This is a genomic window from Lysinibacillus sp. NPDC097214, from assembly GCF_050277945.1.
Classification (GTDB): domain Bacteria; phylum Bacillota; class Bacilli; order Bacillales_A; family Planococcaceae; genus Lysinibacillus; species Lysinibacillus xylanilyticus_B.
In genome coordinates, this window is the sequence record NZ_JBNNSS010000002.1 from 304911 (window position 1) to 535596 (window position 230686).

Annotated in this window: 212 protein-coding genes, 1 other RNA gene, 6 pseudogenes and 2 riboswitches (1 of these 221 running past the window's edge); of the genes and pseudogenes, 78 read left to right on the plus strand and 141 right to left on the minus strand. The window is 37.6% G+C overall.

The genetic code is table 11. The features are described 5' to 3' along the window. Positions 1-294 precede the first annotated feature (294 nt). Positions 295-1176: a LysR family transcriptional regulator gene (locus tag ACQKMI_RS05310; RefSeq protein WP_427487629.1), complete on the plus strand. Its 882-nt coding sequence runs from the start codon at positions 295-297 to the stop codon at positions 1174-1176. Positions 1177-1353: 177 nt separating this feature from the next. On the opposite strand, the gene ACQKMI_RS05315 is transcribed toward ACQKMI_RS05310, so the two are convergent. Both ACQKMI_RS05315 and ACQKMI_RS05320 read right to left on the minus strand, forming a co-directional pair. Further along, the gene (locus tag ACQKMI_RS05315; RefSeq protein WP_427487630.1) at positions 1354-2163 is read right to left on the minus strand and encodes a DUF1835 domain-containing protein; all 810 of its coding nucleotides are present in this window, start codon (positions 2161-2163) and stop codon (positions 1354-1356) included. A gap of 14 nt (positions 2164-2177) precedes the next feature. Continuing rightward, entirely contained in the window at positions 2178-2801 is a 624-nt protein-coding gene (locus ACQKMI_RS05320) for a LysE family translocator (protein ID WP_427487631.1), read from the minus strand. A gap of 288 nt (positions 2802-3089) precedes the next feature. Between ACQKMI_RS05320 and ACQKMI_RS05325 the strand changes: the two genes are divergently transcribed. The 4 genes from ACQKMI_RS05325 to ACQKMI_RS05340 all read left to right on the plus strand — a co-directional run bounded on the left by ACQKMI_RS05325 (position 3090) and on the right by ACQKMI_RS05340 (position 7531). Continuing rightward, the gene (locus ACQKMI_RS05325) at positions 3090-3473 is read left to right on the plus strand and encodes a sodium:proton antiporter (protein WP_427487632.1); all 384 of its coding nucleotides are present in this window, start codon (positions 3090-3092) and stop codon (positions 3471-3473) included. A gap of 567 nt (positions 3474-4040) precedes the next feature. Further along, on the plus strand, positions 4041-5135 hold the full coding sequence (gene proB, locus ACQKMI_RS05330; protein WP_427487633.1) for a glutamate 5-kinase: 1095 nt from the start codon (positions 4041-4043) through the stop codon (positions 5133-5135). Between the two features lie 12 nt (positions 5136-5147). Next, the gene (locus ACQKMI_RS05335; protein WP_427487634.1) at positions 5148-6398 is read left to right on the plus strand and encodes a glutamate-5-semialdehyde dehydrogenase; all 1251 of its coding nucleotides are present in this window, start codon (positions 5148-5150) and stop codon (positions 6396-6398) included. 236 nt (positions 6399-6634) lie between these two features. Further along, positions 6635-7531 carry a DMT family transporter gene (locus ACQKMI_RS05340; protein WP_427487635.1) on the plus strand — a complete coding sequence of 299 codons (897 nt, stop codon included), beginning with the start codon at positions 6635-6637 and terminating at the stop codon, positions 7529-7531. Positions 7532-7570: 39 nt separating this feature from the next. Here the strand turns inward: ACQKMI_RS05340 and ACQKMI_RS05345 are convergent, their stop codons facing one another. Further along, positions 7571-7735, minus strand: coding sequence for a hypothetical protein (locus ACQKMI_RS05345; protein ID WP_427487636.1), 165 nt, complete (start codon positions 7733-7735; stop codon positions 7571-7573). An 82-nt stretch (positions 7736-7817) separates the two neighbouring features. Here ACQKMI_RS05345 and ACQKMI_RS05350 point away from each other — a divergent pair, with 82 nt between their 5' ends. Continuing rightward, complete coding sequence (locus tag ACQKMI_RS05350) at positions 7818-8801, plus strand: carbohydrate kinase family protein (protein ID WP_427487637.1); 984 nt, start codon at positions 7818-7820, stop codon at positions 8799-8801. Between the two features lie 559 nt (positions 8802-9360). On the opposite strand, the gene ACQKMI_RS05355 is transcribed toward ACQKMI_RS05350, so the two are convergent. The 8 genes from ACQKMI_RS05355 to ACQKMI_RS05390 all read right to left on the minus strand — a co-directional run bounded on the left by ACQKMI_RS05355 (position 9361) and on the right by ACQKMI_RS05390 (position 17160). Next, positions 9361-10152 (minus strand): HAD-IIA family hydrolase, encoded by a 792-nt coding sequence (locus ACQKMI_RS05355; RefSeq protein WP_427487638.1) that lies wholly within the window; start codon positions 10150-10152, stop codon positions 9361-9363. 7 nt (positions 10153-10159) lie between these two features. Next, the gene (locus tag ACQKMI_RS05360; RefSeq protein ID WP_427487639.1) at positions 10160-10972 is read right to left on the minus strand and encodes a sugar phosphate isomerase/epimerase family protein; all 813 of its coding nucleotides are present in this window, start codon (positions 10970-10972) and stop codon (positions 10160-10162) included. Positions 10973-11021: 49 nt separating this feature from the next. Continuing rightward, positions 11022-12113, minus strand: coding sequence for an ABC transporter ATP-binding protein (locus ACQKMI_RS05365; protein WP_427487640.1), 1092 nt, complete (start codon positions 12111-12113; stop codon positions 11022-11024). Between the two features lie 12 nt (positions 12114-12125). After that, entirely contained in the window at positions 12126-12950 is an 825-nt protein-coding gene (locus tag ACQKMI_RS05370) for a carbohydrate ABC transporter permease (RefSeq protein ID WP_427487641.1), read from the minus strand. Then, positions 12937-13854, minus strand: coding sequence for a carbohydrate ABC transporter permease (locus tag ACQKMI_RS05375; RefSeq protein ID WP_427487642.1), 918 nt, complete (start codon positions 13852-13854; stop codon positions 12937-12939). Before ACQKMI_RS05375 ends, ACQKMI_RS05370 begins: the two co-directional genes overlap by 14 nt. 63 nt (positions 13855-13917) lie before the next feature. Next, complete coding sequence (locus tag ACQKMI_RS05380; protein ID WP_427487643.1) at positions 13918-15213, minus strand: ABC transporter substrate-binding protein; 1296 nt, start codon at positions 15211-15213, stop codon at positions 13918-13920. A gap of 156 nt (positions 15214-15369) precedes the next feature. Then, positions 15370-15969 carry a glycerol-3-phosphate responsive antiterminator gene (locus tag ACQKMI_RS05385; protein ID WP_427487644.1) on the minus strand — a complete coding sequence of 200 codons (600 nt, stop codon included), beginning with the start codon at positions 15967-15969 and terminating at the stop codon, positions 15370-15372. A 759-nt stretch (positions 15970-16728) separates the two neighbouring features. Beyond that, a complete protein-coding gene (locus ACQKMI_RS05390) occupies positions 16729-17160 on the minus strand; it encodes a GNAT family N-acetyltransferase (RefSeq protein ID WP_427487645.1) in 432 nt (143 codons plus the stop codon). Between the two features lie 194 nt (positions 17161-17354). On the opposite strand from ACQKMI_RS05390, the gene ACQKMI_RS05395 reads away from it, so the two are divergent. Both ACQKMI_RS05395 and ACQKMI_RS05400 read left to right on the plus strand, forming a co-directional pair. Further along, a complete protein-coding gene (locus ACQKMI_RS05395; protein WP_427487646.1) occupies positions 17355-17807 on the plus strand; it encodes a MarR family winged helix-turn-helix transcriptional regulator in 453 nt (150 codons plus the stop codon). Between the two features lie 232 nt (positions 17808-18039). Further along, positions 18040-19677, plus strand: coding sequence for a PucR family transcriptional regulator (locus tag ACQKMI_RS05400; protein ID WP_427487647.1), 1638 nt, complete (start codon positions 18040-18042; stop codon positions 19675-19677). Here the strand turns inward: ACQKMI_RS05400 and ACQKMI_RS05405 are convergent. The 21 genes and pseudogenes from ACQKMI_RS05405 to ACQKMI_RS05505 all read right to left on the minus strand — a co-directional run bounded on the left by ACQKMI_RS05405 (position 19666) and on the right by ACQKMI_RS05505 (position 45961). Continuing rightward, a complete protein-coding gene (locus tag ACQKMI_RS05405; RefSeq protein WP_323646483.1) occupies positions 19666-20493 on the minus strand; it encodes an ABC transporter permease in 828 nt (275 codons plus the stop codon). The genes ACQKMI_RS05400 and ACQKMI_RS05405 overlap by 12 nt on opposite strands. Before the next feature lie 14 nt (positions 20494-20507). Further along, positions 20508-21449 carry an ABC transporter permease gene (locus ACQKMI_RS05410; RefSeq protein ID WP_427487648.1) on the minus strand — a complete coding sequence of 314 codons (942 nt, stop codon included), beginning with the start codon at positions 21447-21449 and terminating at the stop codon, positions 20508-20510. Positions 21450-21466: 17 nt separating this feature from the next. Beyond that, a complete protein-coding gene (locus ACQKMI_RS05415) occupies positions 21467-23014 on the minus strand; it encodes an ABC transporter substrate-binding protein (protein WP_427487649.1) in 1548 nt (515 codons plus the stop codon). Between the two features lie 18 nt (positions 23015-23032). After that, a complete protein-coding gene (locus ACQKMI_RS05420) occupies positions 23033-24004 on the minus strand; it encodes a P1 family peptidase (protein ID WP_427487650.1) in 972 nt (323 codons plus the stop codon). Positions 24005-24041: 37 nt separating this feature from the next. Beyond that, the gene (locus ACQKMI_RS05425) at positions 24042-25019 is read right to left on the minus strand and encodes an ABC transporter ATP-binding protein (RefSeq protein WP_427487651.1); all 978 of its coding nucleotides are present in this window, start codon (positions 25017-25019) and stop codon (positions 24042-24044) included. Continuing rightward, the gene (locus tag ACQKMI_RS05430; protein ID WP_427487652.1) at positions 24994-26022 is read right to left on the minus strand and encodes an ABC transporter ATP-binding protein; all 1029 of its coding nucleotides are present in this window, start codon (positions 26020-26022) and stop codon (positions 24994-24996) included. The genes ACQKMI_RS05425 and ACQKMI_RS05430 overlap by 26 nt, the downstream gene beginning before the upstream one ends. Positions 26023-26047: 25 nt before the next feature. Continuing rightward, a complete protein-coding gene (locus ACQKMI_RS05435; RefSeq protein WP_427487653.1) occupies positions 26048-27502 on the minus strand; it encodes an aldehyde dehydrogenase family protein in 1455 nt (484 codons plus the stop codon). Positions 27503-27513: 11 nt separating this feature from the next. Further along, positions 27514-28260: an SDR family NAD(P)-dependent oxidoreductase gene (locus ACQKMI_RS05440; RefSeq protein WP_427487654.1), complete on the minus strand. Its 747-nt coding sequence runs from the start codon at positions 28258-28260 to the stop codon at positions 27514-27516. A 1-nt stretch (position 28261) separates the two neighbouring features. Further along, positions 28262-29350: a tartrate dehydrogenase gene (locus ACQKMI_RS05445; RefSeq protein ID WP_427487655.1), complete on the minus strand. Its 1089-nt coding sequence runs from the start codon at positions 29348-29350 to the stop codon at positions 28262-28264. Further along, positions 29347-30579: a M20 family metallopeptidase gene (locus ACQKMI_RS05450; protein ID WP_427487656.1), complete on the minus strand. Its 1233-nt coding sequence runs from the start codon at positions 30577-30579 to the stop codon at positions 29347-29349. The genes ACQKMI_RS05445 and ACQKMI_RS05450 overlap by 4 nt, the downstream gene beginning before the upstream one ends. Before the next feature lie 327 nt (positions 30580-30906). Then, entirely contained in the window at positions 30907-31815 is a 909-nt protein-coding gene (locus ACQKMI_RS05455; protein ID WP_427487657.1) for a hypothetical protein, read from the minus strand. Positions 31816-32003: 188 nt separating this feature from the next. Further along, positions 32004-32075: pseudogene (locus tag ACQKMI_RS05460) on the minus strand (transposase-like zinc-binding domain-containing protein); the annotation flags it as partial. Between the two features lie 75 nt (positions 32076-32150). Next, positions 32151-33275 carry a conserved virulence factor C family protein gene (locus ACQKMI_RS05465; RefSeq protein ID WP_427487658.1) on the minus strand — a complete coding sequence of 375 codons (1125 nt, stop codon included), beginning with the start codon at positions 33273-33275 and terminating at the stop codon, positions 32151-32153. A gap of 12 nt (positions 33276-33287) precedes the next feature. Further along, positions 33288-35174: an ABC-F family ATP-binding cassette domain-containing protein gene (locus tag ACQKMI_RS05470; RefSeq protein ID WP_427487659.1), complete on the minus strand. Its 1887-nt coding sequence runs from the start codon at positions 35172-35174 to the stop codon at positions 33288-33290. Positions 35175-35423: 249 nt separating this feature from the next. Next, complete coding sequence (locus tag ACQKMI_RS05475) at positions 35424-36845, minus strand: anion permease (protein ID WP_427487660.1); 1422 nt, start codon at positions 36843-36845, stop codon at positions 35424-35426. 577 nt (positions 36846-37422) lie between these two features. Then, positions 37423-38037: an HD domain-containing protein gene (locus ACQKMI_RS05480; RefSeq protein ID WP_427487661.1), complete on the minus strand. Its 615-nt coding sequence runs from the start codon at positions 38035-38037 to the stop codon at positions 37423-37425. 777 nt (positions 38038-38814) lie between these two features. Then, positions 38815-39858 (minus strand): DUF917 family protein, encoded by a 1044-nt coding sequence (locus ACQKMI_RS05485; RefSeq protein WP_427487662.1) that lies wholly within the window; start codon positions 39856-39858, stop codon positions 38815-38817. 16 nt (positions 39859-39874) lie between these two features. Then, entirely contained in the window at positions 39875-41449 is a 1575-nt protein-coding gene (locus ACQKMI_RS05490; protein ID WP_427487663.1) for an OPT/YSL family transporter, read from the minus strand. A gap of 23 nt (positions 41450-41472) precedes the next feature. After that, the gene (locus tag ACQKMI_RS05495) at positions 41473-42225 is read right to left on the minus strand and encodes an IclR family transcriptional regulator (protein ID WP_427487664.1); all 753 of its coding nucleotides are present in this window, start codon (positions 42223-42225) and stop codon (positions 41473-41475) included. A 16-nt stretch (positions 42226-42241) separates the two neighbouring features. Then, positions 42242-43921 carry a hydantoinase B/oxoprolinase family protein gene (locus tag ACQKMI_RS05500; protein WP_427487665.1) on the minus strand — a complete coding sequence of 560 codons (1680 nt, stop codon included), beginning with the start codon at positions 43919-43921 and terminating at the stop codon, positions 42242-42244. A gap of 3 nt (positions 43922-43924) precedes the next feature. Beyond that, on the minus strand, positions 43925-45961 hold the full coding sequence (locus ACQKMI_RS05505) for a hydantoinase/oxoprolinase family protein (RefSeq protein ID WP_427487666.1): 2037 nt from the start codon (positions 45959-45961) through the stop codon (positions 43925-43927). Between the two features lie 327 nt (positions 45962-46288). Between ACQKMI_RS05505 and ACQKMI_RS05510 the strand changes: the two genes are divergently transcribed. Beyond that, positions 46289-46513: a hypothetical protein gene (locus tag ACQKMI_RS05510; protein ID WP_427487667.1), complete on the plus strand. Its 225-nt coding sequence runs from the start codon at positions 46289-46291 to the stop codon at positions 46511-46513. A gap of 70 nt (positions 46514-46583) precedes the next feature. Here ACQKMI_RS05510 and ACQKMI_RS05515 read toward each other — a convergent pair whose 3' ends face one another. Beyond that, positions 46584-48263, minus strand: coding sequence for a formate--tetrahydrofolate ligase (locus tag ACQKMI_RS05515; RefSeq protein WP_427487668.1), 1680 nt, complete (start codon positions 48261-48263; stop codon positions 46584-46586). Positions 48264-48476: 213 nt separating this feature from the next. Between ACQKMI_RS05515 and ACQKMI_RS05520 the strand changes: the two genes are divergently transcribed. After that, complete coding sequence (locus ACQKMI_RS05520) at positions 48477-48677, plus strand: cold-shock protein (RefSeq protein WP_427413114.1); 201 nt, start codon at positions 48477-48479, stop codon at positions 48675-48677. 78 nt (positions 48678-48755) lie between these two features. Here the strand turns inward: ACQKMI_RS05520 and ACQKMI_RS05525 are convergent, their stop codons facing one another. Further along, positions 48756-49541, minus strand: coding sequence for a VOC family protein (locus tag ACQKMI_RS05525; RefSeq protein WP_427487669.1), 786 nt, complete (start codon positions 49539-49541; stop codon positions 48756-48758). A 175-nt stretch (positions 49542-49716) separates the two neighbouring features. Here ACQKMI_RS05525 and ACQKMI_RS05530 point away from each other — a divergent pair, with 175 nt between their 5' ends. Then, positions 49717-50205, plus strand: a complete 489-nt coding sequence (locus ACQKMI_RS05530) for a flavin reductase family protein (RefSeq protein WP_427487670.1) — start codon at positions 49717-49719, stop codon at positions 50203-50205. A 113-nt stretch (positions 50206-50318) separates the two neighbouring features. Here the strand turns inward: ACQKMI_RS05530 and ACQKMI_RS05535 are convergent, their stop codons facing one another. After that, entirely contained in the window at positions 50319-50993 is a 675-nt protein-coding gene (locus tag ACQKMI_RS05535; RefSeq protein WP_427487671.1) for a phosphopantothenoylcysteine decarboxylase, read from the minus strand. Positions 50994-51422: 429 nt separating this feature from the next. After that, a complete protein-coding gene (locus tag ACQKMI_RS05540) occupies positions 51423-52298 on the minus strand; it encodes a LysR family transcriptional regulator (RefSeq protein ID WP_427487672.1) in 876 nt (291 codons plus the stop codon). Positions 52299-52432: 134 nt separating this feature from the next. On the opposite strand from ACQKMI_RS05540, the gene ACQKMI_RS05545 reads away from it, so the two are divergent. Next, positions 52433-53332 carry a DMT family transporter gene (locus ACQKMI_RS05545; RefSeq protein ID WP_427487673.1) on the plus strand — a complete coding sequence of 300 codons (900 nt, stop codon included), beginning with the start codon at positions 52433-52435 and terminating at the stop codon, positions 53330-53332. Between the two features lie 128 nt (positions 53333-53460). On the opposite strand, the gene ACQKMI_RS05550 is transcribed toward ACQKMI_RS05545, so the two are convergent. The 3 genes and pseudogenes from ACQKMI_RS05550 to ACQKMI_RS05560 form a co-directional block, all read right to left on the minus strand. Continuing rightward, positions 53461-53808, minus strand: coding sequence for a general stress protein (locus ACQKMI_RS05550; protein ID WP_427413109.1), 348 nt, complete (start codon positions 53806-53808; stop codon positions 53461-53463). Positions 53809-54016: 208 nt separating this feature from the next. Next, positions 54017-54458: pseudogene (locus ACQKMI_RS05555) on the minus strand (Dps family protein). Between the two features lie 280 nt (positions 54459-54738). After that, complete coding sequence (locus ACQKMI_RS05560) at positions 54739-55845, minus strand: hypothetical protein (RefSeq protein WP_427487674.1); 1107 nt, start codon at positions 55843-55845, stop codon at positions 54739-54741. Positions 55846-55980: 135 nt separating this feature from the next. On the opposite strand from ACQKMI_RS05560, the gene pepF reads away from it, so the two are divergent. Together pepF and ACQKMI_RS05570 are read left to right on the plus strand one after the other, a co-directional pair. Beyond that, positions 55981-57789, plus strand: coding sequence for an oligoendopeptidase F (gene pepF / locus ACQKMI_RS05565; protein WP_427487675.1), 1809 nt, complete (start codon positions 55981-55983; stop codon positions 57787-57789). Between the two features lie 221 nt (positions 57790-58010). Beyond that, a complete protein-coding gene (locus ACQKMI_RS05570; protein ID WP_427487676.1) occupies positions 58011-58994 on the plus strand; it encodes an SEC-C domain-containing protein in 984 nt (327 codons plus the stop codon). A gap of 254 nt (positions 58995-59248) precedes the next feature. Here the strand turns inward: ACQKMI_RS05570 and ACQKMI_RS05575 are convergent, their stop codons facing one another. Beyond that, positions 59249-59440, minus strand: coding sequence for a zinc-finger domain-containing protein (locus ACQKMI_RS05575; protein WP_427487677.1), 192 nt, complete (start codon positions 59438-59440; stop codon positions 59249-59251). Between the two features lie 519 nt (positions 59441-59959). Between ACQKMI_RS05575 and ACQKMI_RS05580 the strand changes: the two genes are divergently transcribed. Both ACQKMI_RS05580 and ACQKMI_RS05585 read left to right on the plus strand, forming a co-directional pair. Further along, positions 59960-60352 (plus strand): ribonuclease HI family protein, encoded by a 393-nt coding sequence (locus ACQKMI_RS05580; protein WP_427487678.1) that lies wholly within the window; start codon positions 59960-59962, stop codon positions 60350-60352. A gap of 345 nt (positions 60353-60697) precedes the next feature. After that, positions 60698-61336, plus strand: coding sequence for a C40 family peptidase (locus tag ACQKMI_RS05585; protein ID WP_427487679.1), 639 nt, complete (start codon positions 60698-60700; stop codon positions 61334-61336). Positions 61337-61383: 47 nt separating this feature from the next. On the opposite strand, the gene ACQKMI_RS05590 is transcribed toward ACQKMI_RS05585, so the two are convergent. Together ACQKMI_RS05590 and ACQKMI_RS05595 are read right to left on the minus strand one after the other, a co-directional pair. Then, positions 61384-62574, minus strand: coding sequence for an MFS transporter (locus ACQKMI_RS05590; protein WP_427487680.1), 1191 nt, complete (start codon positions 62572-62574; stop codon positions 61384-61386). Between the two features lie 5 nt (positions 62575-62579). Then, on the minus strand, positions 62580-62978 hold the full coding sequence (locus ACQKMI_RS05595; protein ID WP_427487681.1) for a MarR family winged helix-turn-helix transcriptional regulator: 399 nt from the start codon (positions 62976-62978) through the stop codon (positions 62580-62582). A gap of 268 nt (positions 62979-63246) precedes the next feature. Between ACQKMI_RS05595 and ACQKMI_RS05600 the strand changes: the two genes are divergently transcribed. Further along, positions 63247-63804 (plus strand): DJ-1/PfpI family protein, encoded by a 558-nt coding sequence (locus ACQKMI_RS05600; RefSeq protein ID WP_427487682.1) that lies wholly within the window; start codon positions 63247-63249, stop codon positions 63802-63804. 34 nt (positions 63805-63838) lie between these two features. Here the strand turns inward: ACQKMI_RS05600 and ACQKMI_RS05605 are convergent, their stop codons facing one another. The 4 genes from ACQKMI_RS05605 to coaW all read right to left on the minus strand — a co-directional run bounded on the left by ACQKMI_RS05605 (position 63839) and on the right by coaW (position 65625). After that, entirely contained in the window at positions 63839-64198 is a 360-nt protein-coding gene (locus tag ACQKMI_RS05605; RefSeq protein ID WP_427487683.1) for a DUF3889 domain-containing protein, read from the minus strand. 64 nt (positions 64199-64262) lie between these two features. After that, complete coding sequence (locus tag ACQKMI_RS05610; protein WP_169776077.1) at positions 64263-64406, minus strand: hypothetical protein; 144 nt, start codon at positions 64404-64406, stop codon at positions 64263-64265. A 23-nt stretch (positions 64407-64429) separates the two neighbouring features. Continuing rightward, entirely contained in the window at positions 64430-64666 is a 237-nt protein-coding gene (locus ACQKMI_RS05615; RefSeq protein WP_419150377.1) for a hypothetical protein, read from the minus strand. Between the two features lie 122 nt (positions 64667-64788). Further along, the gene (gene coaW, locus ACQKMI_RS05620; RefSeq protein ID WP_323646528.1) at positions 64789-65625 is read right to left on the minus strand and encodes a type II pantothenate kinase; all 837 of its coding nucleotides are present in this window, start codon (positions 65623-65625) and stop codon (positions 64789-64791) included. A gap of 732 nt (positions 65626-66357) precedes the next feature. On the opposite strand from coaW, the gene ACQKMI_RS05625 reads away from it, so the two are divergent. Beyond that, positions 66358-67179, plus strand: coding sequence for a squalene/phytoene synthase family protein (locus ACQKMI_RS05625; RefSeq protein WP_427413094.1), 822 nt, complete (start codon positions 66358-66360; stop codon positions 67177-67179). Between the two features lie 516 nt (positions 67180-67695). Here ACQKMI_RS05625 and ACQKMI_RS05630 read toward each other — a convergent pair. Next, positions 67696-68184: a metal-dependent hydrolase gene (locus ACQKMI_RS05630; RefSeq protein ID WP_427487684.1), complete on the minus strand. Its 489-nt coding sequence runs from the start codon at positions 68182-68184 to the stop codon at positions 67696-67698. 203 nt (positions 68185-68387) lie between these two features. Here ACQKMI_RS05630 and ACQKMI_RS05635 point away from each other — a divergent pair, with 203 nt between their 5' ends. Beyond that, the gene (locus ACQKMI_RS05635; RefSeq protein WP_427487685.1) at positions 68388-69632 is read left to right on the plus strand and encodes a ferredoxin reductase family protein; all 1245 of its coding nucleotides are present in this window, start codon (positions 68388-68390) and stop codon (positions 69630-69632) included. Positions 69633-69923: 291 nt separating this feature from the next. Next, the gene (locus ACQKMI_RS05640; protein ID WP_427487686.1) at positions 69924-70550 is read left to right on the plus strand and encodes a nitroreductase family protein; all 627 of its coding nucleotides are present in this window, start codon (positions 69924-69926) and stop codon (positions 70548-70550) included. A 721-nt stretch (positions 70551-71271) separates the two neighbouring features. Here ACQKMI_RS05640 and ACQKMI_RS05645 read toward each other — a convergent pair. Beyond that, a complete protein-coding gene (locus ACQKMI_RS05645) occupies positions 71272-71493 on the minus strand; it encodes a YdbC family protein (protein ID WP_427487687.1) in 222 nt (73 codons plus the stop codon). 648 nt (positions 71494-72141) lie between these two features. Between ACQKMI_RS05645 and ACQKMI_RS05650 the strand changes: the two genes are divergently transcribed. Beyond that, positions 72142-72627, plus strand: coding sequence for a hypothetical protein (locus tag ACQKMI_RS05650; protein ID WP_427487688.1), 486 nt, complete (start codon positions 72142-72144; stop codon positions 72625-72627). Between the two features lie 264 nt (positions 72628-72891). On the opposite strand, the gene ACQKMI_RS05655 is transcribed toward ACQKMI_RS05650, so the two are convergent. The 4 genes from ACQKMI_RS05655 to ACQKMI_RS05670 form a co-directional block, all read right to left on the minus strand. Further along, positions 72892-73227, minus strand: a complete 336-nt coding sequence (locus ACQKMI_RS05655) for a nucleoside triphosphate pyrophosphohydrolase (protein WP_427487689.1) — start codon at positions 73225-73227, stop codon at positions 72892-72894. A gap of 307 nt (positions 73228-73534) precedes the next feature. Continuing rightward, entirely contained in the window at positions 73535-75016 is a 1482-nt protein-coding gene (locus tag ACQKMI_RS05660; RefSeq protein ID WP_427487690.1) for a sodium:solute symporter family protein, read from the minus strand. Further along, positions 75016-75213 (minus strand): DUF3311 domain-containing protein, encoded by a 198-nt coding sequence (locus ACQKMI_RS05665; RefSeq protein WP_427417232.1) that lies wholly within the window; start codon positions 75211-75213, stop codon positions 75016-75018. The genes ACQKMI_RS05660 and ACQKMI_RS05665 overlap by 1 nt, the downstream gene beginning before the upstream one ends. 254 nt (positions 75214-75467) lie before the next feature. Then, on the minus strand, positions 75468-77084 hold the full coding sequence (locus ACQKMI_RS05670) for an amidohydrolase (RefSeq protein ID WP_427487691.1): 1617 nt from the start codon (positions 77082-77084) through the stop codon (positions 75468-75470). A gap of 547 nt (positions 77085-77631) precedes the next feature. Here ACQKMI_RS05670 and ACQKMI_RS05675 point away from each other — a divergent pair. Then, positions 77632-78117, plus strand: coding sequence for a hypothetical protein (locus ACQKMI_RS05675; RefSeq protein ID WP_427487692.1), 486 nt, complete (start codon positions 77632-77634; stop codon positions 78115-78117). A 368-nt stretch (positions 78118-78485) separates the two neighbouring features. Then, positions 78486-79667, plus strand: coding sequence for a pyridoxal-phosphate-dependent aminotransferase family protein (locus ACQKMI_RS05680; protein ID WP_427487693.1), 1182 nt, complete (start codon positions 78486-78488; stop codon positions 79665-79667). Between the two features lie 448 nt (positions 79668-80115). Here ACQKMI_RS05680 and ACQKMI_RS05685 read toward each other — a convergent pair whose 3' ends face one another. Beyond that, positions 80116-80697, minus strand: a complete 582-nt coding sequence (locus ACQKMI_RS05685) for a TetR/AcrR family transcriptional regulator (protein WP_427487694.1) — start codon at positions 80695-80697, stop codon at positions 80116-80118. A gap of 291 nt (positions 80698-80988) precedes the next feature. On the opposite strand from ACQKMI_RS05685, the gene ACQKMI_RS05690 reads away from it, so the two are divergent. Together ACQKMI_RS05690 and ACQKMI_RS05695 are read left to right on the plus strand one after the other, a co-directional pair. Continuing rightward, complete coding sequence (locus ACQKMI_RS05690) at positions 80989-82167, plus strand: MFS transporter (RefSeq protein WP_427487973.1); 1179 nt, start codon at positions 80989-80991, stop codon at positions 82165-82167. Positions 82168-82189: 22 nt separating this feature from the next. Further along, positions 82190-83263: an LLM class flavin-dependent oxidoreductase gene (locus ACQKMI_RS05695; protein WP_427487695.1), complete on the plus strand. Its 1074-nt coding sequence runs from the start codon at positions 82190-82192 to the stop codon at positions 83261-83263. A 208-nt stretch (positions 83264-83471) separates the two neighbouring features. Here the strand turns inward: ACQKMI_RS05695 and ACQKMI_RS05700 are convergent, their stop codons facing one another. Continuing rightward, entirely contained in the window at positions 83472-84812 is a 1341-nt protein-coding gene (locus ACQKMI_RS05700) for a D-serine ammonia-lyase (RefSeq protein ID WP_427487696.1), read from the minus strand. Beyond that, complete coding sequence (locus ACQKMI_RS05705) at positions 84802-85275, minus strand: YaiI/YqxD family protein (RefSeq protein ID WP_427487697.1); 474 nt, start codon at positions 85273-85275, stop codon at positions 84802-84804. Before ACQKMI_RS05705 ends, ACQKMI_RS05700 begins: the two co-directional genes overlap by 11 nt. Positions 85276-85462: 187 nt before the next feature. Between ACQKMI_RS05705 and gdhA the strand changes: the two genes are divergently transcribed. From gdhA to ACQKMI_RS05720, 3 genes are all read left to right on the plus strand, one after another. Then, positions 85463-86836, plus strand: coding sequence for an NADP-specific glutamate dehydrogenase (gene gdhA, locus ACQKMI_RS05710; RefSeq protein WP_427487698.1), 1374 nt, complete (start codon positions 85463-85465; stop codon positions 86834-86836). Positions 86837-87009: 173 nt separating this feature from the next. Next, positions 87010-87696: a phosphoribosylaminoimidazolesuccinocarboxamide synthase gene (locus tag ACQKMI_RS05715; RefSeq protein WP_197144151.1), complete on the plus strand. Its 687-nt coding sequence runs from the start codon at positions 87010-87012 to the stop codon at positions 87694-87696. Positions 87697-87864: 168 nt separating this feature from the next. Beyond that, positions 87865-88518 (plus strand): YIP1 family protein, encoded by a 654-nt coding sequence (locus ACQKMI_RS05720; RefSeq protein WP_427487699.1) that lies wholly within the window; start codon positions 87865-87867, stop codon positions 88516-88518. 61 nt (positions 88519-88579) lie between these two features. Here ACQKMI_RS05720 and ACQKMI_RS05725 read toward each other — a convergent pair whose 3' ends face one another. Then, on the minus strand, positions 88580-89782 hold the full coding sequence (locus ACQKMI_RS05725) for an NAD(P)-dependent malic enzyme (protein WP_427487700.1): 1203 nt from the start codon (positions 89780-89782) through the stop codon (positions 88580-88582). A 437-nt stretch (positions 89783-90219) separates the two neighbouring features. Further along, positions 90220-91050, minus strand: coding sequence for an MBL fold metallo-hydrolase (locus tag ACQKMI_RS05730; RefSeq protein ID WP_427487701.1), 831 nt, complete (start codon positions 91048-91050; stop codon positions 90220-90222). A gap of 301 nt (positions 91051-91351) precedes the next feature. Here ACQKMI_RS05730 and ACQKMI_RS05735 point away from each other — a divergent pair, with 301 nt between their 5' ends. Beyond that, positions 91352-91903 (plus strand): hypothetical protein, encoded by a 552-nt coding sequence (locus ACQKMI_RS05735; protein WP_427487702.1) that lies wholly within the window; start codon positions 91352-91354, stop codon positions 91901-91903. A 5-nt stretch (positions 91904-91908) separates the two neighbouring features. Here the strand turns inward: ACQKMI_RS05735 and ACQKMI_RS05740 are convergent, their stop codons facing one another. After that, positions 91909-92718, minus strand: coding sequence for a sulfurtransferase (locus tag ACQKMI_RS05740; RefSeq protein WP_427487703.1), 810 nt, complete (start codon positions 92716-92718; stop codon positions 91909-91911). A gap of 10 nt (positions 92719-92728) precedes the next feature. Next, the gene (locus tag ACQKMI_RS05745; protein WP_427487974.1) at positions 92729-96340 is read right to left on the minus strand and encodes a dynamin family protein; all 3612 of its coding nucleotides are present in this window, start codon (positions 96338-96340) and stop codon (positions 92729-92731) included. A gap of 533 nt (positions 96341-96873) precedes the next feature. On the opposite strand from ACQKMI_RS05745, the gene ACQKMI_RS05750 reads away from it, so the two are divergent. Next, positions 96874-97362: a DUF4183 domain-containing protein gene (locus ACQKMI_RS05750; RefSeq protein ID WP_427487704.1), complete on the plus strand. Its 489-nt coding sequence runs from the start codon at positions 96874-96876 to the stop codon at positions 97360-97362. Positions 97363-97391: 29 nt separating this feature from the next. After that, positions 97392-97712, plus strand: a complete 321-nt coding sequence (locus ACQKMI_RS05755) for a DUF4183 domain-containing protein (RefSeq protein WP_427487705.1) — start codon at positions 97392-97394, stop codon at positions 97710-97712. Between the two features lie 147 nt (positions 97713-97859). Here the strand turns inward: ACQKMI_RS05755 and ACQKMI_RS05760 are convergent. Together ACQKMI_RS05760 and ACQKMI_RS05765 are read right to left on the minus strand one after the other, a co-directional pair. Then, positions 97860-97955: pseudogene (locus tag ACQKMI_RS05760) on the minus strand (LamB/YcsF family protein); the annotation flags it as partial. Between the two features lie 18 nt (positions 97956-97973). Continuing rightward, complete coding sequence (locus ACQKMI_RS05765; protein WP_427487975.1) at positions 97974-98588, minus strand: pyroglutamyl-peptidase I; 615 nt, start codon at positions 98586-98588, stop codon at positions 97974-97976. A 604-nt stretch (positions 98589-99192) separates the two neighbouring features. On the opposite strand from ACQKMI_RS05765, the gene ACQKMI_RS05770 reads away from it, so the two are divergent. From ACQKMI_RS05770 to ACQKMI_RS05785, 4 genes are all read left to right on the plus strand, one after another. After that, on the plus strand, positions 99193-99648 hold the full coding sequence (locus tag ACQKMI_RS05770) for a chemotaxis protein CheX (protein ID WP_427487706.1): 456 nt from the start codon (positions 99193-99195) through the stop codon (positions 99646-99648). Positions 99649-99994: 346 nt separating this feature from the next. Beyond that, the gene (locus ACQKMI_RS05775; RefSeq protein WP_255505077.1) at positions 99995-100117 is read left to right on the plus strand and encodes a hypothetical protein; all 123 of its coding nucleotides are present in this window, start codon (positions 99995-99997) and stop codon (positions 100115-100117) included. 30 nt (positions 100118-100147) lie between these two features. Then, positions 100148-100639, plus strand: coding sequence for a cytochrome B5 (locus ACQKMI_RS05780; RefSeq protein ID WP_197141285.1), 492 nt, complete (start codon positions 100148-100150; stop codon positions 100637-100639). Beyond that, positions 100626-102287: a b(o/a)3-type cytochrome-c oxidase subunit 1 gene (locus ACQKMI_RS05785; protein ID WP_427487707.1), complete on the plus strand. Its 1662-nt coding sequence runs from the start codon at positions 100626-100628 to the stop codon at positions 102285-102287. Before ACQKMI_RS05780 ends, ACQKMI_RS05785 begins: the two co-directional genes overlap by 14 nt. Before the next feature lie 734 nt (positions 102288-103021). Here the strand turns inward: ACQKMI_RS05785 and ACQKMI_RS05790 are convergent. From ACQKMI_RS05790 to ACQKMI_RS05820, 7 genes and pseudogenes are all read right to left on the minus strand, one after another. Further along, positions 103022-104548, minus strand: coding sequence for an MDR family MFS transporter (locus tag ACQKMI_RS05790; RefSeq protein WP_427487708.1), 1527 nt, complete (start codon positions 104546-104548; stop codon positions 103022-103024). Between the two features lie 480 nt (positions 104549-105028). After that, the gene (locus ACQKMI_RS05795) at positions 105029-106465 is read right to left on the minus strand and encodes a carboxypeptidase M32 (protein ID WP_427487709.1); all 1437 of its coding nucleotides are present in this window, start codon (positions 106463-106465) and stop codon (positions 105029-105031) included. 190 nt (positions 106466-106655) lie between these two features. Further along, complete coding sequence (locus tag ACQKMI_RS05800) at positions 106656-107858, minus strand: RNA-guided endonuclease InsQ/TnpB family protein (protein ID WP_427487710.1); 1203 nt, start codon at positions 107856-107858, stop codon at positions 106656-106658. Between the two features lie 1106 nt (positions 107859-108964). Beyond that, entirely contained in the window at positions 108965-109405 is a 441-nt protein-coding gene (locus ACQKMI_RS05805) for a hypothetical protein (protein WP_427487711.1), read from the minus strand. Between the two features lie 409 nt (positions 109406-109814). Beyond that, the gene (locus tag ACQKMI_RS05810; RefSeq protein WP_427487712.1) at positions 109815-109955 is read right to left on the minus strand and encodes a hypothetical protein; all 141 of its coding nucleotides are present in this window, start codon (positions 109953-109955) and stop codon (positions 109815-109817) included. A gap of 15 nt (positions 109956-109970) precedes the next feature. Beyond that, entirely contained in the window at positions 109971-110114 is a 144-nt protein-coding gene (locus ACQKMI_RS05815) for a hypothetical protein (RefSeq protein WP_427487982.1), read from the minus strand. Between the two features lie 22 nt (positions 110115-110136). Further along, a pseudogene (locus ACQKMI_RS05820) lies at positions 110137-110326 on the minus strand (MerR family transcriptional regulator); the annotation flags it as partial. Positions 110327-110487: 161 nt separating this feature from the next. Between ACQKMI_RS05820 and ACQKMI_RS05825 the strand changes: the two are divergent. Together ACQKMI_RS05825 and ACQKMI_RS05830 are read left to right on the plus strand one after the other, a co-directional pair. Further along, a complete protein-coding gene (locus ACQKMI_RS05825) occupies positions 110488-111084 on the plus strand; it encodes a TetR/AcrR family transcriptional regulator (protein ID WP_427487713.1) in 597 nt (198 codons plus the stop codon). 63 nt (positions 111085-111147) lie between these two features. Beyond that, positions 111148-112299, plus strand: a complete 1152-nt coding sequence (locus ACQKMI_RS05830; protein WP_427487714.1) for an MFS transporter — start codon at positions 111148-111150, stop codon at positions 112297-112299. A 650-nt stretch (positions 112300-112949) separates the two neighbouring features. Here the strand turns inward: ACQKMI_RS05830 and mdh are convergent. From mdh to pduL, 5 genes are read right to left on the minus strand one after another with little or no spacing between them, the layout of a single operon-like run. Then, positions 112950-113894: a malate dehydrogenase gene (gene mdh / locus ACQKMI_RS05835; RefSeq protein ID WP_427487715.1), complete on the minus strand. Its 945-nt coding sequence runs from the start codon at positions 113892-113894 to the stop codon at positions 112950-112952. Continuing rightward, positions 113894-114259 (minus strand): BMC domain-containing protein, encoded by a 366-nt coding sequence (locus ACQKMI_RS05840; protein ID WP_427487716.1) that lies wholly within the window; start codon positions 114257-114259, stop codon positions 113894-113896. Before ACQKMI_RS05840 ends, mdh begins: the two co-directional genes overlap by 1 nt. Then, complete coding sequence (locus ACQKMI_RS05845) at positions 114252-114536, minus strand: EutN/CcmL family microcompartment protein (RefSeq protein WP_132359031.1); 285 nt, start codon at positions 114534-114536, stop codon at positions 114252-114254. Before ACQKMI_RS05845 ends, ACQKMI_RS05840 begins: the two co-directional genes overlap by 8 nt. A 37-nt stretch (positions 114537-114573) precedes the next feature. Then, on the minus strand, positions 114574-115440 hold the full coding sequence (locus ACQKMI_RS05850) for a phosphate propanoyltransferase (protein ID WP_427487717.1): 867 nt from the start codon (positions 115438-115440) through the stop codon (positions 114574-114576). A gap of 12 nt (positions 115441-115452) precedes the next feature. Next, on the minus strand, positions 115453-116043 hold the full coding sequence (pduL, locus tag ACQKMI_RS05855; protein WP_419150378.1) for a phosphate propanoyltransferase: 591 nt from the start codon (positions 116041-116043) through the stop codon (positions 115453-115455). A 174-nt stretch (positions 116044-116217) separates the two neighbouring features. Here pduL and ACQKMI_RS05860 point away from each other — a divergent pair, with 174 nt between their 5' ends. Further along, a complete protein-coding gene (locus ACQKMI_RS05860; RefSeq protein ID WP_427487718.1) occupies positions 116218-116400 on the plus strand; it encodes a hypothetical protein in 183 nt (60 codons plus the stop codon). On the opposite strand, the gene ACQKMI_RS05865 is transcribed toward ACQKMI_RS05860, so the two are convergent. The 17 genes from ACQKMI_RS05865 to ACQKMI_RS05945 all read right to left on the minus strand — a co-directional run bounded on the left by ACQKMI_RS05865 (position 116380) and on the right by ACQKMI_RS05945 (position 135047). Next, positions 116380-116658: a BMC domain-containing protein gene (locus tag ACQKMI_RS05865; protein WP_323646581.1), complete on the minus strand. Its 279-nt coding sequence runs from the start codon at positions 116656-116658 to the stop codon at positions 116380-116382. The genes ACQKMI_RS05860 and ACQKMI_RS05865 overlap by 21 nt on opposite strands. A gap of 16 nt (positions 116659-116674) precedes the next feature. Next, complete coding sequence (locus tag ACQKMI_RS05870; RefSeq protein ID WP_427487719.1) at positions 116675-118165, minus strand: aldehyde dehydrogenase family protein; 1491 nt, start codon at positions 118163-118165, stop codon at positions 116675-116677. Between the two features lie 14 nt (positions 118166-118179). Continuing rightward, the gene (eutL, locus tag ACQKMI_RS05875) at positions 118180-118830 is read right to left on the minus strand and encodes an ethanolamine utilization microcompartment protein EutL (RefSeq protein ID WP_427487720.1); all 651 of its coding nucleotides are present in this window, start codon (positions 118828-118830) and stop codon (positions 118180-118182) included. 11 nt (positions 118831-118841) lie between these two features. Next, positions 118842-119873, minus strand: coding sequence for an ethanolamine ammonia-lyase subunit EutC (eutC, locus tag ACQKMI_RS05880; RefSeq protein WP_427487721.1), 1032 nt, complete (start codon positions 119871-119873; stop codon positions 118842-118844). Positions 119874-119882: 9 nt separating this feature from the next. Beyond that, positions 119883-121253 carry an ethanolamine ammonia-lyase subunit EutB gene (locus ACQKMI_RS05885; protein WP_427487722.1) on the minus strand — a complete coding sequence of 457 codons (1371 nt, stop codon included), beginning with the start codon at positions 121251-121253 and terminating at the stop codon, positions 119883-119885. A 5-nt stretch (positions 121254-121258) separates the two neighbouring features. Then, complete coding sequence (locus tag ACQKMI_RS05890) at positions 121259-122683, minus strand: ethanolamine ammonia-lyase reactivating factor EutA (protein WP_427487723.1); 1425 nt, start codon at positions 122681-122683, stop codon at positions 121259-121261. A gap of 21 nt (positions 122684-122704) precedes the next feature. After that, complete coding sequence (locus ACQKMI_RS05895; protein WP_427487724.1) at positions 122705-123202, minus strand: EutP/PduV family microcompartment system protein; 498 nt, start codon at positions 123200-123202, stop codon at positions 122705-122707. A 10-nt stretch (positions 123203-123212) separates the two neighbouring features. Beyond that, on the minus strand, positions 123213-123554 hold the full coding sequence (gene eutS, locus ACQKMI_RS05900) for an ethanolamine utilization microcompartment protein EutS (protein WP_024363381.1): 342 nt from the start codon (positions 123552-123554) through the stop codon (positions 123213-123215). After that, entirely contained in the window at positions 123551-124813 is a 1263-nt protein-coding gene (eutH, locus tag ACQKMI_RS05905; protein WP_427487725.1) for an ethanolamine utilization protein EutH, read from the minus strand. Before eutH ends, eutS begins: the two co-directional genes overlap by 4 nt. Positions 124814-125110: 297 nt before the next feature. Beyond that, a complete protein-coding gene (locus ACQKMI_RS05910; RefSeq protein WP_427414190.1) occupies positions 125111-125689 on the minus strand; it encodes an ANTAR domain-containing response regulator in 579 nt (192 codons plus the stop codon). Continuing rightward, the gene (locus ACQKMI_RS05915; RefSeq protein ID WP_427487726.1) at positions 125682-127124 is read right to left on the minus strand and encodes a histidine kinase N-terminal domain-containing protein; all 1443 of its coding nucleotides are present in this window, start codon (positions 127122-127124) and stop codon (positions 125682-125684) included. Before ACQKMI_RS05915 ends, ACQKMI_RS05910 begins: the two co-directional genes overlap by 8 nt. A gap of 476 nt (positions 127125-127600) precedes the next feature. Then, positions 127601-129508 (minus strand): ATP-dependent DNA helicase, encoded by a 1908-nt coding sequence (locus ACQKMI_RS05920; protein ID WP_427487727.1) that lies wholly within the window; start codon positions 129506-129508, stop codon positions 127601-127603. A gap of 85 nt (positions 129509-129593) precedes the next feature. Beyond that, complete coding sequence (locus ACQKMI_RS05925; RefSeq protein WP_427487728.1) at positions 129594-130730, minus strand: THUMP domain-containing class I SAM-dependent RNA methyltransferase; 1137 nt, start codon at positions 130728-130730, stop codon at positions 129594-129596. A gap of 3 nt (positions 130731-130733) precedes the next feature. Continuing rightward, a complete protein-coding gene (locus ACQKMI_RS05930; RefSeq protein WP_427487729.1) occupies positions 130734-132473 on the minus strand; it encodes a putative bifunctional diguanylate cyclase/phosphodiesterase in 1740 nt (579 codons plus the stop codon). Positions 132474-132938: 465 nt separating this feature from the next. Beyond that, positions 132939-133319: RNase P RNA component class B (gene rnpB / locus ACQKMI_RS05935), an RNA gene on the minus strand. Positions 133320-133379: 60 nt separating this feature from the next. Further along, complete coding sequence (gene gpsB / locus ACQKMI_RS05940; protein ID WP_323646594.1) at positions 133380-133673, minus strand: cell division regulator GpsB; 294 nt, start codon at positions 133671-133673, stop codon at positions 133380-133382. Positions 133674-133790: 117 nt separating this feature from the next. Further along, positions 133791-135047: a ribonuclease H-like domain-containing protein gene (locus ACQKMI_RS05945; protein ID WP_427487730.1), complete on the minus strand. Its 1257-nt coding sequence runs from the start codon at positions 135045-135047 to the stop codon at positions 133791-133793. A 406-nt stretch (positions 135048-135453) separates the two neighbouring features. Here ACQKMI_RS05945 and ACQKMI_RS05950 point away from each other — a divergent pair, with 406 nt between their 5' ends. The 4 genes from ACQKMI_RS05950 to ACQKMI_RS05965 all read left to right on the plus strand — a co-directional run bounded on the left by ACQKMI_RS05950 (position 135454) and on the right by ACQKMI_RS05965 (position 137713). Further along, on the plus strand, positions 135454-136047 hold the full coding sequence (locus tag ACQKMI_RS05950) for a hypothetical protein (RefSeq protein WP_427487731.1): 594 nt from the start codon (positions 135454-135456) through the stop codon (positions 136045-136047). 243 nt (positions 136048-136290) lie between these two features. Beyond that, on the plus strand, positions 136291-136881 hold the full coding sequence (locus ACQKMI_RS05955; RefSeq protein WP_427487732.1) for a copper amine oxidase N-terminal domain-containing protein: 591 nt from the start codon (positions 136291-136293) through the stop codon (positions 136879-136881). 91 nt (positions 136882-136972) lie between these two features. Beyond that, positions 136973-137173, plus strand: a complete 201-nt coding sequence (locus tag ACQKMI_RS05960) for a hypothetical protein (RefSeq protein ID WP_427487733.1) — start codon at positions 136973-136975, stop codon at positions 137171-137173. A 210-nt stretch (positions 137174-137383) separates the two neighbouring features. Beyond that, complete coding sequence (locus ACQKMI_RS05965; RefSeq protein WP_427487734.1) at positions 137384-137713, plus strand: hypothetical protein; 330 nt, start codon at positions 137384-137386, stop codon at positions 137711-137713. Between the two features lie 35 nt (positions 137714-137748). Here ACQKMI_RS05965 and ACQKMI_RS05970 read toward each other — a convergent pair whose 3' ends face one another. The 3 genes from ACQKMI_RS05970 to ACQKMI_RS05980 all read right to left on the minus strand — a co-directional run bounded on the left by ACQKMI_RS05970 (position 137749) and on the right by ACQKMI_RS05980 (position 141212). Further along, positions 137749-140013, minus strand: coding sequence for a DEAD/DEAH box helicase (locus tag ACQKMI_RS05970; RefSeq protein WP_427487735.1), 2265 nt, complete (start codon positions 140011-140013; stop codon positions 137749-137751). Then, a complete protein-coding gene (locus ACQKMI_RS05975; RefSeq protein ID WP_419150380.1) occupies positions 139988-140371 on the minus strand; it encodes a YppE family protein in 384 nt (127 codons plus the stop codon). Before ACQKMI_RS05975 ends, ACQKMI_RS05970 begins: the two co-directional genes overlap by 26 nt. Before the next feature lie 646 nt (positions 140372-141017). Beyond that, positions 141018-141212 (minus strand): endonuclease, encoded by a 195-nt coding sequence (locus ACQKMI_RS05980; RefSeq protein ID WP_079560000.1) that lies wholly within the window; start codon positions 141210-141212, stop codon positions 141018-141020. A gap of 424 nt (positions 141213-141636) precedes the next feature. On the opposite strand from ACQKMI_RS05980, the gene recU reads away from it, so the two are divergent. The 4 genes and pseudogenes from recU to ACQKMI_RS06000 form a co-directional block, all read left to right on the plus strand. Beyond that, a complete protein-coding gene (recU, locus tag ACQKMI_RS05985; RefSeq protein ID WP_427487736.1) occupies positions 141637-142287 on the plus strand; it encodes a Holliday junction resolvase RecU in 651 nt (216 codons plus the stop codon). After that, positions 142284-145031 carry a PBP1A family penicillin-binding protein gene (locus tag ACQKMI_RS05990; RefSeq protein WP_427487737.1) on the plus strand — a complete coding sequence of 916 codons (2748 nt, stop codon included), beginning with the start codon at positions 142284-142286 and terminating at the stop codon, positions 145029-145031. Before recU ends, ACQKMI_RS05990 begins: the two co-directional genes overlap by 4 nt. A gap of 72 nt (positions 145032-145103) precedes the next feature. Then, positions 145104-145250 (plus strand): hypothetical protein, encoded by a 147-nt coding sequence (locus ACQKMI_RS05995; RefSeq protein ID WP_427487738.1) that lies wholly within the window; start codon positions 145104-145106, stop codon positions 145248-145250. Between the two features lie 7 nt (positions 145251-145257). Next, a pseudogene (locus ACQKMI_RS06000) lies at positions 145258-145359 on the plus strand (IS3 family transposase); the annotation flags it as partial. A gap of 75 nt (positions 145360-145434) precedes the next feature. On the opposite strand, the gene ACQKMI_RS06005 reads toward ACQKMI_RS06000, so the two are convergent. The 6 genes from ACQKMI_RS06005 to ACQKMI_RS06030 all read right to left on the minus strand — a co-directional run bounded on the left by ACQKMI_RS06005 (position 145435) and on the right by ACQKMI_RS06030 (position 150275). Further along, a complete protein-coding gene (locus ACQKMI_RS06005; RefSeq protein ID WP_427487739.1) occupies positions 145435-145749 on the minus strand; it encodes a YpoC family protein in 315 nt (104 codons plus the stop codon). Beyond that, complete coding sequence (nth, locus tag ACQKMI_RS06010; RefSeq protein ID WP_427487740.1) at positions 145746-146408, minus strand: endonuclease III; 663 nt, start codon at positions 146406-146408, stop codon at positions 145746-145748. Before nth ends, ACQKMI_RS06005 begins: the two co-directional genes overlap by 4 nt. 12 nt (positions 146409-146420) lie before the next feature. Continuing rightward, a complete protein-coding gene (locus ACQKMI_RS06015) occupies positions 146421-147149 on the minus strand; it encodes a DnaD domain-containing protein (protein ID WP_427487741.1) in 729 nt (242 codons plus the stop codon). A 109-nt stretch (positions 147150-147258) separates the two neighbouring features. Then, on the minus strand, positions 147259-148554 hold the full coding sequence (asnS, locus tag ACQKMI_RS06020; RefSeq protein WP_427487742.1) for an asparagine--tRNA ligase: 1296 nt from the start codon (positions 148552-148554) through the stop codon (positions 147259-147261). A 28-nt stretch (positions 148555-148582) separates the two neighbouring features. Continuing rightward, on the minus strand, positions 148583-149776 hold the full coding sequence (locus tag ACQKMI_RS06025; protein ID WP_427414275.1) for a pyridoxal phosphate-dependent aminotransferase: 1194 nt from the start codon (positions 149774-149776) through the stop codon (positions 148583-148585). A 16-nt stretch (positions 149777-149792) separates the two neighbouring features. Then, entirely contained in the window at positions 149793-150275 is a 483-nt protein-coding gene (locus tag ACQKMI_RS06030) for a DUF5590 domain-containing protein (protein WP_427414276.1), read from the minus strand. Positions 150276-151087: 812 nt separating this feature from the next. Here ACQKMI_RS06030 and ACQKMI_RS06035 point away from each other — a divergent pair. The 4 genes from ACQKMI_RS06035 to ACQKMI_RS06050 all read left to right on the plus strand — a co-directional run bounded on the left by ACQKMI_RS06035 (position 151088) and on the right by ACQKMI_RS06050 (position 155292). Further along, positions 151088-153112, plus strand: coding sequence for a multicopper oxidase family protein (locus tag ACQKMI_RS06035; protein WP_427487743.1), 2025 nt, complete (start codon positions 151088-151090; stop codon positions 153110-153112). 469 nt (positions 153113-153581) lie between these two features. Further along, a complete protein-coding gene (locus ACQKMI_RS06040) occupies positions 153582-153959 on the plus strand; it encodes a hypothetical protein (RefSeq protein WP_427487744.1) in 378 nt (125 codons plus the stop codon). 191 nt (positions 153960-154150) lie between these two features. Then, a complete protein-coding gene (locus tag ACQKMI_RS06045) occupies positions 154151-154492 on the plus strand; it encodes a copper resistance protein CopC (protein WP_427487745.1) in 342 nt (113 codons plus the stop codon). 140 nt (positions 154493-154632) lie between these two features. Beyond that, on the plus strand, positions 154633-155292 hold the full coding sequence (locus ACQKMI_RS06050) for a hypothetical protein (RefSeq protein WP_427487746.1): 660 nt from the start codon (positions 154633-154635) through the stop codon (positions 155290-155292). A 96-nt stretch (positions 155293-155388) separates the two neighbouring features. Here ACQKMI_RS06050 and ACQKMI_RS06055 read toward each other — a convergent pair whose 3' ends face one another. Next, on the minus strand, positions 155389-155679 hold the full coding sequence (locus ACQKMI_RS06055; protein WP_427487747.1) for a hypothetical protein: 291 nt from the start codon (positions 155677-155679) through the stop codon (positions 155389-155391). Positions 155680-155992: 313 nt separating this feature from the next. On the opposite strand from ACQKMI_RS06055, the gene ACQKMI_RS06060 reads away from it, so the two are divergent. From ACQKMI_RS06060 to ACQKMI_RS06080, 5 genes are all read left to right on the plus strand, one after another. Further along, positions 155993-156745 carry a hypothetical protein gene (locus ACQKMI_RS06060; RefSeq protein ID WP_427487748.1) on the plus strand — a complete coding sequence of 251 codons (753 nt, stop codon included), beginning with the start codon at positions 155993-155995 and terminating at the stop codon, positions 156743-156745. A gap of 78 nt (positions 156746-156823) precedes the next feature. Next, entirely contained in the window at positions 156824-157111 is a 288-nt protein-coding gene (locus ACQKMI_RS06065; protein ID WP_427487749.1) for a hypothetical protein, read from the plus strand. Positions 157112-157158: 47 nt separating this feature from the next. Then, the gene (locus ACQKMI_RS06070; RefSeq protein ID WP_427487750.1) at positions 157159-157476 is read left to right on the plus strand and encodes a hypothetical protein; all 318 of its coding nucleotides are present in this window, start codon (positions 157159-157161) and stop codon (positions 157474-157476) included. Continuing rightward, positions 157469-161140 carry a multicopper oxidase domain-containing protein gene (locus ACQKMI_RS06075; RefSeq protein ID WP_427487751.1) on the plus strand — a complete coding sequence of 1224 codons (3672 nt, stop codon included), beginning with the start codon at positions 157469-157471 and terminating at the stop codon, positions 161138-161140. Before ACQKMI_RS06070 ends, ACQKMI_RS06075 begins: the two co-directional genes overlap by 8 nt. After that, the gene (locus tag ACQKMI_RS06080) at positions 161137-161874 is read left to right on the plus strand and encodes a hypothetical protein (RefSeq protein WP_427487752.1); all 738 of its coding nucleotides are present in this window, start codon (positions 161137-161139) and stop codon (positions 161872-161874) included. The genes ACQKMI_RS06075 and ACQKMI_RS06080 overlap by 4 nt, the downstream gene beginning before the upstream one ends. Before the next feature lie 197 nt (positions 161875-162071). On the opposite strand, the gene ACQKMI_RS06085 is transcribed toward ACQKMI_RS06080, so the two are convergent. Then, positions 162072-163334 carry an MFS transporter gene (locus ACQKMI_RS06085; protein ID WP_427487753.1) on the minus strand — a complete coding sequence of 421 codons (1263 nt, stop codon included), beginning with the start codon at positions 163332-163334 and terminating at the stop codon, positions 162072-162074. Positions 163335-163760: 426 nt separating this feature from the next. Here ACQKMI_RS06085 and ACQKMI_RS06090 point away from each other — a divergent pair, with 426 nt between their 5' ends. Genes ACQKMI_RS06090 through ACQKMI_RS06100 form a run of 3 tightly spaced genes read left to right on the plus strand, consistent with a single transcriptional unit; the run spans position 163761 to position 167277 of the window. Continuing rightward, on the plus strand, positions 163761-165515 hold the full coding sequence (locus ACQKMI_RS06090) for an ABC transporter ATP-binding protein (protein WP_427487754.1): 1755 nt from the start codon (positions 163761-163763) through the stop codon (positions 165513-165515). A 17-nt stretch (positions 165516-165532) separates the two neighbouring features. After that, on the plus strand, positions 165533-166210 hold the full coding sequence (locus tag ACQKMI_RS06095; protein ID WP_427487755.1) for a response regulator transcription factor: 678 nt from the start codon (positions 165533-165535) through the stop codon (positions 166208-166210). Further along, positions 166207-167277, plus strand: coding sequence for a HAMP domain-containing sensor histidine kinase (locus tag ACQKMI_RS06100; RefSeq protein ID WP_427487756.1), 1071 nt, complete (start codon positions 166207-166209; stop codon positions 167275-167277). Before ACQKMI_RS06095 ends, ACQKMI_RS06100 begins: the two co-directional genes overlap by 4 nt. A gap of 41 nt (positions 167278-167318) precedes the next feature. Here ACQKMI_RS06100 and ACQKMI_RS06105 read toward each other — a convergent pair whose 3' ends face one another. Continuing rightward, entirely contained in the window at positions 167319-167906 is a 588-nt protein-coding gene (locus tag ACQKMI_RS06105; RefSeq protein ID WP_427487757.1) for an NAD(P)H-dependent oxidoreductase, read from the minus strand. 121 nt (positions 167907-168027) lie between these two features. On the opposite strand from ACQKMI_RS06105, the gene ACQKMI_RS06110 reads away from it, so the two are divergent. Beyond that, a complete protein-coding gene (locus tag ACQKMI_RS06110) occupies positions 168028-168465 on the plus strand; it encodes a MarR family winged helix-turn-helix transcriptional regulator (RefSeq protein WP_427487758.1) in 438 nt (145 codons plus the stop codon). 51 nt (positions 168466-168516) lie between these two features. Here ACQKMI_RS06110 and ACQKMI_RS06115 read toward each other — a convergent pair whose 3' ends face one another. After that, positions 168517-168918 (minus strand): GNAT family N-acetyltransferase, encoded by a 402-nt coding sequence (locus tag ACQKMI_RS06115; RefSeq protein ID WP_427487759.1) that lies wholly within the window; start codon positions 168916-168918, stop codon positions 168517-168519. Positions 168919-168929: 11 nt separating this feature from the next. Beyond that, positions 168930-169793, minus strand: coding sequence for a GNAT family N-acetyltransferase (locus ACQKMI_RS06120; protein ID WP_427487760.1), 864 nt, complete (start codon positions 169791-169793; stop codon positions 168930-168932). Between the two features lie 1034 nt (positions 169794-170827). On the opposite strand from ACQKMI_RS06120, the gene ACQKMI_RS06125 reads away from it, so the two are divergent. Then, positions 170828-171601: a YqcI/YcgG family protein gene (locus ACQKMI_RS06125; protein WP_427487761.1), complete on the plus strand. Its 774-nt coding sequence runs from the start codon at positions 170828-170830 to the stop codon at positions 171599-171601. Here ACQKMI_RS06125 and ACQKMI_RS06130 read toward each other — a convergent pair. Both ACQKMI_RS06130 and ACQKMI_RS06135 read right to left on the minus strand, forming a co-directional pair. Next, on the minus strand, positions 171598-172923 hold the full coding sequence (locus ACQKMI_RS06130; protein WP_427487762.1) for an amino acid permease: 1326 nt from the start codon (positions 172921-172923) through the stop codon (positions 171598-171600). The genes ACQKMI_RS06125 and ACQKMI_RS06130 overlap by 4 nt on opposite strands. A gap of 25 nt (positions 172924-172948) precedes the next feature. After that, a complete protein-coding gene (locus ACQKMI_RS06135) occupies positions 172949-173884 on the minus strand; it encodes an arginine deiminase family protein (RefSeq protein ID WP_427487763.1) in 936 nt (311 codons plus the stop codon). Positions 173885-174063: 179 nt separating this feature from the next. On the opposite strand from ACQKMI_RS06135, the gene ACQKMI_RS06140 reads away from it, so the two are divergent. Next, positions 174064-174513: an NUDIX hydrolase gene (locus tag ACQKMI_RS06140; RefSeq protein WP_427487976.1), complete on the plus strand. Its 450-nt coding sequence runs from the start codon at positions 174064-174066 to the stop codon at positions 174511-174513. A gap of 75 nt (positions 174514-174588) precedes the next feature. Here the strand turns inward: ACQKMI_RS06140 and ACQKMI_RS06145 are convergent, their stop codons facing one another. Then, the gene (locus tag ACQKMI_RS06145) at positions 174589-174813 is read right to left on the minus strand and encodes a transcriptional regulator SplA domain-containing protein (protein WP_427487977.1); all 225 of its coding nucleotides are present in this window, start codon (positions 174811-174813) and stop codon (positions 174589-174591) included. A 240-nt stretch (positions 174814-175053) separates the two neighbouring features. Between ACQKMI_RS06145 and ACQKMI_RS06150 the strand changes: the two genes are divergently transcribed. The 3 genes from ACQKMI_RS06150 to ACQKMI_RS06160 all read left to right on the plus strand — a co-directional run bounded on the left by ACQKMI_RS06150 (position 175054) and on the right by ACQKMI_RS06160 (position 181386). Continuing rightward, on the plus strand, positions 175054-176442 hold the full coding sequence (locus tag ACQKMI_RS06150; protein ID WP_427487764.1) for a TldD/PmbA family protein: 1389 nt from the start codon (positions 175054-175056) through the stop codon (positions 176440-176442). A 3-nt stretch (positions 176443-176445) separates the two neighbouring features. Beyond that, positions 176446-177789 (plus strand): TldD/PmbA family protein, encoded by a 1344-nt coding sequence (locus tag ACQKMI_RS06155; protein ID WP_427487765.1) that lies wholly within the window; start codon positions 176446-176448, stop codon positions 177787-177789. A gap of 465 nt (positions 177790-178254) precedes the next feature. After that, a complete protein-coding gene (locus tag ACQKMI_RS06160; protein WP_427487766.1) occupies positions 178255-181386 on the plus strand; it encodes a stalk domain-containing protein in 3132 nt (1043 codons plus the stop codon). A gap of 131 nt (positions 181387-181517) precedes the next feature. Here the strand turns inward: ACQKMI_RS06160 and ACQKMI_RS06165 are convergent, their stop codons facing one another. The 13 genes from ACQKMI_RS06165 to ACQKMI_RS06225 all read right to left on the minus strand — a co-directional run bounded on the left by ACQKMI_RS06165 (position 181518) and on the right by ACQKMI_RS06225 (position 194758). After that, positions 181518-182027 (minus strand): QueT transporter family protein, encoded by a 510-nt coding sequence (locus tag ACQKMI_RS06165; protein ID WP_427487767.1) that lies wholly within the window; start codon positions 182025-182027, stop codon positions 181518-181520. A gap of 150 nt (positions 182028-182177) precedes the next feature. Then, positions 182178-182933, minus strand: coding sequence for a 3-oxoacyl-ACP reductase (locus ACQKMI_RS06170; RefSeq protein WP_427487768.1), 756 nt, complete (start codon positions 182931-182933; stop codon positions 182178-182180). 55 nt (positions 182934-182988) lie between these two features. Then, positions 182989-183210, minus strand: a complete 222-nt coding sequence (locus ACQKMI_RS06175) for a DUF2829 domain-containing protein (RefSeq protein WP_323646632.1) — start codon at positions 183208-183210, stop codon at positions 182989-182991. 66 nt (positions 183211-183276) lie between these two features. Beyond that, complete coding sequence (locus tag ACQKMI_RS06180) at positions 183277-183645, minus strand: hypothetical protein (RefSeq protein ID WP_427487769.1); 369 nt, start codon at positions 183643-183645, stop codon at positions 183277-183279. A 163-nt stretch (positions 183646-183808) separates the two neighbouring features. After that, positions 183809-184657 (minus strand): GNAT family N-acetyltransferase, encoded by an 849-nt coding sequence (locus tag ACQKMI_RS06185; RefSeq protein WP_427487770.1) that lies wholly within the window; start codon positions 184655-184657, stop codon positions 183809-183811. Between the two features lie 19 nt (positions 184658-184676). After that, positions 184677-185216, minus strand: a complete 540-nt coding sequence (locus tag ACQKMI_RS06190; protein WP_427487771.1) for a histidine phosphatase family protein — start codon at positions 185214-185216, stop codon at positions 184677-184679. Positions 185217-185963: 747 nt separating this feature from the next. Further along, a complete protein-coding gene (locus ACQKMI_RS06195) occupies positions 185964-187268 on the minus strand; it encodes a sensor histidine kinase (RefSeq protein WP_427487772.1) in 1305 nt (434 codons plus the stop codon). Between the two features lie 517 nt (positions 187269-187785). Continuing rightward, the gene (locus ACQKMI_RS06200; protein ID WP_427487773.1) at positions 187786-189246 is read right to left on the minus strand and encodes a spore germination protein; all 1461 of its coding nucleotides are present in this window, start codon (positions 189244-189246) and stop codon (positions 187786-187788) included. A gap of 166 nt (positions 189247-189412) precedes the next feature. Then, positions 189413-189880, minus strand: coding sequence for a 6,7-dimethyl-8-ribityllumazine synthase (gene ribH, locus ACQKMI_RS06205; protein WP_427487774.1), 468 nt, complete (start codon positions 189878-189880; stop codon positions 189413-189415). Between the two features lie 196 nt (positions 189881-190076). Continuing rightward, complete coding sequence (gene ribB, locus ACQKMI_RS06210; protein WP_427487775.1) at positions 190077-190706, minus strand: 3,4-dihydroxy-2-butanone-4-phosphate synthase; 630 nt, start codon at positions 190704-190706, stop codon at positions 190077-190079. A 29-nt stretch (positions 190707-190735) separates the two neighbouring features. Continuing rightward, complete coding sequence (ribE, locus tag ACQKMI_RS06215; protein ID WP_427487776.1) at positions 190736-191374, minus strand: riboflavin synthase; 639 nt, start codon at positions 191372-191374, stop codon at positions 190736-190738. Between the two features lie 193 nt (positions 191375-191567). Further along, positions 191568-191693, minus strand: a riboswitch (FMN riboswitch). Positions 191694-191818: 125 nt separating this feature from the next. Further along, a riboswitch (FMN riboswitch) is annotated at positions 191819-191944 on the minus strand. Between the two features lie 337 nt (positions 191945-192281). Further along, a complete protein-coding gene (locus ACQKMI_RS06220) occupies positions 192282-193040 on the minus strand; it encodes an SDR family NAD(P)-dependent oxidoreductase (protein ID WP_427487777.1) in 759 nt (252 codons plus the stop codon). Between the two features lie 92 nt (positions 193041-193132). Continuing rightward, positions 193133-194758, minus strand: coding sequence for an ABC-F family ATP-binding cassette domain-containing protein (locus ACQKMI_RS06225; protein ID WP_427487778.1), 1626 nt, complete (start codon positions 194756-194758; stop codon positions 193133-193135). A gap of 312 nt (positions 194759-195070) precedes the next feature. Between ACQKMI_RS06225 and ACQKMI_RS06230 the strand changes: the two genes are divergently transcribed. Beyond that, positions 195071-195214 carry a hypothetical protein gene (locus tag ACQKMI_RS06230; protein WP_427487779.1) on the plus strand — a complete coding sequence of 48 codons (144 nt, stop codon included), beginning with the start codon at positions 195071-195073 and terminating at the stop codon, positions 195212-195214. Between the two features lie 158 nt (positions 195215-195372). Here ACQKMI_RS06230 and ACQKMI_RS06235 read toward each other — a convergent pair whose 3' ends face one another. Beyond that, a complete protein-coding gene (locus tag ACQKMI_RS06235; protein WP_427487780.1) occupies positions 195373-195540 on the minus strand; it encodes a hypothetical protein in 168 nt (55 codons plus the stop codon). 500 nt (positions 195541-196040) lie between these two features. On the opposite strand from ACQKMI_RS06235, the gene ACQKMI_RS06240 reads away from it, so the two are divergent. Further along, the gene (locus ACQKMI_RS06240) at positions 196041-196658 is read left to right on the plus strand and encodes an HAD-IA family hydrolase (RefSeq protein ID WP_427487781.1); all 618 of its coding nucleotides are present in this window, start codon (positions 196041-196043) and stop codon (positions 196656-196658) included. A gap of 54 nt (positions 196659-196712) precedes the next feature. Here the strand turns inward: ACQKMI_RS06240 and ACQKMI_RS06245 are convergent, their stop codons facing one another. From ACQKMI_RS06245 to ACQKMI_RS06255, 3 genes are all read right to left on the minus strand, one after another. After that, positions 196713-197537 carry a methyl-accepting chemotaxis protein gene (locus ACQKMI_RS06245; RefSeq protein ID WP_427487782.1) on the minus strand — a complete coding sequence of 275 codons (825 nt, stop codon included), beginning with the start codon at positions 197535-197537 and terminating at the stop codon, positions 196713-196715. A 107-nt stretch (positions 197538-197644) separates the two neighbouring features. Further along, positions 197645-198637, minus strand: a complete 993-nt coding sequence (locus tag ACQKMI_RS06250) for a VanW family protein (RefSeq protein ID WP_427487783.1) — start codon at positions 198635-198637, stop codon at positions 197645-197647. Between the two features lie 125 nt (positions 198638-198762). Then, positions 198763-199386: a hypothetical protein gene (locus ACQKMI_RS06255; RefSeq protein WP_427487784.1), complete on the minus strand. Its 624-nt coding sequence runs from the start codon at positions 199384-199386 to the stop codon at positions 198763-198765. A gap of 175 nt (positions 199387-199561) precedes the next feature. Between ACQKMI_RS06255 and pgeF the strand changes: the two genes are divergently transcribed. Further along, positions 199562-200326 (plus strand): peptidoglycan editing factor PgeF, encoded by a 765-nt coding sequence (gene pgeF / locus ACQKMI_RS06260; RefSeq protein WP_427487785.1) that lies wholly within the window; start codon positions 199562-199564, stop codon positions 200324-200326. 132 nt (positions 200327-200458) lie between these two features. Here pgeF and ACQKMI_RS06265 read toward each other — a convergent pair whose 3' ends face one another. Beyond that, on the minus strand, positions 200459-201823 hold the full coding sequence (locus tag ACQKMI_RS06265; RefSeq protein ID WP_427487786.1) for an amino acid permease: 1365 nt from the start codon (positions 201821-201823) through the stop codon (positions 200459-200461). Positions 201824-202082: 259 nt separating this feature from the next. On the opposite strand from ACQKMI_RS06265, the gene ACQKMI_RS06270 reads away from it, so the two are divergent. Further along, a complete protein-coding gene (locus tag ACQKMI_RS06270; RefSeq protein WP_427487787.1) occupies positions 202083-202247 on the plus strand; it encodes a hypothetical protein in 165 nt (54 codons plus the stop codon). Continuing rightward, positions 202244-202423, plus strand: a complete 180-nt coding sequence (locus tag ACQKMI_RS06275) for a hypothetical protein (protein ID WP_427487788.1) — start codon at positions 202244-202246, stop codon at positions 202421-202423. Before ACQKMI_RS06270 ends, ACQKMI_RS06275 begins: the two co-directional genes overlap by 4 nt. A gap of 84 nt (positions 202424-202507) precedes the next feature. Here ACQKMI_RS06275 and ACQKMI_RS06280 read toward each other — a convergent pair whose 3' ends face one another. Together ACQKMI_RS06280 and ACQKMI_RS06285 are read right to left on the minus strand one after the other, a co-directional pair. Continuing rightward, complete coding sequence (locus ACQKMI_RS06280; protein ID WP_427487789.1) at positions 202508-202717, minus strand: hypothetical protein; 210 nt, start codon at positions 202715-202717, stop codon at positions 202508-202510. A gap of 43 nt (positions 202718-202760) precedes the next feature. Next, positions 202761-204281 carry an NCS1 family transporter gene (locus ACQKMI_RS06285; RefSeq protein ID WP_427487790.1) on the minus strand — a complete coding sequence of 507 codons (1521 nt, stop codon included), beginning with the start codon at positions 204279-204281 and terminating at the stop codon, positions 202761-202763. Between the two features lie 281 nt (positions 204282-204562). Between ACQKMI_RS06285 and ACQKMI_RS06290 the strand changes: the two genes are divergently transcribed. Then, positions 204563-204712, plus strand: a complete 150-nt coding sequence (locus ACQKMI_RS06290) for a hypothetical protein (protein WP_427487791.1) — start codon at positions 204563-204565, stop codon at positions 204710-204712. Here ACQKMI_RS06290 and preA read toward each other — a convergent pair. The 4 genes from preA to ACQKMI_RS06310 all read right to left on the minus strand — a co-directional run bounded on the left by preA (position 204701) and on the right by ACQKMI_RS06310 (position 210571). Then, positions 204701-205963: an NAD-dependent dihydropyrimidine dehydrogenase subunit PreA gene (gene preA / locus ACQKMI_RS06295; RefSeq protein ID WP_427487792.1), complete on the minus strand. Its 1263-nt coding sequence runs from the start codon at positions 205961-205963 to the stop codon at positions 204701-204703. The two genes, ACQKMI_RS06290 and preA, sit on opposite strands and share 12 nt — an antisense overlap. 196 nt (positions 205964-206159) lie before the next feature. Further along, the gene (locus ACQKMI_RS06300) at positions 206160-207536 is read right to left on the minus strand and encodes an NAD(P)-dependent oxidoreductase (RefSeq protein ID WP_427487793.1); all 1377 of its coding nucleotides are present in this window, start codon (positions 207534-207536) and stop codon (positions 206160-206162) included. A 307-nt stretch (positions 207537-207843) separates the two neighbouring features. Further along, positions 207844-209247, minus strand: a complete 1404-nt coding sequence (gene hydA, locus ACQKMI_RS06305; RefSeq protein ID WP_427487794.1) for a dihydropyrimidinase — start codon at positions 209245-209247, stop codon at positions 207844-207846. Positions 209248-209326: 79 nt separating this feature from the next. Continuing rightward, on the minus strand, positions 209327-210571 hold the full coding sequence (locus ACQKMI_RS06310) for a Zn-dependent hydrolase (RefSeq protein WP_427487795.1): 1245 nt from the start codon (positions 210569-210571) through the stop codon (positions 209327-209329). A 138-nt stretch (positions 210572-210709) separates the two neighbouring features. Between ACQKMI_RS06310 and ACQKMI_RS06315 the strand changes: the two genes are divergently transcribed. Then, positions 210710-211876, plus strand: a complete 1167-nt coding sequence (locus ACQKMI_RS06315; RefSeq protein ID WP_427487796.1) for a PucR family transcriptional regulator — start codon at positions 210710-210712, stop codon at positions 211874-211876. Positions 211877-212166: 290 nt separating this feature from the next. On the opposite strand, the gene ACQKMI_RS06320 is transcribed toward ACQKMI_RS06315, so the two are convergent. Next, on the minus strand, positions 212167-212523 hold the full coding sequence (locus tag ACQKMI_RS06320) for a DUF378 domain-containing protein (RefSeq protein WP_427487797.1): 357 nt from the start codon (positions 212521-212523) through the stop codon (positions 212167-212169). A gap of 339 nt (positions 212524-212862) precedes the next feature. Then, a pseudogene (locus tag ACQKMI_RS06325) lies at positions 212863-213018 on the minus strand (isocitrate lyase/phosphoenolpyruvate mutase family protein); the annotation flags it as partial. A gap of 299 nt (positions 213019-213317) precedes the next feature. Here ACQKMI_RS06325 and ACQKMI_RS06330 point away from each other — a divergent pair. Both ACQKMI_RS06330 and ACQKMI_RS06335 read left to right on the plus strand, forming a co-directional pair. Next, positions 213318-215126: a sensor domain-containing diguanylate cyclase gene (locus ACQKMI_RS06330; protein WP_427487798.1), complete on the plus strand. Its 1809-nt coding sequence runs from the start codon at positions 213318-213320 to the stop codon at positions 215124-215126. A 248-nt stretch (positions 215127-215374) separates the two neighbouring features. After that, the gene (locus ACQKMI_RS06335; RefSeq protein WP_427487799.1) at positions 215375-215596 is read left to right on the plus strand and encodes a hypothetical protein; all 222 of its coding nucleotides are present in this window, start codon (positions 215375-215377) and stop codon (positions 215594-215596) included. A gap of 274 nt (positions 215597-215870) precedes the next feature. Here ACQKMI_RS06335 and dinG read toward each other — a convergent pair whose 3' ends face one another. The 6 genes from dinG to ACQKMI_RS06365 all read right to left on the minus strand — a co-directional run bounded on the left by dinG (position 215871) and on the right by ACQKMI_RS06365 (position 223249). Next, positions 215871-218642: an ATP-dependent DNA helicase DinG gene (dinG, locus tag ACQKMI_RS06340; protein ID WP_427487978.1), complete on the minus strand. Its 2772-nt coding sequence runs from the start codon at positions 218640-218642 to the stop codon at positions 215871-215873. Between the two features lie 731 nt (positions 218643-219373). Continuing rightward, positions 219374-219757, minus strand: a complete 384-nt coding sequence (panD, locus tag ACQKMI_RS06345; protein WP_427487800.1) for an aspartate 1-decarboxylase — start codon at positions 219755-219757, stop codon at positions 219374-219376. Between the two features lies 1 nt (position 219758). Then, positions 219759-220613: a pantoate--beta-alanine ligase gene (panC, locus tag ACQKMI_RS06350; RefSeq protein ID WP_427487801.1), complete on the minus strand. Its 855-nt coding sequence runs from the start codon at positions 220611-220613 to the stop codon at positions 219759-219761. Next, positions 220613-221449 carry a 3-methyl-2-oxobutanoate hydroxymethyltransferase gene (panB, locus tag ACQKMI_RS06355; protein ID WP_427487802.1) on the minus strand — a complete coding sequence of 279 codons (837 nt, stop codon included), beginning with the start codon at positions 221447-221449 and terminating at the stop codon, positions 220613-220615. The genes panC and panB overlap by 1 nt, the downstream gene beginning before the upstream one ends. Before the next feature lie 364 nt (positions 221450-221813). Next, complete coding sequence (locus tag ACQKMI_RS06360; RefSeq protein ID WP_427487803.1) at positions 221814-222575, minus strand: CPBP family intramembrane glutamic endopeptidase; 762 nt, start codon at positions 222573-222575, stop codon at positions 221814-221816. A 2-nt stretch (positions 222576-222577) separates the two neighbouring features. Continuing rightward, on the minus strand, positions 222578-223249 hold the full coding sequence (locus tag ACQKMI_RS06365; protein ID WP_427487804.1) for a TetR/AcrR family transcriptional regulator: 672 nt from the start codon (positions 223247-223249) through the stop codon (positions 222578-222580). Between the two features lie 225 nt (positions 223250-223474). On the opposite strand from ACQKMI_RS06365, the gene ACQKMI_RS06370 reads away from it, so the two are divergent. The 5 genes from ACQKMI_RS06370 to ACQKMI_RS06390 all read left to right on the plus strand — a co-directional run bounded on the left by ACQKMI_RS06370 (position 223475) and on the right by ACQKMI_RS06390 (position 227813). Next, complete coding sequence (locus ACQKMI_RS06370; RefSeq protein WP_386846171.1) at positions 223475-223795, plus strand: PadR family transcriptional regulator; 321 nt, start codon at positions 223475-223477, stop codon at positions 223793-223795. Then, positions 223788-224393 carry a DUF1700 domain-containing protein gene (locus ACQKMI_RS06375; protein ID WP_427487805.1) on the plus strand — a complete coding sequence of 202 codons (606 nt, stop codon included), beginning with the start codon at positions 223788-223790 and terminating at the stop codon, positions 224391-224393. Before ACQKMI_RS06370 ends, ACQKMI_RS06375 begins: the two co-directional genes overlap by 8 nt. Further along, the gene (locus ACQKMI_RS06380; RefSeq protein ID WP_427487806.1) at positions 224393-225226 is read left to right on the plus strand and encodes a DUF4097 family beta strand repeat-containing protein; all 834 of its coding nucleotides are present in this window, start codon (positions 224393-224395) and stop codon (positions 225224-225226) included. The genes ACQKMI_RS06375 and ACQKMI_RS06380 overlap by 1 nt, the downstream gene beginning before the upstream one ends. 1120 nt (positions 225227-226346) lie before the next feature. Beyond that, positions 226347-226967, plus strand: coding sequence for a hypothetical protein (locus ACQKMI_RS06385; RefSeq protein ID WP_427487807.1), 621 nt, complete (start codon positions 226347-226349; stop codon positions 226965-226967). A 321-nt stretch (positions 226968-227288) separates the two neighbouring features. Then, the gene (locus ACQKMI_RS06390) at positions 227289-227813 is read left to right on the plus strand and encodes an N-acetyltransferase family protein (RefSeq protein ID WP_427487808.1); all 525 of its coding nucleotides are present in this window, start codon (positions 227289-227291) and stop codon (positions 227811-227813) included. Positions 227814-228118: 305 nt separating this feature from the next. On the opposite strand, the gene ACQKMI_RS06395 is transcribed toward ACQKMI_RS06390, so the two are convergent. Next, positions 228119-229102 carry a biotin--[acetyl-CoA-carboxylase] ligase gene (locus ACQKMI_RS06395; protein ID WP_427487809.1) on the minus strand — a complete coding sequence of 328 codons (984 nt, stop codon included), beginning with the start codon at positions 229100-229102 and terminating at the stop codon, positions 228119-228121. A 484-nt stretch (positions 229103-229586) separates the two neighbouring features. Continuing rightward, positions 229587-230686 carry the 3' portion of a CCA tRNA nucleotidyltransferase gene (locus tag ACQKMI_RS06400; protein WP_427487810.1) on the minus strand. The gene runs 79 nt beyond the window's last position, so the window shows 1100 of its 1179 coding nt (coding positions 80-1179); its start codon lies beyond the right edge, outside the window; its stop codon occupies positions 229587-229589.

A 230686-nucleotide genomic window follows, 5' to 3' on the forward strand; every position in this document is an offset into this window, starting at 1 on the left:
AAGACTAATAATCAGTGAGAAAAACCCCCACTGATTAAAGTTTCACTTTATCCCGCATTAACAGGCAGTAATACTGAAAGCGAAGCGTCAGGTACAAAACTCACACTTTAAATTTAGTAATAGCAAAGAAATTAGATGCGAGAACAACTGCCCGTAAATGCCCGATTGGTGAAGACTAATAATCAGTGGGAAAGACCCCCACTGATTAAAGTTTCACTTTATGTCCCTATACTTCCTACTCTTTTATCGTTATAATGCTGTTAACTCAAAAATAACGGGAATAGAGGTGAGAAAATGGAGTGGCAACAATTGGAATATTTTGTGACTGTAGCAAAACTTGAGCATATGACTCGTGCCGCTGAAACATTAGCTATTTCCCAGCCAGCATTAAGTCGTTCTATTTCAAAGCTTGAAGAGGAATTAGGAGTACCCTTATTCGACCGACAAGGACGCTCGATTATGCTCAACCGATATGGCGAGCTTTTTTTGTATCGTGTCCTACGTATGCGTAAGGAATACGAAAAAGCAGTTATAGAATTACAGGAGCTTAATAACCCAGAGCTAGGAGATGTATCACTCGGCTTTTTACATACTCTAGGGACTAGCATCGTTCCTGATTTGATCCGGGCCTTCCGTCAGAACCATCCTCATATACGCTTTCACTTTACACAAAATTACTCACACTCCCAATTGAAGCAATTACTTGCGGGAGAGTTAGACCTTTGCTTACTCGCAGCGATTGACACGGAGCCACCTGTTTGTTGGAAGGAGCTGTGGCGTGATGAGCTTTATATTATGGTACCAATCGATCATCCCTTCGCCAAACTTAAAAGTATTAAAATGAAGGAACTTGAACATGAGAATTTTGTTCTAATGAAAAAGGGATATGCATTGCGCCGTACAGCAGATAAATTATTAAATGCTGCTGGTATCAAACCGAAGATTACATTTGAAGGTGATGAAGTATCAACAGTTGCTGGTTTTGTAGGTGCTGGGCTTGGCGTATCGTTACTACCTGTTGATGAAGACTTGAATCCAAATAAATTGGCTAAAATTCGCGTGGAGGATATGGTTTGTGAACGGATCATAGGTATGGCTTGGATTGAAAATCGATACCTTCCACCTTCAGCACGCCAATTTCAGCAATTTGTATTCGATTATTACGATAATAAGTAATCTATCCTTCAAAAAATTGTGCTAATAAAGAAAAGCGAATAACAATTGTTACTCGCTTTTCTTCATATGTTCAATTGAATTTGAAAAAGTCAGTTTCACAGATGTTCCTTTAACTGACTTTTAAAGTGTCCCATCACAATAAAAACCACCTTCTCCAAATGAAAGGTGGTAAAGAAGCTACTTTATTATTGATTTCCCTACATATTTTACTTGATATGAATACATATCTGTTGTTTCTCCACCAATCTCAAAAAGTCCCTGATGTGCAAGTGCCATCAGACGTTTTCCCACAAACTCTTCACTTAAATAGTCATCCATTACACCAATTGTTTCACCTATGATACGCATTGGTATAAGCCATTCCTCATTTAGTTCGGCATGTGCTCTTTCCGCACATTCCATAATGATGGGATCCAATGCATCTTCCGCTACATGGACAATCCCATCTTGCCAAACACGCAGCGTACTAGGGTTTTGTTTGAGTTCTTCCCATTCCTTAGCAAGTTGCTGACACTCCTCAATAGTGAAGCGTTTTGCCTCAGAACGAAGCTTCATTAGCAAGTCTGACGCAAGCTCACCTGTTTGATGAATCATCATGTTTGGCTGTACGCGTTTTAAGCCCTCTGTGGCATCAATCCCATAAACCATACTACATTTATTGATCAACTCACTCATAACAAAACGTAACCCAATCTCTTCATGAGCACTTTGGCTGTACCACACCCAGACATCAACATCAGACGGTAAACTCGCCATTTTTTCCTTCCATGCTTTTTGAAGATCCTCGTACAATTCACGTTCCTCATTATCATCAAAGATATAGGCATCTAACCAGCTTTTTCGTTCCTCTGAGCTACTTAGTGGACCAATTGAGAAAATCTCGTTGACACTAAGCACCGACTCCTCTCGTTGTAAATGATGTTGACGTATCGCATGTTTTATCGAACCTTGTGTAGATAAGCTAAACGTTATATGTAAAATCGCCATGAAAATCTCCTCTTTTACTGTTTACTCAGCGCTATTTGTATGCCAATAAAAGTGAAAAGTACGCCTTGGATCATATTTAATCGTTTAGCAATTGCAGGCTTCCCAATAATTACTTTTCTTACTTTACCGGCAAAAATACTAAATAAAGAAAATAGTATTAGCGCTTGTACTAAAAATACAATACCCAAAATTAGCATCTGTAAACCTACATGGCCATAAGAAGGATTTACAAACTGTGGCAATAGTGCTAAGAAAAATAAAGAAACTTTTGGATTTAAAATATTCATTAAAATACCTTTTCGATATAACGTCACATAGGCTTGTTTATCTTGCTGTTCCAGTGTGAATGGATCGCCTTTCGCACGAAACGATTGCCATGCCAAGTACAATAAATACGCCGCTCCTGCAAACTTAACAAGAGAGAAAATAACGGTTGATTGATAAATAATAGCAGAGATACCGACAACCGCCGCACCGATATGGACGAGTAAACCTGTACATAAGCCAAGTGATGTTGCTATACCAGCCTTTTTATCCTGAGTGATGCTTTGCGCTAGAACAAATAAATTATCTGGACCTGGCATCAGTGTTAAAATAATTGCCGCTCCTAAAAACGCCATTATGGTTGAAAATTCCAATACTATCCCTTCTTTCTATTACTTTTATAAAAATACTCATCATAAGTGGGGTTAAATATATTCCAACTAACCGCGCTTTTAGTAATGAACAATTACTTTTAGAAAAGAATAACCATAAAATGGATTTATATCTATTGTACTACATACCAATATATATTTTCTAAATTTTCACAAAAAACATATAGCCAATTATGCTCGTTTCGGCAATACTTTTCTACCTTAATCCATTATAATGAATATTATCATAACTTAAAAGTCGTATTGTTTGGGAGAAAGAGGTGTTTATTGATGGCAGTAAGTGATATTGTAAAGCAATATGAAGACGAGCAAGGAAATGTCTATTATAAAATGAAAACACATGATATCAGAGTACAGGCTACGCAAACTTTAGGGTTAGCGCCAGTTATTACTTATTGGATGGGTGAAAAAGAGATTACAGACGATATTCGAAGTTTGCGCTTTAGCCCTCGCGCTCCCTCAAGTTATATTCAAGATTACGATGAATTTCAAACTATGCTTTATGCAAAAGAACAACGTGCCATCAACGAACTATATGAAAAAATGAGTATTAAACCGAAAAACATGTCTTCAGGAAAACAAATAGTATGGAGTTTTTTCGTGATTGTTATAGCGATGCTCCCCCTATTTATCGCAATCTGGTGGTTTAAGTAAACAAAGTTATGTTGCCCTACACTTTACCCTCGATTGTTCGTTATTACTAACTTATTTATTCAAAACTTTCTATTAACATTCCTAATCAGCTTGACAGACATGCTAAAGTAGTGCATTCTTTATAGAAATCGGACACCAACCAATATAATTGATAAGGGTCCAGTCAAAAAAGATATTGAATTATACAATAAAAGCGAGCGAAGATTAGTACGTAGAAACTGCTTGAACAGAGAGCGATGCCCATCGGCTGTAAGGCATTGTACAAGAAAGACTAAAGAACCTACTTCGTAAATCGTCCTAGCTAAACTAGGCGCAGTCTCAAGCGTTATGAGCAAAGTGGAATGTCAATGATGTTCAATCTAGGTGGTACCACGGAAAGTAAACCTTTTCGTCCTAATTTTTTAGGATGAAAAGGTTTTTTATTTTTTTCAGCAAATGTTTTATGTAACGTAAGTGAAACGTCAGCTACAAATATCTTTTGTACCAAAAGCGTAGCGACAGGTTTAGAAGTCTACCACCTCTATAGGTGGCTCGATAAAAGTGTAATGGCGAATTGGAGGTATTACTATGGAAAGAAAAAGAATCGTCGTCAAAATTGGGAGTAGCTCCTTAACAAATGCAAAAGGTGAAATTGATAAAATACGTTTAATGGACCATGTTCAAGCGATAGCCGAATTAAAAAAATACGGTCATGAAGTATTGCTTGTTTCATCAGGTGCAGTAGCAGCAGGCTTTAAACAGCTAGGCTACCCTTCTCGTCCCGTCACAGTAAAAGGTAAACAGGCTGCAGCGGCGGTTGGGCAAAGTTTACTGATTCAAACCTACAATGCTTTATTTAGCATTTATGATATTGTGCCTGCTCAAATTTTACTGACACGCACTGATTTTTCAAAAAAAGAGCGTTATAAAAATGCCTGTGCCACATTTGAGGAATTATTAGAGCGTTCCGTTCTACCTATCATTAACGAAAACGATACGGTATCTGTCAGCGAATTAACCTTTGGAGATAACGACATGTTATCGGCGCTTGTAAGTGGTCTAGTACATGCCGATCAGCTCATTATCTTAACAGACATCAATGGCTTGTATAATGCCAATCCAACTAAAAACCCTGATGCCCAACGTATTGATCGTTTAACAGAGGTATCTGATGAGATGCTTGGCTTTGCAGATGGTTCAGGGTCTAAGGTCGGTACAGGTGGTATGGAATCCAAATTACTGGCAGCTCGAGCAGCTTTAAATGCAGGTGTCAAGGTGTTTATTGGAACTGGTCACGGTGCTAATAAGCTTGTCGATATAGTAGAAGGACGTGGTGATGGTACGTATGTAGAGCATGATGCGCTTGCTGTTTTAACGAATAATAAACAGTGGATTGCACTTACGGAAGTATCTGGTAAAATTTTTATAGATAGCGGTGCTGAACTTGCATTATTGGCAAATGGGAAAAGCTTGTTGCCTGCTGGTGTATATCGTGTTGAAGGCGACTTCGCAAATGGCGACGTTGTCGAGGTCTATAGTGAAAAGAGATTGCTTGGCCGTGGTGAGGTCTTATATTCTTCCCTAGAGTTAGCACATGCGATGGGAAAACGTACAGATGAGTTAACGAACTATCCCATTGAGGTCATTCATCGAGATAAATGGCTAAAAATTCAAACAAATTAAGGAGGAATTCACATGACGAGTGAAGTTCAACAAAAAGGAAAGCTGGCTAAGGCCGCAAGCTATATTTTAAATATTAAAACAACTCGCGAGAAAAATGAGGCTCTCACAAAAATTGCTGAGCAATTACTAATCGACCAAGATACGATCATTGATGAAAATGCAAAGGATTTAGCAAATGGCGAGAAACAAGGAATGCCCGCTTCTACACTTGATCGCATCATGCTCAACAAAGAACGCGTGGAAGCTATGTCAAGCGCTATTCACTTACTAGTTGAATTAAATGATCCAGTAGGCAGTCTCTTAGAACGAATAGAAAAAGATAATGGATTACTAATTGAAAAGCGTCTAGTGCCAATTGGCGTTATCGGGATGATTTACGAGGCACGCCCTAATGTAACAGTGGATGCGGCAACTTTATCATTGAAAACAGGCAATGCAGTCATTTTACGTGGTAGCTCTTCTGCTAAATTTTCTAATGTAGCACTAGTGGCAAGTATTCATCGTGCACTTAGAAAAACGGCTATCCCTGCGGACGCTGTACAATTAATCGAGGATACAAATCGTGAAACTGTCAAAGAATTATTTCATTTAAAAGAATACTTAGATGTTTTAATTCCTCGTGGCGGAAAGGCACTTATTGACTTAGTAGTAAACGAAGCCACTGTACCAGTATTAGAAACAGGTGCTGGCAACTGTCATATTTATGTAGACCAATCGGCCGATTACATAAAAACAGAAAAGATTTGTATCAACGCAAAAACACAGCGTCCTTCTGTTTGTAATGCCGCAGAAAGTTTACTTATTCATCCTGATTGGTTTCATGAGCACGGCAAACAGTTACTAAGTGCTATACATCAAGCTGGTGTGACAATTATCGGCGATGACATCGTTTGTCAAGCTCTTGATTTCGCGCAACTAGCAACGGTAGAAGACTATGCAACTGAATATTTAGATTTAAAAATCAGCGTTAAAATTGTGGAAAATGTTAATGAAGCAATTGAGCACATTAATAAATATGGCACGAACCATTCTGAAGCCATCATGACAGAGGATCAGTTAGTAGCAGATACTTTCTTACATAGCGTGGATGCCGCTGCTGTTTATCACAATGCCTCCACTCGCTTCACAGATGGCTTTGAATTTGGCTACGGTGCAGAAATCGGCATTAGTACGCAAAAATTACATGCTCGAGGACCAATGGGTTTACCTGCGTTAACATCTACAAAGTATTACATTCACGGTAACGGCCAAATCCGAGAATAATTGTAGAACAATAAAAGCCGACAGTTCACATACACTGTCGGCTTTCTTCGCTTATTTTTTGAAGCCTAAGGATTTGAAATATTTATAAAATGATTTGACGGATTTTACTATTACCGGGCAGTTATGATCACTACGTGAGCGAAGAAATTTGATAATAGGACGAAATGACATTACGTCTCCCCTATTTTCACAAGCGTCAAGAATAATAAAATATTTTAATAGAAAGAAGGTTTTATATGAACATGTCAGCGATTATTAAACTAACTGTTTCAATGGCTCTTTTTGGTTCTATTGGATTTTTCACCGTTCATACGGGTGTACCTGCAATCGAGCTAGTATTTGTTAGATGTATTTGCGCTACCCTCTTCCTTGGCGGCATGTGGCTTATCACTGGTGGTCATAAGACGGAGAAATGGGATAAAAACGAAATAATACGTACACTTCTATGCGGTGTCTTTATTGTCTTAAACTGGGTATTTTTATTTAAAGCCTTTGAAGAAATGTCGATTTCCATTGCCATTTCTATCTATAATTTAGCACCAATATTCGTATTAATTTTTGGCGCATTGTTTTTAAAAGAAAAGATGACTATTCAAGCTTTACTAGCAACACTAACTTGTTTTATCGGCAGTATGTTTATTATTGGTTTAAATAATTTTATGTCCCTCTCTGAATTTATGAAATCAGGCTTTATTTGGGCATTACTGTCTGCATTATTTTACGCATTTACGATGTTAACAAGTAAAACGATCACAAAGCTTAGCTCCTACGCCTTAACATATATCCAAACAACGGTCGGAATTATCATACTATTGCCATTTGTTAATTTTTCGTTATTTGAAAGCTTAACGACTACAAACTGGCTATATATTTTAGGAACAGGCTTTATTCATACAGGGTTTGTTTATTATTTATTTTTTGATAGTATTCGCAGCCTCTCTACCATACTAGTTTCAGTATTAGTATTTGTTGACCCAGTTGTGGCAATATTGCTTGATATGCTGTTGCTTGATTTTATGCCGAGCTTCATGCAAACAGCTGGTATCGTATTAATTTTCGGTGGTATTTTCTACACTATTTACGTACCAAAGAAAAAGCGAGTATCTCAGGTGAAGAGACAGCTAGAAATGTAGGCAATGGAACGGCCTGGCAGAACGACGGATGCAAAGCGCCTAGTGACGGAACGGTCGTGCTGAGCGACGGATAGAACCGCCAAATTCATGGATAGAACCGTCAAAGTCGTGGATAGAACCTCCAAAATCGTGGATAGAACCGCCAGAGCGACGGAAGGAAGAGCCAAGGTGACGGATAGAAAAGACAAAGCGACGGATAGCCACACCTTATGGCAATTTTTCTACGCGAAAGCGGAGCGTCAGCAACAATTACCTAAGGCGAACTTGATATAAAGGAGGATTTTCGATGAGTAAACTTTATGCAATTGGTGAATTATTAATTGATTTTACACCTACTGAACAAAATGCCTCCCTTGCTACAGTTGAACAATTTACTAAAAATGCTGGTGGGGCCCCTGCCAATGTTGCAGCTGTTTGTGCAAAACTTGAGCAACAAGCAGCCCTCATTACACAGGTAGGTCAGGATGCTTTTGGAGATTTTCTAGTAGCAACGTTAAAGAAAGCCGATGTTGATACAAACTATATTGTTCAAACTGTTGAGGGTGAAACAAGTCTAGCCTTTGTTTCACTGGCAAGTGATGGAGCCCGTGATTTCTTATTTTATCGACGCCACGCTGCAGATTTGCTATACAACAAAGAACAACTCCCACCTAATCTATTAACAGATAAAGATATTCTTCATTTTTGTTCAGTTAATTTAGTCGAAAGCCCGATGAAACATGCACATGTGGCCTTGATTGAACAGGCTCATCAGGCAGGTAGTCTCGTTTCTTTTGATCCAAATGTTCGCTTGCCACTATGGAATGATGCGAAGGCATGTCGTCAAACCATTTTAGAATTTTTACCAAAGGCTCATATCGTTAAATTGTCCGAGGAAGAGCTTTTATTTTTAACAGCGATTGAGGAGGAGAAAACAGCGGTCCATTCATTATTTCAAGGGAAAGTACAAGTACTTATCATTACTCGTGGAGCAGAAGGTGCAAGTCTTTATACGAAAAAGCTTCATGTTAAAGTACCAGCTGACAAGGTCCATGCGATTGATACAACTGGAGCTGGTGATGCCTTTGTTGGTGCATTGTTAGCTATTCTCCTTAGCAAACAGATTACAGCAATCAATCTAATCGACTTTTGTCAGCAGCATGCTACCTCCCTCCTTACATTCGCGAATAGCTATGCAGGCGCTTCGACAGAAAAACATGGGGCCATTGCCTCTTACCTTACTAAGCGTGAATTGCCATTTAATCTTTTGTATGAGGAAGAGATCGGGTGAAATCTATTACAAAAAAACGAACAAAAGCTAATTGATTTTACTATTTCGTCGGCTGTCGGCTGGTGTGGAGTACACCCTCCAAAAAAAGGTAAAAAACGAGACGATTCATGCCATTGTTACACCGACAGTCGTCATCGATAGACGGAAAAGATTACTACTGAAGAATTATATAGTTAACCAGTTAACTTTACTAACAGGGGTATTTTATAGATAACCATGAAAATAAAATGAGCTCTCAGATGTATTTAAATCGAATTAGCGGTTTGTTCTCCTTCTTGATTCGGCTAAGAGCCCTTGTATTGGGCCCTTTTTCAATAAAACTAGCATAAACAGAGGGCCACAGAATAGAGAAAAATAAAGAAACAAAATAGTACAATTTTTCATACCGGAGCAGGTTAATTATTAAGATTGAATTAAGTAGAGGTGCACCAATTGCACCTTCCCCGTATATTGAAAAGAAATAAAGTTCCTCTATAATTTTTTAGAGTTGTAAATAAACTCGAAATATTCGAGCGTATTTACAACTCTTTTTTCATGGAGCTAACGTTACATCATTTACTTAACTTGTTAAAGCAACATGTAATTCATGCATCGTTTTAATAATATACTTCGGCTTATAGGGTATACTTTCTAGCTGCGCTATCGTCGAAGCCCCTGTTAAGACAAAGCAAGTGTCAATTCCGGCTTGATTGCCGAGTAAAATATCCGTTTCAAGGCGGTCACCGATAATTAAATAATTCTCCTTTTTGACGTCGATCATGCGCACGATATGCTCCGCAAAATATGGAGAAGGCTTGCCAACAATAATATCAATTGTACTGTCAGACGCAACTTCAACTGCTTTGGCAATTGCCATCGTATCTACTTGGAATCCAGTTGGTACAGGGCAAGCATGGTCAGGATTTGTGACGATAATTTGTGCACCGTTACGGACCGCAATCATCGCATTGTTTAGCTTATCAAACGTAATTTGACGATCTAAGCCTATAATAACATGAGTTGCGTGAAGTGGGTCAGTCGTCATTTGAAGCTGTTCGTATTGAAACTCCTTACTTATTGCAGCTTCACCGACAATATAAGAAATGCTTCTTGGCATATGTTCTAATACATATTGAGCTGTTAAATAAGCTGATGTGATTACTTGTTCAGCAGTTATCTGTATGCCAAATTTCCGTAGTTTTTCAACTACATCTTGACGCGTTTGTGTTGGTGAGTTAGAGATGAAGAAGATATGCTTACGCAGCTGCCGTAGTTGTGTAATGGTGTTAATTACACCTGGGAGAATTTTATCCCCCACATAAATTGTGCCATCTAAATCGAAACAATACGCATCATATGTTTGTATAGTCATCAATGTATTAGCCTACTTTCGAACGATTTGCTAATTCGTTTAAAATTACTGCTTTGCCGGCTGTTAATAATTGTAAATCTGTAGCAGGTGCATATTCTAAAATTAATTCACAATAGATATTTTCATCTACAATAGCGTTGAAAATAGATGTCCAGTCAATCGTTCCTTCACCTATAGGTAAGTGCTCATCACATGTTGCTGTGTTGTCATGTAAATGTAGTGCAAGCAGACGATCCTTGACATTAATGATTGTCGAAGCAATGTCCCAGCCATTTAAATTGGCATGTCCAACATCAATTAAATAGCCAGTTATTTCATCTACATCATCTAAGAAGTGCTCATATTCTTCTTTTGTAAATAATGATGAGCCGTTATAGCCAACATTTTCAATTGCTAGTGAGACATTTAATGGTTTCGCGATGTCGCATAGCTTGTGAATGTATTCCTTCGCGCGTTTTTTCCCTAATTCTTTATCAAATTGTGGACAGAAGCAAAATCCTGGGTGAATAACAACGTGCTGCGCATTAATCATGCTAGCAAATTCAATTGCTTTACGATATTCGTGGAATGATGCTTCACGAATTGCTTTATTTTCACTTGTAATATTAATATCCCAAGCAGGTGGATGAATAGTGTAACGTACCGGTAATGCCTTTAATTCTTCTATTAATGTGGGGAATAATCCTTCCATGTCATCCCATTTCTCACCGTCCATCATTAATTCAACAACCTCTGCACCAGCAGCGATTAATTTTTCTACGTTCTCGATAACATCATGTGTTAATAGTGGTAAGTCTGAAAAGCAAATTTGTTGTACCATTGTATGTATCCTCCTCAGTTTAAAACGATTTATTTATTTATTTATTTATTTATTTATTTATATATGCAATTGGGTAGCCGATAGAGTTAGTTGTAGCTTTATCAAATAAATGAATATGCTCCATTTTAAAGTGAACATATACTTGCTGATTAATAGTCCAATTTTTATGTGTGCTTAAAGCTATCATTTCTTCATTATTAAATGTCATATACACAGCGTATTCTGCGCCTAAGTTTTCAATTGATTTCACAGTTGCATTTAGCGTATGTGGTTCTGTCGAAAGCTCAATATGTTCAGGACGAATACCGAATACTAATTGTGGTGATTCTGCTTCATACACTTTTTTCACCCAATCAGCGGAAAGAGAGAAGCTTTGTGTACCAAAGTGAATATCACCATCTTGATACTTCATTGTTAAAATATTTGTCGGGGGCGCACCGATAAACTTAGCTGTAAAAATATTCGCGGGGTGATGATACACATTTTCAGGTGTATCAAGCATTTGTAAAACACCTTCATTTAGAAGCGCAATGCGATTTCCGACAGTCATTGCTTCAATTTGATCATGCGTTACATAAACGATGGTTTGTTTATATTTCTCATGAATTTTAACAAGTTCTTTTCTAGCCGATACACGTAGCTGTGCATCTAAATTAGATAAAGGCTCATCTAATAAAAAGTAGTCAGCTTGCTTCACAATAGCACGTGCTAATGCAACACGCTGGCGTTGACCACCTGATAAATCCTTTGGTAAACGATCTTCTAAGCCTTTAAGCTGAAGCATCATTAATACATCCTCTAAGCGTGATTCAATTTCTTTTTTCGGCACCTTCTTCATGCGAAGAGCATAGGTAATATTTTGTTTAACAGTCATATGTGGGTAAAGCGCGTAGTTTTGGAAAACCATCGCAACATTTCGCTTACCGCTTGGAATATTATTGACGATTTTGCCATCCATAATAAGTTCTCCAGAAGAAATATCCTCGAGCCCAGCAATCATACGTAATGTAGTCGATTTCCCACAACCTGAGGGACCTAATAAAATAAGACGTTCTCCTTTTTCAATTGTAAAGTTAAGCCCTTTTACAACTTCGGTTTTCCCGTAGTTTTTTCTGACATTTTCGAAATGAATTTCTTTCATATTGTTGTCCTCCTATTTAATGCCCGATGATGCAAATGTTCCAATAATGTATTTTTGGAACATTAAATATAGGGCCAGTGGAATTATCATTGTAATGACAGAAACAGCCATTGCAACAGTGAAGTTCGTACCACCTTCAGAGCTGATATACATTTGAAGTGCTAATGGAAGCGTATAGTTCTCTGTGCTTTTTAAAATTAACATCGGCCATACATATTCGTTCCATGATGTAATGAAAAACCAAATACTTGTTGACGTAACAGCAGGCTTCGCAAGCGGTAACACAATATCTCTCATAATGTGCCCATGACTCATATTATCAAGGCGTGCAACTTCAATTAAAGACATTGGAATCGTACGTAATGCTTGAGTTAATAAGAAAATACCCATTGCATCAGCGAGCTGTGGTAAAATAACACCCCAAATCGTGTTTCCTAAGCCCAGGCTTGAAATAATTAAATAGTTTGGAATCATTGTTACCGTAAATGGTAAAAAGATTGTACTAATTAAAAAGAAATACAAGACGTTTTTTCCTTTGAAGAAAAAATAAACAAAGGCATACGCTGCCAAGAATGATGTTACTACTTTAAAAATCGTTACAACCGATGCAATAATAAATGTATTCAATGTGATTTTGAATGCTGGCAAGCTTTCGAAGAATACTTTATAGTTTTCCAATGTTGGATTCATTGGGAAAATAGATAGTGGGCTATTATACGCATCTTGCAATGTTTTAAATGACGACCCGACCGCAAAGATAATTGGGAAAATTAACAAAAAGACGGTGAACATAAAAATAATATGCCAAGGTATTGTTACTTTTTTACTTATTCTCATAGTAAATACCTCTTTCCACATATCTAAATTCAACAATTAATAGCACAACGAAAATAGCCATTGTTAAAATCGATAAAGCAGCTGAGTGCCCTGTACGATATAAGACGAATGCTTCATGATATGCATGGTAAATCACATTCGAGCTAGCATAGTTTGGACCACCTTGTGCAATGACTTTTATCGGTGTAAACGAAAACTGTAAACCTTGTACGATTGTAATGATGAAAATATAAATACCTGTAGCACTACTCATGGGCACAACAATATTAAAGAATATTTTCCATAACGGTACATTGTCTAGTCGAGCAGCTTCAATGATTTCTCGTGAAATACCATTAATCGAGGCATATAGTAAAATAAAGTTATAACCAAAAATCTTCCAAGAAATGATTAATGTGATAACTAAGATAACCCAACCTTGTGATTTACTCCAAATCGGCATATCTAGCCCAATCCACCCCATAATAATCGCAATGGGACCAGAAACTGGGTTTAACAGCCATGAGTATAAAATAGAACCAACGACTAATGAAATGAAAGCTGGTAAGAAAAAGGCACTTTTATAAAAACCATCTATTTTATCAACGACAAAATCTAATACATAAGCAAAAATGTAGGGGATCGTAAAGTTAATTGCTAATAAAATGAGTATGTAAATGGCAGTGTTTAAAAATACTTTGTAGGTGATTGGGTCTCTTAAAACATTAATATAGTTTTGCAGTCCAACGAAATCTTTTGTCGGACTAATCATATTCCAGTCAAAAAAACTCAAATAAATCGTATATATAAACGGCCAAAACATAAACATTGCTATTACAGCTACAGATGGAAATAATAAGCAATAAGCGAGCACGCTTTGTTTATGAACAAAGCGCTTTTTCCAATAGGACGTAATTATTTGCATGTCATCACCACTTTCAAAAATAAAGCTAGTAGGTAAGTAAAACGCTACCTACCAACTTTTTCATTATTTTAATAATTTATTAATTGATTGTTCTGTTGATGTAAGACCTTCTTCGACAGTTACTGAACCACCAAGGATTTGGTCACGCACGTCTAATAATAATTGCTCTGCTTGTAAACCAGCATCACCAGGGAAAGATGTCCAAGGTACAACACCAGACATTTGATCAATTGCTGCTTGCATCATTTTATTTTCCGCTAAGAATTGTTTTAAACCGTTTTCTGCATCGGCTACACCTTCACGAGCAGGTACGTAACCAGTACCTTCAGTCCACTTCGCCACCGATTCAACATTGTATAAGAACTTCATAAATTCCCAAGCTGCTTTTTGTTGCTCTTCCTCTTGTGCTGTAATTGCTAACATGGCACCACCAGCAGGTAATTTTACTTCTTCCCCTTCCCAAGCAGGTGATTTAATAGTTGCTACATCAAATTGCGCATTGTTTTGGATGTTTGAACGTTGTGCAATTGTTGTATAAAGCATGGCTACGTTACCATCGATAAAGCTTTGAACGCCTTGGTCCCATCCGATATGTAAAGCTGACTTATCTTCTACTACCATGTCACTTAATAATGAATAAGCTTCAATTCCTTTTTCAGAACCAAATGTTGCTTTTCCGTCTGTTATAATTTTCGCGCCATTACTTTCTAATAAAGCTTGAGTTGCCCAGTTATCAGCAGGCTCTTGCATATAGAAACCGTATTTTCCTGTTGTATCTAAAACTGCTTTTGCATCTTCTTTCAATTGCTCCCACGTTGTAGGACCTGTTGTTGGTAAGCCTGCTTCTTTTAATAAGTCACGATTAATGTAAAGTACTGGTGTACTTAACGAGTATGGAATCCCTACTTGAGTACCTTCGCTATTTTTTGCTAAATCCATAATGTTTGGTAAAAAGTTATCTTCAAAGAATGTTTTGTCTTCTTCAAAATGTGCATCAATAACCTCTTGTGGTGTTACGTATGAGAAGTTATTTGAGAAGTAATCTAAAAATGCCCAACCGATTTGTACGATAGCTGGTGAAGAACCAGCAGCCACTTCAGCTTGCAAGTTTTGCATTAACCCTTTATACATATCTGGGTTATATTTCGCTACGACTTCAACTGTGTCGCTTTGGGCATTGAATTCTTCAACTAACGCTTCGACTGTTTTTCCTCCTTGTGTTTCAGCATTTACATGCCAATATTCAATTTTTGTTTTACCACCTTCTGTTGAACTACCTGACTCTTGATCACTACTGCTACACGCTGCTAATGTCAGCATCACAGCGAATAGTAATACAAATTTTGACCACAACTTCATTTTCTCTCTCCTCCTCGAATGACTAGGTATAAAAAAAGAGGCCGCAAAAAGTCAGTAAAACACGACAATTTGCGGCCTCTCTGATATACGCCTAGTACTATTTACTTTACGCTTCTTACTATAGCGATAAATAATTAAGATAATATGTGGAAAATATTAATTAATTATTTGTCTTTTGTTAATCGGTTTACTCCATAATTTTACATTCGATGTTGTGACAGCATTTGCGCCATGTGCTAATGCTGCTTCGGCATGTTCTACCTTATCTAATAAACCGCCTGTAATTATAGGCTTCTCTGTCACTTGAATTAGCTTATGTATAAAATCAGGAGCTCGGCATGGCATAATTTCAATCATATCTGCTGCTGTATGATGAATGGTATGCTCGAGCTGCTGATAAACCTCTGTATCAATTAAAAAAATACGTTGAATAACAAAAATCTTCTTTTGCTTCGCACGTTTAATGACATTTGCTTTCGTTGTGACAATCGCAAATGGCTTAACGACTTCACTTACAAAATCAATACCGTATTGGTCTAGCTGTAAACCACCAATTTTTTCAACGTGTAAAATAACAGGCAATCCAGCATCATGAAATAATTGTACATAGTTTTTGACAGTTAAAATATTGCCCATCATTAATATGACAGCACTAATATTGTCTTTATACTTTAATGCAACTTCAATCGCTTTTGGCTCTTTAATAGCGGCAATAAGCTGTTTTTCGGAGAGCCGATCTTTAAATACTTTATACACAATCTATTCCTCCTCTTTGTAAGCATTATAATGGTAACAATATGTCTATAAACATTTTGGTACGTTTTTTTACAAAACATTAAGAAACATTACATCCCGTTTAATAACTTAGAAAAAGCATAAATATAAGGATAGATATTTTTGAATTGAGCATATAAAATCAGTCAAAAAAAGACTTCAAATAGGTATTTTGAAGTTAACTTTTACAAATAAGATGACTCTTAGACGTATTTAAAATCGAGATGACGGATGATTTCCCGTCTCGTTTCGTCTGAGAGCTCTTTTTTCTGCATTTTTTCAATACCATAGCGTAGAAAAGAAATGAAAAATTTTGTGAAGAATAGGAGAGCATAGAGTATGGAACAGACGATTTCAATAGAGATGTGTATATAAGAGGTCCTCGTGAATGATCCATTATTTCAAGTAATCCAGGAAACACCAGCCGATTAGAACTTTTTATCCGAGCTATATTTAAACGAATTGATTGAAAAGAAATACTACTCAACAGCCGAAGTGGCAAGCTAGTTTGACGCTACCGACGCGCAGCTCCGATACTACATTAAACCATTTGATGAGTACCTATTCGATGGACAAGCAACAAATCCAACAACAGCGACCGTTATTCGATTAGACTTCAAAGTGATTTTGAACTACGCTTGATACTGAAAAGTAAAATAGCAAACTAACATTAAGCCTAGTTTGCTATTTTTTAATCGTTAAATCCAGCTTGTTTCAATTGCCAGTACGTCCTACGCCTTATTAAATTGTTTTTTTCATTAAAATATGTGGGATGCCACAATCCATAAATTCTTCACCTTCACGCTTATAGCCTAATTTTTCATAAAAGCCCTCTGCATAAGATTGCGCGTTTAATTTTGATTTTGTTAAACCTTTTTCAAGTGCTATTTCCTCTAAACGTTGGATAATTACTTTACCTAAACCAAATTTGCGGAATTCTATTAATATACATATACGCTCTAGTTTTCCATAGCCATCAACAACTCGCAGTCTACCAGTACCTACAGGTTGATCGTTATAGTACACAAGAATATGATCACATGCTGCATCTAGAGTGTCGAACTCATCATATTCTTCTTCCTCTGGCACCTTTTGCTCCTCAATAAAAACTTTTTGACGAATGGCAAATGCTGTTTGTAAATCTTTTTCATCTGTAATTTTTTTTGTGTTCATTTTTTTATTCCTCCTCTTTTTTTGCTGTTTTAGGAGCGTACTCTCCGCTGCATGAACTTGCTTTTGCTCTGCTAATCCGCAGATTGGAAAAGAAAACCACCTGAAGTTATAAAGTGAAATTTCCCTTCATGGATGATAATATATAGTATAGAGTATTTTTTATTGCAATTACAATATTTTTTCGGAGGCAATCAATGAAGGAAATTTTACGAGATATTGGTGCGATTGCGCGGGCACTTGATTCCATTAGTAATATTGAGTTTAAAGAACTTGATTTAACAAAGGGACAGTATTTGTATGTCACTCGCATCTGTGAAAACCCTGGTATTATTCAAGAAAAGGTTGCTGAACTACTGAAGGTAGATCGCACAACCGCCTCCCGAGCGATTCAAAAGTTGGAGACAAAAGGTTTTGTAGAAAAGCGTAGTGAAGTTGGTAACAAGAAAAACAAACAACTTTTCCCAACAGAAAAAAGTTTAAAGATTTATCCGTTTTTAAAGCGAGAAGGAGACTATTCGAATGCTAGAGCATTAGGTGGTTTTTCTCCTGAAGAAATGGACAGTGTTCAAGACTTTTTAATTCGTATTCGTCAAAACATTGACACTGATTGGGAATATGTAAAAAAAGGGAATAAACGAAATTATTAAAGGCGATTCCTTGGGCTTCTGAGCATTTGGAATCGCCTTCCTTTACGCAGAATATCTTTTTCAATACAGCGACCATATCAAAATTGCAAACCTACGTTCACTGCATATCCCCCCATCTGTCTCTCATCCCGGTAACCCTTAGTACTGAATTCTATTTATTATTCTATTTAACATTGAAATTTTCTGATTAATCAAACATAATTATTGTACATCGAAGGGTAGGTGCTTACTTATGTCGAAACATCCTCTACTTGTACGTGATGTATTAAAGCGAAAGCATTTTGAATCTGCCAAGCTAATCGCAGGACAACAAGGTCTAAATCGACAAGTACTATGGACACATATATTAGAAATAAAAAATTTTGATACTTTAATAAATGGCGGAGAGCTCATTTTAACAACTGGTGTAGGTTTACAGTTAGAGCGTGAAACACAAATCGCTTATTTACAAAATCTTATTCGTAATGGTGCTGCAGCTCTTTGTATTGAGATTGGTGATTATTTTGACTATGTTCCTGTAGAACTGGTTGCTATGGCGAATGCTCATGATTTTCCTATCATCATTTTTGAAGAGGTTGTAAGATTTATCGATATTACGCAGGATCTACATACGTACATTATTAATCAGCATCAGCAAGCACTAACACAGCTTGATACGATATCAAAGACTTTTATGGAATTGTCGTTAATGCCAAATGGAATTTTGAAAATTTTACAGGTGCTTCATCAAGATACCGATGCATTATTTTTATTTGTCTCCGAAGATACAAAAAGCTTTTATTATCCAATAGAAGCCAAAAAGTATTTACAGCTTATGGATGACCACTGTCAGCAACTAGACTTACAAGAAACCCTTCAACTCCTATCCATTGACGAAGATTATTTCGTTATCATTCCGGTCAATGGACTTGGACAAGTATGGGGCTATTTATGTATGCATTCTGTACTGCCGAAGCCAAGTGACTATACATTGTTGAACCTTGAACGTGCAACGATGTCTATTGCCCAAATATTAATGCGCAATCGAATGCTACAGGAACGCCAGCAAAGTCGTGAGGATGAATTTATCCTCTCCTTAATACAAGGTCAGCCTATTGATCTTCAGTATTATCAAAGCTATTTACCAATGGAAAGTCACAACTTATTTTATCGTGTAGTCGTATTTACTATTCTTGATTATGCCGATACCTTTACAGAGGAAGACTGGCAAGAAATACAGCTACAAAATGTCATGTTTGTTCGTTCCATCCTAAAAAAACTTGGCTTTTTCCCTACCGTTTCGGTTCGACAACATGAAATAATTATCCTTGCATTTTATATTGCAGCGGATGATATGGAAGAAAATCGTGACCCATTTAATCAAGCTATACAGCAGATTATTGCCCGAAAAACACCGCAGCTTTTCGAGCAAATAACCTTTACCTTTGGCATTAGTAATGTATATCAATCCATTAACAGCGTACATCAAGGCTATAAGGAAGCGAAAACTACCATTCAAATGCAACATAATGAACTTGCTTCTTCTATTTACTTCAAGGATTTAGGTGTTTACAGATTGTTATTACATCAGGATCATGCTGCTCTTTTGCAATACGTAAAAGATTATTTACAAGAAATACTGTTAATTGATCAAAAGAACGGGAATGACCTTTATCAAACGCTCTGTGTATATTTAGCATGTAATGGTGCTAAAAATGATACTGCTGAACAATTATTTATTGTCCGCCAAACACTTTATAAACGAATTGAACGGATAGAAAATATTTTAGGTGCTGATTTTTTACAAGCCCCTCATCGTCTCAATATAGAAATAGCGGTGAAGGCCTATGAATTATTAAAAAAAACAGCACCTGATATTTTACGCTTTTGAACGTGGATCCATAAAATCGCGTAACGCATTGCTAAGCATATACAAACCTAATACAAGTACTGTAATAGCTCCACCTGGCGCATAAGTGTACCAAGGGGCTCCCACTAAATAGGCTTGTGAGTCTTTTAACATTCGTCCCCAACTAGGGTTTGGTGGCTGCACGCCAAGCCCTAAATAACTCAGTGCCGCCTCCGCAAGCATCGCTGTCGCAAAGGTCACAGTGGCAGCGACGATAATCTGCGATGAAATATTAGGTAATATATGGCGAAACATAATGCTATAAGGTTTTACGCCGATTAACTTTGCCGCTAAGACATATTCAGTGTCACGATGTTGGACGAAACCACTACGTGTAATTCTGGCAATAGCCGGTATGGCAATAATACCTAATGCAATTGCCGTATTAACAATCCCTGGTCCAAATACCGCCACGAGCATTAAAGCTAATATAATTCCTGGAAAGGCCATTAATGCATCCATCATGCGCATAAAAATTTCATCGATCCAGCCACCGACATACCCCGCTATACCACCAATTAAAATACCAAAAATTGTTCCGATAAATACTGTCAGTAGTCCGACTGCAAAGGCCGTTTGTGTTCCTTTCATAATACGGCTAAAAATATCACGACCAAATTCATCCGTCCCAAAAAGATAATCACTACTTGGGCTACGTAATTTTTGAGGTATATTCATCGAATTCACATCATGTGGTGTATAAAAAAAGCTGATTATCATGATGATTAGAAAACCGACAATGACTAGTAGACCAATGATTAAATTAATATTTTTCATGTATCTTTGTATATGTTTCATCGTATCCACCTCGCTCATCGTAATCGGATTCTAGGATCTAACACAGAATATAAAATATCGACCATAAAATTAATCATGACCACTGCTACAGTAATATACATAACGATTCCCTGTACTAATGGAAAATCACGATTACTAATAGCCGTGATGAGGAGTTGTCCAACGCCTGGCAGTGAAAATACTTGCTCCACAATAATCGTTCCAGCAACAACTTCAGCCATGATTAATCCAAATACCGTTAATATTGGAATCATCGAATTTTTCAAGACATGCTTATACATAACATTTTGTTCAGACATCCCTTTACTACGAATCGTACGCACATAATCGAGCTGAACTTGTTCCAAAATTGCCGTACGAACATAGCGAAAATTGACCGCAATTTGTGGAATAGCAATTGTTAATGCTGGAAGAACGAGCGTACTTAATGCGCCTGCTACACTTTGAGTCCACGGAATATACCCACTTATTTTAAAGAAGCTGAACTGCAGTCCCACATATAAAATGAGTATCATTCCAAGCCAGAACGAAGGAATTGCCATCCCAACTTGCGTCACTGTCGACAACGACATATCACTGAACCTATTTTGTCTTCTTGCCGCAAACATCCCCAATGGTAAGGAAATGAGTAACACAATTACGAGGGTGAGCCCAGCCAATGACATCGTTACAGGTAATCTATCAAATAGTAAGTCTTTTACTGGCATTGAAAAACGAATAGAATTCCCTAACTCCCCTGTCAATAATCCCTTCATCCAATCTGTATATTGCTCATAAAGGGGGCGATTCAAGCCAAGCTCTGATCGCAAATTTTCAATTTGTGTGGGATCCGCTTCAGTACCTAACATTGTCCGAACCGGATCACCAGGTAAAATTTGAAAAACACCGAATGTAATGATCGACACTAGAAGGATGGTTGTTATTAACAGGATGAATCGACGTATCATATACATCATCAAGCACTCATCCCTTTCTAGTTAGAAATTTTAACTTCAGACATATCATGGAACCAGAATGGATAGCTCTTTAATCCAGTAACTTGCTTTTTAGAGCCCCAAACAATCTGATAATCTGCGATGTAGACCGCTGCTGCTTGCTCAGCTAAAATTTCCTGTGCACGATGGTAATAATCAATTTGTTTTGCCTGATCTCTTTCCTTTAAAACGTCTGCCATAATTTTGTCGTATTCATCATTTTTAAATTTGAAGAAGTTTTCACCATCATTCGTTGAAATGTAATCATTTAAAATTTCATAGGCAGAAGCACGACCTGTTAAATCGATCGTTGTCATTTGATAGTCGCGTCCAAAGTAAACTCGGTCTAGCCAAATGCCCCATTCTACAACTTCAATTTCCACATCAATACCGATTTCCTTTAAATTGTCCGCTACGATTTGCGCGATATTTGAATACATACCATTATGCGAAGACACTGTAATTTTTGTTTTAAAACCATTAGGATAACCCGCTTCTGCTAATAGCGCTTTAGCTTTTTCCACATCACGCTTATACATATTTTCTAAACCTTTCTTTTGATAGTCCCCCATCGCTGGACTCATATTTGAACCAAGTGGTACAGCATAGCCTGCAAACACCGAGTCAATAATATCCGACTTACTTACAGCGTAGTTAATTGCTTGACGAACCTTTACATTATCAAAAGGGGCTTTCGTTTCATTAAAGGTAACGATTAATGATGAGTTATTATTTTGATGAGATAAGTTATAGTTATCTCCTACTTCACTTACGCGCTGCCAAGGTACACTCGTTAAATCGACTTCATCGGCCATTAAACTCATAATCGCTGCTTGATCATCCGATTGGAAGGTAAACGTCACTTTATTCAAGTAGGGTAACCCTTTTTTCCAGTAGTTTTCATTTTTCTTCAATTCTAAATTAGTACCTGGAGAGTATTTTACATAAGCAAACGGTCCAGTACCTATCGGGTTTTCATTATGCTTTCCATCATTGCTTTTTGGTAAAATAGCTGATTGTCGAGCAGTTAATGAATATAAGAAGTTAGAGTTCGGCTCTTTTAGCTTGATCACAAAGGTATTGGCATCTGGTGCTTCTGTTGACGCAACATTATCAAAGCTGTTTGACATCTTTTCGCCACCGTTTTTCCCCATTAAACGATCAAATGAATACTGAATATCCTCAACAGTTAAATCCTCACCATTATGAAATTTCACACCCGGACGAATATTAAATGTATAAGTTAAACCATCTTCAGATATTGCATAGCTTTCGGCTAACCCTTCTATTAAAGTTCCATCTGTTTGCGGTGCCATTAGTCCTTCAAAAATATTAAGAATCATTTGGTACGAAATAGAAGCTGTTGCCTTATGTGGATCTAAAAAATCTGGATCGTCATTTATACGTACTACGATGTCTTGAGGTAATTCTGCTACTGTCTTCCCCCCAGAACTTGCATCTTTTTTGTCATCACTTGAACAGGCACTAATTAGTAAAACGACTATCAATGTCAATAACATCATCAACCAATTGTTCTTCAGCCTCATGTCATTTCCCCCTATTCCCTATGTGCTCATTATTTGAATGCTTTTATAGCTTTCTACTTCAGCTAATTTATCTGCAGCTTTAATGCCAGTAATAATCGCTTCTTCCATAGCTTTAGTAGCCAAATGGCCCAAATAGTCAACTGGAAATCTTATATCCCCTGTACCAAGCACAAAAATCGTATCTCCATCCAGCATTGTGTGTACTGGATAAATTGTTCGTGCAAGAGCATTTTGTGTAAGCTGAGCTATTTTTTTCGCCTCTGCTTTTGTCAGCTTGGCATTCACTGCAATGACACCGATTGTCGTATTCGTACCAGACAATGCTTCCGATCGCACATGTTCTTCTAAATACGTACAGCAATCCATCCATTCCCCTGTTTTCGGATCCCTTGCTCCTGCTAGCGTTTCTCTTGTAGTAGGATTTTTCACATCCCCAACAGCATTGACAGCCACAATGGCACCCACTACAACACCCTCTTTGCCAGCTATAGAGGCGCTGCCTAGTCCCCCTTTCATACAAAATTGAGGACCCGCCAATTTTCCTACTGTCGCACCGTAACCAGCTCCTATATTCCCATTTGCAAATGGACCAGCAACCGCACTCTTAGCTGCTTCATAGCCCATTGGAGCAGTAGGTCTTGTCTTTGGATCACCGATAAATAAATCGAACAGCACCGCACTAGGAACGATTGGAATTGTAGCAACACCTGCCTCTACGCCAATACCCCCCTCCTCTAGAAATTGCATGACTCCTGTCGCAGCATCCAATCCGAATGCACTTCCACCAGACAAGCAAATCCCATGCACATGCTCAATTTCGTTAATAGGATCAAGTGCATCAGTCTCTCGAGTACCCGGTGCTGAGCCTCTTACATCGACACCGCAAACTGCACCATTTTCCACTAAAATCGCTGTACAACCTGTAATTCCTTCACTATTTTCTACATGCCCAACTTTAACGCCAGGCACATCCGTAATATTTCCGAACATCATACACACTCCACTTCATATAGACTGATTTTTCAATCTATTTATCATATAAAAAGCACGCTACCCGTTGATGGTTATTTTCTTCCCGAAGAACAGGCCGTTCCTGATGACATCTGTCCATCACATAGGGACAACGTGTATGAAACACACAGCCTACGGGTGGATTCATAGGGCTTGGCAATTCCCCCTGTAACGGTATTTCTTGTTTCGGTTCATCGAAATTGATCACTGGAATTGCGGATAGCAACGCCTGCGTATATGGGTGCAGAGGATTAGCATATAATTCTTTCTTCGCGCCAATTTCCACTACCCTCCCCAAATACAACACAGCCACTCGATCGCTAATATGTTTCACAACACTTAAATCATGTGAAATAAATAAATAGGTCAAATGAAATTCATCCTGTAAATCCATCATTAAATTCAAGACCTGAGACTGCACTGAAACATCTAATGCAGATACAGGCTCGTCCGCAATAATGAACTCTGGATGAATAGCAAGAGCCCGCGCAATACCGATTCGTTGTCTTTGACCGCCAGAAAATTCATGCGGGAACTTTTGCATAGCATCTCCTGGTAGACCTACCTTCTGTAATAGCTCCTTTACACGCTCTTTGCGCTGCTCTTTCGTTAATGTTAATTGCAGCTTCATCGGCTCTTCAATAATGGCACCTATTCGCATACGAGGATTGAGTGATGCAAAAGGATCCTGAAAAATCATTTGCATTTGATTGCGATAGGTTTGTAGTTTACTTCCCTTTAATTGCTGAATGGGCTGTCCTTTATATAAAATTTCCCCTTCCGTCGGTTCAACGAGTTTTAAAATAGTTCGGCCAAACGTCGATTTTCCGGAGCCGGATTCGCCTACGATACCAAGCGTCTCGCCACGGAAAATTTCAAGCGAAATATCATCGACAGCTTTAATGACCTTTTTCTCTTCCTTCATCGATTTACGTTTCACAGGAAAGTAGGCTTTTAAATGATTAATTTCAAGCAAAACTTCTTTTTTCGTCATGATCAAGCGCCCCTTTCTCCGTAAATAGATGACAGCGTACTTTATGCTCGTCTTGAATATGGATTACTTCCGGCTGCACTTCATTGCACTGTTCCATCGCAAATGGACAGCGTGATGCAAAACGGCATCCTTCTGGTAACGCATAAGCCGGTGGAACAGTGCCTGGAATTGACGGCAATCGTTTCACATCTGTCTCCATATTAGGCATTGTTTTTAAAAGAGCTGTTGTATACGGATGCTTAGGATTCAAAAAAAGCTCTCGCACTGGAGCTTCCTCTACAATTTGTCCTGCATACATAACCATAACGCGATCTGCTGTTTCTGCTACAACGCTCATATCATGCGTAATAAATAATATAGCCGAATGATGTTCTTCCTTCATCTTCATCATAAGCTTCAAAATTTGTGCCTGTACTGTTACATCAAGTGCCGTTGTTGGCTCATCAGCAATTAACAGTTGAGGGTTATTGGACATTGCAATCGCAATCATGACACGCTGGCGCATACCACCTGATAATTGGTGCGGATATTCAGTAATCACCTTTTCTGCATTGGCAATACCCACTTCTTTTAAAAGCTGTAGAGATTTCTCCCGCGCCTCTTTTTTTGATGTCCTTTGATGTCTACGAATTCCTTCTATCATTTGATTACCGATTGTAAACACAGGATCTAATGATGTCATCGGCTCTTGAAAAATCATACCAATTTCATTGCCTCTTATATTGCTCATCTCTTTATTTTTATAGTCTAAGAGATTTTTACCGTTCAGTTTAATGCTACCAGCTGTAATTTCTCCTGGTGGTATGGGCAGTAATCGCATAATTGATAACGATGTAATACTTTTTCCGCTTCCAGATTCACCTACAAGCGCAACCGTTTCTCCCTTACGAATCGTAAAGCTTACATCATCGACCACTTTCGCCTGTTGACTATTTTTTAAATGGAATATTATTTTTAAATGATTTACCTCTAGAAGCACCTGATTTTCTTTTGGCTGATCCATACGCATCCCTCCATCTCACATTTCATTACATTTGATTAGGTGGTGCATAGCGTATTGCGATATTTTTCATTTGTGTATAATTTCTCAACGCAACAAAACCTTTTTCTCGTCCAATGCCGCTCTTTTTATAGCCACCAAACGGCATTTGAATTCCACCTGCTGCTCCATAGTTATTAACAAACACTTGCCCAGCTTTTACACGGCTTGCAACATAATGTGCAGTATCCAAATCCTTCGACCAAACGCCTGCAACTAAACCGTAATCTGTACTATTAGCTAAGGTAATCGCTTCATCAACCGTCCTAAACGTAAATACAGTCAACACCGGTGCGAAAATTTCCTCCTGTGCGAGTGGATCGTTCGCATCCACTCCCGCAAGTATTGTTGGCTCAACATAATAGCCTTGTTCATAGCCTTTAATCGTCAGTGTTTCACCACCAGTAACTACATAGCCATCTTCCTTTGCCTTTTGTAGTAGTGTTGAAATCTTCGTATATTGTCGTTCATTTAGAAGCGGGCCCATATCAACATCTGCTTCACCCGGACCAACTTTTAACGCTTGAAATTTTCGCACTAATTGTGCAATGAATTTTTCTTTGGCACGCTCTTCAATTAGGAGCCTGGCTCCTGCAGAGCATGTTTGTCCGGCATTCTGAATAATGGCGCGTACAACTCCTTCAAGCGCTTGCTCCATGTTGGCATCCGCGAAAACAATATTTGGAGATTTCCCACCGAGCTCTAACGTCACTGGTACAACATTTTCAGCGGCTGACTTCATGACCGCAATACCTGTTGGGACAGAGCCTGTAAACGTAATATGATTGATATCAGGATGGGATGTTAAATACGGTCCAACATCACGCCCTAAACCTGTAATATGCTGAAAAATACCTCTTGGCACTTTATCCGCAAACCATTCCGTGATGGCATGTGTAGTTAATGGCGTATCTTCCGCACTTTTAACAATTACAGCATTGCCAGTAGCAATGGCAGCTGCTACACTTCTCGCTGTAATTTGAATAGGGTAATTCCAAGGCACGATATGTACGGTAATTCCGACAGGCTCTAACACTACCGCGTTTAAAATACCGTCTTCAATGGGAATCGTATCCCCCATTACTTTATCAGCAGCTCCTCCGTAAAACTCAAAATAGCGTGCTGCCGCTTCAATATCCGCTCTTGCTTGAGTTAACGGTTTTCCAACATCACGACATTCTAATAAACTCCATTCCTCTGCATGCAGACGTATATAGCGTGCAAGTTCAATAAGTAGCTGCCCACGTTCATAGGCCTTTATTCTCCGCCACTCTTCACTTTCAAACGCTACACGTGCGGCGCGTACAGCCTCGTCAACGTGGGTTTTACTCGCATTCATAATTTGGGCAATGACTCCACCAGTAGAGGGGTTCATGACATCCAATAATGCTTCCATACCACCATGTATCCACTCACCATTTATCAACATCGGAATTTTCTTCACGCTTATCCCTCCTATAGTCCACGACCACCGTCTACATGTAATGTCGTTCCTGTAACCATGCTCGCTGCATCAGAGAGTAAATAACTTACTGCTCCAGCAATGTCTGATGGATTCACTAATCGCCCAAGGGGGACCGATTGAACAAAGACACTCTGCTTAGTTTGCTCGACGTCTGCTCCTTGTGCCGTAAATTGAGCAAGCATCTGAGTATCGGCTGGCCCTGGGTGAATCGTATTCACACGTATTTGGAACGGCGCTAGCTCAATAGCCAAACCACGTGTAAAGCTCTCCGCCGCCCCTTTAGATGCAATATAAGCTTGTAAACCTGGGCGTGGTCGTACAGCAGAAATAGAAGCGATTGTGACAATTGAACCCTCTTGCCGCTCCTTCATATAAGGAACGACTGCCTTTGTTGTAATAAATAAGCTTTTAACATTGACATCCATTAACCGGTTCCATTCGTCCATTGTAACTTGCTCAATCGGTTTTGCTGCCTGCGCTATACCAAGTGCATTGACAAGTCCATCAATCCGTCCATACTCGTCAAAAATCTGCTTGAATACTTCGTTCACACTTTCCTCCTGTAAGACATTGACTTCAAAGCAGCGCAAGGCGTCCTGCGCTAAATCGCTTAGAGAAGTTACTGATAAATCAAGCCCTACTGCAATATTGCCTTTTGCAAGCTGTTCCTGAATAATAGCTTTTCCCATACCACCACCAGCACCTGTAACGATGATGACCTGTTGTTCTACTGCCATGCTATACACCCCTTGCCGCTAAATTCATTTTGATAATCTCCTGACAAATCGCATCACCCATTTGTGCTGTTGTCGCCAGTCCACCAATATCTGCGGTTTTCACAACACCTTCTCGAAGCACCTTCTCAATCGAACTCACAATTATCTGTTCTATATCTGGTCTCCCAATATGTCCAAGTAACAAAGCAAGTGACCAAATTTGTGCGACTGGGTTTGCTATGCCCTTTCCTGCAATATCTGGTGCTGACCCATGCACTGGCTCAAACATAGAGGGGAATTCCTTTTCCGGATTTATATTAGCTGACGGTGACAACCCAAGACCACCAACAATGGCTGATCCTAAATCTGATAAAATGTCTCCGAATAAATTGGAGGCTACAACAACCTGAAAATCTTGCGGGCGTTCCACGAAATAAGCTACTAAAGCGTCGATATAGATAGATTCTAGCTCTAGTGCTGGTGAACTTTGTGCAACAATTCTTCTAGCATGCTCATCCCAAAATTTCATTGAGTGAGTAATAGCATTTGATTTTGTCGCGCTCGTAATTTTTGTTTTGCCATTTTTATAGGCATAATCACAGGCGGCTTGGACAATTTTTTCAATACCGATACGTGTCATAATCGTATTTTGAATCGTCATTTCCTGTGGCTGACTATGATAAATTCGCCCACCGCTATCGGAATATTCTCCCTCTGCATTTTCACGGAAGATCACAAAATCAATATCCCTTCCGTTAGCAAGCGGTGAGGCTATGCCGGGTAGTGATTTAATCGGACGGAAATTAACATATTGCTGAAAGCTTTTTCGTATTGGCATAATTAATTCCCATACGGTAACGTCATCAGGAACACGAGCATCCCCAATAGCCCCGAATAATATCGCATCAAATTCTTTTAATATATCTAATGCATTACTTGGCATCATTCGACCGTGCTTGAGGTAATAATCTGAGCTCCAAGGAAAAATGGTTGTTTCTATTTGTAAAGACAAATCTTGTTCCTGCAAAGAATTCAATACCTTTAATGCTTCCTCCATAACTTCCTTTCCTATGCCATCCCCTGGAATAACTGCGATTTTTGTATGAATCATTGTGCATCACCTGCTAAAAATTTCAATGCTGCTAAACGGTAAATGGCTGTTGTTTCTGCTAATTCTTCGATATCGACATATTCGTCAATTTGATGGGGCATATCACGATCACCCGCTCCAACGGTAACAATGGGTACCCCATGTACATGAAGGAACGTTCCATCCGTAGCCCCTGGAACACCGTTATATTTCGGCTCTTTTTCCGTTACCTCAGCGACTGCCTCATAAATGGCTTGTACAACAGGATCATCCTTCGCTGTTGCTGTTGCAGGGCGGTTATCAAGCACTGTTAGCTCAACTTTAAAATCCGGATCATCTGCTTGCAGACGTTTAATAATTGCCTCAATTTTCCCCAGAAGCTCATCATGATCCTGTGCAGGAACTGTACGAATATCAAGTGTCGTCATACAGTGATCAGGAATGACATTAATTTGCGCATCGCCTTTTACAGGTGCTCGTAAAATCGTTGGTGTAATAGATGGCCAATTAAGCATCGGATCACGTCCCAAACGTGCTTGCTCTTCTTTTTCCAATTTTTCAAGCTCTACGATAAAACGTGCCATGCGCCAGTTCGGATTAATGCCACTCCAAGAAATCGCACCGTGCGCCATTTTACCGAAAATATCCACTTTCAAGCGTATTGCCCCACGCTGTGCGATACAAACGTTGTTTTCCTCTGGCTCACATATAATTGCTCCATCCACATCATCTGCCCAGCCATTTTTTATAAAATGTTTAATACCAAGCATTAGCCCTTCTTCATCACAAGGAATACATAAAATAATCTTGCCTGTATACTCCTCCTGATCCAGTAACAACGACTGACAAGCTGTAATCATACAAGCAAGATTTCCTTTTGTATCATTTGTACCTCGGCCATACATTCGACCATCAATAATTTCTGCACCGAAAGGATCGTACGTCCATGCTTCACGATTTCCTTCAGTAACGACATCTGTGTGTCCTTCAAAGAGGAGTGTTTTTCCTGGCTTACCCGAATCAATAATACCAATGACATTCGGTCTGCCTGGTACAACCTCCTCAACATGTGTTTCAATCCCTAAATCACGTAAATATTGAGCGACATAATTCGCGACTTCTTGTTCATTGCCATTTGGATCATCTTCTCGATAAACGCTTTCTATACGTACTAGCTTTTGTGTAAGCTCAATAACTGCTTCGCGGTCACGTATATAAGATTCTGTTGTCTTTAAACTAGTTATTGTCATTAAAACGCCTCCTTAATTTATAGAATATTCCGAATTTAAATAATTCTATCATTATCCTATTAAACAAGTACTAGACAATTTGTTAATAATATATAGAATGCTTTTAACTTTTTGTTTAGTAGTGAAAAGCTAGGAAACACAAAAATTATATATATTATGTTATTTTTCGATAAAAAGAGACTTAAGAAAGACTGTATTTAACAAACGCTGCAAGTTAGCTCAATAAGAGAAGGCGTATCCTGTTATGAACAGGATACGCCTTCTTAATATACTTTGTGTCAAACGTTAAAGAGTCCGTGTAGTGAAAATACTCTAATCTACTAGAGATTAGTTAGTGGATATGGCCATTAAATCATCATTTTCTAGCCAATGTTTACCGCCGAGAAAATCAACTAAATAAAGCGGTTTGTAGTTGTTATTAATAGTAGTATGGATTACTTCGCCCGTTATCTTTAAGGCAGATATCATCACTTGTGATCTGATAGGATATTTAATATCGACGTATTCCTTTAGAACAAGGATGAATTGTTCCATAGAGCAAACACCAGTCTGGAAGATACGGTGATTATCACCGGTCTCAATGTGGTATATAACTCCCCCATCTTTTAATACATCGATTACGATTGTATGTTGGAATTGACCAACTGAACGAGTGGCAGAAAATCTGCACCCGGTAACAGCCCGGTGGAATGGTTCTTCTTTATCCGGATGATATAAGCTTCTCTCTACTTGCTCCCAACCACTTTCTGTAAGTGCATTCTCAATATAACTAAAGATGGGGACGTATCGACTCAAGTTTTCTAGTATGAATTGTTTTATTTCTTCAAGTTCTTGAGCGAATGAGTTGTCGAAATTAGTTTCATCGAAATCTCCCTCAGAATACGTTTTAGTCAAATCTTTCATTTGACCTCTAAACTGTTGGGGGGTGATAAGCTCTGTAATGGCCCCTTCATATTTAAGTACTTCAGATGTTTGGGTATTGCCTGATGGATCGAACAAGTATGGTTTGCCTAAATAAGATGTTTCTAAATATACCTTTAATAGTTTCATCTGCAAAACTCTGTTGTGTTGTATTATTGGGCGCCAAATTGCAATGATGTCATATCCAAAGACTTCATTCATCGCTAAGGCAAATATATGGCTACGGTTAAGACAATAATCGAATAGTGTTCTACCTGTAGTGCCTACTCTAATTTCATTTAAAGGCAAGTCTACGAAATCGTATTTCAACTGCACTTATCTTCCCTCCTTAAAAACTATATTCTTTTTTTATTTGTCATTTGTTACTTGCTACTATTTATTATGCACTGTGCTCTTATTGCTTAAACTTCAAAGGTACCGATATAGAATATGCCCCCGCTCTCCTATATTCCTGTTCTCCTGTTCCACTTTAAAATTAACTTGTTAGATTTCAATGTATGAAACAAATATCTTTGTCTAGAACGATATTTACCATTACGTTTTACGGCAGTACATCCACAATGAAGACAACCTAGTGAAAAAAATTGAATGAAATATAAAAAAACCAGCGTCTATTTTGAATAGCTCAAATAGATGCTGGTTGTTTCGTTTTATTGCTGGCGAGATTCTGTCATTTGCTTCCAAACAGACCCTTTTGCTTCCTCACCTTGTTCGATGCGGGCAATCGCCATCTTTACTTGTAGTTTTACTTCAAACTCTTTATCCTCTGCAGCCGTCTTTAATGCACCTAATGACTTTTCAGTACCGACCTCATATAAGTACATAGCTGCACGCCAACGAACAAGTTTATTTTTATCCTGTAATGCTTGCTGCATCGCGTCTTCAAATTCCACTAAGCCAAGGTCACTCATACAATCTCCTGCAGTTCGACGTACCGCTGCACTTTTGTCCTGTAATGCCTTTTCCAAATATGGAACAACTGCCACATCTTCAATCATTCCTAAATAAACGGTTGCAAGTCGACGGATAGACATTTGCTCATCTTGTAACGCTAAATCTAAAAGTGGTAAATCATCTAGCTCTGGATCTGCCATTTGGTCAAGCAGTTGGAAACGTTTTTCCCATTCAGGTTGCTTAAACTGTTCAACAGTGATTTTTAGCTTAGCTGGCTTCTCAATTGTTTTCTCAGAATCATTAATCATTGCGACAATCTCTGCTATACGTTCCTCAGAATATGTCACATTGATTTCTTGTTTTACCGCTTCTGCAATTTCTTCAAGCTCTCCATATCGTACACCATAGTCAATCCACTTACGTTGGAAAATATAATTTTCATCAACTGCGGTCTCAATAATTTTATTGAAAGCTTCCACAAAGCGCTCACCACAGCTTACACGGTGCTCACGTTGATTATCAAATACCTTTACTTGAAGCGGTACTTGTTTATAAAACTGCACATGAACGTACACTTCGCCATAAGATTCATTGGCAACTTGTTCATTGTTTACTTCCTGTACATCTTCACCTAACACTTGACGGATGCTTGCTAAAATACCTTCCCATGCATACTTTGCGTTACGCTCAACAGCGAAGAAATCTGCTACATGATAAACACCCTTCACACCTTCAATTGCTAAAATCGCTGCCGCCTCACCAGTTGCTTCATCTTTATTATCTTTTGTAAAATTATAGCTTTTGCCAAAAGGTAACTCTGTATCAACGACAATCTTCATAGAATTAGGGCTTGGTGTCGGTTCAATTGTAATAATCTTCATGTCTATCGCTCCTTATCCGTTTACGATTTCATCTAAATACGACCATCTTTCAATAAGATGCTCATATTGTGCATTCAGCTCATCTAGCTTCGCCGTTAATTCCTGTAGCTTTGTAAAATCAGCTCCAGCATTAGCAATACCTTCTTCTGTCTCCATAATCGCTGTCTCTGTCTTTTCTATGTCATCAGCAATAGTTTCCCATTCTTTTTGCTCTTTAAAAGATAATTTTTTCTTGTCTGATTTAGGCTTTTCTGTCTTTGGTTTTTCGACTTTCGGAGCCTCTACTTTTACAGCAGCTTCCTGTTCACGCTTTAGTAAATATTCACTGTAAATATCAAGCATCTCTTCAACATGCCCAAGACCATCTAAAATCCACAGCTTCTTCGCGATTCGATCTAAGAAAAAGCGATCGTGGGATATCGTTATAACGACTCCAGGGAAATGCTCAATGAAATCCTCAAGCACACCTAATGTTTCAATGTCTAAATCATTTGTAGGCTCATCTAGTAACAGTACGTTTGGTTGCTCCATTAATAATCGTAATAAATGCAGACGTTTACGCTCACCACCCGATAATTTACCGATAGGTGTACCGTGCGCATTAAGTGGGAATAAGAAACGCTCCAGCATTTGGGCAGCCGAATAGCGTACACCCTCTGCATCTGTTATATCATTTGATGCTTCTCGGATATATTCAATCATGCGCTCATTTTCATTCATCTTTGGTAGAGTTTGTTTGAAATGCGCTAACTTCACTGTCGAACCAACAAGAATTTCACCAGCATCAGGTGTAAACTCACCTGCTAGCATGTTCAATAATGTTGATTTTCCTACACCATTCGCTCCGATAATACCAATACGATCGCCCTGCTGTAGTAAAAATGAAAAGTTTTCAAGGATTTTTTGATGGCCAAATGCCTTTGAAATATTTTCAGCCTCTAAAACCTTCCGACCTAGACGCGTTGTTGCTAGACCCATTTCAAGAGAAACACCCTCAGATTTACGCTCCAAGTTCTCCTCTAAGTGCTCGAAGCGCTGAATACGTGCCTTCTGCTTCGTAGAACGTGCCTTCGCACCACGACGAATCCATTTTAACTCTGAGCGATAGCGGTTGCGATCTTTTTGTGCAGAAGCTGCATTCATTTCCTCACGAATAGCACGAGCTTCTAAATAATCCCCATAATTCCCAGTATGGCGGTATAATGTTTGATCAGCCAGCTCATAAATATGCGTAGACAGCTCATCTAAGAAATAACGATCATGGGTAATAAATATAACTGCCCCCTTTAATCGTAACACCATTTCCTGCAGCCACTCTGTTGCCTGCACATCTAAATGGTTGGTAGGCTCGTCCAATAAATAAAGATCTGCCGGCTCTATTAAAACTTTTGCTAAAGCAACGCGCTTTTGCTGACCGCCTGACAGTGTTAATACTTCTTTATCAAACATTTCAATTCCAAGCTTCGTAAGCGCTGTCTTAGCAAGTGCATTGACATCCCATGCCTGCTCCTCATCCATACGATGTTGCAAGCTAAATAACGTTTTTTGTAAACTTTCTGAAGTCGGATTTAATGCAAGTGCAGCAACCGTTTCCTCATATTCACGATTCAGTTTTAAAATAGGTGAATCCCCTGCAAACACTGCCTGTAACACAGTTTCGCCACTATTAAAAGTAGGCTCCTGTGGTAAATAAGCAACACGATATTTATTTGGGCGGTCAACTTCCATTGAATCCGCTTCGATTTCATTTGCTAAAATAGAAAGCAATGTGGATTTACCAGTACCATTAATACCAATTAACCCAGCTCGCTCCCCCTCATAAATCGTAAATCCAATATTTTGAAAGAGCGTCTTATCGCCCACTGTTTTCGTTAAATTTTGTACAATTAAATGACTCATTACACTTGTCCATCTCTTTCATTTAGGTGTTGTTTAGTGTCCATACTACTTTTAATATGTAGTTTATTATTGATATCCATTTTTATCATAACACCAAATGACAGGTAAACAAAGGACAACAAACTCTTCTTACCCATCTAAAAAAATACCTCCTCCATTACCTGCAAAATGAAGAAGGGTTAAAAATCTCAAAAAAATATAAAAAATATCCGGATAGAAATTTCTATCCGGATACAGAAGCTAATTATTTCACCAATAATTAAGAAGCTTCCACCATAATCCTCCTACTATAACAAAAATCAGGATTGTTACAACGGAAACGACAAAACCAACTGTCCACCATTTTTTTTGATCAATATAGCCTGCACCGAAGAAGACCGGTGCTGGACCAGAACCATAATGAGTAGTGGCGCCAAATAAATTACTAAATGCCGCTAATAATATAGCCGCCAACATGGCTGGTGCTCCCGCTTGCAGCATAACAGATAAAAACGCTGCATACATCGCACTAATATGAGCAGTCGAACTCGCAAAGAAATAATGAGAATAGAAGTAGACTAATGCTAATATTAACACAGCCCATATCCAACTATACCCAGATACAAGTCCACCGACTTCATTACTAAACCAAGGAATCAGCCCTAGTTTGTTCATAAAAGAGGCCATCATAAATAATGTTGCAAACCAGATTAGTGTATCCCATGCCCCTTCTTCCTTTTTGATATCTGACCATGATAATACATCTAACAATAAAAGTAATGAAAGACCAATAAGAGCTGCTGTAGTGGCACTAATCCCTAAGTAGTCTCCACCAATCCATAACGACAACACAGCAACAAATACTACGATCATTCGTTTTTCAGAACTTTTAAGTGGACCAAATTCATCCAGCTTCTTTTTCGCGATAGCTGCTGCCTCTGGTGTTTCCTTGATTTCAGGCGGATAAATTTTATAAATAACATAAGGAACAACGATTAAAGCTGTTAACCCAGGGACAATCATGGCCAATGCCCAACCAAACCAAGTAATCGTTACCCCAGCTGAATCACTTGCTAGCTTTACAATTAAAGGGTTCGCTGCCATGGCTGTCATAAACATAGCAGACGTTATTAAATTCCCTTGAAAGCCTACCTTCAAAAGAAAGGCACCCATCTTACGCTCCGTCCCGTCTTCCGGTTTAGATCCAAAAGTATGAGATAATGACTGGATGATTGGAAATATAACACCACCAGCACGAGCTGTATTACTAGGAATAGCTGGCGCTAATATTAGGTCACTCGCTAATAAAGAATAAGACAGACTCAACGTTTTTTTCCCAAAAAGACGAACAAATACATAGGCAATTCGTTCACCTAGTCCCGTTTTAATAAATCCTCGAGAAATAAAGAAGGCAATTACAATTAGCCAAATCGTTGAATTGCCAAAACCGCTTAGAGTCTCTTCAATAGTTAATGTATTAGTTATGGCAATCATAGCCATAGCAATGAAGGATATCGCTCCCATTGGCAACGGTTTCGTTATAAATCCTATAATTGTCGCAACAAAAATAGCAAATAGATGCCATGCTTTTTCATCTACTCCTGAAGGTACTGGACAGAACCAGATTGCTACTCCAACAGCAAGGGAAATGAGGAAAGGAATCCATTTGACTGCGCTTTTTGCTTCTTTCATGATGTTGATGCTCCTTTGACGGTTACCCCAATGTTTTTTAACAGGCGATTTCTCCCACGATCTAATACCCGAATAAACTGTAGACAAAATCAAGATCCCCATTGTCGAAAAAGCATAAGTAATTATATATACTTTTAGTAATGGATGAAAAGAATTTCGGCTTATTTTTCAAAAAAAATTCATCTTTCGTTGTAAATATCTATCTTTCATGTCAATTTCTTTGTTTGTCATTGAGGTTAGCATACGCAAGATTACTAAAAAGATACGAATAGCGTGTAATTTACCTTTTAGGCTTGAACCAATCCCACACATTCCAGAAAGTTAAAAAATACTTTATGTCATGCAAATACAATGTAATAATCTTACAAAGTTTAATTATGCCCCGTTCAAGTGCTCGAGCGGCAGCAAAAAAATTGAAACGGAAAAATATGCTTAACCTGACTCATTCTTCTCCAACGTAAATTAATCGACATTTCACCTCTTATAAAAATCCGTTGTCTATTGGAGTAGACAACGGATTTTTTAAGAGACATCTATTTAATTAATTAGCCCACATTATTTTTTGAAGCGTGAGTAATTACTCACCTATTTCATTTTGTAATTGCTCTAAAAACTGTACCATAAATTGATGGCGTTCTTCAGCCATTTGTTTGCCCTTCTCTGTAATCATTAAATCCTTTAGCAATAATAGCTTCTCATAAAAATGGGTAACTGAGGATGTATTTTTATTACGATACTCGTCCTCTGTCATATCCATACGTGCATTCTCTTCTTTATCATAAAGCTTTCGACCCTTAGCCCCACCAAAAGCAAACGTACGTGCAATACCGATTGCTCCAATCGCATCTAAACGATCTGCATCTCGTGCTATTTTTGCTTCGATAGAAGTTGCTTCTATTTCATTGCCACCATTAAACGATACTTGTTCAATGCAATCCCGAATATGTTGCTTTTTTTCTTCACTTAAAGGTAGCTCGGCAATCAGCTTATTTTCTTGCTCTTTGCTATCGGTATATTTTTTATCACTTACATCATGCAAGAGCACAGCAATTTTCACAACTTCTGCATCCGCTTCTGACTCTGTCTGTAATATCGCTAACGCATTTTGATAAACACGTTCAATATGTTGAAAATCATGACTAGCATCAAATTGTTCGTAAATTCCCCGTACTTTGTCCATTAAATTGTTCATAATCTTAGTTCAGTCCCTTCATACATTATTATACTGTATTGCTTAGAATAGTTGGCAATTAAGTATCCTCTAGGCTTAACAAAAAAAATTTGTAAATCTATTTCAATTGACAAACTTTTCAGAATATTATATGATAAATGTACAGAACATCTAATTTTGTTCTGTAGCTCACAATTTCAGTGGTGTACAAGAACTATGTTTTGACAGATTTAACAACTTCAGCGGGCTTACAATTAAATATTGTGTTGAAAGATGACGTGCGTATAATGAAAGTCAATCATCTTAGAAAACAAATAAAAGTGAACATTTTTCCCTTAGAAATTCTTTGTTTCAACCCGCATAGTGAATGTACATGACGAGATAAGTGAACAAACAGTTAGCTTGTTGTCACGACCTAGAAGGCTTTGACCATATGTCGCAAGCGTGTGATATTTGTATCATTAATTGACGTTACCTTCTTGTATTCATACCCTAGAGTATGTGTGAACGTAACTCCTCCCATTAATAGCAAATAGCATACTGAATTCTTGCCAACATTTTGCGAAAAGTCAAATCATCAGAGTCGTGCTAACAAAACTAGAGAATCCTTTTTAGGCAACAATTTTTCCGTATTTCATTAAAGCCGTAAGCGAAGTAGTAATAAGTTATGAAGGAAGTAGGAACGATAGTGATGTTAAGTAATACCAACCCGCTGAAGAAAAAGTAAAAGCTGCCCATCTTATTTATTGTAGATGATGGCAGCTTTTATTGTTTATTTTCAATTTTTTATTAACCCATTTATAGAACAGCTTTAACAACCTCATAAATCTCCTGTAACAGAGCCTCATTTTTCATCGTAGTACTTAATTTTAGATTACTTTGATCGACTAAAATAACAGCAACCTGCATTCCTTCTTTAATGCTAGCGCTCGGTACTGGAATCATTTTTTCCGTATCAAAAGTCATGATGAGGTCTGGAAATTGAGATTGGATATTACCTTCTTTAGCTAAAGTCATATACTCGTTCCAGAAAGTTAAGTGAAAATCACCAACCTTTAATTTTCCAATGTCAAAGCCATTTTCCTTTATTAGCGAATAGTCCGTCACGATTCCAGAAACGATGTGCATACCATTCAACTGACGAATAACATTTTCTAATTTTCTCTCGATTGTTTGTCCATTTAGAAAGCTATAGCCGAGCCCAATCGCAGCGGAAATAGCATGAGGTGCTCCATTTTCTTTTAAATAGCCAATGGTTACAGGGTTTCGAGTAACCCCTACCATCCCACCAGCTAAAATAGAAGCATTGCGAACGGCTTTTGCAGTATTTTGCAAATCACCCTCTATAAAGCCTTGAATTGCAAAATCATTTTTTCCACCTGCATAAAATTGCACGGATATATAGTCTTTCTGTTCATGTAGATTCAATGAACCCATGATACCAGTTGGATGGGCTCGCCCATTACAAGGTGCATCCACAACTGGTACATTCAATGAAACGGATTGCAACCAGCCATTTATCGTTGTAATGGCACCATTCTCGTTTGTAATAATACCTTTTAAACGGTCATCCATATACGTATTCATACTTCGATAGCTCCAACAAAGCTGTTCGCGTGAAATATATTGATCGGCAGCTGAGGGAGCTCCGACCATTGCCACACAAGCGACAAAATCTTCATCCTCTAAGTCTGTTATATCGATTAACTGAGGTGTACCTGTAGCGAAAATTTCCTCAACAAGTTTTAACCCTTCCTCTAGGAGACCACCACCACCGCCTCCTAGAATTGCACCCCCATAGACAGCAGCAATACCATCCTCGTAAGATAGAGTTTTTACCATTATCAATTACTCCTTTCTATTTTCCTATTTTTAAAATAGAAGAGAAGAAACTATATAAAGCATCTCCTGCAATCACACCTGCTGCAAATATAGTCATTTCAGATTCTCTCTTGCCTTTCGTCACATATGTGAAAATAGTTCGAAGTAAAATACCGACTAAAACAGCCCATCCAGCAATAGGATTGATCAGTAATAAACCTGTTGCAAATAGGATACCCATTTGTCTTTTTGCACCGCCAATTAGTTGTATCAATGCACCCGGAATAGCCCAAATCAATAATTGTTTAGCCACCTCACCTGTTACACCAGATTGAATTGTAGCAGCATATACATGATTTACAGGTGCCACTAAACCTTGTGCAAAATAAGATTGATAAGAAAGTAAAACAACAATGGCAGAAATAGAAAAGGCTAAAATACCAGCGATCATTTGCTGTTTACGACCTTCTTTTTCAAATGCGGGATCACTACCATTTCCACGTAATATAAAACCTGTTTTCAAATCATAGCCCATATCCGCAAAGGCAACACCTGTTGCTGCGCTATATCCGGCTAATAAAGCAAGTGCAGGCGGTGGGAAACCAATTAAAACGCCGACAATAAGCGTTATAAACGCTACTGCAAATGCTGGGAACCAACCTGCATGCATGGCTGCAATACCAACAATTAATTCATGTACAAATGCAGCAATCGCTGCGAAAATGATGAAGCCTATCAACATACCAACAGACATATGTGACATCAATCCACCCAAAAGTGCGATTAATACCGCGATCAATAAATAAGCAATAAACCCTGCACCAAAGCCTTGTCTAATTTCCCTAGAACCTTTTGAATACACAAAATTTTCTGACTTTTCAGCAGATTCCTTATTTAATAAAGTAAAGCCTACTTGGAATAGCGCCACAATTCCAGCGCCAATCATCATGCCATGTGGAATATAATATTCATTTAAATCCACATTAAATAGTTGAACAGAATAGCCTCTAAGTAAAAGACCAATTCCAAACATTGTAAGCGCCCAAATATTCCCGATAAACGCTACCCCAAAGGCTGACATTGGAATTTTAAGTACAGCTCCTACAATACCAACTAAAACACCACCGAGTAGAACCTTTGCATTATTACCACCTTTATCTCCAGCTTTAATCGCTTCAGCCGTTGCAATCCCTGGTGGCCAAGTGCCTGTTGCTGGGAAAATCTTTGTATCAAAAAATTTATATAATAATAAAGCATCCACAAACATCGCTAAAATAACACCGATGAACAATGGTAATACTAAGTTTTCATAGCCTAAAACATATGGAATACCAATTGGCAACATTAAACTACTTGCTGCACTAAAAGTAGCTGATGATATCGCTGTTTGAATAATGTTTTGTCTATGCACTGATTTAAAAGCTATCAATTTTCCAATAGGAATTCTGCCCAAAATCATTGCAAATATTGCACCAACAATCGATGTATTCGCAGAAATCCCTAAAGTAGTAATCAGTTGTATCCCAATAATTGCACCAACTACAGATGTTAAGACTATCATTAGTAGAGTTACGGGCTCTAAGGCCCGCGGATGTAATACTTTATTATTCATAGTGTCAGCTCCCCTATTGTTTGTTATAGTTTAGAGATGTGAGATTGAATTTGATGAGCAATTTTCACTAACTGTTCAAGCATGTATTTCTCCCTTTGATCGTTAAAGTCATATACTAATCCAGAAATCGTTAGAGATGCCATGATTTCTTTCTTATGATTGAATAATGGTACACTTATACCAAAAGCATGTTCGTTGTACTCCCCTACAGTGACACACCAGTTATTTTGTCGTATGATTTGTAGCTCTTCTTGAAGATTGTTAAGAAGCTTTATATGTTCCTCTTCAGACTGCTCTTCATTAAAATACGCTAATAATTCAAGCTGTCTTTTTTTGTCCAAATAGGCAAACATAACTTTACAAGAAGCACCGATATAAAGTGGTGTTTTTGTACCTAATGACACTGCATACTTTATATTCTTATTACTTTCAGCAATTTTTGTTGTGACACCATACTCTTTATCCATATAAGTTAGAAATACTGATTCATTGATTTCACTTGCAAGACTCTGCATCAATTCATAGATTGTAAAATGTGGGTCACTAGTATTGGCGAGCGCATCATGAAATATAAACATTTTATAACCTAATTTATATTTTTTCGTAGCGTCATCCTGTAATAAATAGCCTGCTTCTGTAAATGTATTGATTGTTCTTTGCACAACACTTGTGTGCAATTTTGTCATACGTGAAATTTCACGTACTCCTAATGCGTTTTCTGTAGTTGCGAAGCATTCAAGTATATCCAATGAGTTTTTTAATGTCTTAACAGTCATTTATATATTTCTCCTTTTATGCGTTTTGGTAACCGTAACGTTTTTCAGCTACCTCTAAAGAAATATATCCATTTAATAAATCTTTTTCAATTGCTTTCGTACTTCTCTCTTTTGGATTGCCATAACCACCCCCCGTTGCTGTGACAAGCTCTATACGGTCACCTTTCTGCAATTCATAATTCGCTAGGACACCAACCGGACCAACCTTTGTACCATCTTTTTTATGAATGATCAGATAGTTATGTGATCCTCCTTCACCTTCATTCAAGCCAAATGGGGTAAATTGATGTCTACCTAAATTGACAGAAACCTTTTGACCATCATTATTAACGGTATAAACCCGACGTACTCCTAAGCCACCTCTATATTGCCCTGCACCAGCACCATCGCAATTTAAGCTATATTCATCAATTTGAATACCATATTTTGTCTCCGCTACTTCAACGGGAAGATTATATGTTTCCCCATCTCCCATACAATATTGCCCACTTTGACCATCCTCATCATTTGACGCTCCCCATCCTCCTACTGATGGTTCAACAATTAGGAATGACTCATCATTTTCAGGATTTTTACCTGTTAAGATAAATGTACAAACCGACTGTAAATGACCTGCTGACAATCTTTCTGGTAAATGAGGTGCAAGTGCTTTCCAAATTAAATCAGCTGCACCAATACGTGCCTCAAAGTTCATTGAAACAGGGTGGGGACGTTTGGCAGATACAATAGAATTGTCATCTGTCATAATCGTTAAGCGTTTAAAGACACCTTCATTTATGACATCAATATCGCCAAGTAAAGCCAGAAACATCACACGCACACTGGCCATCAAGCCAAATTGCGAGCAGTTTACCGGTACATTCACAGCAGGATGTGATCCTCTAAAATCACAAATAAATTCTTCATCACTAATGGTTACCTTCACTTTGATTGGATAAGGTCCGCCTTTTAAAGGATCACCCTCAATAAAATCTTCCGCATAAAACTCGCCCTTTGGTAATTGTTGTAGTTCAAGCTCAACAATTTTTTCACCCTTGTCCAATAATTTTTGAATGGACAATTTAACAGATTCGGCACCGAATTTCTGACAAAGCTCCGTGATACGTTTTTCACCCGTTTTTAAGGCAGCCACCTGAGCAAACATATCTCCGATTGATAGTTCTGGTAAACGAACATTAGTAGAAATGATTTCATAAATTCCTATATTGAGCTCGCCTTTTTGATAAAGCTTCACACCAGGTAACTGTAGTCCTTCCTGATAAATTTCATTGGAATTACTTGTGAATGAACCTGGATCCATGCCACCAACCTCTGTCCAGTGCGCTTTGTTTGCAGAATAAGCGACAACCTCGCCTTTATAGAAAATCGGTAAGACTAAACCAACATCCGATAAATGTGATCCTCCACCTACATACGGATCATTAATAATAATGACATCGCCTTCGTGCAAGTCTTTCCCATGATTAAACTTTTCAATGACACGTTGTACCATCGGACTTAGCATCCCGATAAAACTTGTTACACCATTACCTTGGCTGATTAGATTGCCTTTTGCATCTGTTAAACCACACGCATAATCTAATACCTCATAGATAACTGGGCTCATAGACGATCGAGCTAACGCTACAAACATCTCATCACCAATAGCTAGTAAAGAATCCTGAATAATTTCTATAGCAAAAACGTCTTTTTTCATGTTTTATTTCCCCTCCATCTCTACAATCAGATTTCCGTATTTATCTATTTCAATAGATTGTTTTTCATTGATCACAACTGTAGATGAAGGACTTTCCACAATAGCAGGACCAGTAATCACATAGTCAGGTACTAATTTTTGTTGATCATAAACATTTACCTCTACCCAACCTGTTTTCTTGACGTATAACTTCCGTGTTGCCTTTATACATGTCGAAGCGTCAATTTGTGAGAAATCTAATTCCTTAAACTGCACCGCTTCACCTTTCCCATAAATAGTAAGATGTGTATTCACTAACTCAATAGGCGTCTCTGGTAAATCAAAAGAGAACTCCTGTTTATGTTTAATATGGAAAGCCTCTGCTAATTGCGCAAGCTCTTCTTTATGAATAGCAATATTCGATGCATTCAATTTGACAGCGTGTTCCTGGCCTTTATAACGAAGATCATAATTAATTTCAAAATAATAATGATCTTTTGACAAAGGTGCATCAGCATAGGCATTTTCAATAGCTTCATCGATATTTTTTTGAATATCAGCTAGATGATGATGATTAAAGTCCATTAAACTTGTTTGAATATAATCTTGTCGGTATTCCGTCATCATCATTCCTAATGCTGAAAAGACAGATGAACCATATGGAATAATGACTTTTTTCATACCCAGCTCTTCCGCTAAATTAATCGCATGTAGAGGACCACCACCACCAAAGGCAACCATTGTAAAATCTTCAGGGTCATAGCCTTTACGAATAGAAATTAGTTTCAGGGCATTTAACATATTAGAGTTGGCAATATCTAAAATCCCTTGCGCTGCCTCCTCTGCTATCACATTAAACGGATTAGCAATGGCTTCAATAAGCGCTTCCTCCACTTTGTCAATAGACACTGGATTATCGAAGTTTTCTAATGATAATCTTCCTAAATAAACATTTGCATCCGTAATCGTTGGCTGTGTATTGCCTAAGCCATAGGCAACTGGCCCTGGATTTGCACCAGCAGAATCTGGACCAACTTTTAATGAGCCGAATTGATCCAGACGAGCGATGGAACCACCGCCATTGCCAATTTCCACGATATCAACAACTGGAGTTTTAATCGGATAGCCTGCAAACTTTTCATTTCTTTCAATATAGTAATCTGTTGTGACATTTACTTTTCCATTTGTAATTAGCGAACATTTTGCAGTCGTTCCGCCAACATCAAAAGCGATAATATTGGATTCATTTAAAAGTTCACCTAATTTTGCTGCCCCAAACATACCAGCTACTGGACCAGATTCCACAAGGTTGATTGGCAATTCCATTGCTTTATCAAAGCTTGTTGTACCACCATTGGATTGCATAATTTTCAAATGATCTGTAATACCGATTGTTTCTAATTTTTCTTTTAAGCTTTTTAAATACGCGTGTGCAATTGGCTTTACGTATGAATTTAAAACTGTTGTATTCGTTCTTTCATATTCGCGATATTCCTTAATCGTTTCACTTGAAAGTGTGATATACACCTCTGGCCAAATTTTTAATATTTCTTCTTTAAGCAGTAATTCATGTATTGGATTTTTATAGCCATGAATTAGTGAAATAGCAACGGCCTCTACACCCGATTCTTTAAATTTACAGACGATATTGCCTACTTCTTCAGTATTAAGCGCTTTCATAACATTTCCTTTAAAATCGATTCGCTCATCGATTTCTTGTCGTAAATAACGCTCTACAAAAGGTTCTGGTTTTTTATATTTAAAATTGTATAAGTCTGGACGATTCCCACGAGCAATTTCTAACACGTCACGGAAACCTTTCGTCGTAATTAATCCAACTACGCCCCCTTTTCTTTCCGTTAATGTATTAATAATGACTGTTGAACCATGAATAAATGATTCAATAAGAGAATCTTCCGTTACATGTCGTCCTAATACATTTAATATGCCGTCCTCAAAATGACCCGGGGTCGTATGTCCCTTGTCAAAATGAAGATTTCCCTTCTCATCCGTGTAAACTAGGTCAGTAAAAGTACCGCCAATATCTGTTGCGATTTTCAAGTCTTCATCCCTCCGTGTTCCTATTATCGGAACAGTGTTCCAATCAATAAATTAAGTAAATTATATTCAAAGTAAAAAGAAAATTCAATCTATTTTTAAAAATAAAAATTCATTTGACAATTAAGATTGTTGTAAAAATCTGCTTTTCATTTTCAAAATCAGACGGTTACTTGTAAAAAACGCCAAGTTTCCCTTCACATAAAAGGAACTCAGTTACTTTATACAGAACACAAAAAAGACCCTGGTCATACACCAGAGTCCCAAACAAACTAAAGAGCCTACATAATGAAATTCATCAACTCATATCCTCTATATGAGAGGATGATTATGTTGAATAATCTATTAGAAAATACAAGCCTTTTAGAAAACGTATATGAACTATCTATTGCCGTTCTACTTCTATGTTCTGCTTTTTCCGTTAGACTTCTTAAAAAGGTAAAACGAGAAAGAAAGCTTTCTACCTTTGAATTGACAATGGATATAATCATTCGAGTAGCCATTTTTTTATGGTTAACCAGCTTTTTACTGATTCGATATGGGTATCTACTTTAAATTTTCTATAATAAAAAACTGCTCCCTTTAAGTAAAAGGAGCAGCTTCAACGTTAATTTTTTTGTATCAATTAGAACAACCCTACCGCATGTCCTTCATTATCTACATCCATGCGTAAGGCAGCTGGTGCTTTTGGCAAACCTGGCATTGTCATAATATCGCCTGTAAGACAAACTAAGAATCCTGCACCTAGTTTTGGAATCACTTCACGGATTGTGATGGTAAAGCCCTCTGGACGTCCTAAAAGACTTGGTTGGTCGGATAAAGAATACTGTGTTTTCGCCATACAAATCGGTAGAGAATCCCAGCCGAATTTTTCAATTTGAGCAATTTGCTTTTTCGCTTGTTCGGTAAATTGTACATCTTTCCCGCCATACACTTTTTGAACAATCGTACGAACTTTTTCTTCAACAGACTCTGTTACATCATATAAAGGAGAGAAGTTATTTTCTTCTTCTAATACGGCTACTACTTGCTCAGCTAAGGCTAATCCACCTTTACCGCCTTCTTCCCAAACATTTGTACGAGCAATACGAACATGATTTTCTTGACACCAGTTCAACACTGCTTCTAATTCCGCTTCTGTGTCCGTAATAAATCGATTTAACGCGATAATCGGTTCAACGCCAAATGTACGAACCGTGTCGACGTGTTTCGCTAAATTTTCAATTCCTTGTAAAAGTGCTTCAACATTTTCACCTACAAGCGCTGTTTTTGGTACACCACCATGCATTTTTAATGCACGGATTGTAGCTACAATGACAACTGCACTTGGTTTAAAGCCTGCCTTACGCGCTTTAATGTTCATGAATTTTTCAGCACCTAAATCTGAACCGAAGCCTGCTTCTGTCACAACAATATCAGCTAGCTTGCGAGCCGTTTGTGTCGCCATAATCGAGTTACAGCCGTGTGCGATATTGGCAAATGGTCCACCATGGATAATGGCAGGTGTTCCTTCAAGTGTTTGCACTAAGTTTGGTTTAAAGGCATCTTTTAATAATAATGTTAAGGCCCCTTCAACTTGAAGATCACGCACGAATACAGGCTCACGCTCAAATGTATAACCGATTACGATACTTGCTAAACGTTCACGTAAATCTTCAATGCTTGTAGCTAAACAAAAGACTGCCATAATTTCTGATGCAACAGTAATGTCAAAGCCGTCCTCACGTGGCATCCCTTGTACAGGACCACCAAGACCCACAACAACTTTACGAAGTGTGCGATCATTTAAATCCATTACACGCTTCCAGATAATACGGCGAGGGTCAATGTTTAAAGCATTTCCTTGGTGGATATGATTATCGATAAAGGCTGATAATGCATTATTCGCCGTCGTAATCGCGTGAAGGTCACCAGTGAAATGCAAGTTAATATCCTCCATCGGTACAACTTGTGCGTATCCACCACCTGTTGCGCCACCTTTCACGCCCATTACTGGGCCAAGTGATGGCTCACGTAAAGCAACAGCAACATTTTTATTTAATTGATGAAGTGCATCAGCAAGTCCAACCGTTACAGTTGACTTCCCTTCACCTGCTGGAGTTGGACTAATGGCAGTAACTAATACTACCTTAGCGTCCTCACCATGTGCTGTTATTTTTAGTGGATCAATTTTTGCTTTGTAGCGACCATATTGCTCAAGTGCATCCTCTGGAATACCTGCGTCTTTAGCGATTTCTGTAATAGGCTTCATCACCGCTTGATTAGCAATTTCTAGATCTGATAAAGGTTGATTTGTCGTTGTCATTTGGCATCCTACTTTCTATGTTGTTAATTTCCATTATAGTCTTTATTGTGAAAAAAATCATAGTAAGTTATACTAGCATTTCGACAATCAATTGACAACTTTGCTCAATTCATGTATGTTCTTAATGAAAATGCATTTTTTCACATTTTCGCAGGTTATGTCACGACTTAATTGATTTTATTCTACTTTCAAGCGCATGGGAGGCGAATGCTTATGCAACAGGGAAACGTAAAGTGGTTCAATAATGAAAAAGGTTATGGCTTTATTGAATGTGATGATGGAGAAGATGTATTTGTACATTTTACGGGAATCCAGGAGGAAGGCTTCCGTACACTTGAAGAAGGTCAAAAGGTATCATTTGATGTGGTGGAAGGCAATCGAGGACCACAGGCGTCAAATGTTGTAAAATTATAAGTACAAAGGAGCTGTTCGTTTGATGAACGGCTCCTTTTTTTCAAATGCTTTTCATTGATCTTTTAAAACGCTATAATTTTAGCTATTGATCCAATAAAAAGCCCCAGGAAAAACTAGTGTTTCCTTTGTTCTATCAGTATCCTTAAGTGTAACCCCAAACGGTCCTTCATTTAAATGACCTAGCGTCTTAGTAGCCGCAGTAACTTCGTCATAAAAATCTAGGCGCATATTTGGTAAGTGTAAGGAAGTAAACTGTTCTTGTTGTTCAGGCTCTGGTAATTGTAATACTTCCCTCCATTGTTTCACTGTAGCTTGCACATCTTTTACATAAAATTGTACAGATTCCATCGATATGGATTGATTGGTCTTAATGGCTCCATTTGCTTTTAATTGTGCAACACGTTCCTCATCTGTATCAGCCCATTCAATCAAAAAAGGGAAATCAATTTCCTGCCCAGGTTTCCCAAAATGCAATAGCTTCCATTCAACTACGGAGCCGTCAGGTCTTGTTCGACTACAAGCATCAGGTCCAAATACTTCGAAGCCAAGTGCACGTAAACGTTGTCCCTCTTCCTTAATATTTTTTGTACGTAACGCAATTCTTGAAAAACCATAGCGCTCGTTTGTATGTTTAAACGTATAATGTAGTGAATAAGGCAATTTCACTGCATTTTCAAATAAATGTCGATCATAAATGGCTATTTGCTCAATATAGTTTAATCCAAAGTAGCTTAACGTATTGTATGTCCCCCACATTGTATGTTGACCACCGTTAACTGTATGGATATTACGTTTATTTAAGAAAATCTTTGTATTCTCAGGTGATTGAACTTGATGAACTAGATGGTCAAAATATAAAGACATGACTAAACCCCCTTTTTTCTCTATTATATACTTTACCTGTTAGTTTTGTTGGTTTAAAATAAAATTAGGAATATTGCAATTATTAAGAATTTAAATCAACACGAAATGATTGGAATGCTAATGGTTCGATAGAAAAGATTTTTCATTTCCATAAATCAATGAAGAGGTGATTAGAATGACAGACAAAGTAGGTGCTTTTAAACTAGCATTAGGTAATTATCCAACAGGCGTAACGGTAGTCACTGCTTGTAATGACGTAAATGAACCTTTTGGCTTAACTGTCAATTCCTTTGCATCCGTTTCCATAGATCCACTCCTTATTTTGTGGTCGCTTGATAAAAAATCACAGCTGCATCCATATTTTACAGTAGCTCAAAAGTTTGCTGTTAATATTTTAGCGTATAATCAAGAGCACTTATGTACGCTATTTTCAAGTAAGATCCCAGATCGCTTCGCCCATACTAAATGGTCAACTTCTGCTTTAGGTCTACCAGTTTTGCATGATACTGCAGCCATTTTACAATGTAAAACCTTTCAGCAAATCGATGCTGGAGATCATACGATATTTATCGGGCAGGTCCTAGAAATTGACAATGCACAGAAGGAACCCTTATTGTATCATCGCAGACATATTGGTGAAATCCCAAAAAGTTTTTATGAATAGACTATTGCAAAAATATACGCAAAAACAGAATGATTTAACGAGCAATAAACCAAATAGTAAGCACCCACAAAACAAAAACTGTGTAGATTTATTTACCTCTACACAGTTTTGTTTTAATTATTTTGTAAAAAATCCATTAATGCTTGCGCTGTCTTTTGCTTGCCCATAATCTTTTTCGGTTCACCTTTAGCCGGTACAATCCAGTGAGGCTCATCTCCACCATATAAAGATTGTGAGCTATTAGCTACCATAAACTGAGCGCTGGCCGATTCCATTCGTAGACGTGCGCGGGACAGTAAAAACTCCTCATCGTCCGTTGCCTCAAGTTTAAAGCCTACTAAAGTAACTTTCGGCTGCCACTCCTTAATTTTACCTAATACTTTAGGTGCCTTTTTAAAGTGGATGATAGGTGGCTCGTCAGATGGCATTTTACCTGACTCCTCCATTAAATTCCCAGATTGGTCATACACTTTGTCAATGAGCCAATCAGAACCAGCAGCTGCCATAATAACGATATCCACTTGTTCCTCCTGAACAGCATGTCGAACTTTCTCGCCTAAATCTTCAATGCCTTCAAATCGAATGGTACGCATTTTATCTTTATTCGCTGGAAGCTGTGCGAAATAACCATGCATATACAATACGTTTGCCCCAGCCGCTAATGCCGCTTCAGCTAAATAACAGCCCATCGACCCTTTCGATAAATTCGTATGTCCACGCACACGATCCCATTTTTCAAGTGTTCCCCCACTTGTAATGAGTACGGTCTTACCCCGTAATGTCCCCATACACTCACCTTTTTTCTAATCAATTTCGCCTTGGCGTAATCGTGTCCGGATTTTGAATTGTGCCTAGGCCTGCACGATGCAGGTCAGTTAGCCGTTTTCGCAGGATGCGAAGGTTGTAGGCTAACATCCTTATTTTCATTCCTTTGAAAATCCGTGACATCCGCCGGAGGCTTTGGGCCAACAAGATGTTGGTCACTCAGTCGTTGCCACAGGACGTGGCGTTCTTAGACTGAGTTCCCCTATTTCAGTAGGTGTTTGAACACCCACTGAAATAGTAATCAAAATTGCATTCATTTTACCACCTATAGAGGTGGGAATCTTCTGCTGAATGAAGATAAATATACAAATACTATTTTAACGCAATGCTATGTTATGCTTCAATGCTGTTTTTATAGAGCAGGTTGCTGTCCTCTTCGACTTAGTAATAAATCAATTCATATTTTGCTCTTTTAACCAGGAACTTAATATTTCCGCAAATTTCTTGGTCACAGGTGATGCCTGGTGTTTCATCGCAATTCCAATTGTGCGATAGCCACCTTGTTTTAACGGTATGGCTTTTATCGTAGGCGGTAAATTATTCGTCACTAATTTCGGTAAAATACTAATTCCAAGCTGATGAGCAATCATCGAAGTGATTCCTACCTCTTCCGATAGTTCAAAACGAATATTTGGCTTCACGTGATATTGCTCTAACAGTACTTTTACATCATTCGTCCCTTTATGTGACGTCATAATAAATGGCATGTCTTCTAGTTCCACAATATCAATCTCTGCTTTATCATAAAGTGGACTTTTATCAGAAACGATACACAGCAACGGATCTTGCTGTAGCTCGGTAAACTGAAATTGCTTCGACTTTTGTCCATTTAAAAATCCTGCATCCACCTCTCCACTCAATAGCCATTGTTCGATTTCATAATAGTCTCCCTCACGTAATTCTACTTGTATACCAGGAAATTGATTGTCCATAATACGAACAATTTCCGGCATCCAGTTGGAAGAAATACTTGAAATTACACCTATTCGCACTTTTCCTCGAGTAACACCGAGTATATGTGCTGCTTCTTGCTCTAATAGTTCCTGTGCATCGAGGACTTGCCTCATTGCCCTTAACATTGTATTTCCTTCACTCGTTAATATGACACCCGCTCGACTTCTGTGAATGAGTGCAAAGCCGAAATCTTTTTCTAAGCTTGAAACAGCATGACTGACAGCAGATTGGGTTAATCCCAATGCTTCTGCTGCTTTTGTAAAGCTTGCTACCTCAGCAACTTTATTCAAAATCTCATATTTCACTAAACTCATTGTCTTGTCCTCGATATACATGAATTTTTTTAATACTGATTATTATAAACATTCGTTTTACTAATCACAATACAAGAGATATAGTAAATTTTAGGTTAAAAACTGTTTTAGTACACAGATTGTAGGTGAGCATAATGAGTATCCAAGGAAAAGCAAATTTGTTAATGGTTATAGTGACAATGTTTTGGGGATTATCTTATACCTTTATGGTAATGGGGCTTGAAACATTGGCTGTTTATAATGTGGTGGCATTGCGTTGTATCATCGCATTTTTCGCAGCAGGTATCATCTTTTATAAACGCATGATTAAGGCCGATGCTAAAACTCTAAAATATGCGGCAATTCAAGGGTTTCTATTATTCATTGTGTTTGTTCTAAGCTTATTCGGACTAGAAACAACTTCGGTATCAAATGCTGGATTTATTTTGAGTCTAACGGTTGTCTTAGTACCTATTTTCAGCAGTTTTATTGAGAAGAAATTACCTTCAAGAGCAGTTAGTTTTGCGATTGTTTGCACAATGATTGGGATTACAGTTTTAACTGCACATGGCTCATTTACCTTGCAAAAAGGGGATTTGTTAGTAGCCATCGCTGCACTCTGTTATTCGATTTATTTACTGTTAAACAGTACATTTACGCGTAACGTTGAATCCATTTCTTATGGCATTTACCAGCTCGGTTTTGCTGGACTTTATGCACTCATATTAACATTCATTTTTGAAACACCTACACTTCCAAATACAACGACTTCTTGGATTGCTATTATTGGACTCGGTGTCATTTGTAGTGCATTTTGCTTCATAGGTCAAACTGTTGCACAACAGTTTACTTCTGCTACACATACAGGACTAATATTTTCCTTAGAACCAATTTTTGCAGCGATGTTTGCCATGATGTTTATAGGGGAAGGAATAACGATAAAAGTATTAATAGGTGGAAGTTTTATTCTAATCGGAAACCTTTTTGCTCAATTAGAGCATCTTCATGTATTACGCTTTATAAAAAAACATGAACACAAAAAAGCGATACATTAAATCAACTTTGAAATTTTCCTACACAAATAAACAGAGTGATGCATATGCACTCACTCTGTTTATCGTGTTGTACTAGAGGAAAGGTTCCCTATTATGTGAATGAAGATGCCCCCCAATCACCTTTCAGATCATGTCGTCATAGGTTCAATTGTAGGCTCAGCAAATACTACGATGGCACCTTGTTCTACGAGATGAGCATAGTAAGCTGTTTGTCCTTCTGTAAGATCAAAACGCTTTAATCCTTCCTTCACAGCCGATTCACCGGTAAACCAAGACTTAAATTGATCCATCCAATTCCCTACCTCATAGGTTTTAACATTACTATCCCATTCTACATCTTCAAATTTACTTGGATCCTTTGCAATTACATGAATGTCCTCTATTTGATATGCTTCTAATTGCATAGTTTCTAAAATACGAAGCATTTCTTCCCTTGTATGGGCCACTTCAATTTGTGGGTTTTGTTCATTTATCATGCGCAATTCCTCCTAACTTGTATGGCTTACTAAGTATCTACCCTTCCTATTCAAGAAAAAACATATTTTGCCCATTCTTTTCCGAACTGTAATATATGTTATAACTTTGTGATATATGTCCATCTTTTGAAACAACGGTATGAAACAAAAAAACAGACAATGGAAATTCATAAAAGAATTCCCATTGCCTATCATTTATTTGTGGTTATTAGCGCCCAAGGAAGGCCTTTAACATCCATGTATGCTTTTCAAGGGACTGGTACATAGCATTTAGTAAATCCTCTGTTCGATCGTCCCCTTCTTCTGCCGCAAGCTCCATTGCTGAATTTAACGCTTTCATAATTTTTTGGAAATCCGAAATGGTTGTAGCCACCATTTCCTCCGTCGTCTCATTCCCAGTCGCTTCCTCTATAAAGGACAGTTCAAGATGTTCTTTTAACGTAGCAACCGGTTTTCCATCCTTCGAAAGGATGCGCTCTGCAATTTCATCTAGATTTAATGTTGTTTCATTATATAATTCTTCAAATTTTGCATGTAGTGTGAAGAAGGCATTCCCTGTAACATACCAATGATAATTGTGCAATTTCGTATAAAAGTACAGACCATGTAGCGACAAGTTTATTTAATTGTTTGTTTAAGTTTTGTGTCATTGTTTCTCCTCCAATGTGCCAGTTATTCTAGCCATTAGTATGCGTAGCAAAGTGTATTGGTTATACACTCATTTTCCATTTAGATAAACAATTTTTACAGCAAAATCAAAACACCTTCCACTACATGCTACTCGCTTTTCCTGCGAGAAGATTTGCCTTACGATGGGAGGCAAAGGCAGTTCCACAACAAGTTCACACAGATGGATTTCGTCATTAGGACGCTAGAAAACTTACAACAAACCTAAAAAGAGTTTGGCATTTTGTCTCTCTACACAAAAGACTATTTAAGTTCCTTACGAATTTCTCTAATCTTTGCCACTGGAAGCTTTGCAACTTCAGCAATCCATTCGTCTTCAGCGCCCTTTTCAAACAAACCAATAATTATTTGTTTCATTCCTTCCTCAATGCCCTCCTGCCTCTCTAATTCCAATACTCCAGCAAGTGTCGGTGGTAAATCTCCCTTATATAGATGCAACATTTCTTCCTCCCCTTTAAGCTCAGCTTTTATGTCTTTTACAAGCTGCCCTGATATAAATTTAGGTAGTTTCAATAAGTAATCAATAAAGTAAAGTAGTGCACTTAATTCTTTCCGTTCAACATTATTTAATGACCACACTTCTCTTATGAGAGCTCTTTTGTATGCACTACGAAGGCTCATTTCTTTATTAGTCCGATTCATATAAATTGAAGCTAGTAACGCTTTACTAAACAGCTTCGGTGATTTCTTCAATTCTTCTTCATCAAAGTCTGACACAACAAACTTATTAAAAGTGTACATAATTTCTGTACCATAATACTTTTCATGATACCAGTTCGTGCTTTTTGTACTCTTATCCGTAAAAATAGCAATAGCCACAATCTTCTTACCATATCGATCCCTAATACGATAGAAATACTCAAACATGCGCTTCGCAAAATGCACTTCATCTACAGCTTGTATTTCCGTATGGACAAGGATCCATCGCTCTTCCCCACTTTTCAGATGAACCTTCGCAATTTGGTCAGCTATTTTGCGCCCTTGACGATGCTCAATAATTTCTTTGAAAAGCTCCTGTTGCAAAAACTCTACTTGCGAATCAATTATGCCTCGGCATAATTGCGTCCGGAATCGGCTTTGTGCTTGCACAAAGAACTCCTTTCCGATTCCGTGACATCCGCCGGAGGCTTTAACATCTTTCAGCGAATGTTTTTGACATTCGCTGAAAGATGTTAAAAAATTCACTTCTGCGTGCAACTCTGGCAAAAAGAACAACAAAAAATCTTCAAACAAATCCGCAATTAACTTCTTCCATAAATTATCTTGATTCACGTGACTGAGCTTATACACATCTGGTTTCTCCAAAACTAACTGCATTATAACTTCATTACCTCCTCTCTTTAAATCCATTATACCCAACGCGAACATAGGTTTCTACGTTATTATTCTATTTTTAAAAATATTAAAACTATTCTCTATAATTATTTCACTTTCCGAAATAGTTTCGTTATAATGGAAACACTTACACATAAGGGGTGTTGATTGATGGAAGTATTACGTAAAGATGTACCAGTAGAAGAAACGTGGAATTTAAAAGATTTATTTGAAAATGATGCGGATTTTGAGCCTATTTTAGCTCAGCTTGTAGAGGATGCACTAAGCTTTGAACGCAAGTATCAAGGTACAATTACGGATGCACAAAAAGTAATTGAAGTTTTAACGGCTTTTGAAGCATTACAAAAAAGCATTGTTCCTATCGGCACTTATGAAAATTTAAATATCCAAACAGATCTTACAGATAATGTAGCGCAAATGCGTTCTGCCAAATACAGTACTGCGGTAGGTAAAATAGGTAGTGCATTTTCTTTCGTACGCAGTGAATTACTAGCGCTAGACGAGGCAATTTTACAAGAAGCCACTGAGTTGAGCCCTATTTACAAAGTTTACTTAGAGGAATTATTAAAGCAAAAGCCTTATCAGCTGCACCCTGAAGTGGAAAAAGCATTAGCTGCATTTAGCTCAACTTTTAATGCACCTTATGAAACATATAATACGACAAAGCTTGTTGATATGCATTTTGGACAGTTTGAGGCAAATGGTGAAAAGCATCCATTAAGTTTTGTATTATACGAAAACAATTGGGAGTTTGAGGCTGATACAAACGTACGTCGTGCTGCATATGAAGCATTTTCTAATAAGTTACGAGATTATCAGCACACAACTGCAAAAATTTATAACACACATATTCAACAGGAAAAAACAATGGCGGATTTACGCGGCTTTGACTCTATCATTGATTATTTATTGTTTGATCAGGATGTTGATCGATCACTTTATAATCGTCAAATAGATCTTATTACAAAAGAGCTTGCGCCTCATATGCGCCGTTACGCAAAGCTTATTCAACAAGCAAACGATATCGAGAATATGACTTTTGCAGACTTAAAAATAGCGCTAGATCCAGAGTATGATCCAAAATTAACAATGTCGGAAGCAAAAGAATATGTTGAAAAATCATTATCGGTTATGGGCGAGGATTACAAGAACATGATTGAAAAGGCATTTAACGAGCGCTGGATTGATTATGCAACAAACAAAGGAAAATCTACTGGGGCATTCTGTTCAAGTCCATATGGTAATCATCCTTATATTTTAATGTCATGGAATGAACGTATGAATGAGGTATTTACGCTAATTCATGAGCTAGGACACGCAGGTCACTTTGTGAATGCACATGCCCATCAATCTTATTTTAATAGTCGTCCTTCGTTATACTTTATAGAGGCACCATCAACAATGAATGAAATGCTTCTAGCCAATTATTTATTAACCCATAACGAGGATCCTCGCTTCAAACGTTGGGTTATTTCAAACATTGTGTCCAAAACATATTATCATAATTTCGTCACACACTTACTAGAGGCAGCATATCAACGAAAAGTATATGAATTAATTGACGCTGGTGAAGCTGTTAATGCTTCTATTTTAAATCAATTAAAACGTTCTGTCCTTGAAGATTTCTGGGGCGATACTGTCGACATTTCTGAAGGTGCAGAACTTACATGGATGCGTCAGCCACACTATTATATGGGCTTATATCCATACACATACAGTGCTGGCTTAACAATTTCTACACAAGTATCCAAGCGTATCTTAAAAGAAGGTAAGCCGGCTGTAGATGAGTGGTTAGAGGTCCTTCAAGCTGGAGGTACAAAATCACCTGTAGAGCTAGCTCAAATGGCGGGTGTCGATGTTACAACAGACCAGCCACTTCGAGATACGATTGCTTACATTGGTCACCTCGTTGATGAGCTTGAGCGATTAACGACAGAAATGGAAGCTATCAAAAGCTAAACAAAGCGAGAACTATCTATGCTATTTCTAAAGCATAGATAGTTCTCTTTTTTTAGTTCTAAGTTGGAAAATATGTTCATATAATAGAATAGGGCGTCTATTTTTTGATATTTCTAAATAGACAATCATTTTTCTTCATACAAATGTACCGTTATTATTAAATGTATGCAATTTATTTAGCAAAATTCGACTAACAATTTTCAAAGGAAGTGTTTCTAATTATGGTAAAACGTAACGATCCATGCCCTTGCGGTAGCGGCAAAAAATACAAAAAATGTTGTGAAGGTAAACAGCAGGTTACAGTAGAAACTGTAGCAATCGAAGAATTAGAGCGTGTACTACAAACATTTTACTTAGAATATCCAGAGCGCAAAGATGTTCGTGCTTATATCGAGCATGTAGGTACATGGCAGCCTAAATTAGAAAGCGTACTACAAAGAGAGCTAATTGAAGCGATCGCGTTAGACGACTTCTTCTTCCATCAAGAACCATCTATTTGGAAAGGTTACTTAAAGAAAACAAAGAAAAAAACGGTAAGACCTTCTACTGTAAAAGTGTTAGAAGGCTGGTCACAACCTCATCTATTTATTGGTTCTGTGTCAGTTGTAGAAGAAAAATATTTCAAAGCTACACATGTGTTATCAAATGAAGAAATTTATATTCGTCGTGAAAATGACAAACCAATCCCTGAAGGTATGCATGTCTTTGCATTCATCTTACCGGATGGTACAAAAAATTCAGAGCATTATTTAGCTGTTTCAACGCTTATCTTCTTCCCTGAAGATCATGCGAAGGTATTTGAGCAATTTAAGAAAAATTTCGAGGCTTCTGAGAAGAAGGTTGGCGCATTCTTAAAAGAAGAGCATTTATCCTTCTGGGAGTTACTTGTGTCAAATGGATATAAAGGCGAGGAATTCACGAACTTTGAGAGCAATGTAATCACACAAGTGAAAGATTTCCTTGAGCAAAATGATCGTGAAACAGCTGCAATGTTAGAGCTTTTAGAAGACTATTTAATTGAAGGACAACCATCTGCGCGTAAAGAGGCTGCGATTGCTGCTGGTGCGATTCGATATGGTCAAGAAAAAGAGCTGTTCGAGCCGCTATCAATGACAGTAAAAGAAATTGCGGCGACGTTCGACATTTCAGCTTCCTCACTTACAAAATACTATCAAGACTTAAGTACTTATGTTGCAACTAAATAATGCTTAACATCATATTGCGCTACACGCTCTAAACAGATTTTAGAGTGTGTGGCGCATTTTGCTAGAAAAAAGCTACATTTGTTATCGGCAATGAGCCAACAACAAAGTAGCTTATTGTATGGTTTTTCGAACATATTGTTTATGCATCAAATTGAGTAAAAATGATACTTTTATCATTAAGCTTTACTTTATTTAAACATAGTTTGTTTAGTACTATGATACCTTCTAAGACATTATTGAAATATGTGAAAACATTATTTACTATATACCTTCAAGAGCTCTTCTCCGAGAAACTGTAGTCGCTCCCCTATTGTGCAGGCTTCAATACAGAAGCGATGAGCTCCAGGTTTACCACGCTCTTTTCGTAATTGCTTTATCACTAAGCAATCAGCACAATACGTATCATGTAGTTCATCAATATCTTTCATAACCGTCACTTTATCCAATTTGAACTCTCGCTCCTTTCACGTCCAAATTTCGCTTCTTACTATTATGAAGTGAACATTTTAAACAAGCAACTATTTTGTTTATCCACATTTAACATCTTTCAGCAAATATTTTATATACCGAAAGTGCAACGACAGGTACAGAAATATCCCACCACTCTAGGTGGTGAGATGAATGCGAATTTAAGCTATTTTTCAGTGGGTGTCCAAACACCCGCTGAAATAGAGGAACTCAGTCTAAGAGCGCCACGTCCTGTGGCGACGACTGAGTGACCAACATCGTGTTGGCCCAAAGCCTCCGGCGGATGTCACGGAATCGGAAGGGAATTCTTAGAGGATGTTAGCCGTTATCGCATCCATGCGATAACGGCTAACTGACCTGCATCACGCAGGCCTAAGCACAAAGCCGATTCCGGACGCAATTATGCCGAGGCATAATTGATCATCAACTAAGATATTGTGAAAAAGCACTATTGATGTACAATGAATGTAAAATCTAAATCAAAAAGTGGGGATTTTATGTTAGAAGTTTACATTGATGCTGCTAGTGCAGGAAATCCTGGCCCCAGTGGTATTGGAATATTTATTAAAGGAGAGGGCCACCATATACAAATAAGTGAGTATATAGGACAGACCAATAACCACATTGCCGAGTTCACTGCCTTAGTACGTGGCCTTGAGGAAGCACTCAAGCTTGGTTCAAGCTTAGTATCAGTGCGCTCAGATTCAAAAATTGTTGTAGCCTCTATGGAAAAAGAATATGTGAAGAATGAGGAATTTAAACCTTATCTTGAGCAGGCACTTACACTTGTAAGTAGCTTCGATTTATTTTTTATCAAGTGGGTTCCAGATACGCAAAATAAAGCAGCAGATGCACTTGCACGCAAGGCAATTCAAAAAGAAAAAAATTAAACTCTAGGGACTGTCCCTTGTCTTAAACCAAGAGCAGTCTCCTTCCTTCATCTACCTTCACTTTATTTAGATACTTAATATCTCCCAATAATTCATTTTTATCATCTTCATCTTCTAAATACATGCTTCAATAGAACTGTGTACCTATAAATGTCCATTATATGACATACATTTAACCTTGTATCATCCCTGACTTTAGATAATGAGCCATAAAGTGGGTAATTTTCTAATTATTATTAGTAAAATCTGTATCCTTAATGTTATTTTATTGACATACTATTGTAATATTACAATGTTAATATCATTTATGTATTAAGTTTTTAGATTTTTAGGAGGATACATATTATGAAAAAGAATAAAAAGTATAGATGGGGAATGAAATTAGCTACATTGGTTTTAGGTTCATCTGTACTTTTTTCAACAATTGACACAGCATCGGCGGCAACTTATACAGTAAAATCTGGTGATTCTTTATCGAAGATTGCCAATCAGTACGGTGTTTCTTATCAAACTTTAATGAAATGGAATAACTTATCTTCTTCAACCATTCGTGTTGGACAAAAGTTAAACCTTAATACTACATCAACATCAGCGGTTAAACCAAAACCAATAACTACACCTAAACCAACAGCTAGCCTAGTACAAATTGCTAAAAAACAATTAGGTGTAAGATACACATTTGGTGGAAGTAAACCGAGTACAGGCTTTGATTGTTCAGGCTTCGTAACTTACGTTTTTAATAATGCTGGTATTTCAACTGCTCGTAAGTCAGCAGCAGGTTTTTACAGTACAGCTAAAAAAGTAAGTTCACCGCAAGTCGGCGATTTAGTATTTTTCGCTAATACGTATAAAGCTGGTATCTCACATGTAGGCATTTATATTGGAAATAACCAAATGATTAGCGCAAGTGACGGTGGTGTTTCTGTCGCTAGCATCAACAGCACTTATTGGAAAAAACATTTTGCTGGATATGGTCGTTTATAGTGCAAAATTAAAACAGTTGGGATGTCCCAACTGTTTTTTCTTTCCCCTTAAACATGTACTACTTTTTTCGATTTTATTTTTGCTAAACGCAGTAAATAAATAATAAAGACAACAACCAGTATACCTGCTCCAATTAAATAAACAGAATTATAGCCAGCTTGCACGGCCACCATTCCTAAAATATACGAACCAAGCGCAACGCCAATGTCAAACATCGTATAATACGTTGCGGTTGCATAACCACTACGTGTGTGTGACGAAGACTGTACTGCTAATGTTTGTAAGCTCGTATTCACTGCTCCGTAGCCAAAACCAATAAAGATGGCAGCAAATAAAAATAATGCCGGCCCTGAGACAAATGCGAGCATAACAAGGCCGAGTGCAAAGGATATAATTCCCGGAAGAATAACAAATTGCGGCCCTTTTGTATCATAAAGCTTACCTGTATACGGTCTTGTTATAAGCATTGCAGCTGCAAAAACTGCATAAAAAAGACTTGCTACATCCATTAAATCTTTTTGCTGTGCGTACACTGATAAAAACGATAAAACACTCGCATATGAAAAAGCTACTAAACTAGCAATAGCCGCTATCGGGAGTGCACGACGTTCAAATAAATCATCAAATTTAAATGTCAATTTACCTTGCTGTTCAGGCTTGGCTAAATCATCTGTATTCATCGTTACAGCTAGGATGCCCCCTGCTAATATACAAATACTCATAACAATAAATAGAACATTGAAGGTACTATATTGAATAAGCAGTAAACCGATAAATGGCCCAATAACTACCGCTAAATTAGCAGACATTGCAAAATAACCTAGACCTGCACCTTTCCGATTAGCTGGCACAATATCCGCTGCTAATGAGCCTGCTGCCGTTGTAATAATACTAAAGAAGATCCCTTGAATAAAACGTAATCCTAGTAATAATCCAAAAGGATGGATGAACAAATATAAAACTGTACATAAAAAATATCCAATTATTGAAATAACTAAAAGCTTTTTCTTCCCAAAAACATCTAATAGTTTACCTGAGAAAGGACGAACAATAATGGCAGATAATAAAAATCCTGACAGTAACAATCCTGCTTCCTTGTCAGTCTGGTTAAGCTCACCAATCGCATAAAGCGGTAAAGTCGTTACCAATCCATAGAAAACAAAAAACACCGACATATTTGTTAAAAAGAGACTAATAAACCGCTTCGTCCATATTTGTGTATTTCCCTCTTGCTGCATGTCTATCAACCTTTCATTTTTTCCAGTAAAATCATAAATTGCTGTTGCTCATCGACCGTCAATGCCCCCACCATTTCTGCCTCAAATGCTAAAATGGTTTCGGTAATAACAGGCAATTGTTCCTCTGCATACGGTGATAAAGTAACGATTTTTTCCCGTTTATCTTCACCATCTACTCTTAGTACCCAACCTAAAGTCTCAAGTCGCGTAATTGCTCTAGTAATACTCGGTGCCTCAACATTTAAATATTTCCATATTTGCGTTAACGTCATAGGTCCATGATTATGTAAGCAATATAAAATAGTCCATTGTGAACTATACAAATTGTGCTGTTTCAGTACTTCATTTAAACAATTCGTTATATAACGACTTTTTTGGAATAAAGCATGAAATAAAGGATTCATGTTAGTGACCTCCAAAATTTATTTACCTAGCTAAATAAATACTATACGCTTCATTTTTTTTGTTGTAAAGCGAGTTGTTTATGTAGTGCATTTAGAGGCAATGATTCAGAATCGAGTGGAGGGTAACAGCGATTTTTTCACTTACCGCGGATTTCCACGCTATTATTAGCGATTTCACTACTTTTTCTAGCTTTTCTATACTATCAGAAGGGAATTTTTTGAAAGTGTCGAATTAAGCTACTAGATTACAATAAAAGGAGATGGAAGCATGGGGAAAAAGGTATTGATACTTGCAGGAGACGCAGTTGAAGCTTTAGAAATTTTTTATCCTTATTATCGTTGTCTAGAGGCTGGCTATGATGTAACGATTGCAGCACCTTCCGTAAAAAAATTACAGACTGTATTGCACGATTTTGTCGATGGGGTCGATACATACATCGAGCGTACAGCATATGGCTTAGATGCACATTCATCCTTTGCCGAAGTAGACCCAACACAATTTGACGGACTCATCATTCCTGGTGGACGAGCGCCGGAATACATTCGTTTAAATGAGCATGTGCCAAAACTAGTGAGCCATTTCTTTGAAGCAAATAAACCAATCGCTGCTGTATGTCACGCTGCTCAAATTTTCGCGACCATTCCAGAAGTATTGAAAGGACGTGAGCTAACAGCCTATATTGCCTGTAAGCCCGAAGTTCAAATAGCAGGAGGAACATATATCAATGCTAATCTTCATACAGACGGCAATTTAATTAGTGGTCATGCATGGCCAGATTTACCTGGATTAATGCGAACATTTATTCAAAAGCTAGAAAATGAATAGTAGGAGGATGCCTAACATTAGGCATCCTCTTATTTTATGGAGTGGTTTCTTGGAATTCCACCTTTACCAATTTATTTGTATTTGTTACATATTTGATTCGAACTTGTACACCGAATTCCTTGTCGCTTAGTTTTATCCAAAGCTTAAATTTCTCAATAGTGGTGTCTTCATTCACTTCGCTTCCCTCATACAAATAATCGAGGATTTTAGCTTTAGGATATTTTGCCTGCGTCTCTTTTATCGCTACTTTTCCCCATTGAGCACGGGTTGGTATTTCTTGCTGAGCATAGGCACTTGTTGGGATGTGTATCGATACGGCAAACAATACAAGAAAAAACCCTAGCATTACATAAAATTTTCGCAAGTGAATCAACCTCTCATATTCTTTTGGCATAAAGTCGCCAAAACAGCATAAAATAAGTGCTCCCTAAGTATTTCTTCTTAAGGAGCAGTTTTTGTTATCTTTTGCTGGATTGTTTTGGTTGTTGAGGATTGTTATGAATTACTTGATTAAATTCTGCTGAATATTCCTCATGATCATTTCTTTTATGTGTATCTTCTTTCTTTTTCTTTTTGAAGCTTGTTTTACCCTTCTTTGCCATTATTTAAGCCTCCACTATTTTAGTTATTTGTTTTTGTTGGACTGTTGATGTTTCTTATGGTTCGTTTTATTATCTTTATTTTTGGCTTTCGCATCAAATTCTGCACCGAATTCTTCATTTAGATTGTCATTCGGGTTATTGTTATTACTATTTGATTGATCGAGGTCTATTTTTTTGTAGGTATCAAAAGGATTATGCGTTCTAACATTCATTGTTTTATTGTTATTTTTGTTGTTTTTATTGGTGTTTCTATTGCCCACAGATATTCACCTCCTACTTGTAATGTGCTCAGGATAGAAGGATTTATGCTTTGGGGATTACGGCAGACATTACCAAAATAAAAATGTACATCACCAAAATTAATTAGTAATGTACATTGTATTTAGACAATCGTATATTCAGTTATATTTAATAATGCACCGACTGCACCTGAAAAACCGTGGTCATTTATAAAGATTGGTGTATGTTTTTTCGTACGTGTGTAATTGGCAATAACACGTGCAAGATGATCGTTATTACTTAAAGTTGAACCGATATAAACGATGTGCTGAGCATTTTTCTCTTCAGCATATTGAATACTAAGTGTCGTAATAACCTCACCAACAAGCCCTTGTACAGTTGCGATAATATCTTCTGTTGGATGTTTGACTGACTCTGTAATACCAACTTTCCCAAAATTACTAGCTGTCAAATGCCCATCAATAGGTGTGTCCATCCCTTGGTAAATATCCTTTACAAGTAAATCAATTTCTTCTCGATTACCTTTAGAGGCCAATTCTCTTATTTCATTATAATCCGTGATGCCAGTTGTAAGCGCTGACAATCCAATCAATGTTCCTCCGCCAACGCCTGTCCCACCAACACGAATATGCGTATTATCTTCCATATAATGAATCGAAGTACCCGTACCAATATTTGTAATCATGCTTCGCTCAAAGAAGTAGCCCTCTTTTTGCAACAAAAATCGAACGCCCTTCAATGTGGCTTCAAACTCTACTATATAATGAATCGATTTCATTTTTTTAATGACATCAAGTAATTGTTCTGTACGCCCTCCCGTAACACCAATATCCTCAATATCTGGATGGTTAATTATCCAATTCTTCACAGCGAGCAAATCATTTGACGGGAAAGTTGTTAAAACAAGCTCGTTATGCTCATCTAAATAAGCAACTTTTGTCAATGTTCCCCCTGCATCAATACCTATAGCCTTTGGCATACCATTCTCCTTTGACTTTACGTACAATCTCTATTTCAGATGGTGAGATATATACTAGATTTTGCTTTTATTCAAGAGGCGTTTAGAAGCCAGTTGAATAACGTTCATGTCTCCACAAATGTCACGGATTTTGCAAGGAGTTATTGTGCCAAAATCCGATGTATTGTATTTCAGTACCGAAAGCAAACAACAGCTACAAATGTTTTCTGCGCGAAAGCGAAGCGTCAGCAGCAATTGTTTTCTGTGCGAAAGCGAAGCGGCAGCAACAATTACTTGAAAAGTGAAGTTGCATATTTGTCCTTCCTAAACTTTAACGCTGTTGAAATAATTGTGCAATAACTTAGCAAACTTTCATAAAAAAAACACGAAAAATATCAAATTTCTTCTATTATTCACGCGATTTTCGTCTCATTTTTATAACTTTAACATTATTCTACTAAAAAAACAAAAGAAGTGAAAACACCCTAATATATTTTTATTTCTATAGCAATTCTAGCAATTAACGAGCTGAAATATACCTCCATCAATCACAAGTTAATTTCTGTCTCAATCGATTTTGCCATTTTGCGCCACCCCTGACGGTACAACCTGTACATCGCAACTTTGTTATCTACCTTTCATCTATCCCCTTTGAAAATAGTTGATTATAAATTGAACAATCTGTTTTATCTTTCTTCACTTTTACGATACGATATACTATAGATGTGTTACCATTTGAACGGAGGAATACAAGTGAAAGAACAAAAGAAACTTTATAAAGAAGCGATGCAAGTTTTAAAGGACACTAGTCGCACTTTTTATATACCGATTACTTTTTTAAAAAATGATTTAAAATTGTCAGTGGCTGCCGCATATTTAGCAATGCGCGCTATAGATGAAATTGAGGACCATGAAGAGCTTTCAAATGATGTGAAATTTGATTTACTAACTGCAACAAGTGAATTATTAAAGGATACATTTAATGCCGAAGCTTATGAAGCATTATTAGCGCCATATACAAATCAGCTACCTGAAGTATCTCTTCGATTAGCAGATTGGCTAACGTTTTGTCCTGAAGGCTCACGTAAAATTGTCCAAGCTTCAACGAGTGAAATGGCATTCGGGATGGCAAAATGGGCAAAGGCAAACTGGCAGGTGCATACGCGAGAGGATTTAGATGATTATACATACTACGTTGCAGGGCTTGTTGGGACAATGCTGTCTGAGCTTTGGGCGTGGGGTGCTGACATTCAAACAGATCGCGATTTAGCAATTGGCTATGGTCGAGGTCTACAAGCAGTCAATATTTTACGTAATCAGCATGAGGATCTGGATGAACGTGGCGTAAGTTTCGTTCCAGATGGCTGGACACGCGATGATTTATTTGCATACGCGGAGGAAAATCTTGCAAAAGCGGATCTTTATATGAAAGATATTAATAAAAGAACGGTATTATTATTCTGTCGATTACCGCTTGCCTTAGCCCATAAAACATTGAAGGCGATGCAAGATGGTCGTGAAAAAATAACACGAGCAGAAGTAGAACAAACGGTTGAAGAGGTTCAGGCTGACTAAAACCGTTGCCTTAACTTAAATGAACCAGTAGACATTGACAATATAAAATAGTTAGACGGCTTGAGCCTATATTTAAATAGGCTTAAGCCGTCTACTCGTTTTTTAGTTCATTCGTTATTGCAAATCCAATGTTTATTTATATAGATAAATTAAACAATATTATTATTTTTCACAAATTTGTCATGCATCACCTGTGATCTGATGATTATGAGAAGTTTTAAAATTGATAGTATTGCTCATAAAAAAGCTTCGTCGAAATGTAGCTTTACTTCGCTAGAGTCCTTAACCACTGCGTATTTTTGTGTATTTTCATGGAGAGTTTTCTCGTGACCGAAAATATTAATCTTGTTGTTGACCTTTGTGTAACACAAACCTTTATAGTCAATATCAATAGAAATCCGAATCTTCAGAAGAATGTAAGATAGATGAATGAAAAAATACTCCCCTTAAATAAACAGATTTATTTATCTGTCTACCTAAGTTGGAGTATCTCACTCTAGTATTGGGTTTCTTTGCTTATACGATATCAATAAGCTTAATAATAATTTCATAGCTAAAAAAGACTGAAAGCACCGTTAACATCATATACACTACCTTTTCAGCTTTACTACCCGTTTTTGTAGTAATTGGCATACGTACTGAAATGGATACTGGGAAAAACAGTTTTACACCCTTCTTCGTACACATATCAAGGAAAACATGACTTGCCATCCCTAATAAAATACCTAGTGAAATGGTTTCGTAAGGTATAAACGTATGTAGAAGCATCCAAACCAGAAATAAAAAAAGCAAACTATGTGTAAAGGAACGATGTCCAAACAGCGTATTAACCATCTTTGAAATGATGGGAAGCTTCCTCCCAATTTTACTGCCGCCATGGCAAATATCTGGAAGTAATGCACCGATAACGCCTGCTCCTACTAAAACAAGCGGATTATCATTAGAAATTTGTGCAAAAGCAAGGCTTGCCGTGATGCCTCCGATAATATGTGTATTCCCTTGCATATTTACTTCCACTCCTTATGTCTCTATATTTTTACCTTTCTTAATTTATCACACTCTACCCCGAAAGGGAACATATATTCCGAACAAATAATCCCCTTTTTTATGACCACTCGAGAAAAACTCTCATAAAAATCAGAAACATTTCAGGTTCTTATTGTATATATAGGATGATTAGAGATAAAAATGAGTATTGGAGGTTATTTATGAAATCTATCAAAGGAATTTTGTTTATTATACTAATAATGACTAGTAGTGCTTACCTGTGGTATTTCGCTACACCTATAGAGCCTATCCATGCTGTTAACAGGCTTAGTCACATCATTGGAGGCATGGCCATTACGGGCTTCTTTCTTGTCTTTTTGTTAGCAACAAGAATGAAAACTTTTGAGCGTTGGTTCCATGGACTAGAGAATGTTTATTTTTATCATAAATATATAGCAATACTTTCACTAGTATTGGTGATTATCCATGGGCAATTACAAGGTCTAGTCCCCCGCTTGGATAGAGTGGAAAGAACTTCATTCAGCGAATTTGCGAAAGAACTAGGGTCACTTGGTCAATATGGTTTCATTGCGCTTATTTTAATTGCGCTTTTGGCTAAATTTCTAAAATATGAGCATTGGCGGATCTTTCATCGGTTATTGCTTATCCCTTATACATTCGGAATTTATCATGTCTATTTTTCAAGCAGATACGATTTATTACAGCCTACAGCTTTAGGAATTTTTACCGCAATAACGGCGACTATCGGATTTATGTCAGCATTATATATGTTGACAATGTATCAGGATATGTTTTTTAAATATAATGGCAACATTACGGGGATCAAAAAATTAGGGCCCAATGTTATTGAACTGGAGCTAACACTTGATAAAACAATACCGTATCGACATGGACAATTTATTTTTATCAAGATTTTACAAGATGGCATTGAAAAGGCACCTCATCCATTTTCTATTTCAGGTGGCGATGGAAAAAAAGTATATATCTCTATGAAGGTACTTGGTGATTTCACAAAAAAAGTATATGATACCGTTCAACTGAATACACCAGTCACACTTGATGGTCCTTATGGTCATTTTAATTTTGAAAATGAGTCTCAACAACAAGTTTGGATAGCTGGTGGCATAGGCATTACTCCATTTTTATCTTATTTGCAATCACAGACCGTCGATCGTAATATCGAGTTATTTTACACTTATCATGGTGAAGACAATGCTATTTATAAAGATTTTTTACAGGGGTATGCACAAACTAATCAACAATTTAGCGTGAACTTTATTGATACAGCCCATATGGACAGGCTTTCATTTGAACATTTTTCAGTGCCAGCGCATACGAGTATTTTTATGTGTGGCCCCCAAAAAATGCTTAAACATTTTGCCAAGCAATTGAAAACCTGCAATAAAGATCTAAGCATTCACTACGAAGCATTTAAATTTAAGTAATTAATCAATTATGCCTCGGCATAATTGTGTCTGGAATCGGCTTTGTGCTTAGGCCTGCACGATGCAGGTCAGTTAGCCGTTATCGCATGGATGCGATGGTTTTAGGCTAACATCCCCTAAGAACTCCTTTCCGATTCCGTGACATCCGCCGGAGGCTTGACTTCTTTCAGCGGGTGTTCTGGATACCCGCTGAAAGAAGTCAAAACTCTCTAATTCGAGCAATTTACTTGGAATTTCGAAAAAGATATCGTATAGTAAAAATCTCACCAAAATTAAAGGAGATTTTTTAACATGACTACAACTAAAAGTTATTTAAATAAAGTAATGCACGATCGTAAATCTGTTCGTAAATATGAGACAAATTTTAAAATTCCACAATCTGAATTAGAGGAATTACTTGTTGAGGCAACAACCGCTCCATCATCAAGCAATTTACAACCTTGGCGCTTTTTAGTAATCCAAGATGAAGCAGTAAAAAAAGAACTACGTATGATTGCTAATAACCAGGAACAAGTAGAAACTGCTTCTGCCATCATTGCGGTATTAAGCGATACTGAAATGTACAATAACGTAGAGGAAGTCTATACAAAAAACTTCGAGCTTGGCTACATGGATGAAGCAACGAAAAATATGATGATTGAAAATTCATTAAAGCTTTATTCAAACCTTCCTAAAGAAGTTCTAAAAAATATAGCTACCTTTGATACGGGCTTAATTTCTATGCAAATCATGCTTTTAGCAAAAGATATGGGCTATGATACGGTTACAATGGGTGGCTTCAATAAGGAGGCTTTTGCGAAACGCTTTGAATTATCAGACAATCTAGTGCCAATTGTCTTAATCGCCATCGGAAAAGCAGCAACACCGGCTCACGGATCTTCTCGTTTAGCGCTAAATGACATTGCAACATTCATTTAAGACTATACAAAATGTTTTTTAGAATAAATATGATACACTGACTATAGAATAAAAAAGACTGGATGCGTTAACATCCAGCCAGAAGCAACAATCATGCCGCAAACATAGCGGCTGACCAAGTTAAAGTTTATAGAATTAGCCACCCTACTTAGCAGGCAGGGTGGCTATTTCTTTTTATTTTGAGAGACAATAATGCTTAGCCTCAGTGTAAGTACTGCAATTAGTAAAAGACTACACTGTACAATCAATGATGCCTCGGCATAATTGCGTCGGGAATCGGCTTTGTGTTTTGGTCGAACAGATATGAAACGAGAGGGAATTGTTAAATGGTTTAAAGAACATTGTGTATCTCTGAAAAATCTCAAATTTTTTCAAAATAAAAATGGTGAAAGGTAGATATAAATCCTACTCTCATTCACCATTTTCTTACTACTAGATTATGTCTCTATGATCCTCATACGTGTTAAACACTTTTCACTTAAGATAACATCCACCTTCCCCCTTCAAAAGGGAGTTCAGCCGCACCTGCTTTATGAATTGTTGCTACTGCTAGTCTACCAATTTTATGATATATTCTACGGAAAATCCTCAGAAGATTTATGTTTTGTTTTTCCACCTATTTCGTTAGTCAGGTGAAAGACTATACTCTATTTGCCGCTTCATAATCATGAATCCCGAGTTACGTTATTACCTAAAAAAACAACACTAAAGAATACCTTTATTATTCTGACAATTTAGCTAAAGACTCTTTCAAAAGCTGCAGCTCAGGAATTGATAACGTAACACCCTTCCCCATCTTTGTATGATCCTCCGACCAATCTCTAATATCGTATTTCGGTTCACGATCATTCCAACTAATTAAATTCAATTCTTTTTTCCACCCTTTATTGCCCTCCGATAATACCGCAATCGTTTCAATAATTTCGTATTTAATTTCTGCCATATGTATTCCTCCTTAATGTAACTGTAATAAGAACTATATCCTGAAATAATAGGATTATCAAACGTGACAACGTGTATATAATTACTCGTACAAAGAATTGTATAGCAATAAGAGCGCGAAATCTGGACACTTAGTCTTTAGGTAGAGCTTTTCTATGTTCTTCCTTAATGAAATCAAATAATTACTTTAACTTGTGTACTTTTTTTAGTTTCTATACTTCAAGTACTCATGGCAACCTTATTGCCAATTTTGTTTTTTCCCCCATTGTAATTTTTAGCGATGCTATTAGCGCTTTTGGAAAATACAGGAATTATAAAAGTCGGAGCGCTAACGTAGCGGCAGCAACAAATGTTTTTTGTGCGAAAGCGAAGTGCTAACGTAGCGGCAGCAACATTACAACCGAACTAGGTAGTAACGACAAGGTTAAGCCATCTCTTGTCATTACTGCCTTTTTGGTTCAATCACTAATTTCGGGGTTGTCTTATAATCGAACAGAACACCAAGAATATATTATTATAATCAAATACGTCTCTTAAAAAATAATACAAATATATGATTCACATTAAATTCAGGATATTCTTAACTGTAGATTTGTGACTTTGGTATTGTTATGATAATAAAGTAATTTTTTAGAAAGGAGGTTTTCTTGTGTACGATTCTTATAATTACGATGATATCGATATGGCTCTTAGTGGTTTATTTCTCGTTATTATGTTAGTTGGCCTTGTATTGAGTATTGTAAGCTATGTTATTAGTTCACTCATTTATTATAAAGCATCAAAAATAAATGGTTTTGGCGATCTAGCTTATATTGCATGGATACCAATTATTAACGTTTATAGCCTTTTCTTATTAACGGCAAAGGGTGAAGATAACGCAACTGTTCGTGGCGCAGCGAAAAAGAATGCTCTTATTTACGTTGGATTAATACTTGTCTCATTTATTCCGTTTCTAGGTATTATCGCTTCATTAGGTCTTTTAGGCTTTACTTTGTATTTCACTTATCGCCTGTTCTATCGTTGGACTGGTGAAACTGGGAAAGCTGTACTTTATATCATTTTATCGTTCATTACATTCGGACTATTCTATTATATCTACGGCTTAATGAAAATGAATAAACCTTTCGTTGCATAAATCATATGCAAGTACAAAAACCTCTTTACACCTTTCAAAGGGTAAAGAGGTTTTGAACTTATTTATACTTTAGAATTTCCTAACCTTTAGGAAAGACCTTACTTTAAACTCCGCGCTCATACTACCGTATCACTACTATTTTCATACACTACTAAAATCAAATTCACTATCACCATTAAAAAAGAAGTTAGCTAACAAGAACATTTAATATCTATAAATGTAAAAGGTTTAAGACTTCCAGGATCTTCGCATATTCAAAAAAGCTCAACTTCCCTCTTCCCCCTGTACTTCAATTAAATATATACCTTTCGAAAAGCCTCCGCGTTGCCTCTTCTTCTGTTTACGTATTTGTTCTAATTGTTTGTAGGATACATCGTACATTTGTATAGCTGTATGTACTAGTTCTAAAATATCCGCAAGTTCCTCAATAGCCTCTTTTGGAGATGCTGCCTCTAGAAATTCTAATGCTTCTTCTTGCATTTTCGCTTTTATTTCTTCTAAATGTTCTCTTTGTTCTAATATTCTCACGTTACAGGTTTTACCTCCTGCCTCAATTACTTGTGGAATTAAATCACGTACTAATTTATTGTATACCGGCATGTTCACTGTCTCCTTTTAACATAGTATTATTTTCCACATTCATGCTTAATTGTTTGAATATGTTGTTTTTTACTTCATTGAATACTTACATATGAGGAACAAGCTTATTGGAAGTATCGCTTCCCAACATTATTTTACCAACTTTATATGGAAAGCTAATTAAATACGAATTAGACAAAAATTTTATGCTCCACAATCAGAAAATCTGATTTAGAAAAAATAATATATTCTATTAGAAAAAAAGACGTTTATTCAAATTAGAATAAACGTCTTTTTTTATATAAGTAAGTTAAATGATCAGTCATTTTTATACTAAAAGTGTAGTATTATCGTCCTTCTTTTCCGCAACTAAATGATTGGTTGCAAGGCTTACTACAATAGCTACTGCACAGTTAATAATAACAGCAATCATTCCTGTGCTGATGTCATTAATTACGTGTGGGATGTTCGGGAAAAAGTCAATTAGTTTATGTGATGTTATGGCACCATAAAATACGATTCCTACACCAATTAATATTCCTGCCATTGTACCGATTTTATTAAGAATGCGATTTTTATAGAAACTAAACAGGAGTGCTGGAACAAGTTGTGTTATTAAGCTGTATGACATAATGTTTAAGATTGCTAGTGCATCCCCTCCAGTAATCGTGAAGATGAAAGCAACCAATATTATAGCAAATACAAACATTTTTGAAGCAAATAACTGTTGGCGATCTGTTGCCTTTGGTTTCACAAGCTTGTAAAATCCAGTCATTAATCCAATTGAAGCAGACATTAACATAACAGATGCGGGTACTAAAGCAGTTAATAACCCAGCAGCACCGACAACACCTACTATCCAAGGATCAAATGTTTGAATCGTTAAGCGGAGTAATGATAAATCTCCTTCAGCCCCTTGTAATCCTGGAATCTCTATAATGGCTGCAAAACCAATGAAAAATGCGAATAAGAGTAATAGCGTATATAAAGGTAAGGTAATGGCATTTTTCTTCAATGCTTTTGCACTCTTAGATGATAACAATACGGAAAAGGAGTTTGGTAATAAATAAAAACCGAACGCATTTAATATGATAGTAGAGACAAACCAAGAAATACTTAATCCAGAACTAGCGAGAGTTAAGCTTTCTGGTTTTATTTTTTCTACAGCTTCAAATAAAGGTTGTACGCCTCCAAAATAATGGTATGGAATATAAATTCCTAAAAATACAATGACTCCTAATATCATGATATCCTTTAATACAGCTGTCCAAGCAGAGCCATGGATACCTGAAACGGTAACATAAATTGTAATAATTACGGCACCAATAGTACTAGCTATAATTGGGCTAATTCCTCCATAGGAAGCCTCCGAAACAATAATACCTAACCCTTTTAATTGTATAACAATATATGGAATCAATGCGATAGCACCCAAAAACGATACAACTAATCCTAATATCGGACTTTTATAGCGGGAAGCAAAATATTCTGGTTGAGAAATAATATGGTGATCTTTAGAATAGTTCCAAATCTTAGGTGCAATCCAATAAGATAAAACATAGGCTAAACAAATATATGCAGGTACATAAAAAGCCGCGGCCCCATTCGAATAAGCCCAACCACTTCCACCAAGGAATGTAAAAGTAGTATAAACTTCTCCAGCAATGAGTAGGAACACGAATAATGTACCAAAACCTTTATTACCAACAGCAAATTCATCGACATTCATTTTTTTCCCATGTGTTGCTAGGATACCAAGGAAAAGAGCAATCAATGCAAATACAAAAATAATCAGTAAAGCTATATTCATTATTCGTCGCCTCCTTGGTTTTCAGGATCCAATTTATACACAATTGCTAATATTAATGACGATAAAATCATCCAGAAAATAATCCAGAACAGGAGAAATGGTAAACCAAGAATATAAGGCTCTATTTTATTTGCAAAGGGCAAACATAAGCACATTCCAATAAACGGTATCAACAATAACAGTTTAATGTTTTTCATAAAAGCCTCCTTTGAATTTCCTTTTTATCGTACAAAAAAAGTTTAACCTTGGGATTAACGAGAACGTGAATAAGCCTGAAAATTTAGAGTTCAAAACAAGGATACCTTTTTCAAAGACATTGCAAATAACTATGGTGGAGTACATAATCACTTGTAAGTTGCACATCATAGAATGCACGTAAAATTAAGTCTTTAGAGGTAGGGAAATTATTCAAATGGACAGCTTGAAATTTAAGAATCCTCCTGCTTCATCACTATATTTTCGTTTTAGAGCGATCGAAAAGAATATCGCCATCTAGTATTGTTAATTCAACTTGAATATCTTTCAATTCGTGTGGAAGGGTTTTCAAAACACTTCGATCAAGTACAATCAAATCCGCTAATTTACCGGGTTCCAAACTACCCTTTATATCCTCGTCAAAACTTGCATATGCACCGTTATAGGTATATAGACGAATAGCTTCAAGAACATCTATTCTTTGTTTTTCACCAAATGAAGTTCCTTCGGCAGTGAGTCGATTGACCGCTTCGTGAATTCCAATAAACGGATTGTAGGTTGTAACTGGTGAGTCTGACCCAGCAGCAGCAATAATTCCTTGATCAATAAAGTCTCGTGCAGGATACATAAAGTTTGTACGTTCACCGTAGTTCGTTAAATAACTTTCACCAAATTCATACGGAAATGGTGGATTAGGTATTGGAATCATCTTTAACTCTTTCATTCGTTGCTGTAAATCGGGGCTTGAAATCCCAGCGTGTTCAATGCGATGTCGATGATTTTCACGAGGATTTTCTTTTAAAGCGCGTTCTACAACATTCAAATACATTTCAATTGCTTGATCACCTTGTGCATGTACAGTAATTTGATAGCCTAATTCATGTGCTTTACCAAGTACTTCATAAATTTCATCCTCGGTGTAATATAAGATTCCATGATCGTCTGGATTGCTTGTATAACCTTCACGGGTAGCAATAGTCGGACCAGTACTACTACCATCTGTAAACAATTTAGCAGGACCCACTTTAAAGAATTCATTTCCAGTTCCAGTTATCACCCCAGATTCCATCATATTTAACGTGAACTGTTTACAGTCATTTAAACTACCAATCATCGCATAGACACGAATTTTCAAGTCTCCTTTTTGGGAGGCTAATTGTAACATTCGGTAATTTTCTTTTGAAAACGTTCCAGCTTCATGAACGCTTGTAATACCAACTTTTAAGAAATGTTGCTGCGCGATTTGAATAGCTTGAGAAACTTCTTCATTTGAAAAAGTTGCAAACCTACTAAACTGCATATAAGCATTTTCAATCAATCGTCCAGTTAGTTGACCTTTTGCATCTCTTTCAATTAAGCCTCCTTGGGGATCAGGTGTTGTTTCGTCAATTTCTGATAGACGTAAAGCAACTGAATTTACAATTCCGATGTGACCGCAAGTACGGGTAATGGCAATCGGGTGGTCTATCGTAATGTTGTCCAATTCTTCAAGAGTAGGATATCGTTTTTCCTTTACTGTTTGTTCATTGAAACCCCAAGCGCGAATCCACTGACCCTTTGGTGTAGTAGCAGCTTGGTCTTTTAGAGCAGCCAAAATTGCATCTATGGAGTCCATCCCTGGCTCTTTACAGCTAATACTGAGTTGAGAAGTACCATACATGACCAGATGTAAGTGGGCATCAATAATTCCTGGTAGAATTGACTTTCCTTCCAAGTCAATTACTTGTGTAGAATCACCAATTAAACCTTTTATCTCCTCATTCGAACCGACTGCTACTATTTTATTATCAGAAATCGCTAGAGCCTCTCGGATAGAATCTTGTCCATCTACAGTAATTACTTCACCATTTAAAAAAACAATGTTCGCTTGCATCTAAATCCCTCCTGCTGCATATTTTGAATAATCGGAAAAAAAGAGACCGTGTAAGTCTATTCATTTATTTTACTAAAAATAGATTGTCTTATATTTTTACAAAAGGTAAGTAATTTTACTTTTTTTTAGACAAAAGGTTAAAAGGATTATTATTTAGTAACTATAAAAATCCTATTTAAAAAAGATTAATCTCACTTTTTCACCTTCATAGATAAACACATTTATGCTGATCCTTACCGAAGTTCAGAATTTAATAATCAACCTCTTACTATTTTATTAGTAGCGACTTTCCATTTTTCTTTTTCTTCGACGGATTTAAAAATATGTATAAAATGGTTCTTCACCACTAGACTTCTAATAATTCCAAATTCATTTTTACAATTCAATCAATCTTTTATCAAAAATTCATCACGGCAACAAGATATTCCTTACCCTAAAATAGTATATATGTATGATTATCACCTATTCCCTAATATTTTCCACCATAGATTTAACACTTTAGTACTGTTATTATTAGGAAGTATTTTTTTTGAAAGGAGGTTTTCCAATGTACGATTCTTATTATTATAATGATACTGATGCATTTTTCGCCGGTTTTTTTCTCATCATTATGTTAATTTTTCTCGTGATGGGTATTATAGGCTATATTATTAGTTCACTTATTTATTATCAGGCATCTAAAGCAAATGGCTTTGAAGATCTTGCCTATGTTGCTTGGATTCCTGTTATAAACGTTTATAGCCTTTTCCTATTAACTGCAAAGGGTGATGATGACGTAACAGTTCGTGCCGAAGCGAAAAAGAATGTTCTAATATATGCTGGATTTTTACTTGTTTCATTCATTCCATTTATCGGTTTACTTGCTTCATTAGGTGTTTGTATTTATGTTTTGTATTTCACATATCGCCTCTTTTATCGTTGGTCAGGTGAGCCGGGGAGAGCAGTACTTTATATTATTTTATCGTTCATTACATTCGGACTTTTCTATTTTATCTACGGCTTAATGAAGATGAATAAACCTTTCGTTGCATAATTACATATGCAAAATAGAAAACCTCTTTACACCTTTTAAAGGGTAAAGAGGTTTTCTTACTTATTCACGTAATTTTAGACTAAAGTGGCTCATTTATTTTGCTCCATTAAAAAATAAATAAATGAATAGTTTTCTTTCGATTGCAACACATTCAGCCCTCTTTTTTGATAAATATTACTATATTAAGATATTTTGAACTATTCACTGGAATTTTCTCCTAAACGAAATACTCGCTATTCTACTATGATATTTTCCTGAGCAATTACCACCGTATTTTTGAAAAAGAAGTTAGTTAACATAAAGTATGCTATACTATAATTTAGAATATTTAGAATCTATAAATTTTAATGCAAAGGGGTTTGATGATAGTGTATGAAAATATTTTAAGACATCCTGGACCAACGCCTATCCCAAAAAAGGTTCAGCTTGCGATGAATCGTGATATTATTAGTCATCGAAGCAATGAGTTTGTGGAGCTTTACCGTGAAACAATTGAATTAGTAAAACCTGTCTTCGGGACAAAACAGGATATTTTACTCCTTCCATCAGGTGGTACGGCCGCTTTAGAAGCTGCAGCAGTTAATACTGTTTCTGCTGGTGAAAATGTTGTTGTAATCACTGTTGGGGCATTCGGAGATTATTTCGTTTCGATTTGTGAGAAATACGGTTTTCATGTACATAAGCTTGAAAAAGAATGGGGACAAGCTTGCACAGCTATGGAACTGCGAGAATTCTTGCAACCGTTAAAAGATATTAAAGCTGTTTTTGTCACATACAATGAAACTTCGACTGGGATTTTAAACCCAATTGCTGAGTTAGCACAAGTTGTTCATGAGGAAACGGATGCATTATGTATTGTCGATGGTGTAAGTTGCATAGGAGGAGCTCCTGCTGAAATGGATACTTGGGGAATCGATATCCTTGTTACAGGCTCTCAAAAAGCCATGATGCTACCTCCTGGACTATCTTTAGTCAGTGTAAGCGAAAGAGCCTGGAAAGTTATTGAAGAAAATAAAGCACCATCCTATTATTTAAACTTATTGAGCTATCGTAGCTGGGCAGAAAAAGGAATGACCCCAAATACGCCTACTGTCACATTAATATATGGACTCCATGAAGTATGTAAGCTTATAGAGGAAGAAGGAGGCATTACACATACAATTGCCCGTCATGAACTAATGAAAAACATGGTTCGTCATGCCATGAACGCCCTTAATATTGAACTTCTCGCTACTGATGAGCATGCTTCACCGACCATTACAGCGATAATGGCACCAAAAGGGATTGCACTCGGTGACTTCTTGTCACATTTAAAGCAGCAATATCATTTAGATTTCGCTGGAGGACTTGGTCATTTGCAGGGTAAAATTTTTAGATTCGGTCATATGGGCTATTGTTTCCCAAGTGATATTTTACAGGCTATTTCTTTAATGGAAGCCGCGCTTCAAGACTTTGAATATGACTTTGAGCAAGGTGCAGGTGTACGGGCAGCACAGGAAGTATTTTTAACTGCTCAGCGAAAACAATGCCACGAAAAAGTGAGACTTTAATCAGTGAGGTCTTCTGCATCCCAGAGATTAGTCTTCACCAATTGGGCTTATACGAGAAGTTAATCTCCCATCTAGCTTGTTGTTTTCATTCTTACTGCTTGTAATGTGGGATAAAAGCTTTAAACCTCCAAATCCATATATGGATTTGGAGGTTTATTTACTTAATTGAGTTAATTTCATAAATTTAATCCCTTTAGTTTCAATGGGTCCGAAACAAACTTTTCGTTATGGCTTTTTATATTGAGGTTGGGACATAATTAGTCTCGAGAAGGAGTGAAAAAAGTGAAATCACGTCGTCGATTTCACTTTTTTTATTATTTTTGAAAGATGCAGACAAGGCTTTACCACTTGTCTCATATTTTCGAATATTCACGGCTAATTCAGAAATTTTTTTGTCTCATCCTCTACATGTACCATTTAATTTTTTTCGTTTTATAGTTTACAAAATTTATTTAAGTAATGTGAGAGTTGTTGCGATTGCATTGTCAATAAATGATTTTTGTGGTTGAGATTTCATCATGACCGTTAATCCAATTAACGCTACAATTAGAGCCTGTGCTATAGACTTTGCATCCGTGCTTTCCTCTAATTCACCCGATTGGATTCCTCGTTCAATTGTCTCCTGAAAAATGACGGCTAGATAAAGTTGATGTTCTCTCGTTAAGATTTCAAATCTCTCATCATGAGGGGCTAGTTCAACCATTGTATTGATGCAAAAACAGCCGTTACTAAGATTTTTCGTATATTCAGCTGCAATCACTTCTTCAAAAAAAATAGCAAATGCCTGTTTTACAGAGGTATGACCTTGAAGTCTAGCTCTTATATCAGCTGCACGAGATGTCGTGTATCTACGAAGTGCTGCTTCGAATAGCTCTTTTTTATCACCAAAGGTTGAATATATACTCGGACGTTGAATCCCCATTCTAGCAGTGAGATCACTTAAAGAAGTAGCTTCATAGCCTTTCTCCCAAAATAACTGCATGGCAGCCTCTAAAACTTTTTCCTCATCAAATTCACGGGTTCTTGCCATAAAAAATCCACCTCCATTGTTTAAAAGTTAGCGAGTTTGTCACTATGAATTTTTAAATACCAAACAGTATGTAAATATTGTATAATCAGCTGCTTTTATTGTCAATTTTCATTGTGTTAGGTAAATACGGAGTAAAGTAATTTTAAATAAACACTTGACATTATAAACAACACTAAGATATATTTACCAATAATTATATTGTACCGAACGGTATGTTATAATTAAAATCTAATATTGAACGGAGGATATGTTGTGGACAATGATCTGAGGCCAGAAGTGGATGCTTCTGTGATGAATCTACAACCTTCTATGTCTAGAACTGTAACTTTATTATTCGCAACAGCCTGTGGAATGTCTGTCGCCAATATTTATTTCGCACAGCCGTTACTTGATCAATTGTCTAATGAATTTAACATTGATCACTCGACAATAGGTGTTGTAATTACCATCACGCAGATCTTTTATGGGTTGGGCTTATTACTTCTGGTGCCTCTTGGAGATTTACTAAACCAACGACACTTGATTATCGGACAGATGCTATTATCCACAACGGCTTTGGTTATAGTTAGTACTGCTTCTTCTAGTGTAGTACTTTTTACAGGTATGGCCTTAGTAGGTCTACTTGCAGTTGTGACACAGACACTTGTGGCGTTTGCAGCAACTATGGCTTCCCCTACAGAACGTGGACGTGTTGTTGGTATTGTTACAAGCGGGATCGTCATTGGCATTCTTCTCGCTCGAACCTTTGCTGGTCTATTAACAGACCTTACAGGATGGCGTTCCGTCTATCTAGTCTCTGCCGCCCTCATGCTTGTAATGGTTTGTATGTTTCTGAAGGTGTTACCAAAGGTGGAGCGCGAAGTAAAATCACTCCCCTATCATCAGCTAATTAAGTCCGTGTTCACTCTGTTTATGCAAGAAAGAACATTACGCATCCGCTCAGTTCTAGCCATGCTAATTTTTGCTGATTTCAGTATTTTGTGGACTTCACTTGTTCTGCCACTTAGTGCGCCACCATTAGCTCTTTCACATAGTGTAATTGGCGCATTCGGTCTCGTTGGAGTGGCTGGTGCACTAGCTGCAACACAGGCCGGGAAACTGGCCGATCGAGGTTACGGACAAAGAACGACAGGTATCGCTTTAGTTCTATTACTCATTTCATGGTTGTTTATCAACTATTTAGAACAGTCGTTATTGGCATTAATTGTAGGTATTGTGTTGCTTGATTTGGCCGTACAGGCAGTACATGTCACTAATCAGACGATGATTCTTCCATTACGTACAGAGGCACGGAGTCGACTTACTGCTGGATATATGATGTTTTATTCCATCGGCAGTGCTGGCGGCTCAATCGCTTCTACACAGATGTATGCACACTTTGGTTGGGAAGGGGTTTGTTTCCTCGGAGCTTTAATCAGTGCAATTGCTCTTATTTTTTGGGTTACGACTAAACTGTTTACAAAATATTAGATTTGATTAGGAGAGATAACAAATGGAAATAGGAATTACCTCTTTTGTAGAAACAAAACCAGATGTTCATAGTGGTGAAGTGATTAGTCATGCACAACGTTTGCGTGAAGTGGTTGAAGAAATCATTCTTGCAGATCAAGTGGGGCTAGATGTGTTTGGTGTTGGTGAACACCATCGAGAAGATTATGCTGGATCCTCTCCAGCAATGGTGCTGTCTGCTGCAGCTCCACAAACAAAAAAGATTCGGCTTACAAGTGCAGTAACAGTTCTATCTTCAGCTGATCCTGTACGTGTCTTTCAGGATTTTTCCACATTAGATGGACTATCAAACGGACGTGCTGAGATTATGGCAGGTCGGGGTTCCTTTATCGAATCCTTCCCCTTGTTTGGCTACAATTTAAATGATTATGATGAACTATTTGAGGAACATTTGGACTTACTCCTCAAAATTCGCGAGTCAGAAAAAGTAGTATGGGAAGGTAGACATCGACCAGCAATCAATAATTTAGGTGTATATCCAAAACCTGTTCAAAACTCCTTACCAATATGGGTTGGTAGTGGAGGAAATCAACAATCTGCCATCCGTGCTGGACTTTTAGGATTACCACTTATGCTAGCAATCATCGGTGGCAGTCCAATGCAGTTTGCACCTATCGTACAGCTCTATAAAAAGGCAGCTGCTCAAGCAGGGCATGATCTATCAAAACTTCAGGTGGGATCGCATTCAATAGGTTTTGTTGGCCCGAATACCGAATGGGCAGCAGATACGTTTTTCCCATCAACAAAGGCGGGCATGAATAAATTGGGCAAAGAACGGGGATGGCGATATTACGATCGCTCAAGCTATGATGCTGCCCGAAGTTTCGAAGGGGCGTTATATGTAGGTGATCCAGATACAGTTGCTGAAAAAATCATCCATCTTCGTAAAGTCGTAGGGATTACACGTTTTATGCTGTACGTACCATTAAGTACGATGCCACATGATCAAGTTATGCAAGCTATAGAATTGCTCGGAACAAAAGTTGCTCCTCGTGTACGTGAGGAAGTTGCCAAATGGGAGGCGAAAATGGCACTAGAAGGACATCCATTTTTTTAAGATATCATAATTTAACAGGAAGAATTTATATGACGATCAATAACCGAGTTTTGCCAGAATTAAGTCAGGCATACTCCCACTGGACTATTTATATAAATAACTCTCAATGAGCAAATACACTTTCAATGATTTCAAATCAATTTTGTAAAAGTAATAAACGCAAGAATGTTAATTCCGATAGCATTCTTGCGTTTTCTTATTAAATACCTTAATCATCAATCCTTGCTACTTGCACTACCTTTGCCATATATTCCTCACGCATTTCCACCGGCACCATACTTCCACCTGTTGCCCATACAAGATGGGTAGCTTGCTCCATCTTATCAATTAAATCATGCTCTTCTAAATAACTTTGTCCATTTTTCATTAACTGAATCGGTCCGAACATCCCTGCATGCGCAGATGGCTCTAAAAATAGACCTTCCGAATCCATCGCTAAACCGAGCGAAATAAATAATTCTTCATCTTTCACTGTATAACAGCCACTAATATAAGTTTCCATTACGTTCCCAACGAATTTAGAAGCACGACCAACAGCAAGACCATCTGCTTCTGTTTTATTATCAAGACCAATATCTTCTACACTGATGGCGTCATGTAAACCTGTCATTAAGCCAATTGTCATACAAGGGGAGGCTACAGGCTCAGCGAAGAAAATATGAGCATGTTCTCCAAAAATTTCACGAATGCCGTACGCAACACCGCCTGGTCCACCACCTACACCACACGGCAAATAAACGAACAATGGATGGGCTTCATCCACAGTAATATTCGTCTTTTCAAACTGTGCTTTTAAACGCTTCGCCGCCACTGCATAGCCAGCAAATAAGTCCTTCGAATTCTCATCATCAATAAAATGGCACATAGGGTCTTGTTCAGCTTCTCGACGCCCTTGTTCTACTGCAACGCTATAATCAGCTTCATATTCAATAACTGTCGCACCTTTTTCACGCAGCAATGCTTTTTTCCACTCTTTTGCATCACTCGACATATGTACAACGACATTAAAGCCGAGTTTTTTGCCCATAATGCCGATACTTAATCCTAGATTACCTGTCGAACCTACGGCAATTGTGTATTGCTGGAAGAATGATTGAAAATCCTTTGTTGCCAACACTGCATAATTGTCCTCTTTTGTTAGTTTGCCACTAGCGATCGCAAGCCGCTCTGCATGCCTTAATACTTCAAAAATACCACCACGAGCTTTAATAGAGCCTGAAATTGGCAATGTATGATCACATTTTAAGATCAATTGACCTGGTATTAAAACATCAAATTCCTTTTCAAGAGCTTTCTTTATCAAAGATATGTCTTGTATAGATGATTCAATAAGTCCTTTACTTTCCAAAAGCTCAGGAAATGCTACAGTCAAATAAGAAGAAAAGCGTTTAAGTGTTTCTTCTGCCTCCTCAACCTCTTCCATTGAAAAAAGATTGGTTTCCCCCCTTTTTTTTCGATTTGTATTTTCCCAAAGCACAGTATCATGATTTGCTAGCTCTTCTAATCTTGGGAATCGATTAAATAGTTCGTGTTTTAGTTCATCTTTCACCTTTAGATTCCTCCATTTTTTTAGCTAAAATTGCTCGTTCACAAATTTGTCGAAATTTCAATTCGAACGAAATATTGTTTTCTTGTGTTCGTTTTTTTGGTCCTCTCGTACGTCCACCAGCACGTCTAATTTTTTGTCCTACATGGCGCATATCGAGCAAACGTTCGATATTTTCATTGGACATCTCTCGTCCATTTTGATCGATTGGATAACCTCCCCTTGCCAAAACCATAGCTGCTAATCCGTAATCCTGTGTAATGACAATATCATGCTTTGAAAGCGCATTCACTAGCGTAAAATCAACCGAATCTGGACCCTTAGGAACAATAATTGTTATTACATTATCACGTTCAACACGGTGGGATGTATCGCAAAACAAGATTGTTTCAATCTCAAACTCAGATGATATAGATAGTGCCAAATCCACGACTGGACAAGCATCAGCGTCAATTAAAACCTTCACAATAAAGCATCATTCCTTTCTCATAATTAGATAGATCAACCACATCGTTGTTATTTTAATATAATATTTTTCTAACTCCACTTGTTCAATTTTTCACAAACTTTAGACTGTTTAAAAAAGTATTTTATTGAATAGTGCGAAAAATAGATATACGATACAAATATCAAATATCTGGAGGTTTTTTACTATGACAACTACAACTGTAAGCAACGAACAATTAGCAAAAGAGTACGTTGATGGCGTATTCGAGCAACTAAAAAAACAAAATAGTTATCAAGCGGAGTTCTTACAAGCAGCTGAGGAAGTTTTCATTTCATTAGTGCCTGTATTTGCACAACACCCTGAATATATAAAAGCCAATATCTTATCTCGTATCGTTGAGCCAGATCGAATCATTTCCTTCCGTGTTGCTTGGCAAGATGATAACAACCAAGTTCAAGTAAACCGTGGTTACCGCGTGCAATACAGTAACGTAATGGGGCCATACAAAGGCGGTCTTCGCTTCCACCCTTCCGTAAATGAATCAATTATCAAATTCTTAGGCTTTGAACAAATCTTTAAAAATGCTTTAACAGGCCAACCAATCGGTGGTGGTAAAGGTGGTTCAAACTTCGATCCTAAAGGTAAGTCAGATTCGGAAATCATGCGTTTCTGTCAAGCATTCATGACTGAATTATACCGCCATATTGGTCCAGATGTCGATGTTCCAGCAGGTGATATCGGTGTTGGTGCTCGTGAAGTCGGCTATTTATGGGGCCAATATAAGCGTATAACAAAAGCAAGTGAATCTGGTGTATTAACTGGTAAAATTCCTGGCTATGGTGGCTCTTTAGCTCGTAAAGAGGCAACTGGTTATGGTACTGTTTATTTTGTAAATGAAATGCTAAAAGATGCCAACGATTCATTCGAGGGTAAAACAGTTGTAGTTTCTGGCTCTGGTAACGTTTCAACTTATGCAATTGAAAAAGCACAGGCCTATGGTGCAAAAGTTGTTGCTTGCTCAGACTCTTCAGGCTATATTTACGACCCAGAAGGTTTAGACCTTGATGCAATTAAAGAAATTAAAGAAGTAAAAGGTGATCGTATCTCCACTTACTTAAACTATCGTCCAAATGCTACATTTACTGAAGGCTGCACGGGTATCTGGACGATCCCTTGTGACATCGCGCTTCCATGTGCTACTCAAAATGAAATTAATGGCGAATCGGCTCGTACTTTAATTGAAAACGGCGTAAAAGCTATTGGTGAAGGTGCAAACATGCCATCAGATTTAGAAGCAATTAACGAATTCTTAAATGCGGGCGTATTATTCGGTCCTGCAAAAGCGGCTAATGCTGGTGGTGTTGCTGTATCTGCTCTTGAAATGGCACAAGATTCTAGCCGCGTATTCTGGTCATTTGAAAAAGTAGATGCTAAATTACACGAAATTATGAAAAATATTTACGCAGATAGTAAAGCGGCTGCTGAAAAATATGGTTACCATGGGAACCTTGTAGTTGGCGCGAACATCGCTGGCTTCGTAAAAGTTGCTGATGGTATGCTAGCAGAAGGCGTATATTAACAACTTCAATTCACCTTAAGATGATAACGAATATTCGTTATCATCTTATTTTTTAATAAAAAAAGAGTTAAAACACACATAAAAATTATATTAAAACGAACAATTTTACTATTAAACAATTAAAACATTCGTGTTATAATAATAAAGTACTACAACATATTGGAGGGTTTTTTGTGGAATTATTGTATACAGGTAAAACGAAAAATGTGTTCAAGTTAGAAGATGGTCATTACTTATTAAAATTTAAAGATGATGTAACTGGTGAAAACGGCGTATTCGACCCAGGTGCTAATACTGTTGGTTTAACAATCGACGGTGCTGGTTTGGCTGGTCTTCGCTTAACTTCTTATTTCTACTCAAAACTAAACGAACAAGGTGTTCCTACTCACTATGTTGATGCAAACTTCAACGATGCAACTATGACGGTAAAACCTGCAACTGTTTTCGGTAAAGGTTTAGAGGTCATTTGCCGCTTCAAGGCCGTAGGATCTTTCCTACGTCGCTATGGTGCTTACGTGAAAGAGGGACAAGACTTAGATTCTTTTGTAGAAGTTACCATCAAAGATGATGATCGACTAGATCCTCCTATTTCTGAAGATGCTTTAGCAATGTTAGACCTGCTAACACACGAAGAATATGCAATTTTAAAACAACGTACAATTGAAATTGCTAAATTTGTTGCTGCAGAACTTGCCAAAAAAGGGTTAACCCTTTACGATATTAAATTAGAATTTGGCCGAGATGCTCAAACAAATGAAATTTTATTAATAGATGAAATTTCAGGTGGTAATATGCGCGCTTACAAAGGAGAACAATACATAGAACCATTAGAGCTTGAAAAAATTATGTTAGCTGAATAAAAAATCCATTCTATTAATTTCTATGTCTTACTAGATACGAGTAATCAAAAGAGTCGCTTTCTTGCGGCTCTTTTTGTTACTAAAATGATTTTTTTGAAACTTTTCATTGGGTCATCCCGTATACTTATTATACGCATAAATTTTCACTATTATTTTGGAGGTAATTTGATGGATAACTATAATGAAACAACACAAGAAAGGCCAAAGGTTAATCCATTTTTGTCTATTTGGTTGCATCCGAAGCGAACAACCCGTTACATGATAGAAGAAAAATCAATAGGTTTTGCGATTCTTCTCATGTCAATTGGTTATCTAGGTGTTACACTTTCAGACCTTATTGATAGTACATTTTTGTCAGACTGGTCTCCTTGGTTTATCGTCATTTTTTGTGTTATTGCAGCTCCGATTTCAGGGATAATTGGTACGGCTTTTTCTGCACTCATCACTTGGCTGTTCGGTAAACTTTTTAAAGGAACAGGCACTTACTCACACTTATTCAAAGGGCTAAGTTTAACTGCTATCCCATTTATAGTACTTATTCCTTTTTATTTAATTTGGTTATTTACATCACCTGAGTCTTTAATGAATCCTGATTTCGCTGGACCTTACCCTTGGTTTTTTTGGCTAGCAATTTTATTAACAATTGTGGTTGTAATTTGGTCCATCGTTATTACAGTAGGAATTGTTGCAGAGGCACATCAAATACCAAATTGGATGGCCTTCTTAACACTCTTAATTCCAACAATTATTTTCGTTATACTATTCATCATTCTTATGATTGTTCTCTTTTTAATTTTCGGTATTTTCATCGGAATGATGTAAAAAAATCTCCCCTCTCTATGAGAGCGGGAGATTTTTTTAGGTTCACCTGTATAAGTAAATATTAAACTGAAAGCACTGTATTTTGTTGGAATAGCTCCGACACACCTGACTCAACAGCTGCACCACTTACAGCTTGCGAAACAATTTCAACAACCCGCTCATCTAATGATTTCGGTACAATATATTCCTCGGTTAATTCCTCATCACTTACAAGAGCGGCTATCGCTTCCACTGCGGCTATCTTCATCGCTTCATTAATATCTGTTGCTCGGACATCCAATGCCCCACGGAAAATACCAGGGAAAGCAAGTACATTGTTAATTTGGTTTGGATAATCTGAACGTCCTGTCCCCATAATACGCACACCCCATGCCTTGGCGTTTTCATACGTAATTTCAGGATTTGGATTCGCTAGTGCAAACACGACCGGATCTTCATTCATTGAAGCAATATGTGCTTCTGTTAATAAATTGGCAACCGATACACCGATAAAGACATCAGCCCCTTTAATGGCATCCTCCAATGTACCATGTATTTTTTGGGGATTTGTCAAATGGGCAACCGTTTCTTTAATTGGATTCATACCTTCAGCGCGACCCTCATAGATGAGTCCCTTTGTATCGCACATATAAATATTTTTATAGCCCATTTGCACAAGTATACGCAAAATAGCAATTCCCGCTGCTCCTGCACCATTAATCACAACCTTCATCGTTGCCACATCTTTCTTCACAATACGATTAGCATTAATCATCCCTGCACCTACTACAATCGCTGTTCCATGCTGGTCGTCATGAAATACAGGAATATCACATTCTTGGCGCAGACGATCTTCAATTTCAAAGCATCTTGGCGCTGAAATATCTTCTAAGTTTACAGCACCAAAAGTTGGAGCAAGTGCCTTCACAATGCTGACAATCTCATCCGTACTCTTCGTATCTAAGCAAATAGGAAAAGCATCAACATTAGCAAAGCGTTTTAATAAAATGGCCTTCCCCTCCATAACCGGTAATGCCGCCTTCGGACCGATATCGCCTAATCCTAATACCGCAGTACCATCTGAAACAACCGCCACCATATTTCCCTTCATTGTATAGTCGTAAACAAGCGATGGATTTCTTTCGATTTCTACGCAAGGCGCAGCTACCCCCGGTGAATACGCAAGACTTAGATCATATGAATCTTGCACAGGTACTTTAGAAATCACCTCTAATTTCCCACTATAATACTCGTGCATTTCTAAAGCCTTTTTCATAATGTCCATTCAATCCCATCCTTTTCTTTTCGAATTATTATATATTTCAGAATCATAATACTTTGTGAAAGTAAAGTCAATGAATTTTCTGTCAATTTTATTTATTCTTCGAAATAGCGCCATTTTCAATCGACCACACAACTTTTTTGTCAAGTTATTAACTTCACAATCAATTATTTTAATATAATTTTCACATCCGTTAGCTTCTCAATAATTGTACAATTACCGGCATTTAACCTGTTCAACTTTTCACATAGTATTTTTCTTATGTAAATGAGAAATTTTTCACAAACTAATGTAAGCGCATCCATTATTCCACCTAGTTTCGTCACATTTTCTCCACATTTTTTCACAAAGTTTTTTATTATACTTCCTAAAGTGTTCTTTTTTATTTCTACTTTCCTGATTCCTTTAGCAGTGTTACGTTAATCAACAAAAAAGAGCCCTTATTTCAAGGACTCTTGCGTAAATTGATTAATAAAAGCAGTGATAATATGCTTGGAAGACCACTGTTCTCCTGATACTTTTGCAATCGGGTAATCACGAGAAAAGATTGATTTTGTTATTTCTTCTACCGAATAACCTTTATAAAATAATTGCCTTATATTCCCCTCCATCTCTTCTAAATAAGCAATTTTTTCTAGTATTTTCGCTCGACCATCTGCTATAAAGCCTGCATGACAGCAATATACTTCCTCGAAATCATAGTTTATTATTTTTTTCAAAGACGCTAAGGTATGTACGATATTTTCTTCATCAAGGACAACCTTAGTTTTCGTCTGTATATACAAATCACCTGTAAACATAGCACCTGTTTCTCGATTATAAAATGATACATGATCGGTCGTATGTCCTGGCGTTTCAATAACATCCCAAGTTGCTGATTTCGTTTGTAATGTATCGCCTAACGGTTGTGCAATAAACGCTGGTCGCTCATCCCATAATGCCTGTCGATAAAAAGGATACACCCCATCCTGTGCACAAAGGCTCACCGAATCATGATGAATATAAATAGGTACCCCCTTATACTCCTGAATCCACGCTGCATTTCCTGAATGATCCTCATGAGAATGAGTGAGCGCCAATTGTTCGATCGGTAATTCGTTAAAAAAGGATTGGAACTCCTGCGAAAGTGAGTATGAGCCTGTATCAATTAATAACCCATCCACAAAAAAGCTATAAACACTCATGCCAATCCCCTGAACTGCCACTTTCCCGTGAGCGCATTGCACATCACGATTTTGTTGAATTTCTATACTTTTCTCTCGTTTAAACATCCTTTCTCCCCCTTTGTAAAAAAAGTGTAGCATAAAATGAATTCCCAGTCATTTTATGAATACATCATAACTCGAATTGTTGCTATAATATCCTTTGTCAAATGATGCAATTAAAATAAACGAAAATTAAATGATTGCTATTAAAACAGCTCCTACTATTAATAGAGAGATCATTGCATCGTATTCTAGATTCATTAGAAAAGTCCTACTTACTGTAGTAGAGGGTACAATCCACATATATTGATTCATAATTGGTCGCTTTGGCTGTTTTCTCCACGATTTTGGTGGGGCTATCCACGATTTGGGCGGGGCTATCCATCATTTTGACGGTTCTATCCACGATTTGGGCGGGGCTATCCACGACTTTAACGGTTCTATCCACGATTTTGGCGGGGCTATCCACGATTTGGGCGGGGCTATCCACGACTTTGACGGTTCTATCCACGATTTTGGCGGGGCTATCCACGACTTTGACGGTTCTATCCACGATTTTGGCGGGGCTATCCACGATTTTGGCTTCTCTATCCGTCGCTTCATCTCTTCTTTCCGTCGCTCTTGCCTTTCTATCCGTCGCTTTATCTCTTCTTTCCGTCGCCCTGATTTCTATCCGTCACCTTTGCTCTTCTTTCCGTCACTCTTACCTTTCTATCCGTCGCTTCAGCTCTTTTTTTCCGTCGCCCTGATTTCTATCCGTCACCTTAGCTCTTCTTTCCGTCACTCTTGCCTTTCTATCCGTCGCTTCAGCTCTTTTTTCCGTCGCTCTGACCATACTTTCCGTCGCTTCAAACGTGCTACCCTTTCCACTCCAATAAAAGCAAAAAAAACGCCCACCAAAGTGAGCGTTTCTTTTTGAATCATTTATTCATTTGTCCCTTTTTCAACATCATATTGGGTAATCCAGTCACTATAGCTACCTACATACAGTTGAATATTTTCGTAGCCTTCATCTGCTAGCACTGCATACAATGGTGATGCTGTAACACCGCTGCCGCAGTACACCACAACGTGTTCGTCGCGAGCAACCTTGCTACGTAACGCATCACTCGCTCGCAAATGACCATCTGACTTTAATTGCTCCCAGTCAAAGTTTTTCGCAGTCGGAATATGTCCAGCTACTATATCAAGAGGCTCCATTTCACCACGGTAGCGAGCTGCGGCACGTGCATCTAACAACGTTGCACCAACTTCTCCATCTACAATAGCTTTCACTGCTTCACGCGGAGCATATAGTTCATCTCGCCAAACAAATTCAATCGTAGTCGGTGGATATTTGACAATGTCTTTTGTGAAAGGTATTTTTTCCTCAAGTGCAGGTGCGCCACCATTCAAAATTACTACATTTGGAAAGCCCGCATAAGTCAGCATCCACCAAGCACGTGGTGCAAATGGAGCAGCTCCTTGATCGTAAACGACAATTTGATCTTCATAGTTTAATCCTAATCCTTGAAATACTGCCGATAGCTTTTCCTTATTCGGCATAGGATGGCGACCATCGCTGGACCCCATATCTGATAAATCCTGCTCTAGATCGATATGAATCGCTCCAGGTGCATGGCCTTCTTCAAATACTTTGTTACCCACCTCTTTGTTTTGTAAATCAAAGCGAGCATCTATGAAACGGACTTCATCAAACTGAATTTCCTCAACTGATTTGAATACTTTTCCCAAATGAATCACCTCATGCGTATTGTAATTGAGCATAAATAGCTTTCCAAGAAGCTAAACGGCTTTCTTCCTGAAGTGCAAGTCTTTCTGTTGCAATTTGTTCAAGTGCCTGATGGTAAATATGCAGGCGTAATTTCTCCGCTTCCTCAGCAATATAGGTAATCGCCCATGCCATAAGAGATACTTTCTGTGAATCTAAATAATTTTGCGCATCTGGTTTTGTTAAGACCTCTAGCGCCTCACTTAGCTTCACTTTTTCATTTTTCTCAAAGAATGCCTTTTGATTGCGGAAATGTGATTTCACACCTGAATATTTAGTGATATCTGTAAACGGTCCTTCAAAATCAAGTAAATCTGGCTCAGAAGATTCAAACGCTAAGAATGAGAAGCTGCGATTAAATTCTTTAAGCTCACGTACTTCATCTTTAAAGCGCAGTTGCATTTTCTTACTAATAAACTGTGATAAACGGAAGTTTGTTACACGCATTTCTTGTGTAAAGTCAAATCGTAAACTTTGCATTACTTCCTTTAAAGCATGCTCTAATGCTTGCTGAACCGGCATTGCTGCAAATGTTGACGGATTGTAGCCTTCCTTAAAGAACTCTGGGTAACGATAAAACACACGCTGAAGAACATAATACAGCAATTCATCAAGCTCTTGCTTCGTTTCACTTTCTACCATACTTGTATTAAGCGAACTGAACTTCGATTTCACATGCTGTTCAAGAGTTGTTAATTCCTCTAAACGCTCATCCTTACGCTTTAAGTTCTCTTCTGTTTGCTCAATTAAGTCACCTAAACGTTGCTCCGTTTTATCGACTTCCTCTGCAAGTGCCTGGACAGCCAATGCACTTAATTCATCATTTAAGAATGTGTGGAAAGCATCTTCGAAAGGTGGCATACCAGATGTTAAATTAGCACCCTCTACCTTTTCCTTTAATGCCAATAGGCTTGACACACCGTAAAGTCGAGGGAAGCGAATGCCAAAGCGTTGTAATTCTGAACGTACATAGCCTTTTACATCTTCCTGTTCTTCTTCTGTTGTCGCTAAATCAATCGCATTGACGATAAAGAACATCTTATCAAGTTCGAAGGCATCCTTCACACGACCAAGCTGGATTAAAAACTCGCGGTCAGCTTTAGCAAAAGCATGATTATAATAAGTAATAAACAAGATTGCATCAGCATTACGAATATATTCAAATGCCACACCTGTATGACGCGCATTAATAGAATCTGCCCCTGGTGTGTCAACAAGTGTCACACCCATGCGTGTTAACGGACTATCATAATAGAAATCAATATTATCGACAAAGCATGATTTATTTTCCTGCGCAACAAATTTTTCGAACTCTTCACGGTTTACACGTAATACTTTTCCAAGCTCAGACTTAAATGATGGGAATCCTTCTTTATATGCACGAATAAATGATTTATGCACATTTAAGCGTTCGTCTGATAGTTGCACCGCAAGTCCCTCATCTGCACGATTAAATGCCTCTTCTAAAGAAGAAACCGATAGACCAATCGCTGCGTATGAAGCTTGAATATCCTCTAACATTTGATCAGCTGTCTTTAACAGTACATCTGCTGTTTCATGCGGATGTTCTGGTGTCACAGGACGAATTTTATTAATAGCCGCTGTCGTCGGGTTTGGTGATACAGGTAAAACCTTAGCACCCATTAACGCATTAGAGAACGAGGATTTCCCTGCACTAAATGCACCGAAAAGTGCGATTGTGAAGTCCTTTTTCTGTAATCGTTCTACTTTATTTTCTAAGTAAGTTGCTACTTCCGCAAAGCCTTGTACATCTTTTACAGCCGTTGCCGTGTGAAGTGCACGCTTCACTACACCCTCAATAGGAAGACTTGTTGCACTAACTACTTGCTGTGCCTCTTCCTGTAGGTTCGCTTCCTCTTTTGGTTTTAACATCGATTCATCAAATAATCGAATATCTGCTAAATCTTGCTTAAAGGCATGATCCCAATTTGTCAGCTGTTGATTTGCTATTTTACGTATTTCATTGCTTGCCTGGTGCATAATACTTGCACTATATTGCTGATAGCCCTCGATTTCAAGCACTGCTTGAATGGCGTCAACTTTCTCTTGCATCCCAGCCATTTTTAATTTAGATGGAGCAGCTGTTTCGGTAGCCACCGCTTCTAAAGTTGTTGCCTGTGCATCCTTCCAATTATCTGTTTCATTGATGAAGTAGCGTTTTGTTGCCTCTGCAACACGGTTTGCGAAGTTTAGAACGGCATCTCCAGTTAATATAGCACCAACTTGTACCTGCTGCTCAATAAGCGAGAATGGTAAGTCAAAGACGTAGGCATCAATAGCCGTTGCACGTTCTTCATTTAACGCACCAACATCCTTTAACACCTTTTTCATTAGCCCTTTTAAATGTCCAGTGATTTGTGCGTGCACAACATTTTGATAGGCACTATAGGAATCCTCTTTACGGCGGTTACGCTCTTCCTCTGTTTTTTTCTTAGCAGTAAATAAGCCCCCTACTTTGAAGCCCTCCTGCTGACTCTCTAAATACAGACGTAATTTATCACGTAAATCGGCTGGCATAATGGATGCATTCGCAAGTAGCTCTTTACGTTGCTCTTCGAACGTTTCATTCCATGCCTCAACTGAGAACAATTCAACTTGACGATTTAGCTTATTGTACTGCTCTAAAATATCTTTATGGTTTGCCCAGTCATCGGCACTTAATACATCTTCATCGATGTCTAAACGATCTTGTCTTTCTTCCATTAAATAATTGTCATGCTCACTTTGTAATAAACGCAGTGTATTTGATGCAGTTTGTACAAGCTGATCCTGCCAATCGTTCATACTATCCATAACGATTTTCTTTACGACCTGAAAATCGTTATAAGGGTGCTCAGGCTCTCTTAATGAAGTGAAAAATACGCCTTTTGGTACTACACCCCATGCCTCAAAGGAATTGTGAACTGTTGCTTTAAATTCCTCGAAGCTTAATTCATTTTCATTATGCTTATCAATCATGTTAACGATTAAATAAACGTTTGGATTGTACTTCATTAATTGCTTTGTAAATTGAAAATTCAATTCGGATTGCACGTGATTATAGTCCATTGTATAAAATACGATATCAGCAATATGAAGAGCTGAATCTGTTGACATGCGGTGTGCATCATCTGTCGAGTCAACACCTGGCGTATCCATAACAGTGACGCCTAGTGGTAATGTCGATGTACTATGACCAATTTCAATCTGTGACACTAGATCCCCATTTTTACTAAGCTCTTTAACTGTTTTAAAATCATAGCCTGCTTCGAATTTTACAGGCTTTTCATTATGCATATAGACAATCGCAAAGTCTTCTTCTGATTTATGGACTTTTACGATATTAGCACTCGTTGGAATAGGGCTTGCCGCAAGTAAATCTTCACCAGATAGGGCGTTAATCATACTCGACTTACCAGCAGAGAAATGGCCTGCAAAGCCAATAACATATTCTTTTTGCTGTATTTTACGTGCAAAAAGTGATGTCTTATCCATACGCTCTGTATCACCATTATGCTGATAAATTATGTATTGTAACGAAGCTTGCTTTAATAGCGCCTCCAACTGTTGTTCAAAATCTTTCATAAAACCAGTAACCCCTTTATTAATAATTTCTCCTTGGCGTAATTGCGTCCGGATTTTGAATTGTGTGAGCACAATTCACTCCTAGAAACCCATGACATCCGCCGGAGGCTTTAGGCCAACACGATGTTGGTCACTCTGTCGTTGCCACAGGACGCGGCGTTCTTAGACTGAGTTCCTCTATTTTAGTGGTGCTGGAAAGAAACCACATAAGCATTCCTCTCACCATCTTCAGAGATGGGAGTTTTTCTGAATGAACATAAATTGTTCATAATTAGTATTCTACCTTATTCGACAAGCAAAGTATAACACTAATTTACTTTAAAAAGCATATATATAAGGGTTTCAGACGCCATATTCATCCATATCGTCCTGTTTAACCAAAAAAATAAAGCATTATTTAGGCTCATTATTAATAGGGGAGGATGATTCTATTTCAATATGGATGTGCAACTATGCAAATAATAATTTTCTTCATATTTTAAGGTAAGGAAAATAAAGTTTTAAACAAGTTAGGTGTGCTATTGGCATACCAATTGAGAGAAATAAAAGCAACAAAGATACTGGGGGTAACAATAATTAAATGGAGTGATAAAAATATGGTGAACTTTAGGAATCACCGAAAAATCGAGCAAGAATGTGAATGTGCGTGTGAAGATCGGTTTATGTGGCCTCGTATAAAAGCTAGTACCATTCCTTCGGTAGACCCTCCCCCTGTCGTTGAACCTAGTGGAAATATCATTCCAACAGTAAATAGATATTTCTATATTGTTACATCAGATATTGATTTGACGAATGGGGCAACTCTACCTGCTAGCCAATTTTGGGATGATAGTGGAAACCTAGTAACTGAATTTATCATTTTTAATCCGAATGGCTACGTTAATCTTTATATCAATGCCGTAATACAGGAAGGTGGGATTTATACTTTAACTCCAACCTCCTTAACCTTGAGTCCAAATAATTCAACAATTTATAAAGGTACTCCCATCATCATAGAATCAATAGGTTTTTCTATAAAGTAAGAATCAAACCTGAAAGGGGGTGAAAATAAGTGGCACTTTCTATTATTAATATTCATGTAAATGTGACAGGTACTTCAACTAGATTTTTCAATGTTTTAGCTACACCATTAACGATCACAGATGGTACAAAAGTTGCTGCTACTACCTTTTTAAATGATAGCGGTAATGCAGCAACTACTTTCCCAATCGTCACTAACGGCTACAACAATTTATATATAAATGGTGTGTTACAGGAAGGTGGTTCCTATACAGTTTCTGCAGCAGAATTAACGTTTCATACTGTTACAGGTACTTTACCCGCCGGAACACCAATTATTATTGAGGCTGTAGAATTAGTAACTACACTTTAAACATCTAAATAAATTGGAGTATGTTGTTATCAAATCAAACCTACTTTCCAATAAATTGTTTCATTGATAGATGAATCAGCTTTAATAACTAAAAATGGATGCCTAAAATGATGATTTACATTTCAAGGCATCCATTCTACTTTTTATTTATTCCCTTTGACACTTTAACTCATAAATTTTTTTTGCATAATCCAGTGCATGTGGTCCATCTCCATGTATACATAGAGTTTGCGCGGAAATTTTGACATCGTTTGAGGAAAATCAATCACTTGTTGCACGAATTGTCTCCTCGACGCAAAGCCTAATACACGTGATTAAATCTTGGATATTCCATCCCGGTATTTTTCCATGCTGAATAGCCAAATCAAATGACGCAGGAATATGAATAAATCCAGCACGGACCTCTTTATGTTGCTTCGCGTAAACTAGCCCTTCATACATAATATTATTACATAAATAGGTACCTGCCGTATTTGAAATTTCCGCTGGATACCCTTCATTGCATAAGCGATTTACCATATTTCTGATAGGTAAATTCGTTATATAGGCATCTTCACCACCATCATAAATACTCTCGTCTGCTGGTGTATAACCATTATTATCTACTTCACCATCTTTAACATTAATCGCAATTCGCTCTGGCGTTATTTTAAAGCGTCCTCCAGCTAATCCTAATGAAATAATGATTTGCGGCTTTATCTCGGCGATATGTTGTTTCAGCTGCTGAGCAGATAGCTGAAAATCCACAGACAATATACGTCCTACAATTTCATAGCCGTCCATCATTTCCCCATTTAAATGTTCTACAATTTGCATTGTTGGATTCATTTTATATTCAAGAAATGGAACAAACCCTGTTAACAATATTTTCTTCATGTTTTCTTCACCTAAATTTCTATAGGACGTTGCTTGATTGCCCATCCATTTTTATTTTTGAACTATAGCAGCAGGAATAATCATTTTGCAGTGAATCCATCAGTTATGGACATTGTATTGAGTTATATGTCATATTTTCATCGTCTCGTAACCATACTACAAAAAATCAATTCTGATTTTCAACATACTTCAGAAAAAACAAACAATTATTCTTCCCCTTTATTACCACGAAATATGAAAGATAAATATTTTCGTATAAAAAAAAGCATGATCTCAAAATTGCTCGGACCATGCTCTTTCTATAAAAATTGTCTCTTTATTGATTATTCTCTTACTTTAAATGTGCAGTCGCCTGATTCATGACGTGTTTTCCCACTCCAATATAAATAACTACTGCTGCTCCGATAAATACGAATGTCATCACTGACCGCTCCTTTTTATATAAAAATTTGTATTTGAAAAGACTAAAACGTCAATTTATTGATTTTGAAAATCATTCTCATTAATATAATATAAATTTCCCATTAATTCGTCAAGACATACTTTCATCTTACCTATTTTACATGGTAAGATGTAGAAAAGTCGGAAAAAGGATGCGGTAATGATGAGTAATTCGAAGTACTTTCAAACTATTTTAAACGGGACAATTCACGCTTTAAAGTCGATTCTACCTATGGATATAGAAGTGAAAACGCCGAGTATTATTTCTGAACCATTTCAACAACAACAAATGGGTGTTTTAATTGGTTTAATAGGAGATTTAAAGGGCCGAGTAATCATTGATTCTTCTCCTGAAACATTTAGTGGCATCGGCAATACGATGTTTGGTATGCCTCTCGAAGGAGAAATGTTGGAATCCTTTACAGGGGAATTTGGAAATATGATTGCAGGAAATCTATGTACTACCGTCGGACAAGAAAGCTTAGAAATCGATATCACACCGCCAACAGTGATGGTTGGTAACACAAAATTATACGGCTTTGAAAAGGCCTTTATACTCCCTGTAACAATTCCAAGCGTCGGTTCACTGACAGTTCTTTTAACAATTGAAGAAGAATAGAATTCTAGAATATTGGACAGTTCAACTGATACATCCTATGCCCATACATAAACATTTATGATCACGCTTTGTCATTCTCTTTAATAAACGGAGTATACCCCATAAGGCTCACTCTAAAATTCAAGTAGTAAAAAAATAATAGATTTCAATAAAAATCACCTCTTTTCTAACCTAAACGCGGCCATCTCAATGACTATTGAGGTGGCTTTTTTTTATTCCCTCCTCAATTCTTCACATTTCTTTCACATAATTCGCCAAGATGTGTGATTTTTTTCACATCAAAAAGAAATTTATTTATATATCATGGCAATATGAAAGACACAATAAAAGCGAAGGAGGAGCAAAAATGGCAAATAAAAAAAAGTCAGATGAAAATTTAAAAGGTTCACTCTATGCGGTATTTGGAGTAGGAATCATTATTATCTTGCTTTGGGTGTACTGCTTCGATTTGTTCATCAATCGTTTTTAATCTACTAAGAATAAGAAAGGACAGAGACATATGCACTTACATAAATATGAGAAGTATTGGCTTGTGTTTGGAGTTACTACTTTAGTAGCATTCCTTATCATTCTCGGCATCGGTGCATTTCATCAAGGCTCACATCCGAACAATGGTAAAAAAACACTAGATTATGAGAAAGTAAATGAATTTCCCCCTTTCGATAATCCTGGTGTTCACAAAGTAGAAGGTAAGGATTGGGACTATGAAGTGGTTGTTTTAGCATCAGCATTTAATTACAATCCGCCAGAAATTGAAGTTCCTCTTGGAGCTAAGGTGAAATTTATCGCAACAAGTGCGGATGTCATGCACGGCTTTGAAGTTGCAGGTACAAATATTAATATGATGCTCGAACCTGGTTACATTTCTGAATATGTGACAGAAGTAAATAAAGTGGGAGAGTTTTTAATCGTATGTAATGAATACTGTGGTACAGGACATACGATGATGCACTCTATGCTAAAGGTGGTGGATCCAAATGAGTCTCAATAATAATTTGACAAAAGTGGATCGTCGTGATGCGAAGCTAGCAATGGCACATATTTACGTGGCATTCATCGCATTATTATTAGGGGGTCTTGCAGGTTTATTACAGGTTTTCGTTCGTTCTGGTCAATTTACTTTACCAGCAGGCATTGGTTACTATCAAGTTTTAACTGTACATGGTATTTTACTCGGTCTTATTTTAACAACGTTCTTTATTTTCGGTTTCCAAATTGCCAGTGTTAGCCGTACGTCAGGGACTTTTTCAGATGGTCAACGTCGCCTTGGCTGGATTGGCTTCTGGTTAATGACTATCGGTACAGCAGCAGCTGCAGCAATGGTTCTACTGAACGAAGCATCTGTTTTATATACGTTCTATGCTCCACTAAAAGCTCACTGGATATTCTATCTAGGCCTTACATTAGTCGTTGTTGGTTCTTGGGTTGGCGGCGCAGGTCAAATTTTGCGATATGCACAGTGGCGTAAAGAAAACAAAGGTAGCGGACAACGAAGCCCATTACTTTCATTTATGGTTGTTGTCAATAATTTAATGTGGTTCGTAGCAACTCTAGGTGTAGCTGTTTCTGTACTATTCCAGTTACTTCCATGGTCCTTAGGCTTTATCGAACGTGTTGATGTAGCACTTTCCCGTACATTATTCTGGTATTTTGGTCATGCTCTTGTGTATTTCTGGTTATTACCAGCTTACATGGTTTGGTATGTCATTATTCCGAAGGTTATTGGCGGAAAAATTTTCTCTGATTCTTTAGCAAGACTGTCATTTATGCTGTTCTTAATATTCTCTGTACCAGTTGGGATCCATCACCAATTAACTGAACCAGGTATTGATGGTACATGGAAATTCATACAAGTTGTTTTAACATTTGCCGTAATCGTACCATCCTTAATGACTGCATTTTCAATGTTTGCAATGTTTGAATTACGCGGTCGTGAATTAGGTGGGAAAGGGCTTTTCGGCTGGTTTAAAAAATTACCATGGAAAGATGCTCGTTTCTTCGTGCCATTTATCGGTATGGTAGCATTTATTCCTGGTGGCGCAGGCGGTATCATCAATGCTTCTTACCAAATGAACCAATTAATCCATAATACTATTTGGGTTACAGGACATTTCCATTTAACAATTGCAACAACAGCTGTATTAACTTATTTTGGGGCGGCATTTTGGTTAATTCCATATTTAACAGGTCGCACACTGACAAAAGCTTTAAATAACCTTGGTAATTTTGCCGCTATTTTATGGGCTACTGGTATGACGATTATGTCTTCCGCTATGCATATCGCTGGTCTGATCGGTGCACCTCGTCGATCTGATTACTCTGAGTATGGCGGAGCTCAGCAAGCTTATGATTGGATTCCTTATCAAATCGCTCAAGCTGTTGGTGGCACTATCCTGTTCATCGCTATCTTAATCATTCTTTATATTGTGGTGAAATTAGCATGGTTTGCACCAAAAGGCGAAGAGGAATTCCCAGTTGGTGAAGTACATGAAAACAGTGGTACGACACCAGCAATCTTAGAGAATTTCAAAGTATGGCTAGTTATTTTAGTAGCATTAATTTTATTTGCTTACACTATTCCAATTATTGATATTATTTCCAATTCTCCTCCTGGCTCTAAAGGCTATAAGCTTTGGTAACAATGTTTTGCATCTTAATAAAAAGAGGCAGAGACAAAACTAGCTTCTAATATCAAAAAAAGTGAAATTGAGTGTGCTTAATTTCACTTTTTTCGATTTTTCTCTATTTTAGCTTACACTTCTTAGTGAATGACCGTGAATTTTCTCAAATTTACAGCCATTCATGCAAGACCTATTTCGTTTTCAACTTTCCTCGGACAGAAAATCGAGTGAAACGCAAATTAGCCATCAAAAATCCAAAAACTGGTTCCACGTCAATTGTGTTGACGTAAATGACGTTCGTTTTTTTTCTGCTTGCGTATAGGCGCATAAAATCAGTTTAAGCACCATGCGTGGATTATAGGCAGAACAACCTGTACTTCGTATAAACGGTTCGAGTGCTTATTACGAAAAATATAAAGCCGGTGAAATTTTACATGTCGTAAAATTTCACCGGCTTTTTGGTATCAGTGGAGGGGTTTGTCCCTGCCTCTTAGTAAAGGTATCTGCAAAATTAGCATGATGGCTTACTTTTTGCCCACCGACCATTTTTTTGAAATATTTTTTTGCGAGCTCTCTTTTCCTATTTTTGTATGCGAAAATTCCGCAATCTCAACTACTTTTTCATAAGACTACCTCAATCTTTATTGCTATTCGAATATGAAATGTTTTAAAATACACGTTTCGTATTATAACAGTTTTAATTATTAAGGAAAGGCCGCATTTTGATAATTTGTGAAACACAGGCTCACATATTAATGTGATGCTTCTTGATTGTACGTTTCCATTTCAGAAGCAGGGTCGAATTGCTCTCTACCCATAGCAAATGCCATAATTAGCGCAATAGCTGCTGGGATTATCGCCCAAGCAAAAGTATGAGCAACTGAAATAGTAAGTGCTTCTTGCATTTTATCGAGAACCTCTACAGGAATGAAGTTTCGAGTTTCAGATGTTAGGATTACACTCGGATCACTTAAATCCATACCAATAGGTGCTTGACCACTAAATGCGGACGCTAATTTATTTGAGAAAATATGGTTTTGGATTATCCCAAACACTGTAATTCCTAATGTCATTCCAAGTTCTCGATTGAAGTTTAGCGTTGAGTTAGCCGAGCCACGTTGTCTCATACTAAGACCATGAATAACGGCATTGCTCAACACAGAGAAAGACGAGCCAATGCCAAGACCGACAAGTATCATAAAGATTGTTACCATAAAGTGCGACGTTTCAGTTGTCAATGTTGTAAGCAAGGTAATACCAACAACGAATAGAGTTAAAGTCGGTAACATAATCGTTCGATACTTAAATTTCGTGAGGAGAGCTCCACCTCCAGATGCTGTTACAACCGAACCGACCATCATCGGAAGTAAAATAAGACCTGAGTTCGTTGCCGAGCCTCCAAGTACGCCTTGAACAAAAATTGGAATATAGATGGCAGCAGTAATGTAAGCAGCACCAGCAAATATTGAGATGATATTACTCGTTGCATAGAGACGATTTTTGAACATTTTAAAGGAAATAATAGGTTCTTCTACACGTAGTTCAATTATGATAAAGCTAATAAGAAGCACTGCAAATAGAGCGAATAACCCAAGAATCAATGCGGAATCCCAAGCATATTCTTTGCCGCCTAGCTCAAGAGCAAACATTAAACTAACTACTGAACCAACTAAAGTAGCTGCGCCAAAGTAGTCGATTTTTTGCTTGGCATGTACAACAGATTCCTTGTAAAATTTTGCAACTAATACAAAAGCAATTAGCCCAAGTGGTAAATTAATATAGAAAATCCAAGACCAATGGACATAATCTGTTAAATAGGCTCCAATAAGCGGACCAAAGATACTCGATAGACCAAATACTGCCCCGAATAAGCCACCCATTTTACCGCGTTTATCTGGAGACACTACATCAAACATAATTGTGAATGCAATTGGCATTAATGCACCACCGCCAATACCTTGAATTGCACGGTAAATGCTAAGCTGAACGATTGAGTTTGCTGTACCGGCTAGCGCCGAACCAATTAAAAATACAACTAAACCAAAAATAAAGAATCTTTTACGACCATACATATCGGATAATTTTCCGAAAATCGGCATACCTGCAACCGACGCGATCATATAAGCAGATGTCACCCAGACAAGTTTGTCATATCCACCAAGATCTCCGACAATTGTACTGATTGCCGTTGCTACAATTGTATTATCCATTGCAGCCATTAAAATCGCTAACAATAGCCCAGCGATTACTACACCTATTTTACTTGTATTCTTTGCCACTTTCATACCTCCGTTTTTGTGAATCCCTACTATTTTGAACTATCTATATGTATCTTGATAGGGGATGTCTAAATAACCATTTTGTATTATAGCAGTTTTAATCAAGTTTATATACGCATATAGGATCCAGCATTTTCTTTTGGAGAGAAGCGGTTCATTTGAAATTGAAGTCGATAATGCGGATTATGAGGAAATTGATTTTCGAAAGAAAGATAAAACATAGCCCAAGGAGTCGCCCTGCCTCCACTCTAATTTATAATGATAAAACAAAATTTCAGTAAATGTTTATTATGCGCGAAAGCGTAGCGACAGCAACATATCTAAGCGGAGGGAGTGGCGCGACGTCTCCCTAAGGAACGCGAGTAGTTTAGAACCACCCTCATCCAAAACGCCACAACATTTATAATAATTTTCTTGACCATTTTGTTTTTCGGCATTATGAAAAGCGATTTCTCAACTATAGAGAAACCGCTTTGTCATTTAAAGCTGATACAGCTTTGTATACTTTTCTTGTAAATAGGTTGCTAAATATTTAGCGTTTAAGCCTTCCCCTGTTGCCTCTTGTAGCAATTCGAATGGCTTTTTCAGTGCACCGTATTGATGGACTTTGTCTGTTAACCACTCTCGAATTGGAAGAAGCTCTCCCTTTTCTAATAGCTCATCAAAGTTTGGAATATCTTTATCCATTGCATGCTTCCATTGTGCAGCGTAAATCATTCCTAAAGCATAAGATGGGAAATAGCCAAACATGCCCCCGGACCAGTGCATATCTTGTAGTACCCCTTTTGCATCTGTTTCAGGACGAATGCCTAAATATTCCTCGTATTTCTCATTCCATACTTGTGGAAGATCCTTCGCTTGAAGATCGCCATTGAATAGATCACGTTCAATTTCATAGCGAATCATAATATGTAGTGGATATGTTAACTCATCTGCTTCAATACGAATAAACGAAGGTTCCACCATATTAATCGCTCGCAGGAAATCAGCTAGTGCTACATCACCAAATTGTGCAGGTGAATATTTTTGCAGTCGCTCGTAATTATGTTCCCAAAACTTTTCGTTTCTACCAACAAAATTTTCATAAAATAAAGATTGAGATTCATGTATTCCCATAGATGTCCCTGTTGCTAACGGTAAACCATCAAGCTTCGCATCGATATTTTGTTCATACATGGCATGCCCACACTCATGGATTGTTCCAAAAATTGCTGAACGGAAATCATTTTCATCATATTTCGTTGTAATTCGATTATCTCCATGATTTAAGCCAATCATAAATGGATGCACACTTTCGTCTAAGCGACCTGCATCAAAATCATAGCCAAGTTGTGCTAACATTTCTAATGATAATGCACGTTGAGATTCACGAGGGAAATGCTTAAATAATATACTTGGATCTGGTTTATTTGGTGAATCTGCAATTTTTTGTACCAGAGAAACAATTGTTTCACGTAATTCACCAAAAACTTGATCTAAAACATCAGTCGTCATATCCGGTTCATATAAATCTAGTAATGTATTGTAAGGAGAACCGTTTTTAATACCCCAATATTGAATGAATTTCTTCTGGCAGCTTATAATTTTCTCTAAATAAGGGAGGAATAACGCAAAATTATTCGTCGCCTTTGCTTCTTCCCATGCTGTTTCTGCTTTAGATTGCAGAATGACGAATTCTTTATATTCATCAGCTGGAATTTTTTTATTTTGATCGTAATCTTTACGTACTTTCTCTACTAAACGCAGCGTAACATAATCGAGATTTGCCTTTTGCCCCTCTAGCTCCGTTAGTAATTCCCCTAATTCTTCGCTAGTTTGCATGTCAAATAAGGAAGCAGATAATGTTCCAACTACCTCTGAACGTTGAGCTAACCCTTTCTTAGGTGCACCTGTCCGCATATCCGATACGAAAAACATATACATTTCTTAAAAATGTTGACATCTCTACTGTGACACAACTTATATCTTTTGACTTTCGTTTTGTGTCTTCCTTATTCTCCGAGTCTGGTTTCACAAAAAGCTATTGCCATTTAGTATGACTCTCCAAAGGCTTAAATTCCGCAGTATCGTTGCGTACACATCTAAGGTTTAGTTTCAGTTAAATTCCTTAGATTAAGTAATTTGCTAAGTTAATGCTTGCGTTCAATTCTCTATCCATCTTTAATCCGCAAGAGCAGATATATAATCTGTCTTTCAGTTTCATATCGGATTTGATTTGTCCACAACTAGAACATGTTTTTGATGATGGAAACCATCTGTCGGCTTCAATAAATTCAATTCCGTATTTTTTGCATTTGTATTGAATTTGCCGTTTGAATTCATATAGCTTTTGCCCGGCTACCGCCTTCGCCAGATGTTTATTTTTCATCAACCCTTTTACATGTAAATGTTCCATGACAATACGAGATGGCTTGGTTTTCACAATCTCATTAGAACACTGATGTAAATGATTTGTTCGGATGTCGTTAAGTCGTTTATATAAATTACGGATTTCAGTGTTTTGTTTTTGAAAATTTTTCATATTCTTTAAAGGTATTTTATAGATTGGCTTTCGGTTTTTAGTATACTCTTTAGTATTGGCTTCAAGCTTACGAGCTAGTTGTCGTTGTTCTCGTTTCAACTTTTGCTCTAATCGTTTGACTTCTTTGGTCTTGTTAATGTTCTTTTTGAACTCACCATCAGAACAAACTGCCAATTTTTTGATCCCTACATCAATTCCTAAACTTTCGCCTGTCAAATCATATTGCTCAAATACTTGATCAAATCCAATTGATAGGAACCAACTTCGTCCGTCAAATGAAATGCGTGGATTCGAATACTTATGACCTTTTTTAAGCTTAGGAAGTGCATTGCAAGTTTTTACACTACCAATCTTTTCACCTCTAAAACCTTCATTTGTTCGTTTTAAACTTTCGTAATTTACATAAAAGCTAACTTTACTTCTTCGTCTGCTTTTGAACCTTGGCTTTTCAGCAATTCCTTCGAACCAACGCTTTCTAGCAATATCGGCATCTTTCACCGCCTGTTTCATCACATTGCTTCCGACTTCTTTTAGCCATTTATGCGTTGTTGGTTTCAGTTCATTATTAATTTTCTTACGAACTTCGCCCTCTTTGACTGTACGCTTCTCGTCGTTATAAATACGTTCACTTTCAGCCAAAAAATAATTGTAAGCCCATCTCGCAGTCCCCGCAGACTTCCAAAACAAAACTTCTTGTTCTTTAGTTGGCTTTAGCCTTATCTTTGTCGCTAGCGTTACAACATTTACACCAACACGTTTAGCAAATTTCCCAATGGACATTAATTCCATGCGTACCACCACCTCTCTCACTATGATAAAATCACATTACCCTATTTAGAGAGGTTGTTAACATTTTTATATTTGTATATATTTTTCTTGTTCACACGAAGGCGCAACCCTTCATGCAGTCTTTCTCTCACGAGTAGACCTCTTATGCTTTCACATAAGCGCAGACTATATCTTCATCTTATCCTCTGATAAGAGCCACATTTTTCTTCCGCCATTCGCTTGCAGTTTTACTCTCCCTCAAGGAGATAGTCGTTGAACGTCTTCCGTGTCTCATGGGAGATTTAGGAGTTTCGCTGCTAAACATCCATTGCCAAAGCACTTAGCGCCACCGTTTTCCGTTGTCACGATGATCCCTTACGGACACTGAGTGATTTTTTTCAGCTTATGCCATCCTTGTTGTTTTTTCTGCTTTCGCACCGTTACGTCTGCCGTTTCCAGCTCCGCGTTGGTCACAAGGCTTTAGGAGTTAAAAGCAATTAACGTGGAGTTCGCACCAATCGCTTGATACGAAGGGTATTCTGTTATAAATCTATGCTTCTATACAGATTTGTATAGTTTTATCTAAATTTATCGTAACAGTTTAGTTACCCAATAAACCACACTCAGTGCTTCTCCATAGTGCTGCATTTTTTTCACATAGTCAGTAAATTGTTGTACAGTCATGCTAACATCCTCCTTTTCACGCTACTAGTTTATCATATTTTCGAAAATTTTGTATATTATGGACTTTTAGTATTTTTCTAGTTCTACTTAAATTAAATATTGATTCTACAAAAATTTAAGGCTATGTAAAAAAGGATGTATAGGGATTTAGATTCTACTATTGGATTTTCTACAATGCGTTCAGGAGATTATTATGCCACTGCATACTAGATGAGTGGCGAGGTTACATACTTAAGTGGTTATGTATCTGGCGAAAAATAAATTATTGAAGAAGTAGACATAGAGAATACAACTTTGTCTACATTGACCAATCATGGTGGACAATCGAAGGCTGCTTGCTTTTTCCCACTAAATATACAAGATGACTTTAGAAAAGCTGAATACAGAATATAAATCACTATGACTAGTCCTTGATTTAAAACAATTCTATACTTTATATTGCTTCACTCGCCCATAAGTTGTTTGTACCTCAAGTAGATAATATAGCGGCGAGAACAAATACTACCAAGTGGTATGAACATAAGAGCATTTGTTAATGATATCCATGCATGCTCTCTACTCCAATGACCTACCAGTATCCTTACAAGAAGTATCCCGAAAAATAAAATAATACCTGCAATAGAGCTTTTTGTAGTTACGGCTCCTCTTGTATGATTCATACGAATTTTTTCTAGTTTTCCTTTCCATACTCCTATACCCAATCCAACTATTAAACAACTGATATACATCATCATACTTAAAGGCGTTAATTTAATACTAGAAATAGTAGAAAACATTACACCAATTAACAAAACTGGTATGACCCACAATCGAGCTGGTCTAACTTGTTTCTCTCTTAACATTATAAGTACAATGACAATAAAGACGACCAAGTAACTAACCATTTCTTTCCCTCACTTTATTTTAAAAGTATATTTTAACCTCAACCTGAAGATGTAGTGAGAACGATCTTCAGAAAGGGAATCTTCCAATACGTTTCTTCATAGAGAAAACTTCATCAAAAATATGCAATAGACTATTTATTATAGCCTATTGTCTAATCTGATGGGATCAAAATTTCACCCTGTGCAACGAGATTAATATGATTGGTATAAGTATTTTGGATTACTTTGGGTTCATCACCAATGTTGGAGATGTAAAAACTTTGAGGTCGAGGCTGGGAGGTATGTTGGGGATAAACTTGAAGCAAGCGTGCACCAACCTAGTTGGAAAGGAATTTAGCTATAATTTTTATCCCCATCTCTTTATATATAAAATTATTGATTATTTATAACCGCTGGGAATATATACTCTTTAATGACCATCTTTAATGATAATAATGGCATTTATATTGTGATAATCACTTTTTATCGTCTGTTCTAGCTTAAAAAGTTTTTCATTGTTCATATATATGCTTTCAGGTTTTACCGCTTGCCAATTTATTGTTGTTTGCATAGGAACCTCCTAAATTTAACTTCTTTCAGCGGGTGTCCAAACATCCGCTGAAATAGAGGAACTCAGTCTAAGAACGCCACGTCCTGTGGCATTACCGAAATGACCGACATCGTGTCGGCCCTCGTGCAGGCCTAAGCACAAAGCCGATTCCGGACGCAATTATGCCAAGGCATAATTGATTTTCTTCAAGAGAAAAATGATAGGATTTTAGACGGTTAATATAGAGTATCCTTGTTAGTTGTTCGATGGAATAATACCTATAACCGCTTTCAGCATTAATCTCATCTGGGTTTATTACTCCAATTTCATCGTAATATCGGTGTTTTTGTAGAGACACCACATATTTTTGAGAATTCGCCTATTGATAGCACAAAACCACCTCACTCATTTATTTGTTACTTGCTACCATTCATTTATACACCTTCCCCTAAGGACAAAGTCAATCAAGACTTATGCTTTATTTCCTAAAACTTTTATTGACCGATTAGTACAAAAAAGATATTCTATTAATGTAAATGAGAGGAGGATCCATTTGAATAAACGAGGCAGACCCCGAGAGTTTAATTATTCCTCAATTGTAGATGTCGCCATGAAAACTTTTTGGATAAGAGGGTATGAGGGGTGTTCTACACAGGATTTATGCAATGATACTGGACTTGGGAAAGGCAGCTTATACAATACTTTTGGTAGTAAACATGAGCTATATCAACAAGTATTAGAACGCTACCATGAGATTGGAATTAAGGAACAGCAGGAAATGTTAAATGCTCCAATTACATTGAAAGAACGATTCAGTAATTTTTTCGAATGGGCATTGAAAGAAGACTTTGAGAATATTGATCAAAAAGGTTGTTTATTAATCAATGCCAGTGTGGAAAGAGCTAAGAATGACGAAATGGTTCAAGAAATTTTCTCACGGCATGTCGAGCTTCTTAAACAAGCTATTGAAAAAGTAATGGAGGAAGGATTGCAAACTGGCGAAATTTCAAAAAAGCAAACAGCTGAGGAATTAGCTAGTTTATTTTTAAGCAGTTATTACGGGTTTCGTGTTCTTAATGTTTCGATGCAAAACCGGATGTTGTCTGAGCAGATTATGAACGGAACATTAGTATCAATTTTTGGCGCTTAGTGCGCTCTTTTTTAGCATCATTTTTGTACCAAACGTTACAATAATAAATTTAGGAGTGTTTTTATGCCACGGATCATTTATTTACTAGCTTTAGCAATTTTTTGTATGACTACATCAGAATTTATGGTTGCAGGTATGATGAACGAACTTGCTCTTGCATTTCAGGTTTCTGTATCTTCAATCGGGTATTTAATTACAGCTTATGCTGCAGCAATGGTAGTAGGAGGACCTATTTTAACTGCAACTCTTCTACGAATACGCAGTAAACAAGCTTTATTATTTTTAATGTTTGTATTCTTACTTGGCCAGTCGCTTGGAGCTATTGCTTGGAGCTATGATAGTATGATGGTTTCACGTATTATTACTGGTATTGCTTCATCTTCAGCATTTGGTATTGCCATTTCCTTTTCTGCAACATTGGTTCCTCCTAATTCAAGGGGAAAAGCTGCATCTATTGTACTTGTAGGTTTAATGATTGCAACAGTCATAGGCTTACCTATAACAACGCTTATCTCGCAAAATTTTGGCTGGCGTATTAGTTTTGGGTTTGTTTCTATTCTCGTACTAGTTTCCGGGATGATGATTCAATTTTTACTACCCTCGTCGCCAAATAAATCGGTATTAAACTGGAAGGACGAGCTCATAGGCTTTAAGAATATTCATCTTTGGGCAGCGTACATAACAAGTATGTTTATTATAGGTGGCACGTTTGCAGCATTTAGTTATTTCACCCCTATCTTTACAAATATCACAGGCTTTTCAAACGCAAGTATTCCATATTTACTTGCTCTCTATGGTATTGCGACAGTAATTGGCAATATAGTGATTGGCAAGTTTGCTGATAAATATACAATGAAAACACTTTTGAGTGGATTGATTATTTTAATCGTAGCATTGTCTTTATTTGCTGTAGGAGCTGAAAATAAATACATTGCAGTTATTACTACTATTTTTATTGGCTTGACTGGTGTTGCAATGAATCCAGCTATGGTGGCGAGAGTGATGAAAACAGCTAATAATGGCACGATGGTCAATACCCTTCATAGTTCTTTTATTACACTTGGTATTGTTATTGGTTCATCACTAGGCGGTCTAGGTATTAGTAAGGGATATGGCTATATATCACCACTGTGGATTGGCGCTTGTTTAGCTATCCTAGGATTACTATCATTATTTCCTTATTTAAAAGGAAGGAATTTTAATGTTTCAAAATAAATTAAAAAGTTGGGGTGAGGCATATTGTGATGCTTCTCCCGCAATCATAAAATCTTAAATAGGAGTATCACATTTTAACTGAGAAAACTAAAGAAGCTCTCCTCATCGTTTTCACGATCAAGAGAGCTTCTTATTCTATATAAATTCTGGGGAATTTTGACTAACTTTCAAGATCAATTATGCCTCGGCATAATTGCGTCCGGAATCGGCTTTGTGCTTGCACAAAGGACTCCTTTCCGATTTCCGTGACATCCGCCGGAGGCTTTAACTTCTTTCAGCGGATGTTTGGAAACTCACTGGAAAGTGACTTAAAATCGCATTCATCTCACCAATTATAGAGATGGGAGAATACTGCTGAAAGAAGTTAAATGTTCGGTTTCCAATCAAACATTTTTAAGAGCGAAAGGTTATAACAACATATATATAGTTGGGGATCCTATATATCTTATTGCTGCAAAGCGTCTCTATATCAATTATGCCTCGGCATAATTGAGTCCGGAATCGGCTTTGTGCTTGCACAAAGCCGATTCCGTGACATCTGCCGGAGGCTTTAACTTCTTTTAGCGGGTGTTTGGACATCCACTGAAAAGTAGCTTAAATCCGCATTCATCTCACCACCTATAGAGGTAGGGGACTTCCGCTGAAAGAAGTTATACATTTTGACAAATTGTTAATACTTGTTTGACTGCTTCGGCTGATTGATGGAGCGCCGTTTTTTCTTCATTTGTAAGGTGTAATTCGATAACTGATTCAATGCCATTGCCACCTAATATTGTCGGTACACCTAAAAATAAATCGTGATAACCGTACTCTCCTTCTAAAAGGGCTATAGAAGGAATTATTTTACGTTGATCTTTCATGATGATTTCAACCATCTGAGCACATGCAGCAGCTGGCGCATAATAAGCACTGCCATTCCCTAACAAACCAACAATTTCTCCGCCACCTTTACGTGTACGTTCTACGATTTGCTGTAGTCTATCTTGAGGAATCAGTTTTTCTAATGGAATACCCCCTGCATAGGAATATCGAATTAATGGGACCATTTCGTCGCCATGTCCACCTAAGACGAATCCTGACACATCTTCTGGTGCAATTTGCAGCTCTTGTGCTACAAATGCATTAAAACGTGCTGTATCTAACACACCTGATTGGCCAATGATACGGTTTTTCGGAAAACCTGTTTCCTTATGGCAAACATAGGTCATGGCATCTACAGGATTACTTAATATAAGAACAATACTGTTTGGTGCGTAATGTTTTATTTGTCTAGAAACTTGTTGAATAATTTTCGCATTCGTCATCACTAAGTCATCGCGGCTCATGCCTGGTTTACGAGGTATACCAGCTGTAATAATAACAATACTTGCTCCAGCTATATCCTCATAATTACTCGTTCCTTTAATAGAAACATTAAACTTTTCGATTGGTCCTGTCTGTAATAAATCCAACGCCTTTCCTTTTGTCGGATTCTCCGCTTCTGGAATATCTAACAGCACAACATCTCCTAGCTCTTTTTGTGCCAAAAATAAACTTAAAGTTGCGCCTGTATGACCAGCACCGATCACAGCAATTTTACTTTTTCGAAAGAACATTATGCCTCACCTCGGTTTTCAGTAGCTGCTGTTTCTGTCGTTTTTTTAGCACGCGTTGATGTTGGAGTTGATGCTTGCTTCTTCTTCGGTGCTTCCGGTCCTTTAATCATTTGAAAAACATCTTCATCAGGCCGCGGAATTACGTGAGCGCCTAATAGTTCTCCAACACGCATTGCAGCCGCTTTTCCAGCTTCTACTGCTGCCTGGACAGAACCAACATCACCTTTCACGACGACAGTCACAATCCCGCCATCAACGAACTCTTGCTTGACGATGGTTACATCTGATGACTTAATCATCGCATCAGCAGCTTCGTAAGAGCCTACTAATCCTTTTGTCTCAATCATTCCAATAGCGCTACCCATTTTCTTCACCTCGCATAACTTCCGTAGAATCAATGATACCTATTACAACTGCATCGATAGGCAATGGATTTTCTTTCATAATATATCGTGATGATCCACCACTCGTAATGAGCACATCATCTCCAATTCCCGCCCCGATTCGGTCAGCTGCCACTATTTCCGTGCGAATCGGCTGCTGATTGGAGTCAATTGGTTGAATAATTAATAATTTTAAGCCATTCAACCCTTCTTCCTTACGTGTTGCCCATACACTGCCTATCACTCTTCCCATTTGCATGAACTTCACCTTCTTTATCCTGAATGGACTTTTCTAATTACTCAGAGCGAATTGTTAACCTCTTATTCAGCTCTCGTATTTTGTCATAAGCCAATGCTGTCACAATTGTTTTTTTAGGAACAACAATTTCTTGTGCTTCTATTTCAAGTACTTCTACCTGCGAAAGCAGCTTCTTATCAAAATGGTAGCTTGAAGCTTTGTCAGCTTGTCTTACGATTGCAGGAAGTTCTTTGACATTCATTTGTTCATTAGTTTGAGCATAGATAATTTCTGCAACTGCACCTTGTTGAATTAATCCTGCATTTGCTTCATCTGTATCAATATGCATCTCCAATCGATAACGCTCAGAAACACGAATGATTACATTTGATAAAATAATCGGTCTAATTCCTTCTATTTTAATTTGCACTGATTGTCCATCCGCTACTTGGAACCTCGCACTGTCATTCGGTGACATATGGATATGTGCTTGTGCAATAATGAGTCCCTCATGTAGCACGACACTGCCCTTTGGACCGATAAGTGTAACTGGGCTAGAGCCTTTAATATCTCCTGAAACCCTTAATGGTGGCTTCATCCCTAATTTCATCGCGTCTGTCCAGCTAATTTCAACTTGAGATAATGATCGAGCTGGGCCTAAAATGCGTACCCGCTCAATGGAGCCCTTTGGACCAGCAATAACAACTGTTTCCTCAGCGGCGAACTGCCCTGGCTGTGAAAGCTCAAACTTAGGTGTTAATTGATAGTTCTCACCAAAAAGTTGCTCCACTTCCGCTTGAGCAAGATGGACATGTCGTGCTGACACACCAATAGGGATTTTTCCGTCATATTGAGAGGAAGGCTGATTTTTTAAAACTTGCTGCAATACTTCTTCGACAATTTTTTGGACTAAATTTTCCTGCATCTAACCTCCTCCTTATGTCATTGATCTAATAATCTTCCCTTGAGATTGCTGTTCAATAAAGCCTGCATTCGCTTCATCTGTATCGATATGCATTTCTAAACTAAAATCGTTTGATACACGCACTACAACACCACGAAATGTCACAGGTCGCTCACTATCAACTTCAACAGATACTAATTCATTTTTTTGTACGTCCAATGCTATTGCATCTTCTTCTGTCATATGAATATGTGCCTGTGCAATAATGACTCCCTGCTTAATGATGATTTCTTGTTCTTGATTGATTAATTTGATGCCCGCTGAACTTTCAATATCTCCCGATTGCCTTAAAGGAGGAGTTAATCCAAGTTTCATTGCATCTGTTCGACTAATTTCCACTTGTGTTGCAGCTCTTACAGGACCTAATACACGTACATTGTGAAGAACACCTTTTGGTCCCTCTATGGAGACACGCTCTTTAGCTGCAAACTGTCCTGGTTGCGAAAGATCAAAATCCTTCGTTAGCGTTGCATTTGGACCAAAAAGTGCTTGTAAATCTTCTTCACTGACATGTATATGACGAGCTGAAATGGCCACAGGAAATGTTTTTGTCGCTGTATTCAAGTTAGCCACCTCTATATCTTTTAGCTATATTGTTATAGGAAATGAAGGCAGGATGAAGCGCAATGTGTAGCATCCTGCCCTTCTATTTAGGTTGTTCTATCCGTCATTTCGGCGATTCTTTCCGTCGTTTCGACATTTCTATCCGTCACTCCGGCGGTTCTTTCCGTCGCTTCGATGGTTCTTTCCGTCGCTTCGGCATTTCTTTCCGTCGCTTCGTACTCTATCCGTCACTTCGGCGTTTCTTTCCGTCGCTTTGGCTTTTCTATCCGTCGCTTTGGCTTTTCTATCCGTCGCTTCAGCTCTTCTTTCTGTCGCCTTTATTTGCTGGAGTTAAAATTAAGCCTCTGCTTTTGGTAAAATTAATTCTATTTCATGGTGTGGACGTGGGATTACATGAACAGATAGAAGTTCTCCAACACGTTGTGCCGCTGCTGCACCTGCATCAGTAGCTGCTTTTACCGCTCCTACATCACCACGAACTAATACAGTAACAATACCACCACCAACATGTACTTTTCCTATTAAATTAACGCTAGCAGCCTTCACCATTGCATCCGCTGCTTCAATTGCTCCTACTAATCCTTTTGTTTCTACCATTCCTAATGCTGTACTCATTTGTCATTCCTCCAAATTATTTATTTTGTAATGTTATTTGTTTTAATACTTGGTCAACAATTTGTTGAACTACGGCTGTATCCAAGGATGGATCTTGTGCCTTAATATTCTCTACTACCGGTTTTGTTAAAAATTCTGGTTTTGGCACCTCTACATCTTTAATGCCATAAGCCATACGTTTAATATTCAATAAATGTCTCGCAGTAATGTTATCGGACGTAATATTGCCACCAAACGTGCCACATCCTAATGTGAAGGATGGTGCTAAGCCTGTAGTTCCACCAACAGCGCCAATAGATGACAATGTATTGATTACAATTCTGGACACTGGTAATTCAACTGAAAATTGCTCAGCTAAAGCTGCATTTTCTGTATGAATCGAGCATGTATGTCCTCGTCCACCGATGTTTAGTAAATCAATCATCACTCGTTTTGCCTCTGTACTGTCCTCAACTGTGTATAACGCAAATATTGGGGACAGTTTTTCCAGTGAAAATGGAATGTTTTTGCCAATCATTGTTTCCAAACCAACAAGTACTTTTGTATCTTCCGGCACGGTAACACCGATAGAATCTGCTAAACAAGCTGCTGACTTACCTACAATTTGAGGATTTACTTTCCCAGGGACTGGAGAAATCAGCTTCTCCATCTTCACTTTCTCTTCATCACTCAAAATATAAGCATTGTTTTTCTTTAACTCTGTTAAAACTTGTTCGGCAATGACTTTATCTACAATAATCGATTGCTCTGTAGCACAAATTGTGCCGTTATCAAAAGATTTACTTTGTACAAGCTGGCGAACGGATTTGGCAATATTCGCTGACTTTTCAATGTAAGCTGGAACATTTCCTGGTCCTACACCATAAGCAGGTTTGCCGGAACTATAAGCTGCTTTTACTAACGCACCACCACCAGTCGCTAAAATCAAGTGAATATCGGGGTGCTTCATTAATTGCTGCGTAGCTTCCATAGAAGACATTGTTAAACAGTGTAGCAATCCTTCTGGCGCTCCTGCTTTTTCTGCAGCTACTCTACAAATCTCTAAAGCTTCCTTTGTGCAACCAACCGCATATGGGTGTGGGCTTAGTACGAGACCATTTCTAGTTTTCAATGAGATAAGTGTTTTAAAAAGTGCTGTTGATGTTGGATTTGTCGTTGGTACAATGCCCGCGATTACTCCAAACGGACTAGCAATCTCTGTCACTTTCTTCATTCGATCGAAACCAACGACACCAACAGTCTTCAAATCTTTAATATCTTCATAGACATCTCTAGAGGCTACCTCATTTTTCATTTTTTTATGATTAGGTATGCCCATCCCTGTTTCCTGAACGGCCATATTTGCCAAACGTTCTGCCTCTTTAAATGCGGCATCTGCAACAGCCTTGACGATGTTATCTACTTGCTGCTGTGAATACTGCATGTAAGCAGCTTGTGCAATATTGGCACGTCTCACGGCGTCTCTCATTTCTTGAATTGCTAATAAATCTTTATCTAGTGTGGCCATAAAGCCCCTCCTTTCTAAACAACTGGATTTCTCGTTAAATTCTCAATAGCTTCTCTAAAAGCATCGGCAGCAGCTTGGCAGGAAGATTGGCTACCACTTACTAAACCGCCACCGAAATTGGTTTCAGATGGTGGACCAAAGAAAACCTTTAGCTCTACATCTGCCGCCTTTAATGCAGCATCTAAACCAACGATAGCCTCAAGTGGCGGTGCTATTAAATAAGCAAGAGCTGTTCCAACCTTAACGTTTGCTAGCTCAGCCAAATACGTACCACAGCTTGCTACAGTATGTGCAAAAAGAGCGTGGCTTTCATTTTGAAGAATGGCTTCAAAATACGTATCAAAGTTGATTTTCTGCTGTATCGCATCGAAACCACTGCGTATTTCATCAGGCGAGCTACCAGCAATGATGCCAATGACCTCACCGGATAATGGCCCAGATGCATGTGCAGCTCCAGCATAGAAGCTTTTTGCATAAACAACATCAACATCTGCTTTTTTCGTAGCTTCGTCCAACGCTACATAGCCAACATCATCTATTGTTAGAGTTACCAGTCCAATACTATTGTGATATGGCTTTAAATCTAATTGCTCCGCTAATTCACTATTCACTCTTGGAATGATTTGCATTGCCAAAATTTCTGCCATAATTTTTTGAGGATTCATTGTTTGGCCCCCTAACCTTCTTTTGCCACAAGACCTACTCCACTTGCCTTGTAATGCAATATTTTTTGAACGACTGTCCCTAAGTAAGCACCTGCCTCTAATGGCGGGATACCACCTTTATGAATGTTCGAAACGACCATTCGATCAGCTTCTACAGTGCCCATTCTAGGTTGATAGCATATATAGGCACTCATTGACTCAGCAGATACAAGTCCAGGACGCTCACCAATTAAATAAACAATCACTTCTGCTTGTAAAAGCTCACCAATTTCATCCATTAGAGCAACACGCCCTTTATCAATATAGAAAGTAGTTCCTATTTCAATATTTAAATTACTAAGACTTTGCTGTAATGCTAAATAAACATCTTGTACATTTTCTTCAATCGCACTTGCACTTAATCCGTTAGACATAATGATTTGTACCTTTGGATTTTTTTTACACTTCGATTGAATAAGTATCTTTGCTTCATCTGATAAACGACGACCTAAATCCGGTCTAGTAATGTATTCTTCCTTATCTGTCACTCTTGATGTTACTTGAAAGACATCGAGCTTTTGTAGTAACCCTTCTGTCACTTCCCCATATACTGCATCTACTGCCGCTGCATGATCGAGTCGGAACTTTAGCCACGTTTTTGTTTTAGGCCTTGTCCCTGCTCTTCCAACGCCTATTCTTGCTGGTGTATGCTTTTTAGCAGCCTGAACACTTTCAGACACTTCATCCTCTTCAAATTTAAAGGCTTTGATAGGTACTGAAGTGTAAGTCGATTCATCATTACTTGCGCTGTAATACGATTGTTCATGATTACTTGATCCAGTATGATAAAGCTTAATTAATGGTTCATTTGATAGTTCTATTGTGCTCGGACTTGCTACTTCATCAGCATAATCAGCATTAGCCACCGTATCGTGAAGCTTAATAAATATTTCCTTTTGGTCTTCTGCTGGCACAGCCGTGTCATGGGAAGGTTCGTCTGCTGCATTATTACCCATCTTTTCCATAACGAGTTGTGTAATCATCGATACTAGTTGTTCATTCAATGGACTCACCTACCTTTCAAATATAGATAAATCGCCAGCTCTCGCAGATAGACGACCATTTTCATAAATGCCCATTTTTTCTAACCACGCTAGATATTCAGGAGCTGGTTTTTTACCAAACGTTTGAAGTAATGTTGCGACATCATGGAAGCTCATTGACTGATAGTTCAGCATGACATCGTCGCCCATAGCTGCAGCGATAATAAAGTTGACACCAGCTGCTGTTAGTAAAACACTTAAATCTTCAATATCATTTTGGTCTGCCTTAATATGGTTTGTGTAACAAATATCCACGCCCATTGGGAGACCGTGCATTTTACCCATGAAATGATCTTCAAGGCCAGCACGTATTACCTGTTTGTTATTGTATAAATACTCAGGTCCAATAAAACCAACAACCGTGTTCACAATAAACGGATTAAAATGTCTAGCAAAGCCGTAATTTCGTGATTCAAGTGTTACCTGGTCAATACCCATATGTGCCTCAGCTGATAGCTCCGAACCTTGGCCAGTTTCAAAATAGAATAAGTTCGGACCAGTTCCTGTTCCTTGCTTTTTCACAAGCTCCTCTGCTTCTCTTATCAAGTCTGCAGAAATACCAAACGAGCGATTAGCAATTTCCGTTCCAGCAATACTTTGGAAAATCATATCTGCTGGTGCCCCTTGTTTAATTGCTTTCATTTGTGTTGTAATATGTGCTAATACACAGTTTTGTGTAGGAATCGACCACTCATTGATAAATTCCTTTGTGGCTTGCAATACTTTTTTCACACTTTCAACTGAATCATCTACTGGGTTAATCCCAATGACCGCATCACCAATACCATAGGACAAACCCTCTTTTAATGAAGCAATAATACCGTCAATATTGTCTGTTGGATGATTCGGCTGTAATCTTGAGGAAAGTGTGCCCTTTTGTCCGATCGTAATATTACAAGTTGACAGTATCTCCACTTTATTGGCAGCATGGACAAGATCTAAGTTGGACATCAGCTTTGTAACGGCCGCAATAATTTCTGAATTCATGCCCTTGCTTAATCTTTTTAATTCCCGATCGCCTGTCTCATTGGATAAAATGTATTCTCTTAGTTGTTCGATACTCCAGTTTTTAATTTCTCCATAAATTTGCTCATTGATATCACCTTCAATAATGCGTGATACTTCATCATTTTCAGAGGGAACTAATGGATTTTCTCTTATATCCTTCACTAATAGCTCACTTAGAACGGCTTTCGCCGCAATTCGTTGCTGTACAGATTCAGCCGCAATTCCAGCTAACTGATCCCCTGATTTTTCTTCATTAGCCTTGGCCATAACATCCTTTAATGAATTAAAATTATATTTCTCTCCACCAAATATCACCGATAGATTCACATTCATCCTCCTTACTTTGAGTGGAAAGCAAGTGTTTTTACAACGACTGGGACAACACCAGACGGTAGTACTTCCCCAATGTCAATATAATCACCTGTTTCTACTTTGATTTGATCGATGCAAATGATGGGGACTGTCCGATTGATTGCCTGTATCGTTTGCCCAATAACTTTTGCATAATCTGATTGAATGACTATGATAATTGGTATTTCCTTGGAGCTTCTCGTCGCTAAGTGCTTCAAAATAGCTTCACATAATACTCGGACATCCTGAAAGCTTAAATATGGTAACTGACTAAAATAGAGTGCAAACGGCGAGCGATTCTCCTGTATAGAAAATAGAGCATCAGCTCGTTCAATAGCTGTTTTCACCGCATAGTCGAATTCTTTGCTGTTCGTATCCATATGGCAATCGAAAACAGGCACATTTTTTAATGGTAATACTTCCGCATCTACCTGAATCGTTGCACCACTAATCTCAGTCGTTTGCGTACCCGCACCAGTCACTGTTGCCCGAGCTGTTTCCTCTGGTTTTAGCCATAAAAAGGATTGTAGCTGTTCATGCTGTAAAAGACTTTTTGCCAATTTTTCGCCGATATCATCATACTGACGAATTGTACATTCATTTTCATAAATACAGGCAGCTACTCCACCGGAAAAAACGACTGCTTCAACTGGTTTATCCCAATTTGGTAAATGTCCTAGCAATAATGGATGTTGTTCGTCTGTTAATTGTCCACTTAACGTTTTAGCTACTGTATCCACCATCTCTTGGATTAGTTGGGTGACACGTACATCTTCTGCTGAATCACCAACCTTTAATGGCTTTGACCATTTCTCCATAAGTTTCATAATGGGAGGTGAAATCGATTGGACAATGCCATTCTGAAATTCTATAAGTCTTCCACCGACATGCAATGTACATGTACCAATTACTTCTCCAAACTGCATTACCGCAATGTTTGCTGTACCACCACCAATATCAATGTTCGCCATAATTTTGGCAGTATTTTTAGATAGCTGTAAGGTACCTGCGCCCTTTGCTGCAATGATACCTTCCAAATCGGGTCCGGCAGTAGCAACTAAAAAGTGACCAGCTGAATCTGCAATCGCATGGACAACTTCGCTAGCATTTTCCTTCGTTGCTGATTCGCCTGTAATGATAATGGCACCTGTTGAAATATCTGCTGGTGCAATTTTGGCCAATTGATATTGCTGAAAAATAAATTGCTCGATTTTTTCCATATCGATAATTTCTTTATTAATAAACGGTGTTTTTATAATAGGACTTTGATGCAAAACCTTTTTTTCAATAATTTCTATTCGTGGCACATGGGTTACACCTGCAACGTTTTTCAACAGAAAACTACTGACAACCATCTTTGTTGTACTTGTACCAATATCAATGCCTGCACTATAAATTTTTTCTGACTTCAACTTACTCTCCCCTCTCGCCACTTAATGGCAATACATGAGATAAGGACTATCACGATCCTTCACAAATTGACGAATTTCTTCGTCAGAATTGAGCTGAATAAGTGGCGCAATGAACTCAATACCAAGCTTTTGCCACGAAGAGGTTTTCACTACAGGACCACGCATCATGACATTTTGTAATAAAGCTGTTGCTCTTTCCACATCTGCAAGGGGTGCATCAATTTTTGTAATGACACCAATTTGTATTTTGGGAATTCCTAAGCTAAATTGCGGAGGAAAAACACTCTTTGATGACGTGGCATCCTGTAAATAAATCACATGTGTCACTTCAAGCGATGTTGCCATAATGTTTCTGTAATACATCGGATTTTCTATATATTCTCCAGGTGTATCAACAATCCAGTCATCATAAACGAGCGCCTGTGTTTTATTGGCTTGTCTATCTTTCCCCAATAACGCATTCATCAGTGTCGACTTACCTGCTTGCACACCACCTATGATCATTACTCGATTTTTCATATGGCACATCCTATGACTTAGTTATTTTTGATGGCGTATAGCCTAGCATCTCTGATAGAAAACGATTAATTTCTAACATCGCCATTTCAACCTCGGAAACACTACCAACAATAACGAGACTGCCAGTAAAGCGATCTAAAAATCCTAGTTTTACATTGGCCGCCTTTGTTGCTAAATCCCCTGCGATAATAACTGTCTCACTCGGTGTACATGTCATGATGCCAAGTGCACCCGCTTCTTGAATGCCTAGCTTTTGAAACATATCTGGATCAGGATTTGCTATTAGATGACTCAATGTTAGTTGCTTACCTGGCACAAACTCCTGAATAAACCGTTTCTTTTCTTCACTCACACGTCATCACCTCTTTCAAGATTTTTATCTGTTAGATATTCTCCTTCTTTAATAATGCCTGCCTTGCGATCCTCTTGTTCTAGCCTTAGAGCTGTCGGAACAGATAGCTTATAGGCTAATATAATTGCGATAACACCCGCTAAAAACTTACCTGCAATAACCGGTAAAATAATGGTCGGTTGGAAGTTAGCCGTAAACGATAAATGATCTCCTAGAAGGAATGCTGAACAAACTCCAAAGGCAATGTTAATGACCTTATCTTTCGGTGGCATGTGTCGAACAAGTGTAAACATGGCTAAAATATTAGCAATTGTCGCTAAAATACCTGCGCTTCCTACTGACGATAAGCCTAATTTTTCACCTACTGCTTCAAGAGGTTTCGATGCATATTTTCTAATTAAGTACACCATAGGGAATGCACCCGCTAGCATAATACCGATATACCCAGCCGTTTCTAATGCCCGGAATTGATCGACTTTATCTGCCATGATCGGATCAAAGCCCCATGCACCAAAGATCTTTGTAAAAATACCTGTGAAAATTTCTACAATCGAGAACACTAGCACAAGCTTGATAGCAGCATCCATCACACGTCCAAAAATCATGAAGCCTTTGATCATGCCATTTGGAATTAGCTTAAGACCTAACGCAATTAACACTACGAAAATAAATAAAGGTAATAAATTAATTAATATTTGTAAAACTGAAATGGCAAAAACATATGTTGGTTCTGCTGTTGTACTAATCACTTCCCGAACATTTGTATTAAACGTCACAATCATGATGGAAGAAATAAATGCTCCAATCGGAATTGTTAAAACACCCGCCATAATACCTAAAGCCATATATTTATGATCACGCTTATCTAACATGGCAAGACCCATCGGAATAGAGAACACAATTGTTGCGCCAGACATAAATCCGACCACTAGAGCCATGACCCATCCTTCATAAGACTCTTTTAACGCATTTGCTAATTGGTATCCTCCCATATCTGAAGCTAAAATTGTCGTTGCTGCAATAGCTGGATCAGCACCAATTAATTCAAAAATCGGACTAATAAAATGACTTATAAACCACGTTAAGTAAGGTATAGCAGCCATGATCCCTGCAGCAGGTACAAAAATATGTCCAACCGTATGAATACCATTCATAAACTCTTTCCCGATCCCATATTCAGCATCACGAATAGCTCCGATTGCCCCTAAAACTGCACAAGTCATAATAATATAAACGATAACCGTTCCTACCATTGCCATCCTACTCATCACCCCTTTATTTTTATCTATATATCTATTTCGCCTTGGCTGGATTGTGCTGTCGCTTCGCTTTCGCATAGGTAAACAAATGCATCTAGATTTTGAATTGTGCAGGCACAATTCATTCCTTTCAAAATCCATGACATCCATCAGAGGCTTTATATTTAACCAGCAGGTGTTGGTAACCCACTGTAAAGGAACCACAACCACATTCATCTCATCACCTTTAGAGGTGGGAGCTGAGTGAAAATAAAAAAAGACGCAATAAAGAGGGAATCTCTTTAAAGCGTCTTTGCTTTAACTATTTACTTGTAAGGTATTGATAATGCGCCTTGCAATAAGCACCATTTCCTGTTGAGTCTGCATACTCTCACTGCGAATTTTTTTATAAGCTTCTTCCTCACTTAGGTTCTCTGACTGCATAAGCAAACCTTTTGCTCGTTCGATTATTTTTCGCTTTTCTAATTCTGTTTGTTTATGCAGCAATTCCCCGTTTAGACGGTTGAACTTATCAATCTGGTGAAATGCCACTTCCAACGCTGGAAGGACATTTCTCTCAGAAAACGGTTTCATAACATAGCCTAAAATATTGTCCTGCTTCATGTACAGTAGCAATTCTTTTTCACTATAAGCTGATATAAATAGCACCGGTATACCGAGCTGCTGTTCAATAATTTTACTTGCCTTTAAACCATCTAGCTTTGGCATTTTAATGTCCATTAAGATTAACTGTGGCTTATGTGTAAAAGCCAACTCAATTGCTGATTCTCCATTATTCGCTTGTGCTACAACTTCGTAGCCGTTATCCTCTAGCATAAACTTCAAATCAATTGCAATAAGCGACTCATCTTCGACAATCATAACTTTCCTAGTCATTTAGGATAAATACCTCCTCACTTACAGGGAACTGAATTTGAGTATGTGTACCTTGTTCACTAGGGATAATTAAAAATGTGCCAGCTAAATCATATTCAACAAGCCTTGTAATAATCTCCATTCCAAATGATGCCTTCACCTCTTGCATTCCAACGCCGTTGTCAGAAATATGAAGTGAAATAGAAGAAGCATCTTTTTGAAATTGGATATCGATTGTTCCCTCTTCACGACCAATAAAAGCATATTTCAGTGCATTTTGCAGTAGCTCACAAATGATTAATGCGAGCGAAACAGCTTTTTTAGAATGACAAAATAACTGTACATTATCGTGATGAAAAGTTAATTGAATAGATGATGTGTTGGATGTGCCAACCATTTTATAGCCAATCTTTTTAGACAACGCGATAACGTCTACTTTCTCTTCAGCGTTATCCTCATTTTCTAAAATAAGTTCATAAACAGATGAAATACTATATATACGATTTAATGCCTCTTGAAAAGCATCCGCACTGGAAGCCGACAAGTCATTTCGCATTTGCAAGCGCAATAGACTTGTAACTGTTTGTAAATTATTTTTCACTCTATGGTGAATCTCCCTTATAGCGAATGTTTTCATCATTAATTCATTTTCTTTCATCTTAAGCTCTGTAAGATCATGAATTATGAGGAGTGTCACTTTATCGTTTTGATCACGAATAGGAATTTTCTTCACAATAAAGGATTTGCGATCAATTGTAATTTCTAAGAAAAAGACATCATCGCCTTTATCATAGACCTCTTGTAAAAAAGGTAAACTCTTATCCAATGCAACGTTATCAAAACGTTCCAGCCCTGATAGCTCCGAAATAAATCGGTAGCCTGCAGGATTGCTATAGATTACTTTATTTTCATGATTTGTGAGAATAATTGATTCCACTAGTAAATCAGAAACTACTGGAATCGGTTGAGAATTTGGCTCTACAATATGCTCAATTAACGCAAAAGGCATATGTTGCAAATCATCTTTAGGTGTTGTTTGCACATCCACCTTTTTTTCCTGGATTAATACTGCCATAATCTGTTGTTGGTCATTAAAAAGAGGGACTACATTTTGTTCAACCGTTATACCTTCTTGTGTGATTGCTCTAGTCATTGACGATTTTTCTTTATTTTTAAAAGCAGCAAATACTGCCGGTTCGAAGCTTTCAAAGACAAATTTGCCAATTACAGATTTTTCGTATAAGCCTCTTTCTGTTTTCGGGAATGCCTCTGCCACAACAATTGCATGCGGTAAGTTTTCCATCATACAATCTATGAACATATAACAATCTGTCAACTCAGCATAGTATGATAATGTTGCTTCTATTTCTTTTAACTTGTCTATATCTGTTGTAGATAAGCTCGTATATTTTCGACACAACGATTGAATGTTCGACAGGCTCAAACCCCCTATCATAGAATAAGCAAAACAATCAATTATGCCTCGGCATAATTGCGTCCGGAATCGGCTTTGTGCTTGCACAAAGAACTCCTTTCCGATTCCGTGACATCCGCCGGAGGCTTTAGGCCAACAAGATGTTGGTCACTCAGTCGTTGCCACAGGACGTGGCGTACTTAGACTGAGTTCCTCTGTTTCAGCAGGTGTTTGGACTTCTGTACCTGTTGCTACGCTTTCGGTACAAAAAACATTTGCTGAAACAAGTTAAATTTGATTATTCTTAAAATTTCTTTTCATCATTATAAACCTTTTGCAAAATTATTTTCAATATAAAAAATAATTTATTTTATTAATTTTCGTTGCATTACAAAGAACTATATAACCTAAAAGAGAAATATTCAACACTTTTTTCAAACGCATCATTATCCCACGATAAAAATATTATTTCAATATATAAAAAAGCGAGAATGCATCTAGTGCAAACTCGCTTTTTTTCACTTTATTTCTGGTGTTACAGCTAAAATATTTTCAAATGTTTCACGCTGCTTTGCTTCTTCTTCATTCATTAAAATATGAATATCTCCACGGTCGTTTGAAGTACGAATTAAACGTCCCATTCCTTGCTGTAAACGAAGTTGCATAAATGGTAATTCCACTTCTTCATATGGATTTTCTGCAAATGTACGTTTCGCATCAAATAATGGATCGTGTGGAGGGAAAGGTAAATCAAAAATAATAACCCGTGTTAGTGCCTCTTCCGGCAAATCTAGACCTTCCCATAAATGATAGGAGCATAATGTTTTCATAGTGCCTTCTTGGAAATCACGAACAATTCCAGATAGTTCACGGTCCCCTTCAAACGCAACATACATTCGTTCCATAAGTGGTAGTTCTGCTTTAAAATCTAACATTGCTTGTTTTGATTTAAATAAAATTAACGTTTTTTCACCGTCGCGTAATAGCTGTTGAACCCGCGCCGTTTTCTCCTTTTGAGATAGCTCATGTAAATAAATTCGCATAACTTCTTCATAATCAAATGGAGATGGAACAGAAAACGATTGATAATCACGAATTCCTAAACTATAGGCAATATATGAAAAATCTTTATTCACTGATAAAGTTGCTGAAGAAAATATGATTGGAAGTTTTTTAGAGAATAATTTTTCTGCTAAAACTTCTGTGATGAGACGCGGCATAATGACAAGCGTTTCTTCCCCATCAGTTTCCTCTAACCAGTCAACTGCATCTCCCTGTGCTGTAAAAATACGTAAAGAAGCCTCGTATTGTTCTAAATACTCCTCTGCCATATTTAATTCATACTCCGGAATCATATACATTTCAGATTCAAAAACAAATTCCTCAAGTAATGTTTCCACATCATGAATAAGTTGTTTCCCATATTTCAATAGATCTGGCGATTTATTAATACGTTTCCGCTCTTCTTCAGAAGCGACTAGATCATCTCGTAGCTGGTCAAAAAATAGCTCATGATCATCTTGTAATTTTTCCATCGCATATAATGTACGTTCTCGCACACCATCTACCATTAAACGCTCTAACAATTGAACAATTGTTGTCGCCTGTACTTTATATGTCATTGCTTTTTGTGCAGCATATTCTAATAAATGACCTTCGTCTAGCACCATCATTGATACTTCTGGCAATAAAGCTAATTGCCCTTCACGTTCACGTGACTCCTTTGTAGCTAAATGTTCCATCAAAAAATCTTGTGAACAAATAATGAGATCCGCAGATTTACGATAATGTGCACGATGTAATGTTTGACCACATCGATTACGTAGGTCACATACTGAACATTGCATAATCGAGTTGTAATTTACTTTTTGCCAATCTTCATCACTGACAGTTGGATAATCGCTGCGCTCACCATAAGGTTGTATAGCAATCATCGAGCCCTGTGCATATACTCCATCAGGTATAGAAAACGAAATATCATCGATCCATTCATCGGTTTCCACTTTTTCAGCTTCCTCAAAACGCTTTAAACATAAATATTGGTCTCGTGACTTTGCTAGACGGACATCAATTTCAAGACCTAACGTTTTTTGTAGCTTATAAATATCGCCGCCCTCTTTTACTAGCTGGTCAATTAAGGTTTCATCAGCACATGCGATAAGGGCTGGTTTACCAGTATAGCGTGCATAAGATACAGCTGGTAGTAAATAGGCAATCGTTTTACCAGTCCCTACCCCTGCCTCTGCAAAAAGTACGTTTTTCTCTTTTAAGGCCTGCTCAATTTGATAAGCCATAAAAATTTGCTCATCACGGCATTCAAAGCCCTTTTCAGGTAATTCATCGTAAAGGACGTCCCCCATCCAGTCACCTAATGACTCAAAAAATGAGCGGTCCTTCGTTAATACAAATGGTAAAGATTTACGCAATTGACGTTCCCCCTCTAACTATCTGGTCCTATTATACGCGACGAAACGGAAGATAAGAAAAAATCTTATCTTCCGTTATCATTCGTTAATCTCTTTTAGACTTTTGTCCCCAGAACTGGTAATAATTCGTTTCAATAAAGCCATTGAATAATTTACGTTTCTTCGTCGTTTGACGACCGTACAGTTCCTCAAAGTTTTTCATTGAAGATAGCATGTACACAGACCATGTCGGATGATTTTTCATGACTTTTCCTAAATCACGAATTACCTGCTCCACGACCTCAATGTCACCAATACGCTCCCCGTATGGTGGATTACCAATCATAACACCATCTGTTAGCTGTGTTGTAAAATCACGTGCTTGCATTTGCTTGAACGTAATCATATCACCAAAGCCCGCTTCTATTGCATTTTCTTGTGCAATACTCACCATGCGATGATCGATATCAGACCCGAAAATTTCTAATGGCTGATCATAATTCGCTAAGCTATCCGCTTCATCTCGCACGGCATCCCAAATTTTTGCCTTCATCCATGGCCAATTCTCTGAAATAAATTCACGATTATAGCCCGGTGCAATATTTTGTCCAAGCATTGCTGCTTCTAATGCAATTGTGCCAGAACCACAAAATGGATCAACGAACGGTCGATTCGGATTCCACTTTGAAATCTGTACGAGTGCCGCTGCTAATGTTTCTTTTAATGGTGCTTCGCCCTGCGCTTGACGATAACCACGCTTATGCAAGCCCGCACCTGATGTATCAATAGTAAGTGTAGCCACATCTTTTAAAATTGAAACTTCAATTTTATAAGTTGCACCGGATTCATCTAAAAATCCTAAACGCTTATAATGCTGTTTCATGCGCTCTACAATTGCTTTTTTAGTAATAGCCTGACAATCTGGCACACTAAATAATTTGGATTTAACAGACTTCCCCGATACTGGGAAAGCTGCATCAACGGGTAAATATTTTTCCCAAGGTAGAGCTTTTACACTTTCAAACAACTGTTCAAAAGATTTAGCCGGAAACTGACCTACAACAATTTTTACTCGGTCTGCTACACGTAACCATAAGTTTGTTCGTGCAATGGCCGTTTCGTCACCTTCAAAATACACTTTACCGTTATCGACTGTTGTTTCATAACCTAGAGCCTTTACCTCTTGTGCTACAATCGACTCTAATCCCATTGCAGAAGTTGCTACTAATTTATAATTTGCCATACACTAATTCCTTCCTTGATGTTCAATTCCCCAATACTCCAGAAACTTCAGAAGTTCATGGAGTGGTAAAGGTTTACTGTAATAATAGCCTTGGATTATATCACAGTTCATTTTACGTAGTATATCCACTTGTTGTGCTTGTTCTACACCTTCAGCAACAACTTTCATTTTTAAGCGATGCGACATTTGAATTATCGCATCCACTACTGCCTGTTTCTCTTCGAGTGAGCCAATATGCTGTATAAAGCTTCGATCGATTTTTAAATAATCAAGGGGGAAACGAACTAAATAACTAAGAGACGAATAGCCTGTCCCAAAGTCGTCAATAGAAATCTTAAAGCCCATTTTCTTGAGCCGTTCAAGCTTGCTAACCGTTTCATTTGCGCTATTCATCACTGTTCGTTCTGTAACTTCGATTTCAAAATTGTTAGCAGGTGTGTTGTAACGCTCTAATATCGCTTGAACAGAGTCTAAAAAGTTTTGTTGCTTAAAGTGAATGCTGGAAATATTTATAGCAACTGGAGTCTTATAGCCAGATTGACGCATCTCTATAACTGCTTCACAAGCTTTTTCTATAATTACCTCGCTTAAAGGTATGATTAATCCTGTTTCCTCAGCATAAGGAATAAATTCTGCTGGAGAGACAAATCCTAGACTTTCACTTTTCCATCGAATAAGTGCCTCTACTCCTTGTATCTCTCCATTTCCCATAGATATTTTAGGTTGGAAGTGCAGCTCAAATTCCCGGCTTTCAATGGCTCTCCGTAGTTCCGAATCTAATATTAAAACACGCTGAGAGTCCGTCTTCAATTCATCAAAATAAAATGCATAGTCGTTAAGGCCATTCTTTTTTGAATAACTCATCGCCTTGTCAGCACAATGAATCAATTGCTCTGTTGTTTCACCATCTATTGGATACATACTGATACCAATACTTGTAGAAATAAAAATATCTTGACCATTAATATCCAAAGGCTGTTCAATAATCCCTATAATTTGTTCAGCAAAATTGGCAGCTTCTTTAGCATTTTTTACGTTTGTCAACGTAATAATAAACTCATCACCGCCATATCTAGCAATGATATCTTTATTTTTCAACAATGTTTTTAAGCGCTTTGCTACTTCTACTAAAATGGTATCTCCAACAGCATGACCTAACGTATCATTAATTTGCTTAAATCGATCTAAGTCTAAAAAATAGACTGCGTGCTGTACTGAATGAGAGATAGCAGAAGTTGATTCTAATAGATTATCCATTCTGTCAATATAAGCAAATCGATTTGATACTTCCGTTAATGAGTCAGTTAACAAACGCTTTTCTAGTTCATTTTCTACGAACTTCCTTTCAGACAAATCTGAGAAAATGCCACAATAATTTGTAATCTCTCCCTCATCGTTGGCTACCCCTACAATTGATAACCATTCTGGATATACGTCTCCGGTTTTACGACGATTCCATATTTCCCCCTGCCAAATGCCTTCTTGTCGTATCTCTTGCCACATATCTAAATAAAATTGCAATTCATGTACACCTGACTGGAGAACGGCTGGCGTTTTTCCAATCACTTCATTACGCTTATAGCCAGTTACAAATTCAAATGCAGGATTGACCAATTCTATTCTTTTATCTTTATCCGTGATCATGATGCCTTCAGATACATTTTCGAAGATTTTTGTCATTAAGGCAGTAGGATACTTGGAAATCAAATTTAGCTTCTCCAGACTATCGTTAACTCCGCTCATGATTCTGCTCCATCCTATCTCTCTTTACTACCCTCGATTTTTTAGAAAAGCGCTTTTGCGCCAGTCTACTCGTATGTAGACAATATGTACATCGTTGCGATAACAGTTTAACTTCTTTCAGCATATGTTTTCTGTGGCGAAAGCGAAGCGTCACCTACAGTAGTCTCCCACCTCTATAGGTGGTGAGATGAATGCTGATTTAAGCTACTTTTCAGCGTGTGTCCAAACACCCTATGAAATATAGGAACTCAGTCTAAGAACGCCTCGTCCTGTGGCAATAACGAAATGACCGACATCGTGTCGGCCCTCGTACAGGCATGACCAACAGAGTACAGCCTTATTCTCAAACGTATATTGCGCATGTCTAGACATGATTTACAAGTAACTTTTTCTTACTATAGTCAAAAGAAAAGCTCTCCACCAAATTGGAGAGCGCTTGTCATTTCATAAATAAGCATCAAAAAATTCCATAAGCCATGTTTTGTTCCCGAGTACTCAAACAGCTATCGCCTCGTACGGCCGGGTAGTAATCATCTATCTACAGAGCGAACTCTGTCCCTCTATCCGTTCAATTCCTTTTAGAGAGTGCCCCTACCATAATTTGGGTTTCTCACTCGTGGGGTTTACCTCGTTCCACCTTGCATGTTTCCAAGCAAGCTACGTCACTGTGGCACTTTCAGGAAGTTTCAACCATATCCTTAAGACTTAGGTTTTCCTTCCGCCGTCAGCTTTTACAGCTGCCTTACCTTATTTTTTCAGTAAGCACGAACACTACGGTCATCTCAGAACCGTGCGAGCATGGACTTTCCTCTACGACGTCTAGCGCCGCAGCGATTACCAGAATTTCATGATGATAAAAAGATTATACTAGAGTTTTATGATAAATACAACATAATTAACGAAAATTTATTCGTACAACTTACTACCAAAGACGTGTTTCTCTAAATTAGAAAGACGTTTTAAAATATCAAAGTTTGTCGTACCAGCTGTCGATGCGACAGGTTGTCTCTTAGGAGTATTATCAATTTCTTCTTTTAACTGTTTATTTTCTTCACGAAGTTGGGCCACCACTTTTTCGAACGTTTCATAGTCTTGTATTATCTCATCAAGAAATGAATCGACTTCTTCTACATTGTAGCCTTTAAAGTTTTTCTTAAATTCCTTTTCAAGGATCATTTTTGACGTTAATTTAATATCCATTCACATCGCCCTTCCTCACACTACGTCGTTTCATTATATCACACTTCATCACATTATATCGTCTGAAAACATCAAATGTAAGGCTAAACTTGTCGTTTCTTGCGCTTACCTGGGAAATTATTTCTTATTTCCTAACCTGAGTAACCTCTTTTCCCAAGGAATTTCCCATTTTTGTTTTTGTTCTACTCTCCATTGCTCATTCTTCTTAATTAATTTTATACCCTCTTGCGTATAATAAAGGGCCTGATCATAATCTTTCATTTGATGCTCATATATCATCGCGAGCTGTTCTAATACATGCAACTGTTTTCGTTGATCTACGAAATGTAGAGAAGCTACAAATGCATCGATCGCTTCACTAAACTTTTTATTTCTTTTAAGCTGTATCGCCAAATAATATTGTGCGTTTCCTGCTTCAAGTGCATCAAATTGGGTCGTAACCTTTTCTAAAACCTTTACGCTCTGCGAACTCTCTTTTAAATCGGCATACCATTTACCAATATTCGTAAATGTTTTTGCCGATTCTTCACTCGTCTCTTCAAATAGCAAATTTGTAGAATGAACATAAAGCGTAATTAGTGAAAGTAAATCCCATTCATTATGAAGAAGGACTTTCATCAGTGCATCTGGAACACCGCTTTTGATGGCATCTAAATATATAATAGGTGCAAGATATCCAGGTATATCTCCAGTACGGGAAAAGCCAAGCTTCTCTTCTTCAACAGATGTTAATTTCATTCGTTCCATATCATTTTTCCATAAACGCTTTGAACTATGCAACAAATCGATTTGTCGCTGTGTACGAAGCTTAGGTAATTCTTTTTGGTTGAGCGTCCAACGTGTTTCAAGTTGCGGCCAGTCAAAGCTTTTTCCATTGTAAGTAATAACTGTCGCTGTTTTTTCCCAGAGCTTTGATTCAAAAAGTAACGCTGCTTCATGAGCAGGATCCGCTAAAATATATTGAGTTAAAATAAAGCTTTCATCTTCCTCTGACAATTCTAAAAAGCCTAAAAGAAAAATTTGTGTACCTACACCTTTTAAGCCAGTCGTTTCCGTATCAAAAAACAATACTTTTTCATTCATTTCTAACGCATATGGATGTTCGAACTTTGCCTCTTGCCATTTTACTAATGCATCAAAAAATGACTGCAATTTATAATGACCATGCTGATAACTAAATGGATAACGCACCTGCCGTTTAAAAACAATACCGAATTCATTTTTTACAACTGTCAGTCCCGCATTTTCCCACTGCTCTGTATAGATTGGGGGCACAGGTTTTTGAAAAGCAGGTTTATCCTCTTTTTTTATAGTTGTTGTCGTTTTTTTACCGAGCATTTTTTTCATTTGCAAAATTTTATTTTCGTAAGACATTACCTTCACTCATTTTCTGCATATTAAATTGCTAAAACTTATAATATTTTTTCTTCACTTACTGTAATCATAACGCATCTTTCAGCTTCTGCACAAAGAGAAGGTAAAAGTAGAAAAGCTAGTCGAGTGTTCTTGCCACTTTTCATTCGTTTCAGAGCAGCTTTCCGCGGATAAATTTAAATGGCTATATGTATGAAGCCTCAGTGGATGATGATTGATTATACGGTACAGTTAGGATGTATTATAATACAATAAATAATTATAAATTGGAATATTGTGAAATTGCCACTAATGCTGTTCACGAAATTGGACACTTCTAGATCAATTATTCCTCGGCATAATTGCATCCACATCATAGGAAAAGAAAGAATTAATGAAGAAATGGAGAAATTAAGGGGGTTTTAGTATGCTGAACACTTCTTCGAAACGTGTCATCACACTAACAGTTGTTACAATCGTAATCATTTTATGTTTGTTTTTAATAATGAATAAAGAAAAGCCGCTTCCAGTGGTTCAAGTAGACGCAAATGAAATTACATTTGACACTCCTGAAAAATTGGATGCTGCTGCAGATCTCATTATTATCGCATCTCCATCTAAAGATTTTATGGACCGTGAACACATGGTAACATTTTTTGATGACGGTACGATTGAAGACTTCTATACTTTAACAGAAGTCCAAGTTGATAAAGTTATTAAAACACCGGACAACTTTATTCTTCCTAAAAATAATTCTTTCAGTATTATTGAACCCGTTGGAATTGTAGAGCGAAGTACAGGGAATAGAAAGTTAGTCACAAATCATTATAAGGAGCTCAAGGAAAAAAGTTCTTACATTATGTTTTTACAACAAAACTCAATGGGACAGTACGGAATAATTAATAATAATTTAGGTAAATTTAACTTAGATAATAAAGATCCTTTAGATATTGGAGAAAAAAAATCATCAGAGGCTAAGAAGTTTAAAGATGATGTTCTCCAAAAATATTCTATCGACTAGGTAAATCCCCCAATAAAATAAAAGATTAAAGCCTATGCTTAAAATTAATTGAGTACCTGAGCTTTTAAGATTAATAGATAACTATTATTGTTATCTATTTTCTTTTTTCAAATACGAGAACGATAACTTTGATTAAATATCATTACTTAAACGATCTATTCTACACGAAAACCAATAAAATCATGTTAATATAATCCATTTAGTAGTATAATAATTCCATATTTTATTAATAGGAGGATATTCATGAAGAAATTAGTTTTATTTATTACAATGTTGTCTTTGTTTATGGCGACATCCTTAACAGCCGATGCACACCCAGGCCGTCTTGATAGTAACGGTGGTCATAACTGTTCTAAAAAGTCTCAAGACAAAGGTCTTTGCTCAGGTTATCATTATCATAATAAAAGCAACGAGGCAGCACCTTCTACCAATACAAGTCACAAAAAACCAACATATCAAAGTACACCAGAACCAGTGCTTACAACTGTAGATGTATATATCAATAATGTTAAGCAAAATTACAACCCAAGTGCTTATATTAAAAACGGAACAACTTTAGTTCCTATGAAAGCTATTTTTGTATCACTTGGTGCAACTGTTTCTTATGATAATGCAACAAAAAAAGTGACTGCATACAAAGGTAATAAAAAAATTGACATTGGCGTTGGAAATAAAAAAGCTTACGTAAATTCAAACGGCGTTACAACTACAATTAATTTAAATCATGCAGCTGAAATTTATAAAGGAACAACTATGGTGCCTTTACGTTTTGTAAGCGAAGCACTAGGCGCAGATATTACGTTTGATGACGCTGTATTTATTACAACAAAGTAATTAGTTTGAATTGCAAGGGAAGTACGCAATGACACTTACTGGGTTGATTCTTCATTGTAATTACCTTAACTAACGAAAGAAGGTTATTTTAATGGCAATAGAAGCTTTATTTGGTCTAATCATTGAACCAGTCTTATGGTCATTAGTTGTTTTTTGGGGCTTTCAGACAATTATTGTTACCTTCAATAATGTTGATACAAAAGCAAAAAAATATGCAATCGTCACTAGTGTCTTAGTGTTTTTATTAGTTATATCAGATGATATTATGAGATTATCAATTTGGTATAACTGAATATAAAAGTTGATCAATTTTATTTTGTAGACAAACTCAAAAAAATTTAAAATTGTCTACAAACTGAACCAGGTACTCATTTAAGTACCTGGTTTTCATTTATTTAGATATTCACTAATTAATTCTTCTACATTCGTTTTTAGAGCTTGCTTTGCAAAACGTAGCACTTCATCTTCTGAAGCTGTTTCTATCCAATCTACTCAGGAGATGGTGGAAGAAAGATTATTAGAAAAATCAAGAGCACGTTATGATGCCTGTCAAAAATACCTGAATGAACATCCTGGTACTACATTACATCTACTTTCCGAGATTATGCATTCAAATGTTTCTACTCTTGAATCAGATCAGAGACGATTCGGGAAATTTAAAAATTTAGCTCTAGCAAAAGGTAGTAACGAGTTGAGAACAAAAAGGCTTAAGTTACTCCGCACAACTTTGAAAAAATACCCTAACGCTTCTGGACGTCAACTAGAAGAAATTACAGGGATTAAACGTAAGATGATTTATAAATTAATCAAAGAAGAGGGCATGAAGGAATAGCGCTAGACTTTTCCTCTCATGCCCTCTTTTTATCTCTAATTTAAAATTCGAAGTAACTCTATTACTTTTTTCTTCGCTTGTTCCAAGCTATCCTGAGCCCCAATACATGATGGGCAACCGGATTCACAAGCACAGCCTGCTACATGCTCCAATGTCTTAGTCAATAAATCTTCCCATAAATCATATACCTTTTCACTTAATCCAATACCACCAGGATACTTATCATAAACAAAAAATGTCGGTTGCTCATTATGAGTTGCCTTTACCTGTGGGACAACTGCTACATCGCTACTATCACATTGAATAAACAAAGGTATGAACGCATTCATCGCATAGGCAGCTCCAGTCATGGCGTCCGTAAGCTCTGCCTCCGACCATTTTTCTACCGCAGAGAATGATAGCCACGATGAATTTGTATGCATTTCATCTGGTGGTAAATGAATAGGGCCAGAACCGATATTATCGTGTGTACCGAAGCGTATTTTTTTGAATATCGTTGCTTGTGCGACTAACCCAACATCACCGAAGCCAATAATACCGCCTTTATAATCTCGGCTCCGATCTTCTTCTAGTACCTTCATCTCGACCGCTAGATTAGCGTCAGTATAGTAATCGACATCTACTTCTCGTACATACGCTTTCTTTTCCTCCCAATCAAGTTTTTCTACTTGAAATTGAATGCCCTGATGCAAATAAATAGCCTCTTCATGTAGCAATGTCATCGCACTATGACGATCCATTTCACCAATAACCTTTGTTTGTGCAGGGACAGTCATATCAATGATCACAACATTTTCTTGCGAAGCAGAACGAAGACTAATATCATGTGCTGGAAAACGGTCACTCATCCAATGCCACTTATCACTCGTTTTAAAAACAACGCCTTCCTCCGCTAAATATTCCAGTAACTCCTGAATCTCATATTCACCATACGTATCATGCTTGGTAAATGGTAGCTCAAACGCTGCACACTTCAAATGATCCATTAAAATTAACATATTTTCAGGATAAATACGCGCTTCCTCAGGTGCACTACCTAGTAAAAAGAGTGGATGGTTTACTACATATTGGTCAAGTGCTGCTGATTGTGCTACATAAATAATTAGCGCCTCGTCCTGTCGACGGCCAGCACGACCTGCTTGCTGCCAAGCACTTGCGATATTTCCCGGATACCCTGTCATGATACATGCTTGTAATTGGCCAATATCGACGCCTAATTCTAACGCATTTGTGCTCACTACTGTTTGAATAGTACCGTCACGAAGCCCTCGTTCAATAACACGTCGCTCAGAGGGTAAATAACCACCACGATAACCTCGCACCGATTCATCTAAAAGCTTATTGCGTGTAAGCTCCTTTAAATACGTCACAATCATTTCTACTCGCACACGACTTTTGGCAAAAATAATGGTTTGAATACCTGCTGTATATAATCGTTTCGCGAGGTCACTCACCTCTAGAACAGCGCTTCGACGTACGCCAAATGTTTTATGGACGATAGGTGGGTTATAAAAAAGAAATGTCTTTTTCCCAACAGGCGCTCCAGAATCACTAATTAAGGCATGACTTTCATTCGTTAAAGATTCCGCTAGCTCTTTGGGGTTTTTAATGGTTGCTGATGTACAAATGAAAATCGGCTTACTACCATAAAACTCACAAATTCGCTTCAACCTTCGAATAACATGCGCAACATGTGAGCCAAACACACCTTTATATGTATGTAACTCATCAATGACGATATACTGCAAATTTTCAAATAGTGAAACCCATTTCGTATGGTGTGGCAAAATCCCCGAATGAAGCATATCCGGATTTGTCATCACAATATGCCCTGCCTTACGTACCTTTTGGCGAATGCCAGGCGCAGTATCCCCATCGTACGTATAACTTAAAATTTCTTCACCGCTTTGTTCGATTAATTCATTTAAATCATTTTTTTGATCCTGCGCTAAAGCTTTCGTTGGAAATAAATAAATAGCGCGTGAATTTTTATCTTCTACTATTTTTTGAAGTACCGGTAAATGGTAGCAATATGATTTTCCAGACGCTGTTGGTGTCACGGCAGTAAATGAAACACCCTCCATTGCGTAATCAAATGCCTGACGTTGATGAGTATACAGTTGTTCTATACCTCTTGTTCGAAGAGCCTTTACAAGTGAAGGATGTAAGTTTGCAGGGAAAGGTGCATACTTAGCCTCACGCCCTTCAAGCGTTTGCCAGTGTAAAATGCGTTCCTTCAGTTCTTCATCATATCTCCACTCATTTAACAGTTCACTAATGGTCCTTTTTTTCGATAACATCTGTTTGTGTCTCCTTCACTACCCGTTCTAAAATTTCCAACGTATAAGAGGTTGAATGAGTCGCATCTAAAAAACGCTTTTTACTTGTTTCTTTATAAAAGGATTGCACAACAAATTGCTCCATCGATTCTACCGCTGAAGCAATTTGTTGTGTATGCATATATTTTGGTCGGTTTTTTTGAATCCACATATTCGCCTCTTGTTGCCATTCCTTTAAAAGTTGGTGAATAATATCTGCGTGTGGCTTAACCTCTTCAAAAAAGTCGGGCGTACGATTCTCCTCACGCATTTGCCAAAAGCGTGAAACACATTTTTCACATTCATCTATTAATTTGGAAGTTTGCTGTAGTAATAACAAATTTCGCACCTCTTCTTATTAATTAAGGCTCATCACCAGAATGGATTGATTTCCGTTCCGATTGGGCACATTCCTAGGACATCTGATAAGCCGTTTAGGCATTAATCACACTTTGTTCCTCTATCGGTGCTCCAATCCCTATAACACGGCATACGTTTAAAAAAATGTCTCCCCTAAACCTTTGGTGATGAGCGTTAAAATATTCTTATATTAGGTTGGTACTACTTAAAATACAGATTAATCTTAATGTAAACGCATAATCTCATTATAAGCTAATTCCGAACCTGCTATTTAAAAATTCGTCTACAAAATTATTTATGCTATATGGGTAATTTCTCCCCAATGATGGATAGAAGCCCTTATTTATGGCTCATCACTTCGTTCCGAAAGTGCGAATACGTAATGCTAGACCCGAAGTCTTTATCACAAAACATGATGCTTTTAGCCTTCGTCCCACTACTAGCTTGTTCGTACCTTTGACCAAAGAGTCCCCTATTTCCGTAAATGACATATCCTTCAATGTAATAACATCTCTATCTATTAGTACTAAAGCTTAAAATACATCAATCATGGTGGCAAATAATGTATGAAAAATGCTCATATTGAGTTATTTATCTTGTATATGAGATAAGTGTACCAAAGTCTATCATTTTTCACTACTAATAGGCGAACAAGCATTCTTTACTTGCCAGTTCTTTTCTGCTAAGCTTACTTTCTGGCTAACAGATTTGAGCTGCTCAAAAAAATGCATACTCTGTGCATTGTTTTCCAAAGACACTCTTGTTAACAGTAATTGATTGACCAGATCCAACTGCGCAACTAATTGTTTTAACTTGTTCATAAAAACGCCTCCTTTGCTTTAATTTATGTATTCCTCGCATGTATAAAATTACCTTCATGCGTGACAAAATAAGCGTAAGTTAGCTGAAAGAAGAAGTATTTCGATAAAATCAAATCGAACTAGTCTATTAAATTTTCTTCTTGAAACGCGGAATCATGTAGAGAAGTTAACGTGGAGTACCGTTTTTTCTAAAAATCCACTTGAAAATTTCATCAGTTATTTTGACGATTCGCGTGAAAGAGCTAGCTATATTACATGCTATTTTTCGACTTTAAGAGGCGAAAATTGCCCAAAGATCGGTCATCCACGGGTAAATTTAACTATAAAAAATCTAGCGTCAATCATACTATTAATGGAAGTAGAGAACTGCTACTTAATCATGGTAAACTATTGTATAATAGCAGTATTATAGAGGGTGAACTAAATGACAATTCGTTATCCGAATGGGAAATTGTATTCCCCTAATCCTGCTGTTCAAAAAACGGTGAAAAAGGGGAATGAAAAAGATTTTTCTTTTAGTAATCGAGGGAAAACACTAGAAGATGAAATTGATGAAGCAAACGATTATTATGTAAAAAGACGACTTGCTATCATTCATAAGAAACCTGTTCCCGTGCAAATCGTCAAAGTAGAGTACCCATCACGAAGTGCTGCAGTTATTCGTGAGGCTTATTTTCGAACGCCATCAACAACAGATTACAACGGTGTTTGGAACGGGCGTTATATTGATTTTGATGCAAAGGAAACAGCTTCAAAAACTAGCTTTCCCTTAAAGAATATTCACTTACATCAAATGACACATATGCAGCAAGTGACGGAACAAAATGGTGTGGCTTTTATTATCGTTCGTTTCTCGGCTTTTGAACGATATTTTATCGTGCCATACGATGTTTTACAAAAGGCCTGGCTAGCGATGGACAACGGTGAACGTAAATCGATCCCCTTTTCAACTATAGAAAAGGAAGCTTTAGAAATTCCTATAAGCTATTATCCACGTATCGATTATTTACCGATTATCCAACAGCTCATTGAAGCACAAAGTCATGGTTTTGAAAGTGAGGAGATAGTAGAATGACTGAACGTCGTCCAACACGCGGTGAGCATCAAAAAGCTCTCGCTCAAAAAAATAAAAAAGGCGCTCCGAAACCATCGAAGAAAAAATGGTTTAAGCGCATTACACTAACACTAGTAGCAATTATGGCTGCATGTTTTATTGGTGGTGCTGGGTTATTCGCCTATTACGCAAGTACCGCACCTAAATTAGATGAAAGCTTACTGAAGGATCCCGTTTCTTCTGAGTTCTATGATAAAAACGGTGAATTATTTGCAACAATTGGTGCAGAAAACCGCAAATATGTAAAATATGAAGATATACCGAAGGATATGGTTAACGCAATCCTTGCAACGGAAGATGTACGCTTTTTTGAGCACGGTGGTATGGATTTTTATCGCCTTGGTGGGGCAGTACTCGCTAACTTCCGTGATGGCTTCGGGGCACAAGGGGCCTCTACATTAACTCAGCAAGTTGTTAAAAACTCATTTTTACAAAATGAGAAAAAATTAAAACGTAAAGCACAGGAAGCTTGGCTTGCCTTCCAATTAGAACGTAAATATTCAAAAGAAGAAATTTTTGAAATGTACTTTAACAAAATGCTGATGTCAGGTCGTGTTTATGGCTTCGGAACAGCAGCCCAATATTTCTACGGGAAAGAACTAAAAGATTTAGATTTAGCTGAAGAAGCATTACTTGCAGGTTTAGTCCAACGCCCAAATGCTTACAATCCATTAAAAAATCCTGAACTTGCAGAAAAACGCCGTAATACCGTTCTAGGATTAATGTATCAACATAAAAAAATCACAAAAGCAGAGATGGAGGAAGCAAAGAAAGTAAACATCCAAGCTGGTTTAGCTGACGATGCGACACGTCAAAAATTTGCTGGCTCTAAATACGATGCCTTCCTTGATGTCGTTATTAATGAACTAGAGGATAACGGTGATGGTAGTGCAATGGCAGAAGGTATTAAAGTTTACACAACACTTGATCCGAATGCTCAGCAAATTGTTGAAAATAATATGAATGATGACAGTAACTTCCCAACAGAAAAAATCCAATCGGGTGTGTCTGTCATTGATACGAAAACTGGTCAAATTCAAGCAATCGGTGGCGGACGCAATTACGGGGCTGAACGCGGTTGGAACTATGCATATGACTTACATCATCAACCAGGTTCAACTATGAAACCATTACTAGATTATGGTCCAGCAATCGAAAATTTAAAATGGTCAACAGGTCAAACACTTGTGGACGAACCAATGAACTACACTGGTACGCGTCAAACGATTACAAACTGGGATAATAAATATATGGGTGCTATAACAGCACGTAAAGCTTTATATGCTTCCCGTAACGTTCCAGCTGTTAAAGCATTACAAGAAGTTGGTATTGATAAAGCTAAAGAATTTATTGGTCGTTTAGGTATTAATGCTAAAAATGTTTACGAATCTGATGCGATCGGTGGTGGGGATATTACGATGTCTCCTACACAAATGGCTGCTTCCTTTGCAGCATTTGGAAATAATGGTGTTTACACTGATCCTTATTCAATTACAAAAATCGTTTACCGTGACGGTAAAACAACAAAAGACTACACACCAGAGTCTAATGTAGCAATGAGCGATTATACAGCTTATATGGTGACAGATATGTTACGTGATGTTGTCGGCAATAAGCCGGATGCATCAGGTACTTACGCTAATGTACCTGGATTAGATGTCGCAGGTAAAACAGGTACAACAAACTACGCAGCTGCTGATTTTAGCAAGCATAATTTACCGGATACAAGTGTACCGGATTCATGGTTTGCTGGGTACACTTCAAACTATTCAATCGCTATTTGGAGTGGTTATGAAGAACACTTTGATCCAATTACAACTTGGGATGAGCGTCGTTTACCGCAACATTTATTTAAACAAATTATGCAAGATATTTCGGAGAACGTTGAAACACCACGTTTCAAAAAGCCAAACTCAGTTGTGGAAGCTACAATTGAAGTAGGATCAAAGCCACTTAAATTAGCAAGTAGTTTTACTCCGAATGAGTTACGTCGAACAGAGCTTTTTGTACGTGGTTCAGAGCCTAATGAAGTTTCAAATGAATACGCTGCACCAGAGCTTACTACACCTTACAATGTAAGTGCAAGCCTAGATTTAGAAGGTCAATCTATCAATATTTCTTGGGAGCATGATGCAATGCTTAATCCGGATTCAAATGAACCGCTACCAACAACCTTCGAAGTATCCGCTAAAAAAGAAGGTGGAGAGACTATTTCTCTTGGTACAACGGAAAGCAAAGGTTTAACAGTTAGCAACAAATTGGAAGATGGCAACTACACGATTTCTGTCGTAGCAGTTGTAGATGGTACACGCAGTAAACCAGGTACAACTACTTTCCAAGTAACAGGTACGGCTGAAGAAGATAAAGAGCCAGATACTCCTGAGGAACCTGAAGTTGAGGAACCAACGGAACCGGACGAAAATGGCAATACCGAGGACAATGGTAACCACAATGGTAACGGAAATGATAACGATGGCAATACCGGCAACCATGACAACGGTAATGGTAATGGAAATGGAAATGGAAATGGTAATGGTAACGGAAATGGTAATGGTAACGGCAATGCCAGCGGGAATGGTAACAGCGGCAATGCAGGAAATGGCGGTACCCCTCCAGGAAACAATGGCAACAATAATGGTAGCCAGCCACCAACAAATCCAACTGAACCTACCGTACCGGATGATGGTACCGGTAGTACTGAATAAAAAAAGCAAAGTAGCTTAATGAACTGCCCCGTAAAAGTTAGACATCAATCTAACTTTTACGGGGGTTTTTTTATGGCAAAAGTAAATGCTGAACAACGAATTCAAGCAGTCTTGCGATACTTAAATGGAAATGAATCTATGATTTTAATCACGGAAGACATCGGAGTGACAGATCCGATTGTAAGTGAATGGGTTCGCCGAATCCATGGCACATTTTGAACAGCAACTCAAAGACTATATTCACTATTACAATCACAAACGAATGAAGGAAAAATTAAAAGACCTAAGCCCGGTGGAATACCGAACTCAAGTCTTAGAAGTCGCTTAACTAAATATGTCTAACTTTTTTGGGTCAGATCAAACGCTACATTGCTTTTTTATCTCTTTCAATTTGCTGTCTGTATTACCTTTTGGCAGCTTGCAAGCGTAGTCGTGCTGCTCGTTTTTTTGTTTCCTTAAATAATTCATCAAGCTGACGATAACAAGCATATTGGCCAGGCTTTGCTTTAATAAAGATTAATCGTTCGACACCATTGATGGGCAATACTTCATCGCCTGCTTCTTGCACTAAACGCTCAAACAATAAAATGGCCTCTTCCATCAATCCTTTTGCTTCACCGTTCCTTGCATCATGAGCTGCATGAATTTTGGCTTCTAGTTCCGTCCATTCTGCAAACCAAGCGTCCATTTTTTCCTTTGCGATTGCCTCTACATTCACGATTCCTTCACCAGCCCTTTTTTCAAACGCTTTTGCCCTTCTCTACAATCATCAAATAAAGGGCATGTGTGACAGCCAGGATTTTGAGCTTTACAATGATAACGACCGAAGAAAATTAGCTGATGATGTGTTTTCGACCACTTGTCCATCGGTGTTTTTTTCATAATTGTTTCCTCGACTTCTAATACTGAATCCTTCCAGCGACAAAGCCCTAATCGTTTAGACACGCGCTCTACATGTGTATCCACTGCAAGTGCAGGAATATCAAATGCTACAGACAATACGACATTAGCCGTCTTACGACCAACACCGGGCAACGTAACTAGCGCTTCCCGACTTGCTGGTATTTCGCCCCCATATTCCTCTAATAGTCGTTGACATAATGCTTGAATGTTCTTCGCCTTATTTCGATACAAGCCGATGGAGCGAATATCCTGTTGCAGCTCCTCTAAGGATACAGCTAAATAATCTTCAGGCTTTTTATATTTTTGAAACAATGTTTTCGTTACTTTGTTTACAAGTACATCCGTACACTGTGCAGATAATAGCGTGGCAATAGTTAGTTCAAACGGATTGTCATGCACTAGCTCACAATGTGCATCAGGGAACATACGATCCATTTCCGCTAGACAATGCTCCCATTGTTTTTTTGTTAACATGTCGGAAGCCCCCTATTCTCTTTCTTCTAACCAATTATAAAATGGTACTTTATTTGTTGACTGCGATTCTTGCTGCATTGTACGAACTGACGGTCTGTTAAATGTTTGCTTTTCACGGAACTGCTCGCTTTGCTTCTGTGCAGCCTGTGGTGTCGTAATATTTTTCTTTTTCCACTCCAGTAATATTCGATCAATATAACGAATACTTAGCTTACCAGCAAACACAGCCTCCTTCAGCGCCTCCTTAATAAGCGCCGGACTGTGCTTATCCTCATCTAACCAAGATCCGATTTTTTCTAGCTCTAAAGGAGATAAAAGACGCCCCATTTCCTCTTCAAATAATCGGAAAATCTCCCCCTCTTCTTGTCGGAGTGATACTGCTGATTTTTGCTGTTCCTTCATTTCAATAATCTGCATAATACGCTCCCAAAGTGGGTAAACCGAGTATTTTTCATATAGTTTGCCATTTGCGTCGACGTCGCTTGTTATTTCAAGGAAACCTTTTTGCATTAATCGCTGTAGATGTGAAGTAATATCACTGCTAGGCATTGTTAGACGATTCATTAGATCATTAGGCGTTGGAAAATCATTACCCTCCGTATAGAATGCAAGTAAATGCATAACAATCAGTGCCTCATCATCCTCAATTTTTAACTCCTTATAAAACTGAAAAAAAAGCTGAGGAATTTGAATCATTCTCTGCTCAGTCCATGTACGGAGTCGATTATTATTTGCGCTCATATGATACTTGACTCCTTTTCCATCGTAAGTAGAAAAGCCGCGTAGACATATCACTACGCGACTTTTTTTAATTTTACACTTTCAAAACCTAAAACAAACTAGTTATAGCTTATGGATATAGGCGGTTTAGTAAACGTGGGAATGGGATTGTTTCACGAATGTGCTCCGTGCCAGAAATCCATGCCACTGTACGTTCTAATCCTAGACCGAATCCTGAATGTGGTACAGAGCCTTGTTTACGTAACTCTAAATACCATGCATAAGCGTCTAAAGATAAATGATGTTCTTCAAGACGAGATTGTAATAAATCAAAGTCATGGATACGCTCAGAACCACCAATGATTTCACCATAACCTTCAGGTGCAATTAAATCTGCACATAATACTACATCATCGCGGTCAGGATGTGGTTGCATGTAGAATGGTTTAATGCCTACTGGGTAGCAAGTGATGAATACAGGTTTATCAAATGAATTAGCAATCGCTGTTTCATGTGGTGCACCGAAATCATCGCCCCATTTAATATCGTCAAATCCTTGTTCATGCAATAATTTTATAGCATCGTCATAAGAAATACGAGGGAATGGTGCTTTAATATTTTCAAGCTTAGATGTATCACGACCAAGTCGCTCTAAATCTAATTTGCAATTTGCCAGAACTGATTGCACGATATGCTCCACGTATTGTTCTTGTACTTCTAAGTTTTCTTCAAATTCAGCAAATGCCATTTCCAGCTCAATCATCCAAAACTCGATTAAGTGACGGCGTGTTTTAGATTTTTCAGCACGGAATGTCGGACCGAATGAGAATACTTTACCTAAAGCCATCGCAGCCGCTTCCAAGTAAAGCTGACCAGATTGAGAAAGGAATGCATCTTCATCAAAATATTTTGTATGGAATAGCTCAGAAGTACCTTCAGGAGCTGAACCAGTTAAAATTGGTGGATCCATTTTTGTAAAGCCATTGTTGTTAAGAAACTCATACGTTGCACGAATAATTTCGTTACGGATTTTCATGATCGCATGTTGCTTACGAGAACGTAGCCATAAGTGACGATTATCCATTAAAAACTCAGGACCGTGCTCTTTTGGCGTAATCGGAAAATCAGTTGCAGCATGAAGCACTTCAATACCCGTTACAACAAGCTCACAACCAAAGCTTGAACGCTCATCTGCTTTAACTTCTCCTGTAATATACATAGAAGTTTCTTGGGACATACCTTTTGCAATTGCAAAAATTTCTTCGCCTACTTCTTCTTTTACTACAACGCCCTGTACAAAGCCAGAACCATCACGTAGCTGTAAAAAAGCAATTTTACCACTTGAACGTTTGTTAGATAACCAAGCACCTAGCTTGATTGTTTCGCCGATATGCTTTGGCATATCTTGAATCATAATTTTTTTCATATAAATCCTCCAAAGTTGGTTAAAAGGATTAGTCTTGCCATTTTGATTTTACAAATGTATCAATTCGACGGACTGCCTCTTCTAATAAGTCTAAAGATGTAGCATAAGATAATCGCATTGTAGTGGGTGCACCAAAGCCAGAGCCTGGGATCACTGCTACGTTTGCTTCTGTTAAAATATCCGCAGCGAATGCATCTACAGAATCATAGCCAGTATGAGCCATAGCTTCTGCTACATCTGGTAATAAGTAGAATGCACCCTGTGGTTTTAATACGTTGAAGCCAGGAATTGCACTTACCTGTGGATAAATTTTTTCAAGACGAGATTCGAATGCTTGACGCATTTCTTCTACCGCGTCTTGTGGTCCATTATAAGCTTCCACTGTTGCATATTGTGCAGTTGTTGTTGCGTTCGATGTAGAGTGTGATGCAAGGTCAGTCATTGGTCTAATAATGTCCGCATCCCCTGCAGCATACCCGATACGCCAGCCTGTCATAGAGTGAGATTTTGCAACACCATTGACAACGATTGTACGTGCTTTCACTGCATCAGATAGCTGTGCAATTGAAAAATGCTCAATACCATTGTATACAAGCTTCTCATAAATTTCATCTGACACGATTAAAATATCTTTTTCTTCTGCAACAGCAGCAATTTCAGCTAGCTCTTCGCGGGAATAAATCATACCTGATGGGTTGCTAGGAGAGTTAATGATAACTGCTTTTGTTTTATCTGTCACAGCAGCTCTTAATTGATCTGCAGTAATTTTATAGCCTTGCTCACGTGTGCCTTCCACGTAAACAGGTACACCACCCGCTAATTTTACTTGCTCCGGATAAGAAACCCAATAAGGAATTGGAATAATAACTTCGTCGCCCTCGTTTAAAATAACTTGGAATAAAGTGTATAGAATATGTTTTGCTCCAACACCTACAATTACTTCATTCGGCTTGTATGTAAGATTGTTGTCGCGTTGAAGTTTATCGATAATAGCTTTCTTAAGTACCGGAAGACCGCCAGCAGGTGTATATTTTGTTAAGCCTTTTTCCATCGAATCAATGGCAGCATTTAAAATATTTTGTGGCGTGTTGAAGTCTGGTTCACCAGCGCCTAGGCCAATAACATCAATACCTTGCTCTTTTAACTCCTTCGCTTTCGCAGTAATGGCTAACGTTGAAGATGGTGTTAAAGTTTTTACACGGTTTGCTAATAAATTTTTCATACGGGATCTACTCCTCTTATAAATTCGTAATGCGCTTCCACCAGTCGCCGTCCTTAAACATAATATAGACATAGTTGAGCTTATCGTGATCGTTTAGATATGATATTTCCCAAACAGCACCTGGCTCCTCATAGCCTAATTTCACATTGAGGACTTTTTGTACATTTCCTTCCTTTTTTAAAACCGATAATGCTTCCTTTTCCGTAATACCATCTTTTAAAAATACATCCTTTATTGAATCAGCTTTTAGATTCGTCGGAACAAAGACAGCTTTTTTATCACCATATTCATCTACCCCGAACACAGTGACATACGGATTTTTGCCATTATATGTGTAGGACTCCGAGACAATTGCGAGGGCTTTGGCATCAAGTGCCAACTGTTCAGCCTTCTCTTCAATTGAATGGAATGGAGCCTCGGCTTTCCAGAGTACTAAAATACTAATGACAAGTGACAACGAAACCATAAAGACAGAAATGAAAATCAACCAGTTTTTCATATATTCACCTTATGTTTCACATCTAGCTTATTCATAAACACGAATGCTTGATGCTTTTGTATGTTTATAACTGCGTATACATTCATTTTGCTTTCCATTTTTGTCAACCTGCTTTCTTTCCTCATACCACAACATTATACAACAATTTTGTGCTGTCGTGTTTCTTAATTTCATATATTGTACGTTGATAATATAACGTTTTCAAATGATTCGGGTAGTAATTTTTCTCTTTTTCGTCCAGCCCATCAATTATGCCTCGGCATAATTGCGTCCGGAATCGGCTTTGTGCTTGCTCAAAGCCGATTCCGTGACATCCGCCGGAGGCTTTGGGCCAACATGATGTTGGTCACTCAGTCGTTGCCACAGGACGTGGCGCTCTAAGACTGAGTTCCTCTATTTCAGCGGTTGTTTGTACACCCGCTGAAAAGTAACTTAAACCCGCATTCATCTCACCTTCTATAGAGGTGGGAGACTTCCTGAAAGAAGTTAAAAATGGATACCCTTTCAATATAAAAATCCCTATTCACCATTGCAAATAGAAAGTAAAATTTTCGCTAAAAACCAACGCTAATTCACATATAACACAGTTCGCACGGCCGTCCCATTTGCTCAACCTGGATTTTTTATTGAGATATTTTGTTGTCGCTCAAACACCCTTGCTTTGCTTGGAATATCAAACTATTGCAGCGGATTAAATATCCGTATTTTTTTGTTCGCACAATTATCTCCATTATTGTCCCTGTTGCCCATTATTTTTACCCATATGATGAGGTAATGAGCAATTTTAAGAATTGAAAAAGGGACGTGATGTTTTGACTAAAGAAGTTAATCCTACAGATCCAGCAACAATACCAAAATTTGTGGATGAGCTGCCAAAACCGGTTACCGTTAAACCAAAATACTATAAAGGGCAACAGAGAAAAGATTATTATGAACTTAAAATGATGCAAGCAGAGCATTGTTTCCATAAGGATTTCCCAAAATCAATTATATGGGGCTATAACGGGCTTTATCCCGGTCCAACTATTGAAGCTAAAAAAGACAAAAGCATTTATGTTCGCTATCAAAACCAATTGCCCTCAGAACACTTTTTACCAATCGATTTTACACTTCATACGGCAAACGATTCACAGGAAGTAAGAACTGTTACACATTTACATGGCGCAAATGTAGATTGGGAAAGTGACGGTCATCCCGAGGCATGGTATACACGAGATTATGCACAAACAGGTCCAAAATTCAGTAAAGAAATACATGAATATACCAATCATCAACCTGGTACAACACTGTGGTATCATGATCATGCAATGGCGCTAACTCGTTTAAATGTGTATGCGGGATTAGCAGGTTTTTATTTACTTCGGGATACACTTGAAGAGCGTTCTAACCTACCTTGTGGTGACTATGAGTACCCCATTTTAATTCAAGATAAATCGTTTAATGAAGACGGCTCTCTTTTCTATCCCGATGAACCACCATTCCCCGTTCCCGTACATCCATCTATTACACCTGGCTTTGTCGGTAATACCATCGTCGTAAACGGAAAGGTCTGGCCTTATTTAAATGTCGAACCTCGAAAATATAGATTTCGTCTTCTCAATGCTTCCAATAGAAGGGGATATATCATTAGCCTTTCAAATGATGAGCCTATGATACAAATCGGAACAGACGGAGGCTTTTTAACAGCTCCTCAAGAAATTCAATCTGTTGAGTTATTGCCAGCAGAACGAACAGATGTCATTGTTGATTTTTCAAAATTTGAGGGTCAAGATATAACGTTAATCAATTCTGATGAAGATTTCTTCGATGAACACACTAGAGTCATCATGCAATTTAAAGTGTGCCTTCCCCTAAAGTGTGAGGATACTAGTGAAATACCAGAAAAACTCGCAGTATCGATGGATCTACATCCCCACGATGCACATATCGAGAGACATCTACCATTATCTGCTACAACAGATGATTTTGGTCGACCAATGTTATTATTAAATAATCGAATGTATCATGACCCTGCTACTGAAAAGCCTGCACTTGATAGTATAGAAATATGGAATTTCATTAATGCAACACCGTTTGATCACCCTATTCATCTTCATTTAATTCAATTTAAACTACTAGAACGACGGCCTTTTGATATGGAGCTATATCAAAAGGAAGGCAGACTGGAATTTACAGGTCCCCCTGAAAAACCACATGTCTATGAGCAAGGTTGGAAGGATACTGTAAAAGCGGAAGTTGGTAAGGTTACGAAAATTATTATGCATTGGAAAGATCATGTCGGTCATTATATGTGGCATTGTCATTTCCTAGAGCATGAAGATCATGACATGATGCGACCAATACTCGTCATGAAGGACGTTCACCCTGTGCAAGAGCAACATGCTGAAATTCAGCACCATGAAAAAGAACATTCGCCAGAACAGAATCATGGCGACTCTACTATTGTAACAAGCAATAATGAGCACACTGTCCCGCTCCTTAATACTATTCAATACATCACTCCGACAGAAGAAATAGTAGAAAACTCACATGCCTCTGTGCAAACAACTTATGTAGAAGACGAAATAGAATATAATCCGCAAACTATTCCTCTCTTAACTAGTACCCAAAACATTACTCGCCCTATTGAAACAGCCTATTTAGAAAATAATGTGGAATATAATCAGTTATCCAAACCACTCTTGAACAATACTCAAAATATCCCCCTTTCAAAAGTAGAACTCTCAGAACAACATATAGTTACTGATATTGAAAATATTCCTCAGCCAATCTTCTCGTCTACTGAGTTTCAACCTCGACAAAGGATATCACCTAGGCGTCGGAGAAGATGGTACTAATGTTGCAATTATAAGGCTGGGATATTCGTCGAAAACTAATTGTTTTTTAATACAAAACGTACAAAATAACACCGCATGAAATCAAGGTTAATAAATTTAATTTCATGCGGTTTATTAATTTTTATAGAGTTTTGTCTAAGGTTCTATGATTGTTTAATTCTTTTTAAATCAATTTCGCCTTGGCGTAATTGCGTGCGGATTTTGAATTGTGCTCAGGCCTGCACGAGGGCCGACACGATGTCGGTCATTTCGGTAATGCCACAGGACGTGGCGTTTTTACCGATGCAGGTCAGTTAGCCGTTTTCGCAGGATGCGAAGGTTTTAGGCTAACATCCTTTATTCATTCCTTTCAAAATCCGTGACATCCGCCGGAGGCTTTAGGCCAACTTGAGAGCCTTTACATTCCCCTAAAAGAGTATATTTAATTTACATATAATGTCTTAATAATACTATTAAAGGGGGTATTGATTTGTGCGCTAGACAGAGAAACACTATTAACAAGAAAATACAGAAAAAACATCCAACAAAACATGTCCAGAGTCATACTCATTGTTCCAAAGATGGATGTATAAAGTGTTCTAAATACCCTAACAGCTGCTGTGATAAATTTTTCGTTTTAAATCTTTGTGGGTTGACGAATAGCCTAAATTATCAATTATTAAAATATAAAGGACAGAATGTTGAAATCGAAACTGTTTCTGGTACTAAGGAGAGCGGAATACTTTGCAGTTTTGGCATAGATTTTATTGAAATAAAAGAAAAAGACGATACATTCGTTACAATCTTAAAAGATAAGATCAGTAAAATTTATTTATTTGCTGATGGAGATCATAGCAATTTATGTTGATTCCGTTCCTTTCAAACACTTTTGAAAAACAAAATAAAAAGCTGTCTAAGAAGTAAAAAAGGCTTCTTAGACAGCTTTTTAACGCAAAAATTAATTCCATATTTTATGTCAATTATTCTTTCCAAGTAATATCCATAATCGTCTGTAATGAATAAGATATGCTAATGGATTGCTCAGGAGGGATTAAGCCAATGAAGGTTAAAACAAAATTTGTTTTATTTTTCTTTGTATTATTATTATCTGTATTATGTGCTCAATATATTATGGGACCCCCAATTGTTAAAATGGAATCACCCTCTCCAAATAGCCGCTCAGAAATAGCTCCTTCAGAAATTATCATAACCTTTAATGAGAAAATCCAACTAGCACAAAATTCCCTTGAGGTCATCGATTTTAAGGGGCAAGCAGTGACTAGTAACAAAGCCCAAATAAGTGATGATCAACAAGAAATTCGCTTAGAATTACCTTCCTTCCCGATGGAAAATACTCTGTTCACTATAACGTTGTCTCATCGAATGATGATCACTCTGTAAAAGGTTCCTATCTGTTTCAAATAGACAGTACATTATTATTTACTCAAATAGGTAATAATAATTTATGCATACCCATTACATACCAGCAAGAAACACCACTACTTAATGAGCTCAAGGAAGCAGCATGGATTAGTTTTTTAATGAAGGCAATATATTATACAGGCTTATCTTTAATCGTTGGTTGGGTATTCTGGTGGAGGATTGTTAAAGAGTACTCAACTGAATTGAAGAAAAAATATATAGCTTATGGGATAGTCATTCAAATACTTCACCTAATCGGACTCTTCTTTATGATTTTAACGCAATTAAACATTACTACAATTTCCGACTACACTAGTAATAGTTTGATTAATTCCAATTTCGATTTGTTGTGGTATGTATCACTTGTATTATCACTAATTGGCTTTGTCTGTCTATTTCGCAATAAATGGTTCGATATCATCTGGATGTTTTTAATTTTACTTTTAAATGGTTTTTCATTTGAATTGAAATCATCTAGTCTTTTAGTATTTAATAACAGCGCCTATCTCTTCGCAATTTCAATTTGGGCAGGAGGGCTTCTGTTTACTCTAAGTTTTTGGCGTAAACACCGATTATTCACCCATACATTCATGCCTTTATTTTCTAAATTTTCATTTTTGTGTATTGTTGTTTTATTAATTACTTCTTTATTTGAGACTATCGCTTATTTATCAAATACGCCAGTGTCGTTAAACCATTGGCTATCTTTTTTACTGTTTAAACTACTTGCTATTTTTGCGGTTATTGTTATTAATGGGATTGTTCGCTCCAAATTATAAAAACAAAATACACTGAACTTACATGCATGTAGCGCTTATTTTATTGATCGTGATCGTCATTTTTATTTCTATCTAATTCAAGTCATTATCCGTATGCTAAGAGCGTACTGATAAACAGAGCATTCCAAATATTACATACAGAAGAATGGTACAAAACGTTATAAAACCAAAATCAGCCATAACACCAATCATTGGCCCCATTATTCCCGCCATTAATCCACCCGAAACACCCGAAAGTAAAGTTTGATAGTCCACTAACGCGCCAAATATTGCACCGATTAATATAGCAATCACCGTAACAACAATCGTTACCAACGTATAATGGCTAGGAAATGCATTGCCAAGAACTACACCAACGGCCAATCCCATCACTCCACTACTTAACATGGCGATATTCATACCGAGATGATAGCTTATTAAAAATTTTATCCTGTATAAAAAAGTATACGTGGCAAAACAAACAATAAAATAACTCATTAATATCAACCAAAATATTACACTCAAATAGTCGTCAGCTCCTTTATTTTCAATATATGTAATCTTCTTGTTACGAAATTCCAGTCGAAAAGAAATACCTGTTGAATAGATAAATTGATTACTTAGACTGTTACTAATGATCCTTCCACTTTACGAAGTTTTGAAGTAGGTGGCTTAACTTTGGAAATTGCATAATTTTTTGTTATACAGGAGGAGATTTTTTTTGGAGAAAACACAAGAGGTTGTTGGCATTATTAACACATATGATTATGAAAATCCTGAACTAAAAAAAGAGGAGCGTTACACTTCTCCCGCGAGCCCATTACCTTTATATGAATTGAAATTATTACAAGAATTTATTCATGGTGTAAATATACAAAACCTTGGGGAGCATCTCCCCCATTTTAAAAAGCAAATGATGCTTATGAAATTTTTTAAAGTTAAAAAAAATCAGCTTGTAGAGGTCTATTCAAAAAATGGGGATCAGAATATCCATACTGTTGGTAAAGTTCATACAATAGGACGAAATTTCGTTATGTTAAAAACACTCTTTACTCGGATTTGGATCCCATACATGACAATTCACTCAGCTAAATCACCGTTTGGCATACCCGCAATTCATAACACACACCAAAATGTCGTCATTGATGAAGAGCTGCGGAAAAAACTATTAACAAACTTCAGTCATACGGTTTCAAATAAACAAGTATTAAGACAACAATTCTTTGAAGAATTATTAGAGACAAATTTGAAAACATGGAAAGGGACAAAACTGACCATATATGCTAAAAACGCAATAAAAGGAAAGATACTTAATATTACGCCTGGAAAGGTTTATTTAAAGCATCAAGATGTGCCTGAAATTTCGACTGCTCATATTACGTATATCAAGCAAGGAAGAGTCACTTCTTTTTTCCAACGGTTATTTTCAAACTGGCTTGGATATAACAAAACCTCTAAAAAATCGTTTCCATAATGGTAATCTTTGTAATAAATTCATTTCAGCTCAATATAATAAATCGATGCATTCTCAAATTAAAGGAGGTAAAGAAACGTGGGAGAACCAATAGTTCCTGAAAATGAGCTCTTTTTAGAAATGAAAGGAAAAAACATATTACTTGTAACCGAGAGAAATCAATTAAGTATACTCGGTCAAACATTTAGACCTATTTTTTGTGGAAAAGTAGTGGAAGTAACAAATGGCTTTATCACACTAGATCCTGTAACTATTAAAATGCACAACGCTCCTTTTTTTAAATTTCCTACGCCATTAAGTTTCCCTATGGAGCATATCGCAGTATTTACGCCATTTGATTGCAAACGACAACTTGTACTTGTTTAGGTTGTTTAGGTTTTCACTCAGAAATTTCATAAGAATAGGAGGTTACTATGGATTTAAATAAACTTGCTACACAACTTGGTATTCGTACGCCAGATATTAATACCATACGACAAACTGTAGTGTCACAAGCTTTTAAGAATAATATAGGTGAAAGAGCATTAGTATTACTCTCCCAATACCCATTTCTAATTATTGGACCAATCGCAGAAGTGGTTAGTGACTATTTAGTGATCGATGCAGAGGTTACGAATATACCAGAGCTTGATGGTGAAAAATTTCGCGTTCACATTGATGATATAGAAGTATTTTATATTGAAAAGGACAACAGGCCTATACCTGATATTAGGAATGGCATGCATGAATAGACAATTTCACATCGTTGCCATTCCTATACGTATTGTTGTCAATCAATTCGGGGATCACGATCCAGAAGGTATGATGTATGTATTAAAGGAAAATGAACATCTCATCAAACAACAAGTCGCTAAGAATCCGTTCACGCCTGTAGATTTAGTTGAGCCATTAGTTATTCGCGCAAATGTAGGCGACGATATTGAGGTTTTATTTGAAAATCAGCTTCCCTTCAATACATCGATGCATATTCAAGATGTAGAATATAATGTTTTTACTTCTGATGGAGCTTTTGTTGGGCGAAATCCGAATACGACAGTTCCACCAGGAAAAAGTATTGTATATAAATGGCAAGTTCATCTTGAAGGAACCCATTTATTTTCAGATTTAGGAAATACATTATCAAGTGAATTAGGGAGTAATGTACACGGTTTGTTTGGTGCACTTTTTGTAGAACCACAGGGATCTACTTGGACTGATCCAATTTCAGGTAAACCAATTAATAGTGGTCTTTTTGCCGATATTCATAATCCATTACTCCCCTCTTATCGAGAATATGGTTGGTTTTTCCATGACGAGGAGGAGGTACACGATTTAACAGGGCAAAAGCCAATTAGTCCTCATACACTTCAACCAGAAGCAACTCATTCCATTAACTACCGTTCGGAGCCTATGCGGAACAGACTACGATTAATTCAAGAAGGTGTTGTTTGTCCAGATTGTGAGGGCGAAGAAGTTCATCACGATTCTTGGGTATTCGGTGATCCAGCTACACCTATTTTACGAGCCTATGTAGGGGACCCCCTAAAAATCAGACTCATTCATGCTGCTGTAAAAGAAACACATTCATTTCACTACCATGTACATCAATGGTTTTCTGAACCAGCAAATCAAAACTCCGACCTTCTTGATGTGCAAGCCATTTCGCCCCAAACGAATTATTTAGTCACACCAGTATACGGGGCCGGTTCATTGCAAGGGGCAATGGGCGATGCTATTATACATTGTCATCTGTATCCCCATTTTGGAGAAGGTATGTGGGGAATTCAACGTAATTTTGATACATTGCAAGATGGTAGTCAGTGTTATCCGAACGGCGTGCCGATTAAAGCACTTAAACCGCTGCCAGATCGACCATTACCACCAAAACCGACACCTGAGAAACCAGGATTTCCAAACTTTGTGCCAGGAATTGTCGGACTTAAAGCTCCCCGCCCACCACTCGGCATTATAGGTGGTAGACCTGCTACTCAAATTGAAAAAAATTCTTTTGCACCGAATGCTGTTCCTGGAGCTGTTTTTGTCAACCCAGCTACTCCAGATGTAAACCCAGTAAGGACCTTTGATGTCGTCCTTATACAAATGCCTATTATTTATAATAAGCAAGGTTGGCATGATCCTGTAGGTCGCTTATATGTTTTAGCCAAGGATGAAGAAGATATACTAGCTGGCAGAAAGGAACCTGAGCCATTGGTTCTACGGGCTAATGCTGGCGAAGTGATCCGTTTTAAATTTACAAATAAGTTACCTGAGACACTTGGCGGAAATGCATTCCAACTAGTGAACCGCACATATGAGGCTGGCATGCATGTTCACTTCGTTAAATTTGACGTTTTGTGCTCAGATGGTGCTAATGTTGGATGGAATTACGATTCAGGCATTCTTTCAGGTGAGACCATTCAATATCAGTGGTTTGCAGATGTAGAGTTAAAAGCAACTTTTTGGCACGACCATTTATTTGCCAACGAACATCAGCACCACGGTGTTTTTGCCGGCATTAACATCCAAGCAAGAGGCTCAAAATTTTTAAGCTCCGTTACTGGTAAAGAAATACAATCCGGTACACAAGCGACAATCGTTAATCCATTAATTCCCGATTTCCGTGAATTAAATTTATTTGTTCAAGATTTTACGATGTTATTTGATAAAGACGGATGTCCACTCAATCCTCCACCGTTTCCTGGTTCACCAGAAGATCCAGGCGTTATGGCTATCAACTATAAAAATGAACCGATTCAATTTCGTTTAAAAAAACCAAATCGTGATCCTGCTTATGTTTTTAGCTCATGGGTGCATGGCGATCCTATTACACCATTGCTTCAAACTTACAATGGAGATCCTGTTCGAATTCGTCTCCTTCAAGGAGCACATGAAGAGTCACATAGCTTTAATCTCCACCGTCAGCGCTGGCATAAAGAACGGCCCAACTTATCTTCAAAATTAGATCAGCAACAACATATAGCTATTGCTGAATCCTTCACGCTTGAATTTAACATGGAAGGTGAAGGAGATTTCGATATGCTCTATCATTACGGCTCCATCGATGATATTTGGTTAGGAAACTGGGGCATTTTCCGATCGTTTGAAAAAAGAGTACCACATTTAATTCCTTTACCAGACCGAGATCCCCCACCGTCACGACACGATCCTTTACCATGTCCTACGGGGAAACCTCCTGAAAAAGCAACACGACCAAAAGAGGCAATTCCACCAAATTCGATTGTTCGAAAATACGAAGTCTCTGCTATAAATGCTCGAATTGACTATAACAATGAAGGAGATCACGATCCTTTTGGAATAATTTTCGCACTCAAGGAAAATGTAGCGAATATTAATTCAAAGAAAGTGAATCCAGAACCTTTAATATTGCGTGCAAATGTTGGAGAATATGTAGAAGTCACACTTACGAATGAATTGAACGATACATTCCATCACGGTGCCCTACATGGTTATCCCGAGGTACCTGTTAGCGCACCATTTCCTCCGTCACAACGAATTTCATTACACGCTCAACTAGCTATTTATGACGTTCGACACTCTGATGGAGCAACTGTAGGATTCAACCCCGATCAGACAATCGCTCCAGGTGAGAGCATAAAGTATATCTGGTATATCGATACTGATTTTGGTTCTGCTAACTTATGGGATATGGCCGACATTCGAAATCACCGACACCACGGGGCATTTGGCATACTAATTGCTGAGTCTCAAGGGTCAAAGTATCTCCATCCAAAGACCAGAAGAGAGGGCAATCTGGGACATCAAGCAATTATTTCTAATCCTTTGCTCCCTGAGTTTAGAGAATTCTCTATCGTTATGCATGATGGGGTAAGACTAGTTGATAGAAATGGGACTGTCATTATTGATCCTGAACCGCTCCTTATCAATGCAGAGGAAGAAGTAGAAGATTTTGAAGATCAAGGCTCCAGAGGCTTCAATTACCGAGCTGAGCGATTTAGCCATTTTGTAGAAAATCTAAATGATGTTTTCAAAGTTTTCAGTGCTGCTAATGTAAAAAATCCGAGCACGCCACTATTTTTGGCTTATCCAGGTGACCCCGTAACATTTCGTTTTGCATTTCCAGCTGATAAACCAAGAGCTCATACATTTATCATTCATGCACACCACTTCTTTAGAAGTAAAAAAGATATGTTTTCTTCAATAGTTTCCTTTAAAGGTAAAGCTACTGTCGGAAGTAATGACGATTTCCTTTTATTCTTTGGAGCAGGTGGACTATCTCAGCAACCAGGAGACTATTTGTATCGTTCAGGAAATATTAGATGGGATATTGAATTAGGTTTATGGGGTATTTTTAGAGTCCTTAAAAGTAGAAATTCATTGTTAGCCCCACTTAAAGACCATTTAGCATCAACTGAAAATGAAGGTGATTCCACATGAAGCGCTGTAAAAAATGCAAAAAACTAACATGTTCCTGTAATAAATCCAACCCAAAAATTCCAACTCCTGTTTTTTCTTCTCCAACTAGCTCACTACCAAAGGCTCAATTAAATGAGTTGAAATTTTGTATAGATGAAGCAAATCAACTACTACAATCACTAGGTTCAGAAAGCGACGTCAACAATACTCGTCAGCTTCAATTACATTTCCTTAAACTTCAAGGTGTACATGTGAAAATAAAAATTAATTGCAAATTTATAGAAAGAACAAAAGATGAAGATACAATAAAAAATCGAGTCATTGAGACAATTGAAGAAAAAGCAGGTTTATTAAGTGTTGCAGGACGCGATTTTATCCAGTTGAACACGAAATGTGGACCACTCTTTATTTTATATACGCGACTCATTTCACTATCCCACATAAACAACTCTCAAGAAGAAGAGCCATACGATTTAGAAATGTTTAAAAATAAAGCTCTCGTTTTAAATTTCGGAGAATTTGTGTCAAAACGTCCTGAATTAATTAATTTATTTTTTGGCATCCCACTTTATCAGCAATTACAAAATTATATAGGAGATACTATTCAAGTTAAAACGGATCTGCTGATGATAACAGGAACCTTATTGTCAGCAACTGAAAACAACATTTATATAAACAACCAAAAAGGTAATCATCATGTTAATATTAATGACATTTCCTTCTTGCAAATTTTGAATAACAAATGGATTGGATAAAGTGCTGATTATCCCCACTTTCCTTATAAAAAAGCCAAATTCCCCCACAATATTTACGGGAATTTGGCTTTCCATATTTTATAACTAAGCTAGTTAATTTGAACTTTATTGTTAGCAAATAATCTAAGTTAGTTTCGTCAGTAACTTGCCTGTAAACCTCTCCATAGACGAGTTCAACAATCGCAGAGGATCATCAATCATTGTGCTGCCTCGCTCTTTTCAAATCGTAAAATCTTCTTTGTTACTATTGCCATCACTACCATGGCAATACTAATCATAAAAATAGGAACATAGACTTTAACACTAAATGCTTCAAATAATAAGCCATACACTATTTGCCCGATTGGTGCCATACATTGTGAAACGGCAATGATAATAGCCATGACCTTCCCTAAGTTTTCATTAGGTGTTTCTTTTTGTACAAGTGTAATAACATAAATGGAGATGATTGTCATAATCATAGCGATTAAAAGTGCGCTCAAAACAAATAAAGTATAGGATGGATAATAGCCAATATTCAGCAGCAGAGGCGTAACCGCTATAGCCATTGGAACAATCAATAACGCAGTAATGAAAATCCAACTATACAAATTAGTGATACCCATTTTTTTTGCAAAGTACCCCATTGATAAAGCTCCTAAGATTGTGGCAAAATCGATTAACCCCATCCCTACTCCATACAGTGTATCACTACTTTGCAATGTAACACGGAGAATAATCGGTACACCTACGACAAACAGCGGTGTTAATAATAAATTTAATAATGCCGCTAAAATCATACATTTGAAGATAAAAGATTGCTTCACAACATAGCGAAAGCCCTCTTTCAAATCATTGACAAGCGTCGGAATAATATGACCGTTCTGCTCTCGCTTTACAAATGGGATTTGAATAAACATCTCTAATAAGGCCGATAAGAAAAAGAACACACCGCTCACCACGACAAGTACTTTTAAGCCAATTAAACCGTACAGTATTCCTCCTAATACAGGAGCAGCTACATTAGACAATGCTTGAATACCATTAACAATTCCATTAGCTTGCTCAAGCTTTTCCTCTTCTACAAGTACTGGAATACTGGCCATCACTGCAGGTGCATACATAGCACTAACGAGGGAAAGCAATACCATCACTACACCAATAAGAAAAATAGAACTATTACCAATTGCTAGCATTGCGAAGAAAATAAAGACAATTATGCTACTCGTAAAATCGAAAATCACCATTAAATTGCGTCGATTAAACCTGTCAGCAATGGCTCCTCCAAGCGGTGCTAGTAAAATTGGGACACTCGATATCGCAAATAGTACTGCAAAAAGATCGGCACGTCCTGTAATATCTAGTACATAAAGTGATAAGGCAAACCTTAAAAGCGCAGAACCTAAAATAGAAATAATTTGCCCAATCACCATCAGGTTAAAATCTTTTGAAAAGCCTTTTCTTTTAATCTGTGTTTCCATTCATTATACCCCTTCCTTTTAGAACTATTAAATTAGCTATCATCCACGCCTATCTTGAATGTGTAAATTGCAAAGACTAAGAAAATAGAATCAGGCATTTTAATTAACCATTTTTATCCACATAAATTAGAAGGCTTCGATTTCCGCTACGGGCTACTCGCTTTCCTGCGGGCGAGCGTCGAGCCGCTTCCTCCGCTGCGCTCCTAGACCGACTGTCGGTTTATAATATTGTATGATACTTCTCCAGAAAAAGGAACTTGTTTGAACTTCCACTAAAATTTTAGAATTGATCATGCTTTTAGGAATAGATCGCTTTCACTATCATCACCTCTTACTCATTTCATATTCAGTTCATAAAGTCATGCTATAGTAAGAAACATGAAAGATTCATGTTTTAGTTGATAAAACTGAAGGGAGATTTTTACGTTGCAGGAGACATCAAAAGATACTACTAAAATGAAGGATTGGCGTCGCTTTGTTCGCTTAGTCAAACAAGCTGAACCACCAATATGGCTTTTAATCATTTCATTAATTATGAGTTTAGCGACTACGGGCGTCGGATTTATCGTTCCGTTATTTACAAAAAAATTAGTGGATGGCTTTTCATTAGAATCCCTTGATTATTGGCAAATTATTTTATTAGGTATTGCTTTTATTGCGCAAGCGATTGCGAGTGGACTTTCCATTTATTATTTAAACCGTGTCGGACATCATGTTGTCGCGAAATTACGAGATCAGCTTTGGAGAAAGCTACTTCATTTACCAATTCCTTATTATGATGAGAACGATACAGGCGAAACATTAAGTCGTGTTACGAATGATACAGCTGTTGTTAAGGAGCTCATTACAGAACACCTTGCAAACTGTTTATCTGGTGTTATTTCGATTATTGGATCCATCATCATTCTATTAATCTTAGATTGGAAAATGACCTTAGTGATGCTGATCGCTGTTCCACTTGCTATGGTTATTTTAATGCTTCTAGGAAGACGTATGTTTGTCATTTCGAAAGGAATGCAAGATGAGACAGCCAAATTTACGTCTGTGCTCAATCAAGTTTTACCTGAAACACGATTAGTAAAAGCTTCAAATGCTGAGAATATTGAATATGAGCGTGGCAAGAAAGGAATTACCAACCTCTTTACGTTTGGCTTAAGAGAAGCTAAAATCCATGCTCTTATTTCGCCACTCATTTCGTTTGTCTTAATGTCAGTTCTTGTGACCATTATTGGTTATGGTGGCGTTCGAGTTTCTTCAGGAGAGCTTACAGCTGGCGACATGGTGGCATTTATTTTATATTTAATCCAAATCATCATGCCAATGACCCAATTAACGATGTTCTTTACACAGCTTCAAAAAGCAATGGGTGCTACAGAGCGAATCAGTGCATTACTTGAACATGAAGAAGAGAATATTTTCGAAGGAAAAACATTAGAAAAAGTGAATCAGCCGATTCATGTAAAAAACGTTAACTTTGCTTATGGTGAAGAACCGATTTTATCGAATATTAATTTTACCATTGAACCTGGTAAAGTTACGGCCATCGTAGGACCTAGTGGTGGAGGAAAAACAACTACCTTTTCTCTATTAGAAAGATATTATCAACCTACTAATGGAAGTATTACACTTGGAGAAACTCCTATCGACACTTACTCCCTACATTCTTGGAGAAGCCAAATCGGCTATGTTGCCCAGGAAAGTGCACTGCTGTCTGGTACGATTCGTGAAAATATTTGCTACGGCATTGACAGAGAAGTGCAGGATGAAGAGCTTGAAAGAGTTGCCAAAATGGCCTATGCTGATCAGTTTATTAATGAATTACCAGAGCAATTTGATACAGAAGTAGGTGAACGCGGGATTAAGCTTTCAGGCGGTCAACGACAACGAATTTCTATCGCCAGAGCACTTTTACGCGACCCTCAAATATTAATGTTAGATGAAGCAACATCTAGTCTAGATAGCAACTCGGAAATCTTTGTTCAAAAAGCATTGGATAATTTAATGCAAGGTAGAACAACGCTTGTCATTGCACACCGCCTTTCAACAGTAGTAGATGCAGATCAAATCCTTTTTGTAGAGAAAGGACATATTACAGGCAGTGGCACACATGATACTTTATTTGAGACGCATGATATGTACCGAGAGTTTGCCAAACAACAATTACGAATAAAAGAGGAATAACGAAGGGATTTGTTAGCATGACAAAACTATTAGTTGTAGATGATGATGCGCATATTCGAGAATTAATTAAAGTATTTTTACAAAATGAAGGTTTAGAGGTAATTGAAGCTACGGACGGTGTGGATGCACTGTCCAAATTGGATTCTGATAAGGTGGATATGATTATTATGGATATCATGATGCCGAGGATGGATGGCTGGGAATTATGCGAAGAAATACGTTCATTTAATGATGATCTACCCATCTTAATGTTAACCGCAAAAGGAGAAACTTCACAAAAGGTAAAGGGCTTTCATCTTGGAACAGATGATTATCTTGTTAAACCATTTGAGCCAGCAGAGCTGATCGTTCGTGTGAAATCAATTCTTAAAAGATACCATATTTCCCTATCACAGCTTGTGGAAGCTGGCTCTATTATATTAAATCGAAATACACATGAAGTCTTGTATAATGGCGAATCTTTAACACTTCGTTTAAAGGAATTTGAACTATTATTTACATTAGCAAGCTATGCTGGAAAAACTTTTTCACGTGAACAGTTAATCGAAGAAATTTGGGGGTACGACTATGAAGGTGATGAACGTACAGTCGATGTTCATATTAAAAGACTTCGTCAACGTTTCCCTCAAGAAACAAGTGGATTTGTTATTCGTACAATTCGTGGCCTAGGCTATCGATTGGAACTTGTTTCATGAAAAGATTAAAAAATAGTTTAAAGCTTTTTTTAATTTTAATGCTTCTTCTTACCATTAGCATCGTATTTGCTTTTATTTCCTACCACATAACGTCCTGGCTTTATGATTGGTTAGGCAAACATCCGCAAGGTTTCTGGCTTCAATTATGGACCGTAGTTGGTGTTTTTGTTCTCTTTGCTTGCTCTGTCATAATCACCTTTTTAATTGGGCTAAAAAAACAGCGGTATTATTGGAATACAATTGTAGATGCATTAAGTCGTATTGCTAAAGGTGATTTTACTGTCAAGTTAGAACTGAAAGCAGATGAAGATCAGTTCGGTCAATTAATTCATGGCATCAACCATATGGCAGTCGAATTAGGTGAAATGGAAAGAATGCGCCAAGAATTTATCTCGAATGTATCGCATGAAATTCAGTCACCTCTAACATCTATTAATGGCTTTGCTAAAGCATTGAAAAACATTGACCTCCCTGAGGATAAGCGACTACATTATTTAGCAATCATTGAGATGGAAAGTAATCGACTATCAAAAATTAGTGACAATTTACTAAAGCTAACGTCGTTAGAATCACAACATCACCCCTTCGAGCCAAGGCATTACCGGCTCGATAAACAATTACGTAATGTCGTACTAACGCTGGAACCAAATTGGCTAGCAAAAAATATCGACATGGATCTTCAATTAGAAAACGTTTCGGTAATGGCGGATGAGGACTTAATGAATCAAGTATGGATGAATTTACTAAACAACAGCATTAAATTCACGCCAGCTGCTGGCATTATTACACTATATATGACGAAGCAAATAGATACGGTCACTATAGCTATTCATGATAATGGTATTGGTTTAACGACGGAACAACAAAATCATGTATTCGAACGATTTTATAAGGCTGACCAATCGAGGACAGCTGAGAATGGCGGAAGTGGCTTAGGACTATCTATTGTCAAGAAAATCGTCGATATGCATAACGGCACAATTACTGTTGAAAGCAAGCTTGCTGAATTCACAACGTTTTTCGTAACATTACCACTAGAAACCAATATGACTCGTGCAAAGGAATAGAGATTCTTTCTTCGTTTGTACGAGTATATTAGGCAGATGAACTAGTAAGCTACTTTTCTAAAATATTGATAAATTTTTTCGAGTTTTTTGCTTTGTCTCCCCTTCTTACTTTCCATATTGCCAAATTCAAAAAACTTCACTTGTTTAATGCCAACAAAATTAAATAATGCTCTTTTCATTAATATTTTATGCGCATTATTCAGCCATAAGAGTGGATATTTTGTTGGCCCCTTCATTGTCGAAATACACACCACTGATTTTCCCTTTAAAAGCCCATCAGGAAATAGCCCCTTTTTATCTTTGTAAGCAAAATTGGCAGCAAACAATTGATCAATATACCCTAAAAGCATTGCTGGTGGTCTTCCCCACCATATCGGATAAACAAAAACGATTTTATCAGCCCACTTAATTTGTTCACGATATTTCTCTAGCTTTGGATCACGAAACATATCACGACGGCGTTTATGTTCATGAAATACTAAAATCGGGTTAAATTGCTCCTCGTATAAATCTAAAACTTGAGTCTCCTTTATGGAAAGATTGTCATGACAGCCCTTAATAACCTCCTGTAAAAAAGCATAATTCAAACTTTTATGATTGGGATATGTATAAATAATTAATGTATTCATCATGCATCCTCCATTACTTATCATTTGATAACAAAATAGTAAACTATCTATTTTTAGTTGTCAAATGATAATTGTTTTAAGATAAGTTTTTTGTTATCTTGTCAGTAAGAGGTGAACCCATTTGGACAAAAAAGAATTATTTAATCAGTTCGTAGCATTTACAGCAGCGGTACACCAAGTAACGCACGAACTAACTCAAAACGTTAAAATCGATAATATTACACCTGTACAATATAAAATTCTAGAATATATAAAAGTAAGCCAGCCAGTTACACCTACTGAAATCAGTGATTGCCAGCATATGTCCTTACCTAATACAAGCCGTGAATTACGAAAACTACAGGAAAGAAAGTTTATTGAAAAAATTAGCGATACTGAGGATCGAAGAAAGCACTATGTTCGCCTAACGGAAGATGGAGAAAAAATAATGGAGGAAGCATTCGCCTGTATAGAAGAGCGCTTTCAACAACTTATCCAACATGCATCTAAAAATGATTTAGAGGACATTCATCATGCATTAAACATTCTTGACGAAAAGGTCTTTAATCCAAAATTATAAAAAGAACCTGCATTGCTTTTCACTATAAGACAAGCATTGCAGGTTCTTTCATTATTTATTATATTGACATAGAAAGCGTTCAACACCTGGGTATTTCTCCCCTAGGTTAACTATGGAAAAACCATAGCGTCGATAAAAATCTACAGCCTCATAATCCGTTTCAGCAATAATTGATGAGTACTTACTTGCGATAAAATTAATCATTTTACTGCCAATGCCTTTTCCTCTTTGATCAGCTAAAACAGCGATATGTTTAATCGCACACTCTGATAAACTTCTCTGTTCTATCCCAATACAACCGACTATTTCACCCTCAACTACGAAGCTATACAATGACCTATTCGATAATAGTATATATTTTTCATACTCTTGTTGAACTTTTTTATCCGAAGTTGCAAAAGAAAGTAGTTTTCTAATAGTTGGAGAAATAGTGTTTGCTTGAACTATATTCATAACGCATCTCCTTAAAAGCTGGTAGCAGGAATGACAACAGCATGACACGCTTGTTCATAAAACTCGATTGGACCCGCTCCTCCAATAATTGCATATTCATACCCCATATCATACATTTCTTTTAAACAATGATGGAGGAGAGAATAGCCTATCCCTTTCACTCGATTAGATTTCGCTACACCCATTGGACCAAAATAACATTTTTTATTTTGATAAATGTCAAATCCAGCAAATCCGACAAGATCTCCCTTATCATCAAAAGCTACATATATAGAAGGTGTAGTATTTAAAAATGCACCCTCAATCGTTTCTGACCACTCTTGTGAAAAATGACTTTCTACGAAATGAATGAGCTTGTTCTTATCATCACGATTGACTCTACGAATATTAGTAGAAATCGCTTCTGGGAAATTGTAAATGTGAAGATGAGTAACCATATCCCTCGAAGTGGTACCTAGCTTTAAAATCAGTTTCATATCTTCTTCCGAAACGAATTCCCCGAGCATATTCGTCTTTATTAGTGCTTTAAGTAAGTGACCTTCATTTAAATAAACCTGGTTATAGTTTTGCATATAGCAAATTGCTTGTTCCAATACTGTTAAAACATCATTTGATACTGGAACAGAAAATAAGCTATGGCTTGTAACTTTCTTTTCTGATTTTTGATCAAAGTCATTAACCAAGGTTCTTAATGAGGCTTCATCTATAGTACATTTTAAAACTATTTCACCAAGTGCCCCCTCTTTTTCTTTTAAACAAGCAAGTAGAAAATGAATTGGTAGTAACAATTTAAGCGGTGAAGATGAGGCTTCTTTCTCCGCATTCTTTATGATCCTTAACATCCGCTTTGTTAATTTTATAGTAGGTGAATTCAAATACCTGCCCCCCTTTCTTTGATTCTTTTCAACTTCTTAATTTTTAACACTTAATAAATAATCTTTATGTTAAATAATTGAAATATTAGGACTTTATCATATCATTAATCTTGTTTTCTAATATAAATAAAATTGAAACTATTAATTTGCGTTTCACAAAAATTAGAAATGACATTTTGCTAAACGTATGTCATGCGTATAAGTTGATTGGAGACTGGACCCCCCCAAGAAAACGCCCAATCGGAGAACAAAAATCAGCCTCTCATTTTGCTGGAGGGACATACTTAATTTCATTAACATACTAGTCTTCAACAACGGAAAGGAGTTGCCCTATGATCAGGGCTACTCCTTTTTAGTGCTGAAAAAAAATGGCAGAGAAACCATTGAGAATGTTTGGCGCTATAGATGGAGATTTCCGCTACACGCTTTCCTGCTGGTGAGCATTAAACCTCTTCCCTACTTTGTGCCACCACTTCGCTTTTGCATAGACCTGTTGTTGCTGAAAATTGAAGTGCTATGCCAGAGGATACACGTTATAGTACTGAGCCATATAAATGATTTCTAATAAATTGATTCACATCGGCAATTAGGGATGACATTTTGCTAAACGTATGTCATGCATATAAGTTGATTGGAGTGGAGACTGGACGACTCCTCGGGGATTAGCAATAGAGGAACGAAGGCTAAAACCATCACATCCTGTGATAACGCCTTCGTGACCAACCTCGGTGCTGCTGCCGCTACGTTAGCACTACGCTTTCGCGCAGAAAACATCTGTTGGCCCGAGACCCTGCAGCGAAGCGAAGCGGCTCATCGGACGCCCCCAGGAAGCTTTGCTCTGTGCGAAAGCGAAGCGTCAGCAAATGTTTTATCTGTGCGAAAGCGTAGCGACAGCAACAACAAAGCGTCCAGTCGGAACGGAAATCAACTACACGTTATGGTAATGATCCTAGTTAGAAAACGTTATGCCAATACATCGTCACTCATCTGCACTTTATTTAATAATATAAAGATGTAAGAAGGAGGAGACTCAAGTGGAAGTAGCAGTGTTAGACAAGAAGTGGATAGAAGAACATTTTGAAACACTTCCATTATGGCAACAGTCAGCATATACCGACTTCGCTGCCATGGTTGCAGATGAAGCCAATACGTTCCCCTGTATTCCAGCAAGAAAAGGTTTTTTATCGAACCATCTTCGTTATAGTTTTATCGGAGATCCACGAGAGGAACAATCGATAAAGACGTTAGCACTATGCTTAAAGGAATACGATAAGCACTGTCAAACATTCGGCAACTATACAACACATACCATTTTCTTCAAAACCCCTAATGATATGCATAAAAACTATAATGTTGCGGATTATAATAATTTATTTTGGTCAGTTTTAAACAATTTAACTAAATTTGATGATATCGATTGGCCAAAGGAAATTCCAACCGATCCATCGCACCATGAATGGGAATTTTGTTTTAACGGTGAGCCTTATTTTGTGTCTTGTGCAACTCCCGCACACAAATTAAGAAAGAGTCGTCATTTCTCAACTTTATTAATGGCATTCCAGCCACGCTGGATATTTGAAGATATGAACGACTCAACGGTATTTGGTCGAAAATTAAAGAAGCTTATTCATCAACGGATTACAGAATACGATGCTATTCCCGCTCATACTGATTTAAAATGGTACGGGCAAGAAGGTAGTTATGAATGGAAGCAATATTTTTTAAGCGATGATAATCGTAGCCCATCGAAATGTCCTTTTTTACGTATGCAAAATTCTCTGATCTTTCCACAGAACAAAGAACATTAAGCTTTCTTACTTTGTTTTTGCCTTTTCATGACAATCCAAGTCGCAATCCCTATTAAGATAATAAAAAGCAGGCTCACGAAAAAACCGAGTCTGCTTGTTTTTTCCCCTAACGTTCCAGACACTGTCACCACAATGAGCAACATGCCTATTCCATTCTTCACATACCCCCACTTCGACAGCTTCATTAGCTTCATATAGGTCACTAAAATAAAGAGCCAATTATAAATCAGCATTAAACCTGCAGCTGTAATCAAATATTCAAAAATCTTTTCTGGCATGAGGAAGCCTATAACAATTGTTATGATTAAACCACAAGCTAAAAAGAGAAATGCAGGAAATGGAATCTTCATTTTCCCCTTCTTCGCCAGAGAAGTCGGGGCATCATGATCCTCTGCCAATGTAATCAGAATTGTTATAACCGCATATAAAGAGCCTACCATTGTTGAAAAACCAGCAATAATTAAAACGCCATTAAAAATATCTGCAACAAAAGGTATATGAAAACCATTAAGCACTGTAATAAACGGGCTTTCCTCAATAGTAAAGCCCTTCCAGTAAACAAGCGCTAAGGCAAGCATAATAGCTATTATAAAAATGACAGTAATTGCAATAATCATCACTTTGCCGGCTTTCGGCGCTTCTTTAGGGTTTTTTAAATCAATGACCATTAAACCCATAACCTCAATTCCTCCAAATGCATAAAAGGCATATAGCAGTCCAAGCCAAATTCCTTTCACACCTTGCGAGAAAAATTCTTCATAATTTACATGCATTGCATCAAGTGCTGCTGAATCCGTGTTAAACCCTTTTATAATTAACACTACCGCTATTATAATAAACATGACAACTGCTGCAGCCTTTAACGCACCAAAAATATTTTGAAATTTTTCAAAGCCCTTCATGCCCATAAGAATAACGGCTAATCCAAGTGCAGCATAAATAGATGCAGCACCCCATAAAGGAAGCATTGGAAACCAAAGCTTTGTAAAAATTCCAAGCGCCGTCAATTGGCTACCCATAATAAGCATCTCAGAGATCAAGTAAATCCAGCCATTACTAAATCCTGCCCAATTTCCAAAAGCTTGCTTTGCATACGTACGGAATGAACCCTTAACGGGATTGTCAACTGACATCTTAACAAGAGCATCATAGACGATATACGTAGCAATCGCAGCTAACAGAAAAGGAATTAAAACAGCAGGACCACTTTTATGTATGGCCATACTTGTTCCAAGAAAAAATCCTGTACCTAGTGTACAACCTATACCGAGAAGCGAAAGCTGCCACCAAGACAACCTCCCTTTACTTGTTTTAGATGTCATTTTGATCAACCCTCCTGCCTTTTGCTTACTTTCTTACTAGTGGCAATGTCATGCACCGAATTCCACCACCGCCTTTTTCAAGCTCTGTGACCTCGATTTCTATCAAATTCTTTTTTTGCAATAATGGATGCTTCGTCCATTGTTGCTTCGTTGCCTGCTTACTAATCAACAGTGTTTCGGGATTCAGATTGATAAAATTGATATCAGGGATTGTATTATATTTTTCAAGCCAGTAAACATCCAAGCCATGATGATTTACAAATTGCTCGGTCATTTCGAAACGACTTGTTTGAGGTGTGAATACATGTACAGGAAAATAACGCATAAAGTTTTTAGCTATTACTAGATTCGCGTTTGCCACATTACAATTCATATCTAAATGAAGTGTATCGGAGCGTCTTGGCAAATCAATGATCGCGATTTCAGAAAATCCTTCTTGGAAGATGCTATCCTTAATACTTTCTACAGCCTCTAACGTTGTTCTCATACCAATATTAATAAGCACAGCATCCCTATTTAAAATCATCACATCTCCACATTCTAAAGCAGTTGACGGTTGTTTAACGTTTAAGATTTTTTCTGGAAACCACTTTTCTAATAATGCGTGCGCATGTGGATACTCCGGACGCCTTAGCGAGCTACCCGCCTCTCCAAGGAACATACTTTTTCCTAAAACACAGGCTAGATCGCGTACAAAGTACCTATTTATAAGCTGCTCACTTACAGTTTTCTCATCATTTATTAGCTCTTTCGAATAGTCAATCACCTTGACACCCGCATTTTCCAGCGTCGTCTTTAATTCCATGAAATTCTCCATTGCTTTTACGTGATTGACAGTAGCACTCCATCCTACATTTTCAGCTATTGTTAAATCTGTTACATCTAATTTTGTAGGCGCGCAAAGCATAACAACCTCAAGCTCTCCATGCTCCGACCAACAATTCGGTTGAAATGAGTCCAAATAGATTCTCCCCTTTTTGAATGACTATCCTCAGCTTAGCGTTACCATCAAAACTGGGATTATACAGACAATGTGTAAATGGAGATCAGCATAATTAAAATCCAAAGGAGGAAATAACTGGTATTTATGTAATTAAAACAAGGACAGATAAATTTATTCAATTAGAAATGAGTGAAACGATGGAATACTATAAATTTTTACGACAATATGTTGGTCATCACCCCATTATTTTGCCAGGTGCAGTTGTATTAATCTTAAATAATGAGAATGAGGTATTGTTACAAAAGAGATATGGTGGAGGTTGGGGGCTTCCAGGTGGTTTGATGGAATTAGGAGAAAGCTTAGAAGATACCGCAAAAAGAGAAGTGTTAGAGGAAACAGGTTTGATGATAGAGGACCTAAAGTTATTAGATATTTTTTCTGGTCCAGATTTTTACCTTAAAGTTTCTAATGGGGATGAATTCTACTCCGTTACAGCCGTCTATTATACGAGAAATGTTAAAGGAGATTTAGTAATTGATTATAAAGAATCAGAGACAATGCAATATTTCTCACTATTAAAATTACCAGATGGAATCGATAGTAGATATATTGAACCGTATGTATCACAGTTAGTTAATAAGCTTTAGAGAGAAAACTTATTAAACGAATATAATTTGTTTTCTCTCATTAGCGTGTTGAAAAGCAGTTGAATATAAGCTTCATCAATGAAAATACTGATGATAAGCTTGCTCAGCATCCATCTCGCTTGTAAACATTAGAATATCATTTGTTATTGGATAATAATTCTCAAATAGAAAAAGCGCCAGTTCATTTGGATGATCCGGATTATTCACAACTGCCGCTTCCTGTATGTTCGCTACTTCCTGAAATTGTGGGTTTCGATAAAAAATGTAGACAATATCTCCTGCATTATATTGCTGCTTCATCCCATCACCTTCCTCTGATTTTCCTTCAGTTTGGTGTAAGAAGAAGGAAATTATAATTAATTTTTGATTTCCCTGTAGATATTCATTAAAAATATTCCCCACCTACCACTGCTCCTATCATAAAACGTTTCAATTAGAATATATATTAATTTGTGTGATAAATTTCACTATATTTGATCCTAATATATTACCACTGAACATTCTGATTATTTGGTACATTTGAGAAAAGGAGGAGGAAATATGATTAAACAATCAGTTATTGAAAATGTACTTGAAGCTGCGCTTTCAACAGGTGGCGATTTTTCCGAAGTTTTCATCGAGGATAAGTTTGTCAATGAATGTACATTGCAAAGTGGAAAAATTGAACAAAGTATTTCTGGACGTGACTTTGGCATTGGTATACGAATTTTTTCTGGTCTTCAGAGCATCTACACTTACACAAACGATTTTTCAGAGGAAGGCTTACTAGCAGCAGCAAAAAGAGCAGCACTTGCCATTAAAGGAGGTGCTACCGGGACGATTCAACCACTAAAAAAAGAAATTATTACACCTATTCATAACATTATCATTCTACCAAACAGTGTGGAACATGCTAGAAAAGCAACAATCATGCGACAGGCTAATGACATTGCTAGAAATTATGATGAACGCATCAGTCAAGTTAAAGTTCGGTATTTTGACGAAGAGCAGCATGTTTTAATCGCCAACTCAGAAGGAAAATTTGTAGAAGATACGCGTATTCATAGTCGACTTGCCATCCAGGCAACTGCCTCCGAGGGCAAAGAAATGCAAACTGGCTTCTACGGTCCTGGCGCACATGCTGGCTTTGAATTTATCGAAAATCTAGATTTAGAGCACTATGCTGGTGAAGCTGCACGTATTGCGGTCACAATGCTTCATGCCGATGAATGTCCTAGCGGAAAATTCCCAGTCATCATTGATAATGAATTTGGCGGTGTTATATTTCACGAAGCTTGTGGTCATGGACTTGAGGCTACAGCAGTCGCGAAAAACAATTCCGTTTTTGCAAATCGTCTTGGTGAAAAAGTTGCCCCTGATATTGTTACATATATTGATGATGGCACACTTCCAAACGAATGGGGTTCCCTTAACATTGATGATGAAGGGGAAAAAACACGAAAAAACATCTTAATTGAAAATGGAATTTTAAAAGGCTACATGATTGATAAATTTAATGCGCGCCGTATGAATGCTGAACCAACTGGATCTTCACGTCGCCAATCCTATCGTTTCAATCCAACATCTCGAATGACGAACACATATATCGCTCCAGGCACATCTAAACCTGAGGAAATTATTGCATCTACCGAATATGGAATTTATGCAAAATATATGGGTGGCGGTCAAGTAAATCCATCGACTGGTGACTATAACTTCGCGGTTATGGAAGCTTATATTGTGAAGGATGGAAAAATCGATCGTCCTGTACGTGGTGCAACACTAATAGGTAACGGAGCAAAAACATTGCAGCTAGTTGATCGCGTTGGAAATAATCTTGCGCATGGTGCCGGCATGTGCGGATCCATTAGTGGTAGTCTTCCTGTCAATGTTGGTCAGCCGATGATTCGTGTTAGCGAAATGACAGTTGGAGGAACAAAGGGGGAATAATTGATGAACATTGCTGAATATCAAGAAAAACTACTAGATCAGGCGATAGAAGCCGGTTTTACAGAGGCTGAAGTTTATTATGAACGGAAAAATACTTTTAAGTGTATGCTTTACGAAGGACAAATTGATAGCTATGAAACGTCTGAGGATGGAGGCCTAAGTCTACGTGGGCTGCATAACGGAAAAATGGGCTACGCCTATACAGAAAAACTAGACGATGATTCGATGTCCTTTTTAATCAACAGTGTAAAAGCAAATGCAGACGTTCTAGATGAAGATGAGGGCATAGATATTTTTGAAGGCAGTAATGAATACACGCCACATGAATTTTACAATGAAGAATTAGAGACGATCGGAATTCCTGAAAAAATAGAGCTGCTCCGTTCAATTGAACAAAAAATCCGTGCCTACGATTCGCGCATTGTAACACTTGATTACTGTTTCCTTCAAGAATATACTACTGAACGTTCATTAACGAATAGTAAAAACCTTGCCCTATCACATAAGGAGAATGGCTTAGTTATTTTCCTCTCCACGGTTGTAAAAGAAGGTGAGGAACTGAAAACAGGTGGTTATTTGAAAATGACACGTGATTTTCATTCTCTTAATGCTGATGATATTGCAAAAGAAGCGGCTGAGGAAGCTCTTACGAATTTAGGTGAAAAATCAATTCCAGCTGGCAAATATCCAATTGTCCTACGCTCAGACGCGGCAGCATCATTATTAAGTACCTTTATGCCGATACTCTCAGCTGAAAATGCTCAAAAAGGCCAATCCTTATTAAATGGAAAGGTCGGACAAAAAGTGGCGTCAGAGGTTATTACATTGCTGAATGCTCCATTCCATCCGGCTGCTTTGTCTGGAGCAAGTTTTGATGGAGAGGGTGTTGCGACAAAAGAGCAGGCAATTATTTTAGATGGCACACTCCAAACATTATTGCATAATAGAAAAACGGCGAAAAAGGACGGTTGTAAAACAACTGGGCATGCACATAAAGACTCCTACAAAGGTACTTTATCTATTGCGCCCCAAAATTTATATATTTCGACTGGTCAGAAATCTCAAGATGAGTTAATTAACTCGGTTACTGACGGAGTACTTATTACAGATTTATCAGGGCTTCATTCTGGTACGAATACAGTTTCTGGTGATTTTTCGGTTGCAGCTTCAGGATTCCATATTCAAAATGGCAAAATTGTCTCCCCTGTCAAGCAAATGACAATAGCCGGAAACTTTTTTGAGTTCTTAAATGATATCGAAGAAACTAGTTCAGAGCTTTACTTCCTACCAGATGGGTACGGCTCCCCTACCCTCCTTGTGAAGGAGCTATCAGTGACGGTGGAATAAAATAGAAAAAGCGATTCACATAATATAAATTAAGCTAGGACATACGGTACTTCTCAGCAATGCTTGTCGCTAATCATTGCGACAAGCTTTTTTGATTGCAGCTGAATTGCTATTGTTCTTGTCATCCTGCTTGATTGGGATAATAGAAAGCATTTTCGCCGCGGCGGTTATATGTTCTGGTAACCTGAACCCCATTTATAGAAGAAAGTCATCGGCCCTACATAACGATGCATTTTATAATCAAGAAATGTATTCCCCTCCATTCGTACTATGAATAATACGTCGAGGTTACATTTATTATTTCATATAGGAAAACGCTCAATAAGGTTGACTGTATTAACTTATCGGTTAAATTTTCTTACATAGGTAAAAATGTGAAACTTTTATACCTATTGGTACGTACTAATTATGCAATGATAGAAATCATGCCAGATTAATATAAAGGCATTAGGAGGGGTGGAATTTATGAAGAAAATTTGGACTTTGTTTCTTGCAGCGATACTTATTGTACCGATATTGCTGCAGCCAGCGACCGCTCAAGCGGCAAAGGCCATCACGATTTATGTAGACGGGGTTCAATTAAAGACTGACCAGCCGCCAGTGATGGTTCAAGGGCGCGTTATGCTGCCGCTTAGAGCAATCTTTGAGGCATTGGATGCAAGCGTGGATTGGGATCGAAAGAATCAAACCGTTACAGCGATTAAAGGAGATACAACGGTAGTTCTCAAGATTAAATCGAAGGTAGCTACTATTAATGGCGAGAGAGTTACGCTAGATGTACCAGCACAGATATTGAAAGGCAGAACAATGGTGCCAGTACGCTTTGTTAGTGAAGCGCTTGGTCAGGATGTTGACTGGAACTCGTATAAGCAGATCGTATCTATTAAATCTGACACTCCAAGCAATATCAGTATTTCTCCAGCGACCTATGTGTCGGTTAGAGATATTGGTAATCAAGGAGATGGGCGTGACCTGGAGGTTAGCTACTCCAAATCGTCTACTGAATCACTTGTGGATCATTACCGAGTTCTCGTTGTGAAAGCTTCAAAAAGCTTCAATCAAGCGTCGGCCCTGAAGGTCTCCGCTTCAAATTATACGAAAGTATCGCCTACTGGCTCGGATCGTTCCTTAACATTATCCCAGAGTTCACGGGATGTGGACGGAGACTATATTAGAAATGACCAGCCTTATGTAGCTTATGTACTTGCAGTTGGGAAGGGTTCTTATTCCAGCGTATTATCGAAGTCTTCTCCGAAGATTACCCTAACGAACATGTCTTCTGTTGCAGAAGTAACAAATGTAAAAATTAGCGATATTAGCGATTTCGGCGACGGACGCGATCTCTCGGTTAGCTTCACTCGTCCGCAGAATGACAACAATATTTCGAATTACCGTGTGATTATCGTAAAGACTAAGGACGCTAACAATTTCAGTCTTACTACTGCGAATAATTTATCCAGTAGCTACTATACGACAATGTATAAATCGGGGAGCAACGGCGGTACGATGACAGGAACTCTGTCTTCCTCAGCACGTGATACTGCCGGTGATTCCATTAAGAACGGCGTACCTTATACAGCATTCGTCTTGTCAGTTAGCAGCACTGATTCAGCTGTTAATAAGCTGTCATCTGCTTCTTCATCAGCAACACTTAGTCCAAATACAGTGGCTACTCCTGTTATTACTCAAGTTGATGATGTCAACGACTATGGAGACGGACGCGATCTGCGAGTTAGCTTCAACAAAATATCCAATGAGTCTAACATCAGCTCTTACCGGATCTTTGTTGTAAGAGCTAGCAACTATTCGAACTTCACATTGACGAAGGCGAACAGTCTATCCAGCTCTTATTACACGCAGGTGAATAAGTCAGGCTACAATATTACTCAGGTTCTCTCTTCAGGCGCACGAGATACAGACGGTTATGCCATTCAGAATGGGGTCAGTTATCGTATATTCGTAATGGCAGTAGCTACGAACTCAGGCAATAACGTGTTATCGTCTGCTTCCAATGCGATTACGCTATATAGCAGCAATGTAGGTGCTGTATCGAATCTCTATGCCAGCGATGTGAATGATTATGGCAACGGTCGTGATCTCTATGTCTCTTTCACTAAAGCGGCGGATGAGTCTAATATTAGTCACTATCGCATCATGGTTGTACCAACATCGTATTACAGTAGCTTCAGTCTGTCGGATGCTAATAATGTATCCAGCAGTAATTATACGACTGTGAACAAGTCAGGATATAACAATTACGGGCAGGCGCTCTCGGAAAATGCTCGCGATGTGCGCGGCAATTATATCAAGGAAGGAACTAGCTACCGTGTCTATGTTCTCTCGGTAGGCAATGGCAATTATTCCGGCAGCAATGCGCTGTCCGCGCCAACGTCAACGATTTCGCTCGGTAGGAACTACAATGTGCAAGCTGTAACCAATCTGACTGTTGCTGATGTAAATGATTATGGAGATGGCCGTGATTTACAGGTATCGTTCACGAAGCCTTCCGATGAAACAAATGTCAATCAATATCGGATTTTTGTCGTACCGACAGCTTATTACAGCAGCTTCAGCCTATCACAAGCCAATAGTAGCTCTTATTACATCACAGAAAGCAAAGGCGGAAATAAATCGCTAACTAGAACGTTAGATGGGGCTCGAGATGTTCGCGGTAATTACATTACGGAAGGCACAAGCTACCGTGTTTACGTACTGACTGTAGCGAATGGAAATTCTTCAAGCGTCAATGCTCTATCTTCTGATTCATCGGTGATTACACTTACTAAGAACAAAGCTGTTCAAGCGGTCAGCAATGTTAAGGCAAGCGATGTAAATGATTTTGGAGATGGCCGTGATTTACAGGTATCGTTCAATCATGCATCTGATGCATCGAATATAAGCGAATATCGAATTATGGTAGTACCTAAAAATAAACCATTCAATACTTCAATAGCAAGCAACGTCCAATTTCCAAACTATACTGCAGTAAGTACTTCTGGCAGCAGTACTGACCAGGTTCTTAATGTTAAGGCAACGGATATAGATGGGAATTCTATCACTAACGGTACGCCATATAACGTCTACGTATTGTCAGTTGGAAAAGGCAGTTCAGCCGGCACAGTTACATTGTCTGGCACTTCGAATGATATTACGTTAACCAATTCTGCCGCAGTAGAAGCAGTAACTAATGTAAGTCTTTCTTCCGCGAGGAATACTGGCACCTACGAAGACATACGGATTAGCTTTGATAAAGTAGGCAATGAAAACAACGTATCAGAATATCGAGTATTCTTGATTCAATCAAAAGATGTAGCAAACTTCAAGTTATCGGATGCGAATAATGTCAATCCACAAAACTACACATCATTCAAGTCGAACGAAAATACCAAAGGTGCATCTATAAATATGTTTGATGCATTTGGAACTAAAATCAATACTGATACTACTTATCAAGCTGTAGTAATGACCGTAGCCAAATCGGGAAGTGGAAGTTTAAATATGTTATCTTTACCGTCTACTCAGTTCATACTTCAGTCTAAACAAGTTGATCCCCCGTCAGAAGAGGCAAAGTCTGCCCCATCTGACACTAAACTTTAAGAGATAAGCAAAATGCATCACAAAAAGGGACTCCTCCGGTGGTACTTCAAGTACCATAAGAGGGGTCCCTTCTTGTTGTGCGCAGCGCAGCTCATTTGTCCTTCGACTGTTTCTATAAGAGCTTAATGAAATTATTTTGATAAATCGATTTTTTTATTTAATAAATAAATAGTCATACCACCAACAGTCATTGACAATAGCTCCCCAACGCCAACCGTAAACCATGTTGCCCAAAACGGAAGATCATAGAGGATTGTTAATTGTCCTGCAACGGTGAACATTGATATAGCAAAAATCAATGCAGTTATAACCATTTTCACAAGATCATTTGTTATATTTTTCGTTACTCTTCGACAAAGAATTAAAACGAGAAATGTCGCAATTCCACCAATCGGCACATCTAATATCCACGTTGGTGACATAAAATTTGCGAGTACTACTCCTAGAGTCACGGCTAATACATAGCGTTTGTTGTATAGGGCCAGGTAGTTAAACATCTCCGATAAACGTAGTTGAACTGCCCCAAAACTTATGACTGACAATAAAACAGTTACAGCCACATATAAAGCTGCAACAAGTGCCGTCTTTGTAAGCTCAGTTACAGAAGTACGGCTTGAATTTTTTACAATAGATGTATTCAATTTTATTCTCCTTTGTAAAATAGCACATCCGCTATTTTAGTAATAACTACGGCCAAAGGAAGAGAGCTTTTGCCCTATCTGAAGTGCCGCAGTGCAAGCTGAATTTTGCTTACTTGCATATTATATAGAAGAATTTACGATTGAACAATACTATTTAGTAAGCCATCCACCATCAATCGGCATGATTGCACCGTGTATATAATCAGCTGATTGACTAGCCAAATAAAGTGTTAAACTCGCCACTTCACTTGGTTGTGCCCAGCGTCCAGCAGGCGTTTCTTTAGCGACCCATTTTGCGATTTCTCCATCACCTTCAAAATCAGCCTTGTTCATCGGTGTTTGAATGGCCCCGGGTGCAATGGCATTGGCGCGAATTCCTTCACGACAATAATCTAAGTCGAGCTGTTTGGTATAGCCGACAATCGCATGTTTAGATGCTGTATACGCTGCACCACCACCGCCTGCAACAAGCCCTGCAATAGATGCCATATTAACAATGACGCCTGATTTTCGTTTTACCATATGGGGTAATATCGTATTCGTCACGAAAAAAGTACCCTTTACATTGGTATTCATAATTTTATCCCAAAGCGCCTCATCTGTATCAAGCGTTTTTGCAAAGCCATCTAAAACGCCTGCAGTATTTAATAAAATATCTACTTGCATAAAGATTGAAATTGCAGCTTCAAATGCTTGCTCTACATCGTCCTTATTGCATACACTACCTACTTTATAGGCAAATTGTTCAGGGTATTGGTGATATAGATTTCCTAACCCTTGCTCCTCTAAATCAAACCCGAATACGTTTGCTCCATTTTCTAAAAATGCAATAGCTTGGGCTTGACCAATACCTGAAGAAGCCCCCGTCACAAATACCGTTTTGCCCTTATATTCTTCAAACGTCATTGATCTCTCTCCTCTAAAAACAAAGAAACCACCTCATTTGAGATGGCTCTTCCGTTTAATTAACAATTATCCAATCTTCCGCTAATAAATCACAGACTGTCGGTGTGAACATTGTATAGCCCTCACCACGTACATTAATTAAAAAATAAGGATTCAAAGTCTCACCATCATGTTCGCTTTGTCCAACAAGCTTCACATATAATTCGGCACCGCCCCAACCTTTACGAATTACTTTTTCTCCCGCCTTTAAGCGTGGTAAAATCTCTTCAAACGTCATTTAAATTCATCCTTTATTTACATTCTTTATCGGATTAGTATACTGGAATTCTCAATTGTTTACAACCTAGCCCTCAAGCAAAACAGTATAAAGTATATGTTGCCCATTTATTTCCGCAATGATTGTATAAGTATTATTATCATTTGTAGAGAAAATCTTTGTTCCACTTTCCAGTTTAGTAGCATAAAAATCCTTGAAATTTTTAGAGGAATTTGTAGTTTTAATAATTTCCCCTATCCTCTCACACTTCGTATATTCAAATTGTTGCATTGATTCCAAGCTTGTAGCATTAATATAAATCAAATTATTATACTGAAGAATATCCGCCTGAGAATGTTCTTTAAGGATAGATTTCGCAGTAGGATTAGTATTTATAGCTGGTGTACAACCTACCAATAATAATATTAGTAAATTACATATGAGCATTTTCCTCATAACAAAACACCTTCTTTTTTTAACTATCTGGAACAACTGCAGCTCAATTTAAATTCACCGACATTGGCCGTCTATATCTCCCGAAATTTAAGCAACATAATTTTGCCTATCTTAACGTTGAAGCCTTCAGAAATTCACTCTTCTCTTCTCACCTCGCAAACTATTAATCTATTTTCTTCTTCATTTGCACTTGCTCTGTCTTCACTTCAAGCCCATTCTCCGTCAAATAGCTCGTTGCTGGATTACTTGCTAAAAAGTTAACTGTTGCCAGTTTTACTTTGTGTTTTGTAATGCTTGCGATAAAGTGTGGAATAAGTTCAACATTGCCATTCCCTAATAACTCTAATTGATAAAGCACTATGCTATCGATGGCACCATCCATATCCCATACTGTTCTATACAGCATATAGCCAATCACTTCATTATTCTCGTTATAAAAAACTTTAGCTTCTCCTTGTTTATTGCTTTGCCAGCTACATTGCCAAGGGACATCTTCCTGATAAAAAGATAAATGCTGCAGCTCTTCTGGCCGAATCGTTTCTACATGAATTACGACTGGCTGCTCTACTTTTGCTTCATATTCGCCACTTAAAAAGAACAATTGATTTGTTATTGTATAGCCATACTTTTCATATAACGCAATTGCTACTTTATTCTCTTTTATAGCTTCAAGCGTTGCAACTTCTACATTCTCTCTTTCATAGAGGGCAATGGTTTCTTCCATTAAAACACGCGAAACACCTTTACCGCGATAGTCTGGAGAGATGCCTGTTCCTCCATTCCAAGAGGTTTTCTTACCATCCATTAGTCTAAATCCATTTAATACAATGCCAACAGGATTATTATGATCAAATGCGACGATAGATAGCTCTGGGGATAGTCCTTCTCCAACGAGTCGGTTTAAAAACACCTCTGCATTCATTTCTATTTGTACAAAATACCCCTCAAAACCTTTATTCCAAGCTTTTAAAGTTTCATTTAACGTGCACTGTGAGACTGTTTTTATTTCCATGATTTCACCCATCCCTACGTTAATTTAGTGATAAATCTTCTAAAGTTAATTTTTTTATGATTTCATAACCATTTCCAGGACCATTTGGCTTCACAATAACCATTCCCATGTTCGAAATCTCCCCTAATCCAACATCTTCAGGAAAGCTATGGGCGATAATCACTTGATTCGTTCCCTGCGGTGGCTTTCTTTCTAGCACTGATTGCAGATTTGATAATATACTTGTCTTTTCAACCAAAGGAATATTCCCACCCAATTTATAAATTTCATAACCAATTGGGTTAATTTGGATATAAGAATAAGGAAATGCGAGCTGTGCCGTTTCAATTGTACGACAAAAAGGACTTACGACTATTGGTGAACTAATCGGGATTTGTAAATGACGTAGCAGTTGCCCAAAGTAAACGGCCTGCCTTCGCCCAAATTCAGACAAAATTCTTTGCGTAACACAATCTTGAAAATTTAAATATGGCTGATCTACCCCGACAGTCGCTTGACCATGCCTTGCATACAAAACAAATCCACCCTTTTTCAATAAATCAAGGATTGATTTATCCAAATATTTCAACTCCCCCTAATAGAATACCATTGATTATGAGTACTATATGAAATGAATTACTCAAAAAATGTAAAAGTGAAAGTTGAATCTGCTTTTCGCACAATAAACTATTGTGTCAATGAATTAAGGTATCTTATTTCATAAAGTTTGGCTCTTCGGCAAAACAAGTAGTTGATTTCCGTTCCGACTGGGCGCTTTGTTGCTGACGCTTCGCTTTCGCACAGATAAAACATTTGCCGCTGACACTTCGCTTTCGCGCAGAGCAGAGCTTCCTGGGGGCGTCCGATGAGCCGCTTGGGGCAACAGATGTTTTTTGTGCGAAAGCGCAGTGCAACGTAGCGGCAGCAACAGGATGTTGGTCACGAAGGCGTTATCACAGGACGTGATGGTTTTAGCCTTCGTTCCCCTACCTGCTCGCTCCAGGGTCTCGGGCCAACATGATGTTGGTCACGAAGTCGCTCTCACAGGACGTGATGTTTTTAGCCTTCGTTCCTCTATTGCTGATCCCCAAGGAGTCGCCCAGCCGTAACGAAGATCAACCATCCCTCGTAGTATGTGTTTTATGGTATGTTATTTTAATTTATTGTAAGAAAGCGAAACTTCAGCAAAGGGGGGTTGTCTGTGTGAAAGCGAGAAACCTAGAACGGAAATCACCCTCATTTAAAGCGTTACAATATTAGGGAATATTTCAATGAGAATATTGTCCAAAAAAAACTTCCTACAGTTTTCTGTAGGAAGTTTCGAATTTTACTTTATTGGAATAGTTACTATTGCGGTTGTCTCTAAATGTATTGATGAATCGATAGAAATTTGACCGTCGTACTTATTGACTATTTCATTCACAATAAACAAGCCTTGCCCTCTTGTTTTACCATTCTCCGGTTTCTTTGTGGAAAATCCTCGCTTGAATATTTGCCCTGCTTCTACTATATTTGGTCCGGTATTTGTAACCTTAAATTTATATTGCGAGTCATCTGCTTTACAGCAAATTGTTATTTTACGTTGTTCTTCCGGTAATTCATTTGCAGCATCAATCGCATTATCTATTAAATTCGATAAGATTTTGATTAAATCCGTAGTTTTAATTTTATTGAATGCATCCTCAGAGACTGTGAAATCCATATCAATATTATGATTTTGTGCCGTTAGTTTTTTCGTTTGCAATAAAATCGCCAAGCCAGGATGATCAATATTTAATTTAAGAGACTTAATAGCATGAACTTCTTTAGACAGTGAAGATAAATATTGTTTTGCCTGTTCAGGTTCGTCTAATTGTAGAAATCCATGCAATACTTGTATATGATTTGTGAAATCATGTCTTAAAGAGGACACGGAAGTGATTAAAGTTTTAATTTCCGCTTGATATGTATTTTCTGTTGCTCCAACTTCTTCTGCCACTTCTTTTTGATACCATCTCTGTAAAAAGAAAACAGAGCCGATCACGATTAAAATGAGTACACCATTAAAAATAAAGATAAAAAGATTGTCTTCGATCACTTTTCCCTTAATGTCATTTAATGTGTCTGCACTAATATCAATGCCTAAGTATGCAATAACCTCTCCTGTTTCATCCTTAATCGGTGCACCAACAGTTAAGTAGGAGCCATATACAGAATCTAGTATTACATCTGTTGCAAATGTTTCTCCATTATAAGCTTTTTGCACTTGTGTCTCGGGTACTGTACAGTCCATTCCGATATCAAAGCCTTCAACTTCATTTGGTACACCCATGATCATTGCTTTGGATACCTTTGGATTTTCAATATCTAATGTATAAACAAATAAAGCACCTATTTTTACTCTTGCATCGTTTAAGTAGCTTCTTAATTGCCAATAGTATTCGTTTTTCTCGGGGTTATCTAAAAATTGTTTGTACGCCTCTACATCAATAGAAGATGCGATAGAAATAGCCGATTCCAGACTTTGGTTCGCTATTGACTCTTCTACTGTCTTTTTCATTTTTATATAGGATGTAAAGATGTTTATACTTGTAAACAATACTAATAAGAGAGTTGATAATATTATAATTAGTTTTATTTTTCGTGTTTTCATACAAACTGGTACTTCCTCATCTTAGACATGAATTATGTCTTAATTTAATTGAGCTTGGCTTTCACATTACATAAAAAAATCGTTAGTCGTAGTTGACATCATGTCATATTTTCAACCAAGGAAACAATTTCATATCTTACCTATTATACTACAATATACTTCTTTTTTTACGGTTGTTTTAAAATCATTATTTGCGTAGTGAATCACTCTTCCTGCTGAAAATCATATGCAGAGAAGTAAGAAATTTAGAAGTTTGAAACGACAATGGCTATATTTACCCCTTTACATTAATCTTAAACACACTGTTCCAAATACGTTTCAGGATTCTTCGCTTCTCTAAATAAGAATATTCGTTCTTAGTTTATCATCACAAGCAAGTTTTGACTATCACCTATCTACATTTATCGCACCCTACTTTTCGTGCTATTTCCTCCCCATTTTTGAAATTGGAGTCGTCTGTCAGAAAATGATAAAAAGATCAGGCCTATAAAAGACCTGATCTCTTCATTCTAAATATTTATTTTTTCCTACTCGATGTCTTTGTCTCATCCTGTACATTTAAAAATTTCGGTCGCTTACGATAACCTGAAGGAGATAGGCGAACTAAAGATTTTTTAATGTCTTGCCAATCTAAATCTGCTCCCATATTTAAGTACGGAACGCCTAATACTCGTAAATTTGCAATATAAAGAAGTATGAAAAACACTGAAATAAAGAATCCAAATAACCCCAAAAAGCCAGATGCTAAAACAATGATTATCCTGAGAATACTCATTGCTGATACAATGGATTGATTGACAAGTGTAAAAGCTGCAATACTTGACGTAGCTATAACGACAATCATGGAAGGACTCGTAACACCCGATTTAATGGCTGCATCTCCAATAATTAATCCCCCGACAACGCTTATGGAACCACTGATAACATTGGGAAGATGTATATTTGCCTCCCGAAATATTTCAAACATAAAAAGCATCAATAATATTTCAAGGATAGTTGGAAATGGGAGTCCCGTTCTTGATTCAACAACTGTTGCCAATAGGATGGATGGCAATTGCTCTTGATGGTAGGTTGAAAGTGCAAGCCAAAAACCTGGTAAAAGTACACTTATTAAAATAGCCACTATTCGTAGTAAACGCTCCATAGAGCTTACAAGAATCGGATACTCATTATCCTCACCTGATTTAAAAAGTAACATTACATTAGTAGGTGTAATAATGGCATATGATACCCCATCGACTATGATGATAATACGCCCTCTACTTAAGGCTTGTACAGCAAAATCCGGGCGTCCAGTATAATCATGTTTAGGTAGAATTTTATCGCTCTGCTCAATTCTTTCCATCAATATATCCCCACTAAATATAACATCTGCATCAACTCGCTGGAGCTGTAATTTTATTTTCTCAAGCATCGTTTTATTTACGACATCTTCTAAATAAAGTACAGCTACGGTTGTTTTGGATCGTGTGCCAAGCTCATATGTCTCAACACTTAATGAATTAGTCGGTAATCGTTTTCGTATTAGAGCAATATTAATTAATACATCCTCAGTAAAATCATCTCTCGGACCTTTGACAACTAATTCAACAGTTGTTTCTTTAGGCTCTCGATTTGGTTTTTTAGCGATATAACTTGAATACAGCAAATCCATATCTTCGAAATATAGTAAAACATGTCCTTTATAGACTCTTGTGATGGCCTCATCTTTACTTGTTATTCTCTGAAGATGTGGAATGTGTAAATGATTTTGTATATGTTCCGCTAACAATTCATCCGATGTTGCAGTAAATAAGGATTGAACTCGTTGCACAATAACGGTCTGCAGTAACCGCTCATTAATCATCGCTTCACATTTTATCAAATGTACTTTATGTTGCTGAAAGAAATACTCCTGAAATACCACATCAGCAGAGCGTTGAAATAATGACTTCAAAGATTTCAAATTTAACTCTTGTTCCATTGAAGAAATATCCATCATCTCCTACTGAGCCAGCTCCAAATTAGTACATTTATGAAATTAACATAAATACACTTACGGATATTTTCTCCATGCTTTTAAAAAATATTCAGGGATATATGCTGTTTAAAATGCTTTGTCAGAATAATTTAGCGGTAAAATTCCAACCTATTATTAGCAAGAGTTATCCAATCATCTTCTTTAAATTTGCCATTTCAATTGCAGACATTGCTGCGTCGTAGCCTTTATTTCCTGATTTAGTCCCTGCGCGTTCAATTGCTTGTTCAATACTTTCAGTAGTAACAATGCCAAAAATAACAGGTACATTTGTAGTTAGTGACACATTGGCAATTCCTTTTGCTGATTCATTACATACATAATCATAATGTGTTGTTGAGCCACGAATTACCGTACCTAATCCAATAATTGCATCATACTTCTTTGTTTCAGCTAACTGTTTCGCGATGAATGGAACTTCAAATGCTCCTGGAACCCATGCTACGTCGATAGAATTCTCATCCACTCCATGACGCTTTAAACCATCTAATGCACCGTCTAATAATTTACTTGTAATAAATTCGTTGAAACGACCTACTACTACTGCTATTTTTAAATCCGTACCAATTAATTGTGCTTCAAAAGTGTTACCCATTTTTCTTATCTCCTTTTTATGGCTCATCACCATATCGTATGGTTGATTTCCGTTCCGGCTCACAGGACGTGATGTTTTTAGCCTTCGTTCCTCTATCACTGATCCCCAAGGAGTCTCCCAGCCGTAACGAAAATCGACTATATACATGGTATACGTTTTAAAATGAACTTCCCCCAACTTTTGGTGATAGCCTTTTTTATATAGTCATTGTTTTTTCTTCCATTATTTGTTGACGGCGATATGTTGCCAATGCTTCTATGGAAATCATTTTTAAACGATGTTGTGCTGCATATTTAACGAGATCATTAAAGCGTAGCATTTTGCCATTGTCGCCCATAATTTCACATATAACTCCTGCAGGAACGCTATTACAAAGCTTTGCCAAATCTATTGTAGCTTCCGTATGTCCTCTACGTTCTAATACACCATTGTCCTTTGCTATTAACGGGAAGACATGACCTGGTCTACGAAAATCTGCAGCTTTCGCTTGTGGCTCTAGCATTTTTTGTATTGTCATTGCCCGTTCAAAGGCGCTAATTCCAGTTGTTGTGTCTAAGTGATCTATGCTAACGGTAAATGCGGTTTGATGATTATCTGTATTAATACTAACCATAGGTTTTAATGCTAATTTTTGTGCAAGCTGCTGTGATATCGGCGTACAAATAAGACCTCTTCCATAGGTCGCCATAAAGTTAATCGTTTCAGGCGCCATAAATTCTGCAATCGCTAATAAGTCCCCTTCGTTTTCTCGGTCCTCATCATCAACTACAATAATCATCTTCCCTTGTTTTAAATCCTCAATTGCTTCTTCAATCGAATGTAGCAATATCGCCACCTCCTGTTCAATAATGTTGATTAAAATCCGTTTTCAGCTAAGTAGTTTCTTGTAATGGTCGGCGGTTTCTGTCCACACTTAAGTTGATGCAAAATGTATTTTCCTACTAAATCGGTTTCTATATTGACAAGATCCCCCATCTTCTTCAACCCTAAAATTGTTTCCTTGTATGTGTGGGGTATCAGTGATACTGTGACACTATTTTTCTCGACATGAAAGAGTGTTAAGCTCGTTCCGTCAATTGTGATGGAGCCCTTTGGAATACAGAAGCTCGTTAACTCCTTTGATAGCTCTATATCAATATAGACTGCATTTGCTAACGGCCGCTTTCGTATTACTTTCCCTACTCCGTCTACATGTCCGGATACAAAATGACCACCGAATCGCCCATTCGCTGACATAGCGCGCTCTAAATTTACCGGATCTCCTATTGTTAGCTGCTGTAGATTTGTTGCCTTTACCGTTTCGGGCATTACATCCATCGTAAGCTCCTGATCATTAAAAGATATGACTGTTAAACAAACACCATTGACCGCAATACTGTCCCCGAGCTTTACATCCTCTACCATTTTCTTTGAAATAACGGTGATTTTCATACTTTGTCGATCGCTTTGCAAGGTTTTTACGGTGCCAATATCCTCAACAATTCCTGTAAACATTTATTCACCCACTTTCATTCATTGGTCCAAGCTTTTCTCTTCCGCTTTCGGAGTCCTATGTACCTCCTCCCTTATTCAAAAATTTCTGTTCAAACAAAAAACCCCTTTGATTAAAGGGGTTTGGGAGTTCATATAAATAAGACGTCAACAAATAAACCTTAAGGATACAAATTTTTTCCCTAGGCTACATCTCATCGTTCTTCTCCCATCCAGACTATCACTGTCGGTTTTGGATTTGCACCAAATCAGCTTGCGCTCACGGACTTTGAATTACTTCATCACCGCCGATTGGGAATTTCACCCTACCCCGAAGAACTACTGCTATTCAATTCGTTAGCTAAATAAAACAAAAAAGCTTCCCAACTTAAACGACGGGAAGCAGTTTACATAAAAGCATACTCAAATAAACCTTATAAACTCAAGTGAATTTAAAAAGCTCTTACTTTTACCCTTCTCCCATCCAGACTATAACTGTCGGTTTTGGATTTGCACCAAATCAGCTTGCGCTCACGGACTTTGAATTGCTTCATCACCGCCGATTGGGAATTTCACCCTACCCTGAAGGATATTTTTATTTAACTATTTCTTACGATAACACTACTTGATTAATTTATCCAGATAATTCTTAATAAAAATTTTTTCTCTAACTAATGTCGCTTTCGCAAGTCTCAATGTCAGATAAAAACAGCCACCACCTTTGGTCATTATAAAAGACCAAAGGCGTGGCTGTTTAAAAAGACATATCAATTATGCCTCGGCATAATTGCGTCCGGAATCGACTTTGTGCTTAGGCCCGCTAAGTACCGACACGATGTCGGTCATTTCGGTAATGCCACAGGGCGTGGCGCTCTTAGACTGAGTTCCTCTATTTCAGCAGGTGGGTGGACACCCGCTGAAAGAAGTTAAATTATACAGTCAAACTACCATCAACAGAGACAACAGCACCAGCCATGAAGCTTGCTTTATCTGAAGCTAAGAAAAGGACCGCTTCTGCTACTTCTTCTGCTTCACCATGGCGTCCCATGCGTACACGTGACATTTCTTCTGGTACGTATCCTGTTTTTTCAAGTGTTTCACCAACACTATGGAATAATGGAGTAACGATACCACCTGGACACACAGCATTCACACGAATACCTTTATTTGCATATTCAATTGCTGCACCTTTCGTTAAACCGATTACTGCATGTTTACTCGCGGAGTAGACAGCAATACTGTGCTCTGGACGAATACCCGCAGATGAAGCAGTATTTATAATCGACCCTTTGCCCTGTTTTTCCATTACTGGAATGACATATTTCATACCTAGGAAAATACCTTTTACATTGATATCCATAAGACGATCGTATTCTTCCAATTCAACCGTTGTAAATGGTGCAAACTTTTGAATGATGCCAGCGTTATTGAATAATACATCGATACAGCCATATGTGTTTATAGCTTGCTGTACATAATTCTGAACATCCTCTACTTTAGAAACATCCGCTTTAACGATTATCCCTTCACCGCCATTTTGTTGAACTAGTTTAAGAGTCTCTTCTCCAGTTTTCTCGTTAAAATCAACTAACACGACTTTATAGCCATTTTCAGCAAATTTAATACTAGTTGCTCTACCAATTCCACTACCTGCTCCTGTAATAACTGCAATTCGATTTTCATTTGTCATATTAACTTCCTCTTTTCGCTTTTTATATTTTTTACGTAATCATAAATATTTTCTCAATCGGTGGTCCTCTTTGCTTTTCCATGTTTATGATCTTAGTTTAATTTCATTTTCATATAATCTTCGTAATTACCTTTAAAAATACTCATGCCTGTTGGGGAAAGCTCCACCATTTTGTGTGCTAGCTTATTAAGAAAATATCGATCATGTGAAATAAAGAAAAGTGTTCCCTCAAAATTTAAAAGAGCCTGTTCCAATACTTCTTTACTATATAAATCAAGATGATTAGTTGGTTCATCCATAATAAGCACGTTAGCTTTTTGCAATACGAGTTTCGATAATGCTACTCGCGCCCTCTCACCTCCACTGAGGGCAGATATCTTTTTAAACACATCTTCACCAGTAAATAAAAAATTCCCTAAAACAGTACGAACTCTCGCTTCTTCAATGTGCGGAAACATACTCCAGACCTCATGTAAAATAGTGTTATTTGGATGTAAGTTCGACTGCTCTTGATCGTAATAACCAATCGTTATACCGTTACCCCAAGCGATAACACCTGTATCTGGACTAATCTCCTTTAACAGAGTCCTCAATAGCGTTGATTTCCCAACACCATTCGGACCAATTAACGCAACCTTTTCACCACGATGTAGCTGAAAACTAATATTTTTCAATAGCGGTTGTAGTTCGCGTTCTACGGTAAAAGAGATTGATAAGTCTCTTACATTTAACACTTCCTTATGAGAGTTTTTTTCTATTGAAAATGCCATCTGTGTATGTTTTAAATCCTTTAGAGGCTTCTCCATTCGTTCTATTCTCTCAAGCTGTTTTCTTTTGTTTTTTGCACTTTTAGAAGAAGTGGCCATAGTAATATTGCGTTGTATATAGTCTTCCATTTTCGAAATTTCTTGCTGTTGCAAGACATATTTTTTTTCAAGCAATTCGCGATTTTTGTCTTTATTTTCTACATAATTTGAGTAGTTTCCAACATATTCCCTAACTTCTGTTCGCTCAAGCTCATAAATACCGTTAACAAGTGCATCTAAAAAATATCGATCATGCGAAATAACAAGAATGGAACCTTGATATGCGCTTAAATACGTTTCAAGCCAATTTAACGTTGTAACATCCAAATGATTCGTCGGTTCATCTAGCATTAATAAATCTGGCTGTTCTAGTAAAATTTTCGCCAGTGCAAGGCGAGTTTTTTGTCCTCCACTTAGCTGATGAATAGGGGTATTTTTAGACATACTTTCAAAGCCCATGCCATTAAGAATACTGTTAATTTTAGCTTCTATTTCATAGCCACCATGCTGCATAAACCATTCTGATTTTATTGCATATCGATCCATAATTTTTTCGAGTTTTATAGGATTGTCTATGAACAACGGATCGCTCATCTTCTTTTCAAGCTCTCGAAGTTCTTTTTCAGCCTCAAGAAGGTCAGGTAACGCTTCTAACATTTCAGCCCAAATTGTATTATCTAGCTTCAACCCACTGTCTTGGCGCAAATAACCAATTTTAATACCTTTCCCGATGTAAAGCTCTCCATTATCATACGGAAGGTCTCCCGCAATTATTTTTAATAATGTTGATTTACCAGCCCCATTAACACCAATGAGGCCAATTTTATCTCCACGCTCAATTTTCATCGTTATATTCGAGAGAATTGGATCTCCCAAATAGCTTTTACTAATTCCATTTAATTGAAGTATCATTTATATAATCTCCTTATAGATTTTGACCATCTCTTTTGTAAAGCTAAAGACGCTTAACAAATGAATGGACAGATAAGGTTACTCATCTTTTTTCACTCCTATCAATTATGCCTCGGCATAATTGCGTCCGGAATCGGCTTTGTGCTTAGGCCTGCATGAGGGCCGACACGATGTCGGTCATTTCGGTAATGCCACAGGACGTGGCGTTTTTACCGATGCAGGTCAGTTAGCCGTTATCGCATGGATGCGATGTTTTTAGGCTAACATCCTATATTGAACTCCTTTCCGATTCCGTGACATCCGCCGGAGGCTTTGGGCCAACAAGATGTTGGTCACTCAGTCGTTGCCACAGGACGTGGCGATCTTAGACTGAGTTCCTCTATTTCAGCAAGTGTTTTTTGTAGCGAAAGCGAAGCGTCAGCTACAGGTGTTTGGACACCTGCTGAAAGAAGTTAAAACAAAAAAAAAGGCGCCGAAAGAACGGCGCCTTAAAAGTGCGAAAAAACCCTATAAGCATAGGAATGGTTTCTTATATTTCACAATAGAACGTAAAAAAGCGCCGTACAGAACCGGCGCCACAATGCGTAAATATATTTATACAAGTTCATCAAAAATTAATGACTACAATTGTTAAAATAAGAAGGCAAAAGCTTCCGGAATCTGTTTTCGATATGAAATTTGCTTAAAAAAGGGCAGACTTCTCCCTTTGACAGCAAATCCACAGAATACATGTAAGATTTTACTTCTTTTTCTACTAAGCCTTTTGCGAATACAGTTTCCATCACTTTTACCTCCTTTCGAATTCAATAGTTCTTACTAATCTATCACAATATTATAAAGAAAACAAATTCCTTAATCAAAATTATATACTCTAATCATTCCTGTCCCCCTTGAAGTGGTGGTGGAAATTTGATGGGAACTTGTTTTCACATCGTTTCATATCCAATAAAATTTTATAGATGATTTATCAACCTGGCCACTTTTTAACACAAAACCAAAGCGCTTTTATATCCAAAGTCTTTGATATATTGTTTTACAATGACATTCTTCTTTTCGTTCTTGAAATCCATGTATTCTTAGGTACAGTATTTACCAATGAAAGTATCTTGCCCTACTTTAGCTAAAAAATAATTCACTATTAGGAAAAAAAATGCTCATCAAGAGTTATTTACAATACGCTGTTTCATATCCTGTATAATCATGTCATTTTTTTTAGTATAGGCAGTAACATTTTCAAGAAAGAAACGTCTTTACAATTAGATGATAAAGGAGAAAATTTGAAATGAAATATATTATCTTTGATTTTGATGGAACATTGGCAGATTCTACGGCAGTGTTTGCAGCAGCTTGGAATACAATTGCGCAAAAATATAAATTTAAAGGAATTGAGTTAAAGGAAATTGAATCATTGAAAAAATTATCTATAGCGGAACGAAGTAAATTATTCGACTTCCCTATGTATAAATTGCCCATGATTTTACCTCAGTTTTATCGCTTGTATCGTCAGTCATTAAATGATGTTCATCTTTATGATGGTATGAAGGAAGTCCTGATGGAAATTGATAAAAGGGGCTATAGAATCCTTATCATTTCCTCCAATTCACAGGAGAACATTTTAGAATTTCTAAAAATGAACGGTATTCATTGTGTATCAGACGTTCTTTGTTCAAACCGTATTTTTGGAAAGGATAAAGTAATAAAGAAATTTTTAAAGGACTCAAGCATTACACCATCAGAAGTTTTATACATTGGTGATGAACAAAGAGATATCGTAGCCTGCAAAAAAGCGGGGGTGCCTATAATTTGGGTTGGTTGGGGATATGACGCTATTGAAGTTGTGCAACAAGAGGAACCCGAGTACAAAGTTGCAACACCACAAGAAATTTTAAATATTATATAGACAAAGAGGATAATAGCGATTAATTTGCTATTATCCTCTTTGTCTATATATTAGTTAAGCCTTTGCTTCGCTAATAAGCATTAATTTTTCTGCTGCGCTGTTAATTCCTTTATAAGCATCGGTTAATTCATGCATACTCACAGAAAATTGCTGGGTAAACGTTGCGATTTGATTTGCTGATTCATTGACTTGATCAATAGATTGTTTAATGCTTTCTAATTGATTTGTAATGCTATCGGCACTTTCCGTACTACTTTGCGACATTTTCTGTATTTCAGATGCTACTACAGCAAAGCCCCGTCCATGCTCCCCTGAACGAGCAGCCTCGATGGAAGCATTTAATCCAAGAATTTTAGATTTCATAGCTAAATCTTTTACTAAATGAACAATCGTATTGATTTGTTGAATATCGCCAGTCATTGATTCTGAAAACTTGGATAGCTCTCCTAAGCGATTTGATACATCTACACTTGCGACTGCTAACTCCTCATTCGTTGCTGTCATTTCTTCAACAGCACTCGAAAGCTCAGTTGCTAATAAACGCATACCATCCATTTTTTCATTCGAAATAATGGCACTTAACACACCGATTACTTTCCCACTATCAAAAATAGGCTGTGCAGTTGCAATATACGCCATTCCAAATTCCTCAGAACCTCGCTCTTCCCTAATAAACTTTCCTAAGCTTAGAGACTTTTCAGTTGTTGTTCCACGATACTTGGCTACAGGATCTCCAACTTTAATCTTTAAGTCCACTTGTTTACCTGGCTTGTAGGCAATGACCTTCTCAGTATCAGCAACTATAATACAAGCATCATCTGGATATGTAACCTGGTAAAAATCGATAGAATCTATTGCCGCCTGTAGTTTTGGATGCATTATTTTCCCCTTCTTCCATAACACGATTATGCTGAAATTCCTCAATTTAACTATAGCATGACACCTAAAAAAAGACACCTTAAGCTAAAGTGTCTTTGAAAAAACTACTACGATTTTTTCAAGATTTCTACATATTTTTCTGCTGTTCTTACCTCAACTGTAAGAGAGTTTTTACTATAGTTAGCTTTTATTAAAAATGGTACATCACTGGTATTGTGGAATCTAAAATCTAAGCCCCCATAGGAAACGGTAGCGTCTCTTCCTTTTGGAACATACCCTACATCTAAAGAATGGTGATGACGTTCTACAAATTTTATTGGTATTTGATCAACTGCGTTAAATAAGGTCGAGGACGTTTGACAAATACCTCCCCCAATGCCCATCACAACCTTTTTGTTAATGATTTCTGGTGCGGGCTGATATCCATTCGCTTCGTCTCTAGGTCCAACGACTGTATTAAACGAGAAATAATCTCCACTTCCAACGATAACATTATTAATTGCCTTCGCAGAAAGCTCAATATTTTTATTTCTTCCTACATCATGGGTATTGAAGTAAGTTGTATAGGATGCAACAACTACGTTTTCTAATAAAGGAATATCATCTAAATAATATCCGCTTTCTGTAATATAAAGAGGCATCTCCACTTTACCACCGGTAGTTGATGCTTCTAATATTCTCTCTACTAATTCACTTTCTTTTAAAACAATTAAAGGACTACCTTTCATTATTTTTCCTTGATCGTCCAGCTTATCGAGGATCATACGCTTATCATAGCCTGCCGTTTTTTCATTCCCTCTCGCCAACTCTTTTGCTAATTGCTCAATTTGTTTTGTATACGATTGTTTATCACTTTCATAGCCCATTTCTTTCGGTGAAATTGTTTGTATGATGGTTTTCGTAGAAGGATCCACAATTTCAACAACGACAGGCTCTGTTTGTGGTTGTTCTAAGGTTACAGGCTTTTTTAAATCCTCCGCTTTTTGCTCTGACTCTTGAATTTGTTGTTCTTGCTTTTTCTCATCCGCAGATTTCCCCTGACAGCCAACTAGCCCAATTGTACAAATAATACATAATGTGGTCATCCACTTCTTTTTCAAATAAAACACCTACCCTATCGTCATACTACAGAGACATCTTATTCGTGTATTGCTGATAGTGTGTTTCATTTCATCATTTTTATTTGTTTTTTAAAAGAAGGACACGGTACATCTTCATCAATTTTTTATTTAGCATATTTCACTTGAAACCTATAAATTAATACTATATAAATCCAATCATAAATAAAGATTGCAAGCGAAATAATAGTAATCAACGGTGTTCTAAAATACATATAGAAGCCCACTGCTGCAAACAAAGTACCGACCATTTTACAAACGGCTATGCCCATTGATTGGCCACTTAAGTTCCCTCTTTGTATGAATAAGGCAATAAAAAGCCCTGACATCATCAGATTTTGGAAAAATGCGGCATATATGCCTGCTGTATCTTTGAATTCATGCATCAGCGCTAAAATCGTGAAAAAGCTTACTACGAGTGTTATGAAAAAAGATGAATAGAATACCTTTCTCGGAATAACTTTTTTATACTCCTTATACCCATAAAGTAAAAATTGTATCAGAATGAAGATATCCAAAAGAAACCACAGGAAAGTAAGGATTCTTTGCAAGTCATTTAGCGGATACATAAATGAAAAAATAAACTCCCATGAAATATTGGCACAAATTGCGGCCATGGGCATCCCATATCTCTTATCCTGTATTCCTTGTTTGATAATTAATATATATGTAATAATCCAAAAGAGCCACATGGCAAAATGGCAGATCAGTAGGAATTTTTCTTGAGTCATTTACCCATACACCTTCCCTCATTAATGATTCTTCGATACTATATGTGAAGAAATCTATTCTTTATGTCTAAAAAATTTGTAGAAGGATATGTAAGTACTCAAAGCTCTTAAAATCTTAAAAGTAAGCGCCTATACATTCATGAACCAATCATATATAGTAAGACGAGGTGATGATATGAAAACTAAAATTTATTTTGATAATGACCAATTTATCGCAGGTACTACCTTAAAGGATGATATTGAGCTAGAACTAAACAATATGGCACTTCATACATGTGTGAACGAAGCAGATGTGCTGGAAAACCGAAAAAAATTGGCAGCTACTTTAAATTGTGACCTAAATAGTTTTATTTGCACGCAACAAACACATAGTGCTAATTTCCATAAAGTTATCATTTCTGATAAAGGACGCGGCGCTGAGCAAATGGACAGTGCCATTAGTAATACCGATGCACTTTATACAGTAGAGCCAAATTTACTTTTATGTAGTTTTACAGCGGATTGCGTTCCTGTCATTTTTTATAATGAAGTCAAGGGCCTTATCGGCGTGGTTCATTCAGGCTGGCAAGGAACTGTCAAGGAAGTAACATCAAAGCTTTTCCAACATTTGATGGAACATGAGCATTGTAATCCACAAGATTTTCATGTACAAATCGGTATGGCACTTAGTCAGCAGAAATTTGAGGTGGATGCAGATGTTTATGAAAAATTCCACAATCTAGGCTATGCTGAGGACTTTATGTATTACAATGCAGAAACAAATAAATATCATATCGACAATCAACAAACTGTCAAAAAGCAATGTGAGCTTGCAGGTATTCCTTCTAAGCAAATTTTGATTGATTCAACGTGCACATATCTTAGCCCAGATGGTTTTTCCTATCGCCAAGATAAACACGCTGGCAGACATTTAAGCTTTATTATGCGAAAAGAACAGTAGAAGAAAGGGACAATCCAATTATTCATGGAGTGTCCCTTTTGTAGTGCTGTAAAACAAAATTTGGCCAAGGCAATACCTTTATCACAAAAATAAAAAGGATGTATCTCAAAGTAGAAATACACCCTTTTATCATTATTTATTAACGGGACGATCTTTTCCAATTCTAAAAACATAATAGCTCATGATCACAAGAACTAAGAAAACAATTCCCACAATAAGAGAAACTCTAGTATCATCATTAATCCACATACCGATTAACACCATTATTAAAAAGGCTATCGTTATATAGTTTGTAAATGGTGTTAAGGGCATTTTGAATTGGTGCTTGGAAAGTTGTTCACCTTTTATTTTTCTAAATCGGATTTGACTGATTAAAATAATAAACCACGGAACCATTCCTGGTAATACACTAGCACTGTATACATATACAAATAAATTTCCTGGTGCAATATAACTTAGAATAACGCCGATGACCAAACCAATCAGCACGCCTGCTGTACCGAATATTGGAACACCATTTCTAGAAAGCTTCGCAAAAAATTTAGGTGCTTGTCCATTCATTGCAAGCGTATATAACATACGTCCAGCACTATAAATTCCACTATTACAGCCTGACATCGCTGCTGTAATGACCACAAAATTAATAATACCTGCCGCAGCAGTAATTCCAACCTTTGCAAAAGTTGCAACAAAAGGGCTACCTATCGTACCTAATTCATCCCATGGATAAACTGTTACAATGACAAAGATTGCACCGATATAAAATATTAAAATACGCCAAATAATACTTTGAATCGCATTCGTTATAGTTTTTTGAGGATTTTTCGCTTCTCCTGCTGTAATCCCAATGAGCTCAACACCTTGATAGGCTGCAACTACTAATGATAACGCAAAAAAGAAACCTGTCCAGCCGCCAGTAAAGAAACCTCCATGATTCCAAAGGTTCGATAATCCGATTGCCACGCCTCCATTACCAATCCCAAAGAAAATAAGACCAAAGCCTGCAATAATCATTAAAACAATCGTTACAATTTTAATCATGGCAAACCAAAACTCAAATTCTCCAAAAGTTTTAACAGAAATAAAGTTGGCAACACCTAAAATAACCATTGCTATTAATCCAGGAATCCATGCTGGTAAATCAGGATACCAGTACTGCATATAAGTTCCTACTGCTATAATCTCTGACATCCCAACAATAACCCACTGAAACCAGTTACTCCACGCAGTTAAATAACCGGCTAATGGGTGAATATATTTATAGCCAAACGTTGCAAAGGAACCTGTACTTGGCTCCATATAAAGCATTTCTCCCATTGCTCGCATAATGAAAAAAATAAATATACCTGCTATAGCATATGCAAGGAGCACGGAAGGCCCTGTCCACTGAATGGCACTAGCAGACCCCATGAACAAGCCTACGCCAATAGTACCTCCAAGAGCTATCATTTGGATATGACGTGCATCTAATCCCCTGCTTAATTCTTTATTTGCCACAAATTACGCCTCTTTCTGAAGTTCTTTCTACGATGAATTATCTTATAATAATAATAAATTCTTTTGAAAAATACAATTGTATTTTTAGGAAAAACACGAATTATGGTAAAACGATAAGGGTTCTGAGCATTTTGGTGTTCTTTTCGTCACTTCGGGAGTTCTATCCGTCGCTTTGAAGGTTCTATCCGTCACTTTGACGAGGCTATCCACGATTTTGAAGGTTCTATCCACGTCTTTGGCTGTTCTATCCGTCACTTTGATGGTTCTACCCGTCGCTTCGGCTGTTCTTTCCGTCGCTTTGATTTCTATCAGTCACTTCGTAGGTTCTATCCGTCGCTTTGGCTATTCTATCCGTCACTTTGAAGGTTCTATCCGTCACTTCGTAGGTTCTATCCGTCGCTTTGATTTCTATCCGTCACTTTGAAGGTTCTATCCGTCGCTTTGATTTCTATCCGTCGCTTTGACGAGGCTATCCACGATTATGAATGTTCTATCCACGATTTTGACGGTTCTATCCACGTCTTTGGCTGTTCTATCCACGTCTTTGGCTGTCATTACAGTTGGATAGCCGTTATTAGCAACACTTTCATCTTGCTGTAGCCATAAACGAATCACAACTTAGAGTAAGAACCTATTTTATTACGTAAAAAAAACTCTATTCCTTCATAGGAATAGAGTTTTTTTTTATTGCAATAACGTCTGTTCTTGGAGCTTTGCAGTGAAGTATTTGCGTGCATCTGCTGTTAGAATTTGCATCAGAATAACTTCTTCTTGACGCTCAAATTCTACAAACATTCCACTTAGGTTTTCATAAACATATTTGATTTTAAAGCCATTATCTAAATGCTGATCTACTTTTTTTATTTCCTCTGTGCTTTGTTGATGTTCTGACATTCAATCACCTCACCTTTTTTGTGAATATCTTGGTGTTTAATTTTTATTCAGCCCCTTTTATATCTAATATCGGTTCTGGTTGTTCGACGATGTCATCCTCTTCTGGAACAACCGTTGGAGTAGGCATTTGTTGCTGCCCAAATAGTTCATCCAAATTGTGACCGGCTGTAATTCCTAAATATTTTGCATCATTTGGATCTTCTAGCTCGGCTTGAGGGTATTTTTTGAACCACCAATACTTCGCTAGTACATAATATACAAATGCCCCTACAAAGAACCCAACTAATGAAGAATAAGTGGAGAATATATTTGCTACTGCACCACCGATAATCCAAGCGATTAAACCAGCTAAGTTAAAGCCATTCCAATATTTAAATTGACCATCTAATTCATACAGTGCTTTTACATGCACGCGGCGCTTACGTATTAAATAATAATCTGCATATAAAATACCAACGATGGCCGTTAGAATTCCTCCGATTATTAAAAGTGCATTGACTAACACATCAAATAGACTCCATGGCTGTGCTAGAATACCAATGATTCCTGCAATAACAACCCCAACCCAAAACGGCACTTTTGGACCACCAATGTTTGAGAAGATTGTTGCCGCTGGGATAACATTTGCAGAGGTGTTAGTTGACCATTGAGCTAACACAATCATTAACAGTAAAATGCCTAAAATAAAGCCACTTGCACTTTGCTGTAATGCATTAATAGGATCAGCTGAGGCAACAGCCATATAGCAAACAGCACCGATTGTCACAATGAACGTATTTGTAATCGGCATGACGATTAAGGAACCAACCAGCTGTGTTTTATTGCGTTTGAACCAGTTGCGTTCATTTTTAGGTGCTTTAAAGAAGCGTGAAAGTGAAGGCATGTCGGCTGCTAGCGTCGACCAAAAGCCCATATTTGCCATAATCACTACCATAAATGCAGTGAATGCCGTGAACCCCGTTGTTGGCGCTTCCACCCACGTCCAAATATCTTTCCCTTGAGCTACTGCATTATCTGCCAGTGTATAATACATCCAGCAAGAAATTAAAATAATGACTGGCGCCGCCAAATCTGCAAAGCGTTCAATAGATTTAATACCTAGTGATGTATTAAATAGCTGAAGTGCTGCAAAGACCAGGAAACAAATAAACCAATTATCATAATTAAAAAGTAAATTTAAAATACCGTTTATAGCTAATGCACCGAAATAAGTGTTTAAACCGAACCAACATGCAGCCGTTACACCGCGGACAAGTGATGGAATATGTGTACCAAATGTACCGAACGGAGCACGCATATATACTGGGAATGATAAACCATGTTCAATGCCTATATCACCAATTAACGTCATAAATACACCAATTAGACAAGAGCCAATCAACGTTGCTAAAATCACCATCGGCAATGGCAAGTTTATGATTGCCGAGCCACCAATTGCAAAAGCCGCTAATACAATTGCCATCCCTATCCAAATTACTGCAAAACCAAATGTTCCAATATTTCTTTGCTGATGTGTCACTGGAAGTAAATCTGGGGATTTTAAATAATTCCCTTCACGTTCCATATAATCTCTCCTTCTTAAATTAAATTTCCGTGACAACTTACATGGGGTTATTCCTTCCTTCAACTATTTCTAAAGGAAGCTGGAATTTCAGTTTATCTTCATTCGGCAAAGTACACCCACCTTAGAAGGTAGTGAGAATGAATACATCTATGGTTTCATTTAGTTAGTGTCCCAGCACATACGAATGAAGATTAAGTCTCCGAACGCATTGTTTATCTGTAGCAAAAGCAAAGCAACAGCTACAATCGTTTTCTGTTGCGAAAGTAAAACGACAGCTACAAATGTTTTATGCTGCGAAAGCAAAGCGACAGCTACAAATGTTTTATGCTGCAAAAGCAAAGCGACAGCTACAAATGTTTTATGCTGCAAAAGCAAAGCGACAGCTACAATTACGCCAAGGCCAAATTGATTTTAGAAATTTACTTAGATAGACTACTAATCAGAGATTGACGTTCATTCCAAGTCATAGGTGGAACTGTAGATGGACGTTCAACCATTGTAATCGCACCATCTGCAGGACAAACAATTGAGCATAAATTACAGCCTACACAGTCCTCTTCTCGAACTTTCAGCATTGGGCGACCGTTTTCTGTATATAAATCGATACATTGATGCGATGTATCCTCACATGCAATATGGCACTTGTTACAGTTAATGCAAACATCGTTATTAATTTCAGCAACGATTTTATAATTTAAATCTAAGTCGCCCCAATTAGAATATCTGGAAACTGAGCGACCTACTAAATCCATAACAGAGGCAATCCCTTTATCATCTAAATAGTTATTGAGTCCATCAATCATATCCTCAACAATACTAAAGCCGTGATGCATCGCTGCAGTACAAACTTGTACGCCCGTAGCCCCCATTAATATAAACTCGGCGGCATCTTGCCAGTTGGAAATACCACCAATGCCCGAGATTGGAACATTGATTAATGGATTACGGGCACACTCTGCAACCATATTGAGTGCAATTGGTTTAACGGCGGGACCACAATAGCCACCATGCGCACCCTTTCCTGCTACATGAGGCACTGTATTCCATGTATCTAAATCAACACCCGCCAAGCTGTTAATCGTATTAATCATACTAACGGCATCTGCTCCACCTCTTGTGGCTGCTTCTGCCGTTACCGTAATGTCGGTAATGTTTGGCGTTAGCTTCACAATTACTGGTGTTTTCGCTGCCTCTTTCACCCAGTACGTTTGCTTTTCCACCAATTCAGGTACTTGACCAGAGGCAGAGCCCATTCCTCGTTCTGCCATCCCATGCGGGCAACCAAAGTTAAGCTCAAGACCGTCAACCCCAACATCTTCGACTCGTTTAACAATCTCATGCCACTTTTCTTGCTTTGGCTCCACCATTAAAGAAGCGATAATTGCGTGATGTGGAAAGCGTTTTTTCGTTTCATAAATTTCTTGTAAATTTACCTCTAATGGACGATCCGTAATCAGTTCAATATTATTGAAGCCTGCTACTCTTTGTCCGTTAAAGCTAACAGCTGCAAAGCGTGAAGAAACGTTTAGTATCGGATCCCCCAACGTTTTCCAAACAGCACCACCCCACCCCGCTTCAAATGCGCGTTGTACTTGATAGCCTGAATTTGTTGGTGGTGCTGATGCAAGCCAAAATGGATTCGGCGATTTGATGCCCGCTAAGTCAATACGTAAGTCTGCCATTAGTAGTTCCTCCTTTATGCAATCTCACTTGGATTTCATCAATTATGCCTCGGCATAATTGTGTCTGGAATCGGCTTTGTGCTAGCACAAAGCACTCCTTTCCGATTCCGTGACATCCGCCGGAGGCTTTAACTTCTTTCAGCGGGTGTTTGGACACCTACTGAAAAATAGCTTAAATCTTCATTCATCTCACCAACTATGGATGTGGGAGACTTCCGCTGAAAGAAGTTAAACGTTCATGGATCTTGTATGCTGCGTCTTTTCCTTGCTGTACAGCTGTTACAACCATCGCCTCGCCCTGGCCATTTCCGAAGACGACATCTCCACATGCAAATACTTTGTGATTCGAAGTTTGCATTGTCGATTCATCAATATCGACAACGCCATTCGTATGCTGTAAGCCAAAAGCTTCAATCAATGACACAAAACGTGTTTGCCCAATTGCCTTAATAACAGTATCCACTTCAATAATAAAATTGGAGCCCTCCACCTCTTCAGGTCTTTGTCGACCATCAGCACCCGCTTCACCGAGCTTCATTTTCACACATTCAATACCTACGACCTCACCTGACTCATTACCAACAATTTTTTTCGGTGCCGTTAGCCACTTAAACTCCACACCATCCTGCTTGGCAAATTCATATTCAAATTTGTACGCAGTCATTTCTTTTTGTGTTCTTCTATAAAGAATTTGAACATTGTCAGCACCTAAACGGACAGCACATGTAGCACCGTCAATCGCGGTATTTCCAGCACCAATGACAGCCACTCGCTTCCCAACAATATCTTTTGAAAGCGGTCCCATTTTTGTCTTTCTGACAAACTCTATCGCATCATGCACACCAGCTAAATCTTCTCCCTCAATGCCCAGATTTGGCACAGCACCCATACCAACTGCTAAAATAACACTGTCATATTGCTTCATAATTTCTTCAGCAGAAATATCCACACCAACAGTTGTGTTTGTTTTGATTTCAACACCAAGCTTTTCGATTTGTTCAACTTCCCAATCAACAACTTCATTTGGTAAACGGAACGACACAATGCCATAGCTCCCTAAGCCACCAGCTTTCGACTCAGCTTCAAAAATAGTGACCTGATAACCAAATCGACTAAGTTCACGAGCGGCCGATAAACCAGCGGGACCCGCACCAATAATCGCTACCTTCTGCCCATTACTTTGCCCTTGCTTAAATAGCTGAGCATTCGTTTCCATTGCCCAATCTGTTGCATAGCGCTGTAGCTCACCGATTTTAATTGGCTTTGTTGAGGAATTTAACACACACGCCCCTTCACATAGTTCCTCCGTTGGACAAACCCTTGCACAGCTCGCACCAATTGGATTTGCTTCTAATATAGTCGTAGCAGAGCCCTTCATATTACCAGAAGCAATTTTTTTTATGAAATTCGGGATTTGAATACTCGTTGGACAGGCTTTAATACATGGTGCATCGTAGCAATAAAGGCAGCGATTAGATTCCTCAATTGCCTCATTCTTTGTCATCCCGTTAGTCAATTCCATAAAATTACGTTTTAACTGTTGGGACATTGCATTTTCTTGATTCTGAGCCATTTCCACATCCCCCTCATGTGTTCATTTTTTTCTTCTTATCAATTACACCTTGGCGTAATCCATTGAAAAAGAGCTACATTCAACATTCATCTCACCATCAATAAAGGTAGATTGTCTTCTGTAGCTAAATGAAGATATTACGAGACCGATTGCTCTGTTCTCCACCAAAGCAATCGGTCATAAAGTGAAACTTTAATCAGTGGGGGTTTTCTTCATCCCCCTTAGGTAAACGATTCGGGCTTTTACGGGCAGTTTAACTCCCACCTTACTTCTTTGCTTTGGCTAAAAATTTTAATGCGGGATAAAGCTAAATATTAAGTGCTTCTGCAGCCGTTGATTTTAATGGACGTTTTATATATTGTCCACTACCTAGTACTCCAACAAATTCTTTATTTTTAATGACATATTCTCCACGCACTAGTACACTTACTGGTTCGCCTGTTACTTCCCATCCCTCATATGGGTTATAATCTACGTTCATATGATGGGTTTTAGCCGAGATTTCTCGTTTAACCTCTGGATCAAAAATAACGATATCGGCATCAGAACCAATTGCAATCGTTCCTTTTTGTGGGAACAAACCAAATATTTTTGCTGCACTTGTGGAAATCATATCGACGAACTCATTGATAGAAATTTTTCCTTTTGCTACACCTTCTGAATATAAAATACTGAAACGGTCTTCGATAAAAGGTCCACCGTTAGGAATTTTAGAAAAATCATTTAATCCTAACTGTTTTTTACCCTTGAAACTAAACGAGCACTGATCAGAGCCAATTGTTTGTAGTTGTTTTGCCTTCAGAGCATTCCATAAATGATCCTGATGGTATTTCGGGCGAAGTGGTGGGGACCAAACATATTTTGCCCCCTCAAAACCAGGTTGTGCTAAAGCAGATTGATCCAAAGTTAAATATGGTGGACATGTTTCACCATAAACGTTATAGCCTTTTTCACGTGCAGCAATGATCTCATCTACTGCCTCTTTACATGTTACATGCACTACATAAAGGGTAGCGCCAGCAATATGGGCTAACTCGATCGCACGTTTTGTCGCTTCGCCCTCTAATTCAGCTGGACGAGTGAGCGCATGATAAATCGGCTCCTTATGACCTGCACGTCGTGCCTCTTCTACAAGCTCATCAATAACAGAACCATTTTCACAGTGCACCATAACAACAGCACCGAGGTCTTTCGCTATTTTAAAAGCCTTAAAAAGGGTGCGATCGCTTGCTTGGAATTCTTTCGCATAGGCCATAAATACCTTTACAGAAGTAATGCCCTCTTGCTCTAAGATTTGCGGCAATTCCGCTTCTGTTTCAGGAGTTAAATCACCAATCATTAAGTGGAATCCATAGTCGATAGCTGATTTCCCCTTTGCCTTGTCATGCCACTTTTCAACTGCAGCTGAAAGTTTTTCTTCGCCAGCCGTTAAGCAGAAGTCCAAAATAGTAGTAGTCCCACCAAAAGCCGCTGCAATCGTACCAGATTTCCAATCATCATCAGTCACAGTATTGTTAAATGGCATATCTAAATGAGTATGCGGATCAATCCCACCTGGCATCACGATCTTACCAGTAGCATTAATAATTTCTGCGCCTGCGTCGGATAAATCTCTACCTATTTGAACAATTTTTCCGTTTTCAATTAAGATATCTGCCTCAAAAACATCTGCAGCTGTTGCTACTCGTCCACCTTTAATAATTTTTTTCATTCTGCCCCTCACCCTTCGTAAAATAATGGAGAATGCTCAATTATGACAATGTTAGGAAAGACAATTCATAAAACCCACGTTAATGTAATGTGAAAGTCTCCCCCATACTGAACTTTGTTTGCAGCGTCAATACTGTTTCAAGTAATACATCTGCTCCTTTCGCACAATCCTCAAATGTTGTTTCCTCTTCCTCACAATGACTCTTACCATGAATACTAGGTACGAAAATCATCGCTGACGGAACAATACTTGCCATATATTGCGCATCATGTCCCGCCCCGCTAAACATTCGATGAGCAGTATAGCCGAAGCTCTGACAAGCCTTTGCCACTTCATTACAAATATGAGTATCAAAATAAACTGTATCTCTCCCCCATAGCTTAACCGCCTTAATGTTACAGCCCATATCCTCTGTAGGAAGATGATTCAGTATTTCCTCAACTTTTTGCATGATCTCTGGTTTTTGATGACGTGAATCGATCGTAAACGTCACATTGTTCGGTATAACGGTATGGATATTTGGAGATACATTCATTCGGCCAAAGGTAAATACTAACTGCTCATCAATTTTTCCGAGCTCTTCATGTAAATACGTAATGATTTTTGACGTTACGATCATCGGATCTTGACGCATTGTCATCGGCGTCGTTCCAGCATGATTGGACTGCCCTGTAACCTTAATTTCATAGCAAACCATCCCTAATACACCTTCAACAACTCCTATTTCCAGTTGCTTTGCCTCTAGAACAGGTCCTTGCTCGATATGCAATTCGATATAAGCAAGAGCTTCCTTTAAACGATTTTCTTGATCGCCCTCATACCCACTCGCTTGAAGCGCTTCTTTGAAACTAGTGCCATTTTTGTCGACAGATTGCAGCATTTTTTCTTTTTCAAATTTAGCTGAAATGACACCAGAGCTCATCATTGCCGGATCAAAACGAGCACCTTCTTCATTCGTAAAATTAACAATCATGATAGGGATATCTAGCTCAATCTCGTTTTCCTTTAATGTCCTAATGGCTTCTAGGGCTGTTAAAACGCCTAGTACACCATCAAATTTTCCACCCTTTTCAACGGAATCTAAATGTGACCCCATCACAATTGGAGGGACATCCTTCTTCCCAGGGAGAATAGCATAAATATTACCCATATCATCGACTTTGATGTCCATTCCTAATTCATCACAACACTCACAAAAATAGTTTCTTGCTAATACATCTTCATCCGAAAGAGACAAACGAGTTACGCCACCATTTTCGGTAGCTCCAAATTGACTAAATTGTTCAATTAACTCTTGCAATCGTCTACTATTACACTTATACATATGCAATTCCTCTCTTTCACAGTAGTTATACACATTCTATAAAAGATAAAAATTATGAGATATAGCTAGCACACTAAAAAAATATGTGCATCTGCACATAATATATGGTAAGTTATGTTCATAATAAGGGGGGGGAAAATGGGGACAATTCGCAAAATTGTAGAGGGAGTTCAATTCCCAATGCTAACATTAGTAGCTGGACATAACGGAACGTATCGAAGAGTTACAGGGATTAACGTAGTTGAAAGCATCGATTTAATTATGTTTTGTAGACCTAATGAATTAGTCGTGACTACAGGTATTAATTTATCTTCTGGAGATTCCTTAGAGCAGCTTGTAAAACTAGCTTTCGCTAAAAAGGTAGCAGGTTTTATTATTAATACTGGTCCATATATTCCAAACATACCAGAATCAGTAACCTCTTTTGCCAACGAACATGATTTCCCTATTTTTCACATGCCATGGAATTATCGGATAGCCGATCTATTAAAAACAACATTTCAATTTATCGCTAATCACCATCAAGAGCTGTCCATCGAAGAAAAGGTTCTTTATAACTTACTTTTTCACTACAAACAAAACGCCCACTATATTAAGGATCAATTAGCACTACTAGGATTTCCACTAGGTAGGGAGCTAGCCATCATTTCATGTACAACAAATAGTGTACAAACTAATATTGACCGTTACGAAGTCATGATCCAATTTGCATTTCAAAATAGATATAAACGCTTCTTAAAACTAAAGCATAAAAATCACCTCATCTTTTTAATCGACAAAGCACAAATCAATACACCTAATACTCCCTTCTCAAAAATTGTTGAAGAAATTTACGACAAAATTACACAAAAAAATGGTTACTTAGATATTATCATTGGTAAAGGAAATTATCATAAAGAGCTTGAAAATGTTCGCAAAAGCTATGATGAGTCATTAACAGTAATCCAATTAGCAAAGCTTCATAACAACCGCTTCCTATACAAATATAAAGAAATTGGTGCCTATAAAATTATTATGGCTGTGCAAAATCAAACTTTGATCAAATCATATAGCCAAGACATCTTAGGTCAACTTTATCGCTATGATGAATTGCATAACACAGATTATGTACAATTTTTACGCATTTTTCTTGAGGAGAATGGTAGTACTCGCAGGATTAGTGAACGTCAATTTATTCATCGCAACACAGTACTTTATAAAATAAAAAAAATAGAGACACTTTTAGATATGGACTTAAGTAACCCATTTACAAAAACAAATCTCTATATCGCATTTTTGATTGAAGACGTATTGGCACACCAATAAATTGTTTTATCACCATAAAACTTTCGTTTTGAGCGTTTTCTAGAGCTGGTCTATCCGAAATCCAAGTCGGAATTACATGTTCCAATTCTTGTTTTATAAATCTGCCTAATCCTTCGCCTTTCTATGTAATATCAGCTCATGTAAGAGCTTCTAGTAAATATCCGCTTCGTTATCTTAGGGCGAATCCCTTGTATCTTTGCGAGTTTTCCTTATTTTTCTTAGCCACGAACAAAAAAACCGACAAACATTTGTTCGTCGGTTTTTTTGTGGTACTATCATTTAGCTTGGAGTTATTTTCTGTTCTTGTGTTTATTTTTGATATGTGAATCCTTTTTTTCTTCTTTTAGCACATTCGTCGTCTTTAATGCAGTAAAATCTGCTTCATCACCAACTTCCATGCCATAGCTTGGATTTCTGTCTATGCGCGTATGAGGATCAAGGTCTTCATCCTCATCAAATCGCATAATCAGAATCGGTATAGATATTAGCCCTGCTAAGCCGATAAAAGCATAAATCCATCGTGACAATACTGCTGTTTGTCCACCGAATAAATAGGCAACTAAATCAATTCTAAAGAATCCTATAAGTCCCCAGTTGATGGCTCCAATGATGACTAACACTAAAGCGATTCTATAAACTACGCTCACGTTTACACCTCCTTTATTTGTAAATACGAAGCCTGTTTACACTTGAAGTTTATTCTTCACATGTATAAAAGCATCGACATTGCAAAAAAACTGTCATAAAAAACAAGAAAATCACAAATACTTATTGTAATTAAATCGCTCATTTTGACGGTCTTATTTTTAGCAATAACCGTTGTTTTATACAAAATGCATAGCAGGCAATAAACAAAGAGAATGTTAGTAAATCGCAGATAATAAATCGCTTTTTAATGGCTTAGCACTCTAACGTGAAGACCCTTTTTTCGATTTCCTTTAAATCATGGATTTTTCATGCTGAAGTAGCCATTCCTTTCTCCACATGCCGCCTGCACACCCAAGAGAAGTGGCAATCCCCCAGCTGGTTGTACCAATTGCTTTAAAGCCCGCTTTTTCTATAGTTAACGCAGATAATAAATCCCACACATTACCTATAAATAATAGCTCTTCAGCTGAATGTAGTTCCTGAATTTTTAACATCATGATGCCTCCATATTGTTTATTAGCCATCATATTATCAGGTAATAGATATTCATTTAGTCCTCATTCTTGCTCTTATGGTCTTTGATAATCGAAGGAATCCTAACCAATCTATCTTCTTTTCATACTAATTATTGTAACTTTTTATTTTAATCTTTTATTTAGCACTCAAATCCTAAATAAAGAATAAAGTGTGATATATTTACATAACACTCTAATTTTACAGCACCTTATTTAACCTTTCATCAGCATACTTCCTAATGACTGAAGAAAAGGGATTGAGATAGGAGAAAGATTGAATGATGAAAAATAAAATTATGAAAACCAACCTGTTATTTTATTTTTTTTTCGTACTTATATTTACTTTTACACAATTCAGCTTACAATGTCATGCTGAAGAACTATCAGAACCTATTATATTAGGAAAGCATTATGATATTTTTCGTGACCCTTCAAAAAAAATTACAATAGAAGATTTATTAAGTGGTACATATGACAAATCATTTGTCGCTAGTAAAGACAATTATGTATTCTTTTGGCATACGAATGATACAATTTGGCTACGATTGGATACTGATAAAATATTAAAAGATAAACAGGAGTCTTACTGGTTAGAGGTAACAGACAAACTAGATAACATTGAAATGTATTTAGTGAAAGAAGATGGCTCCTATCGTGTTCAAAAAAGAGGAATTTCAAATGTGGACGATCAAAACATTCATTATCGCTCGAATTTATTTCAAATCCAAGAACCATCCGTCAAAGAAGTTTATCTAAAATTAGACGGGGAATTACCATTAAATTCAATTTCTTATCTTTATACTACGGATAGCTTCATTAATAAGATTATTGACTATAAACATTTAACAGGAATGTTTTATGGATTCTTATTAGCTTTATTAATTTACAATTTATTTTTATTCTTTTCGTTAAAAGATAAGGCTTACTTTTACTATGTTTTGTATATGTTTAGTTTTATCCTCTATCAAGCTACATTGAATTCTTTAGATATTGAGCTAGTAGGACAATTTTTGCCTAAATGGTTTTTTTTAAAATCTTCCGCAATTAGTGGGAATCTTTTACTTTTGTTTATGATTCTATTTTGCAAAGAGTTTCTTGAACTAAAAAAATATTTGCCTCGATGCCACAAAATCGGAAATCTACTATTATGGATCACTATACTTTCTTTAATTTCTTCATTCATTATCCCTGATGTGGAAATTGCAAATAATGTCACAATTTTTTTGGCTGTAGTTGTTTTTATTTTCCTTTGGTTATCGGGAATATTTGTGTTGTTAAAAGGTCAGAAAATGGCTAGATTTTATATGGTAGGTTGGACTGTTTTGCTTGGTTCCATCATTGTACAAGCATTGGCTTTTTTAAGTATAATTCCATTCCATCCAGTTATATTTGAGGAAGTTCCAGCAGTTGGTGCTATTTTTGAATCTATATTTTTGTCATTAGCATTAGGCGATAAAATCAATATTATTAAAAAAGAGCATCAGGAAATACAACAAACACTAAATGAAACACTCGAATATAAAGTTAAAGAACGAACACAAGAGCTAGAAAGAGCTAAACTTGAGCTTGAAAAATTAGCAAATACCGATCGACTTACTCAAGTTCCAAATCGTGTAAGGTTAGATTATGTGTTAGAAGAAGCATTTGAACATGCTCAATATCATGAGACTACGTTTTCTATTATTCTACTAGATATTGATTATTTTAAGGAAGTCAATGATGAGTTCGGTCATCAAGTAGGAGACTTAGTTTTAATGAACGTAGCAGAGATATTGAAAAATACGATTCGAGAGCAAGATACAGTTGGAAGATGGGGTGGTGAGGAATTTTTAGTTATTTGCCCTCAAACTACACTAATTGATGCTGTTAAGATTTCTGAAAAACTTCGTCAACAACTAGAAAATTATCAATTCCCTATTGTGCAGCGAAAAACTAGTAGCTTCGGTGTAACTAGCTATGTAAATGGTGATACACGAAATACATTATTATCAAGATGTGATAAAGCATTATATCAAGCAAAAGAACGAGGTAGAAACTGTGTTGAATTTTTAATAGATGATGTCAATGACACGATTTCTTGTACGTAATAGACCACTCATTATGAGTGGTCTATTTATTGACCTATTCAACTAAAGAACTTCACTACATTGAAAAGAATCTTTACCTCGCACATAAATTGGTCCAGATGCTAATTGAAGAGTATATGTAAAAAGGAGGCAATTTACGGAACAATCCAAAATCGTCCTTTGCAAATATCCCCAACCTGTGTCTTAGTCTAAGCCACTTCATTGATTGAACATAGCCTATACTATATCAATTGAAGGGAGTTATAAAAATGGTAAATCCAATGCGTTTTGACGGAGGCCGATTTTTCCCAGGTATGGGCCCATTCGGGAGACCCTTTTTCCCAGGTAGAGGCCCATTCTTCCCAGGAAGACCCTTTTTCCCTGTTAGCCCATTTTTCCCAGTATTTAACCCATTCTTCCCAGTTAGCCCATTCTTCCCAGTTGGGAGACCCTTCTTCCCCGGCTTTGGACCTCGTTTCCGTAGATGGTAGGAATTCTTTTTTGAACTACCTACTGAAAAGTAGCTAAAATCCGCCTATAGAGGTGGAATAGTTCTGTACCCATCGCTACTCTTCTGCTACAAAAACATTTGCCGAAGGAAAGCAACTAGCCCCCGCAATCGTCGAGGGCTTTTTTGCGAGTGAATTTAATGCTATGCTTGCAGACTTTTTTGCTAGGGATCTCTGTTTTCGTTCTGTTTTTTTCATTCAGGTTTAAGCCCTACTAAAAAAACCCTTTTAGCAAGACTGCTAAAAGGGTTTCCCATTATTTCTGCCAATTATTAAGTTCCTTTAACAACTCAGGTAGCTGCAATTTTTTCACATCAATCGGTGGTAACGCCTTAACAAATTCCTTGCCGTACGACTTTGTTGAAATACGACGGTCTAAAACTATAAAGGCTCCTTTATCCTGTGATGAGCGGATTAAACGACCAAAGCCCTGTTTAAAACGCATGATGGCTTCTGGTAGTGATAGCTCATTGAAAGAATTGCGACCTTGTGCGGTAATATGTTTTGCTCGCGCTTTAAATACAGGCTCTTCCGGTGAAGAGAACGGCAGGCGTACAACGATAACCGATGCAAGAGCGTCACCCGGAACGTCTACACCTTCCCAGAAGCTGTTTGTACCAAAAAGAACGGCATTGCTAAACTTTTGGAATGATTTCAGAATTCGCATACGGCTACCACCTGTGACTCCTTGTGCAAAGAGCATATAGTCATCAAGGAGTTCACTATCTTGAATAAGCTCCACTGTTTTTCGAAGCATGTCCTGCGCGGTAAATAGGACAAAGCAACGTCCTTCAGTCATTCGCACGGTACGTGTAATCGCATGGGCGACCGCTTCAATATATTCATCCTGAGACACATGTTGAATTTCAGGCATATCCGTGACAATAAATGCCTTCGCACCTGAATAATAGGATGATGGCGCTTGGAGCTTTATTACTTGCACACTATCAGAAATACCAAGTTGACTCGTCACAAAACGCTCATTACCTGGTACCGTTAAAGTACCTGAAGTCCATACGATACTTGCCTGCTTACGAAGCGGTGTAAGTACTTTTTCAATGATAGGAGTGACATTAACAGGCTTTTTATAGACGTGTAAGCTTCCAGGAACGCTCCTTAAATCAAATTCTAGCCATACTGAATTAGCATCCTGTGGCGATAGGAAAATTTCCTCCCATTCCGCGATTTTTACTTTTAATTCACGGATCCAATAATGCCACTCAGATAAAATAAAGAGCTCATTTTTATCTAATTGCTCAATATTATTTTCAAAAGCCTGCCCTACTTCTGTCGCAAGATCAAGCCACTGCTGTGTGAGCTTACTCACTTGTAGAAGCGGTTCTTTTGCTAGCGATACATCTTCTAAAAATAAAGTGCATTTACTACTAGCTTGCTTCCCTTTTATTTGTTGCTGCATTTTTTGTACAGCCCGTTGCATAGTTTCATCGAATGTCCGTTGTAGACGTATAAATTGTGCATCTAGTCGCTGTAAGCTTTGCATAGAAACACGGTGTTTTTTCTTAGCTGCCTGACTAAATTGCTGGAACAAAGCAGTTTCCTCCATCGTTCCGATTTGACCGAAAATGTACTTCCACTGCGTATAGGAGAAGACAATTTCATCCTGCTGCATAGCAGATTGTATAAATTGATGTGCTTCGTCAATGATCCATCCTTCAATTTGTGTAAAGATTGGTGTTTGACGGACTAAATCACTGAGTACCATAGAATGATTCGTTACAATACAATCGGCAAATTCGCTATTTTTTAACGCTTGCTCATAGAAATCAAAGCCCTTTGAAGGTTTTTCATCAGGCATTTTGCGGATTTTCTCTAAAAATAGTTGTCCGCCCCCAGATACATTGAGCTCACTTAGCACACCTGTTTCAGTTTTTGTCAGCCAGACAAGAATTTGCAAAATCGTAAATGTATCATCATAAGTTTCATCAGCATAGGCCATACATTGCTCAAAGCGTGCAACGTCAATATAATGCTGCATGCCCTTAAGAACAGCAATATTTACTTTAGTGCCAAGGATTTTTTCAATCTTTGGTAGCTCTTCCTCAACAAGTTGCTCCTGCAAGTGTGACGTATATGTGCTAATCGCGATTTTTTTATCGACTGCTCGAGCATACAAAATCGCAGGAAGTAGATAGCCTGCTGTTTTACCAATACCTGTTGAGGCCTCTATCACGCATTCCCTTTTGTCATTGAGCGCTTGCCAAATAGTGTCCATCATCTCGAATTGCGCAGGTCGTTGCTCAAAATTCGACATGGCTTTTGACATTAATGCTGTTTTGTCAGCTACTGTTTGTGGATATGATACAACCTCCGCATGATTTGTATATTTTTTTCGTCCATCACATATTGCCAAATTGCGGTAGTAGGAGACATTCTCATTAACAGTTACATGCTGTCGTTTAATTTGAAGAGCCTCGAAGAAAAGCTGGGATAAATTTGATTTCAATCTGAATGAACGTTTGTGCATTTGTTCAAGGGTTAGCTGCGGGAGACTGAGTAACTCCTTCCAGCACCGTTTAAAGAGCTCCGCTGTTGCACGGGCATCGTCATCTGCTCGGTGTGCATTTGCTAGCTCTATATTTAAATCAGCCGCTAAATCACCTAGCTTAAAGCCGAGTGACATTGGGAACAAAATTTTGGCAAGCTCAACCGTGTCCATCTTTTTACCCTGCCATTTTGATAAACCCGCACGCTTGAACTCTGCTTGTAAAAAGGATAAGTCAAAATCCGCATTATGCGCGACGAATACACAATCGGCAAGCAGTTCATATATGTAGTCGGCATGTGCCTCAAACGGCAAGGCATCCTTTACATCCTCATCCGTAATATGCGTTAAATCCTGAATGAAAGTTGGAATAGCTTTACCTGGATAAATAAACTTCGTATACGTTTGTTCAATTTCCCAATCTTTCATAATAACAATTGCTATTTGAATCATTCGGTCCCCATTTGCCGGTGAATGACCAGTCGTCTCTAAATCAACAATTGCATACTTTTGACTTTCCATCATACATCTCAACTCACAGTTCACATTAGATAGATGAATTTTATCACATTTTTGGCTCAACGGCATCCCTCTGCCATTGTTGATTATCAGCAAGAATCTCCAAATTAATATATTTGTAAAAATATGACCTATTTCCATTACGTGTGGTTGATTTCCGTTCCGGCTGGGCGCTTTCCTGGGGGCGTCCGATGAGCCGCTTGGGGCAACAAGATGTTGGTCACGAAGGCGTTATCACAGGACGTGATGGTTTTAGCCTTCGTTCCCCTATGTGCTCGCTCCAGGGTCTCGGGCCAACACGATGTTGGTCACGAAGGCGTTATCACAGGATGTGATGCTTTTAGCCTTCGTTCCTCTATCGCTGATCCCCAAGGAGTCGCCCAGCCTTCACTCCAATCAACTAATACATTGCATATGTTTTAAAAATGTCATCCACAACTTTTGATAATGAGCTAAAAACATATCTTTAACGCAATATTTTAGTTTGGAAAACTTTTAAATTCACTTAATGCTCATATGAAATCAATGAAACCTAGAATCAATAGTGTCCATCCTTCATTAATAGATTTTCATGACAAATTTCTGATATATCTTCTCTTTAACAATTTTTTGACATAATAAAAAGTGTACATCATTAAAATTTAATTTAATAATGTACACTTTCAAATTATGGTGAATTCAATCACCTTTAAAAAAATTGTCTTTAACGTTACAAATTAGTAGCCGCTTTTATAACATTACATCACCGTTGCCTCTGGCTCATAGGATATCATTTCTTTAATTGTATTACTCTCGCCCATAATGGCTACTGTTGGCTTATGATCTTTTGCCTCATCATTATCTACATACACGTAAGAAATAATAATCACAATATCTCCACGTTGCACCAGGCGTGCTGCGGCTCCGTTCACACAAATAACGCCTGATCCACGTTCCCCTGCAATAATATACGTTTCAAAGCGGGCGCCATTGTTGTTATTGACGATGTGCACCTTTTCGTTTGGTAGCATCCCTACTGCATCTAAAATATCCTCATCAATTGTAATAGAGCCTACATAGTTTAAATCTGCTTGTGTCACTGTAGCACGGTGAATTTTACTGTTCATCATCATTCGTAACATTTTACAATCCTTCTTTCACATTAAAGATACAATTATCAATTAAACGAGTTTTACCAATATAGACGGCTGCCGCTAAAAGCACTTGCTCAGTTTCAGCCAATGCGGGTGTTAAATCTGGATACGCTAACAGTTCAATATAGTCTATTTCGCCATGTGTACGTGCTGCAATGTGTGCCTTTGCTTTTGCAAGCGCGCCAGCTGCACCACCATTCGCTAGAAAGCTATCACGAGCTAGCTGTAGTGCTTCATTAATGGCGGGCGCCTCAAGACGCTCCGCTTCACTTAAATACACATTTCGAGAGGATTTCGCTAAACCGTCCTCCTCACGTACAATGGGTACTACTCGCATTTCTAAAGGGAAATTAAAATCGCGTACCATCGTCGCAATAATAGCAACCTGCTGTGCATCTTTTTGTCCGAAATAAGCTCGTGTCGGCTGTGCTAAATGAAATAATTTTGCTACGACCTGTAAAACGCCATCAAAATGTCCTGGACGGCTCGCACCGCAAAGAATTGTTGCCTGTTCACCCGCATGAATACGAATACCGCCATCATGTGGATACATGTCTTCAACACTCGGTGCGAAAACAATATCTACGCCGACAGACTCTGCCAAAGCAGTATCTCGTGGTAAATCACGCGGATAGCTTTCAAAGTCTTCATCTGGTCCAAATTGTGTTGGATTTACAAATATACTCATCACGACTAAATCATTTTCAGCGCGAGCTGTTTTTGCTAGCGTTAAATGGCCCTCATGTAAATAGCCCATCGTTGGAACGAGTCCAATTGTTTTTTGAGCTTGCTTAGCCGCTTGGATTTCTATGGTTAGTGCTTGGATAGTAGTTACGACTTTCATTACTTTACGCCCCCATATAGCTGATCCAATGCTTCTTCTTTCATCGTAAAGAAATGCTTCGGTGCAGGGAATGTACCTGCCTTTACCGCTTCTACGTAACTAGCAATTCCATGGCTTGCTTCTTGGCCCATGTTCGCAAACTGTTCCACAAATTTTGGTACATGATGTGAACCGTAGCTTAACATGTCATGATAAACTAAAACTTGTCCATCAGCCTCTACACCAGCTCCAATGCCAATCGTTGGAATAATCAGATCAGCAGATACCATCTCTGTTAGCTGATGAGGAATACATTCTAAGACCACTGCACATGCTCCAGCCTCTTGACATTTTTTTGCATCTTCAATGAGTTTCGTTGCCTGTTCAGCTGTTTTCCCCTGAACCTTGTAGCCTCCAAGCACGCCTGCTGATTGAGGTAGTAACCCTAAATGAGCAACCACTGGAATGCCAGCTGACGTTAATTTATGAATGGCTGGTAGAACATCTCCTGCACCCTCTAGCTTTAGTGCATCTGCGCCTGTTTCTTGCATCATCGATACTGCCGTTTTCAACGTCTCGTGTACATCACCATGGTACGAACCAAATGGCATATCTACAACAACAAACGTATCCTTTGCTCCACGGCGTACTGCTTTTGCATGATGTACCATATCTGCTACTGTTACTGGCATTGTTGAATCATAGCCTAGTACTACCATACCTAGTGAATCTCCAACTAGAATCATATCGACGCTTGCTTCCTCGGCAAATTTTGCAGCAGGATAATCATAGGCAGTAAGCATAACGATTTTCTCACCTGCTGCTTTCATCTTTAAAAAATCTGATGTTGTTTTCATCTTGTAGTCCTCCTTTTTTAAGGGAAGAAAACAGAAAAACCCCTCTGTTCCTAAAATGGACAGAAGGGTAGTGTCGTTCGTCATCAAAAATCACCTCTCGTTATTGATTAGAGGCATAACTTAATAAAGGGAGGTAATCCAATGAATTGCCCATTCCATTAAATTAAGTTATATTTTTGAACGCTTGTTTTCTTCCGTCCCTGTCATTAAAAGATCAAGGCAGATATTTATTGTAAATAGTTCTTTCGGTTTTGAAGGTGCCGTTCACAAAAGGATACTGCCCTTCGCACATACTATAACAGATTCCCCTAGTAATCTTCAAATATTATTTTCTAATAATTACGATTGATAAATATCCCCAATTTCAAACCATGCGTTTCTGGAAGTTGGATTTTCGATAAACTTCAAACATTGTAAATAGAAACAGAGCAAATAAAAATGTGAATAAACCAGACGTTACATTTGTCACTGGTACAAAGACATCCCAAAATGAATTAATTAAAGCGTGGAAAATAATACAGAGAAAAATACTTTTAGTGGATAAATAAATGATTGTCAGTAAGAAGGATAACGCTAATGCAGTTAGAGAAAACCATAGAAAGTTCATGTTCATTTGATTTGAGCCATTTACAAACCATAATGGCAGATGCCAAACTGCCCAAATAACGCCCACAATAATCGTGCTTGTGAAGGGAGACCATCTCTTTTGTAATGTGGGCTGTAAAAAACCACGCCAGCCGATTTCCTCCAACCCTCCACCAATAATCATAATCGGCAATTCCAGTAACGCTAAATATATTGGATTCTTCATAGTTGCTCCGCCCCATAGCGTTGGTAAAAAACAAGCCGCAAATGCCAATCCGATTGCAAATATGTACCAAGATACAGGATGCTTAGGATTTTTTACATTATGGATAAATGATTTGAACTCTTCTTTAGTTGAATGTTTCTTTTTCAGCCAAATCTCACATATTGCTGGAGTAATTCCGCCAATAATAAATAATAGCATTGCTATTACATTTCCAAACTTCAGCAAATTCAGCTGTGTTAATAAGGCTAAACTGCCCCATATTATCCAAGACGTAGCAAAGGTATAAAATAGAAATCTTCTTATCTCTAATCCCAACTTTAATCCTCCCCTTTTTTCGTACCCAATAGTAATAGTACAGAATTACAAAGTGTATTCATCAAACGAATTTCGTCTAACTCCACATGTTTACTTTGGAACATCCCGTAACATTTTTGCAAGACAACGTCTCTCACAATGCCATCAATGGATGTCATCATAAAAGTAGATAGATCCTCTATCGAAATTTCAAGCTGAAAACATCCAGAATAGATCCCCTTTTGGATTGAATGAAAAATTTGTTGCATCAAATATTGCCCACTTTCATTCTCCACAATATTTGATAAAATTTTCTTTTGTCTATCTGGATTGTTAGCACATAAAATCGTCAGCTCAAATTGGATTTTTCCAACTGTTGATACGTTTTCCTTCATGTACTCTCCAAGAAAATTAAATAATTTAATGATTGTTTTTGTAGGAGAATGACTCGTAACTGTAATTTCATCGATAATATGTTTATAGTCTGCATTAGCATTTACTTGATTAATAACATCAATAAGTATTTCATCTAAGTCTGAATAATAACGATAAATCCCACCCTGACTTACTCCTGACGTTTTAATAATATCCCTCATCGTAATGTCATAGAGCGGCTTCACTTTACATACTGCTGTGGCTGCCTCTAAAATGCTGTTTTTCTTTTCCTGTACATATTCACGGCTTACCTTTGGCATTATCTCTACCTCCAAACAATTAAAATGACACTAGTGTCATTTTAATTGTAATCAATATACCTTTTATTGTCAATTAAAAATGACACTGCAGTCACTTTTGTTTTTTACTTCTTGAACTTTTTAATAAAATTTGACAATTAATGTTATATGTAATATACTTCCACCATACTATACGACGTATAATATAAAACCTTGTATAGGTAAACTATTGTGAGGTGAGAAAAGATGACATTTCAGCTTGGCTCAGCTTTACTTGACGCTTGTGTATTAGCCATCGTCGATAAAGAAGATGCTTACGGCTACTCATTAACACAGCAAATACAATCTGTGATGGATATATCAGAATCTACGCTGTACCCAGTATTACGTCGTTTACAAAAAGCAAATTGCTTAACAACCTACGATCAGCCTTACCAAGGCAGGAATAGACGCTATTACCAAATTACTGATCAAGGTCGAATACGATTACTGGAGCTATTAAAAGAATGGCAAAAGTATAAAGAAATGGTCGATTGTGTACTTATAGGAGGGAAAAAGGATGAATAGAGCAAGCTATTTGAAAAAGCTAAGGGGGAAATTACAACGTCTTCCAGCGCATGAGATTGATGCTGCGCTTGCCTATTATGAGGAATATTTCGATGAAGCAGGAGAGGAAAATGAAAAGCGGGTCATTCAACAGCTAGGGTCCCCTTCTCATGTTGCATCACAAATAATGGCGGACTATGCATTAAAGGATTTAGAAGCTACCTCAACTTCGACTTCGACTAAGAAAAATATGTCTGCGATTTGGCTTATCATTCTAGCAATATTATCTGCCCCACTTTCATTACCGTTACTTGTTGTTGCTATAGCACTTATTTTTTCATTTGGAGCAGTTATATTCAGCGTTATCATTGCGATTATCGCAACTGTATTAAGTATCTTTTTCGGTGGGATCGTTGCACTTATTACAGGCTTCTTCATTTTAACTCAGCACTGGCCGACAGCGATACTCTTTATGGGTGTTGGCTTTATTGTAACAGGTCTCGGCATCCTGCTATTCCCAATTGTTGCTCGTTTGATCAAAACAATCGTTGTTGTTTGTGTCGAAGCATTAGGTAAACTATTCCATAAAATAACGAAGAAGCGGAAGGAGGAATACTAATGACGTCTCGACATACCCATATCGCCATTACTATGATTGCTTTCGGCATACTGTTAGCTCTCGTCGGTTATTTCTCTGGTGGAAAATGGAGTTTTATGTTAACTGATGAAGGCATTCAATTGCCAGAGAACAATACACTAGTAAACAATTCCTATAAACTAGATGATTTCACTAACATCAATGTTATCAATCACTATGGAGATGTTGAAATTGTTGCTAGTGATCGTTTTGCTTTAGAAACAAATGTTATTAAAGATGATGATGTGACGTACAGTTTGAAAGATCATACATTAACTGTTGAAACAAAGAGCAAGAAAAAGAATGGTTTACAATTCGGATTTGGTAGCTTCAGAACTCCTTCCATCAAAATCTATGTTCCTTCAGATGTAAAATTGAAAACCGTTGTCCTCGATAGTAATTTTGGGGATACAACCATTCGTGGTCTGAATTATCAGGAGTTTACTCTAATTGAAGACTTTGGAGACATACTATTTAAAGACACTACTGGTGATAAAACAGAGATTACACAATCTTTTGGTGATATGAAGCTACAACAATTTTCAAGTAATGGCTTCGTTGCCGAAAGTGAACATGGTGATATTAACATTGATGGAACATTAAATGGTTCATCCACTATTACGTCTAACTTCGGAGATACTACGCTTCACTTACAAAATAAAAAAGGTGAGCTTGGCTATGAATTACAAACAGATTTCGGGGATCTTACAGTTGATAAGAATGAACAAAATAACAAGGTATCGCAATCTTATAAAGGTGATAACCAGCTAAAAGTAACACTTTCTTATGGTGACTTACAATTAACGTTGAAATAAAGAAGGCTACAAAATTCATCCATTTATTAATCCATTATGCCTCGGCATAATTGCGTCCGGAATCGACTTTGTGCTTAGGCCTGCAGATGTTTTTTTGCGCGAAAGCGAAGCGGCAGCAACAAAAGATTTTGTCTGTGCGAAAGCGAAGCGGCAGCACAACACGATGTTGGTCACTCAGGCGATTTCACAGGATGTAAAGGTCTTAGCCTGAGTTCCTCTTTTTCAGCGGGTGTTTGGACACCCGCTGAAAAGTAGCTTAAATCCACATTCATCTCACCACCTATAGAGGTGGGTGACTTCTATACCTGTCGCTACGCTTTCGGTGCAAAAGACATTTGTAGCTGACGTTTCACTTTCGCTACGAAAACACTTGTAGCTGACGTTTCACTTTCGCTACGAAAACACTTGTAGCTGACGTTTCACTTTCGCTACGAAAACACTTGCTGAAAGAAGTTAACATACTACTCCACCACTTTCATACCTCCTAATAATAAATCCTAGTCCAGTAAATAATTTGTGGGTTTCATCTTTGGTATTATCAATTTGTACATATTCGCTTTTCATTTATTTCCTCTTCCTGAATATAAATGCTAATTTAACGATGTACATTTCGGCTTGAATAAAGATGTACAAAAATTTCTCTGCCATTTCATACTATTACTGAGGTGTTAGTATACATATTCTATTAGAGATTAGTATTGAACTCCCCCCACTTAGCCAAAGTTGAAATGAGGGATTCCTACGAACACCAGTGTATCCACTGGTTATTGAATAGGCTCAATTCGTAGTCCCAACGGTGAAAGCAAAAATATCTTGTACGTTGATGTGGATTCACTACACTTTCACTCAGGCGTTTTCACAGGATGTGAAGGTCTTAGCCTGAGTTGCTCTTTTTCAGCGGATGTTTAGACACCCGCTGAAAAGTAGCTTAATCCGCATTCATCCCTCCACCTTAGGGGTGGGAGACTTCTGTAACTGACGTTTCACTTTCGCTGCGAAAACATTTGTAGCTGACGTTTCACTTTCGCTACGAAAACATTTGTAGCTGACGTTTCACTTTCGCTACGAAAACATTTGCTGAAAGAAGTTAAAATGAAATTGAAAGTGAGGGGTTCATGATATGTCGCAAACCATCATTCCTAGAGCTGCTGTGCGCGGGACAGCTTTTGGCGTTATCTTCATGGCATTTTTCGGTACTCTGTGGGCAGGAATTGGAATTAAAGGATTGCAGGGCTGGGGATTTCTCTGGCTATTGATCTTATCCCTGTTGATTGGTATCGTACTGCTTGTTGGAGGAATCGTATTGATATTGAAATCAAAAAGATTATCAAACGAGATGGCGGAAGAGGATTCTCATCGTTGGAAACGAAAAAATATGTGGTTCGGTATTATTTTCGGTTTAGAAGGTGTGTTGATATACGCCGCCGCCGCAATTTGTGGATCTACCAATCACTTGGATTTGTTTGTTCCTGTTATGGCTCTTATTGTCGGTGCTCATTTCTTTCCCCTAGCGCACCTTTTCCAGGTCAATCTCTATTATTTTTCGGGTTCACTTCTTTGTCTGTTTTCGGCAATCACGCTGTTTACTTTACCTGTAAAAGTGACCTGGGGAAATCACCAAATTATGTTATGGTGGACATCTGTTGGTTTTAGCTCGGCTCTGATATTGTGGGGGACCGGAGTGGTAGTTTGGATTACAGGTCATAGTCTTCTGAACAGGGCTAAGAATGGATCCAAATAACCTTAGGCCTAAGGCTAGAACAGCATTCCTCTCTCCTTAATAGCGGCACAACATCCTTAAAGATTTCCTTCCTTGAACATTTCGTTTTCCAGTACCTAGAAGGTAGAATTTATACCCTTGTGATAATGCCTTTTAGTAAGAATTTTATATGATCACTCTCGCATTAGTAAGGATTTTCCATTCGTTATATGATAGTCCTACTCCTATGTAGTGGTAGGTGATTGTAATCATTTTTTGTAATTTAAGGAGGACTCCGAGGTGAATCGGGTCAGAAACGTCCGTAATCATTGGGGATAAAATGCGACTTTCGAGGTGATCAATATGAAAATTAGAAAAGCAAACATTCGAGATGCTCAAAGTATTGGAAAAGTACATGTTGATAGTTGGCAAACAACTTATCAAGGCATTTTGCCAGATGATTTTTTGAATAGGTTATCTTACGAGCAGCGAACAGAGCTATGGAAGAAGAATATTTCAGATGCTACGAATTATGTATTGGTGGCTGAAAATGAACAAGGAGAAATAATCGGCTTTGCAACTGGTGGCACACGAAAGACTAAATCTGTACCAAATTCAACTGATTTAACTTCTATCTATCTTTTAGAAGAATATCATGGAAAGGGAATCGGGAAACAACTACTCAAAGAAATATTCACCTATTTTAAACAAAAAGGATACGAAAAAGTATTTGTCGAAGTATTAGCAGAAAATAAAACACGTTATTTCTATGAATATTATGGTGCACAATATGTAAATAACATCGAAATTAAAATTGGTGGAAAAATAGTAGAAGAACTTATTTATGTATGGAATGATATAGATAAGTTAATAGAAAAAATAAAATAAAAGTTTTTTATTGGGGGCAAGTAATGAAAACTATAGCGGGAACAATCTCTTTATCGGTCTCTTTTTCATTATTCATTTATTTGTTCGGACTAAAAATGGAGCATTCAATTAAATATGACTCTGGGTTCTTTTTTCTTCCAATAATTTTACTAATACTTTCTCTGATCTTCTTTAGACAAGACTACAAACGAGAAAAAAATATACGGAGCTAAATGTATTTCGAAAAATATGAAAGAACGTATATTTTTAGATTTGAAAATATACGTTCTTGTTAGATAAGTAAGTGCAAATTGTAGTGTATGTTTCTATAAAATTTTTATATCTCCAGCATAAATTGTCCGGACTGTGCCATTATCCTCTGTTAGCTGTAGTACACCTTCGTCGGTAATCCCACTGGCAATGCCTTCAAAGCGCCCACGTAAAGTTGTTACTTCAATACGTTGTCCAATCGTACATGACATTTGTTCCCATAGCTTTTTAATGCTAGCAAAGCCTTCCTTCACGTATAATTCCGTGAATTGTTCTAGGTATTGTAAAATGGATGCGACAAGGGCAGCACGATTAATTTCCTCACCCGCTTCTATACGTAAAGATGTGGCAATATCAGCGATTTCCGGTGAGAAATCTGATTCGACTTGGTTTGCATTAATACCTATACCTACTAGCAATGCTTGTACACGGTCAGCCTCAGCCTGCATTTCTGTTAATATACCAGTACATTTTTTACTTTTAATGAGCAAATCATTTGGCCATTTAATGGCTGGCTCAATATGTTTATATAATGTTTTAATAGCCATTGTAACTGCAACTGCTACGACAAGTGTATACGATGAAGCTTGTTGAGGAGTGACATCTGGTCTCACAATAACAGTCATCCAAATACCTGTGCCATTTGCAGATTCCCATGGACGCGCCATACGACCACGACCGGCAGTTTGCTCCTCACCGATTATAATCGTACCATGTGGAGCGCCTTCCTGTGCAAGCCTGTGGGCGATTATTTGTGTTGAATCTACAACATCAAAATAATGAATTTCACGTCCAAAGCGTTCCGTATTTAAAAATAGTTCAATTTGTGTTGGACTTAAGCTATTTGGCACACCAGTCAGTACATAGCCCTTTTTCTTTACAGTTTCAAACGTATAGCCTTCCTCCTGTAGCGACTGCATATGTTTCCATACAGCTGTACGTGATACTCCAAGGGAATCCGCTAGCTCCTGACCCGAAACTGCTTCACCATTAGCAGCTAATATTCTTTTTAAAATTTCATCCTTCATTGAAATACTCATGCTATCAATCCTTTAATAAACTCTTATTTGCTTGCAAAATATTGAATCAATTTGTATTTATCATACTGTAAATTATGACAATTGACCACAATCTATCATCAAATATCTAGCTACTAGTTATTCGTTATTTTTAACTATTTCCGATCGTTGGAACACCATCATAACGTAGGGTTGATTTCCGTTCCGGCTGGGCGCTTTCCTGGGGGCGTCGGGCCAACACTATGTTGGTCACGAAGGCGTTATCACAGGATGTGATGCTTTTAGCCTTCGTTCCCCTATTGCTGATCCCCAAGGAGTCGCCCAGCCTCCACTACAATCAACTAATATACATGGTATGCGTTTTAACAATTGTCACCTCCAACTTTTGGTGATAAGCAAAAAATATTATAGAATCAAAAAATAAAGCTTAAATTAATAAGGAACCGTCTCATTCATTTTTTAAGACGGTTCCTTGTAATACAGACATGATAAAAATCAGAGTGTATCATTCTTTTTTGAAATAATCATGTTCTATCCAATTCTTTATCTGCTGTCGGTCATTTTGAAGCTCTCCATTGACAACAGCTTCAAGCACTGCCTGCAACGATTCTTTTACCCATGGTCCACCTTTTTTTCCGGACCATTTTATTAAATCCGTACCTTTTACAATTAGCTCCTGCTTGTGTCTAATTGGGAGATTCGTCTGTATTTCATAAATACTTTGTTGTGACCTTTGAACGTCAAGCTGTCTCAGCTCCGCAAAATAACAAGCTGTCTCGAGTTCCTGTTGTGAATGCGAAAAGTAATCCATATTCGTCCAGCCATTTTTTAAAGCTTTTAAAGCTGCTAATACAGCTTTTACAAATGCCATTTCCTTATTCGATAAACGATAGTCACCTAGCACTTCTCGCCAATGATCACCCTGTAACACTGCAAAATATGCCCATCCTAGTAGCTTGTCCTGAGTGATAAATTCACACCAGTCATCAGCTTGAAAAGTACCACCCAAATAATTCACTAAGCCACTTTCCTCAAGCTTTTTTATACCGTTAAAAACATGTTGTCCTACCCATAGCTTATCGAGCTCTGCCTTTATGCGCTCCTTCGCAATCCAAGAAATAGTATCAGCCTTGTCCTGCATTGCTTGCAAGGTTTCTGCTTCAATTAGAAAACCAAGCTGTGCTGAAAAACGTACGGCTCGTAGCATTCGTAATGCATCTTCCGAAAAGCGTTTCTGTGCATCACCTACAGCTCGAATGACACCAGCCTCAATATCTTGGCGCCCCCCGTAAAAATCAACAAAAGAGCCATCACGACGCATCGCTATGGCATTCATCGTAAAGTCTCGGCGCTGTAGATCATCTTTTAGCGAACGTACAAATTGCACTTCCTCTGGTCTACGGTGATCCGTATATTCCCCGTCCGTGCGATATGTCGTTACCTCCACCGATCCAGCTGGCACGATAACAAGTACCGTCCCATGCTGAATCCCTATATCAACCGTGTGATTAAAGACAGATTTTACTTCGTCTGGCATGGCATTTGTTGCAACATCTACATCATGGGCAGGGCGACCGAGTATTGCATCTCGTACCGCACCACCGA

Excerpts from the sequence above, each read along its gene's own strand:
- ACQKMI_RS05655 (WP_427487689.1), bottom strand. The coding sequence starts at position 73,227 with ATGCCGGTATACAATAAATTAGTACGTGATTTAATTCCACAAGTAATT.
- pepF (WP_427487675.1), top strand. The coding sequence starts at position 55,981 with ATGGAAGTATTACGTAAAGATGTACCAGTAGAAGAAACGTGGAATTTA.
- dinG (WP_427487978.1), bottom strand. The coding sequence starts at position 218,642 with ATGATGGAAAGTCAAAAGTATGCAATTGTTGATTTAGAGACGACTGGT.
- ACQKMI_RS05325 (WP_427487632.1), top strand. The coding sequence starts at position 3,090 with ATGGCAGTAAGTGATATTGTAAAGCAATATGAAGACGAGCAAGGAAAT.
- ACQKMI_RS05795 (WP_427487709.1), bottom strand. The coding sequence starts at position 106,465 with ATGTTTTTCGTATCGGATATGCGGACAGGTGCACCTAAGAAAGGGTTA.
- ACQKMI_RS05360 (WP_427487639.1), bottom strand. The coding sequence starts at position 10,972 with ATGGTACAACAAATTTGCTTTTCAGACTTACCACTATTAACACATGAT.
- ACQKMI_RS05930 (WP_427487729.1), bottom strand. The coding sequence starts at position 132,473 with ATGAGCGGAGTTAACGATAGTCTGGAGAAGCTAAATTTGATTTCCAAG.
- ACQKMI_RS05410 (WP_427487648.1), bottom strand. The coding sequence starts at position 21,449 with ATGATGTATATGATACGTCGATTCATCCTGTTAATAACAACCATCCTT.
- ACQKMI_RS05475 (WP_427487660.1), bottom strand. The coding sequence starts at position 36,845 with ATGAAAGAAGCAAAAAGCGCAGTCAAATGGATTCCTTTCCTCATTTCC.
- ACQKMI_RS06050 (WP_427487746.1), top strand. The coding sequence starts at position 154,633 with ATGAAGGCAATATATTATACAGGCTTATCTTTAATCGTTGGTTGGGTA.
- ACQKMI_RS06095 (WP_427487755.1), top strand. The coding sequence starts at position 165,533 with ATGACAAAACTATTAGTTGTAGATGATGATGCGCATATTCGAGAATTA.
- mdh (WP_427487715.1), bottom strand. The coding sequence starts at position 113,894 with ATGTTCTTTCGAAAAAGTAAAATTGCTGTGATCGGTGCTGGTCATACA.
- ACQKMI_RS05660 (WP_427487690.1), bottom strand. The coding sequence starts at position 75,016 with ATGAATATAGCTTTACTGATTATTTTTGTATTTGCATTGATTGCTCTT.
- ACQKMI_RS05850 (WP_427487717.1), bottom strand. The coding sequence starts at position 115,440 with ATGCAGGAAAATTTAGTCCAAAAAATTGTCGAAGAAGTATTGCAGCAA.
- ACQKMI_RS05405 (WP_323646483.1), bottom strand. The coding sequence starts at position 20,493 with ATGAAACATATACAAAGATACATGAAAAATATTAATTTAATCATTGGT.
- ACQKMI_RS05670 (WP_427487691.1), bottom strand. The coding sequence starts at position 77,084 with ATGCAAGCGAACATTGTTTTTTTAAATGGTGAAGTAATTACTGTAGAT.
- ACQKMI_RS05510 (WP_427487667.1), top strand. The coding sequence starts at position 46,289 with ATGTTGAATAATCTATTAGAAAATACAAGCCTTTTAGAAAACGTATAT.
- gpsB (WP_323646594.1), bottom strand. The coding sequence starts at position 133,673 with ATGGATATTAAATTAACGTCAAAAATGATCCTTGAAAAGGAATTTAAG.
- ACQKMI_RS05910 (WP_427414190.1), bottom strand. The coding sequence starts at position 125,689 with ATGACTAGGAAAGTTATGATTGTCGAAGATGAGTCGCTTATTGCAATT.
- ACQKMI_RS05350 (WP_427487637.1), top strand. The coding sequence starts at position 7,818 with ATGAGTAAACTTTATGCAATTGGTGAATTATTAATTGATTTTACACCT.
- ACQKMI_RS06185 (WP_427487770.1), bottom strand. The coding sequence starts at position 184,657 with ATGGAAATAAAAACAGTCTCACAGTGCACGTTAAATGAAACTTTAAAA.
- ACQKMI_RS06085 (WP_427487753.1), bottom strand. The coding sequence starts at position 163,334 with ATGGAAACACAGATTAAAAGAAAAGGCTTTTCAAAAGATTTTAACCTG.
- ACQKMI_RS05500 (WP_427487665.1), bottom strand. The coding sequence starts at position 43,921 with ATGAAAAAAGACGTTTTTGCTATAGAAATTATTCAGGATTCTTTACTA.
- ACQKMI_RS05745 (WP_427487974.1), bottom strand. The coding sequence starts at position 96,340 with ATGAAAGATTTTGAACAACAGTTGGAGGCGCTATTAAAGCAAGCTTCG.
- ACQKMI_RS06385 (WP_427487807.1), top strand. The coding sequence starts at position 226,347 with ATGTCGCAAACCATCATTCCTAGAGCTGCTGTGCGCGGGACAGCTTTT.
- asnS (WP_427487742.1), bottom strand. The coding sequence starts at position 148,554 with ATGAAAAAAATTATGATTCAAGATATGCCAAAGCATATCGGCGAAACA.
- ACQKMI_RS06055 (WP_427487747.1), bottom strand. The coding sequence starts at position 155,679 with ATGTTAAGTAGTGGAGTGATGGGATTGGCCGTTGGTGTAGTTCTTGGC.
- ACQKMI_RS06075 (WP_427487751.1), top strand. The coding sequence starts at position 157,469 with ATGAATAGACAATTTCACATCGTTGCCATTCCTATACGTATTGTTGTC.
- ACQKMI_RS05675 (WP_427487692.1), top strand. The coding sequence starts at position 77,632 with ATGTACGATTCTTATTATTATAATGATACTGATGCATTTTTCGCCGGT.
- ACQKMI_RS05665 (WP_427417232.1), bottom strand. The coding sequence starts at position 75,213 with ATGAAAAACATTAAACTGTTATTGTTGATACCGTTTATTGGAATGTGC.
- ACQKMI_RS05945 (WP_427487730.1), bottom strand. The coding sequence starts at position 135,047 with ATGTCTTACGAAAATAAAATTTTGCAAATGAAAAAAATGCTCGGTAAA.
- ACQKMI_RS05765 (WP_427487975.1), bottom strand. The coding sequence starts at position 98,588 with ATGAAGAAAATATTGTTAACAGGGTTTGTTCCATTTCTTGAATATAAA.
- ACQKMI_RS05400 (WP_427487647.1), top strand. The coding sequence starts at position 18,040 with ATGTCGAAACATCCTCTACTTGTACGTGATGTATTAAAGCGAAAGCAT.
- ACQKMI_RS05720 (WP_427487699.1), top strand. The coding sequence starts at position 87,865 with ATGGATAACTATAATGAAACAACACAAGAAAGGCCAAAGGTTAATCCA.
- ACQKMI_RS05315 (WP_427487630.1), bottom strand. The coding sequence starts at position 2,163 with ATGGCGATTTTACATATAACGTTTAGCTTATCTACACAAGGTTCGATA.
- ACQKMI_RS05865 (WP_323646581.1), bottom strand. The coding sequence starts at position 116,658 with ATGAGTACAGCATTAGGAATGGTAGAAACAAAAGGATTAGTAGGAGCA.
- ACQKMI_RS06155 (WP_427487765.1), top strand. The coding sequence starts at position 176,446 with ATGAACATTGCTGAATATCAAGAAAAACTACTAGATCAGGCGATAGAA.
- ACQKMI_RS05520 (WP_427413114.1), top strand. The coding sequence starts at position 48,477 with ATGCAACAGGGAAACGTAAAGTGGTTCAATAATGAAAAAGGTTATGGC.
- ACQKMI_RS05340 (WP_427487635.1), top strand. The coding sequence starts at position 6,635 with ATGAACATGTCAGCGATTATTAAACTAACTGTTTCAATGGCTCTTTTT.
- pgeF (WP_427487785.1), top strand. The coding sequence starts at position 199,562 with ATGAAAACTAAAATTTATTTTGATAATGACCAATTTATCGCAGGTACT.
- ACQKMI_RS05730 (WP_427487701.1), bottom strand. The coding sequence starts at position 91,050 with ATGTTTAAACGAGAGAAAAGTATAGAAATTCAACAAAATCGTGATGTG.
- ACQKMI_RS05580 (WP_427487678.1), top strand. The coding sequence starts at position 59,960 with ATGTTAGAAGTTTACATTGATGCTGCTAGTGCAGGAAATCCTGGCCCC.
- ACQKMI_RS05685 (WP_427487694.1), bottom strand. The coding sequence starts at position 80,697 with ATGGCAAGAACCCGTGAATTTGATGAGGAAAAAGTTTTAGAGGCTGCC.
- ACQKMI_RS06200 (WP_427487773.1), bottom strand. The coding sequence starts at position 189,246 with ATGGATATTTCTTCAATGGAACAAGAGTTAAATTTGAAATCTTTGAAG.
- ACQKMI_RS05465 (WP_427487658.1), bottom strand. The coding sequence starts at position 33,275 with ATGAAGATTATTACAATTGAACCGACACCAAGCCCTAATTCTATGAAG.
- ACQKMI_RS05995 (WP_427487738.1), top strand. The coding sequence starts at position 145,104 with ATGGCAAAAGTAAATGCTGAACAACGAATTCAAGCAGTCTTGCGATAC.
- ACQKMI_RS06375 (WP_427487805.1), top strand. The coding sequence starts at position 223,788 with ATGAATAGAGCAAGCTATTTGAAAAAGCTAAGGGGGAAATTACAACGT.
- ACQKMI_RS06180 (WP_427487769.1), bottom strand. The coding sequence starts at position 183,645 with ATGAGGAAAATGCTCATATGTAATTTACTAATATTATTATTGGTAGGT.
- ACQKMI_RS05980 (WP_079560000.1), bottom strand. The coding sequence starts at position 141,212 with ATGAACAAGTTAAAACAATTAGTTGCGCAGTTGGATCTGGTCAATCAA.
- proB (WP_427487633.1), top strand. The coding sequence starts at position 4,041 with ATGGAAAGAAAAAGAATCGTCGTCAAAATTGGGAGTAGCTCCTTAACA.
- ACQKMI_RS06015 (WP_427487741.1), bottom strand. The coding sequence starts at position 147,149 with ATGAGCGCAAATAATAATCGACTCCGTACATGGACTGAGCAGAGAATG.
- ACQKMI_RS05810 (WP_427487712.1), bottom strand. The coding sequence starts at position 109,955 with ATGCAAACAACAATAAATTGGCAAGCGGTAAAACCTGAAAGCATATAT.
- ACQKMI_RS05870 (WP_427487719.1), bottom strand. The coding sequence starts at position 118,165 with ATGGCCACACTAGATAAAGATTTATTAGCAATTCAAGAAATGAGAGAC.
- ACQKMI_RS05610 (WP_169776077.1), bottom strand. The coding sequence starts at position 64,406 with ATGGCAAAGAAGGGTAAAACAAGCTTCAAAAAGAAAAAGAAAGAAGAT.
- panC (WP_427487801.1), bottom strand. The coding sequence starts at position 220,613 with ATGAAAGTCGTAACTACTATCCAAGCACTAACCATAGAAATCCAAGCG.
- ACQKMI_RS05540 (WP_427487672.1), bottom strand. The coding sequence starts at position 52,298 with ATGAGTTTAGTGAAATATGAGATTTTGAATAAAGTTGCTGAGGTAGCA.
- ACQKMI_RS05860 (WP_427487718.1), top strand. The coding sequence starts at position 116,218 with ATGGTTCTTTCCGTCGCTTCGGCATTTCTTTCCGTCGCTTCGTACTCT.
- ACQKMI_RS05365 (WP_427487640.1), bottom strand. The coding sequence starts at position 12,113 with ATGAAAGAAATTCATTTCGAAAATGTCAGAAAAAACTACGGGAAAACC.
- ACQKMI_RS05800 (WP_427487710.1), bottom strand. The coding sequence starts at position 107,858 with ATGGAATTAATGTCCATTGGGAAATTTGCTAAACGTGTTGGTGTAAAT.
- ACQKMI_RS05925 (WP_427487728.1), bottom strand. The coding sequence starts at position 130,730 with ATGGCAAATTATAAATTAGTAGCAACTTCTGCAATGGGATTAGAGTCG.
- gdhA (WP_427487698.1), top strand. The coding sequence starts at position 85,463 with ATGACAACTACAACTGTAAGCAACGAACAATTAGCAAAAGAGTACGTT.
- eutL (WP_427487720.1), bottom strand. The coding sequence starts at position 118,830 with ATGAATCCTCAAAAAATTATGGCAGAAATTTTGGCAATGCAAATCATT.
- ACQKMI_RS05770 (WP_427487706.1), top strand. The coding sequence starts at position 99,193 with ATGAGTAATTCGAAGTACTTTCAAACTATTTTAAACGGGACAATTCAC.
- ACQKMI_RS06240 (WP_427487781.1), top strand. The coding sequence starts at position 196,041 with ATGAAATATATTATCTTTGATTTTGATGGAACATTGGCAGATTCTACG.
- ACQKMI_RS06070 (WP_427487750.1), top strand. The coding sequence starts at position 157,159 with ATGGATTTAAATAAACTTGCTACACAACTTGGTATTCGTACGCCAGAT.
- ACQKMI_RS05635 (WP_427487685.1), top strand. The coding sequence starts at position 68,388 with ATGAAATCTATCAAAGGAATTTTGTTTATTATACTAATAATGACTAGT.
- ACQKMI_RS05425 (WP_427487651.1), bottom strand. The coding sequence starts at position 25,019 with ATGACGAAAAAAGAAGTTTTGCTTGAAATTAATCATTTAAAAGCCTAC.
- ACQKMI_RS05390 (WP_427487645.1), bottom strand. The coding sequence starts at position 17,160 with ATGAACACAAAAAAAATTACAGATGAAAAAGATTTACAAACAGCATTT.
- ACQKMI_RS05605 (WP_427487683.1), bottom strand. The coding sequence starts at position 64,198 with ATGCCAAAAGAATATGAGAGGTTGATTCACTTGCGAAAATTTTATGTA.
- ACQKMI_RS06270 (WP_427487787.1), top strand. The coding sequence starts at position 202,083 with ATGGTTCTACCCGTCGCTTCGGCTGTTCTTTCCGTCGCTTTGATTTCT.
- ACQKMI_RS06105 (WP_427487757.1), bottom strand. The coding sequence starts at position 167,906 with ATGAATACATTAATTATTTATACATATCCCAATCATAAAAGTTTGAAT.
- ACQKMI_RS05420 (WP_427487650.1), bottom strand. The coding sequence starts at position 24,004 with ATGTTCGGAAATATTACGGATGTGCCTGGCGTTAAAGTTGGGCATGTA.
- ACQKMI_RS06170 (WP_427487768.1), bottom strand. The coding sequence starts at position 182,933 with ATGACGTTTGAAGAATATAAGGGCAAAACGGTATTTGTGACGGGGGCT.
- nth (WP_427487740.1), bottom strand. The coding sequence starts at position 146,408 with ATGTTAACAAAAAAACAATGGGAGCATTGTCTAGCGGAAATGGATCGT.
- ACQKMI_RS06335 (WP_427487799.1), top strand. The coding sequence starts at position 215,375 with ATGGTAAATCCAATGCGTTTTGACGGAGGCCGATTTTTCCCAGGTATG.
- ACQKMI_RS05960 (WP_427487733.1), top strand. The coding sequence starts at position 136,973 with ATGGCAATAGAAGCTTTATTTGGTCTAATCATTGAACCAGTCTTATGG.
- ACQKMI_RS05845 (WP_132359031.1), bottom strand. The coding sequence starts at position 114,536 with ATGCAAATGGGAAGAGTGATAGGCAGTGTATGGGCAACACGTAAGGAA.
- ACQKMI_RS06370 (WP_386846171.1), top strand. The coding sequence starts at position 223,475 with ATGACATTTCAGCTTGGCTCAGCTTTACTTGACGCTTGTGTATTAGCC.
- ACQKMI_RS05695 (WP_427487695.1), top strand. The coding sequence starts at position 82,190 with ATGGAAATAGGAATTACCTCTTTTGTAGAAACAAAACCAGATGTTCAT.
- ACQKMI_RS05640 (WP_427487686.1), top strand. The coding sequence starts at position 69,924 with ATGACTACAACTAAAAGTTATTTAAATAAAGTAATGCACGATCGTAAA.
- ACQKMI_RS05590 (WP_427487680.1), bottom strand. The coding sequence starts at position 62,574 with ATGCAGCAAGAGGGAAATACACAAATATGGACGAAGCGGTTTATTAGT.
- ACQKMI_RS05595 (WP_427487681.1), bottom strand. The coding sequence starts at position 62,978 with ATGAATCCTTTATTTCATGCTTTATTCCAAAAAAGTCGTTATATAACG.
- ACQKMI_RS05690 (WP_427487973.1), top strand. The coding sequence starts at position 80,989 with ATGAATCTACAACCTTCTATGTCTAGAACTGTAACTTTATTATTCGCA.
- ribH (WP_427487774.1), bottom strand. The coding sequence starts at position 189,880 with ATGGGTAACACTTTTGAAGCACAATTAATTGGTACGGATTTAAAAATA.
- coaW (WP_323646528.1), bottom strand. The coding sequence starts at position 65,625 with ATGCCAAAGGCTATAGGTATTGATGCAGGGGGAACATTGACAAAAGTT.
- ACQKMI_RS05450 (WP_427487656.1), bottom strand. The coding sequence starts at position 30,579 with ATGACAATAACTAGTTTAAAGACAACAGAATCTTATATACGTGACCGC.
- ACQKMI_RS05915 (WP_427487726.1), bottom strand. The coding sequence starts at position 127,124 with ATGATAGGGGGTTTGAGCCTGTCGAACATTCAATCGTTGTGTCGAAAA.
- ACQKMI_RS06130 (WP_427487762.1), bottom strand. The coding sequence starts at position 172,923 with ATGACATCTAAAACAAGTAAAGGGAGGTTGTCTTGGTGGCAGCTTTCG.
- ACQKMI_RS05895 (WP_427487724.1), bottom strand. The coding sequence starts at position 123,202 with ATGAAAAATCGAGTAATGATCATAGGTGGTGTGCAAGCAGGTAAGTCG.
- ACQKMI_RS06160 (WP_427487766.1), top strand. The coding sequence starts at position 178,255 with ATGAAGAAAATTTGGACTTTGTTTCTTGCAGCGATACTTATTGTACCG.
- ACQKMI_RS05490 (WP_427487663.1), bottom strand. The coding sequence starts at position 41,449 with ATGAATAATAAAGTATTACATCCGCGGGCCTTAGAGCCCGTAACTCTA.
- ACQKMI_RS06285 (WP_427487790.1), bottom strand. The coding sequence starts at position 204,281 with ATGGAACGTGAAGGGAATTATTTAAAATCCCCAGATTTACTTCCAGTG.
- ACQKMI_RS06100 (WP_427487756.1), top strand. The coding sequence starts at position 166,207 with ATGAAAAGATTAAAAAATAGTTTAAAGCTTTTTTTAATTTTAATGCTT.
- ACQKMI_RS05950 (WP_427487731.1), top strand. The coding sequence starts at position 135,454 with ATGCTGAACACTTCTTCGAAACGTGTCATCACACTAACAGTTGTTACA.
- ACQKMI_RS05375 (WP_427487642.1), bottom strand. The coding sequence starts at position 13,854 with ATGCAAATAATTACGTCCTATTGGAAAAAGCGCTTTGTTCATAAACAA.
- ACQKMI_RS05445 (WP_427487655.1), bottom strand. The coding sequence starts at position 29,350 with ATGATTCATACAAAAATCGCAGTTATTCCAGGGGATGGCATAGGAAAG.
- ACQKMI_RS05430 (WP_427487652.1), bottom strand. The coding sequence starts at position 26,022 with ATGGATCAGCCAAAAGAAAATCAGGTGCTTCTAGAGGTAAATCATTTA.
- ACQKMI_RS06315 (WP_427487796.1), top strand. The coding sequence starts at position 210,710 with ATGGGGACAATTCGCAAAATTGTAGAGGGAGTTCAATTCCCAATGCTA.
- ACQKMI_RS05805 (WP_427487711.1), bottom strand. The coding sequence starts at position 109,405 with ATGGTTAGTTACTTGGTCGTCTTTATTGTCATTGTACTTATAATGTTA.
- ACQKMI_RS06140 (WP_427487976.1), top strand. The coding sequence starts at position 174,064 with ATGGAATACTATAAATTTTTACGACAATATGTTGGTCATCACCCCATT.
- ACQKMI_RS05515 (WP_427487668.1), bottom strand. The coding sequence starts at position 48,263 with ATGACAACGACAAATCAACCTTTATCAGATCTAGAAATTGCTAATCAA.
- ACQKMI_RS05780 (WP_197141285.1), top strand. The coding sequence starts at position 100,148 with ATGCACTTACATAAATATGAGAAGTATTGGCTTGTGTTTGGAGTTACT.
- ACQKMI_RS06025 (WP_427414275.1), bottom strand. The coding sequence starts at position 149,776 with ATGAAAAATTTATTAGCAAACCGTGTAAAAACTTTAACACCATCTTCA.
- ACQKMI_RS06300 (WP_427487793.1), bottom strand. The coding sequence starts at position 207,536 with ATGGCTCAGAATCAAGAAAATGCAATGTCCCAACAGTTAAAACGTAAT.
- panB (WP_427487802.1), bottom strand. The coding sequence starts at position 221,449 with ATGAAAACAACATCAGATTTTTTAAAGATGAAAGCAGCAGGTGAGAAA.
- ACQKMI_RS05560 (WP_427487674.1), bottom strand. The coding sequence starts at position 55,845 with ATGGATTTAAAGAGAGGAGGTAATGAAGTTATAATGCAGTTAGTTTTG.
- ACQKMI_RS06080 (WP_427487752.1), top strand. The coding sequence starts at position 161,137 with ATGAAGCGCTGTAAAAAATGCAAAAAACTAACATGTTCCTGTAATAAA.
- recU (WP_427487736.1), top strand. The coding sequence starts at position 141,637 with ATGACAATTCGTTATCCGAATGGGAAATTGTATTCCCCTAATCCTGCT.
- ACQKMI_RS06290 (WP_427487791.1), top strand. The coding sequence starts at position 204,563 with ATGTTTTATGCTGCGAAAGCAAAGCGACAGCTACAAATGTTTTATGCT.
- ACQKMI_RS06195 (WP_427487772.1), bottom strand. The coding sequence starts at position 187,268 with ATGAAAACACGAAAAATAAAACTAATTATAATATTATCAACTCTCTTA.
- ACQKMI_RS06255 (WP_427487784.1), bottom strand. The coding sequence starts at position 199,386 with ATGACTCAAGAAAAATTCCTACTGATCTGCCATTTTGCCATGTGGCTC.
- ACQKMI_RS06030 (WP_427414276.1), bottom strand. The coding sequence starts at position 150,275 with ATGAAAAACTGGTTGATTTTCATTTCTGTCTTTATGGTTTCGTTGTCA.
- ACQKMI_RS05310 (WP_427487629.1), top strand. The coding sequence starts at position 295 with ATGGAGTGGCAACAATTGGAATATTTTGTGACTGTAGCAAAACTTGAG.
- ACQKMI_RS05440 (WP_427487654.1), bottom strand. The coding sequence starts at position 28,260 with ATGGCAGTAGAACAACAGGTCATCATCGTTACAGGTGCTGGTGGTGGT.
- ACQKMI_RS05535 (WP_427487671.1), bottom strand. The coding sequence starts at position 50,993 with ATGGGGACATTACGGGGTAAGACCGTACTCATTACAAGTGGGGGAACA.
- ACQKMI_RS06330 (WP_427487798.1), top strand. The coding sequence starts at position 213,318 with ATGATGAAAAATAAAATTATGAAAACCAACCTGTTATTTTATTTTTTT.
- ACQKMI_RS05495 (WP_427487664.1), bottom strand. The coding sequence starts at position 42,225 with ATGACTGTTAAGACATTAAAAAACTCATTGGATATACTTGAATGCTTC.
- ACQKMI_RS06395 (WP_427487809.1), bottom strand. The coding sequence starts at position 229,102 with ATGAGTATTTCAATGAAGGATGAAATTTTAAAAAGAATATTAGCTGCT.
- ACQKMI_RS06115 (WP_427487759.1), bottom strand. The coding sequence starts at position 168,918 with ATGAATATAGTTCAAGCAAACACTATTTCTCCAACTATTAGAAAACTA.
- ACQKMI_RS05645 (WP_427487687.1), bottom strand. The coding sequence starts at position 71,493 with ATGGCAGAAATTAAATACGAAATTATTGAAACGATTGCGGTATTATCG.
- ACQKMI_RS05990 (WP_427487737.1), top strand. The coding sequence starts at position 142,284 with ATGACTGAACGTCGTCCAACACGCGGTGAGCATCAAAAAGCTCTCGCT.
- ACQKMI_RS05545 (WP_427487673.1), top strand. The coding sequence starts at position 52,433 with ATGAGTATCCAAGGAAAAGCAAATTTGTTAATGGTTATAGTGACAATG.
- ACQKMI_RS05955 (WP_427487732.1), top strand. The coding sequence starts at position 136,291 with ATGAAGAAATTAGTTTTATTTATTACAATGTTGTCTTTGTTTATGGCG.
- panD (WP_427487800.1), bottom strand. The coding sequence starts at position 219,757 with ATGTTACGAATGATGATGAACAGTAAAATTCACCGTGCTACAGTGACA.
- ACQKMI_RS06175 (WP_323646632.1), bottom strand. The coding sequence starts at position 183,210 with ATGACGTTTGAAGAGATTTTACCACGCTTAAAGGCGGGAGAAAAAGTA.
- ACQKMI_RS05380 (WP_427487643.1), bottom strand. The coding sequence starts at position 15,213 with ATGAAGTTGTGGTCAAAATTTGTATTACTATTCGCTGTGATGCTGACA.
- ACQKMI_RS05570 (WP_427487676.1), top strand. The coding sequence starts at position 58,011 with ATGGTAAAACGTAACGATCCATGCCCTTGCGGTAGCGGCAAAAAATAC.
- ACQKMI_RS05395 (WP_427487646.1), top strand. The coding sequence starts at position 17,355 with ATGAAGGAAATTTTACGAGATATTGGTGCGATTGCGCGGGCACTTGAT.
- ribE (WP_427487776.1), bottom strand. The coding sequence starts at position 191,374 with ATGTTTACAGGAATTGTTGAGGATATTGGCACCGTAAAAACCTTGCAA.
- preA (WP_427487792.1), bottom strand. The coding sequence starts at position 205,963 with ATGGCAGACTTACGTATTGACTTAGCGGGCATCAAATCGCCGAATCCA.
- ACQKMI_RS06045 (WP_427487745.1), top strand. The coding sequence starts at position 154,151 with ATGAAGGTTAAAACAAAATTTGTTTTATTTTTCTTTGTATTATTATTA.
- ACQKMI_RS05355 (WP_427487638.1), bottom strand. The coding sequence starts at position 10,152 with ATGACTATACAAACATATGATGCGTATTGTTTCGATTTAGATGGCACA.
- ACQKMI_RS06225 (WP_427487778.1), bottom strand. The coding sequence starts at position 194,758 with ATGATACTTCAATTAAATGGAATTAGTAAAAGCTATTTGGGAGATCCA.
- ACQKMI_RS05370 (WP_427487641.1), bottom strand. The coding sequence starts at position 12,950 with ATGAGAATAAGTAAAAAAGTAACAATACCTTGGCATATTATTTTTATG.
- ACQKMI_RS06220 (WP_427487777.1), bottom strand. The coding sequence starts at position 193,040 with ATGACAAATGAAAATCGAATTGCAGTTATTACAGGAGCAGGTAGTGGA.
- ACQKMI_RS06390 (WP_427487808.1), top strand. The coding sequence starts at position 227,289 with ATGAAAATTAGAAAAGCAAACATTCGAGATGCTCAAAGTATTGGAAAA.
- ACQKMI_RS05775 (WP_255505077.1), top strand. The coding sequence starts at position 99,995 with ATGGCAAATAAAAAAAAGTCAGATGAAAATTTAAAAGGTTCACTCTAT.
- ACQKMI_RS05485 (WP_427487662.1), bottom strand. The coding sequence starts at position 39,858 with ATGGTAAAAACTCTATCTTACGAGGATGGTATTGCTGCTGTCTATGGG.
- ACQKMI_RS05550 (WP_427413109.1), bottom strand. The coding sequence starts at position 53,808 with ATGATAAATGAACAAAACCCACAAATTGAAGTGGCCCATACAAGGGAA.
- ACQKMI_RS05630 (WP_427487684.1), bottom strand. The coding sequence starts at position 68,184 with ATGCAAGGGAATACACATATTATCGGAGGCATCACGGCAAGCCTTGCT.
- ACQKMI_RS05530 (WP_427487670.1), top strand. The coding sequence starts at position 49,717 with ATGACAGACAAAGTAGGTGCTTTTAAACTAGCATTAGGTAATTATCCA.
- ACQKMI_RS06245 (WP_427487782.1), bottom strand. The coding sequence starts at position 197,537 with ATGCATCCAAAACTACAGGCGGCAATAGATTCTATCGATTTTTACCAG.
- ACQKMI_RS05480 (WP_427487661.1), bottom strand. The coding sequence starts at position 38,037 with ATGAACAATTTAATGGACAAAGTACGGGGAATTTACGAACAATTTGAT.
- ACQKMI_RS06235 (WP_427487780.1), bottom strand. The coding sequence starts at position 195,540 with ATGGAAACTGTATTCGCAAAAGGCTTAGTAGAAAAAGAAGTAAAATCT.
- ACQKMI_RS05830 (WP_427487714.1), top strand. The coding sequence starts at position 111,148 with ATGCCACGGATCATTTATTTACTAGCTTTAGCAATTTTTTGTATGACT.
- ACQKMI_RS06310 (WP_427487795.1), bottom strand. The coding sequence starts at position 210,571 with ATGTATAAGTGTAATAGTAGACGATTGCAAGAGTTAATTGAACAATTT.
- eutH (WP_427487725.1), bottom strand. The coding sequence starts at position 124,813 with ATGGCAATGGTAGGAACGGTTATCGTTTATATTATTATGACTTGTGCA.
- ACQKMI_RS05840 (WP_427487716.1), bottom strand. The coding sequence starts at position 114,259 with ATGGGTAGCGCTATTGGAATGATTGAGACAAAAGGATTAGTAGGCTCT.
- ACQKMI_RS05415 (WP_427487649.1), bottom strand. The coding sequence starts at position 23,014 with ATGAGGCTGAAGAACAATTGGTTGATGATGTTATTGACATTGATAGTC.
- ACQKMI_RS06280 (WP_427487789.1), bottom strand. The coding sequence starts at position 202,717 with ATGTCAGAACATCAACAAAGCACAGAGGAAATAAAAAAAGTAGATCAG.
- ACQKMI_RS06150 (WP_427487764.1), top strand. The coding sequence starts at position 175,054 with ATGATTAAACAATCAGTTATTGAAAATGTACTTGAAGCTGCGCTTTCA.
- ACQKMI_RS05785 (WP_427487707.1), top strand. The coding sequence starts at position 100,626 with ATGAGTCTCAATAATAATTTGACAAAAGTGGATCGTCGTGATGCGAAG.
- ACQKMI_RS05525 (WP_427487669.1), bottom strand. The coding sequence starts at position 49,541 with ATGTCTTTATATTTTGACCATCTAGTTCATCAAGTTCAATCACCTGAG.
- ACQKMI_RS06145 (WP_427487977.1), bottom strand. The coding sequence starts at position 174,813 with ATGAAGCAGCAATATAATGCAGGAGATATTGTCTACATTTTTTATCGA.
- hydA (WP_427487794.1), bottom strand. The coding sequence starts at position 209,247 with ATGAAAAAAATTATTAAAGGTGGACGAGTAGCAACAGCTGCAGATGTT.
- ACQKMI_RS05470 (WP_427487659.1), bottom strand. The coding sequence starts at position 35,174 with ATGAGTCATTTAATTGTACAAAATTTAACGAAAACAGTGGGCGATAAG.
- ACQKMI_RS06380 (WP_427487806.1), top strand. The coding sequence starts at position 224,393 with ATGACGTCTCGACATACCCATATCGCCATTACTATGATTGCTTTCGGC.
- ACQKMI_RS05600 (WP_427487682.1), top strand. The coding sequence starts at position 63,247 with ATGGGGAAAAAGGTATTGATACTTGCAGGAGACGCAGTTGAAGCTTTA.
- ACQKMI_RS05335 (WP_427487634.1), top strand. The coding sequence starts at position 5,148 with ATGACGAGTGAAGTTCAACAAAAAGGAAAGCTGGCTAAGGCCGCAAGC.
- ACQKMI_RS05725 (WP_427487700.1), bottom strand. The coding sequence starts at position 89,782 with ATGGACATTATGAAAAAGGCTTTAGAAATGCACGAGTATTATAGTGGG.
- ACQKMI_RS05585 (WP_427487679.1), top strand. The coding sequence starts at position 60,698 with ATGAAAAAGAATAAAAAGTATAGATGGGGAATGAAATTAGCTACATTG.
- ACQKMI_RS05970 (WP_427487735.1), bottom strand. The coding sequence starts at position 140,013 with ATGTTATCGAAAAAAAGGACCATTAGTGAACTGTTAAATGAGTGGAGA.
- ACQKMI_RS06365 (WP_427487804.1), bottom strand. The coding sequence starts at position 223,249 with ATGCCAAAGGTAAGCCGTGAATATGTACAGGAAAAGAAAAACAGCATT.
- ACQKMI_RS05885 (WP_427487722.1), bottom strand. The coding sequence starts at position 121,253 with ATGAATGTGAATCTATCGGTGATATTTGGTGGAGAGAAATATAATTTT.